This window comes from Embleya sp. L77, assembly GCF_055557415.1.
In genome coordinates this window covers 115,344-346,029 of sequence record NZ_CM145709.1, presented here as the reverse complement: position 1 = coordinate 346,029, position 230,686 = coordinate 115,344, and the positions used below count along the sequence as shown (strand labels likewise).

Genomic DNA, 230,686 nt, shown 5'->3' with positions numbered 1-230,686 from the left:
GGCGCTCGCGCCGGCTGCGCAGGAATGCGCCCAGTTCGGTGCGTCGGCTGGCGGTGTGGGTGCTCATGCGGCCATCCTCGTGCCTGCCGTGGTCCGCTGCCAGGTGCTCTCGGTACCAGGATCGACAGGCTCTCGGCAACAGGACCAGACTGCCCGCACGCTCCTGGCATGACCACCACGACCGCGGCGCCGGACACGGCGCGACGCGCCCATCCGCTCCTGCTGACCGCATTGCTCACCGCCCAGTTCATGGCGTTGCTGGACACCTCCGTCGTCAACGTCGCCGGCCCCACGATCCGTACCGACCTGGACACCAGCGGCGCGGGACTGCAACTGGTCATCTCCGGCTACACCGTCGTCTACGCGATGCTGATCGTCACCGGCTCGCGGCTGGGCGGTCGGCACGGCTTCCGCCGGGTGTTCGGCGTCGGCCTGGCCGTCTTCACCGCCGCGTCGCTGCTGTGCGGCCTGGCCTGGGACGACACCTCCCTGATCGCGGCCCGCGCGATCCAGGGCGGCGGCGCCGCGCTGATGGTGCCGCAGGTGCTCAACCTGATCCAGGCCACCTACGCGGGTGCCGACCGGGCCCGGGCGATGGGGCGATATGCGGCGACCATCGCGGGTGGTATGGTCGCCGGCCAGGTGCTGGGCGGACTCCTGGTCAGCGCCGACCTGTTCGGGCTGTCCTGGCGGCCGGTGTTCCTGATCAACATCCCGGTCGGGATCGCGCTGTACGTGCTCGCCCGGCGGGTGTTGCCGGCCGGTGGCACCCCCGCGGCACGCGGCCTGGACGTTCCCGGCCTGGCGCTGCTCGCTCCCGCGCTGCTCGCGCTGGTCGTCCCGCTGGTGATGGGGCACGAGTTGGACTGGCCGACCTGGGGCTGGTTCAGCCTGGGCGCATGCGCCGTGCTGTTCGGGCTGTTCGCGATCGTCGAACGACGGGCGGCGGCGCCGCTGATCCCGGTCGAGCTGCTGCGGGTGCCGGGTGTGGTGGCGGGGGCGGTCACGCTGCTGTTGGTGATGACGGCGTTCGGCGGGCTGATGTTCGCCACCGCGTTGTACGTGCAGAGCGGGCTGGGTTACAGCGCGCTGGAGGCGGGGCTGACCTTCATCCCGTCCTCGGTCGTGTTCGCGACGGTGTCGCTGCGGTGGCAGCGGTTGCCCGCGGCCTGGCATCGGCGGTTGCCGATGATCGGGATGCCGATCGGCGCGCTCGGGTTCGCGGCCACCGCATGGGGGTTCGGCAGCGGGCAGCCGTTGGCGGTGCTGCTCGCCACGATGATCCTGAGCAGCTTCGGCCTGGGCGTCGCGTACAGCCCGGTGATGATGCTCGCGCTGCGCCGGGTTCCGCTGCCGCGGGCGTCGGACGCGTCCGGGCTGATGGTGACGATGATCCAGCTCGGGCAGGTGCTCGGGGTGGCCGCCTTCGGCACGCTCTATCTGTCGGCGGGCGCCGACTTCCACCACGCGGGCGAATTGACGGCGTGGGCCATCGCGGCGACGGCGCTGGCCACCACGGTGCCGGCGGCCCGGTTGGCTCGGTGATCGGGAGTCGGGGCCGCCGGGTCGGTGAATGAGAGCCGGGGCGGTCGGATCGGTGCTCGGGAGCAGGAAGCCGGAGCCGGGAGTCGGGGGCCTGGAGCCGGCTCGTTCACTTCGGTCGATGGTCGGGAGCCCGGTTCCTCAACCGGTGTTCGCTGCCGCGTCCGCCGCGTCCTGGGCGGCCAGGACGCGGTGGCCGTGTTCGACCGACCAGGCGCCGAGTGCGCGGAACGGGACCAGGAGGGTCTCGCCGAGGTCGGTCAGCGCGTACTCGACGCGCGGCGGGGCCTCGGCGTAGGCCCGGCGGATCACCAGGCCGTGGTATTCGAGGCGGCGCAGCGTCTCGTTGAGCACCTTGGCGCTGATCCCGCCGATCTGCGCGGCCAGCGCGCCCGGCCGCATCGGGCCGTGGGCCAGGGCGTAGACGACCACGCTGTTCCAGCGGTTGGTGAGCAGGTCGAAGCCGATCCGGGCGCGACAGTCGGCGACGAACTCGCCTTCGTGTTCGGTCACGACATGCTCGCCTTCGTGTCGGGTCACGTCGTGCTCGCCCTCGTGTCGGGTCGCGGCGTGCTCGCCTTCGCGTCGGGTCACGTCGTACTTGCCCCCGGGCTCGGTCATGGGTCCATTGTGGCCCGGTCGATGGTTACCGAATGGTGTGGATCGGCCCGCCTAGCTTCGAGGGGTCGGAGACGGCGAGGGTCGGGGACGACCTCTCGAGGCGAGCGGGGTGGCTGCGGTGCGAATCGGAATTCTGGGTGCGGGCAACATGGCGGGCGCGTTGGGCGCCAAGTGGGTCGAGGCCGGGCACGATGTGCTGATCGGGGCACGTTCGGCGCAGCGGGCGCAGGCATTGGCGCAGCGGATCGGGGCCCGGGCGGGCGGTTTCGCCGAGGCGGCCGAGCACGGTGACGCGGTATTGGCCGCGGTCGGGCACGCCGCGACCGCCGAGGTGATTCCGCCGGTGGCGGGCCTGTTGGTGGGGAAGGCGGTGCTGGACTGCGCGAACCCGATCGTGCCGGGGCCGGGCGGCCTGATGTTGACCACCGACGGTGGGCCGTCGGCGGCGCGCACGCTCGCGGACGCGGCGCCGGGGGCGCACGTGGTCAAGGCCTTCCATCTGGGCGCGGCCGAGTTGTGGGCGGGCCCGCACGCGGCGGGACTGGCCGTGCCGCTGTGCGCGGACGACCCGAACGCGCTCGCCTTGGCGCACACGTTGGTCGCGGCGCTGGGCGCGGTGCCGCTGCCGGTCGGCGGGTTGGATCGGGCGGGCTACCTGGAGGCGACCGCGGCGATCGTGATCGGGATGTGGTTCGCCGACCAGGACCCGCGGACGATGTTGCCGGCGGCGGAACACGCGCACGGGTAGGGCCGCGGCGTCCCTACGAGTCCTCGCCCAGGTACTCGATCAGGACCGGTACGTGGCTGTGGTCCGGATCGCGGACGGCGGTGAGCAGGGTGAGGCGGCCGTCGCCCACCCGGGCGAGCAGCGCGGCGCGGGCCGCGTGCGCGGGTGCGGTGTCGAGTTCGTCGCGGTAGCGGGCACGGAACACCTCCTCGGCCAGGCCACCGGCGTGCCAGGCCCGGCGCAGCTCGGTGGAGGGGGTCAACTCCTTGGGCCACTCGTCGAGATGGGCATCCGCCTTGGCGATGCCGCGCGGCCACAGCCGGTCGATCAGGACGCGCAGGCCGTCGTCCGGATCGGCCGGCTCGTAGACCCGGCGCACGGTGATGGTGGGTCCGCCGGTGGTGTCGCGCCGAGCCATCGGGCCTCCCGCTCGTGTGGTGATCGGTGGCCTGTACCCGGCTCGGGGCGATCTCACCACGGGCCGGCGCGGTGCCCGATCCCGTGCGGATTCAGTACGCGATGCCCACCGGTCGGCGGTAGGTCGCAGTGGCTCCGATGGCTTCGGCGGTTCCAGTGGCTCCGGTGGGTCCGTGGAGTCCGGCGCCGACCGGGTCGAGCGGCGGTTGGCCGCGATCGCGAGCCGGGTGGCCGAGTTCTACGAGCAGAGCATGCCGATCGCCTCGTCGCTGTTCGCCGAACCCGCGCTGCTGCACCGCCATCGCGAGGCGCTGCGCGGCATCGGCGCCGGCCCGCACGTCCCGCTGCGGCTGCTCGCGGCCTACCTCACGGTCGAACGCGACCGGGGCCGGATCGACCCGGACGCCGACCCCGAGGCAGCCGCCGCCATGTTGCTCGGCGCGTGCTACCAGCGGGCGTTCCTGCGGCACTTCATGGGCATCGAGGACGGCCCGACGGTGGCCGAGTTCGCCGCGAGCACGGCCCGGACGCTGATCCGAGGCATCGCCGCCCGCTCCTGAGCGCGGCCGAGGCCGGGCCGGTGCGTGTCGCGGGGGCGCGCCGCGTCGGTGTCGGTGTCGGTGTCGGTGCGCAATGCGACACTCCGGTGAGGAGGGTGGGCCGCGATGTCGGACCCGGCTCCTATCGTGCGCGTATGGAATTGAAACAAGAGATGATCACCATCGACTGCGCCGATCCGGGCACACTGGCCGCGTGGTGGGCGAACGCACTGGGCGTGGAGATCGCCCAGGACTTCGGTGGGTTCGTGATGGTCGCGGCCCAGCCCCTGGTCCTCGGTTTCCAGCAGGTCCCGGAGGACCGGGCCGGCAAGAACCGGGTGCACGTGGACTTCTCCACAGCGGACCGCCCGGCCGCGGTCGAGCGCCTGGTGGCCCTGGGCGCAACGGTGGTGGCCGAGCGCAGTGCGCCCGGACTGGACTGGACCACGATGCAGGACCCGGCGGGCAACGAATTCTGCATCTCGGGCTGAACGACGACCGGCCGCCGACATCGATGGGGACCGTGACCGGTCCCGGTCGGTGTCGGCGGCCGGTCGTCGTTCATGGGCGTGCGTCTGCTGCGTGGACGTCCGCTGTGTGCACGTCCGCTGCGCGAATGACTGCCCCACCGGGTGCCGCCTCTCGGTCGCCGCGATTGCGCCGCGGCCCTCCGGCGCCCGTTGCGGCACGGTCCGTTCCCACCGTGCCCGTCCGAAGCAGGACCCGCGATGTCGCTCACCTCGGGTCAGGGGTGGGCGCGTAGGTAGCGGCCGCGGGGGAGTTCGGTGACCAGGACCGGTTTGCCGTGGGCGGGGACGGTGGTGCGGCGTTCCTCGGTCATGCCCAGCTTGCCCATCACCGCGAGGGATGCGGTGTTGTCCACGTGGCAGATGGAGATCAGGCGCGGTACGCGGGCGTACTCGAATGCGAAGCGCAGTACCTCGAAGGCGGCCTCGGTGGCGATGCCGTGTCCCCAGTACGGGCGGGCCAGTCGCCAGCCGATCTCCACGGCGGGCATCACCTCGGGCAGGAACTCCGGTACGGCCAGGCCCACCCAGCCCGCGAGCGCACCGACCGGGCCCGGGTCGGAGGTGCGCAGTTCGACCGCGAAAAGGCCGAACCCGCGGGTCTCCCAGGCGAGTTCATACTCCGCCAGGGCGGCGGCGCTCTGCTCGGGGGTTCGCGGCAGGCCGTCGCCCACGTAGCGCATCACCTCGGGGTCGGCGTTCATCGCGGTGAGCGCGGGCAGGTCGTCGTCACGCCAGCGGCGGAGCAGGAGACGGTCCGTTTCGATCATCGGACCATCCTGCCCGACGCGCCGCACGGCCCGTTCGGATCGGCCCCGCCGCGACCCCGACCCCGCCGCGGCCTGTGGCGAGCCCGCGACCGCGCTCGACTCGGTGCTTGATTCGGCGCTTGGGCGGGGGCTTGGTTCGGGGCCTGGTGGTCCGGCATTGGATTCGGCGCCCGCCGGGCACCCGCTCGGCATGCGATTCGGCACGTGCTCCGCTGCCGGATCGGCGTTCGAATCAGGGTTCAACGCCATGTCCGATTCCCGCCGGACGATGGGCTCGCCATCGCGCACAGTGGAACCCGGAAGCACCTGTGACCAGTGCACACGGCAACCGGCCGGTGCCCGCGGCGACCGCCGCGGTCTCGACGAAGGAAGCGCTCATGACCGTCCACACCACCCTCGACAGCCCCCTCGGCGAGCTGCTGCTGATCGGCGACGAACGCCCCGATGGCACGCTCGCGCTGGCCTCGCTGTCCGTGCCGGGCCAGAAGGGCGGCGCCGTCGTGGCCGCCGATTCGCGCCCGGACCCGGCCGCGTTCGCCGAAGTGGTCCGCCAACTCACCGCCTACTTCGCGGGCGACCTGCGCGTCTTCGACCTGCCGATGACGCCGCGCGGCTCGGCCTTCCAGGAACGCATCTGGGCCGCGGTCGACGAGATCCCGTACGGCTCCACCACCACGTACGGTGCGATCGCCGAACGGGTGGGCACCTCGCGGGCGGGGGTGCGCGCGGTCGGTACCGCGATCGGCGCCAACCCGCTGCTCCTGATCCGGCCGTGTCACCGGGTGATCGGTGCGGACGGCGCGCTGCGCGGGTACGCCGGTGGCCTGGACCGCAAGGAGTACCTGCTCGGCCACGAAGGCGCCCTCCCGGCGCAGGTGCGGTGAGCGCCGTGGACACACTGTTCGCCGCCGAGCCGGCGACCACCACGGAACTCGCCGCGCACGTGGACGAGCACGGCCACGCGCTGACCCACCGGATCCTGGACCCGGACACCTGCCGCGAGATCGCCGAGCTGTACGACCGCCCGGAACTCTTCCGGGCCACCATCGACATGGCCCGGCATCGTTTCGGTTCGGGGAGCTACCGCTATTTCGCCGCGCCGGTCCCGGAGCCGATCGCGACGCTGCGCGCGTCCTGTTACCCGCACCTGCTGCCCATCGCCCGCGCGTGGGCCGACCGTCTGGGTCGGCCCGCACCCTGGCCGGACACCCTGGACGAGTGGCTGACGATGTGTCACGCGGCGGGCCAGACCCGGCCGACGCCGATCCTGCTGCGTTACGGACCGGGAGACTGGAACGCGTTGCACCGGGACCTGTACGGCGACCTGGTCTTCCCGCTCCAGGTGGTGATCGGCCTGGACGAGCCCGGAGTCGACTACACCGGCGGCGAGTTCCTGATGGCCGAGCAGCGATTCCGGGCCCAGTCGCGGGGCACCGCGATCAGCCTGCCGCAGGGGCACGGGCTGATCTTCACCACCCGGGACCGGCCGATCCGTTCGGCGCGCGGCTGGTCGGCGGCGCCGATGCGGCACGGCGTCAGCACCGTGCACACCGGGCTGCGCCGCACGCTCGGCCTGGTCTTCCACGATGCGGCGTGAGGTGATGTACGCGCTGATCGGGCCGGACGGGCGGCCCTACCGCAGCTCGACCCCCGGCACGCTGGGCGGCACCACGAACGGTCGGCTGTACGGGCGGTTGGACTGCCGTAGTGCGCTGCGGGCGATCGCGCGCGGCGGCTATGTGGCGAGTCGGGTGTTCTTCGCGGACGAGGCCGTCGCGGTCGCCGCCGGCTTCCGGCCGTGCGCGGTGTGTCTGCCGGCGGCCTACGCCCGCTGGAAGGGCCGCCCGCCGGCGCCGCACACCGACGCCGAACTGGCCGCGCTGTTGGGCCGGTTGACCGGCTGCCGGACGCTGGCGATCGGGCACGGGCGAGACCGCGCCTCGACCGCGGCGGCGCATGCGCTCGCGGCGGCCTGGCCGGGCGAGGTGCTGGCCCTCGTCTCGTGGCCGGAGCAGGCCGCGTCGTGGCTGCGCCCGGCGTTGCGGCTGACCGCCCAGGCTCCGGACGCGTGGGTGGTGGCGGGTGCGGCACCGGGCTGGGCGGGCATGCGGGACCGGCTGCTGCGCAGTACCGACTGGGATCCGCGACGCACGTACGCCTTCGCCTCGTTGGCGGACGCGATCACCGATCCCGATCGGGACGACGGGCCCTGGTGGGCGGCGGCCCGGCCGGGCTGAGGACGGCCGGGTCGAGGTGGCCGGGGCGGGCGCCGGCGGGATCGGCGCCGGCGGGATCGGTGCCGACTACCGTTTCGCGTACCGGATCCGCTCGAACGGCCAGTGCTCGGCCAGCCACGCGGAGACCTCGTGGTAGACCGGCTCGTCGAGTTCGGCCCGGTCGGCCCGAACCCAGGAGCGCACCGAGGTGATGGTGGGGTCGTTCCGGTCCGGGTAGATGTAGACGCAGCCGATCACGTCGTAGTCACCGGCATTGCCGCCGTTGTCGAGCACGGTGTAGGTGAAGCCGGTGCGCTTGGTGAAGTCGTCGGCGTGCCGGACCAGATCACGCAGATTGTCGTCCGCGGACAGCCCGTCGAGTGGTGGCCAATGGCGATCGGCGAAGCCGGGGGTGGCCCGGATGTGCTCGATGCTCGACGACCATGCGGCCAGATCGGCCCGGTTGTGCCGGGCGGCCAGTGGCTCCAGACGAAAGGACGGGGTGCTCGGCGGCGCGGGCACGACGAAATCCGTCGGGACGAAGGTGGGTTCAGCCATGCCGGGAGCCTACGTGGGCTGATGGGTCCGGGCGACCGCGGGTTGATGGCATTCGGTGGCCGGCGCGAACGGTTCGCGCCACCCCGCGAGTGGCATGCGGCCCTTGTCGGGGGCGGCACGCGGAGGCCGCCGTAGCCGAGTCCCTCGATGTCGGCTGCCGCCTCGCGTACCGCGCCGGCCAATTGCCCATCGAACACGACGGTCACGGGTTCGACCTTGACGGTCCACGGGCCGAGTCGTGCGCACCTCGCCCGTCGGACCGGGACCCCTTCGATCGCCGGCGTGCGGGCTGGGCCAGACTTCGTGGTCATGGACAACCAAGCGGACGGCCACGCAGGCACCCATGCGGACGGTCATCGGGACGGCCGTGCGGCCGGTCACGCCGGCACCCGGGCGGAGAGTCATGGCGGCACCCATACGGGCGGCCCTTCGGATCGCCTTGCGGAGAATGCCGCGGATCGCCGGATCGACGGCGGCGCGGACGGGGGAGCGGACCGGGGCGCGGCGGGCCGGTTGACCACCGCTGCCGGGGCGTTGTTCTTCGATGGCGAGGGACGTGTGCTGCTCGTCGAGCCGGACTACAAGCCGGGGTTGGAGTTTCCCGGCGGGATGGTCGAGCCGGGGGAGTCGCCGTGGGCGGGCTGTGTGCGGGAGGTTCGGGAGGAGTTGGGGATCGCCCTGGACGGGCCGCCGAACCTGCTCGTCGCCCAGTGGGTGGCGCCGGTGGACGGGCACCGGGGTGGGATGCGTTGGTTGTTCGACGGCGGTGTGTTGACCCCGCGTCGACTCGCCGGAATTAGGCTCCAGGCCGACGAGTTGCGGGCCTGGCATCTGCTGACGCCGGATCAGGGCGCGGCGGCGATGCCGGCGGAGCGGGCCCAGCGGTTGTGGGCCGCGCTGCGGGCTCGTGACAGCGGTCGGCCGATGTATGTGGAGGCCGCGACTTGATCCGCGCGGCGACCGGGCGAGCGGGCGATCGGGCGATCGAGTGCCGGCCGCTCCCCGCTCGTCGCCCGCTGTTCGTGTGTCGATGGCGGCAGACTCATGGGGCAACCGGCCCCGGATGAGCCCCTGGTCGCGCCGCTCAGCCTTGCGGCGCGTCGTTCGTCACGGCCCTCGTGAGCACCTCGACGAGCGGGATCGGCGCGGCATCGGCCGGCGGCGGATACACCAGCAGCGTGCCGTCGGTCGCGACGCCGAAGCAGCCGCCGACGCGGCCGGTGCGCGCGGCCTCGTCCGGGTCGAGCACGATCGGCGGCCCCGCGAGCAGGGTCGGGGTGTCCGGGGTCAGGCCGGCTCGGAGCACGGCCGCGCGCAACGCGTCGGCCCGACCGGGGTGCGAGTTGCGCAGCCAGACCTCCCGAGCCGGTACGGCGCCGCGTTCCAGGAACGGCCGGCCCGCGCGGTCGAGCGAGAACAGGTCCAGGACCGGTCGACGCCGATCGACGACGATCGGCCGCCGGCGGAAGAGCCGGGCCGGCCCTCGCCCGGGCGGGTAGCCGAAGACCGGCAGCGCCGGGACGCCCCGGCTGTCGAACTCCGCCGCCGTCGCGGCCAGGAGGATCCCGATGCGTTCGATGATCCGGGCCCAGTCCGCGGGTGGACTCGCGGTCGGTCCCGTGCCGGCTCCGGCCGCCGGGTCGGCCGGCCGCCGCCGCTCCGCATCGATGCGGGCGTCGAAGTCGCTCATGGCGGCAACCTACCGGCGCGAACCCGGCCGCGGGCGGCAGCGATCGACGCCGACGGGTCGGCGGTTCGGCCCGCCCCGGTGCGGCGGTCCGGCCCACCCCGGTGCCCCGGTCCGACCCGCTCGCCCCGCAGGGGCTTCGCCGGCCTGCTCGACCGTCAGTCCGGCCACCTCCGGCCCTGGCCGAACGGCAAGCCACTTTCCTTGCGAACAACGGTGCCGAGATGAAAATTGACGCCCCATCAGCCTTGTCGATTGGCAGAGGTAGACGTATGTTCATGCCCAACAGGAAGGGGGACCCGTGGCGATCCCGGCACCCGAGGACACCTATGACAAGGTGCTCCAGGCGGCAGAGGAACTGTTCGGCGAACAGGGCTTCGCCGGCACCTCGCTGCAGGCCATCGCCGACCGGGTCGGGGTGACCAAGGCCGCCCTCTACTACCACTTCCGCACCAAGGACGAACTGCTCGACGCCCTCCTGCGCCCGGCCCTGAACGATCTGGACCGCGTGTTGGAGGTCGCCGAGAGCAGGCGCGGCAGCACCGCCCGCCAGCGCCTGCTGTTCGAGGGCTACGTCGACTTCCTCATCCGGTATCGCACCCTCGCCGTCATCCTCGACCGGGACGTCGCGATCGGACGCCACCCCGCCATTCAGCCCCGACTCGCCTCGATCACCGCACGGGTGCGCGAAGTCCTCGACGACGTCGACGACTCGATCGAGTACCGCGTATCCACGGCCGTGGCAATGGGCGGCATCTACTCCGCCGTCGCCGCCTTCCCGGAACTGCCCGACGACGAACTCGCGCACATCCTGCGCGGCGTGGTCCGCAAGCTTTTGGGCCCACGCCGCAGGGCGCCGGGCCCGGTTGCCGGGACCTGACCAGCACTTCGCACCCACCACCACCGGCCCACCACCGGTGGCCGGTACGCAGCACCGCATCACCGCACCACCGCGCTTCCCGGCACTCGTCCCCGGCCGGTTCCCGCGGCGACCTCGCACACCCTCCGGCAACGGGAGTTCCACCATGACGTGTCCGGTCCTCGACCACGGCTTCGACCCCACCGACCCCGACCTGTACACCACGCGCATCCCGCTCGACGAGTTCGCCGAGCTGCGCAAGACCTCGCCGGTGGTGTGGGTCCCGCAGACGCCCGAGGTCTCCAACTTCGGCGACGACGGCTACTGGCTGGTCACCCGGCACGCGGACGTCAAGGAGGTCTCCACCAAGCCGGAGATCTACTCGACGAACAAGAACACGGCGATCATCCGGTTCGCCGAGGGCATGGACATGAGCAACATCGATGCGCAGAAGCTCATCATGATCAACATCGACCCGCCGGAGCACACCCGGCTGCGCAGCATCGTCCAGCGCGGCTTCACGCCCCGGGCGATCAACGCGCTCCAGGCCGCGCTGACCGAGCGGGCCGCACAGATCGTGCGCGACGCCAAGCTCAAGGGCTCGGGCGACTTCGTCACCGAGGTCGCGTGCGAGCTGCCGTTGCAGGCGATCGCGGAGCTGATCGGCGTACCGCAGGAGGACCGCAAGAAGATCTTCGAGTGGTCGAACAAGATGCTCGGCTACGACGACCCGGAGTACGCGGAGTCCACCGAGGTCGGCGCGCAGGCCGCGGCCGAACTGATGTTGTACTCGATGGGCATGGCCGAGGAGCGCAAGGCGTGCCCGGCGCAGGACATCGTCACCCGGCTGATCACCGCCGAGTCCGACGGCAGCCTGTCCTCGGACGAATTCGGCTTCTTCGTCCTGCTGTTGGCGGTCGCGGGCAACGAGACCACGCGCAACGCGATCACCCACGGCATGCTCGCGTTCTTCGACAACCCCGACCAGTGGGAGCTGTACAAGGCGGAGCGGCCGGAGACCACGGCGGACGAGATCGTGCGCTACTCCTCGCCGGTGATGTCCTTCCAGCGCACCGCGACCCAGGACACCGTGCTCGGCGGCCAGGAGATCAAGGCGGGTCAGCGGGTCGGCATCTTCTACAGCTCGGCCAACTACGACGCCGACGTGTTCGAGAACCCGATGAAGTTCGACATCACCCGCAACCCGAACCCGCACCTGGGCTTCGGCGGCGGCGGTCCGCACTTCTGCCTGGGCGCGTCGCTGGCCCGGATGGAGATCAACCTGATGTTCAACGCGATCGCCGACGCGATGCCGGACATCACCAAGGCCGCCGACCCCCGACGCCTGCGGCACGCCTGGATCAACGGCATCAAGGAACTCCAGGTGAACTACACGGGCAAGTAGTAGCCCACCGGAACCCGGTCGGGGTCACACGTTCGTGACCCGGCCGAACACGACGGGCGCCGTCCGCTACGGGAGCAGCGGGCGGCGCCGTCATGCTGTCGGAGGGACCGGCTCGGCGCGGAATGGATCACGAGTCGGTGAAGGACGCCCGTTCGGGGGGTTCGGGAGCGTAGCCTCCGCGGCATCCGACTGTGGGGAGTCCCGTGAGTAATCAACCGCCGCAGCGGCGTCGACGGATCGGCAACCGTGTCGTGGGGGCATGTGTTGCCATCGTCCTGGTGATCGGCGCCGCCGTGTTCGTGGCAAGTCTGGTGCAGGGAAAGGGAGACGGCGAAGCGGCGGGTCCGGCCGCGGCCGGGCGGCCGGACTCCTCGCCGGCCGATGGGAGCCGCTCGCCCACCGATGCCAGGTTCGTCGCCGAGCTCGGCCGCTCCGCACCGCAACTCGTGGACGGGAAGGCCGACTTGGGCGTCCTGTTGAGCATGGCCAACGTGGCCTGCGGGTGGGTGCAGATGGGCAAGGACCGGGAAGAGATCGCCAGCCGCATCATGGGCGTCACCTACACCCACGACGAGGCCCTGGCCATCACCAACGCCGCCATGACCGGCTACTGCCCGAACGGAGGGCGCAAGTAGGGACGTGGGCCGGCGGGCGGAATGTGGGTGCGGCGTGCAAGGGTGACTGGTTCAAGATCGTGGATCGGGACCAGGGGTGCGACGTGGGTGGCGTTGACGAGGGCGTGTACGTGCTGCGGAATGTGCACAGCGGGCTGGTCCTCGAAGTCGAGGGCGGGCGGACCCACAGTGGGGCCAATGTGTGGCAGGGCGTGGAGGACGGTACGAGCGCGCAGCACTGGCGGATCACCGCCGTGCACGCGGGCGGTGCGGTGTACCACGTGGAGCACGTGACCAGTGGGAAGCGGCTGGACGTGACCGGGGCCTCGGAGGAGAACGGGGCCAACGTGCAGCTGTGGCGGGCGAACAATTTCGGTGCGCAGGAGTGGATCCTGGAGCAGCACGCCGACGCGCCGGGCCGGGTCACGCTGGTCAACTATGTCAGCGGGTTGCTCCTGGAGGTGGCGGACGGCAGCACCGAGCCCGGCGGCAACGTGCGGCAGTGGGAGGACACCGACCGCGCCTCGCAGTGGTGGGCGCTCGAACCGCGCTGACCGTCCCGTCCGGGCCGACTGGGGCGCGGTGACCGTGCCGTCCGGGGCGGCTCGGGCGCGCTGACCGTGCCGTCCGGGCCGGGTGACCGTGTCGTGCGAGGCGGGTCGGGTCGCCGCGGGCCTGCCTGGCAGTGGTGGGGGCCTCGAACCGCGGTGACGGTACCGCCCGGGGTGTGACGGCCCTGCCGTGCGAACCGCGCCTGCTGTGGCGGGCGGAGACGGGATGGCCGCCGCCGGCCCGGCTCGCGTTGCGACTATGCGGCGGCGACCACGTGGGTGCGTGCGAGTGCCGGGGTGACCGGGCGCGGGCGGGCAGCGGGGCGGACGAAGACGAACAGGCGCAGCACCACGAACCGGCCGATCCCGGCCAGGCCGGACGCGCCCAGGTAGACGCCCTGTTCGACCAGGACGCCCGCGCCCGGCGCCGCCGCGTGCAGGCCGAGCACCGCGGCCGTGGTGAACAGGTAGGCGACCAGCGCGCTGAGCGCCGACTGGCCGTGGGCGCGCAATCCGGCACGCCCGCCGCCGAAGGTGAACCGGCTGTGCAGCTCGGTGGCGGCCACCGTGGAGACCACGGTCACGAACGCGTTGGCGACCGCGATCGGCATCGTGCCGGAGAGCACGACCAGCGCGCCCGAGGAGGCGATCCCGGTGCCGCCACCGAAGACCACGAACCGCGCGAACGCGGCGATCGAACCGGACTTCCCGGCCCTGCCGCCGGCTGCGTTGGTGTTCTTCCCCGTGGTCTTCATGTCCTTCAGCCTAGAAACGAATGAGGCCAGAGACGTTCCTGATTCACCCGGTGCGCGCGAGGTGTTCGGTAAAAACACGGTGGTTCGCCGAAACCCCTCTCCCGCTTGGCCTCCGGGCACTCCGTCCCTCGCTTCGGGACGGCCGTGCCGACCCCCAGCCTGCTGGAAGACCGGCGTCCGGCGCACCCGATTTTCGCCCGCGTGACGTGTCCGCACGGAACGGTTGTGGGGTCGCCCCGGGCCGGTTCGCTCGGGGGCCGTCCGCTCCGCCTGCTCCGTCCGATGCCCGGTTCGGTCCAGCTGTGTCCCAGCTGTGTCGCGCCGTGTCGCGCTGCACTCCGCTTTGCCTCGCACCGTGCGCCGCGCACCACTCGATCCGTTTCCTTCGCGACCCGGGCGCGGGCATGCGACGACCCCGGTCGTCGCGTCGGGACGCGGGGACCGGGGTCGGGCGAGCGCGGTGTTTCCTCGGCGGCTGCGCCCCCACCAAGTTCCGCCGGACGGAGCCTAGTTCGCCGAGGTGAAGACCAGGGCGGCGTTGTGGCCGCCGAAGCCGAAGGCGTTGGCGACGGCGACGTTCAGGGGGCCCACCCGGGGCTCCTTGGCGACCACGTCGAGGTCGATGTCCGGGTCCTGGGAGTCCAGGTTGAGGGTGGCCGGGATGACGCCGTCGCGCAGGGCCGACACCGCCGCGACCGCGGCGATCGCGCCGGCCGCGCCGCACAGGTGGCCCAACATCGACTTGATCGCGGTGACCGCCGCGTGCGTACCGATCGCCTCGGTGATCGAGGCGGCCTCCAGTGCGTCGCCCCCCGGCGTCGAGGTCGCATGTGCCTGGATGTGGTCCACGTCCGCGGCGGCGACGCCCGCTTCGGCCATCGCCATCCGCAACGCCCGGACCTGGCCCGGACCGTACCCGGCGGTGATGTGGTTGGCGTCCGAGGTGACCCCCGCGCCGGCCAGGTACGCGTGTACGGAGGCGCCGCGTGCCGCCGCGAAGTCGGCCCGCTCCAGGACCAGCAGCGCGGCCCCCTCGCTCATCACGAAGCCGTTCCGCCCGGCGTCGAACGGACGCGATGCCGCGGCCGGGTCGCCCTCGTAGGTGGACAGCGCGCGGGCCTGCGCGAAGCCCGCGATCGGCAGGGCGCCTATCGTCGCCTCCGCGCCACCCGCGATCACCACGTCGGCGCGGCCGAGCCGGATCAGGTCCAGGGCGTACGCGATCGCCTCCGAGCCCGACGCGCACGCGCTGACCGGGGTGTAGGCGCCGGCCCGGGCGCCGAACTCCATGCTGACCTGCGCGGCCGGCCCGTTGGGCATCAGCATCGGCACGGTGTGCGGGGACACCCGGCGCACGCCGGACGCGGCCAGCACGTCGTGCTGCGCGAGCATCGTCATCGCACCACCCATGCCGGTGCCCACCACCACGGCGAACCGTTCCGGCTCGACCGTCGGCGCGCCCGCGTTCTCCCACGCCTCGCGCGCCGCCACGAGTGCGGCCTGCTGACATCGGTCCAGCCGCCGCGCCCGGACCCGGTCGAGCACCGTCTCGGGGCAGACCCGCATCCGTCCGGCGATCCGCACCGGCAGGTCGGCCGCCCACGCGTCGGCCAGGGCTTCGATTCCCGACTCGCCCGCGAGGAGGGCCGCCCACGTGGACGGTACGTCCCCGCCCAACGGCGTGGTCGCACCCATCCCCGTCACCACCACATCGGTCTTGCCGAGCGTCATAAAACGCACCCCAGCTCTGTCGAAGCATTGTGGAAACACGACACGGGTGGCCCACGCGCGCTCGCGTATGGGCCACTTGATCCGCAACGCTGTCAGGGAAAAGTCGGCGGGCGGGTATCGACACCGATAAAGAGGACGTCCTATTACTTGTGGAGTCCCGACAACCGACCGGTAACCGGCTCAGCCCCGCAAATACGTCAAAACGGCCAATACCCGCCGATGATCGTCGGCCGCGGGCGGCAGATCCAGCTTGGTCAGGATGCTCGCGATGTGCTTGGACACCGCCGCCTCGCTGACCACCAGAGCCCGGGCCACGGCCGCGTTGGAGCGCCCTTCGGCCATCAGCGCGAGCACCTCGCGCTCGCGCGGCGTCACCCTGGCCGGCGGGTGGCGCCGCCGGGCCGGCAACTGGCGGATCACCTCGGGATCGACCACCATGCCGCCGCCGGCGACCCGCTCCAGTGTGGCCATGAATTCGGTCACATCGCCGATGCGATCCTTGAGCAGATAGCCCGTACCCGCCCCGTTGCGGGCATCCAGCAACTCGTCCGCGAACGTCTGTTCGATGTACTGGCTCAGCACCAATACCGCCAGGTCCGGGCGCGTCCGCTGGAGCTCGCGGATCGCCCGCAGACCCTCGTCGGTGAAGTCCGGCGGCATCCGGACATCGGCGATCAGCACATCGGGGGCGTGCGCGTGCATCGCCTCCACCAGCGAGGGGCCGTCGCCCACCGCCGCCGGTACCTCGTGCAACCGCTCCAGCAGGCCCACCAGACCTTCGCGCAACAACACCGAATCCTCCGCGATCACCACCCTCAACCGCCGCACGGTATCTCCACTCGCACCAGGGTCGGCCCGCCGATCGGGCTCGACAAAAACATCCGACCGTCCACCGCCGCGACCCGGTCGGCCAACCCCGTCAAGCCCGAACCGGCAGCCGGGTCCGCGCCGCCGCGCCCGTCGTCGGCGACCTCCAGAACCAGCACCCCGTCCCGGATCCGCCCATCCACCCGGCAGCGCTCGGCGCCGCCGTGCCGGGCCGCGTTCGCAAGCGCCTCGCATACCGCGAAGTGCGCCGCCACCTCCACCGACGCGGGCAGCCGCGACACCTGCACGTCGGTGTCCACCGGCACCGGCGAACGCCCCGCCACGTCCCGAATCGCGGCGGGCAATCGGCGCCGCTCGAACGGTCCCGCCACCGCGACCAGGACGGCCAACACCAGACCCGCGCAGAGCACCGCCGCGACCGGCCCGACCCGATCCCAGGACGCGGCGATCCCACCCGCCGCGACGCCGCCGGCGACCCCGGGCACGCCGCCCGCGAGCAGATATGCGATCGAGCGCCACGGCCAAGCCGAGGACAGGAAACCCACCGGGCACGAGGTCAGCGCCTCCAATACGTTGCGAGGAATCACCGCTCGACCGTAGCCGGCACCCGAACCGCTGTCGGTAGTGCCAGGTGGAGTGTTCGAACCAGACCTGGCACCAATGCGCCGACCCCCACCCGGCGACTTGACTCGACGCCGTGACGAACCAACCCGGCGCCGCGCCGCGCCACCGCGCAGAGCCGTCCCGCCGACATTCGCCCTCCGGTGCTGTGCCGTGCGACCGCGCGGGCCTGTCCGAACGCTCGCCCGGTGTCGTGCCGTGCGACCGCGCGGGCCTGTCCGAACATTCGCCCTCCGGTGCCGTGCCGTGCGACCGCGGACCCGTCCGAACAGTCACCCGGCGCCGTGCCGCGCGACCGCCCGGACCTGTCCGAACGCTCGCCCTGTGCAGTGCCGGGCGATCGCGTTCGCCGCCTGGCTGCGGCGCGCGGCGGTGGTGTCGCGGTGCGGCTGCGCGATGTCACCCGCGTATTCCCCACCGGCGGCGAGCCGGTCACCGCGCTCGACGGGGTCGATCTCGACATCGCCGTGGGCACGATGACCGCCGTGATGGGCGCCTCCGGCTCCGGCAAGTCCACCCTGCTCCAGTGCGCCTCGGGCCTGGACCGACCCACCTCCGGCCTGGTCAGGATCGCCGATACGGTCACCCGCGACCTGGACGAGCGTGCGCTGGCCCGGCTGCGCCGTGAGCACATCGCGTTCGTCTTCCAGACCCTCAACCTCGTCTCCGCGCTCACCGCGGAGCAGAACGTCGCGCTTCCGCTGCGACTGGCCGGCCGGCGCGCCGACCCGGTGGCGGTGGCCGAGGCGTTGGCCGCCGTGGGGCTGGCCGATCGTGCCCGGCATCGGCCCGACCGACTGTCCGGCGGTCAGCGGCAGCGCGTGGCGATCGCTCGAGCCCTGATCACCCGGCCCGAGGTCCTGTTCGCCGACGAGCCGACCGGGGCGCTGGCCAGCACCGCGTCGCGCACCGTGCTCGGCCTGCTGCGAGCGCTGGTCGACGAGTACGGCCACAGCGTGGTCATGGTCACCCACGACCCGGCCGCCGCGTCCTGGGCCGATCGGGTCGTGCTGCTCGCCGACGGCCGCGTGGTCGACGAACTCCCACACCGGGCCGACCCGCAGACGATCGCCGCCCGGGCGGCTGCGGCCGAGGGGCAGGCGTGAACACCCTGGCCACGCTGCGCGAACGCGGCACCGCCGTACTGGGGTCGCTGCTCGCACTGGTCGTGGGCACGGCGATCCTCACCGCGAGCGCGCTGATCCTGCTCACCGGCGATACACCCGCGCCCGAGCGCTACGCCGGCACCCCCGTCCTGCTGCAGAGCACGCACGGTGCACACCGGGACGGCGCGTTCGCCGAGCCCGCGCCGTGGTCGCCCGAGCGCACCGCACGGCTCGTGCGCGAACTGGCCGCGATCCCGGGAGTGCGGGCGGTGGTCGCGGACCGATCCTTCTACGCGCAGGCCGTGTCGGACGGGCAACCGGTGGGCGGGTCGGACCGGGACGAGTGGGTGGGCCACGGGTGGTCCGGTTCGACACTCGCGCCTGCTCCGCTGGTCGCCGGGCACGCCCCGCAACGCGCCGACGAGATCGCCGTGGACGCCGGACTCGGGCTGCACCCGGGCGAGTCGGTCACGGCGTTGACCGCGAGCGGGCCCGCCGCGTACACCGTCAGCGGCACGGTGCGCGGGTCCGGCTACTACGTCACGGACGAGCGGGCCGAGGCATTGGCCCCCGGCGTGCGGGTGCTCGGCCTGCACCTGGCCGACGGCGCCGACCCGCGAGTGGTGGCCGCCGCGGCGCGCTCCCTGGCGTCCGCCGACGCGCGCGTGCTCACCGGCGCCGACCGGCGCGATCTGGCGCCGGCCGTGGATCGACGCACGTCGTGGATCGGTGCCCAGGTGATCACCGTGTCGGCCGTGCTCGCGGGCTTCGTCACGATTCTGGTGGTCGCGGCCACCTTCGCCTTCGGCGTGCTCACCCGGCGCCGCGAACTCGCCCTGCTGCGCGCCATCGGCGCCGATCCCGGTCAGGTGCGCCGCGCGTTGTACGCCGAGGCGCTGGTGTTGGGCGCCCTCGGGTCGGCCGCCGGCGTGCTGATCGGCGTGCTCGGCGCACCCGCGGCGGCCGCCGCGCTGGTGGACGCCGGCTTCGAACCGGCCGGATTCGCGATCCGGATCCCCGCCCGGATACCGCCCGCGACGTTCGTGGCGGGCGTGGGCACCGCGCTGATCGCCGTGTGGTCGGCGTCCCGGCGAGCCGGTCGGATCGATCCGCTCGAGGCGCTGCGCGAGGCGACCGTCGACGAGCGGCCGATCTGTGCGGCGGCATTATGGGCGACTTCGTTCCGCTTAGGCCGGCCTTTCGGGAAATTGCCGAAAAGCCGGCGAACCGTGGCGACCATGGGCATTTGCGACCCCGTCCCCCGACCTCGATCACAGGGAGACCGCCATGGCCTGGTACCCCGGAGCCACCAAGCGCGAGCTGGAGCCGGAATCCGACGCGCAGCCCGCCATCCGCCCGACCCAGTTGATCCTGCACTCGATCGCGGCGCCCTGGTCCGGGGAGCGGATGTACGAGTACTGGCGCGACTCGACCAACCTCGAATCGCACTTCGGCTGTGCGTACGACGGCGAGCTGTGGCAGTACATCGGCACCGAGACCCGGGCCGACGCCAATGCCTCGGCGAACCGGCGATCCGACGGCACCGGCGCGGTCAGTTGCGAGAGTGCCAGCAACCTGGAGCACACCGACCCGTGGACCGACGCCCAGGTGGCCAGCCTGATCCGGCTCGGTGTGTGGATGCACGAGCGGCACGGCCTGCCGCTGCGGGTGTGCCGGGCCTGGGACGACCCCGGCTACGGCTACCACCGGCTGTTCGCCAAGTGGTCCATCGACGGCACGGCGTGCCCCGGCGACGCGCGCGTGCAGCAGTTCCACGACCTGGTCTTCCCGGGCATCGTGGCCGGAGCCGGCGGCACACCACCCGTGGACATCCCGGCCCCGCGCCCCGCCGTCGACCTGGCCGAACTGGTGGCCGCCGCCCGGTCCGACCCGGGCCGCGAGGGTACGCCGGTCACCTACGTGGGCACCCGCATGGTCGAGAACGCCCTGGTCGCCGAGGGCCTGCTCGCCCGCCACCTGGCCGACGGCCACTACGGCACCGCGACCCTGAAGGCATACGCCGAATGGCAGCGCCGACTGGGCTACAACGGCTCGGACGCGGACGGCATCCCGGGCCGTCGGTCACTGACCCGGCTGGGCGCCAAACACGGCTTCACGGTCGCGTGAGCGGGCCGGGCGCGGGCCTCACCAGCCTCGGTGGGTGTGGGATCGTCACACGCCTCGGCCGGTGTACGGGTTTCACCCGCGTCGGTCGATGCTCGGGTCTCACCGGCTTTGGTCGATGCTCGGGTCTTACCCGCGTCGGTCCATGCGTGGGTCTCAGATGCTTCGGTCGGTGGCCACGAGGAGGGCGGTGACGATCGCCATCAGTGACCACACCAGCCACGTCCAGGCCATCGCGTCGTATACCGCGCTGTACAAACCCAGGATGGTCAGCAGCACGAGGGTGCAGACCACCATGCCCCGACTCTGTGGACCGTACGTACGGATCATCGTCGCCTCCACCTCGGAGCCCGGGAACAACCGGTACCCGGCACGGTAGCGCAGCAGCTCACGACACGGACAGAGCGTGGCGGTCGGCAGCCGCGTGGCGCGGCGGTTCGGTGCGACGGGTTCGGGTGGACCGGCAGCCGGCCGGGTGCGCGGGGGTCACGGCATCCCCGCGCACCGTGCCGCCCGTTTCACAACACCAGCAGGTCGAAGAGCCGGTCCAGGTCGGCCGCCGGGTTCGCGGTCAACCCGCCGTGCACCGGACCGGGCTGCACGATCGTGCTGCGCGGCGCGGTCAGCCAGCGAAACCGCCGGCCGACCGGCTCGGCGCCGGGCGCGCCGGCCGCTTCGCTCCCCGCACACACGAGTTCCCACGCCGCGAGCACCGCGCGCGCCTGGGTGACGTCGGCGTCCGGGTCGAGCGCGCACAGCCTGGACTGTTCGACGTGGGTGCGCGCGCCCAGGAAGCCGAACGCCTGGCTGTACAGCGCGACACCGACGTTCAGGCACTCGCCGCGCTCTACGCGCGGCACCAGGCGGATGATCGAGTACTCGAAGAACTCCCGCTGCGCGATCATCGTCATCACTTGAGCCAATCCGGGCGGTTCGACGGTTGTGCCGCACCCTGCCGCGCGACCGTCTCGGGCGCGATGTCCGGGAGCCATGCGCGCGGCGCGGCGGCCCGGGCGAGCAGGTGCACGATGTACGCCTCGCGCAGCGCGTCGGGGCTGTCCAGGCCCAACGCGCGCTCGGCGTCACCCGACTCCAGCCACTCGTCCGGGACCAGCGCGAGTACCTCGGTGAGCAACTCGCGGGTGATCCGGGGAGCCAGTTCGGCGTCCGCCTTGAGCAGGCCCGGACCGCCGAGCGCGGCCAGCACGTGGTCGCCGGCGTCGAACGCACGCGTCGCGGCGGACTTGGCGGCCTGCCACGCGTGGTGGAACCACAGCGCGGCGCCGTGGTCGATCAGCCACAGCCGGCCGTGCCACACCAGCAGGTTCGGATTGCGCCAGGAACGGTCCACGTTCGAGCTGAACGCGTCCAGCCACAACACGCGTGCGGCCAGTTCGGCGTCCGGCTCCCACGTGGCGGGGGTGAAGTCGGCCGAGCCCGGCAGGAAGTCCATCCCCAGGTTCAGCCCGGCACTGGCCCGGACCAACTCCTGGACCTCCTGGTCCGGCTCGCCGCGCACGATCACCGGATCCACCTCGACCCGCACCAGGGCGGGCACCGGCAACCCGAGCCGGCGGGCCAGTTCGCCCACCACGACCTCTGCGACCAGCACCTTGGCGCCTTGCCCGGCACTGCGGAACTTCACGACATAGGTGCCCAGATCGTCGGCCTCGACGAGACCGGGCAACGAACCGCCCTCACGCATCGGCGTGACATAACGAATGGCATGGACCAGGGGAAGCATTCCCGAACAATGCCACGGGCTGCATGGGGAAAAACACTCGGGCTGGTTGGGGGGGCTTGGGTGGGGTGGAGGTGGTGCGGGGCGGGGTGGAGGTGGTGTGGGGTGGGGTGGGGCGGAGGTGAGGGTGGGAGTTGGGGGAGTCGTGGATGTGGAGGTGGGGGTGCCAGCGTGGGGGTGCCGGCGTGGTGGTGCCGAGATGGGGTTGGCGGCGCCGGGATGGGGGGTGGCCGGAATCGCACGTGCAGCGAGTGGGAGCGGCCGGAGTTGCACGGGCAGCGTTGCTGCTTGTTGGGCGCCTTCGGCGCCGGCTCGCTGCGGCTTTGCGGCTCTGCGGCTCTGTGCGCTGTGCGCGTCGATTACGGGGGGCGGGCTGGGGCGGGGCGCCGAGGGGTGGGGGAGGGGGCGTTCGCGCCACGGTCGTGGGTGGCGGGTTTGCTCGGGTGGGTCGGGGGTGCGGCGAGATGGGCGGGCCGGGGTCGGGGGTGCGGGGAAGGAGGGGCGGGCTGGGGTCGGGGGCGTGCCGGAGTCGTGGGCGCGGCGAAGGGGGGCCGGGGTTGGGGTGTGGTGAAGCGGGCGTGCCGGGGTCGGGGGTGCGGCGGAGCGGGTGTGTCAGAGTCGGGGGCGTGGCGAAGCAAGCCGGCCGGGGTCGAGGGTGCGGCGGAGCGGGTGCGCCGGGGTCGGGGCGCAACGTTGCTGCTTGTTGGGCGACTTCGTCGCCGGCTCGCGAGGCGCCACTGCGGGTGCGCCAGAGTCGGGGGCGTGGCGGAGCAGGCCCGCCAGAGTCGAGGACGCGGCGAAGCAAGCCCGCCAGAGTCGGGGGCGCAGCGATGCAAGCCAGCCAGAGTCGAGAGCGCAGCGATGCAAGCCCGCCAGAGTCGGGGGCGCGGCGTTGCTTCTTGTTGGGCGCCTTCGGCGCCGGCTCGCGAGGCACCACTTTTTTCTCTCCCCCGCTTCGCTCCTCCGAGAAAAAAGTGGCCCCTCGCTCGTGACTTCGTGTCCCTGCGCTTCGCTCCGGGTCACGAAGTCTTGGTTTTGCGGCTCCGCCGCTCTCCGCGCTTCGCGCGTCGATCACTGGGGCGGGCTGGGTCGGGGGCGCTGACGCGCCGGGGGGGTGGGGGGTCGGGGAGAGGGGGGTCGTGGGGGCGGCGGGGTGGGATGCCCGAGTCGGGAGGGTGGCGTTGCCCGGTTTTGGTGAGCCGCTTCGGGTGCCGATTCGTGGCGGGCCCGGGGCCGCCGAGTTCGGCCGCGGTTCGGCGCCCCGACCCACGCGTCTCGGCCGCCGACCCGCGAACCCGCCCCCCACCCGACGCCCACCCCGCCACGTCGGCGTCCCCGACTTCGGCCCGCAACGAGGGCTCCCCTCCCCGACCCCGGTCCGTCGCGCGGGCCACACGCGCGACCCCGGCCCACCACCCCACCCCCGGCGCGTCAGCGCCCCCGACCCGGGCCACCCACAGTGATCGACGCGCGAAGCGCGGAGAGCGGCGGAGCCGCAAATTGTGGACGGTGTGGCCCGGAGCGAAGCGGAGGGACACACCGTCCCGAGCGAGGGGCCGCTTTTTCTTGGAGGAGCGAAGCGGAGGAAAGAAAAAGTGGTGCCTCGCGAGCCGGCGCCGAAGGCGCCCAACAAGCAGCAACGTTGCGCCCGCGACTCTGGCCGCCTTCGGGTTCGCTGTGCTTGCGAATGGGGCTGCCCGGCTCGCTGCGCTTGCGACTCCCGTCACCCCCGGCTCCCTGCGCGACTCCGGCTGACCCGGCTCGCTGCGCTCGCGACTGGGGCTGCCAGACTCGCTGCGCTTGCGGGTTGGGTGGCCTGACTTGCTGTGCTTCCAACTCGGGCCGCCCTCGGGCTCGTTGCGCTTGCGACCCGGGTTGGCCTGGCGGCTCAGTGTGCTTACGGCTCGGGCCGCTCCTGGGTTGCCATGCTCGCGACCCGGGTTGACCTGGTTCGCCGTGCCCGCGACCCGGGTTGGCCTGGTTTGTTGTGCTTGCGACTCCGGCCGCTCTTGGGCTCGCTGTGCTTGCGACTGGGGCTGCCAGGCTCGCTGCGCTTGCGACTCCGGTCACTCTCGGGCTCGCTGCGCTCGCGATCTGGGGCCGCCAGACTCGCTGCGCTTGCGGGTTGGGTGGCCTGACTTGCCGTGCTTCCCACTCGGGCCGCCCTGGGCTCGCTGCGCTTGCGAGCTGGGTTGGCGTGGCGGCTCAGTGGGCTTGCGACTCGGGCTGCTCCTGGGTTGCCGTGCCCGCGACACAGGTTGAGCTGATTCGCCGTGTACGCGACCCGGGTTGGCCTGTTTGTTGTGCTTGCGACTCCGGCTCGCCAGGGTTCGCTGTGCTTGCGGCTTTGGCCGCCCTTCGGCTCGCTGTGCTTGCGACTGGGGCTGCCGGGTTTGCTGTGCTTGCGACCGGGGCGGCCAGGCTCGCTGTGCTTGCGACTCCGGTCACTCTCGGGCTCCCTGTGTTTGCGACCGGGGCTGCCAGGCTCGCTGCGCTTGCGGGTTGGGTTGGCCTGGCTTGCTGTGCTTCCAACTCGGGTCGCCCCGGGCTCGCTGCGCTTGCGACTCGGGCCGCTCCTGGTTCGCCGTGTACGCGACCCGGGTTGGCCTGGTTTGTTGTGCTTGCGACTCCGGTTCGCCAGGGCTCGCTGCGCTTGCGGCTTTGGCTGCTCTCGGTTTGTTGCGTTTGCGACTCGGCCGGCTGGACTTGGTTTGCTTGCGGCTTCGGTCGCCCCGGGTTCGTTGCGCTCGTGGCTTCCGTGGCCGCCGGCGGCTCGCTCGCTCCCGGCTCGGCGACGCCGCGGCTCCGGTCACTCGCTGCTTTCGGCTCCGGCGATCGGGGTTTGGTTTGGTGGTTCCGCGGTTCGGCCCCCTCGATGGGTGCTCGGGGCGGGGTGGGGGTGCAGGGCGTGCGGTGGGGGTGCGGCACGCCGCCGTCGGTTGGTTGTGGACCTGACGTGACAATGGGGGTACCCGGATCCGACCGGATCCCCGTCTCCCTGGACGTGACACGCGTGAGTTCGCCGGAATCCACCTCGGCGCCGATCGGCGACCTGTTCATGCGGCTGGCCAAGCGCATCCGGGTGCGCGCCGGACGTGAACTCGCCCCGCTGGGGCTGACCCCGGCGCAGGCGCATGCGATGAAGGTGCTCGCGCACGCCGGCGAGCCGTTGCGGATGGCCGATCTGGCGGCGCGGTTGGAGATCGTGCCGCGGTCGGCGACCACCGTCGTGGACGACCTGGCCGCGCGGGACCTGGTCCGGCGCAGCACCTCCGAGTCGGACCGGCGCTCGACACTGGTCGAGTTGACCGAGCTGGGGCGGGCCGAGCTGCGTCGGATCCGGGCGATCCGGCAAGGTGCGGGTGCGGCCGTCTTCGATCGGCTGGGTGAGGCGGATCGGGCCGAGCTGTTGCGGCTGTTGCAGTTGGTGGACCGGGAGTTGGTGGATCGGGAGTTGGTGGATCGGGAGGCTTCGGATCGGGAGGCTTCGGGTTCGGAAGGGTCAGGCCCGGTGGGGTCGGGCTCGGAGGGGGCGGGGCGGCGCGGGCGTTCTTGGCCGCCGCAGGGAGTGGGGTAGGCGGCCGGTCGGTGTGGGTTTACGCCGACAGCGATTCCGCCCAGAGCGTGAGGTGCTTCCCGTGATCGCCGGCGGTGGGCAGAGTCGAGGCCATGAGAATTCTGATTCTGGGTGGTAGCGCTTTCGTCGGCCGCGCCGTCACCGACGCCGCGTCGGCCAGGGGCTGGGACGTGACCGTGTTCAATCGCGGGCGGCACGAACTCCCGGTCGGCGTAAGGTCGTTGGTTGGTGACCGGACCGCCGAGGGCGGCCTGGCCGCGCTTGCCGACGGCGAGTGGGACGTGGTCCTGGACACCTGGAGTGCCGCGCCGCGCGTGGTCCGCGACTCGGCCGACCTGTTGGCAGGTCGGGTCGAGCGGTACGTCTACATTTCCAGTTGCTCGGTGTACGCCTACCCGACGCCCGCCGGGTTGGGCGAGGAGGCCCCGCTGGTCGAGGCCTCGCCCGACGACGGTGACGACGTGGCCTATGCCAGGGCCAAGCGTGGCGCCGAGATCGCCGTCGAGCAGGCGTTCGGCGACCGGTACGTGCACGCGCGCGCCGGTCTGATCCTGGGCCCGCGCGAGAACATCGGCCGCCTTCCGTGGTGGCTCAACCGGATCGCCCGCGGCGGCCCGGTCCCGGCTCCGGGGCCGCGCGAGGCGCAGATCCAGTACATCGACGCCCGCGACCTGGCCGAGTGGACCCTGGACGCGGCCGAGGCGGGTCGTAGCGGCGCCTACAACCTGATCGGCCCGACCGGCCACACCACACTGGGCGAACTGCTCGACTTGTGCGTCCGGGTCACCGGTTCGGACGCCGAACTGCGCTGGCTCGACCCCGACACGATCCTGGCCGCGGGCGTCGAACCCTGGCTCGAACTGCCGATCTGGCTTCCGGCCGGCGAACTCTACGACAGCATCCACTGCCGGGATGTGCGCAAGGCATCGGGCGCCGGCCTGCACGTGCGCCCGGTCGAGGAGACCGTCGCCGACACCTGGACCTGGCTCCGCTCGGTGAACGGCATCGTGCCCCAACGGCCCGACCGCCCGGTGGTGGGGCTGCCGGCGGAGAAGGAGGCGACGTTGATGGGGGGCTGAGGGGCGGTTGTTCGGAATGGGGGTGGGGGCACCGGTGCGGGCGCGGGGGAGGGGTGTGGCGGGGTGAGGGCGGAGGCGGAGCGGGCAGGGCGTGGGTGGGGGTGGGGGAAGGGGTGCTGCGGGGGACGCGGAGGGCGGAGTAGCGCACCTGGGTCGCGGAGGTGACGGTGCGGCGTGCCGGAGTCGGGGGTGCGGCGTTGCTGCTTGTTGGGCGCCTTCGGCGCCGGCTCGCGAGGCACCACTTTTTTCTCTCCCCCGCTTCGCTCCTCCGAGAAAAAAGTGGCCCCTCGCTCGTGACTTCGTGTCCCTCCGCTTCGCTCCGGGCCACGAAGTCTTGGTTTTGCGGCTCCGCCGCTCTCCGCGCTGCGCGCGTCGATCACTGTGGGCGGCCTGCCTCGGGGGCGCTGACGCGCCTGGGGGTGGGCGGGGTGCGTCCGGTTCGGCTGGTCGGGTGGGTTGAGGGTTCGGGGTGGGTCGGGGGAGCGTCGTGGGGGTGCGGGAGGGGTGGGCGGTGAGGGGTGGTTGGCCTGGTTGGTCCTCGTCGGTCCGCTTGGCTTAGCGGCTTTGAGTGGTTTCGGGGTGGGGGCGGGGTCAGTGGGGGGCGGGTGGGGGGAAGGAGTGGTCGAGAAAAGTGGTCCAGGCTGATTGCACTCGTTGCCGGTGGGCCGTGGTGGTGCCGGCCAAGTGGTCGAGGAGGAGGCCGCGGAGGACGGCGAGGACCAGGGTCGGCGGGACGGGATGGTCGGCCAGGACGCGCCGGAGCGGGGGAAGCCAGTCGTCGAGGGACTTGTCGGCGAAGTCGGACCAGGGGCCGTCCGGGCCGTCGAAGGAGCGGACGTAGCCGTCGAAGAACAGCCGCAGTGCGCCTCGGCGTTCGGGGGAGATCAACCAGGTCCACAGCAGGTCGAGGGTCTCCCGGGCGGTGCCGGGGTGGCCGTCGGCACGTTCGACGAGGGCGAGTTGTTCGGCGCGGCCGACGTCCAGAATCTCCCGGATCAGCCCCTCCTTGGCGCCGAACAGGTAGAGCAGTACGCGCGGGCTGGAGCCGATCGCCTGGGCCAGCGGGCGCAGCGAGAGTTCGGCCAACCCGTGTTCGGCGACGTAGGCGACGCTCGCCGCGAGCAGCTCGTCGCGGCGGGCGGAGGTGGGGGGTTTCGCGTCGGCGGTCATCCGCATATCCTCTACTGAAACGACTGTTTCAGTGAAGGGTATCGAGACCATGATCTCGACGCCGAGTCCCGGCCCCACCTCCAGCCCCAGCCCCAGTCCAAGCGCCGTGACCGTGCGCGACGCGACCCGTCCCGGCGACCTGGGTGCACTCGCGGCGCTGCACGGCGTGCTGTACAGCCGCGAATACGGCATGGACACCACGATGGAGGCGGGCGTCGCCGCGGGCATGGCCGAACTCGCGCTGGCCCGGGCCCGGGAGGGGCACGACGGACCCGGGCGGATGTGGGTCGCCGAGGACGCGGAACGGGTGCTCGGCGGCATCGGGATCACCCGCGAGGAGGACGGGTGGATGCGGCTGCGCTGGGTGATCCTGGATCCGGCCGCACGCGGTCGCGGCGTGGGCGGTGCGTTGCTCGACACCGCACTGGCCGAGGCTCGTCGGCGCGACGCGGTCGGCGTGTACCTGTGGACGATCGCGGGCCTGAGCGCTTCCAGGCACCTGTACGACCGGGCCGGATTCACCCTGACCGAGGAACACCCGGCCCGCGCCTGGGGGATCGACGCCGTGGAGCAGCGTTTCGACCTGAAGTGGTGAACGGTGGTGAAGGGTGGTGAATGGTGGTGAATGGTGGTCAACGAACGACTCGAGGGCGTGCGCAACCCGAAGTGGGTGAACGACCCGACGCTGTGCGCGCCACCGACCCGGGATTGCTCCGGGATCGGCGCCTTCGGCTCCTTCGGCGCCCTCCGTTCGTTGGGCTCCTGCGACTCCCTCGGTCCTGCGACTCGCTCGGTTCCTGCGGCTCCTGCGACTCGCTCGGCCCCTTCGGTCCCGGTCCCTGCGGCTCGCTCGGCCCCTTCGGTCCCTGCGGTTCCTTCGCCTCCCTCGGTTCCTTCGGCGACCTCGACTTCCTCGACTCTCTCGGTTCCTTCGGTTACCGGTCAGCCGACGAAGGTCACGTCCGTGTCGCGCAGGTGATCGGGGTCGGACAGCAGGTCGATGCCGACGATCCGGCCGTCCACGACGGTGAAGCCGAAGATCACCCGGGGCTCGCCGCCCGGTGCCCAGACGGCGCCGAAGATGCCGTCGACGAGCGCGGGCCGGGCGGCCTGGGCCCGGCCGGTGAAGGTCTCCGCGACCGCCATCGCGCCGCGGACGTCGTCCGTCGCGCCCGCCAGGATCGCGGCCCGGTCGGCGCGTACCACCACGTCCGGGTCGAGCAGGGCCAGTAGCGCCTGGAAATCGCCGGCGCGTGACGCGGCGAGGAAGGCGTCGACCACCTCGCGCTGCCGGATGGGGTCCACGTCCGGGTCGCCCGGCGAACCCTGGACCCGGCGCCGGGCCCGGCTGGCCAACTGCCGGGTGGCGGTGGGTGTACGGTCCACGATCGGCGCGATCTCGTCGAAGGGCAGCGCGAACATGTCGTGCAACACGAAGGCGAGGCGTTCGGCGGGCGCGAGCGTCTCCAGCACGACCAGCAGCGCGAGGCCGACCGAATCGGCCAGGACCGCCTCGTGCTCGGGATCGGTGCCCTCGCCGGGCGTGACCACCGGGTCCGGGACGTGTGCGTCCAACGGGTCCTCGCGACGGGTCCGGCGCGAGCGCAGCATGTTCAACGACACCCGGGCGACCGCCGTGGTCAGCCAGCCGGCGAGGTTGTCGATCTCGCTCACGTCGGTGCGACTGAGCCGGATCCAGGTCTCCTGGACCGCGTCGTCCGCCTCGCTCAGCGAGCCGAGCATGCGATACGCCACCGTCCGCAGCCGCGGTCGGTGCTCCTCGAAGCGGCCCGCCAGGAACTCGTTCTCGTCCATCGGTCTCACATTCGCGTCGTGTCGTGTCACAGCCTTGACCGACGAAACCCGATGGATGTGACCGAACCGGCGATCACGCGGACGACCGACGAACACGCGCGGCGGACCCGACCCGTCGCAACGTCCCGATCCGCCGCAACGTCTCGACCCGGCAGACGGCAGTCGGCGACGGCCGACCATGATCGACCACGGCCCGCCCCGCCCCGCCCGGCTCAGCGCAGCGGCAGCGTCACCCACACCGTCTTGCCGCCGGTCGCGTCCGGCTGGATCCCCGCGTACCCGCCGGCCTCCGCGACCAGGGCCTTGACGATCAGCAGGCCGCGTCCGCTGTCGTCGTCGACCGTCTCCAACAGCGCCTTGGGACAGAACGGATGTCGATCGTGCACCCCCACCTGCACGCCACCGTCGTCGGTGCCGCACACGGTGACGCCGATGGCCGGGGTCAACACCCCCGCGTGCCGGACCGCGTTGGTCACCAACTCGGACACGACCAGACGCAGCGTGTCCACGAGATCGCCGTGGGCCGGCATGCCCCACTCGACGGCGATCGCGACCACCTTGCGCCGGGCCGCGGACACCTCCGCCTCATGCGGCGGCAGATCGAACCGACACACCGGATGAGCGTCGTTGAGCACGGTCATACCGCGCCTCCCGAGCCGGTGGCGGTCACGCGATGGACGGACACGGCACCGTGACGGTGCCCGGTGTGACTCATGATGTCCCCGATGGCGGGTGTACGGATCTTCCGAGGGAATTCCATCGGAGCGTACCGATTCCGACGCCCGGCGCGTCCAGTTTGCGACACTTCCACACTCCGCTCGGCGGGGCGTTCGGGGGCGTGCGCGCGTGAAATGCCCTGGCGAGCGCGCCGTTCGTGCACCGCGTGCGCCAGGGGCGACCGGCCCGGGTCCACTCGTACGCGTGACACCCCCCCGCGCGTCCATCCCGGGCCCGCCGCCGCGACGGCCCTGGGGGTTCGGCGCGGGGCGGACGCCGGGTGCGCCCGCCGCTACACCGTGGCGGGATGTACGTCCGATCCCTCCAGGTGCGGTCGGACCAGGACCTTGACGTGCTCGTCCGGCCGGCCCAGCGTGTCGATCGCGGCGGCCACCCCGCCGAAGCCCACCTGACCGGTGACCAGCGCCGCCGCGTCCACGCTGCCGGCGGCGATCCGGGCCAGCGTCTTCGGGTACTCCTCGGGCGGATAGGTCAGACACATCTTGACCGTGAGGTCCTTGTAGATGCCCACCACGGGTCGGAACGTGTCCTCGGTCATGCACACTCCGATCAGCAGCACCGTGGCGCCCCGCGGCGCGGCGTAGGTGATGCGATCGAACATGCCGGCCCTGCCCGAGCACTCGAAGACGGTCAGCGGTTGTCCCGGCTCGGCGATCTCGCGCCACGCGACGAACGGGTCCTGCTCGCCCGGGTCGACCACGACGTGGGCGCCGAACGCGCGGGCGAGTTCGCGGCGGCGCGGCGAGGGTTCGGAGACCACCACCGGCGCCACACCGCGCTCGATCAGGCCGGCGATCGCGCCCAGGCCGATCGGCCCGGCACCGATCACGATCGCCGCACCGCCCTTCTCCGCACCGGAGCGGGCCACGTTGCCGAAGCCGACCGCGAGCGGCTCGGTCAGCGCGGCGATGTGCGCCGGTACGTGGGAGGGCACCTTGACCAGCGCCGCGGCCTGCATCACCATGCGCTCGCCGAAGCCGCCGGGGAAGACGTTGGAGAAGCCGATGGTGCGCAGCACGCCGCCGCCGTCCAGCGCCCAGGGCAGGCCGACCACCACCTCGCCCTCCTCGAAGCCGGTCACACCCGGGCCGGGCCGCACCACCCGCGCGGACAACTCGTGACCCATCACCAGATCGGCGTCCGGGTCGAAGACGAACGAGGGTGTGTCGGAGTCGATGGACGCCTGTAGGAATTCGGCCGTGTGCTTGTACGCGGACAGGTCCGAACCGCAGATGCCGCAGGCCACCGTCTCCACGAGGACCTGCCCCTCGCCGGGTTCGGGTGCCGCGATGTCCTCGACCGTGAACGTGCCGCCGCGCAGTACCGCTGCTCGCATGATGGGCAATCTCCCTGTCGGGTCGACCGGTTCGACTGGTTCGAATGGTTCGCCGGTCACCGGATCAATCACGGGTCACCGGGTCACGGGTCACCGGTCGACGAACGAACGTGTGTCGGTTGGGTTCAGGAGGTGGCGGGCGGCGTCATCGCGGCGACGACCGCCTGACGCAGCGCGCCGATGAAGCGCTCGCTGTTGTCGTTCGCCCAGGCCATCGAAGCCTGCCGTGGGCGGTTGGCGCCGGTGAAGTGCGGGACCACGTACTCGGCGAACAGTTCGTAGCTGCGCCGCTTGTCCGCGGGCCGGGCGATCGGCAGGTCGAGCAGGAGCAGCGTGCCGAAGCCGCCGGACCGTTCGGCCATCGCGGTGATGCGTTCGATCGCCTGCGCGGGCGTGCCGATCATCGCCACGCCGAAGGTCGGGAATCCCTCGCCGGTCCACTGCGCCACGGCCTCCTCGGCCGTCGCGCCCCAGGGCATGGTCATCCCGGACAGCCCCTGGATGTAATCGACCAGGTGGTGCACGCCGTACTCGGCCTGCTCGCGCGCGGCTTCGGTGGTCTCGGCCAGGTGCATCGGCACGACCAGGCGCCAGCGCTCGCGGTCGGCGACGTGGCCGTGTTCGGCGCAAGTCTTGGCGTACACGTCCCAGTTCGTGGCCAGCGCGGCGAAGCCGGACGGGTCGGCGGCGGCGAGCGAGAGCAGGCCCATGCCGTGGGTTCCGGCCTGTACCGATCCGGACGGGGAGACGGTGGACGCGCATACGGTCTCGATGCCGGCGCGCGTGTACGGGCCCAGGTGCAGTCGGGCCTGGTCCAGGGTGAACCAGTCGGTCCGCATGGTCACCGTCTCGCCGCGCAGCAGCGGGACGATCGCGGCCAGCGCCTCGGCCATCATGCTGCGCTGGCGCATCGGGTCGATGCCCATCATGAAGGCGTCCGAGGCCAGTTGGCCGGGCCCGGAGCCGAACATCACCCGGCCGCGCGACTGCAGGTCGAGCTGCACGATGCGGTCGGCCAGGACCAGCGGGTGGTGGTACGGCAGCGAGTTGACGCCGGTGCCGAGCCGGATCCGGCCGGTGCGTTCGGCGGCGGCGGCGATGAACACCTCGGGCGAGGCGATCGTCTCGTATCCGGCCGAGTGGTGCTCGCCGATCCACGCCTCCTCGAAGCCGAGCGCGTCCAGGTGTTCGACCAGGTCGAGGTCCCGGCGCAGTTGCAGCGCGGGGTTGCCGTCGATGCCGTGGTAGGGGGCGATGAAGGCGCCGAAGCGGGTCGGCGGGGCGGCATCGGACACGGCGGCATCGGACACGAGCGAGACCTTTCGTAGGACACAAGAACCTGCTTGGATGAGTTATGTCCTACATGGAGGATGACGAGGAAACAAGGGGTACGCCCGCCGGCCGCACCGGACCGCGCACTCGGCGTACCGCCGCCGGTGGCCCGAGCGCCCGCACGCTGTTGTTGACCGTGCTGGGCGAGTACGTGCGCTGGCCCGGACACGACGGGGTGTGGTCGCCGACGGCCGTGGCGGCACTCGACGCGCTGGGGGTCCCGGAGGCGGCGACCCGGCGGGCGATCACCAGGCTGATCGCGGAGGGGTGGTTGGTGGCTCGCGCCGAGGGGCGGTACACCCGGCTGACCCTCGCGCCGTCGCTGTATCGGTTGCTGGCCGGGTGGACCGAGCGGCTCTCCCGGGCGACCCGGGAGACGCCCTGGTCGGGGCAGTGGCAACAACTGCTGTTCCGCCCGCCGGCGGCGTTGCGCGAGGCGCGTGCGGTGGTCGAGGAGCAGCTCGCCTTCGAGGGCTTCGGCGATCTGGGTCGGGGCGTGTGGATCGCGGCGGATCCGGGCGGGGTGGGCGTGCTGCGGGCGCTGATCGCCGAGCGTGGCCTGACCGGATACGCGACCTGGATGACGTCGAGCGTGAGCGACCCGGAGCGGGAACGGGCCCTGGTCGAACAGGCCTGGGACCCGGCCGCGATCCGGGTGGTCCTGGAGTCCTTCGTCGATCGGTTCACCGGGGCCCGGGCGAACACCGACGCGGAGGCGTTCGAGCTGCGTACCCGGCTGGTGCACGCGTGGCGGCTGACCTTCGAATGCGACCCCCGGCTGCCTGCGGCACTGCTGCCGGCGGATTGGCCGGGGGCGGCGGCGAGCGACCTGTTCGTGGCCACGTGGCGCGAGATCCACGAACCGGCGCAGCGATGGTGGGCACAGTTGGACCGAGACCCGAGGACGGCCTGACCGAACCGCAGGACCACCCCGCGGGTGGGCGCGGGCCGGCGAGTCGGCGGGCGGGCGGGCCGAGGACGTTGCGTGTGACGGCGTGCCTCGCGTTTCCTGCCACCCGTCGCGCGCGTCTGCCGCCCGCCGGTTTGCGCTGCCTACTGCCCGCGGCTCGCCGCCTGCTGTCCCGCCGGCCGGTTTGCGCCGCCCGCCCGCCATCCGGGGTTCGCCGCGTGTTGTGCCCGTCCCGCGCTGCCTGTTGCTTCCCGCTCCCCGGGGTCCGCGGTCCACCGCGCGTCGCCCGCCGCCCGTCCCGCTGCCGCCCGCTCGCCCCGTCGCCCGCACACCGCTCCTCACCCACTGCCTCCCGCGCCCGCCGCGCCCCACGCCCCCGCGCGCCGCCGCCCTCTCGCATCACCCCCTGCTGTCTCTCGCGCAGCCACCCCATGCCCCTTCCCGCGCCGCTGCCCCTCTGCCGCCGTCGCCCCGACCCGCCCCGCGTGGTTCGGCGGCCGTCCGGGCGATCGGGGTCGGGGTGGGCGTGGCGTGGTTGCGTGGTGATACCCCCTGCCCCTATCTTCTTCTCATGCTCGTATGAAGAGCTGTTCAGACGTTACGATGTCCGAGTCGAGACGACGGTGGGTGGGGACGTGGACGCGAAAGTGGAGGTGGCCCGGTGGCGCAGCCGGTGAACGCGGACCTGGTGGACTCGGTGCGATCACGGTTGCCCGACGGTCCGCACCTGGCCGAGACCGCGGACGTGTTCGCGCTCCTGGGCGACCCCGGTCGGCTCACCCTGCTGGTTGCGCTCCTGGAGGGCGAACTGTGCGTCCGCGACCTGGCCGCCGCGTGCGGGCAGGGCGAGTCGGCGGTCTCGCACCAGTTGCGGCTGCTGCGCGCACACCAGGTGGTGACGGTGCGCCGGGCGGGCCGATTGGCCTACTACCGCCTCGCGGACGCGCATGTACGTCTGCTCCTGGACGTGGCGCTCGCGCACATCGGCCACGCCCCCGCCACCGATCACACCGGCTGCGCGAACGACCTTCCCGGAGGGACTTCATGACCACCCGCGACCACGACCACGGCCCGGACGCGCCCGGGTCCCCGGCGCCGACCCGAGAGCCGCACGGGGCCCACGGCAGTCACGACGGGCACGGCAGTCACGACGGGCACGGCAGTCACGACGGGCACGACCACGGGGGAGCCGGGCACGCAGGTCACTCGCACGGTGTCGCCGCGGACGCGGATCGGCGCTACCTGACCGCCGCGCTCGTGCTGATCGGCGCGTTCATCGTGGTCGAGGTCACGGTCGGCATCCTGGCGAGCTCGCTCGCGCTGATCACCGACGCCGGCCACATGGTCACCGACGCGTTCGCGATCGGCCTCGCGCTGGTGGCGATGCGGCTCGCGGCCCGACCCGCGCGTGGGCGCTGGACGTACGGATTCAAGCGCGCGGAGATCCTGTCCGCGCAGATCAACGGCATCACATTCCTGGTCCTGGCGGTGTGGTTCACCTACGAGGCGGTCCGGCGGCTGATCTCGCCGCCCGACGTCGAGGGCTCGCTGGTGATCGTCACCGCCGCGGTCGGCATCGTGATCAACGTGCTCGCGGCCTGGCTGATCTCGCGTGCCAACCGCTCCAGTCTCAATGTCGAGGGCGCCTACCAGCACATCCTCAACGACCTGTGGGCGTTCATCGCCACCCTGATCTCCGGTGTCGTGGTGCTGACCACCGGTTTCGCCCGGGCGGACGCGATCGCCTCGCTGATCGTGGCGGCGCTGATGCTCAAGTCCGGTATCGCGCTGGTCCGCGAGTCGTGGCGGATCTTCCTGGAGGCGGCCCCCGCCGGCATCGAGCCGGACACGGTCGGGGCGGACCTGGCCTCGGTCGAGGGTGTCACCGAGGTCCACGACCTGCACATCTGGACCATCACGTCCGGCTTCCCGGCGCTGTCCGCCCACGTTCTGGTCGAGCCCGGGGACGATTGCCACCGGGTGCGCGACCGGCTCCAGGAGCGGCTGCGCGAACGGTACGCGATCACCCACACGACGCTTCAGGTCGACCACGCCGACCCGGCGGTGCTGGCGATCGGCGCGACCCGCGGGCACTGCGAGGACCCGCACGGGACGGTACACACGCCCTGACGGGTGGTGAACGGCCGAGGAGCCCGCATACCGCTCGGCGGCGGTATGCGGGCTCCTCGGCTCGGGCGATGTTCTCGGCTCGGGTTCTCCTCAGTTCGAGGCGGCAGCCCGGACCGTGCGCAGGCGCTCGGAGCGCAGCTGCTCGTGCCAGTGGTCGCCCAGCGGGGTCAGCGGCACGCCGGTGGCCCAGGTGAGCAGCAGGTCGGCGAGCGCCGGGTTGCGCGACATCACCGGACCGTGCATGTACGTGCCGATCACCCGACCCGCGTAGGCGCCCTCGGTGCCGTCGCCGGTCCCGTTGCCGTTGCCGTGGGTGACCCGCGCCAGCGGCTTGGCGCCGGGGCCCACGTGGGTGACGCCCTGGTGGTTCTCGAACCCGGAGAGCACGGGCAGGCCGAGCGCGGGGTCGACCTCGGCCAGCACCTCGCCGACGCAGCGCTTCCCGGGCGCGCCCCGGCCGGAGCGGACGTCCAGCAGACCCAGGCCCGCCTCGGGCTGGTCGAGGTCGTCGATGAACTCGTTGCCGATGATCTGATAGCCCGCGCACACCGCGAGCAGCGCGGCGCCGGCACCGACCGCGGTGGCCAGCCCCGGGTCGCGGCGCAGGCGCTCGGCGGCCAGCCGCTGCGGCCGGTCCTCACCGCCGCCGATCAGGTAGATGTCCCCGGAGGTGGGGACGGGCTGGTCGGAGCGTACGTCCACGCGCTCGACCTCGATGCCGCGCATCAGCGCGCGACGCTCCACGATCAGTGCGTTGCCCTGGTCGCCGTATGTGCTGAGCAGGTCCGGGTAGATCCAGACCAGGCGCAGCCTGCTCTCACCGATCATGCCTGTGCCGCTTCCTTGATCGTCTTGCGCAGCTGTTGGAACGCCGTGTAGTTGGCGATGACCTCGATCTGGCCGGGCGGTGCCGCCGCGACCGCCTGGCCGAGCGTCTCGCAGACCTGGAACTGCAGGCCCGCGACCTCCAACCGGACGGCCAGGTCGAGTCGGCGCTGGCCCAGCACGAACAGCGGGCGGCCGGCGAGCTGGGTGAAGTCCACGTCCCAGATCCACGAGGTGTCCTTGCCGTCCGCGTCGAGCGCGTTGACGGACAGGATCACCGGGGTGGGCGGCGGGTCGATCAGCGAGAACGTCTCGACCCAGCCGGCCGGGTTCTTCGCCAGGAGCAGCCGCAGCTTGCGGCCCATGTAGTCGACCACGTCATAGCGGCCGGCGACGGCGGTGACGTGCTTCATCCGCTCCAGCGCCGCCTCCACGGGCACGCCGAACAAGGACGCGACGGCCGCGGCGGTGACCGCGTTGGCGCGGTTGGCCCGGCCCGGCAGCTGAAGGTGCAGCGGCCACACCCGCCCGTCCGGATCGACCATGCGGTCGCCGGCGAGCGACCAGGTGGGCGAGGGGCGACGGAAGTCGCACTGCGAACAGAACCAGTCGTCGCCCGGACGCTGCATCACGCCACCGCACTGCGGGCAGGACCAGGAGTCCTCCTGCCAGGTCTGCCCGGCGGCGACCCACAACACGTCCTTGCTGGAGGACGCGGCCCACACGATCAGCGGGTCGTCCGCGTTGGCGACCACGATCGCGTCGCGCCCGCGCAGACCCTCGCGCCACTTCTCGGCGAGCATCCGGGTCTCCGCGGCACGGTCGAGCTGGTCCCGGGAGAGGTTGAGCAGCGCGATGGCGACCGGGTCGGAGTCCCGGGCGACGCCCGCGAGGTACTTCTCGTCCACCTCGATCACGCCGTACCGGGCCTCGTTGCCCGCACCCGCGAGGGCGGAGGTGATTCCCGCCGGCATGTTCGCGCCCAGCGCGTTGGACACCACGGGACCCGCGGCGCGCATCGCCTCGGCGACCAGACGTGTGGTGGTGGTCTTGCCGTTGGTCCCGGAGATCAGCACCACCTGCAGCCCCACCGACAACTGCGCGAGCAGGTCCGGGGCGAGCCGCAGCGCGAGCTTGCCGCCGATGACCGAACCGCTGCCCTTGCCGGCGCGTCGCGAGATGGCCGCGGTCACCCGACTCGCGGTGATCGCCAATTTGGAACGCGGCGGCAACGCCTCGGAGGAGCGCTGCGGCGCACCCCCCTGGCCGGGAACGCTATTGCCTGACATCGAAGAAGGTTCCTCCAAGCGACGGCCCCGACCGGCGGTGGCCCATGACCGGTTGTACCGGCCGCCACCCTATAGGCGTGGACGCGCGGGGTGGTTGTCGTGGTTGCGCCCCGGCCGGGTCGGCAGGGCGTGCCTGTCCGCTCCGGCCGGCGCGCCGGCTGCGGGGTTTGGGATCTTGCGGCAGGTCGGTGGACCCGCTCCGGCCCGGTGGGCCGGGGCGGGTCGATTGGTGCTTTGGGGTTACGGGAGGCGGTGGTTCGGGGTTACCGGAAGTGGCGCTTCGGGGCTACGGGAGGCGCCAGTCGACCGGTTGGGCGCCCTGGGCGACCAGGAGGTCGTTGGTGCGGGAGAAGGGGCGGGAGCCGAAGAAGCCGCCGGCGGCCGACATGGGGGAGGGGTGGGCCGACTCGACCACGGCCGCGCCGGGGCCGAGCAGGGGCCGGGCGTTGCGGGCGTCGCGGCCCCACAGGATCGACACGAGCGGGGTGCCGCGGGCCGCGAGCGCCTTGATGGCCTGCTCGGTGACCTCTTCCCAGCCCTTGCCGCGGTGTGCGGCGGGGCGACCGGGGGCGGTGGTCAGGGCACGGTTGAGCAGCAGTACGCCCTGGGCGGCCCACGGGGTCAGATCGCCGTTGGTGGGCATCGGCAGGCCCAGGTCGCGGTTCATCTCGGTGAAGATGTTGATCAGCGAGCCCGGCAGCGGACGCACCTCCGGGGCGACCGAGAAGCTCAGCCCCACCGCGTGTCCGGGGTTGGGATAGGGATCCTGACCCACGATCAACACGCGTACGTCCGCGAAGGGTTGGGTGAACGCCCGCAACACGTTCGCGCCGGCCGGGACGTAACGCCGTCCCGCGGCGATCTCTCCTCGCAGGAAGTCGCCCATGGCGGCCACTCGGCCCGCCACCGGTTCCAGGGCCTTCGCCCATCCTGCCTCGACAATTTCGCCCAACGGCCGCGCCACCATGGGAGTTGAGCATAGGGCAAACGGGTGACAGTCCCGGCACGCCGGCGGCGCCGGCCACGGTACGGGCGTGCGGGTGGGGGGACTTGGCCGGTTTCGGGGCTGGAGGGTGCCGAGTGCCGCTGGCCGATGGCATGGGCGTTTTCGGTCGGCACGGGAAACGGGGAGGGCGGCCGTCGCGCCCGCGGTCAGGCCGGGGACATGACCTCGTACAGGTTTCCCGTGTCGTCGGTGAAGAACAGACCGCGTGGACACAAGGGGTGGTCGATGCGGCCGTTGGTCGGTTCGGCGGGGGAACTGCCGTACGGGATGTCGGCCGCCCGGAGCCGGGCCAGGATCGCGTCGAAGGTGGCCGGGTCGACGTCGAAGGCCAGGTGGTGTCCCTCCGCCGCGGCCACCGTCATGAAGTCGAGAGTGAGCTGCTCGTTGACCCGGACGGGCGCGAAATGGCCGTGGGCACCGTCCGGAGGCAGTTCCTCCAGGCCCATCACCGTGGCGAAGAAGTGGGCCGCCGCCCGGTGGTCCGTGGCGGGGACGATGGTGTGGTTCAGCGAGACGGCCATCCTGCGGCACTCCCGGGGGCGTCGGTCGGTACGGACACTCGCCTTCGCCACGGGAGACGACGATTTCGTCCGGAACGCGAGGCCGGTGGCCGGTCCGCCGGTCGAAGACGACGCCAGGGGAGACGCACGAGTTCCCGGCCGGGTTCCCGGGGGCGAGTCGTGGCGCGGTCGGTGCGGGTCGATGCCGGTCGGGTCGGCGGATCGTGACGGCGTGGGTCAGGTCCGGGCTCGGCCGTGTGGTCACGGGATCGCTCGACCCGTTCGGCGCCGGTGCGGACGGCGCTCGGGCGCGGCGGCCGGTGGGTGCCGGTCGACCACGCCGTGACGCCATGGGCATCCGTACGGCCGGCCGTACGGATGCCCATGGCGGTTCGCCGTCGGCTCTCGTGGCCTAGTCGAGCAGGCCCGTCACCGTGTCCCAGGCGTCCTCGGCGTCCGTGCCGGCCAGGGCCAGGGCCACCGCCGCCTCGCACGCGGCCAACGCGAAGACCGCCCCCACCCACGTGCGTTCCGCGGGGGTGAGGCGGCGCCACTCGATCGCGCCGCCGGCCCCGTCGACCAGATCCGACGCCACCACGAGCCAGCCCCACTCGGCGCTGCCCCGCCCGCCGGCCAGGGCGCGCAGTACGCCCGTGCCCAGCAACACATCCCGCACGCCGAGACCGCGGCCGAGCAACGACGCCTCCCGGGCCGCGGTGGGCCGCAACCACACCCCGCCGCGCGGAGCCACCATGGACACCACCCCGGCGGCGACCCGTCCTGCCGCCAATACCGCCGCCACCCGTCCGGCCGACCCGGATATCGCCCCCGAAACCGCCACCACTGCCCCTTATCGACACCAGTTCGCACCCCCGGCCCATCGACCGGCGGCCCACACCGTAGCGGTGCCCCGGATCGCGGCCCCCGCACCCCCACCACGCACACGACCCGCCAACGGTTTCCACCCCCCGTGTCCAACCGACTCGACGCCGCCGGAAAGAGCCGGGCACGGCGCGGCGGGGTGACCCGGTGCGGCAGCGCGGTGGCGCGAACGGGACGCGGTGGGCGGCCTGTTGTCGTGGCGCGTGAGTGGTGTGAGTCGGACGCGGCGGGGCGGGTGGGGTGGTTCGGTCCGGTGGTGGCTAGGCGGGCGGTTCGCTGTCGTGGCGTGTGGGGCGGCGAGTCGGACGCGGCCTGATGCGAAATGGGTGCGAGGAGGCGGAGCGCGGCGCACGGGGTGGTGCCGTCGGTGGTCGGACCGAGCACGGACAGAGCGACCGCGACCGCGATCGCGCCGAGCCCGACCGTGAGCGTGCCGCGGCTGCCCGCCGGGGCGACGACCGCCGGCAGGGCGGAGTGGGGCTGAGTGAGGCGGGTCGGGCGCGGTGCGGAACGGGCGAATGGGACGCGCAGGGGCATGGGCGGCGGGGTGCGTCCGGTGGGGCGAAGGTGCCTGGCGCGTGCCGTCGTGCGGACTTGGTTGTTTGATACGCGGGGGGACCTGCTTCCCACGAGGGGTCGGCCGGGGCCGGGGTCCGTGCCGGAATTCTCGTCCGGTACATGCACCCGGCCCTGCCCTCACGCCTGCACCCGCGCCGTGCCCGGACCCGCTTCTGTGCCGGTCCCGCGCTTGTGCCCATGCATGGGCTTGCTTGCGCGACCGCTACCGCTCCGCACATGGACCCGGTCCCGGCCCGCCGCGCTTCCGGGCCCGCCGCGCCCCCGTGCCCGCGCCTGGGCCCGTCCCCGCGTTCGCGCCCGGGCCCGGGCGCGGGATTGTTCCCGTGGCCCGGGCCCGGCGCCGTGACCGCAGTCGGGTTCGGTTCGGGTCGGGGTCAGTCGCGTAGGGCGCCTTCGGGACGGTAGACCGTGAGGCGGCGGCCCTTGGCGACGCGTAGTTGGGAGGCGCCGGGGCGGACTTCGCCGTCGACGGCGAGTTCGGCGCCCTCCTGTATTTCGGACAGGCGGACCGTGCGGGCCGTGGACGCCTCGTAGACGCGCGAGCGGCCGAGCGTGCCGGACAGGACGGCGGCCACCAGGCGGGTGCGGGCCAGGGGGCGGGAGGCGTCGACGATGCGCACGTCGAGGAGGCCGTCGGTGAGGTCGGGTCGGTAGGTGGGCGCGAAGCCCTCCGGGGCGTATTCGCCGTTGCCGAGGAACAGCAGCCACAACGAGCGCGGGCGGCCGTTGACGCGCATCTTGACCGGACCCGCGTCCCGGAGCACCCGGACCAGGCCCACCAGCATGGCCGGCCACTTGCCGATCTTGCCCTCCAACTCCTCGCGGAAGCGCACCAGATCGGGGTAGACGCCGAGCGAGAAGGTGTTCAGGAAGAGCTCAGGACCCAATTCCCGACCGTCGTCGGAGAACGGGTGCGAGTGGTCGCGCTGCAACTCGGCGACGTCCACCAGCACCGCCTCGCCCGCGGCGAGCGCCAGGGCGGTGTCGTCCAACCGGGTCAGGCCCAGGTCGCCGGCGAAGTGGTTGAGCGTGCCGGCCGGGAAGACCGCGAGTGGCATGCCCCGGTCCAGTGCGATCCGCGCCGCGCAGTTCACGCTGCCGTCGCCGCCGGCGACGCCCAGCACCTGCGCCTCCCGGGCCGCCTCGCACAACAACGCGACCAGGTCGCCGTTCTGGCCGCGCTCGACCACCTTGGCGCCGGGCAACAACTCGCGCAGGCGCTGGGCGGTGTCGCCCTCGGGGCCGGCCGAGGAGTTGACCACGACCACCAAGCCGTCTCCCTCGACCAGCGACGGCACCCTCCCGCGCGGGGGCGGTGCGGACGCCGCCTCCACCGGCCGGGTCGGCCACCAGCGCAGCGTCACCGCCGCGAGGCCCGCGCCCAGCGCCGCGCCCGCCAGCACGTCACCCGGATAGTGCACGCCCGTGTACACCCGGGAGAAGGCCACCGATCCGGCCAGTGCGCCGGCCGCGACACCCAACGGCCGCGACTCGAGCGCGACGCCCGTGGCGAAGGCCGCCGCGGACGCCGCGTGCCCGGACGGGAACGAGGTCGTCCACGGCTGCCGGCTGAGCCGGCGGGACAGCGGCACCGCGTCGATCACCGGCCGGGGCCGGCGTACCCAACTCTTGAGGACCACATTGGTCACGGTCGACGCGAGCGCCACCGAGCCCAGTCCGCGCAAGGCCGCCCGACGCCCGCTGCGTCCACCGGAAAGCGCCATTCCCGCACCGGTCACCGCCCACAGCCGCGAATGGTTGGCCGCGCGGGACAAAGCGGGCAGCGCCTTGTTCGCCCACGGCACATGATGCGTTGCCACCCACGCGAAGGCCGCCCGGTCGGCGGCATGGATCTTTCCCATGGCGCCATCACTACCCGCAACCGGTCTCGCACACCACGACCTGCGTCACATCCGGAGAGCCTCGGACACCTCGGACAGTTCGGCCCGATACTCGATGCGGTCGAGCCATTCGGCGGGCCAGCCGGCCATGCCGTGTACGGCGCCGATCATCGCGCCCGCCAACGCGGCGATCGAGTCCGAGTCGCCGGACGTGGCCGCCGCGCGGGCGAGCGCCGACCTCGGGTCGTCCGGATACAGCGCGACGCACAGCACGGCCGTGGCCAACGCCTCCTCCGCGAGCCAGCCGGCGCCGGTGACCCGGCACGGATCCGAGCGTCGGTCCCGCTCCAGCAGGGCGCGGTCCAACCGGTCCAGGACGCCCAGGCATTCGTCCCAGCCACGTGCGATGAAGCCCTCCGGCGTGTCCGCGAACGGGCCGCGCCACAGGTCCTCGCCGAGCCAGTCGGCGCGGTAGACCTTGCGCTGCGTCTCGGCGTGCGCACGCAGGTACGCGGGCAGTTCGGCGACCGGCACACCCGAGCGCAGCCCGTGCACGGCGGTCGCGGTCAGATCCGACGCGGCCAGCGCGGTCGGATGACCGTGGGTGACCGCGGCCTGGAGTTGCGCGGCGCCGCACCGGGCGGCCTCGTCGAGGCCGTCGACCAGGCCCAGCGGGGTGACCCGCATGTTCGCGCCGCAGCCCTTGGAGCCGCGGCGGGTCGCGTCGAGCCAGGTTCGTCCGGCGGCCAGCTCCGCGCACGCGGACATGCACGTGTGCCCCGGCGCGCGGGTGTTGTCCGGGGACTCCCACCAGGTCAGGAACCGCTCGATCACCAGCGGCGCGAACCGCTCCGCGGTCAACACCCGCGCGTCCGCGCGCGCGTCGATCAGTGCGTGGGCCACCGCCAGACCCATCTGGGTGTCGTCGGTGACCAGGGCCGGCGTGCCCTCGAGGTCCATCGGACCGGGCAGTTCGTACCGGCGCACGATCTGCGCGTAGGACAGGAACTCCGTCGGCGCGCCCAACGCGTCCCCGTACGCCAGCCCGAACATGCTCCCGCGCACCCGCTCCGCGTTCCCCACCATGTGGCACCACCCTTCGTCGAGGCCCCAGCCTGCCGGCCGCACGACCACCTTCCGGATCTTTTTTGACCCGGCACCGAGAGCGCGCGGAGCGTTGGCGGGCCGGGCGGGGTGTGGAGGCGGTCGTCGGAGGCGGGTGAGGCGGGGCGGGTTGGGGGCGGGGGTGGGGAGGCGGAGGTGCCGGATCGGTTCGGCTGCGGCCCGGGAGCGGGGCGGGGCGGTCGGGTGGGCGGGGCGGTCGGGCGCGATGCGGCGGCGGGAGTGCGGGCGTGGCGGCAGGTGTGGTGGCCGGAGGCGGGAGGGCGGCGGTCGGGGGCGCGACGGTCCGGGCGCGATGCCGCGAGGCACGGCCGGGGGTGCGTGCGTGGGTGGGATGTACCGTCTCGGGAGGGTTCGAAATCCGTGGATCGGGGCGAAGCTTCCGGTCATGGACGTACTCTCCGGCCGCATTCTGTTGCGCCCCATCGATCTCGATCGTTCGCTGGCCTTCTATCGGGACGTGCTCGGGCTCGCGATTGCCCGCGAGTTCGGGACCGGGATCCATCGGGGGACGGTGTTCTTCCTCGGCGGTGGTTTCCTGGAGGTCTCGGGCACCGCGACGGAGGCCGGGCCCGGGTGCGCGGATCTGCGGTTGTGGCTCCAGGTACGGGACTTGGTTGCCACCCACAAGGAACTCCTGGGCAGGGGCGCCACCGTGTTGCGCGAGCCGCGTCGTGAGGCGTGGGGGTTGGACGAGATGTGGATCGCCGATCCGGACGGTGTGCGGATCTGCGTGGTGCAGGTTCCGGACGAGCATCCGATCCGCTACCGACCCGGCATCTGACGGTTCGTCCGCAGCCGTCGGGAGAGCCGCCGGCTTCGCCGTGCGGGGCCGGTGTACCGCCCGATCGGCCGGTATCCCCGGGCCCCTTGACGCCCTCAAGTGCTGACGACACACTCAAGCTACCAGCCGGTAACAATTTCGACGACGTCCGGGGGCCCACCACCCATGACCGCCTTCAATCTCGCCCTCGACGAGGACCAGACCACCATCCGCGACTGGGTGCACGCCTTCGCCGCCGACACCATGCGCCCGGCCGCCGCCGAATGGGACGAGCGGGAGGAGACCCCCTGGCCGATCATCCAGGAAGCCGCCAAGATCGGACTGTACTCCCTCGACTTCTTCACCACCCAGGCCTTCGACCCCACCGGTCTGAGCATGCCGCTGATCATGGAGGAACTCTTCTGGGGCGACGCCGGGTTGGGCCTGGCGCTGACCGGCACCGCGCTCGCCGCGGCCGGCCTGGTGGCCAACGGCACGCAGGAGCAGATCATGACGTGGGCGCCGGAACTGTTCGGCACCGCCGACGACATCCGGGTCGCCGCGTTCTGCTCCTCCGAGCCGGACGCCGGCTCCGACGTCTCCTCGATGCGCACCCGCGCCACGTACGACGAGGCCACCGGCGACTGGATCCTCAACGGGGTCAAGACCTGGGCCACGAACGGCGGCATCGCGCACGTGCACGTCGTGGTCGCCACCACCGATCCCACCCTCGGCTCGCGCGGCCAGGCCAGTTTCGTGATCCCGCCGAACACGCCGGGGCTATCCCAGGGGCAGAAGTTCAAGAAGCACGGGATCCGCGCGTCGCACACCGCCGAGGTGGTCCTGGACAACGTCCGCGTCCCCGGCGACTGCCTGTTGGGCGGCAAGGACAAGCTGGACGAGCGGATCGCGCGGGCCAGGTCCGGTACGTCCGCGCGCTCGAACGCGGCGATGGCCACGTTCGAGTCGTCCCGCCCGGCGGTCGCCGCGCAGGCGGTGGGCATCGCGCGCGCCGCCTACGAGGTGGCCCTGGAATACGCGCAGGTCCGCGAGCAGTTCGGCCGGCCGATCATCGACAACCAGGGCGTCGCGTTCACCATCGCCGACATGCGCACCCGGATCGACGCGGCTCGGCTGCTCACCTGGCGCGCCTCGTGGATGGCGGCGACGAACCAGCCGTTCACCGCGGCCGAGGGCTCGATGTCCAAGCTGTACGCCGGCGAGACCGCCAAGTGGGTGACCTCCGCCGCGATGCAGATCCTCGGCGGCAACGGGTACACCCGTGAGTACCCGGTCGAGCGCATGCACCGGGACAGCGCGATCTACACGATCTTCGAGGGCACGAGCGAAATCCAGCGCCTGGTCATCGCACGCACGTTGTCCGGGGTGCCGATTCGCTGAGGACAGAGCGGCCGCTCGCCGGGTCCGTCAGCCGACCTGCGGCCACGGTCGGAGATCGAGTGGACCTATCGGACGCCCACGATCGTGACCGTCACGTGCGCATCGGTGATCACGAACGTGGCGATGCCCTCGACGCAGAACGCGTACTCGCGCATGTTGTTCGACCTGGTCGGATGTCCGACGTGCCACGGGTCCGAGGCGAGCGCCCGCACCATGCTGTCGTAGGCGGACAGGACGTGGCCCGGTTGCCCTTCAACCATTGCTGCGTGCTGTACGAGGCGTCGACGCGGTAGCTCATCCGGGGTCTCCCCACCGGGTGCGGTCGGCGGGCACGGTGTCGACGGGGAGGCCGGCGTTCAACCGACGGATGGTCTCTTCCATCTCGGGCCAGTCCGGGGAGCGGCGGCGCGCGAGTTCGCCCTGCCACAGGGGCAGCATGTCGGCGAGGGGCCGGAGATCGCCATTGGCGTTGGCCGCGGTAAGTGCGGCCTGGTACTCGTCCTCGAATTCCATGCGCAGGTCGTCGGGCAGTTCGGCGCGCAGCTCGGCCGGGGTGGCGTGCTCGGGCCCGCCGAATCCGATCGTGTGCCGGGGTCGACGGGGGTCCTTGGTCTGCTCGTCCATGTCTCCAGCGTGCCGGCCCGGCCGTCTCGTTCGGTAGCCGGCGTGCGCGCACTCGACGTACGCCCCCGACGGCCCGTCGTGAGCCCCCGCCCGCGGCCCCCTCAGCGCAGTGGGCCCGGCTCCGGTGTCGGGTGCGGCTCGTCCGGGACAGGGGGTGAGCCCGGGTCGGGGGGCAGTGGTTCGGGGCCGGGTTCCGGCAGCGGGTGCGGCGTCGGCATCGGCGGGGCCGGGGGCAGTGGGTCCGGCCATGGGTCGGTCACGGCAACCTCCTGGACGAGGGTGGTTCCGGGCGTGCCCGGACACATCGCGGCGGCGACGTCACCTTGCAAATACCCGCACCGACGCCGACCCACCTCCGGCCACGCCGATCCTGCCGTTGCAGGTACCTGCGAGCACCCGTGAACGTGCTTCCGCCGCGTGGTCCGGCGGCCTGATCATCCGACGAAATCCACCCATGGCGCCCTCGATCAATCGGACAAATCCGGGTGGAAGCCGCATCGATACGCCAGGAAGAAGGTCGACCACCCCCGGGTTGCACCTAATCTGAAGGCCCTCGTTCGAACAGGAGAAACCCATGGGCGGCCAGGTCCCGATCAGCGAAACCCCCCTCCCGGGCATCGGTACGCAGTACACGCTCTCCACCGTCGCCGGCCGCGCCATCTCCGTGGTCGCCGGCCGGGACGGAGTGCGTCGGATCGCCTTCTACAACGTCGACGACCCGGACGCCTGTGGGCCCGGCGTGCGACTGACCCGCGCCGAGGCCGTGGCGCTCGCCGAACTGCTCGCCGAGGACTGACCCCGCCCGCTCGCGGACCCCCTCACCCGCGTTCGAGCCGCAGACCGTCCTGCCCCTGCGAACACCGCGAGTACAGCCCCACCATGCACCCGGCAACACTGCTCATCGAACTCGGCGCCATCATCCTGGGCCTGTCCATCCTCGGTCGGGTCGCCACCCGAATGGGGATGTCACCCATCCCCTTCTACCTCCTCGGCGGCCTCGCCTTCGGGCACGGCGGCGTGCTCGACCTCTCACAGAGCGACGACTTCATCGAGATCGGCGCCGAGATCGGCGTGGTCCTGCTCCTGCTGCTGCTCGGCCTGGAATACACGGCCGGCGAACTGGTCACCAACCTGCGCGCCGCCGCGCCCGCCGGGGCGATCGACGCGCTGCTCAACGCGGTCCCCGGCTTCCTGGCCGGCCTGCTGCTCGGCTGGGGGCCCACCGCAGCGCTCGCCCTGGCCGGCGTCACCTGGATCTCGTCGTCCGGGGTGATCGCGAAGGTGCTCGGCGACCTGGGCCACCTGGGCAACCGGGAGACCCCGGTCGTGCTGTCCGTCCTGGTCATCGAAGACCTCGCGATGGCGCTCTACCTGCCCATCCTCACCGCGCTGCTGGCCGGCGTCGGGCTGCTCGGCGGCTCGCTCACCGTGGCCATCGCGCTGGGCACGATCAGCATCGTGCTCTTCCTCGCGCTTCGGCACGGCGGCCGGATCTCCAAGGCACTCTCCAGCGAGGAGCCGGAGTTCCTGCTCCTCGGCGTGCTCGGCCTGACCCTCCTCGTCGCCGGCGTCGCGGACAAGCTGCAGGTCTCCGCGGCCGTCGGTGCCTTCCTGGTCGGCATCGCGATCTCCGGCGACGTGGCCGAACACGCGCAGACCCTGCTGGCGCCGCTGCGTGACCTGTTCGCCGCGGTCTTCTTCGTGTTCTTCGGCCTGTCCACCGACCCGGGCGCGCTGCCGGGCGTGCTGCTGCCCGCCGCGGCGCTGGCCCTGGTCACCGCGCTGACCAAGATCGCCACCGGCTACTGGGCCGCCGCCCGGGCCGGCATCGCCAAACCCGGCCGCTACCGGGCCGGCGGCGCACTCGTCGCACGCGGCGAGTTCTCCATCGTGATCGCCGGTCTGGCCGCCACATCGGGCGTCGAACCCCGGATGGGGCCGTTCGCCGCCGCCTACGTGCTCATCCTGGTGGTCGCCGGCCCCTTCACCGCGCGCTACGCCGAACCGGTGCTGCGCCGGCTGTTCGGACCCAAGCCGATGCCGGCCCCGATCGAGGAGGACGACGACGACCTGAGGCCGCTGTAGCCGGGGTCCGGCGACCCCGGCCGATCATGCCGAGAGGGCGTCGCCGACCACGTGTACCGATCGGCCGACCCAGGTGTCGGTGCGCATGGAGGCCAGTACGTCCGGGTGCGTCGAGGTCGCCACCGACCGTACGCCGCCGGTGCCCTCCACGACCGCGATCGCGATCGCCGGTTCGCCCTGCTCGAACGCCACCGTGCAGCCCACCACCTCGGCCGGCCCCGCGTAGTCCGCGTCCACCGGGCGGCTCGGCAACTCCGCGCGCACCTCGATCGCGCGGAAACCGTCGGCGGGCGGGCGATCCGACCACAGCGCGCCGGCCTGCTTGGTGACCATCCCGGACACGCTCGTCACCAGCCCGTCGCCGCCCGCGCGCACCCGTCGGGCCACCTCGACCGTGGCCTGCAACGCGTAGTTGTTCAGCGGTCCGCCGGCGAACGCCATCCCGCCCGTCGCGGTCAGCTCCCGGCCGGGGCGCCCGTTCAGGCCCAGCTCGTGCCGCTGGATCCGGACCGCCGCCGGGAAGCAGCTGTACAGGTCCAGGTGCGTCGTGTCGGACAGCCCGGCGCCCAGTGCCGCGCCGACCGCGGCGAACCCCGGGGAGCGGTCCGGATCGGGTCGGGCCACCAGCGGCACCATCGTGTTCGCCTCGGCCGCCGCCGTCGGGAACACCCACCGGTCGCGGGCCACCCCGAACCGGCGCGCGGCCTCGGCCGAGCACAGCAGCAGCGCGGCGGCCTGGTCGACGTTCATCTGCGAGCAGTGCCACTTCGAGTACGGGCTCGCCAGCCACGCGTTGCGCCCGGCGGGTGCCAGCAGCTCGTCCGCGGACACCGCGCGGCCCCGGATCGAGTGCCCGGCGTCGGCGGCGACCGTCGAGAAATCCGCCCACAGCGCGGCGATCTCCCGGGCGTCGTCCGCCGGCGGCCGGCCCTGCGCGGCGCCGATCGCCGACTCCATCACCGCGTACTGCCGCGCGGGCACGGCCAGATGCCGATCGATCTCGACCCGGGCCAGGATGTCCGCGCCGGGCGCCCACACCGTGTCCGGGACCCCCTCCGCGACCGGATCCGCGAGTTCGAGCCCGGCGATCCGCGCACGCAGTCGCCGATGTGCCGCCTCGCCGCCCACGACGAGCACCACCTCGGCCCGCCCCGCGGCGATCTCGGCGCAGGCCCGGGTGATCAACGACTGTTGCAGGACCCCCAGTTCGGCCAGCGTGCTGTGCGCGTCCACGATCTTGAACCGGTCCGCCAGCCAGCGCCCGGGATCGCCGTGCCGCCAGGTTCCGCGCGGTACGAGCACGTGCCCTACCGCCCGCAACAGCGCGCCCGACCCCGCGGCGGCCTCCTCGACCGCCTGCGCCATCAGCTCCAACTCGCCGACCCCGGCCCCGGCCTCGGTCAGGCGCTGCCGCGCCATCCCGGCCCCGACCAACACCGGCGTCCGCGGATCGACCGCCTCCAGCCCCATCGCCGCCCCCTTGCCACAGCCCAGCCGCCCCGGACCACCCGGCGCGCGCCGACGTTAGCCGCGGATCCCGACGATCACCAGTGCGTTCGTCGCCGTCGTGGCGCCGGCCGCGGTTGTGGATCACTCTTCGGCGGGCATAGGACAACCTTCGGCCGGTGGTTCGAGGAGCGGTGTGCGAGGAGCGGTGTGATGACCGAGCACGATCCGTATGTGCGGGTGCGCGGCGCGCGGGAGCACAACCTGCGGGACGTGGACGTGGACATTCCGCGCGACACGTTCGTGGTGTTCACGGGGGTGTCCGGATCGGGAAAGTCCTCGCTGGCGTTCGGCACGGTGTACGCGGAGGCGCAGCGGCGCTACTTCGAGTCGATCGCGCCCTATGCCCGGCGGTTGATCCAGCAGGTCGGGGCGCCGCACGTGGACGAGATCAGCGGGTTGCCGCCGGCCATCGCGTTGCGTCAGCAGCGGTCCGCGCCGACCTCGCGCTCGACGGTGGGCACCCTGACGACGCTGTCCAATTCGCTGCGGATGCTCTTCTCCCGGGCCGGCGACTACCCGCCCGGCGCACAGCGGGTGGATTCGGACGCGTTCTCGCCGAACACCGTCGCCGGCGCCTGCCCGAACTGCCACGGCCTGGGCCGGGTGCACGAGGTGAGCGAGGAGTCGCTGGTCCCGGATCCGAGCAAATCGATCCGGGACGGGGCGATCGCCGCGTGGCCCGGCGCCTGGTACGGGAAGAACCTGCGGGACATCCTGGACACGCTCGGCTACGACGTGGACCGGCCGTGGCGCGAGCTGCCCAGGGCGGAGCGTGAGTGGATCCTGTTCACCGACGACCAGCCGGTGGTCACGGTGCATCCGGTGCGGGACGCGAGCCGGATCCAGCGCGACTACCAGGGCACGTACAGCAGCGCGCGGCGGATCGTGCTGAAGACGTTCGCGAGCTCGAAGAGCGCGACACAGCGCAGGCGGGTCGAGCGCTTCCTGCGCAGCGGGCCGTGCCCGGTGTGCCACGGTCGGCGGCTGCGGCCCGCGTCGCTGGCGGTGACCTTCGCCGGGTACGACATCGCCGCGCTGGTCGCCCTGCCGCTGGCGGAGGCGGCGAAGGTACTGGCCGGGGCTGGGGCCGACGGCGAGCCGGCCGCGACGATCTGCGCCGATCTGGTGGCGCGGATCGCGGTGCTGGTCGAGTTGGGCCTGGGTTATCTGAGCATGGACCGGGAGACGCCGACGTTGTCGTCGGGCGAACTGCAGCGGTTGCGGCTGGCCACCCAGTTGCGGTCGGGGCTGTTCGGGGTGGTGTACGTGCTGGAAGAGCCGTCCGCCGGGCTGCACTCGGCGGACACCGAGGCGCTGCTCGTGGTGCTCGACCGGCTGCGCGCGGCGGGCAATTCGCTGTTCGTGGTGGAGCACCGGATGGCGGTGGCGCGCCGGGCGGGCTGGCTGGTGGACGTGGGTCCCGGCGCGGGGGAGGGCGGCGGCCGGATTCTGTACAGCGGCCCGCCGGACGGGCTGCGTGAGGTGGCCGATTCGGCGACCCGCCGATTCCTGTTCCCGACCGGTCCGCCGCCGGCGCGGGAACCGCGGTCGCCGAGCGGGTGGCTGACGCTGACCGGGGTGAGCCTGCACAACCTGCGCGAGTTGGACGTGCGCCTGCCACTGGGCGTGTTCACGGTGGTCACCGGGGTCTCCGGGGCGGGCAAGTCCAGTCTGATCGGCGGGGTGTTGGCGGACGTGACGGCGGAGCACCTGGGCAGCGGGGCGCAGGAGGACGAGGAGCGGCGGCAGGAGTCCGGGGAGATTCGCGCGGTCGAGGGTCTGGAGGTGATCGACCGCATGGTGCGAGTGGACCAGAAGCCGATCGGGCGCACGCCGCGCTCGAACCTGGCCACCTACACCGGCCTGTTCGACACGGTCCGCAAACTGTTCGCGGACACCGACGCGGCGCGCGAGCGCGGGTGGACCGCGAGCCGGTTCTCCTTCAACGTGGACGGCGGCCGGTGCGAGACGTGTTCGGGCGAGGGCTTCGTCGCGGTCGAGCTGCTGTTCCTGCCGGGGACGTATGCGCCGTGTCCGACCTGCCACGGTGCGCGCTACAACCCGCGGACGCTGGAGGTCGCCTACCGCGGGCTGAGTGTGGCGGACGTGCTCGGGCTGACCGTGGACGCCGCCGCCGACTTCCTCGCCGAGGTGCCCGCCGCCGCGCGCAGCCTGACCACGCTGCGCGAGGTGGGCCTGGGCTATCTGCGGCTGGGCCAACCGGCGACCGAGCTCTCCGGCGGCGAGGCACAGCGGATCAAGTTGGCGAGCGAGCTGCAACGGGCTCGGCGCGGGCACACGCTGTACCTGTTGGACGAGCCGACGGCCGGGCTGCACCCGGCGGATGTCGAGTTGTTGATGCGCCAGTTGCACGGACTGGTCGCCGCGGGCAACACGGTGGTGGTGGTCGAACACGACCTGGATGTGATCGCCGGCGCGGACTGGATGATCGACATGGGCCCCGGCGGCGGGGCGAACGGCGGCCGGATCGTGGCGAGCGGGGTGCCGGCGGACGTGGCGGCGAAGGGCGCGGGGGTGACCGCGCGATTTCTGGCGGCGCCCTGACGGACCGGGGCGCGGTCGGGTCGGACCGGCGGGGTCGGCAGTCCGGTCGGGGGACGGGGCGCGGCCCGGGAGCGGGCGGGCGCCGGGGCGCGGCGCGTTTGACCCCCGGCCCGAGGGGTCGGCGTTCCGGTCCGGTCAGCCCGTGTCCGGCCCGGCCAGGTAGGCCAGGATGGCGGCCGGATCCTCGCTCGCGCACGCGGCCCGCACGGCGGACTCGTGCGCCTCGGCCAGCGCGTTCAGCCGGGCGAGGCGATCGTGGCCGCGCCGGGACAGATGGGCCGTGATCCGGCGGCGGTCCGTGCCGGACTGGCGTCGGTAGATCCAGCCGTTGTCCACCAGCGTGTCCACGATCCGGGTCAGGCTGGCATGCGGAATCAGCAGGCTCTGGGCCAGATCGCCCATCGACCGGCCCTCGCCGTCGCCCAGGGCGCGCAGCACGAGCCACTGGTCGAAGGTGCAGTTCTCCTCGGCCAACGTGTGGGTCAGCGTGCGGGTGAGGCGGCGCTGCGCGAGGGTGAGCATCTCGACCAGGAGCGGCTGCCCGACGGCCCGCTCCGCGAGTTCGCCGGCGGACATGCCCATCACCCCTTCACCAGACCGTTCTCGGGAGCATACTTACTCGCCTGATGAGCGTCGAGACAGTCTTGATCGAGCCGCTCGACGCACTGCATTCCGACCGGAACCCGCACGTGCTTCGAGTGGGGCTCGTGGTGCCCCAGTCCGGTGCGCTGGGCATCATCGGGCCCTCCGCGGTGGATGCGGCGCTGCTCGCGGCGCACGAGATCAACACGGCCTGCGGGGTGCGCGACCGCCCGCTGGAACTGGTCCTGGTGGACGCCGGCCGGCCGCCCGACCAGGTCGCGGCGCAGGTCGAACTGCTCGGCGACGCCGGAGCGGTGGACGTGTTGGTCGGCTTCCACACCAGCGATGTGCACCGGGCGATCGAGGCGGTGGTGAGCGGCCGGACCCCGTACATCTTCACCCCGCCGCACGAGGGCGGTGGCCGACTGCCCGGGGTGGTGTGCACGGGGGTCGACCCGATGCGTCAGCTGCGCGAGTCGATCGGGTGGCTCACCGAGCACCATCGGCTGCGCCGGTGGGCGCTGATCGGCAACGACTACATCTGGCCGCAGGCCATCCACGCCGCCGCCACGCGGTTGATCACGGACGCGCGCAGCAGTGTGGTGTACGAGCGGCGGGTGGGCTTCGGTGCGGTGCGGGCGGGACTGGACGAGTTGTTCGCCGGGCTGCGGGCCACCCGGGCCGATGCGCTGCTGCTCAGCCTGATCGGCCGCGACCTGGTCGACTTCAACCGGGCGTTGCGGCATGCCGGGCTGGATCGCATCCTGGTGCGGCTGTCCGGCTCGCTGGAGGAGAACGGGCTGTTGGCGTACGGCGGGGACGACACCGGCGCGATGTACGCGGTGATGCAGTCGTTCGCGTCGCAGACCGACGATCGCCGGCTGGGCCTGGCCGAGCGGCACCGGTCGTTGTTCGGGCCGCAGGCGCCGGTGCTGGATGCCTACGCCGAGGGCCTGTACGACGGGCTGCACCTGGTCGCGGCGTTGGCCGCGCGGGGTGCGCTCGCGCCGAGCGGGTTGGCGGCGGAGGTGCATCGCCTGTTGGACGGGGACCCGGAGGCCGCGCGCGGGGCCTGGGCCCGCTCGCCGCTGGGGCCACCGCGCCGGCAGGTGTACCTGGCTCGGGCGGAGGGGCTGGATTTCGCCGTGTTGCCGCGACGAGAAAGTACTTCCATTTGGAAATAACTGGTTCTAAGGTCTCTCCGAGACCCCTCGGGGTCGTCCCGAGGAGAGACCATCATGAGCGAAGTCCCCGCGCCCGAAATCCCCGGAAGACCCGGGTCGACCGGTAGACCCGGCTCCACCGACCGTCCCGGCCCGACCGAAGGCCCGGGCCCGACCGGCAGCCCCGCGTCGATCGAGAAGTACGGCTACAAGCAAGAGCTCCGCCGCTCCCTGAGCTTTCGTGACCTGCTCGTCTACGGCCTGGTCTTCATGGTCCCGATCGCGCCGTTCGGCATCTTCGGCGGCGTGTTCCAGGGCTCGGGCGGCATGGTGGCGCTCGCCTACGTCATCGGCATGGTCGCGATGATGTTCACCGCGCTGTCCTACGCCCAGATGTCCCAGGCGTTCCCGATGGCCGGATCGGTGTACTCCTACGCCGGCCGCGGTATCGCCGCCCCGGTGGGCTTCCTGGCCGGCTGGATGATCCTGCTCGACTACATCCTGGTCCCCGGCCTGCTCTACCTGATCGCCGCCGTCGCGATGAACTCGCTCGTCACCTCGATCCCGGTGTGGATGTGGGTGGTCGGGTTCGTGCTGCTGAACACGGCGGTCAACTACCTCGGCGTGGAGATGACCGCCAAGGTCAACAAGATCATGCTGATCGGCGAACTGATCGTCCTGATCGTGTTCATCGTGATCGGCGTGGTCGCACTGATCGACGGCAAGGGCCGCGGCTTCGACTTCACCCCGATCTACAACAGCGACACCTTCTCCTGGAGCCTGGTCTTCGGCGCCGTCTCGATCGCGGCGCTGAGCTTCCTCGGCTTCGACGGCATCTCCATGCTGTCCGAGGAGAACAAGGACTCGGCCAAGGCCATCGGCAGGTCGATGGTCGCCGCGCTGCTCCTGGCCGGGACGCTGTTCATCGTGCAGACGTGGGTGGCCTCGCTGCTGGTGTCCGACCCCAAGGCGCTGATCGACAACGGCGACCCGGACGGCACCGCGTTCTACGACGCGGCCCGGGTGGCGGCGGGCGGCTGGCTGGCCAAGCTCACCGCCGTGGCCACCGCGATCGCGTGGGGCTTCGCCAACTCGCTGGTGGCCCAGGCCGCGACCTCGCGCCTGCTGTACGCGATGGCCCGGGACCGGCAACTGCCGTCCTTCCTGGCCAAGGTGCACCCCAAGCACCGGGTACCGGTCAACGCCACGCTGCTCACCGCGGCGGTCTCGCTCGCCCTGGGCCTGTACACCAGCACCCGCGACGACGGCATCACCACGCTGAGCAGCCTGGTCAACATCGGCGCGCTCACCACCTTCCTGGTGCTGCACGTGTCGGTGGTCGTGCACTATCTCGTCCGGCACCGGAGCCGGGACTACTGGCGGCACCTGATCGCACCCTCGCTCGGCTTCGCGATCCTGGCCTACGTCGTCCACAACGCCGACGGCGACGCGAAACGACTGGGCACGATCTGGTTCGCGATCGGCGTCGCCCTTCTCGCCGGCCTGGTCCTGGCGGGCCGCCGGCCCAAAATCTCCGCCATCGACCACGTCGAGGAACCGGTATGACCCTGCTCGAAGTCGTCTCCCTGAGGCCGACCTACCACCAGTACGCCTACACCTTCGGCGGGCGCCGGCCCCTCGTGACGGTCCGGCCCGGCACCATCGTCGAGTTGTCCACCGAGGACTGCTTCGGCGGGAGCGTCAGGGGCATCGACGACCTGCCCAGCGCGGTGTGCACCTTCCCCTACCTCAATCCGGTCACCGGACCGATCGCGGTCGAGGGCGCCGAACCCGGCGACACCCTCGCGGTGCACTTCGTGGACATCACGCCCGCCCGCGACTGGGGCATCTCCAGCACCTTCCCGCACTTCGGCGCGCTGACCGCGACGCCCACCACGGCGATGCTGCACGCCCCGCTGGAGGAAAGGGTGTGGGTGTACGACCTGGACGTCGCGGCCGGCGTCTGCCGCTTCCGGGCCCGGAGGAGCGACTTCACGGTGGAACTGCCGCTCGACCCGATGCACGGCACCGTCGGGGTCGCGCCGGCGGGCGGCGAGACGCTGATGTCGATCACCCCGGGGGCGCACGGCGGCAACATGGACACGCCCGAGATGCGCGCCGGTACCACCGCGTACTTCGGCGTCAACGTCGCGGGCGGCATGCTCTCGATCGGTGACGGCCACGCCCGACAGGGCGAGGGGGAGGTGTGCGGGACCGCGGTCGAGGCGGCGATGCGCACGGTGATCGTGGTCGACCTGATCAAGGGCGGCGCGCCGGCGTCGCCGCGCCTGGAGAACGACGACCACCTGCTCACCACCGGTTCGGCCCGCCCGCTGGAGGACGCCTTCCGGATCAGCCAGCGCGACCTGGTGGACTGGACGGCGGACCTGCTGGACCTGGAACTGCTCGACGCCTACCAATTGGTCAGCCAGGCCGGCCTGGCCCCGGCCGCCAACGTGTGCGACACCAACTACACGATGGTCGGCAAGCTGCCCAAGGCGGTGCTCGGCCGACACCGGGCCTACGAGGGGCGGCACGACCACCTGCGGGCGGTGGCCGCGGCCTATCTGGCCGAGCGCTGAGACCGCGGCACCGGTCGGGACCGCAGCGTTGCGAAGTCCCGTCCCGGTGCCACGACTCCGGGACCGGAGGGGCCACCGGTTCCCGGTGCCCGGCGGCGGCCGATCGGCCGCCACCGGGCGGGATGGGGGACATCCCCGGGGAGGAGCGGACGCGTCCGCCGACGCGGATCCCCTCACGGGAGCCCGGGGATGTTCCTGCGTGTGTGCCGACGGCCGGCACCTCTCGTCCCGAGGTGCCGGCCCGGTGACCCGGCGGGGTGGGAATTACCGGCTCGTGTGGGTGTTGGCACTCGTGTGAACGTGTTGCCGCCGGGTGTCCGGCTCTCCGTGCTCGACCGGTCGCTCACCCTGGAGGGAGAGCACCCCGCCTCGGCGCTGCGCCACGCCGTGGCGTTCGCGCGCGACGTGGAGCGCCTGGGATACCACCGCTTCTGGGTCGCCGAGCATCACAGCGTGCCGGGCGTGGCCGGGTCGGCACCCACCGTGCTGGCCGCCGCGGTGGCGGCGGTCACCGAGCGGATCCGGGTCGGGACCGGCGGGGTGATGCTGCCCAACCACCAACCGCTGGTGGTGGCCGAACAGTTCGGCGTCCTGGAGTCGCTGTACCCGGGGCGGATCGACCTGGGCGTGGGTCGGTCGGTGGGCTTCACCGACGGCATCCGGGCCGCGCTGGGCCGGGGCAAGGACGCGGCCGAGGACTTCCCGGACCGCCTGGCCGAACTGCTCGGCTACTTCCTGGGCACCCAGGACGCGCACCCCGGAGTGCACGCCCGACCGGCCGAGGGGCTGCGCCCCGCCCCCTTCGTGCTCGCCACCGGTGCCGGCGCCGACCACGCGGCGCGCGCCGGGGTGCCGCTCGTGGTCGCCGCGGCGATCGGCGCGGAGCGCATGCTGAGCGCGATCGAGCGCTACCGGACCGCGTTTCGCCCGTCCGCGTGGTCGGCGCGGCCCTATGTCGTGGTGGCCGGCACGGTCGCGGTCGCGGACACCGCGGATGCGGCCCACGACCTGCTGCTGCCCGAGGCGTGGGCCGCCGCCTACTCGCGCACCCGGGGCACGTTCCCGCCGCTGATCCCGGCCGAGCGAATCCGCGCGACCGCGATGAGCCCGCGCGAGCGGGAACACCTGGAGGCCGCGCTCCGCGACCAGATCCACGGCACCGCCGAGAGCGTGGCCGGCGAACTGGCCGGCCTGTTCGCCCGCACCGACGCGGACGAATTCCTGGTCACCACGAGCGCGTACGACCGGGCCGGCCGACTGGACTCGGCCCGACGCCTGGCCGAACTCGCGGGCATCGCACCCCGGATCGCGGCCGGCGCCGTGCGTTGAGCCCGAGGGCGCGGTCACGATCGAGGGCCGGCCGCCCGGCCGCGCGGTGTCGGTCCGCTCCGCTCGGCGGCGCAGCAGCCGCTTCTCGGGCCCGGCGCCGGGCCGATCGCACCGCAGGTGTGTCCGCGAGGCAGCTGCGCGTGTCCGTTGCCCGGCGCCGGGCCGATCGCACCGCAGGTGTGCCCGCGAGGCACGTCCGCGTGTCCGTTGCCCGGCGCACGCCGAGGTGCGGCATCGGGCGCCGCCGCCGGTCACCGGGGGAGTCGGCCGGCCCGCGTGGCAGCGTGCGCGCGTTGCTAACGTGGTGCGGCCCGAGCCGGTCGTTCTGCGGGGAGGTTCCGACCGATGGCCCATGCCGGCCAGCACGCACACACGCTTCCACACCCATATGCACCCGGGCACACACCCGCGCACGCGGCCGTCGAGACGCCCGCGCAGATCGAGCGGCGCTGGATCGCCAACGTGGCCTCCGTGGTCGTGCCCGGTGTACTCGCGCACCGGATGTTGCGCCCGGCGCACCGGATCGGCAAGCCGGACGGGCTGATGGGCAACCTCAACCGGGTGCGCGCCTGGCTCGGTCTGACGATCGTGCTGGCCGTGTTCCTGCGCGGGCTGTACCAGGAGCGCACGCACACCTCCGGCGAGGCGGCCGGCACCACCACCAAGGTGCAGGGTGCGCAGGTGATCTCCGAATTCGCGTCGGCGATGGTGCGTCGGCTCGTGCTGCTGCCGCTGTACGGCATCGTCGGCATCCTGCTGATGGGCTTCGTGCTGGTGCTCTGTGCCCGGCCGCACCTGCGCTCGCTGACCATGCGGCAGTTGATCCATCCGGTCCGCTCGGTCGGGCTGTTCCTGGTCGTTCCGGTGCTGGGCATCGCGCTGGCCGTGGTCTGTCGCAAGGGCGCCGGCCTCGGCGCCGACACCAACACGCTGCGCACGGACGGGACCACGGTGCAACTGGTGTTGTCGTGGGTGTCCATGGTCACCGCGATCTGGGTCTTCGGGTTCGCCCTGGTGGCCATCTGGCAGGTGGCGCAACACCTGTTCTCGGCGGCGGACGGGCACCCGATCCTGCCCGCGCTGATGGCGATGTGGCTGGCCTGGACGTTCGCGCTCACCGACCTGCTGGTCAAGACCGACAACCCGCTGTTCGCGGGCTCCGACATCGTGCCGGACAACGTCAAGGCCGTGGTCGGCCTGGGCGGTTCGGTGATCATCACCGGGCTCGGCATCTGGGAGATCCGCCGGCTCGGCCGCTGGAACGGCATCACCTGGCGCAGCGGCCCGTGGGGGTCACGGTCCCCGCAGACCCCGGGCGCGGTCCGGGGACCGAGCTGAGGCACGGCGCGGACAGCGGTTCACCGGGTGCCCGCGCCCGAGCCGGACCCGGCCAGGTCCTGGCGGACGCTCACCACACGTCGGGCGTCCGCAACCGGCTTCAGGGCCCGCGCCGTGCGCCGACGATCAGGCGGTAGCCGAGGCCGGCGGTGCTTTCGTCGACCAGGAACAGTCGGCCGTCGTGCTCGAAGGGCGTGGGCATCGCCTCGGCGAGGGAGACGCCCAGCCGCAGCGGATACTCGTCGAGAACCCGGATGTGGCCGGTGTCCGGGTCGAAGCGGACCAGGCGCGGCGGCTTGCTGCCCCGGGCGTTGACCCACACCCGCAGACCGCCGTCCGGGTCGACCGAGATCGGCGCGGCCTTGCTGTCCACGCTCAGGCGCAGCATCTTGACGGCGGCGGGCAGCGCGGAGATCCAGCGCACCCGGCCGCTCTCCCGGTCGACCGCGATGATCTGGTTGGCCCCGGGCGTGTTCGAGGCGTGTACGGACTGCCCGTTGTTGCCGGGCACGTAGATCGTGCGTCGGTCGGCGAGGATGCGCGGCACGGTGTCGTGCGTGCTCTTGTGTGCGTCGTCGCGCGCGTCGCCGACCAGCGGACCGCCGACCTCGATCGGGTAGGCGGGCTCGCCGCGTTCGGACAGCACGACCAGCCGGGCCGGACCGCCCGGCGTGTTCGGCTCGGCGACGATCACCGGGGAGGTGGCCACCACCGGCGACCCGTCCTTGGGTACCGTGCCGTCCCTGGGCAGTTTGTGCACCCAGGCCGGCTTGCCGGTGAGCGGATCCACGGCCCAGACGGCGTCGGTGGTCCCGCACAGTCCGTTGGCGACGAGCGCCGGCCCGCCGCGGAAGCCGGTGACGTGACAGCCCGCCGCGAAGGTGCGGTCCGCGACCCACAATTGGGCACCGTCCCTGATCCGGAACGCGGTGTCGCCGCTGACCGCGACGCCGCGCGAGACGGCCAGGCGCTCGCGGGCCGGGGGTTCCTTGGCGGTGCGCGGCTTGCTCCACACCTCGGTGCCGGAGGTGATGTCGATGCCCGCGATCCGGTCGCAGGAGGTACCGACGCCGTAGACGACGACGGCGATCGGCCCGTCGGTCTCGGCGCCCGCGGCGCACATCGCGGCGCCGTTCGGGAGCGGCTTCTCCCATACGGTGGCCCCGCTGTTCACCCGGTACGCGACCACGCGGGCGCGTTCCGAGCGGACCACGGTGTCGCCCTGGAACCAGGTGCCCTCCAGCGTGCGCGCGTCGGCGACCGCGATTCCCGGGGGCTTGGGGCCGTCCCGGCCCTCCTTCAACGACCAGGCGACCGCGACGCGTTCGCCGGTGTTGTCGTAGTCGTCGGGGTGGACGGCCTGGCGGACCGCGCCCACGCCCGCGATCGCGAGTACCACCAGGGCCAGGATCGTGCTGCGGAGCAGGATCGGGCGATCGCGCGCGGGCCGGATCCGGCCCGGGGCGAGCGGTGGGCCGAAGACGAAGTGATGCGCCGAGGGCGCGGGTTGCAGCGGCATCGGGGCCGGGGTCGGCGGGAGCGGTGAGCCGGGACCGGCCGAGCCGGCGTACCCGGGCGGGTGCGGCTGCGGGTAGGGCGCGGGATGCGGATGCGGGTCGTGCAGCGGCAGGTTGGGGTTGGCGACGAACCCGCCGCCGGAGGAGTTCGGGAACGGCGCGGGGCGGGGCTGCGGCTGGGCAACCGGCTGCGTCTGCGGTTGCGGCCCGGCCTGGGTCGGGATGTGCGGCCGGGGCTGCTGCCGTGCCGGGTCCGGCGCGGGCGGCCGGGGATGCGGTTGGGAGCGCGACCGGGTGTGGTTCGGGGGCGGTGCGAACCCGGGCGGCGTCTGCGCCCGGGCCGGCGGCACGAACGGCGGAGGGGCCTCGGCCGATGACGGCGGTGCGAACGGCGGAGGGGTCCCGGCCGACGGCGGTGGGGCGAAGGTCGGTGGTGTTCCGGTCGACGGCGGGGGCGCGAAGGTCGGCGGCGTGGACTGCCCTGCCCGGGCCCGCCGTTGTTCGTCCCACGGGTTCTGCGGGTTCGGTGTGCCGTCCGGGTCGTGCGGGTGCTGTGGGGTGCTCACGCGCCGCCTCCCGGGGTGCCGGGTGTCACCGGGGCGCCCAGGCCGACGGGGTGCGGACCGGGCAGGTCCTTCTTGAGATCGCTCCGGTCCACGGGACCCACCGACTGGCCGACGTTGTGCAACCACAACACCAAAAACACGATCGCGGCGGCCGACGCGGCGGTGATCAGCACGCCGACCACGATCACCAGGCCCTTGCGCGGCGCGGCCGGGCCGCTCGCCGGGCGTGGCTCGACCGGCCCGCCCCATGGTTGGGGCGCCGGCCCCGGGCCCCGACCCTGTGGTGGCAATGAGTGCGTCATGACGAGCGCGCCCCCCGTGTTCCTGTCCCGAATCCGCCCCGTGCCGCGACCGCCGTCCGGCACCCCCGACGCGACGCCGCGTCGATCACCGTACCGACCTCGGCCGGCTCCCGCCGACAATCACCCCCTGCCCGAGGACGCACCCGCGCCGCCACGAGGGAAACCCCGACCGGTCGTGGGCGGCGAACCCTCCCCGCCGGCCGGGCGTTTGCTCCGGGCCGGCGCAGGGTGGACGTCCGGCTCCCGGACGCGGGTGGGACCACCTTGTGGGCGGTTTGTCGAGGTGGGGCAGGATGGCAATGCGTCGATCGACGTCGTTTTCGTAGCGGGGAAGTGGATCGTGTCGTTTCAGCAGCCGGCAGGAGGCGAGCAGCCGCCGCCGCCCGGTGGTGGGCCCTATGGACCGCCGCCGGGATCGTACGGGGCTCAGCCCCCTGGCCAGTCGTACGGTGGGCCCTACGGGCCGCCGCCCGGCGCCCACCAACCGGGCGCCCACCCCTACGCCGCCCCGCCGCCGCCCGGGCAGCCGATGTACGGGCCGCCCGGGTACGGCTTTCCGCAGCAGCCGCCGCCGCGCCGCGGGCCCAAGGTCGGCCTGATCGTGGGGGCCGTGGTCGCCGTGCTGGCGGTGGGTACCGTCGCCGTGCTCGGGGCGACCGGGGCGTTCTCCTCCGACGACAAGGACTCGGTGGCCGAGCCCACGTCGTCGGCTTCGGCCTCGGTGACCGGTCGGCCCACCTCGGCGCCGCCCGCGCCGCCGGAGCCGCCGGTTCGGCCCACGGGCACGCCGTCGACGGCCAAGCGCACCGTGGACACCCCCGCGCGGGCGGGCGGTCTCGACCGGATGGGCGACGACGCCTATCCGCTCCAGGCCACCATCCGGCGGCAGGCGGTGGCCGGTTCGAAGGTGGCCGCCTACGGCCCGGCCGGGGCCGGCACGCCGACGGCGCTGGTCATGGTGATGGCCAACCCGTCGCCGCTGTTGTCGCCGACGACGGTGATGGATCAGATCATCGAGGGGATGCAGGACGGCGCGCAGGAGAAGTCGGCGAACATGGGCAACGTTCGCGAGATGAGCCCCGGTGCGCTCGGCGGTGTGCTGCGCTGCACCAGCATCCAATCGGGCGGCAAGGCGCTGCCCACGTGCGTGTGGGCCGACGCGGACACCGTGGGGGTCGTCTACGCGATCAACGAGACGTCGCTGGACGCCGCGTCGACACTGACCCTGCGGGTACGTCCCGATCTGGAGAAGTGAGCGGCGGGCGATTCGTGCGCTTCCGGCGGGCCGGCTCGGGCATCGAGCCGGCCCGTTCGCATTTCCGCTGCACGGTGTCGTTCGCCCTCGGGTGATACCGGGATTCGGTGCGGGGCGGCCGGTGAACGGCTCGGCCGTCGGGTGAACGGCTTCTGCGGGTCCGACGACTGCGCCGGGGAGCCAAATTCGGCCGGAGGTCTTGGTGGCTCGTCCCAATGCGGCGCTCGGAGTGCTCATTATGCTTCGAGGAGTTGCTACCGGAGGAGTCGGTTATGGTTGCCCCGTTCGACACGACGGATTTCCGGCGCACCCTCGGATACCTGCCGACCGGGGTAACGGTAATCACCACGACCGATCCGTTCGGTCGGCCCGTCGGTATGGCCTGCAATTCGTTCATGTCGGTGTCGTTGAATCCGCCGCTGGTCATGTTGTGCGTCGGAAACGCGTCGGCGACGCTGGTCGATCTTCGGCAGAGCGGTGGATTCTGCGCCAATATCCTCGGCAGCGGCCAGGGACAGTTGTGCCGGCAGTTCTCGGTCAAGGACATCGATCGGTTCGCCGGTGTCCGGTGGACCGAGTCGGCGGCCGGTCCGGAATTGTGTGATGCTATCGCCTGGATGTCGTGTTCGATCGACGTCGAGCATGTCGCCGGAGACCACGTCATCCTCATCGCCGAGGTGACCGCACTGCGGGTGAACCAGGACGAGCCCGAGCCGCTGGTATTTCACCGCGGCATGTTCGGGTCGTTCCGGGAGGACGCCGAACCGCTGGCGGCCGGGGCATCGCCGCGGCCGGGGTCCGGCGGCGCCGGGGCCACCCGGGCCGCGTCGGCCGCACCGAGCAACGCCGGCTAGGCGGGTTCGTCGCCCGGGCCGCGCTCGGCGAGTGCTCGTGCCAGGGCCGCCGTACCTGCCCGAGAACCGGTTCATCGACGCGGGCGCCGTGCCGTGCCCGAGGCATCCGCCGGCCGTGACTTCGTCGCCGGCGTGGACGGGCGGCGGATCGGGTGCCGTCGGGGCTGGTATCGGCACGCCGTGCGCGCCATGCTTGCGCACACCTTTCGCGCCGCCGTGACGCACCGGCGAGGCGGAAAAGGCGAAAACAAGCCGGCGGGAACGATTTTTCCTCTCGCATATCGCTCACCGCGGCGGAGAATGGCCCATTAGGGATCAATTTTTCTATACCGGCGTATCGGTGGAAACATTCGACACCGCTCGGGTATCCTGCCCCGAGGTAAATGGAAGGAATGCATAATTCACTGGGAGTGCCTTTGTTTCCCGAACCGGTTGCCGGAATTTTCGAAGTTTATGAATGGAGTCTGGGCAGAGAAGGCTTCGCGGCCGACGACGTGGCGCACGAATTCGGCTTCGAGAGTCCCGGTCGGGGCGAGGAGATCATCGCCGAACTCCTGGAGCTCCGGCTCATTCAGGCGTCCCGTCAGCGGGACGCCTGGTTCGTCCCGGCGGACCCGAGTATCGCCTCCTCGCAACTGCTGACGCGCAGCGAGCGGGAGCTGCTCGGCTGGAAAATGGCGACGGGCCAGATCCGGAACGAACTTGCCCGGCTTTCGCTGCTGTTTCGGTCGAGCAAGTTCGGCGGTCGGAACGCCAACTCGTTCGACGTCGTGAAGGAGCCCGAGACGGTCAGATTACTTCTTTCCGAGGCGGCGGCGAACAGCTCGCAGGAGGTCGTCTGTATGCAACCCCGCAGCGGGTGGCCGGTCGACGAGTCGGCCGAGGTGCAGGATCGGGATTTCCGACTGCTCGGCCGGGGCGTGCGGATGCGAGTCCTGTACCAGCACGCCGCACGATTCGACATACCGATCCGCGAGTATGCCGGGAAGCTGGTCGACGCCGGCGCCGAGATACGGACGGCGGGAGCGCTTTTCGGCAAGATATACATCTTCGACCGCACTGCGGCATATATCCTCGCGAACGGCGAGGACGGCGGTGCCGTGGTCGTGCAGGAGCACTCGCTCATCGAATTTCTCTACTCGTGTTTCGAGCATGTCTGGGCGACGGCGAAGGATTTCGACAGTCGGCGGGCCGAAACCGAGGTCATCAGCAGTGACATGAAGAAGGAGATCGTCAGGATGTTGATCTCCGGAGCCAAGGACGAAGCCATCGCCCGGCGTCTGGGCGTATCGGTCCGCACCTGTCGTAAACACATCGGCCAGGTCATGCAGATGTTCGGCGCGACGAGCCGGTTCCAGTTCGGCTACCTCGTGAAGGAGGCGAACCTGGTGGAGGACGTGTAGCGACAGCCGGTTCGCCTCGCCTCGGCCGGCGGCGGCCGCGCCCTCCCCTCGACTCGTCCGTCGGCTCGCGCCCGCCGGGGATCGTTCGCCGTGTCGTGTTCTCACGCGCTGGTCAAGAGCAGGTCGCGTGAGTTTCATCAAGTGGAAGTGCAGCTTGATGAGCGGGTCGAGGGGTGGAGTCCGCAGCCGTTCTGTCACACACTGTAGGGAGTCGCAACCGCGCAACGGCGGGGATGTCCGCCGAACACCAAGGGGGCCGCGTCGATCCGTTCATCCCTCGCGTCACCGGTCGACCCGAGCGTTTCCTGCCGGGTTTCGGGGCCCACGGCGGCGAGGTGAGTTGCGCGTAGAGAAACCTGTACGAATTCATTCCGGGTTATTTTCCTCGGACTCGGGGTGTCGCAGAAGTCTGCACCGAGGACGGCCTTGCAGTCGGCGTCGCGAAGATGCGACTCGGTCGACCTGACGATTCATTCTTTCCGTGTTCGCCCGCATCGGGCGAGCGCTCCCTTGATGTGCACGATTCCTGCCGAAAACCTTTCTGCACGCAAACTTTCCGCACGCAAACTTTCCGCACGCAAATCTGGGGTGGTTATGAGCGGGTCTGTCTTTCGTGACATCGGTCGGGGGCCGAGAAAGCCCCTTGCCGTTCCGGGACGGCAGGGTGTGGTCGGCCGATGACCGAAAACGGGGGCGCACCGCGGCTTGCGGTGTTCGGCGCGGGAGTAATGGGAATCGGTATCGCGACCCTCGCCGTCGGGCGAGGAGTTCCGGTCGTGTTGGTGGACGTGGACCCGGCACGGCTGAGCACCGCACGCGAGCGGTTGCGGGGCGAGCTTCGGCTCGCGCACATGATGGGTGCGCTCCCTCGGGGCGGCCCGATCGGCGAACTGGAACTCGCCGACTCCGCGGTGGCGGCCTCGGGCGCGACCTGGGTGATCGAGGCGATCACCGAGGTCGCCGAGCTGAAGGCCAAGGTGCATCGGGAGATCGCCTCCGTGGTCGCGCCGGGGACGCTGCGGGTCACCAACACGTCGTCGATCCCGGTGGACGAGCTCGCGGGGGAGATTCCGGCGCCCGAGTCCCTGGTGGGCGTGCACTTCATGAACCCGCCCTACCTGATCGGGACCCTCGAGGTGATTCGGGGGCCGCGCAGCGGTGAGCCGGCGATGTCGGCCGTGCGGGACCTGCTGTCCACCCTGGGACGCAAGGGGATCGTGGTCGGGGACGGGGCCGGCTTCGTCACCAGCCGCCTGCTGCACCGCATGATCAACGACGCGGCGAACGTCGTCGAGGAGGGCCGGGCCACGGTCGAGGACGTCGACGCCCTGATGGAAGGTTGCCTCGGGCACCCGACGGGACCGCTGCGCACCGCCGATTTGATCGGGATCGACAACCTGGTCGACTCCCTGGCGGTGCTGTACGAACGCACCGGGGACGAGGGTTGCCGCCCGAGCGAACTGCTCCTGCGCAAGGTCGCCGAAGGCAACCACGGTCGCAAGAGCGGGCGTGGCTTCTACGAGTACGGCGTGCGCTGATGGCCGGCCAGGTGGAGATCAGCGAGCGCCTGCTCGACTATGTGCGGTCGGTATCCCTGCGCGACGACGAGATCCTGCGCGACCTGGTCGCCGAGACGGCCTTCATGCCGGCCCTCAACGCCATGGTGACCATGCCCGAGGAGGGCCAACTGCTCGCCATGCTGGTCGGGTTGACCGGTGCCGGCCGGGTGCTGGAGATCGGCACCTTCACCGGCTACAGCACGTTGTGCATGGCCCGGGCGCTGCCGCCCGGCGGGCGGATCGTCACGTGTGACATCAACGAGCGCTGGACCAGGGTCGCCCGACGGTACTGGGAACGCGCGGGGGTGTCCGACCGGATCGAGCTGCGGCTCGGGGACGGCGCGGAGACCATGGAGACCCTGCTGGCCGAGCACGGGCCGGAGACCTTCGACCTGGTCTTCATCGACGCCGACAAGACCGGATACGCGCGTTACTACGAACAGGCGTTGACCCACCTGCGGCCCGGCGGCCTGATCGTGCTCGACAACACGCTCTACTTCGGCCGGGTCGCGGACCCCGAGGCGGACGATCCCGACACGGTGGCCATCCGCGCGCTGAACGCCGCACTCCTGGACGACAGCAGGGTGGAGCTGTCCATGCTCGTCATGGCGGACGGGATCACGTTGGTACGCAAGAACAAGGTGCGATGAGGAAGGGGCTTTTCCCATGACGGACTCGACAACGGATCTGACGGTCGCCGACATCGAGCAGCGAATCGGCGAGTTTCTCGAGGCGAAGACCAGGGCGACCTGGGAGCCGGACGTGGACCTGTTCGCCTCGGGCGCGGTCTCCTCGCTCTTTGCGATGGAACTGGTGGTGTACGTGGAGGGCACGTTCGGCGTCGCCGTGGAGGGCGCCGACCTCGCCATGGACAACTTCCGCACCGTGCGGGCGATGAGTTCGCTGGTGACCCGGCTGCGCACCGGCGGTGACGGTGGTGCTTGACGCCCTGACCGCGTTGGTGACCGACACGATCGCCGACGCCGCGAGCGAGTGGGACGTGGCGGGCGAGATCCCGATCGACGTCCTCCGGGGGCTCGGCGCCAAGGGAGTGCTGTGCGCCGAGGCGAACCCGAAGTTCGGCGGGCTCGGCCTGTCCGGCACCGACAACGGGGAACTCACCGCACACACCGGCACGTTGTGCAGCTCGCTGCGCAGCGTGATGACCTCCCAGGGGATGGCCGCGTGGACGATCCAGCGCTTCGGTGACCAGGCGCAGCGAACGCGGTACATCGGCCGGCTCACCGGCGGGGAACTGGCCGCGGTCGCGTTCAGCGAGCCCGGTGCCGGCAGCGATCTCGCCGGGATGGCAACCGAGATCCGACGCGACGGCGACGACATCGTCGTGCACGGCACCAAGACGTGGATCACGGTCGCCGCCTACGCGGACTGGATCGTGGTGTTCGGGCGCTACGGGTCCGGCGGCGCCATCGCCGTGGTACCGGCCTCGGCGCCCGGTGTCCGGGTGACCCGGGTGGCCGACCCGCTCGGCTGCCGTGCGGGCGGGCACGCCCGCGTGGAGCTGGACCATGTGCGGCTGCCTGCGGAGAACCTGCTCGCGGTGGCCGGCCAGCCGATGCTCATGCTGACCACCATCGCGCTGACCTACGGCCGGTTGTCGGTGGCCTGGGGCTGCGTCGGCATGTTGCGCGCGTGCCTGACGGCGGTCGCCCGACACGCCGCGAACCGCGAACAGTTCGGCAAACCCCTGCTACAGCATCAGCTCGTCGCCCGGCACCTGGCCGAGCTCTATGCCGCGGAACGAACGGCGACGTTCGCCTGCGAGCAGGCGAGCCGCAGTTGGGACGGTGGTTCGCCGGAACAGGTGCCGGCGTCGGTCCTGGCCAAGCACGTCGCGGCCGGGAACGCCGCCCGCGGCGCCGCCTCGGCCATGCAGGTGCTCGCCTCCGCGGGGGCGGCGGGCGGCCATGTGGTGGAGCGGGCGTATCGCGACGCGAAGTTGATGGAAATCATCGAGGGCAGCAACGAGATCTGCCAGCTGATACTCGCCGAGCACGCCGCCTCGGCGGCGGGCTGAGCGGTCGCAGGAAACGGGGGCGGAGATGTCCGAAACACAACCGGTCGTGAAATGCCTGGTCTGGGACCTCGACAACACACTCTGGAACGGCACGCTGGTCGAGGACGGCCACGTCGAGGTCGACGAAGCCGTCCGCAAGGTGGTCGTGGAACTCGACGCGCGTGGCGTACTGCAGGCCGTGTCCAGTCGCAACGACCATGACGAGGCCTGGGCGCGACTCGAAGCGCTGGGCCTGGCCGAGTACTTCGTGCTGCCGCACATCGGCTGGGGCCCGAAGTCCGAGTCGGTGCGCAGGATCGCCGAGCAGCTGAACTTCTCGCTCAAGACCATCGCGTTCATCGACGACCTGCCGACCGAACGCGCCGAGGTCGAGTACCACCTGCCGGAAGTCCGGTGCTACCCGGCCGAGCAGGCCGGCATGTTGCTCGATCTGGCCGAGTTCAGCCCGCCGGTGGTCACCGTCGACGCACGTCGTCGGCGACAGATGTACCAGGCCGGGTTCGAGCGGGACACGGAGCGGGAGAAGTACCAGGGCGCGGATGAGGAATTCCTGCGCTCGCTCGACCTGGTGATGCGGATCGGGAAGGCTCGGGACGAGGAGATCACCCGGGTCGAGGAACTGACTCTGCGGACCAGCCAGATGAACGCGACCGGCGTGCACTACTCGGACGCCGCGCTGCGCTCGTTCCTGTCCGACGAGCACCACGACGTGCTGGTGGTCTCGATGACCGACCGCTTCGGCCCGCACGGCGCGGTCGGGGTCATGCTGATCGAGAAGACCGCGCAGGCATGGCACATCAAGCTGCTGGCGACGTCGTGCCGGGTCGTCTCGTTCGGCGCGGGCGCGGTGCTGTTGCGCTGGCTCACCGACGCCGCCGCGCGGGCCGGGGTGCACCTGGTCGCCGATTTCCGACGCACCGAACGCAACCGAATGATGGAAGTGGCGTACCGATTCGCGGGGTTCGGCACCGCCGAATGCGCCTGTCTGGCCTCGTTCTCGCCACCCGAGGGAACCGAGTGCCTGCACCTGGAGCCGGTCCGGCAGGACCCGCCGACGACCATGCGCGTGATCGCACCGGAACCGCACGCCGCCGACCGCGAAGCGGAATGGCTGTAGGCGGGTCTTCGTCGCCGGCTCGAACTCGGCTCGGTCGCACTCGGCTTCGTTGAACGCTGCCCGGTGAACTCGGCTCCGTTGAACGGTGGTCGGTTGAACGGTGCCCGTTGAACGGTGCTCGGTTGAACGCTGAACAGGAACGATCTATACGGGGGCTCTCTTGCGTTTCCTGGTGCTCGGCCCGTTAAAACTGATGGACGACGAGAAGCCGATCGCGATCGGCGGCGACCGGCGCCGCGCGACGCTCGGCCTGCTGCTGCTCAACGCCAACCGCGAGGTGGCGACCAGCAAGCTCCTCGAAGGACTGTGGGGCACCGAGGAGACGCCGCCGACGGCACGCAAGATCCTGCAGAACGCGGTGCGCGGCCTGCGCGTGATGTTCGCCGAGCACGCGCGGGGCGACGCCCGCCCACCGGCGCTGCTGACCTGTGCGCACGGATACCAATTGCAGGTCGACCCGGAACACGTCGACATGTTCCGCTTCCACCGCCTGGCGCAGGCCGGTCGTGCACAACTGGCGGCCGGCCGGCCCGCCGCGGCGGCGGACACCCTGCGGGAGGTGCTCGCGCTGTGGCGCGGGCGGGCGCTGGCCGACCTGGTGGAGACCGGGCACTCCTGGGCGGAGCTGACGGCGCTGCAGAACGCCCGGCTGGACGTGATGGAGGACTACTACGAGGCCGAGTTGGCCAATGGACACCACCAGACCGTCCTGGGCGAGCTGGAGGCGATGGTCGAGGCCGAGCCGCTGCGCGAGCGCGCGTGTCACCAGCTGATGCTCGCGCTGTACCGCAGTGGTCGGCAGGCCGACGCGCTGGCGGTCTATCGCCTGGTGCGCCTGCGACTGGCCGAGGAATTCGGCCTGGAACCCGGCCGGGAGCTGCGGCTGTTGCAACACGCGATCCTGGTGCACGACCCGTCCATCGCAGCTCCCGCGGCGCCGGTGCGACCGATGGTGCCCTCCCGATTCGGTCCGGAGGCGGAGCCGGAGCTGCGTGAGCGGCCGGTTCGCCGGCGGGTCCAGTGGGTCACGCCGCCGAGCGCCGGCGATCGCAGCACGGTCAGCGCCGTGCTGATCCGCGCCGACTTCGGAGCCGGGCGCCGGCTCACCGACGTCGGCGCGGCCCTGGAACGCACCGCGACGATCGTTCGCGAGGAGGTGGAGCGGCTCGGCGGCGTGGTTGCCGGGTCGACCGGCTCCGTCGCGCTGGCCGTGTTCCGACCCACCTCGCCGCAGGAGGATGGTGGCGAACAGGTCGCCGAACGGGCAGTCCACGCCGCGATGTCGCTGCGCCGGCGGATCTGCTTCGACGTGCCGGACGGCGAGCGGCCCGCGCTGCGGGTGGCGGTGTCGACGGGCGAGATCCCGAGTCGTCCCGGTGCGGTGTTCCTGGAGCCGCTGCCGGTCAACGGTGCACTGCTCGCCGACTGCGAGTCCCTGCTCCGGTTCGCCGAGGACACCGAGATCGTGGTCTGCGGCCGGACCAGGGGACTGACCGGGGCGACGATCCGGTACGGCCGGGAGGGCGGACTTCGGCCGCGGTGGACCGTCGAGGGGCGCTGTCGCGACACCTTCGCCCAGCCCGAGGTCTTCGACCGCGAGCCCGAACTGGACGTGCTGAGCAGCCTGCTGGAGCGGGTCCGCCGCCGTGCCCGGCCACACCTGGTCCTGGTCCTGGGCGCCCCCGGGCTCGGCAAGTCGCGGTTGCTCACGGCGTTCGAAGGTCGTGTCGAGGACGCGGCGACCGTGCGGCTGAACTCCGGCGTGCCGGTGACCACACCGCACGTGGCGAAGCTTGCCGAGCACCGCCCGCTCGTGGTGTTCGTCGACGACCTGCATCTGGCCGACAACGCGGCGCTGCGGACCATCGAAGAGCTGCTGGAACTGCCGGAACCGATGCCGCTGTTGGTGGTGGCCGCGGCTCGACCGGAGCTGTTCCGCAGACGCCCGGGCTGGGGCGACGGTCAGCGGCACGCCAGTTGGATGACCCTGGAGCCGGTGACGCTCGACCCGCCCGTCGAGGCAGCACGAGAGCACGACCTACCGAGGCTCTGCCATGCCGTCGGCTGAGCACGGACCGGTTTCCTTGGTCCGGGAAGCCAGATTCGCGGGTCCGTATGGGTTTCCGGGACCCGGTTGCCCACCACCCCCGCAGGGTTGACTGGCCTGGTGCCGCACCCGGCGCCGATCACCCCGTGGCGGCGCCCGACACGGCCCCTCGCCGCGTCGCCGCAACGTCCGAGTACTTCGAGTCCGAGGACGTTCCGGCGGCGCACCGAGGGACCGCACCGAACACCGCCACGGGGCAAACGACGCCGGGCACGGCACCAGTTGAGTACTCGGCCGGAGGAGTGACGAGACGATGGAGAACGAGGGCAGGCTGCGGAACTACCTCAAGCAGGCGGTTGGGGAACTGCAGGACACACGCGAGCGCCTGCAGGAACTGGAGCGGGCGGCCGGCGAGCCGATCGCGATCGTCGGCATGGCCTGCCGCTTTCCGGGAGGTGTCGTCTCGCCGGACGGGTTGTGGGAGCTGGTGGCCGAAGGCCGGGACGCGATCGGCGACTTCCCCACCGACCGCGGCTGGGACGTCGAAGGCCGGTACGACCCCGACCCCGGCGTGCCGGGCAGCTTCTACGCCCGCGGCGGCGGATTCCTCTACGACGCGGCCGAGTTCGACGCCGACTTCTTCGGGATCTCGCCGCGGGAGGCGCTGGCGATGGACCCGCAGCAGCGGTTGCTCCTGGAGACGTCCTGGGAGGCGCTGGAGCGGACCGGGATGGACCCGCAGTCGTTGCGGGGCAGCGAGACCGGTGTGTTCGTCGGGCTGATGGGCCACGGCGGCCAGCGGTACGGGCTCGGCGCCGAGGAGTCCGGACAGGGCGGTGACGGGTTCGGCGGGACCGGGAGTGCGGCCAGCGTCGCGTCCGGCCGGATCGCCTACCTGCTCGGCCTGGAGGGACCGGCGCTGACGGTCGACACGGCGTGCTCGTCCTCTTTGGCGACGATCCACCTGGCGAGCCGGGCGCTGCGGATCGGGGAGTGCTCGTTGGCGCTGGCCGGCGGGGCGTCGGTGATGGCGTCGCTGGACACGTTCGTGGACTTCTCCCGCCAGCGCGGGCTGGCCGAGGACGGCCGGTGCAAGGCGTTCTCGGCGTCGGCGGACGGCACCGGGTGGTCCGAGGGCGTCGGCATGGTGGTGCTGGAGCGGCTCTCCGACGCCCACCGGCTCGGGCATCGCGTGCTCGCGGTGATCCGCGGCAGCGCGGTGAACTCCGACGGCGCCTCCAACGGTCTGACCGCGCCGAACGGCCCGTCCCAGCAGCGGGTCATCCGCCAGGCACTGGCCGACGCAAGCCTGACGCCGTCCGACGTGGACGTCGTGGACGCGCACGGCACCGGCACCCGGCTCGGCGACCCGATCGAGGCGCAGGCGCTGCTGGCGACCTACGGCCGGGAACGCCCGCCGGGGCAGCCGCTGTGGCTGGGATCGCTGAAGTCCAACATCGGGCACACCCAGGCCGCCGCCGGCGTCGGTGGCGTGATCAAGATGGTCTCGGCGATCCGGCACGGCGTGCTGCCCAGGACGCTGCACATCGACGAGCCGACGCCCGCGGTGGACTGGGCGTCGGGCGCGGTGGAACTGCTGACCGAGGCGCGCGTCTGGCCCGAGATGGGGAGGCCGCGCCGGGCCGCGGTCTCGGCATTCGGGATCAGCGGCACCAACGCCCACGTGATCATCGAACAGGCACCGGCAGAACCGGAGTTCGAGCACGCCGCCGAACCGGAGTCGGGGCCGCGGCCCGGGCACGCGACGGTGCCGCTGCTGCTGTCCGCCTCCTCCACGACGGCACTCGCGGCTCGGGCCCGGCAGTTGCACGCCCACATCACGGCGAACCCCGGTGCGCCCGTGGCCGGCGCGTTGGCCACCCGAGCGCCACGACTGGTCCACCGCGCGGCCGTCACCGCCGACGACCCGTCGGCGGGACTTCTGGCACTCGCCGACGAGCGGCCCTCCCCGGACGTGCTGGTCGGCACCGCCCGCGCCCGCGGCAAGACGGTGTTCGTCTTCCCCGGCCAGGGCTCGCAGTGGTCCGGGATGGCCCTCGACCTGTACCGCGAGTCGCCCGTCTTTCGCGCCCGACTCGAGGACTGCGCCGACGCGTTGGCGCCGCACGTCGAGTGGAACCTCCTCGACGCCCTCGCCGGGCCACTGGATCGCGTCGACGTGGTGCAGCCGGCCCTGTGGGCCGTGATGATCTCGGTCGCCGAGCTGTGGCGACACCACGGCCTGACCCCCGATGCGGTACTGGGCCACTCCCAGGGCGAGATCGCCGCCGCATACGTGGCCGGCGCGCTGACCCTCGCGGACTCCGCGGCCGTCGTCGCCTTGCGCAGCAAGGCCATCACCCGCCTGGCCGGCACCGGCGGCATGGCGTCCGTGCAACTCCCGGCGGCCGAGGTGGCACACCGGATCGAGCGGTACGCGGGCGCGGTGGAGATCGCCGCGATCAACGGGCCCGGCAGCACGGTCGTCTCCGGCACGCCCGACGACCTGGCCGACCTCGTCGCGTCCTGCACGGCCGACGACATCCGCGCGCGGATCATCCCGGTGGACTACGCCTCGCACTCGGCGCACGTCGAGGCCCTGCGGGACGAGATCGTCACGGCACTGTCCGACATCGAACCGCGGCCCACCCGGGTTCCGTTCCACTCCACGGTGACCGACGAGGTCGTGGCCGGCCCCGAACTGGACGCCGAGTACTGGTTCCGCAACCTGCGCCGCACCGTCGGCTTCGCCGCGGGCACGCGCGCGCTGCTCGACCAGGGACACCGGGTGTTCGTCGAGGTCAGCGCGCACCCCGTGCTCACGACCGCGATCGGCGAGACGGTCGAGGAGGCGGAGGCGTCCGACGCGGTCGTGCTGGAGTCGCTGCGCCGCGACGAGGACGGGCCGGCCCGATTCCGTGCGGGGTTGGCCAGGGCGTACGTGCACGGTATCGACGTCGACTGGCGGATCCCGCCCACTACGGCCGAGTTGCCGACGTACCCGTTCCAACGCCGGCGCTACTGGCTGAAGGAGGTCGCCGCGGCCGGCGACACCGCGGCCCTGGGCCTGCACCGGGCCGACCATCCGCTGCTCGGCGCGGCACTGCGCACGGCGGACGGGGAAACGTCGGTGCTCACCGGTCGGTTGTCCCGCACCACCCAGCCGTGGCTGGCCGAGCACGGGCTGGCCAATCGCGAGGGGGGCGACTCGGTGCTGCTGCCCGGCGCGGCGATGGTCGAACTGGCCCTGCACGCCGGGGACCGGATCGGCTGCGGTCACCTGGGTGAACTGACCATCCAGACACCGGTGGTGATCGAGGGCGACCTGGACCTGCAGGTGCTGATCGGCGCGGAGGCCGACGGCGGCCGGCCGGTGAGCGTGCACACCAGCCCGAGCGGGCGGGACGACTGGACGCGGCACGCGACGGGCGTGTTGACCGCCGAAAGCCCGCCGGCGTCCGGCGATCTGGCCGCGTGGCCGCCGCCGGGCGCGGTGGCCGTGCCGGTGGAGGGGTTCTACGAGGCGCTGGCCGACCGCGGCTACTCGTACGGCCCGATCTTCCGGGGTGTGCGCGCCGCGTGGCAGGACGGAGACGTCGTCTACGCATCGGTCGCCCTGCCGGAGGATCAGGACGTCTCCGGTTTCGGGCTGCACCCCGCGCTGTTGGACGCGTCGCTGCACGCGGCCGGCCTGACCGGGACGGACGCCCTGCGGATGCCGTTCGGCTGGACCGACGTGCACCTGCACGCCACCGGCGCCAGGACGGTGCGGGTGCGGCTGACCCCGGTCGGGTCGAGCTCGATCGCCGTGCTCGTGACCGACGAGGCCGGACAGGTGGTGGCCTCGGTGGGCGAACTGGCGCTGCGCCCGGTGGACGCGGGTGCGTTCGGGCGCACCCGCGTGGACGACTCCGCGCTGTTCGGCCTGGACGCGGTGCCGGTCGAACTGCCCGAGCCGCCCGCGGAGCCGGGCTGGGTCACGCTTTCGGCGCAGGCACACGATCGCCCGGTGTCGTTGTCGGCGGCGACGGCGGTGTTGTGGACGTGCCCCACCGGTGAGCTGGGGGACGTCGTCTCGCAGACGTTGCGCTTCGTGCGGGAGTGGCTCGCGGAGCCACACCTCGCGGACGTGCCGCTGGTCGTGCTCACCCGGGCGGACGAACTCGCCCACCGGGCGGTGGCCGGGCTGTTGCGCACCGCGCGCACCGAGCATCCGGGCCGGCTCCGGCACATCGACGTCGACGACCACCCGTACACGCAGCGGGCGCTGCCCGCCGCGATGGTTGCCGAGCATCCGGAGCTGATCCTCCGGGCCGGCGTCGGCGCGGTGCCGCGGCTGGTCCGCGCGTCCGCGTCCCCGGCGCTGCCGGCGCCGAAGGACGTGCCGTGGCGATTGGCGCTGACCTATCGCGGTGAGCTGGACGGCCTGTCGCTCACCGCGTGCCCCGAGGTGCTGCGCCCGCTGGAGGCGGGCGAGGTGCGGATCGCGGTGCGCGCGGGTGGGCTGAACTTCAAGGCCGTGCTGTTGGAGTTGGGCATGGTGGCGCAGGACGGCTGGTCCTCGCTGGGCGAGGGCGCCGGGATCGTGCTGGAGGTCGGTGCGGACGTCACCGGACTGGCCCCCGGCGACCGGGTGATGGGCCTGTTCACCGGGGGTCTGGGCTCGGTCACGATCTCCGATCGCCGGCTTGTCGTGGCGATGCCGAAGCGCATGTCGTTCGCCCAGGCCGCCGGCGTCCCGGTGGTGCATCTGACGGCCTACTACGGTCTCGCGGACCTGGCCGGGCTCCGGGCGGGCGAGTCGTTGCTGCTGCACGCCGCGACCGGCGGGGTGGGCTTCGCGGCCCTGCAACTCGCCAGGCACTGGGGCGCCGAGGTGTTCGGCACCGCCAGTGCCGGCAAACGGGATGTGCTGCGTGCCTGGGGATTCGACGACGACCACCTCGCCGATTCGCGCAGCCTGGGCTACGCCGCGCGGTTCGGGAAGACCACCGGCGGTCGCGGCGTGGATGTCGTGCTCAACGCACTGGCCCACGAGCACGTCGAGGAGTCGCTGGCCCTGCTGCCGCGCGGCGGGCGATTCGTGGAGATGGGCAAGACCGACATCCGCGACGCGCAGGAGATCGCCACGACGTATCCCGGAGTGCGCTATCGGGCGTTCGACGTGATGGAGGCCGGGTTCGAGCGCATCGGCGAGATGCTGGAGGAGATCCGCGTCCTGTTCGACGAGGGCGCGCTGCGGCCGATGCCGCTGACCGCGTTCCCCGTGCACCGCGCGCCGGAGGCGTTCCGGTACCTCAGCCAGGCGCGGCACGTCGGCAAGATCGTGCTCACCCTGCCCGCCCCGCTCGACCCCGACGGCACGGTGCTGGTCACCGGCGGGACGGGGGTGCTCGGCGCACTCGTCGCCCGGCACCTGATCGCCGAACACGGGGTGCGCCGGCTGCTGTTGACGAGCAGGCGCGGTCCGGAGGCCGAGGGCGCGACCGCATTGCTCGCGGAGCTGCGTGCGGCGGGTGCCGAGGTGTCCGTGCTTGCCTGTGATGTCTCCGACCGGGACTCCGTGGCGGAGCTGGTCCGTTCCGCCCACCGGCTGACCGGGGTGATCCACGCGGCCGGGGTGATGTCCGACGGCGTGCTGGAGGCGTTGACCCCGGAGGGTCTCGACACCGTGCTGCGGGCGAAGGCGCAGTCGGCATGGCACCTGCACGAGCTGACCCGAGAGCACGACCTCTCGCTGTTCGTGCTGTTCTCCTCGGCCGCCGGAGTGCTGGGCAACGCCGGTCAGGGCGGGTACGCCGCGGCGAACGCGTTCCTGGACGGGCTCGCGGAGCATCGGCGCGGGCTCGGGCTGCCGGCCACCTCGATCGCGTGGGGCCTGTGGGCCCGGGAGAGCGCGATGACCGGCCACTTGAGCGAACTCGACCGGGAACGGCTGGCCCGGATGGGTCTGGGCGCGATCACCGACGAACAGGGCTTGGCCCTGTTCGACGCCGCACTCGACCTGCACCGTCCGGTGGTGGTGGCGGTGCCGGTCGATGTGGCCCGACTCCGCGCCGGCGGTCGTCCGGTGCCCGACGTGCTGTTCGCCCTGGACCCGGCCGCGCCGACCCGACGACGGGTCGTGACGGCGGCGACGGCGGCGACCCACGCGGATCGGCTCGTGGCGCTGCCCGAAGGGCAGCGGCGCAAGGAACTGTTGGAACTGGTACGGGAGTCCGCAGCGGTCGTACTCGGTCACAGCACGGCCGCGGCGGTCGATGCGGACAGCGCGTTCAAGGAGCTCGGGTTCGACTCGCTGACGGCGGTGGAGCTGCGCAACCGACTGGGCAACTCCACCGGGTTGCGACTGCCGCCGACGGTCGTGTTCGACCACCCGACACCGACCGAGCTCGCCCGGTTCCTGGACGAACTGCTCGTGCCCACCGAGGAAACGACCGTGCGCTCGATCGTGACGGAACTCGACCGCCTCGTCGTGACCCGGCTCGACGAGAGCGAGCGAGGTCTGCTCGCCAAGCAGTTGCAGGAGGTGCTGCGCCGGCTCGCGGTGCCCGACGGCGCAGGCGGGGAGCGCGACTTCACCGCGGCCTCCGACGACGAACTCTTCGACTTCATCGACGGCGAACTCGACATCGCGTGATCTTGCACGTCCGAACGGAAGGGGGCTGCCCGAGATGTCCAACGAGCAGAAGCTTCGAGAGTATCTGAGGCGGGTCACCACGGACCTGCAGCGAGCACAGCGCGAGCTGCGCGACGCCGAGGCCGCCGCTCGCGAGCCGATCGCGATCGTCGGAATGGCGAGCCGCTTCCCGGGCGCCCCACACACCCCCGAGGACCTGTGGGAACTGCTCCGTACCGGCGGGGACGCCCGCACGGAATTCCCGACCGACCGTGGCTGGGACATCGACCGGCTGTCCGACCCGGATCCCGACACCCCGGGCACCACCTACCTCACCCAGGGCGGCTTCCTGCCCGACGCCGGGCGGTTCGACGCCGAGTTCTTCGGGATCTCGCCGCGGGAGGCGCTGGCGATGGACCCGCAGCAGCGCCTGCTGCTGGAAACCTCGTGGCAGGCACTGGAGAGCGCCCGGATCGACCCGGCGTCGCTCCGGGGCAGCGCGGGCGGCGTGTTCGTCGGGGTGATTCCGCAGGAGTACATGCCTCGTGCGGGGGAGACGCCCGCGGAGCTGGAGGGCTTCGTGCTCACCGGCGGCACCACCAGCGTCGCGTCGGGGCGGATTTCCTATGTGCTGGGCCTGCTGGGGCCGGCGGTGACCCTGGACACGGCGTGCTCGTCGTCGTTGGTGTCGATCCACCTGGCGGAGCAGTCGCTGCGCAGCGGGGAGTGCGACCTCGCGCTGGCGGGCGGCGCCACCGTGATGGCCGGCCCCAGCGTGTTCGTGGAGTTCTCCCGGCAGCGCGGGTTGGCGCCGGACGGGCGGTGCAAGGCGTTCGCGGCGGCGGCGGACGGTACCGGCTTCTCCGAGGGGGTGGGGGTGCTGGTGCTGGCCCGGCTCTCCGAGGCCCGCCGGCGCGGGTTGCCGGTGCTCGCGGTGATCCGCGGCAGCGCGGTGAACTCGGACGGCGCCTCCAACGGCCTGACCGCGCCGAACGGCCCGTCCCAGCAGCGGGTGGTCCGGCAGGCGCTGAGCAATGCCGGCCTCTCCGCCGCCGAGGTGGATGTGGTGGAGGCACACGGCACGGGCACCCGGTTGGGCGATCCGATCGAGGCGCAGGCGCTGTTGGCCACCTATGGGCAGGCGCGTTCGGCCGGTTCGGACGATCGGCCGCTTCTGCTGGGCTCGTTGAAGTCGAACATCGGGCATACGCAGGCGGCTGCCGGGGTGGCCGGGGTGATCAAGTTGGTGATGGCGATGCGGCACGGGGTGGTGCCCGCGACGTTGCATGTGGACGAGCCGACGCCTGCGGTGGACTGGTCCTCGGGTTCGATCGAGTTGGTGACCGAGTCGCGGCCGTGGCCGGCGACCGGGCGGCCGAGGCGGGCGGCGGTGTCCTCGTTCGGGATCAGCGGCACCAACGCGCACGTCATCCTCGAACAGGCACCCGCAGACGCCCCGGAGCCGGCCTCCGCGCCGGAAGACGAGCCGATGTCCGAGGAGGCGGTGGTACCGACCGAGTTGCCGGTGGTGCCGGTGGTGGTGTCGGCGCGGTCGGTGGAGGCGTTGCGGGTTCAGGCGGGGCGGTTGGCGTCGTTGGTGGACGGTGGTGGTGTGTCGCCGGTGGATGTGGGGTTGTCGGCGGCGGTGTCGCGGTCGGTGTTCGAGCATCGTGGTGTGGTGGTGGCCGGCGATCGGGTCGAACTGGTCGCGGGGTTGCGGGCGTTGGCCGCCGGGGATGCCGCTGCCGGGGTGGGTGTGGTGTCGGGGGTGGCGGGTGAGGGGCGTACGGCGTTCCTGTTCACCGGTCAGGGTGCGCAGCGGGTGGGGATGGGTCGGGAGCTGTACGAGGTGTTCCCGGTGTTCGCGTCGGCATTCGACGAGGTGTGTGCCCGGTTCGACGGGTACTTGTCGCGGTCGTTGCGGGATGTGGTGTTCGGTGGGGTGGGGTTGGACGAGACGGGGTTCACCCAGCCGGCGTTGTTCGCGGTCGAGGTGGCGATGTTCCGGCTGCTCGAGTCGTGGGGTGTGCGACCGGATTTCGTGACGGGGCATTCGATCGGCGAGTTGGCCGCGGCGCATGTGGCCGGGGTGTTCACGTTGGACGACGCCTGCCGCGTCGTCGCGGCGCGGGGCAGGTTGATGCAGGCGTTGCCGGCGGGTGGGGCGATGGTTGCGGTCAAGGCGACCGAGGCCGAGGTCGTGGAGGTGTTGCGGGGGCGCGAGGCGCGGGCGGGGATCGCGGCGGTCAACGGGCCGTCGTCGGTGGTGGTTTCCGGGGTCGAGGACGTGGTCCTCGCGATCGCGGACGAGTTGCGCGGGCGGGGGCACAAGACCGGCCGGCTCACCGTCAGTCACGCGTTCCATTCCCCGCTGATGGACCCGGTCCTGGAGGAGTTCGCGGCGGTCGTGGGCGGTGTGACGTTGTCCGAGCCGGTCGTGGCGATGGCTGCGGGCGTCGAGGAGGTGTGTTCGGCGCGGTATTGGGTGGACCACGTCCGGGAGCCGGTGCGGTTCGCGGATCAGCTGGCCCGGTTGCGGGAGTCGGGGGTGACCCGGTTCGTGGAGATCGGGCCGGACGGGGTGTTGACCGCGATGGGCCCCGAGAGTGTGGCGGGCGCGTCGTTCGTGGCGTTGCAGCGCCGTGACCGGCCCCAGGTCCGCACCGCCGTGACCGCGCTGGCGCACCTGCACACCGACGGCCACACCGTGGACTGGTCCCGGTTGTTCACCGGCACCGCCGCGACCCTGACCGACCTGCCCACCTACCCCTTCCAACACCGCAACTATTGGCTCCCGCAGTCGTCGTCGGGTGGCATCGTCTCGGCGGGGCAGGTGGCCGCGAGTCACCCGATGCTGGACGCGGTGGTGCGCATCGCGGGTGCCGACGAGGTGGTGTTCACCGGCCGCCTGTCCGCGCGGACGCACGCCTGGGTCGCCGAACACGAGTTGGGTGGACGGGCGTTGGTGCCGGGTACCGCGCTGATCGACATGGCGATGTGGGCCGGCGACGAGGTCGGCTGCGCCGGTGTGGCCGAGATGGTGGTCACCGCGCCGCTGGTCCTGCCGGAAACGGGCGGGGTGCGGGTCCAGCTCGTGGTGAACGAGTTGCAGGACACCGGGCAGCGGCCGTTCGCGATCCATTCCTGCCACGAGACCGACGAGGAGTGGACCTGCCATGCCACCGGTCTGTTGGCCTCCTCGGTCCCGGAGCCGCGATTCGAGCTGACCCAATGGCCGCCGGCCGGTGCCGTGCCCCTGGCGACGGACGGCTTCTACGAGCGGCTCGCGGAGAACGGCTACGTGTACGGTCCGACCTTCCGTGGGCTGCGGACGTTGTGGCGCCGCGACGGCGCCGCCGGCGCCGAGTTCTTTGCCGAGGTGGCGCTGCCGGAACACACGGACACGGCACGATTCGGGATCCATCCCGCCCTGTTCGACGCGGCCATCCACCCTCGGGTCTTCGCCGCGGTCGCCGACGCGGGCGAGGACTTCACGCTCCTACTGCCGTTCGTGTGGAACGGGATCAGCCTCCATGCCACCGGCGCGAGCACGCTGCGGGTACGGGTGATCATCGACGGCGAGACCGAGGGCGGGACCTCCTGCCGGGTGCAGATGGCCGACGAGACGGGACAACCGGTCGCCGAGGTGCGGTCGGTGGAGGCGCGCCCGGTGTCGGCGGACGGGCCGGCCGGGCGGGACGAGACGGCCGGCTCGCTGTTCGGCGTGGACTGGGTCGGGGTCGAGGTGGGCTCGACCGAACAGGCCGGGCACTGGGCCCTGATCGGCGGTCCCGACCGGTCGGTGGACGCGGTGTTGACGGTCGACCGTCGCGAGGCGTGGTCGGACGCGGCCGGGGCCGACGTCCTGGTCGCCGTCTACGCCGCCCGGCCGGCCGGCGAGATCGTCGCGCAGGTGCACGAGACGGTCGTCGAGGCGCTGGAGCTGGTGCGGGCATGGCTGGCCGACGACCGGTTCCCGGCAAGCCGGCTCGTCGCGCTGACCCGTGGCGCGGTGGTGGTCGGCGGGGACGACGCCGCGCCTGATCCGGTGGGCGCCGCGGTGTGGGGCCTGCTGCGTTCGGCACAGTCGGAACACCCCGACCGGATCGTGCTGGCGGACGTCGATGCCGACCCGGCCTCGCTCGCGGTCCTGCCCGCGGTGCTGGCGGCGGGCCATGATCAGGTCGCGGTGCGCGCCGGCGCGGTGAGCGTGCCACGCCTGGCCCCGCAGCCCGCGGCGGACACCGCCGGGCCGGAGTTGGCGCCGGACGGCACGGTCCTGGTGACCGGCGGAACCGGGGCGCTGGGTGCGCTGTTCGCCCGGCACCTGGTCACCGGGTACGGCGTCCGGCACCTGGTGCTCACGAGCCGACGAGGCTCGGACGCCCCCGGGGCGGACGTACTGGTCGAGGAACTCACCGCGCTGGGCGCCTCCGTAGGGGTGGTGGCCTGTGACGTGGCCGACCGCTCGGCGCTCGCGGCCGTGCTCGACGCGATCCCGGCGGAGCACCCGCTCACCGGCGTCGTGCACACCGCCGGCGTCATCGACGACGGCATCATCACCGCACTCACCCCCGACCGGATCGCCACCGTGCTCCGCCCCAAGGTCGACGCCGCATGGCACCTGCACGAACTCACCCGTGACCGACCGCTCGCGATGTTCGTGCTCTTCTCCTCCCTCGCCGGCACGCTGGGCAACCCGGGCCAGGCCAACTATGCGGCGGCCAACCACTTCCTCGACGCGCTCGCCGGGTACCGTCGCGCGCACGGCCTTCCCGCGCTCTCGCTGGGCTGGGGTCTGTGGTCCGTGGCGGGCGGCATGCAGGCCGAGGTCACCGCGGGCGGCGTCGACCACCTGCGGCAGACGGGACTGCGGCCGCTCTCCGCCGCGGGCGGCGCGGCGCTGTTCGACCGGGCGCTCGCGGCGGACCGCCCGGTGGCCCTGCCGGTGCGGCTCGACCTGCGGACGCTGCGGGCCGGATCGGCTCCGGTCCCGCCGATGTTGCGGAGCCTGGTGGGGCGTTCGTCCCGCCGGGTGGTTCGGCAGGGCGCGGGCGGCCTGCGGGCACTGGCCGACCGGCTGGCCGCGTTGCCGCACCAGCAGCGGCACGAGCAGGTCGCCGACCTGGTGCGCACCGAGGTGGCCGCGGTGCTCGGGTTCGGCTCCGGCGAACGGATCGGCGAGGGTGTGCCGTTCCGCGAGTTGGGCTTCGACTCGCTGACCGCGGTCGAACTGCGCAACCGGCTGGCCGCGGTCACCGGCCTGCGGTTGTCGCCCGGGGTGGTGTTCGACTACCCGACGGTCTCGGCGATCGCCGAGCACCTGCTGTCCGAACTGAGCGGCGACCTGCCGGCTTCGGCCACCGCCGTCGCCGCGTCGGTCCCCGGTCCCGGCGGCGAGAACGAGCCGATTGCGATCGTCGGCATGGCGTGCCGCTTCCCGGGCGGGGCCAACACCCCCGAGGAATTGTGGCAATTGGTGGTCGACGAGGTCGACGCGATGGCGGACATGCCCGACGACCGCGGCTGGGACATCGAGCGGCTGTGGGATCCGGATCCCGACAAGCCCGGCACGTTCTATCCGCGGGCCGGCGGATTCATCGACGCCGCCGCCGAGTTCGACGCCGGCTTCTTCGGGATCTCGCCCCGCGAGGCGCTCGCGATGGACCCGCAGCAGCGGTTGCTCCTGGAGACCTCGTGGGAGGCGCTGGAGAGCGGCGGCATCGACCCGCAGTCGTTGCGGGGCAGCAACACGGGCGTCTTCACCGGGTTGACCGCGCAGGGATACGGAGAGGGTGGCGACGGGGTCGAGGAGAGCGCCGAGGGGTATCGGCTGACCGGCTCCACGACGTCCTTCGGTTCCGGCCGGATCTCCTACGTCCTGGGGCTGGAAGGCCCGACGATGTCCATCGACACGGCGTGCTCGTCGGTGCTGGTGTCGCTGCATCTCGCCGCGAACGCGGTGCGCAGCGGCGAATGTGCCCTGGCGCTCGCGGGCGGGGCGACGGTGATGGCGCAGCCCATCGGGTTCATCGAGTTCTCCCGGCAGCGCACCCTGTCGCCGGACGGCAGGGCCAAGGCGTTCGCGGAGTCCGCGGACGGCACCGGGTGGTCGGAGGGTCTGGGCCTGTTCGTGCTGGAGCGGCTGTCCGACGCCCGGCGGAACGGACACCCGGTGCTCGCGCTGGTCCGGGGCAGCGCGGTGAACTCCGACGGCGCGTCCAACGGCATGACCGCGCCCAATGGCCCGTCGCAGCAGCGGGTGATCCGGCAGGCGCTGGCCAACGCCGGCGTCGAACCGTCCGAGGTGGACCTCCTGGAGGCACACGGGACCGGCACCCGGCTCGGCGACCCGATCGAGGCGCAGGCGCTGCTGGCGACCTACGGTCGGGATCGGCCGGCGGACCGCCCGCTGTGGCTGGGGTCGGTGAAGTCCAACATCGGGCACACCCAGCACGCCGCCGGGGCCGGCGGGCTGATCAAGGCGGTCATGGCCATGCGGCACGGCCTGATGCCCAGGACCCTGCACGTGGACGAGCCGACGTCCGCGGTGGACTGGTCCTCGGGTGCGATGGAACTGCTGACCGAGGCCCGCCCGTGGCCGGAGCTCGACCGGCCGCGCCGGGCCGCGGTGTCCGCATTCGGGATGAGCGGCACCAACGCGCACGTCATCCTCGAACAGGCACCCGACGACCCGACCCCGGCCCCGGCACAGGTCGCGGTGTCCCTGCCGGCGGTGCCGTGGGTGTTGTCGGCCAAGTCGCCGCAGGCACTGCGTGCGCAGGCCGACCGGCTGCTGTCGGTGTCGGCCTCCGACGTCGCGCCGAATCCGCTCGACATCGGCTTCTCCTTGGCGACCCGCTCGGTGTTCGACTACCGCGCGGTGCTGGTCACCGGGGGAGGTGCCCAGGCAGCGGCCGGGCTGCGGGCGATCGTGGAGGGCGAGGCGACCGCGGCCCGGGACGGCCGGACCGCGTTCGTGTTCACCGGGCGGCCGGTCATCGACCGGTTCGCCGACGGAGCGGAACGCGACCTGTACGAGACGTTGCCGGTATATGCCGAGGCGTTCGACGCGATCCTGACCGAACTCGGCGACAAGGGGGAGGACGCGAGCCTGTTCGCCGCGGAGGTGGCGCTGTTCCGGCTGGTCGAATCCTGGGGTCTGACGTTCGGCTGCGTCGCCGGGACCGGGATCGGCGAGATCGCCGCCGCGTACGTCGCCGGGGCGCTCTCGTCGGCCGACGCCGCCCGGCTGGTGACCACCGGAGACCGGGGTGACGTGACGTTCGCCGAACCGCGGATCCCGGTGGTGTCGCTGCACACCGGCCGGCCGCTCGTCGCCGGCGACCCGGTGGGGTCGGCGGGGTCCTCCGAGGGGATCGCCGCCGCCGAGCGGTGGATGGACGAGCAGCGGGTGACCCGGTTCGTCGAGTCGGGCCCCCGACGCACGATCGAGGGTTCGATACTCCTGCTGCGGGACGACCGGCCGCAGGTGCACACCGTGTTCGACGGCCTGGCGGAACTGTTCGTCGCCGGGGCGTCCGTCGACTGGGGCGCCGTGTTCGCCGGAACCGGGGCGCGCCGCACCGGCCTGCCCACCTACCCGTTCCAGCGCGAGAGGTACTGGCCGGCCGAATCCACCGAGGCCGCGAGCCTCGACCCGGACGCCACCGAGCACGCCCTGCTCGGCACGGCCATCGCGGTGGCGGGCCGGGACGAACTGGTGTTCACCAGTCGCCTGTCGCTCACCACGCATCCCTGGTCGGCCGACCATGTCGTGGCCGGCCTGCCGGTGCTGCCCGGGTCGGCCCTGGTGGACCTGGCGATCCGGGCCGGCGACGCGAGCGGCTGCCCGGTGCTGGCGGAGCTCACGATCGCCGAGCCGCTCGTCCTGCCCGACCGCGGCGGTGTGCGGGTGCAGGTCGTGACCGGCGCCGCCGACGAGGCCGGGCGGCGGACGGTGGGCATCCACACCCGGCCCGCCGCCGGACCGGGCACGGACGGCGCGACGCGGGACTGGACCTGCCACGCCACCGGCCTGCTCGCCCCCGCCGGCGACCGGCCGCAGGTCGACTCGGCCGGGTGGCCGGTGGCCGCGGCCAAGGCGGTGGACTGGGCGTACGAGGACTTCGCCGACGCGGGCCATCGCTACGGCCCGGTGTTCCGCGGCCTGGAGTCGGTGTCGCGCCGGGGCGACGAGGTGTTCGCCGAAGTCCGGCTGCCCGAAGGGGCGAGCGCCGACGTCGGCAGATTCGGGATCCACCCGGCCCTGCTGGAGGCCGCGGTGCAGCCGCTGCTGATCGGCGCCGCCGAGGTCGAGCCGGACGGTACGGCCCTGCTGCCGCTGCGGTGGGAAGGCGTCGCCCTGCACGCCACCGAGGCGACGGTCCTGCGCGTGCGCCTGGCGCCCGCCGGATCGCGGGGCTTCCGCCTGGAGGCGGTCGACGAGGCCGGACTGCCGGTGCTGGTGGCCGAGTCGGTGCGGCTGGTCCCGGCGCGCCTGACGCCTCGGGACGGCGCGGCGACCGCGGCTCCCGGCCGCGCCTCGCTGTTCGAACTGGGCTGGATCCCCGTCCCGCCGCAGGCCGACGACGAACCGGAGAGCCTGCTCGCCCTGCTCGGCGGCGACCCGGGCGACCCCGGCGACCTCGGCGACCTCGCCGCGGTGGCGCCACTGCGGTTCGCCGACATCGAGTCGGCGGCGGCGTCCTACACCCCGTGGGACGTCCTGCTGGTGCAACCGTCGCAGCCGGGCGCCTCCGCCTGCCGACCGGCGGATGTGCACCGGGCCGTGGAACGGGCGCTCGGCGTGGCGCAGTCCTGGCTGGCCCAGGAGAACCTGCCGGACAACCGCCTGGTCGTGGTGACCAGGGGAGCGATGGCCGTCGAGGCGCGGGACGAGGTGCGCGACCCGGCCGGCGCCGCGGTGTGGGGTCTGCTGCGGTCGGCCCAGGCGGAGCACCCCGACCGGATCGTGCTGGTCGACCTGGACGACGACCCGGCCTCGACCGAGCTGTTGTTCACGGCGGCCCAGGTGGGGGAACCGCAACTGGCCGTCCGGGCCGGGCGCATGCTCGCGCCGCGGCTGGTGCCGTCGACCGCGTCGGGCGGGCCGGCGCCGATTCTCGCGACGTCCGGCACCGTGCTGGTCACCGGCGCCGACGGGCCGCTCGGGGCGCTGTTCGCCCGGCACCTGGTCACCGCGTACGGGGTCGAGCACCTGGTGCTCGCCCATCCGCACGGGCCGGATGCGGCCGCCGAGCGGCTGCGGGACGAACTGGCCGGTCTCGGTGCCACGGCCACCGTGGTGGCCTGCGACCCGGCCGACCGGGCGGCCGTGCACGCGCTGCTCGCGGACATCCCGGCCGAGCACCCGCTGACCGGGATCGTGCACACCCAAAACGTCCTGGACGACGGGGTGTTCACCGCGCTGACCACCGAGCGGGTCGGGCACGTGCTGCGGCCCAAGGTGGACGGGGCGTGGCACCTGCACGAGTCGACCGCGGACGCGCCGCCCGCACTGTTCGTGCTGTTCTCCTCGGTGGTGGGCATGCTCGGCAGCCCGGGGCAGGCCAACTTCGCCTCGGCGAACGCGTACCTGGACGCGCTGGCCACGCAGCGCCGGGCCGCCGGACTGCCCGCGGTGTCGATGGCCTGGGGCCGGATGGTCGAGAGCGCCCAGTCCGGCCTGCGGGTGATCGCCGAGGACGAGGCCCGCGAACTCTTCGACGCGGCGCTCGCCACCGGCCACGCCGTGGTCGCGCCGGCACCGCTGGACCCGGCCGCGCTGCGCCGTGACACCGCGCAGATTCCGGTCGTGCTGCGCGGGTTGGTGCCGCGCGCCGAGCGCCGGAAGGCGAGCGCCGAGTTGCCGGCCGACCGGTTCGCGGAGATGACCAGGACCGAGGCCGAGGCGTACCTGCGTGACCTGGTGCGTGCCGAGGCGGCCGGGGTGCTCGGGCACGCGACGCCGGAGAACGTGCAATGGGAGGTGTCCTTCCGGGACTCGGGATTCGACTCGCTGTCCGCGGTGCAGTTCCGCAACCGGCTGGCCGAGCAGACCGGCCTGTCGCTGCCCACCACGCTGGTCTTCGACTACGCATCGCCCGGCGTACTGGTGGACCACCTGCTCGAACGACTCGCCGTCACCGACGGGGTCAGCCGCCGCTCCGCCCTGGCCGAACTGGACAGGCTGGAGGCCGTCCTGATGGCCGTTCCGGTCGAACCGGTGGACGAGCAGGTCTCCGGCCACACGGAGATCGCCGCCCGACTGACCGCCATCCTCGCCCGCTGGAACAAGACCCGGCCCGATGCGCGGCCCGACGCGGTCGCCGCCGGCGGCGAGTTCGACCTGGCCGCCGCGATCGAGACCGCGACCGAGAACGAGGTCTTCGACTTCATCGACCGGGAGCTGGGCCGCTCCTCCGCCAACCCGAACCGCTGACCACCAGGAGATATTGGTGAACGCACCGATCCGTTACGCCGAAGCCCTACTGACCGGAATGCTCGGCACCTTCGGCCTGGACATCGAGTATGTCCGGGCGGAGAAGAACACGCTGTACTGCCTGGACGACGCCGGCACCGAGGTGCCGGTGCTCGACCTGGTCGGTGGTTGGGGCTCGCTGATGCTCGGGCACAACCATCCGGAGATCGTGGCGTACGCGAAGGAACTGCTGGACACCGGTTGGCCGGTGCACTCGCAGCACTCCTCGCACCCGGTCGCCGACCGGGTCGGCGCGGTGCTCAACGAGATCATCGGCCGCGAGTTCCCCGGCGCCGAGCCGTACCCGATCATCTTCGCCAACAGCGGTGCGGAGGCGGTCGAAGCGGCGGTCAAGCACTGCGAGTTCGACCGCGTGTTGCGGATGAAGAGTCTGTTCGAGCAGATCGAGTGGCACGCGGACGTGGCTCTGAACGCGGTGCGCGACGGGGTCGCGGCACTGCCGGACGACACGTCCCTGCTGCCCGGCGACGTGCCGGCGCCGACCGGCATCGAGGAGTTCGCGGCGTTGCTCGGCGCGGTGGCCGCGCACAACGTCGCGCAGGCGGGGACCGGCCCGGTGTTCTTCGCGCTGGAGCGGGCGTTTCACGGAAAGCTGGTCGGCAGCACCCAGTTCACCTACAACCCGCTGTTCCGGGCGGCGTTCGCATCGCTCGGGATGACGGTGAAGTTCGTACCGCCGAACGATGCGACGGTGTTCGAGCAGCTCGTGACCGAGCAGCGGGTCACCGTGCTCGACGTCGAAGTGCTGGACGGCAGGGTCACCCTCGTCGAGCGCGACTTCCCGGTCCTCGCCGGACTGATCGTCGAGCCGATCCAGGGCGAGGGCGGGATCCACGAGCTGACCGGCGAGTTCGTCGCCCGGATCCGGCAGATCTGCGACGAGGTCGAGTGCCCGATCGTCGTGGACGAGATCCAGACCGGGATGGGGCGGACCGGAAAGTTCTTCGCGAGCTCGCACATTGGGCTGCTGGGCGACTACTACGTGCTGGGCAAGTCGCTCGGCGGCGGCATCGCCAAGACCTCCGCCATGCTGGTCCGCCAGTCGCGCTACCGCCCGGAGTTCGAACTGGTGCACAGCTCGACCTTCGCCAAGGACGGTTTTTCCACGGCCATTGCCCTGCGTACGCTCGAACTCCTGGAGGCCGACGACGGGGCGGCCTACGACCGCGCCGCGGAACGCGGCGGGCGAATCCTGGGCATGTTGCGCGAGCTGGCCGCGCAGTTCCCCGACGTGGTGGCCGACGTGCGCGGCCGCGGACTGCTCATCGGACTGGATTTCGCCGACCAGAGCAACGCCTCGTCCCCGATCATCCGGGAGAAGGCGCGGGCCGGTCTGCTCGTCTTCCAACTGGGCAGCTACCTCCAGTTGGCCCACCACATCCGCACCGGACCGACCGCGAGCGTGCCGACCATGTTGCGGATCGAGCCGTCGATTTACATCGGCGACGAGGAGATCGACCAGCTGCGGACCGGCCTCACCCAGGTCTGTCGGATCCTGCGCAACCAGGACGCGTTGCAGCTGATCCACCCGTTGACCGGCGCCGGCGAGCCGGCACGCGCGCGGATCGAGGACTTCCGGCCCGCGACGGACGACGCGCCCGCGCCGACGGAGCCGGCCGATCGCCGGGTCGGGATCGTCGGCTACCCGCTGACGCCGGACATGTTGCGGGAGTTCGACCCCTCGCTCGGCGACCTGGACGATGACCGTCTGCTGGCCTATGCGCGGCGGTCCGAGCTGCTCAAGGACCTGCCGGCGCTCGCACCGGTCCGGTTCGACTCGCCGCAGGGCACGTCGGTGGATCTCACCGTCTACCCGCTGCTGGTGACCCAGCAGCAGCTGCGGGAATACCAGGTCTCCGGACAGACCTTCCTGATCGGCCTGGACCTGGACCGCCGGGTGCGCGCGGCGAAGGCGGACGGCTGCGACACCGTCGGCCTCGGGTTCGGGCTCGGGGCGGTCGTCGGTCACGGCCGCGCCCTGCGGGTTCCCGGGATCACCGTGACCGCGGGCAGTGCGCTGGCGGTCGGCTCGGCGCTGGCCGCCGTCCGGCATGCGGCGGTCGAACGCTTCGGCGGACTCGGCGGGTTGACGATGGCGGTCGTCGGCGCGGGAGGGCGGATCGGCTCGGCCCTCGCCGCGATCGGCGCCCGGGAGGCGGCCAGGATCGTGCTGGTGGGCAGTGGCCGGCCGGGTTCGGCCGAGCGGCTGCGGGCCACGGAACACCGGATCTACCAGGAGGCGTGGGCGCAGATCGCGGCCGGCGGCGAGCCGACCGGCATCGCGGCGGGGCTGTCCGCCGAGCCGCTCGTCGCCGGGTGGCTGGCCGACGGGCGCCCCGGCGACGAGCCCAGCGGCGCGGCCATCGCGGCCTATCTCGCCGACAATCGCGACGCCGACCCGTTCGTCGTCGTGGCCGATGATCTTTTGCCGGTGCGAAATGCGCACGTGGTGTTCACAGCACATTCGAGCCCGGTTTCCGTGTTGGACGAGAAGTATCTCGCCGACGGCGCGATCATCGGCGATTTGTCCTTTTTCGGCACCGGTTCCGAATCCGCCGCGGCGGATTCTCGCGACGATCTACACTACGTGCGGGCCGGTGTACTTTCCGTGTCCAATGGCGGTATTCTGCCACGCGGAGTCAGCGTTTCACCGGGTGCTGATGAATTGCTGGCGGGGGCGGCGGAAGCAATCACACTCGCGTTGTCCGGCGGCGGTGGATCGATGGGCGGCGGCGTCATTACCCGCGAGCGGGTGGACGCCATGGTCGAACTCGCGAAGCAGCACGGATTCGAGACGATTTCCATCTGAAGTCTGCCGAACACCGGTTCGCCGGACCATCGGCCGATGGTCCGGCCTGATCAACAGAGGTAAGTGGAATGTCAGAGTCACCAGAGTCCGAGTCGAAAGTGGCCACGGAGGGCGCGCCCGACCCCCATTACGCCAACCGCTGGTTGATCCTGGCGGTGATCGGTATCGCGCAGATGACGATCTTCCTGGATACGACCGTCGTCAATATCGCGCTGCCGTCCGCACAGGCGGATCTCGGGTTCGGCGACGCGGACCGGCAGTGGGTCGTCACGGCGTACGCGCTCGCCTTCGGCAGCTTACTGCTGCTCGGCGGCAGGGTGGTCGACCTCGTCGGCGCGAAGCGCTCGCTGATGATCTCGATCATCGGATTCGGTGTCATGTCGGTGCTGGGCGGCGCGGCCAACGGCTTCCCCATGCTGGTCACCGCTCGTGCGCTGCAGGGAGGGTTCGCCGCGCTCGTCGCGCCGGCGGCGCTGTCGTTCCTGCTGACCGTGTTCAAGGACCCGAAGGAACGGGTCACCGCGTTCGGCGTCTACGGCGCACTCGGCAGCGGCGGGCTCGCGCTCGGCCTGATCCTCGGCGGCGCGCTGACCGACTGGCTGGACTGGCGCTGGTGCCTGTACGTCAACGTGATCCTCACGGCGGTCGTCTTCATCGGCGCGTCGCTGACGATGCAGAACCGGCAGGCCGAACACCGCCCGGAGAAGCTCGACCTGCCCGGCACGGTGACGGCGTCGGTCGGCCTGTTCTGCCTTGCCTACGGTCTCTCCAACGCCGCCGACGGTCACTGGGGCGGCACCGACGTGTGGGGCTTCCTGGTCGGGAGCGGCGTGCTGCTGGTCGCGTTCGTGGTGTTCGAGCTTCGCTCACGGACCCCGTTGCTGCCGATCAGGATCGTGCTGCACCGCAACCGGGGCAGCGCGTATCTGGCCATGTTCCTGTTGGGGATCGGGCTGTTCGTGCAGTTCCTGTTCCTGACCTACTACCTCCAGCTGATCCTGGACTTCTCGGCGATCCAGAGCGGTCTGGCCTTCCTGCCGATGATCGTGGGGATCGCGATCGGCGCGACCACCGTTCCGCCGGTCCTCGAACCCAAGCTGGGATCGCGCATTCTGATCCCGGCCGGCCTCCTGCTGGCCGCGATCGGGTCGTTCTGGCTCAGCCGCCTCACCACCGACAGTTCGTACGCCTCCGGCGTGCTGGCCCCGACCCTGATCGCCGGCATCGGCTTCGGGCTGGTCGTCTCGCTGGGGGCCGCGGTCGCCACGGTCGGCGTCGAGCCACAGGACGCCGGGGCCGCGTCGGCGTTGGTCAACACGGTGCAGCAGGTGGGTGGTTCGATCGGCACCGCGCTGCTGAGCACGCTGGCGATCACCGCGGCGGACTCCTACATCGAAGGCAAGACGCCGACTCCGCAACTCGCCGCGGAAGCCTCCGTGGAGAGCTACACGACGGCGTTCTTCTGGGGCGCGATGGTCTTCCTCGGCGGAGCGGTCGTCTGCGGCCTGCTGTTCGACCGCTTCGTGACGGCGCAGACCGACCCGGAGGTCGGTGAACCGGCCGTCGTACCCGGCGTCTGATTCCTCCGCACCCGTTCGACCGGCAACCGGTCGTCGGTCGGCACCCGGTTCCGTGACTTGGTTCCGAGTACCAGCCCGGCGGCCGGTTTCTGGGTTGTGGACGCTGGGACTCCCCGGCCGGAGCGGATTGACTTGAGTACGGATGCGGTGCGGTGAGCCCACCCCGATCGGGGTCGGCCCGCGACCCACGATCGAAGGAGAGCTTCGTGACAGCAGTGGCCGATGAGCGGGCGGACGCGACGACCGGGCCGGCGGTCGACCCGGCGGAGCTTCTGACACGTACCCGCGAGCTTGCTCAGCTGATCCGCGAGAACGCACCGAAGACCGAGCAGGACCGCAGGCTCGCCGAGGAGGTCGTGGTCGGGCTGCGCGACGCGGGGCTGTTCCGGCTCACCACGCCGACCCGGTTCGGCGGGTACGACCTGCGGATGTCGGATCTGCTGGCGATCATCGCCGAGGTCGGCAAGTCGTGCGGGTCGGCCGGCTGGAACCTGTCCATCGACACCGCGTCGACCCGGTTCGCGCTGAACGGCATGCCGGAGACCGCGTTGGCGGAGATGTTCGCGGACAACCCCGACGCGTACGTGATCTCCACGGCCCACCTGAGCACGACGAAGGCGCGGCGGGTGGACGGCGGCTTCCGGGTGAACGGCACGTTCCCGTGGAGCTCGGGTTGCGAGATCGCGGACTGGGCCTACATCCCGGTCGTGCACGTCTACGACGGCGACGCCCAGACCGCGGACCTGGTCGGCGGCGTCGTGCCGATGAGCGACCTGAAGATCGAGCGGACCTGGCACGTGGCGGGCCTGGCCGGTTCCGGCACCCACACCGTCGTGGCCGAGGACGTGTTCATCCCGGAACAGCGGGCGGTCGCGTTCAGCCTCACGGATCTCGTGGGCGAGGACGAGCGGGACAGCATGCTCCTCCAGGGCAGCGCGCAGTCGCTCGCCGCGATCGTGGGAGCGGCGGAGGGCGCGCTGGAGGTCACCAGGCAGACGCTCGCCAAGAAGCGGCCGATCACCTACGTCAACTACGAGGCGGCCGTCGACGCGCCGTCGGTGCAGATGTGGTTCGGCGAGGCCGCGCACCTGATCGAAACCGCCCGGATGCACCTGCGGGAAGTCGGTGCGGCGCTCGACGGGATACCGGAAACCCAGCCGATGCCGTGGGAAAAGCGGGCCCGGCTGCGGATGCACCAGAGGTCCGCCCATGAAAAGGCGCGGGCGGGTGTGGAGAAGCTGCTCGACGTCGTCGGAGGCAGCGCATTCGCCCTGTCGAACCCGCTGCAGCGCCTGTGGCGGGACATCTCGGTGATGAGCCGGCACACCGCGCTCAACGCGCCGATCATTTTGGAGGACTACAGCCGGGCGACGCTGGACATCCACCCGTCGGTGACCCTCCTGTACTGAGGCGTTTCTCGGGGCCGGGCCCTTCGGGGTGGCCCCTCGTGGTGATCGAACAATGCGTCGGTATTGCTCGGCGGCCGGGTTCTTCCGGTGGCCGCCGAGCAATACCGATGCGCCTTTTTGCGGACGCTGTGCCACCGAATCCGCAGCGGTTCCCGTTGGTATCGGCCACCAGATTTCCGTCCGCATTATGGGTTCGGGCGACAAGCCAACTCGCCGCCATGGGCGTTGACTGCTGGATATGAGACGGATCGCCGTGGTCGGATTGGCTTGTCGGTTTCCCGGGGCCGGCGACGGCCACGCATTCTGGCGATTGTTGCGGGATGGTACGGACGCCGTACGCGAGGCCCCGCCGGACCGGTGGCGCAGCGCCGAGCTGCCGCACCGCCTCGGCGGATTCGTCGACGGAATCGACCGGTTCGACGCGGGATTCTTCGGAATTCCACCGGGTGCGGCGGCCGCGATGGACCCGCAGCAGCGCCTGATGCTGGAGCTGGCCTGGGAGGCGCTCGAGGACGCGCGAATCCTTCCCGCCGCGCTCGGCGGCGGCGACACCGGGGTGTTCGTCGGCGTCATGTGGGACGACTACGCGGCGCTGCAGGACCGGCTCGGCGCGGCCGGGGTCGACCGGCACACGATGACCGGCACCCGCCGCGCGATCATCGCCAATCGGGTCTCCCACCACCTCGGCCTGCGCGGCCCGAGCCTGGTCGTGGACACCGCCCAGTCCTCCTCGCTCGTGGCGGTGCACCTGGCGTGCGAGAGCCTGCGGCGCGGTGAGTGCGGCGTGGCCATCGCCGGGGGCGTGAATCTGAACATCCTGGCCGAACCGACGCTCGGCGCGGTGCGGTTCGGCGGCCTGTCACCGGACGGCCGGTGCTTCACCTTCGACGCGCGCGCCAACGGCTTCGTGCGCGGTGAGGGCGGTGGCGCGGTGGTGCTCAAGCCGCTGGACGCCGCGCTCGCCGACGGCGACGACATCTACTGCGTCCTGACCGCCGGCGCCGTGAACAACGACGGCGCCGGCGAAGGCGAGCACACCGGCCTCACCGTGCCGAGCCGTTTCGCGCAGGAGGAGGTCGTCCGCCGGGCGTACCGGCGGGCCGGCGTCGCGCTGCGCGGGGTGCAGTACGTGGAACTGCACGGCAGCGGTACGAAGGTGGGGGACCCGATCGAGGCCGCGGCGCTCGGCGCCGCGCTGGGTCGCGTCCGCCGCCCGGGTTCGCCGTTGCCGGTGGGCTCGGTCAAGACCAACATCGGGCACCTGGAAGGCGCGGGCGGGATCGCCGGGTTGGTCAAGGTGGCGCTGAGCATCCGGCACCGGTTGTTGCCGCCGAGCCTGAACTTCGCCACGCCGAACCCGGACATCCCCCTCGACGAACTCGGCCTGCGGGTGCAGACCGAGCTGACGCCGTGGCCGGAACCGGACCGACCGCTGGTGGCCGGGGTGAGTTCGTTCGGGATGGGCGGCACGAACTGTCACCTGGTGGTCGCCGAACCCCCGGCGACCGCGGTGACGACCGCCACGGTGGTTACCCCGGCGGCCGTCTCGGCGACGGCTTCCTCGGCTTCCTCGGCCGCCTCGGTGCCCGGCGAGCCTTCGCCGGCCGGCGCGCGGGCGTGGCCGATCGCCGGCCGTACCGGCGAGGCCCTTCGGGCCCAGGCCGCACGACTGCTGTCCTTCGTGGACGAACGGCCCGAATCCGCCGCGGACATCGGGCTGTCCCTGGCCACCACCCGGACCGCGTTCCGCCACCGTGCGGTCGTGGTCGGCGGCGACCGGGCGGAACTGCGGCGGCGCCTCGCCGAGTTCGCGGCCGGCGCGGCCGTCGCGGGCGTGGTCGAGGGGCAGGCCACAGCGGTCGGGAAGACGGTGTTCGTCTTCCCCGGGCAGGGTTCGCAATGGGCCGGCATGGCGGTCGAACTGCTGGATTCCGTTCCCGAGTTCGCCGAGTCGATGCGGGAGTGCGAGGCGGCGTTCGCACCCCACGTCGACTGGTCGCTGAGCGAGGTGCTGCGGGACGCGACCGCGCTGGAGCGGGTGGACGTGGTGCAGCCCGCGCTGTTCGCGGTGATGGTGTCGCTCGCGCGGTTGTGGCGCTCGTGCGGGGTCGAGCCGGCGGCGGTGGTCGGGCACAGCCAGGGGGAGATCGCCGCAGCCTGTGTGGCGGGCGCCCTGTCGCTGGAGGATGCCGCGCAGGTGGTGACGTTGCGCAGCCGGGCCCTGACGGCGCTGTCCGGTCGTGGCGGCATGGTGTCGGTGCTGCGGTCGGCCGCCGAGGTGCGCGAGCGGATCGTCGCGTGGAACGGCGCGGTGTCCATCGCGGCGGCGAACGGTCCGTCGTCGGTGGTGCTCTCCGGTGACGCCGACGCGCTGGACGAGTTGGTCGCACGGTGGACCGAGGAAGGCGTCGAGACCCGGCGGATCGTGGTCGACTACGCGTCCCACTCGTCCCACGTGGAGCAGATCCGGGAGCGGCTGCACACGGTGCTGGCCGGCATCCGACCGCGGTCCTCGGCGGTGCCGTTCTACTCCACGGTGACCGGCGGCCTGCTGGACACCGCCGAACTGGACGCCGCGTACTGGTACCGGAACCTGCGACAGACCGTGGAGCTGGAGCAGGCGACCCGGGCGCTGCTGCGCGACGGGCACACGGTGTTCGTCGAGTGCAGCCCGCATCCGGTGCTCCTGCCCGCGCTGCGGGACACGGTGGAGCGGCAGGATCCGGTCGAGCAGGCCCGGCCCGCCGCCGTGGTCGCCGGCTCGCTGCGTCGGAACGAGGGCGGCCCGGAGCGTTTCCTCGCGTCGCTCGCCGAACTGCACGTGCGCGGCGTGGAGGTGGACTGGTCCCGCGTGTTCGCCCTGCGCGGCGCCCGTACCGTGGGCCTGCCCACGTACGCCTTCCAGCGCGAGCGCCACTGGCTCGCCGAACCGGCCGCTCGGGCGGCCGTCGCCGTCGACGCGGAACCCGCGTCGGCGCTTCCCGCTCCGGCCGGGGTCACGGCCGTGATCCCGGCCGGGCCCGAGATGTCGGCACTGGTGCGCTCGACCGTCGCGGTCGTACTCGGCCATGCGAGCGGCGACGCGGTGGATCCCGGGACGACGTTCAAGGATCTCGGGTTCGACTCGCTGTCCACCGTGGAGCTGCGGGACCGGTTGAGCGCGGCGACCGGCCTCGCGTTGCCGGCGGGGTTGTTGTTCGGTCACCCGACCCCGGCCGAACTCGCCGACCACCTGCGGACCTTGGCGGGGGGTGACGAGGAGTCCGTCGAGCCCGCGGCGGGTACGGCAAGCGACGAGCCGATCGCGATCGTCGGGATGGCCTGCCGGCTCCCCGGAGGCGTCGCGTCCCCCGAGGATCTGTGGCGACTGGTCGTGGACGGGACCGACGCGATCTCGGAATTCCCGGTCAACCGGGGCTGGGACCTCGACCGGCTCCACGACGTCGACCCGGAGCGGACGGGCACGTCCTACACCCGGCACGGCGGCTTCCTGCACGACGCCGACCGGTTCGACCCCGAATTCTTCGGCATCTCGCCGCGGGAGGCGCTGGCGATGGACCCGCAGCAGCGACTGCTGCTGGAGACGTCCTGGGAGGCGCTGGAGCGGGCCGGAATCGATCCCGCCGGTCGGCGCGGCGCACCCGTGGGGGTCTTCGTCGGGGCGATGGCGCAGGACTACGGCCCCCCACTGCACGCCGCACACGCCGAGTCCGACGGCTACCGGCTGACCGGCAGCACGATCAGCGTCGCGTCCGGCCGGATCGCCTACACGCTCGGGCTCCAGGGGCCCGCGGTCACCGTGGACACCGCGTGCTCCTCGTCGCTGGTGGCGCTGCATCTGGCGGCGCAGGCCCTGCGGGCCGGGGAGTGCACGCTCGCACTGGCCGGCGGCGTCGCGGTGATGTCCGGACCCGGGATGTTCGTGGAGTTCAGCCACCAGCGCGGGCTGGCCGAGGACGGCCGGTGCAAGGCGTTCTCCGCCGCCGCCGACGGCACCGGGTGGGCCGAGGGCGCGGGGATCGTGGTGCTCGAACGACTGTCGGACGCGCGGCGCCACGGACACCGCGTGCTGGCCGTGCTGCGCGGCAGCGCGATCAACCAGGACGGCGCCTCGAACGGGCTCACCGCGCCGAACGGGGTCGCCCAGGAACGGGTGATCCGCCAGGCCCTCGCCGCCGCCGGGATGACCGCCGGGGACGTGGACGTGGTCGAGGCGCACGGCACCGGGACCACGCTCGGCGACCCGATCGAGGCGGAGGCGCTGGCGGCCACGTACGGCCGCGACCGGGAGCCGGGCCGCCCGCTGCTGCTGGGGTCGCTGAAGTCCAACATCGGCCACGCCCAGGCCGCGGCCGGAGTGGCCGGCGTGATCAAGATGGTGCAGGCGCTGCGGCACGAGACGGTGCCCGGGACGCTGCACGCCGACGAGCCGACCCCGCATGTGGACTGGGCCGGCGCCGGGTTGGCCCTGGTCACCGAGACCCGGGAGTGGCCGCGGACCGGCCGGGCGCGCCGAGCCGGGGTGTCCTCGTTCGGAATCAGCGGCACGAACGCACACGTGATCATCGAGCAGGCACCGCCGGAACCGGAGCCGGAGCCGCATCCGCAGCCCGGGCCCGGGTCGGGTCCGGAGTCGGCGCCCGGTGCGTCGGCCGATCCGGTGTCGCCGTGGGTGTTCTCCGCGAGCAGCGAGGACGCGGTCGCGGACCAGGCCGCCGCCCTGCTGGCCTTCCTGGACGCGAATCCCGACCCGAACCAGGCGGACACCGGGTTCTCCCTGGCCGCCGCCCGCTCCGGCCTGCCGCACCGGGCCGCCGTCGTCGGCGCGGACCCGTCCGCACGCCGCCGGGGCCTGACCGCGCTCGCCGCCGGCACCGAGGCACCCGGCGTGGTGCGCGGCACCGCCCGCGAGCCGGGCGCGGTGGTGTTCGTCTTCCCCGGCCAGGGTTCGCAGTGGGTCGGGATGGCGGTGGAACTGCTGCACTCGTCCCCGGTGTTCGCCGACACGATGCAGGACTGCGCCGGAGCGCTGGCCCCGCACGTCGACTGGGACCTGTTCGAGGTGCTGCGCGATGCCGCCGCACTGGAGCGGGTGGACGTGGTGCAGCCCGCGCTGTTCGCGGTGATGGTCTCGCTGGCCGCGCTGTGGCGCTCGTACGGTGTGGAACCCGCCGCGGTGGTGGGCCATTCGCAGGGGGAGATCGCCGCCGCGTACGTCGCCGGCGCGCTCGACCTGGCCGACGCGGCCAGGATCGTGGCCCTGCGCAGCCGGGCCATCCTGGCGCTGTCCGGCGCCGGCGGCATGGTCTCGGTGGCGCTGTCCGAGGACGAGGCCGCCGCACGCCTGCGCCGGTGGGACGGCCGGCTGTCCACGGCGGTGGTGAACGGTCCGGGCGCGGTCGTCGTGGCCGGCGACGTGGACGCGCTGGACGAACTGGTCGCCGAGTGCGAGGCCGCCGGGGTGCGGGTCAAGCGGCTCCCGGTGGACTACGCGTCGCATTCGGCCCACGTGGAGCGGATCGAGGACGAACTGGCCGCGGTGCTGGCCGGCACGGCTCCCCGCCCCTCGGCGATCCCGTTCTACTCGACGGTGACCGCCGGCCTGCTGGACACCACCGGTCTGGACGCCGGCTACTGGTACCGCAACCTGCGCAGCCAGGTGCGCTTCGCCGAGACGGTCGGCGTGCTGGCCGAGCGGGGGCACTCGGTGTTCGTCGAGATCAGTCCGCATCCGGTGTTGACCGCGGCGGTCGAGGACGTGGTGGAGCACGCGGTCGTCCTCGGCTCGCTGCGCCGCGACGACGGCGGCCCCGAGCGGTTCCTGACCTCGCTGGCCGAGGCGTACGTACGCGGCGTGAGCCCCGACTGGCGGGCCGTCTTCCCCGGCGCGCGACCGGTCGACGTGCCCACCTCGGTGTTCCGGCGGCGGCGCTACTGGCTCGAACCGACGCCGGACGGCGAGCCGGCGGACGTGGCGGCGGCCGGACTGACCGCGGCGGACCACCCGTTGCTCGGCGCGGTGGTGGAACTGCCGGACTCCGGCGGCCTGGTGCTGACCGGCCAACTGTCCCTCCAGGCCCAGCCGTGGCTGGCCGACCACGGGCTGGTCGATCGCGGGTCGGCCGATCGCGGGCGGGCGGACACGGTGCTGCTGCCCGGGGCGGCGTTCGTCGAGCTGGCGGTGCGCGCGGGCGACGAGGTGGGCTGCGCCGAGGTCGCGGAGCTGACGTGCGAGGTGCCGTTGACCCTGCCCGCGCACGGCGGGATCGACGTGCGGGTCACGGTCGGCGAACAGGACGACTCCGGTCGCCGGATGCTGGCCGTGCACGCCCGCCCGGCGGACGGTTCCGCCGGCTGGACCCGGCATGCGAGCGGGGTGCTCGCGAGGGGCCGGGCCGAGGAGTTCGACCTGACCTCCTGGCCGCCGGCGGGCGCGGTCGCGGTGGAGTGGGACGGCGGATACGACCGCTGGACCGAACTCGGCTACCGCTACGGCCCGGCGTTCCGCGGCCTGCGCTCGTGGTGGCGGCGGGGCGCGGAGACGTTCGCCGAGGTGGCGCTGCCGGCGGAGATCGTGGCGGACGCCGGCCGATTCGGGCTGCATCCGGCACTGCTGGACGCGGCGTTGCATGCCGCGGTCGGGGACGGTCCGGACTGCCGGCTGCCGTTCTCCTGGCAGGGCGTGTCGTTGCAGGCCGGCGGTGCGTCCGCGCTGCGGGTGTGGATCACGCCGGACGGCCCGGACACGGTCTCGCTGAGGCTGGCCGATGCGACCGGAGCGCCGGTGGCGTCGGTGGAGTCGCTGGCCCTGCGGCCGCTCCCGGCGGGGGCCCCGACCGGCGGGCCGCCGGACGCGTTGTTCCGGGTGGACTGGGTCGAGGCCCGCGGGCCCGAGACCTCCGGCGACCGGCGGCCGTGGGCGCTCGTCGGCGTCGACGAACTCGGGCTCGGCGTACCCACCCATGCCGATCTCGGCGCGCTGGCCGCCGCGGGACCGGTGCCGGAGGCGGTGTTCGCCGCGCCGACCGGGGAGCCCACCGCGGCCGGCGCGCACGCCGTGGCCGGCCGGACGCTGCGACTGATGCAGGAGTGGCTCGCCGACGAGCGATTCGCCGCGTCGAGGCTGGTGTTGCTCACCCGCAGCGCGATGGTCGTGGAGCCGGCCGAGCCGGACGTGCTCGGCGCGGCGGGCGCCGGGGTGTGGGGCATGGTCCGCTCGGCACAGCGCGAACACCCGGACCGGTTCGTCGTCGTCGACCTGGACGCACACGAGGCGTCGGTCGCGGCGCTGCCGGTCGCGCTGGCCGGCGGCGAGCCGCAGCTCGCGATCCGCAAGGGCCGGCCGCTGGTACCCCGGCTGGCCAGGGTCGCCGGCCTGCCCGCGGCGCGACCCGACCTGACGGCGGGCACGGTGCTGATCACCGGCGCCACCGGAACCCTCGGCGGCCTGTTCGCCCGGCACCTGGTGACCCACTACGGGGTCGCGCACCTGGTGCTGGCCGGCCGGCGCGGACCCGACGCCCCGGGCGCCGCCGAGCTTGCCGCGGAGCTGACCGGGCTGGGTGCGACGGTCACCGTGGCCGCGTGCGACGTCGCCGACCGGGACGCGCTGGCCGCACTGCTCGCATCGATCCCGACCGAGCACCCGCTGACCGGTGTCGTGCACGCCGCCGGACTGCTCGACGACAGCGTGCTGGAGGCGATGCGGCCGGAGCAACTGGAGCGCGTGCTGCGCCCGAAGGTCGATGCCGCGCTGAACCTGCACGAGCTGACCCGAGGGCTCGACCTGGCGATGTTCGTGCTGTTCTCCTCGGTCGCCGGCATCCTCGGCCTGCCGGGGCAGGCGAACTACGCGGCGGCCAACGCGTTCCTGGACACCCTGGCCCAGCAGCGCGCGGCACGCGGCCTGCCGGCCGTGTCGCTCGCCTGGGGCCTGTGGGCGCCGCCGAGCGGGATGACCGGCCGGCTCGCGGACGCCGACCTGAGCCGGATGCGCCGCGCCGGCCTGGGCCCGCTGTCCACGGCGGAGGGGCTGGCCCTGTTCGACGCCGCGGTCTGCTCCGACGCCGCCCTGCTCGTCCCGGCCCGGATCGACCCGGCCGCGGTGCGGGCCCACGGCCCGGTGCCGGCGCTGCTGCGCGGCGTGGTCCGCGAGCGGGTCAGGCGCGCGGAGGCCGCCGCTGCGCAACCGGTCGACGCCGGGTCGCTCGGCGCCGGCCTGGCCCGGATGTCCGATGCGGACCGCGAGGCGGCCCTGCTCGACCTGGTCCGCGAGCACACCGCCACGGTGCTGGCACACGGCACACCGGGCGCGGTCGCCCCGGACCGGACCTTCAAGGAACTCGGGTTCGACTCGCTGACGGCGGTGGACCTGCGCAACCGGCTGGGCGCGGCGACCGGGCTGCGCCTGCGGGCCACGCTGGTGTTCGACTACCCGACGCCGTCCGCGCTCGCCGCCCACCTCGGCGCGGTACTGGGCCCGGCCGAACCGGCCGAACCCGCCGAGCCGACCGTGCCGGTCGCGCCGCCCGCGCCGCCGACCGGTGGGCTGGACGGGTTGGAGCTCGACGAACTCTTCGACCTCATCGACGGCGAACTTGGCATGCCCTGATCGGAGTTCTTGTGAGTAACGAAGAGAAGCTGGTCGAATACCTCAAGCGGGTCACGGCCGAGTTGCAGCAGACCAAGCATCGGCTGCGGGAGACCGAGCAGGCGAGTCGGGAGCCGGTCGCCATCATCGGCATGGCCTGCCGGTTCCCCGGCGACGTGGGCTCGCCCGAGGACCTGTGGCGACTGCTGGACGCCGGCGGCGACGCGATCGGCGAATTCCCCGTCGACCGGGGCTGGGACGCGGAGTCGCTGTACGACCCGGACCCGGACACACCCGGCCGCACCTACACCCGGCACGGCGGGTTCCTGCGCGGGGCAACGGAGTTCGACCCCGAGTTCTTCGGGATCTCGCCGCGCGAGGCGGTCGCGATGGACCCGCAGCAGCGGCTGCTCCTGGAGACCTCGTGGGAGGCGCTGGAGCGGGCCGAGATCCGCCCCGCCGCGCTGCGCGGCGCCCGGGTCGGGGTGTTCGCGGGGGCGATGGCACCCGACTACGGCCCCAGGTTGCACCAGGCCGTCGGCGGCGCGGAGGCGCACCTGCTCACCGGCACCGCGAACAGCGCCGCCTCCGGGCGGATCGCGTACACCCTCGGGTTCGAGGGACCCGCGGTCACCGTCGACACGGCCTGCTCGTCCTCGCTGGTCGCGCTGCACCTGGCGGTCCAGTCGCTGCGCCGCGGGGAGTGCACGCTGGCGCTGGCCGGCGGCGCCACGGTGATGTCCACCCCGGGCATGCTCGTCGCGTTCAGCCGCCAGCGCGGGCTGGCTCCGGACGGGCGCTGCAAGTCCTTCGCCGACGCGGCCGACGGTACCGGCTGGGCCGAGGGCGTCGGCATGCTCCTGGTGGAGCGGCTCTCCGACGCCCTGCGGCTCGGGCATCCGGTGCTGGCCGTGGTGCGGGGCAGCGCGGTCAACCAGGACGGCGCGTCGAACGGGTTGACCGCGCCGAACGGGCCGTCCCAGCAGCGGGTGATTCGGCAGGCGCTCCAGGACGCCGACCTGGCCGGCTCGGACGTGGACGCGGTCGAGGCGCACGGCACCGGCACCGGACTCGGCGACCCGATCGAGGCGCAGGCCGTGCTGGACACCTACGGCCCGGACCGCGACCGTCCGCTGTGGCTCGGGTCGTTGAAGTCCAACATCGGGCACACCCAGGCCGCCGCCGGGGTCGGCGGCGTGATCAAGATGGTGCTCGCGCTGCGCCACGGCGTGCTGCCGAAGACCCTGCACGTGGACACTCCCTCGTCGCATGTGGACTGGTCCGCGGCCGACGTGCGGCTGCTGACCGAGCGGCGCGAGTGGCCGGTGACGGGCGCGCCGCGGCGGGCCGCGGTGTCGTCGTTCGGGATCAGCGGTACGAACGCGCACGTGATCCTGGAGCAGGCACCGGCGGGCGAGGCGGCCGAGCCGAAGGAGCGGATCCCGCTGCCGCCGGTGCCGTTGCTGCTCTCCGGCCGGACCCCCGAGGCGTTGGCCGCCCAGGCCGAGGTGCTGTCGGCCACCGTGGACGCGCCGGACGGGCCGGACCTGCTCGACGTCGGGTTCTCGCTGGCGACCACCCGCACGGCCTTCGAACACCGGGCCGCGGTGCCGGCGGGGGACCGGGACGGGCTGCTCGCCGGCCTGCGGGCGCTCGCCGCGGGCGAAACGGCTTCCGGGGTGGTGCGGGGTGTCGCGCACCCCGGCCGTACCGCGTTCGTGTTCGCCGGGCAGGGCACCCAGCGGATCGGTATGGGTCGCGAACTGTACGCGCAGTTCCCGGCGTTCGCCGCGGCGCTGGACGAGGTCTGCGCCGGGTTCGACGGACTGCTGGACCAGCCGCTGCGCGACGTGCTGATCGCCGAGGCGGACCCGGAGGCGGAACTGCTGCACCGGACCGGGTGGGCGCAGCCCGCGCTGTTCGCGGTCGAGGTCGCCCTGACCCGACTGCTCGGCTCGTGGGGCGTGCGGCCGGAGGTGCTGGCCGGGCATTCGATCGGCGAGTTGTCGGCGGCGTTCGTGGCGGGATTGTGGACGCTCGAGGACGCCTGCCGCGTGGTGGCGGCGCGCGGCCGGTTGATGGAGCGGTTGCCCGAAGGCGGCGCGATGGTGTCGATCCGGGCCGGCGAGGCCGAGGTGGCCCCGATCGCGGCGGGTGCCGGGGTCGGCATCGCCGCCGTGAACGGGCCGGAGGCGGTGGTCGTGTCGGGCGAGGCGGGCGCGGTGCTGCGGGTCGCCGAGCACTTCGCGTCCCTGGGCCGACGCACGAAGCGGCTGCGGGTGAGCCACGCGTTCCACTCGCCCCTGATGGACCCGATGCTGGAGCCCTACCGCGAGGTGCTCGCCGCCGTGGCGTTCCACGAGCCGGTGTTGCCGATCGTGTCGACGGTCACCGGCGGGGCGCTGCCGGCGGAGTCGGTGTGCTCACCGCAGTACTGGGTGCGCCAGGTCCGCGAGCCGGTGCGCTTCGCCGCCGCGGTGCAGCGCCTGCGGAAGGACGGGGTGACCCGGTTCGTCGGCATCGGCCCGGACGCCGCGGTGACCGCGATGGCCGAGGGCTGCTTCCCGGAAGCGGACTCGGTGTCGGTCGCGCTGCCGGTGCTGCGGGCCGACCGCCCGGAACCGGTCACCGCGCTGGCCGCGTTGGCCGCGGCGCACGTGCACGGCATCGAGGTGGACTGGCACGCGGTGTTCGCCGGGACGGGAGCGCGCACCGTGCAGGTGCCGACCTACCCGTTCCGGCGCGACCGCTACTGGATGGACGTGCCGACGCAGGCGGGCGACCTGCGGGCGGTGGGCCTGGTCGCCGGGGAACACCCCCTGCTCGGTGCGGTGCTGGCGCTGCCGGAGTCCGGCGGGACGGTACTGACCGGCCGACTGTCCCCGCAGACCCTGCCGTGGCTGACCGACCACGCGGTCCTGAGTCGGGTGGTGGTACCGGGGGCGGCGTTCGTGGAGATGGTGCTGCGGGCCGGCCGTGAGGTCGGCTGCGAACTGCTCGACGAACTCACCGTGCACACACCGCTGGTGCTTGCGGAGCGGGCCGGGGCGCTGATCCAGGTCGTGGTCGAGGAGGCCGACGCGTCGGGACACCGGGCGGTGTCGGTGCACGCCCGCCCGGAGGACGGCGACTGGGTCCGGCACGCCGACGGTTCGTTGTCCGGCTGGGCCCCGCCGACCGGATTCGAGGCCGGCGTATGGCCCCCGGAGGGGGCGCAGGAGGTCGCGATCGGCGACGTGTACGCCGACCTCGCCGCACGCGGGTACGACTACGGCCCGGCGTTCCGGGGGTTGTCGGCGTTGTGGCGGCGCGGGGACGAGGTGTTCGCCGAGGTCGCCCTGCCGCCGGAGGCGGCGGACGAGGCGGATCGGTACGGCCTGCACCCGGCGCTGCTGGACGCGGCGCTGCACGCGGTGTGGTTCGGGTCCTTCCTCGACGGCATGGACGGTGCCGTCCTGCCGTTCGCCTGGTCGGGCGTGTCCCTGTCGGCGGTCGGGGCATCCACGCTGCGGGTGCGGATGTCGGCCGCCGGCGCGGACGTGGTGTCGATCCGGCTCGCGGATGCGACCGGTGCGCCGGTGGCGTCGGTCGACGGCCTGCGGTTCCGGCAGATGCCGACGAACGGACCGGGCACGCCCGCGGAGTCGATGTTCCGGGTGGACTGGTCGGCCGCGCCCGCCGAGTCGGCGGAGCCGGTCCCGTGGACGCTCGTGGACACGCTCGCGGAGGTGCCCGCGGACCCGGGAGTGGTGTTCCTGCGCTGCCCGACCGGCCCGGACGCCCGGCAGGTCACCGGTGCGATGCTCGCTGTCGTGCAGGAGTGGCTCGCCGACGAGCGGTTCGCCGCCGGCACGCTCGTGCCGGTGACCGAGGGTGCGGTGGGGGTCGAGCCGAAGGAACCGGTCGACGGGCTCGCCCAGGCCGGAGTGTGGGGCCTGGTGCGGTCGGCACAGACCGAGAACCCGGGCCGGTTCGCGCTGGTGGACGTGGACGCCGAGCCGGTGCCGTGGGACGCGGTGGCGGCGCTGGTCGCGCAGGAGCCGCAGTTGGCGATCCGATCCGGCCGAGCCCTGGTGCCCCGGCTGATCCGGGCCGAGGTGGGCAGCGGCGCCGCGCCGGCGGCGGCGTTCGGTGCCGGCACGGTGCTCGTCACCGGTGGGACCGGCACCCTAGGCGGGGTCGTGGCACGGCACCTGGTGAACGCGCACGGGGTGCGGCGGTTGTTGCTGGTCAGCCGCACCGGCGCGGGTTCCCCGCGGGGCGTGGAGCTGGCGGCCGAGTTGACCGCACTGGGCGCCGAGGTCGAACTGGCCGCCTGCGACACGGCGGATCGCGCCGCGTTGTCCCGGCTGCTCGCCGCGATCCCGGCCGAGGCCCCGCTGACCGCGGTCGTGCACGCGGCCGGTGCGCTCGACGACGGGGTGCTGACCGAGCTGACCCCGCAGCGGCTCGACGTGACGCTGAGCCCCAAGATGGTCGCCGCGTGGAACCTGCACGAGCTGACCTGCGACCTGGACCTGTCGGCGTTCGTGTTGTTCTCCTCGATGTCCGGCCTGATCGGCCCGGCGGGTCAGGCGAACTATGCGGCGGGCAACGCCTATCTGGACGCACTCGCGCAGTACCGGCGCACCCGGGGGCTGCCCGGGGTCTCGCTCGCGTGGGGCATGTGGGCCGAGCGCAGCACGATGACCGAGGACCTGTCCGAGGTGGACCTGGCCCGGCTGGCCCGACTCGGGGTGACCCTGTCCTCGTCGGAACAGGGCGTTGCGCTGTTGGACGCCGCGCTCGGCCTGGACGAGGCGCTGCTGGTTCCGGTGGCACTGGACCTGACCATGGTGCGCGCCCAGGCGGACGTACCGCCGATCCTGCGGCGACTCGCGGGCCGGGGGGTCGTGCCGCGCTCGTCGCGGTCGCCGCGCCCGGCGGCGGCCGGCTCGGGCGCCCTGATGGACCGGTTGGCCGGCCTGGCCGAGGAGGACCGGTACGAGATCCTGCTCGACCTGGTGTGCACCCGGATGGCAGACGTGCTGCAGTACGCGCCGGGACGGTCGATCGATCCCGACCGTGCGTTCTCCGACCTGGGGGTCGACTCGGTGTCCGCGGTGGAGTTCCGCAACCGGCTCGGCGCCGAGACCGGCCTGAGGCTCGCGCAGACGCTGGTGTTCGACCACCCGACGGCAGCCGCCGTGGCCCGTGAGTTGATCCGTCTGTCGGCGGCCCGCACCTCGGCGCCGACGGGTTCGCTGCTGAGCGAGCTGGACCGGGTCGACTCGGCGCTGACCATGGCGTCGGTGACCGGCCCGGACGGGGACCGGATCGCCGATCGCCTGGAGGGCCTGTTGGCGCGGTTGCGTGCGTTCCGGGACTCCGCAGACCCGTCCGAGGACAGGCTCGACGTGACCGCCGCGACGGACGAGGAGCTCTTCCAGTTCCTGGACGGCAAGTAGACCGGGATCCACCGGCGAACTCGCGGGCGTGTCCCCGATCCCCGTGGGGGGATCGGGGACACGCCCGCGGTCGTACCGACTGCCGCGCCGGCGCCTACCCGAGCTTCGCCGGTGCCGGGAAGTAGCCGGCCGCGGCGAAGAACTGCGTGTACCTGCCGAACAGTTCGGCGTCGATCTCCGGGCAGGCGATGCCCGTGCCGGCGAGCGCGGCCTCCGTCGCGGCGACGTCCATCCGCATGTACAGGGCCTCGCCCGCACTCATGTAGCTCCGGAAGATGTCGATCGTCGGGAAGAGCGCGTTGTCCCGATCAGCGCGGACGGTGGCGACGAACTCGTCCCAGGGCACCTCGTCCAGGACGTAGCCGGACTCGCGCAGCCGCTTGACCATGTCGGCATAGCCGATCGCCACGGGGTTGAACAGGTGGAAGGTCCGGCCGTGCGTCGTGCGGGACAGCGCCAATACGGCCGCACTGACGTAGTCCACCGGCACCATCGGGAACAGCGCGTTCGCGCCGATCGGCATGGCCCGTGCCTGGAGGCTGCCCTTCAGGCTCAGCCAGACGAAGTCGCGGGTCTGGCACGCGCCGTTGGTCTGGGCGCCGGAGATGACGTCGGCGCGGTAGATCGACACGGGCAGGCCGCGTTCCCGGGCCAGTTCGATGATCTTCTCGGCGACGTATTTGCTCTGCCGGTACCCGTTGGTCAACTCCTGCGGCGGCCCGGTGGGATCCTCCGGGGTCAGGCCGGCTCCGTCCGGTGCCGGCCCGGCGAAGACGCCGGTGCTCGACACGTAGTGCAGCGGAACCGTCCGGTGCAGCGCGGCGAGCCGGAGCGCCTCCTCGGTACCGGTCACGTTGGCCGCCTTCAGCGACGTGTACGGGTGCAGCCAGTTGACCGTCGCGCCGGCGTGGTAGACCACGTCGATTTCGCGGGCGAACCGGTCGAACCGCTCGGCGTCGAGACCGAAGCGCGGTTCGGCGAGGTCGCCGGTGACGACCGACAGCCGGTCGGCGTCGATCTCGTCCCAGATGCCGTACCAGGTCAGATTGGCGCGCAGCCGGTCGAGCGCGGCCCGCTCGTCGGCGCCGCGGACCAGGCAGTGCACGGTGGCCCCGGTCGCGCGCATGAGGTCCCGGAGCAGGAAGGCGCCGACGAAACCGGTCGCTCCGGTGAGGAAGACCTGCTCGGGATCGGCGACCACGGTGGTGACGTCCGCGGCCGGGACCACATCCTCGGCGAGCCGCACCTCGGCCGCGAAGTCCACGGTGGACCGCGTATCGCCCTCGGTTCGGCCGGACAGCTCCACGCGCAGGTAATCGATCAGCGCCGCGGGGGTGTTGTGGTCGAACAGCAGGGTCGGCGGCAGACGCAGACCCGTTTCGCCCTCCAGCCGGTTGCGCAGCTCGACCGCGGTCAGCGAGTCGAACCCCAGCTCGGTGAAGACGGTCGTGGCGGTGATGTGGTCGGTCCTGCCGTGGCCGAGCACCGCGGCCACGGCGGTGCGCACCAGGTCGAGCAGGAGTTCCCGGCGGCCGGACTCGTCGAGCGGGGCGAGCCGCTCCGCGAGCAATCCGGTGTGCTCCGCTGCCGCGGTGACCACCCGCCGGCCCGGCCCGCGGACCAGACTGCGCAACACCGGCAGGACCGGCCCGGGTTGCCGCTCGATCAGGGCGACGTCGAGGTGCATCGGCACCGTCGTCGGGTGGGCGGCGGTGATCGCCGCGTCGAACAACGCGGGGCCCTCGGCCGGTGCGATCGGTCGCAGGCCCGCCTGCGTCGCCCGGCTCCGGTCCACCTCGGACAACCGGGACGCCATGCCGTGCTCCTGCGCCCACGCCGCCCACGCGAGGGAGTGGGCGGGCCGCCCGTTGGCCCTGCGGTGCTGGGCGAGTGCGTCGAGGAACTGGTTGGCGGCCGAGTAGTTCGCCTGCCCCGGCGAGCCGACGACGCCGGCGACCGAGGAGAAGAGCACGAACATCGCGAGGTCGAGGTCGGCGGTGAGTTCGTGCAGGTGCCATGCGGCGTCGACCTTGGGGCGGAGCACGGTGGCGATCCGGTCGGGGGTGAGTGCGGTGATGATGCCGTCGTCGATGACGCCGGCGGTGTGCACGACGCCGGTGAGCGGGTGCTCCGCCGGGATCGCGTCGAGCAGCCGGGCCACCGCGGCCCGGTCGGTGACGTCGGCGGCGGCGACGGTCACCCGCGCGCCGAGCGCGGTGAGTTCCTCGACCAGTGCGTGCGCCCCGGGGGCGTCCGAGCCTCGTCGGCTCGTGAGCACCAGGTGCCGGACGCCGTACCCGGTGACCAGGTGTCGGGCGAACAGCGCACCCAGCGCGCCGGTTCCGCCGGTCACCAGGACCGTGCCGTCCGGCGCCGACTCCGGCCGGGCCGTCGCGGTCGCGCGCACCCTGGCCAGCCGGGGGGTGCTCGCCCGTCCGGCGCGGATGGCCACCTGGTCGTGGCCGGACGCGATCGCGGTGGGGAGTCGCTCGGCGCTCGCCGGACTGCCGTCCAAGTCGATCAGCGTGATCCGGCCCGGATTCTCGACCTGGGCCGACCTGACCAGACCCCACACCGGGGCGGAACCGAGTTCGACGTCCGCGCCGTCGTCGGTGGCCACGGCGTTGCGCGTGACCAGCACGAGCCGGGAGGTTCCGAACGCCAGCCCGTCCTGCACCAGTTCCAGCGCCCGTACGGTGGCCCGGTGCGCCGCGGCCGCCGGATCGTCTCCGGCCGGCTCGTCGATCATGGCGACCAGCACGTCCCCCGCGGCGTCCGCGACGCTCTCGACGCGGCGCGCGAGGCCGGCCGGCGGGGTGTTCCCGAGTACGGCCCAGCCGGTCGTCGTGAGGTCCTCCGGGTCGGGCAGGACGACCGGCGACCAGAGCACGTGGAACAGCGAGTCGCCGCTCGCGCCGTCGACCCGACCGGCGTCGGCCGCGGCACGACGCCGCAGCGTGCGGACCTCGGCGACCGGTTCGCCAATCTCGTCGGCCAGCCACAGCCGGAACGCGTCCCCACCCCTGGGCCTGATCCGGACCCGCAGCGCACGCGGACCGGCGGCATACAGGTCGAACCCGTGCCAGGACAGGTCGGCGGTGTCCGGCCCGGCGGCGAGCAACGGGTGCAGCGCGGCGTCGAGCAGCGCGGGATGGATCCCGAACGTGTCCGGGTCCGTGTCGTCGGGAAGCCGCACCTCGGCGAACAGTTCCTCGTCCCGCTGCCACAACGCGCGCAGGCCCCGGAACGCCGGCCCGTGGGTGTAACCCTTCTCGTCGAGCCGCCGGTGGAGGTCGTCGAGTTCGACCGGGTCGGCGCCGGGCGGTGGCCAGGCGTCCAGGGAGATCATCGGCGCCGGCGCCGGCTCGGTGAGCAGGCCGGTGGCGTGCACCTGCCACGGCACGGCAGGGTCGTCCCGGTCCGGCCGCGAGCCGATGGTGATCCGCCGGAACCCGTCCTCGCCGGCCGCGCCCACGGTCACCCGCACCCGGACACCGCCGCCGTCCGGAATGGTCAGCGGGGTGTCGATGGTCAGGTCGGCGACGCCGGAACAGCCGACTTCGTCGCCGGCCCGGACCGCCAACTCGGCCATGGCCGCCGAGGGCAACGTCGCGGTGCCGCCGATGCGGTGGTCGGCGAGCCAGGGATGGGTGTGCAGCGAGAGCCGGCCGGTGAACACCGCGCCGTCATCGTCGGCGAGTTCGACGGCCGCCGTCAGCAGCGGGTGTCCCGGTGAGGTCAGGCCGAGCCCGTCGGCCTTCCGCCCACCCGGTGACGTGCCGTCCAACCAGTAGCTCTGGTGTTGGAAGGGGTAGGTGGGCAGGTCGGTCAGGGTCGCGGCGGTGCCGGTGAACAACCGGGACCAGTCCACGGTGTGCCCGTCGGTGTGCAGGTGCGCCAGCGCGGTCACGGCGGTGCGGACCTGGGGCCGGTCACGGCGCTGCAACGCCACGAACGACGCGCCCGCCACACTCTCGGGGCCCATCGCGGTCAACACCCCGTCCGGCCCGATCTCCACGAACCGGGTCACCCCCGACTCCCGCAACCGGGCCAGCTGATCCGCGAACCGCACCGGCTCCCGGATGTGGTCCACCCAATACCGGGCCGAACACACCTCCTCGACGCCCGCGGCCATCGCGATCTCGGGCACACCGAACACCACACCGCCCACGACCGCCGCGAACTCCTCCAGGACCGGGTCCATCAGCGGGGAATGGAACGCGTGACTGACGGTGAGCCGGCCGGTCTTGTGCCCCCGCCCGCGCAACTCGTCCGCGATCGCGAGGACCACGTCCTCGACCCCGGAAACCACCACCGACGACGGCCCGTTGACCGCCGCGATCCCCGCCCGCGCCTCGCGCCCCCGCAACACCTCCACGACCTCGGCCTCGGTCGCCTTGACCGCAACCATCGCCCCACCCGCCGGCAGGGCCTGCATCAACCGCCCTCGCGCCGCGACGACGCGGCAGGCGTCGTCCAACGTGAACACCCCGGCCACATGCGCCGCGGCCAACTCGCCGATCGAATGCCCCGTCACGAAATCCGGTCGCACACCCCACGACTCGAGCAGCCGGAACATCGCCACCTCGACCGCGAACAACGCCGGCTGGGTGAACCCCGTCTCGTCCAACCCCACCCCACCGAACACCACATCCCGCAACGACCGCGACAAGTACCCGTCGAACCGGGCACACACCTCGTCGAATGCCGACGCGAACACCGGGAACACCTCGTACAGCTCCCGACCCATCCCCACCCGCTGCGCACCCTGACCGGTGAACAGGAACGCCGTACGCCCCTCACCCGCCACCCCCGACACCACACCCACCCCGGCAGCGGCATCCCCGGCGGCCAACGCCCGCAACCCCGCGACCAGTTCGACCCGATCGCCGGCCACCACCACACCACGATGCTCGAACACCGACCGCGACACCGCCGCCGACAACCCCACATCCACCGGCGACACACCACCACCGTCCACCAACGACGCCAACCGCCCCGCCTGAACCCGCAACGCCTCCACCGACCGCGCCGACACCACCACCGGCACCACCGGTATCACCACGTCGGCCGACTCCACCGACACCGGCTCGGTCTCCGGGGCCTGCTCCACGACCAGGTGTGCGTTGGTACCGCTCACCCCGAACGAGGACACCGCCGCCCGCCTCGGCCGCCCGGTCGCCGGCCACGGCCGCGACTCGGTCACCAACTCGACCGAACCCGAGGACCAGTCCACCGCAGGCGTCGGCTCGTCCACATGCAACGTCGCGGGCACCACCCCGTGCCGCATCGCCATCACCAACTTGATCACCCCGGCCACCCCGGCAGCCGCCTGCGTATGCCCGATGTTCGACTTCAACGAGCCCAGCAGAAGCGGCCGATCCTGCGATCGGGACTGACCGTACGTCGCCAACAGCGCCTGCGCCTCGATCGGATCACCGAGCATCGTTCCCGTGCCGTGGGCGTCGATGACGTCTACCTCGGCGGGAGAGAGGCCGGCGTTGGCCAGCGCCCGGCGGATCACCCGCTGCTGGGACGGACCACTCGGCGCGGTCAGGCCGTTGGAGGCGCCGTCCGAGTTCACCGCGCTGCCGCGGATCACCGCGAGCACCGGGTGTCCCAGCCGCCGGGCATCGGAGAGCCGGGCCAGCACCAGCACCCCCACCCCCTCGGAGAAGCCGGTACCGTCCGCCGCCGCCGCGAACGCCTTGCACCGCCCGTCCGGCGCCAACCCGCGCTGCCGGGAGAACTCCACGAAGCCGTCCGGCACCGGAATCACCATCGCCCCGCCGGCCAGCGCCAGCGAGCATTCGCCGTTGCGCAGGGCCGTCACGGCGTGGTGGATCGACACCAGGGACGACGAGCAGGCCGTGTCCATGCTGACCGTCGGCCCCTCCAGGCCCAGGACATAGGAGATCCGGCCGGAGGCGACGCTGGTCAGCATCCCGGTCATCGCGTAGCCCTCGATACCCGTCGAGGAGGCGTCGACCGTGGAGGCGTAGCCGGTGTACATCACGCCGACGAACACCCCGGTGTCGCTGCCGCGCAGCGAGCGCGGGTCCATCCGGGCCCGCTCGATGGCCTCCCACGTGGTCTCCAGCAGCAGGCGCTGCTGCGGGTCCATCGCCAGCGCCTCCCGCGGCGAGATCCCGAAGAACGCCGAGTCGAAACCCTTGACGTCGCTGAGGAACCCGCCCTCCCGCGCGTAGAACTTGCCCATCGCGTCGGGGTCCGGGTCGTACATGCCCGCCACGTCCCAGTCGCGGTCGTCCGGGAACTCGGTGATCGCGTCGACGCCGTCGGCGGCCACGCGCCACAACTCCTCGGGCGTCGACACGTCGCCGGGGTAGCGGCAGCCCATGCCCAGGATGGCGATGGGCTCGGACCGGCTCGACTCCAACTCGTCGACCCGGGCCCGGGCCTTGTGCAGGTCGGCGGTGACCCACTTGAGGTAGTCGAGGAGCTTCTCGTCCTTGTTCAGCTGCCGGTCGCTCATGAGGACACCGCCCGAATCGAGTTCTCCAGTCCCGTGCCGGGACCCTGCTTGGCCAGCACCGACGAGCCGAGCCGTCCGGCCAGGTACAGCGCGAGGTGCAGGCGAAGGTGGTCCTCGCGCAGGGACCGGCCGAGCAGTTGCTCCGCCTTCTTGACCCGGTAGACCACGGTGTTCTTCGCGATGTGCAGGTGTTTGGCCGTGACGGCCACGCCCCGCTCGTTGTCCAGCAGGCACCGCACGGTCTCGCGCAACGCGGCCATGGTCCTGTTGTCGGTGGCGAGCGGACCGAGTTCACGGCGGACGAAATCGGCGGTCGCCTCGGCGTCGTTGCCGAGCAGGATCACCAGCTCCAGGTCGCCGTAGTCGCAGAGCCTGGACGGGCCGGGCTCGGTGATCCGGCCGACCCGCTCCGCGGTGACCGCCTGCTCGTGGGAGCGCTGGAAGCCGGCCACCCCGTCGCCCGGCAACCCGGACGCGACGTGGACGTGCGCGGGCAGATCCACCGGCTTCGGCGATCGCCCCAGCTCGCCCGGGTGATCGGTGGCCCGGCCGCCCCACGCCCACAGCCGACCCGGGCCGGCGGGGAGCAGCAACATCGAGGAGCAGCCGACCTGGTCCAGCAGGCGCAGCGCCGTGGTCTCCAGTTCGCGCCGGCTGTCCGGGGTGATCTCGTCCTGCCACAGGACCAGCGCGACGTGGTGCAGCGTCAGGTCGTACTGCAACCGGCGCAGCGCCTTTCGCGTGTCGACCGGCTTGCCCTTCAGGATCGCCGACACCAATTCGAAGCGTTCCCCCACGGATCCGGCGAACCAGCGATTGCGTTCGGCGGCGAACTTCTCGGTCACCGCGGCGGAGAGGCTCTCCATCCCCTCGAACAGGTCGGCCGAAATGGACCGCATCATGGCCGGTTGGTCCTGTGCGGGGATCTGCGCCTCGCACAATGCGAACAACTCGCGCGTGAAACGCGCATGGGTGGCCCGGACGCAACGAAGCAGCAGGTCGACCGTGGTGTTGTCGGCGATGCGTTCCCGAATGGCATTCGTGAGTTCCGTGGAAATCAGCCCGGTGATGGCGCGCACGCCGCTGAGCCGCAATACGACCCAGAGCGCTATCGCCTCGACCAGCCGCGTTTCGCTACACGATCTTCGGTCGAAGCGGGCGAACGGCTCCCCGGCCAACTCGGCCAGCAGCAGACGGCTGTGCTCGATTGCCCAACCGGTTGCACCCGAACCGACCCGGACGACGACCTCCTCGACCAACTGCGCGTTCGTCGCCGGGAGATGGAGAACGGAGTCGTCGGTGGGACGCAGCAGATGCAGCAGCGAATAGGTGGATGTGATCTGTCGTTGCGCAGGAATAGCAGCCTGCGATATCGGATAGGCCGACAACGAGTAGCCTCCGTACCGGAAAGCGGGCGCGACTGGTCGTCGGCAGCCTTACACGGTTCCATCCACGGTGGGTAATTGCCCGGTAACCGCATGCCGGCGGCGAAATTACCGCGCGATGGGCGGCCGTTACCGGCGTAGGGGATCGGCATGTCCTCGGGTTCCGCGCCGCGAACACCGCCCTGCGCGTGCTCGAACCGGCCGGTGTTTGCGGCGGTATGCCCGTCCCGGGTCGCCGTCGGCGTGCGCGCGGCGCCGCACGCGCCCTGCGCGGGTTCGGGCCGCGCGGGACGCGTGCGAGATCGTGGTGTTCACCGCCGGGCCCTACCGGGCGGCCGGCGGGATGCGCCGTTCGTCAGTTCGGTACGCGGTCGCCTTCGGCCCGCGCGGGCGGCGGCGCGACCGGGAGGCCCGCCCGCTCTGCCTTCGGCCGGTGTCGTCCGAAGCGCCGTACCAGCGGCGTCTCCACGTACCGGTACAGGAGTGCGGAGCACACCAGTGCCGCGCCGAGCACGGCGAGGATCAAGAGCACGCCGGTCCCCGTCGAGAACGTGCGGGTGGGGCCGATCAGGTCGGCGACCTTGACGATGACGATCCAGTGCACCATGTAGAACGCGAAGGAGATCTCCCCCAGGAAGACCATCGTCGGCCCGCGGAACACCGAGGCGCCGCCCTGCCGGTCGGCGACCGCGGCGGCGGCGATCAGGGGAGCGGTCCACACGGTCGCCACGCCCGCCGTGCCGGCCAGGTACGGCTCGTACCGGGTGAGCACGTATCCGACGACGGCCAGGCCGAAGGCGGGCGCCAGGCCGATGCGCGGCCATCGACCCGCCGCGACGATCCTGGCCAGCAGAATGCCCAGGACGAATTCGAGCGCGCGGGCCGGCGGGAAGAAGTACACGAACCACACCTGGTCGAACGACACTTCGCCGGACACGGCGAAGGCGGCGAGTCGCGGTTGGTCGTTCACCACGAACGTGCCGACCAGGAACACGCCCACGATCAGCGCGAGTACCGCCGCGACCGCCGGCCACAGCCACTCCTCGCGGATCCGGCGCAGCACCGGCAGCAGGGCCGGAAAGATCAGGTAGAAGAAGAACTCGCAGCACAGCGACCAGCTCACCCCATTGACCGCCGAGACGGTCCCGATGTCCGGGAACCACGACTGCTGCATGGTCGCCGACGCGAGCCAGTCGACCATCCGGGTGGGCCGGTCCGTGTCGAGCACGAGGAGGGCGGCCAGGCCGAAGGTGACCAGGTGCATCGGGCCGATCTTCACCAGGCGGCGGCGCCAGAACGGACCGGCCGTGTCATCCGAGCGCGCGGTCCAGGTCAGGACGAAGCCGCTCAGGATGAAGAAGAAGCCGACGCCGTAGGAGCCGGAGAGGGCGAAGGTCTTCCTGAGCTCCGTGCCCGCGTCACCCGGGACGAGCCGGGTGTACCACAGGATGTGCGTGGCGAAGACCAGCATGGCCGCCAGGAATCGCAGCCCCGTCAGTGACGGCAATCGTGTGGGTTCCGGGTGCGTGGGCGTGTGGGTCCGGCCCACGCGGCTCGGGCCTGTTTCGCTGGTCACCATGTGATCGTCGGGGGTCGGAGGTCACGAGCCGGCTCTGCGCTTTCCCGAACGGGACGCGGCGGATTCGATGGAAAATGAGTGGACGTGATCTGCGGATGCGCAGGAATAATTGCCTGCGATATCGGACAGCCCGACAACGAGTGGCCTCCGTACTGGAAAGCAGACGCGACTGGGTGTCGGCAGCCTTACACGATTCCTACAGTGCCGGGTAATCACCCGGTAACCGCATCCTTTGTGGCGGAATTACCGCGCGGTGGGCGGAAATACGCGGCCTGCGGATATCCTGCCATTCGCAGCCCGCCGATCGGTGATGACGAGGAGCGCTCGTGAACAAGCCGGCCACGCAAGAGAACCCGATCGGAGTCGCCGCCGGAGCCGGCACGGTGCCGTGGGTGCTGTCCGGGCGAAGCGAGAAGGGTCTGCGCGGCCAGGCCGCGCGGCTGCTGGCCCGGCTCGACTCCGATGCGGCGCTGGACGTCGTCGACGACGTCACCGAGGTGGGCCGGTCGCTGGTGGCGGCCGGCGCGGCCTTCGAGTATCGGGCCGTGGTGCTCGGACGCGACCGGGCGGAGCTGGTCGCCGGGCTGCGGGCGCTCGTCGAGGAGCGGGCCGTGCCGAACGTGATCTCCGGCCGGGCGACCCGCCGGGAGCAGGCCGACGGCCGGCCGGTGTTCGTCTTCCCCGGCCAGGGCACCCAGTGGGTCGGCATGGCGGTCGAACTGTTGGACACCTCGCCCGCGTTCGCCCGGGAGATTCGGGCCTGCGAACAGGCGCTGTCGCCGCACCTGGACTGGTCCCTGGAGGACGTGCTGCGGGCAGCGCCGGGGACTCCGCCGCTGGACCGGGTGGACGTCGTGCAGCCCGTGCTGTTCTCGATGATGTTGTCGCTGGCCCGGCTGTGGGGCCGGTTCGGCGTCGAACCGAAGGCGACGGTCGGCCATTCGCAGGGCGAGATCGTGGCCGCGCACGTCGCGGGCGCGTTGTCGCTGGAGGACGCGGCGCGAATCGTCGCGCTGCGCAGCCGGGCCCTGACCGCGATCCGCGGTCGAGGCGAGATGCTGACCGTGCTGGCGCCCAACGACCGGGTGCGCACGATGCTGGCCGATTGGGACGGCGTGTTGGCGGTGGCGGCGGTGAACGGGCCGGCCACCATGACCGTGTCGGGCGACGTGGGCGCGATGGCCGAGTTCGGTGCCGCGTTGTCCGCGGCCCGGATGATGCGCTGGCGGGTGCCGGGAGTGGACTTCGCCGCACATTCGGCGCACGTGGAGGACCTGCGCGAGACGCTGCTCGACCTGGCGGCCGGGATCCGACCGGCGCGCAGCGACGTGCCGTTCTACTCGACGGTGACCGGCCGGCGGATCGACACCGACGAACTGGACGCGGAGTACTGGTATCGGAATCTGCGCCAGACGGTGCGGTTCGACGATGCCGTGCGTTCGCTGGTCGCCGACGGCCACACGATCTTCGTCGAGTGCAGCGCCCAGCCGGTGCTCACGGTCGGCATGCAGGACATCGTCGAGGAACTCGGCCGTTCGGCCGTGCTGATGGCCACCTTGCGCAACGAGGACGGCGGAATGGGCCGCTTCCTGGCCGCGCTGGCGGAAGCGTACGTGCACGGGATCGCGGTGGACTGGACGGCGGCGTTCGCGTAGCGGGTCCCCGACCCGGCCTGCCCGCCGATCCCGCGCCCGCGCTTCGGCGCACCGACTTCCCGGCTGCGGTACCGCTTCGGCGCATGCTGCGCGGCGGGTCGGCTCCGTCCGCAGGGGACGAAGGCGGCCCGCCGAGGTGGGGCGGGGTCGGTCAGGCCGACTCCGGGGCCCCCGGGATGCGACTGGTCATGCGTTCCATGCCGCTGATCCAGTTGTCGCGCAGCGCGGCCGTGGCGGCCGGCACGTCACCGGCGCGCAGGTGCTCGGCGATCCGGCAGTGTTCCTCCGCCTCGCGCTCCAGCAGCGTGTCCTCGCCGGCGATCAGGTGGGTATAGCGGCGCATGCCCGCCTTCACACTGGTCACCAGATCGAGCAACCGCTCGTTCGGGCACTTGCCGAGCAGCAGGTCGTGCCACTCGTCGTCGTGCCACTCGATCTCCGACTGCTCCGCCACCGGATCCGGGAAGCCCCGGGCCAGCCGGAGCAACTCCGGTGCCATCTCCCGTAGTTCATCGGGGTCCGAAAGCTCCAGGGCGAGCGACTCCAGGCCCGCGACGATCTCGCACAGCTCGCGGAACTCCTTGCTGCTGACCGGCGCGAACCGGAAGCCGCGCCCCTGATTGCTCTCCAGGACGCCTTCGCCGGCCAGGGTGATCAGGGCTTCGCGCAGGGGGGTGCGACTGACGCCCAACTCGGCGGCCAGCACCACCTCGTTGATGTCCTTGCCCGCCGCGAAGTCGCCTCGGTCGAGGCGTAGAAGCAACTCCTCGCGGATCTGCTCACGCAGAGGTCGCCGCTGGATGGCCATGTGTCGGTTACTCCCTGTGTCGATCGGCGCCGATAACTGGTGCTTGACATGACGCACCGCACACACCTTGAATTATGAATACAGAATACATGAACGGGAGGTCGACGTGCGGTTGACGCGAGTGCCGGGATTGCTGTTCGGGGGTGACTACAACCCCGAGCAGTGGCCGGAGGAGGTCTGGGCGGAGGACGCCAAGCTGATGGCCGAGGCCGGCGTGAACATGGCGACCGTCGCGGTCTTCTCCTGGTCACGCCTGGAACCCCGGCCCGGGGAGTACGACTTCGGCTGGCTGGACCGGGTGCTCGACCTGCTGCACGAGCACGGCATCGCCGCCGACCTGGCCACCGCGACCGCGACCCCGCCGCCGTGGCTGGTCCGCGAGCACCCCGACGCGTTGCCGGTCGACGCGAACGGGACCCGGCTCGAATTCGGCTCCCGCCAGGGCTACTGTCCGAGTTCGCCGATCTTCCGCGCGGCCACCGTCCGGCTGGCCCGGGCGATGGCGGAGCGCTACGCCGAGCACCCCGCCCTGGCGATGTGGCACATCGGCAACGAGTACGCGGACCACACGCTCGAATGCTTCTGTGCCGAGTCCGCCCGGCACTTCCGGCGTTGGCTGAGCGAGCGATACGAGCACATCGACGGCCTCAACGACGCCTGGGGCACCTCCTGTTGGGGCCAGCACTACACCGACTTCGAGCAGATCGCCCCGCCGCGCAAGGCACCGGGCCCGATCAACCCGGCCCAGGTGCTGGACTGGCGGCGGTTCTGCTCGGACGCGCTCCTGGAGTGCTTCGAGGCGGAGAAGAGCGTGCTGCGCGAGGTCACCCCGGACATCCCGGTGACCACGAACTTCATGAGCATCCTGCACGGCCTGGACTACTGGAAGTGGGCCGGCGCCGAGGACATCGTCAGCGACGACGCCTACCCCGACCCGGCCGACCCCACCTCGCACGTGGGCATCGCGGTCAGCTACGACCTGATGCGCTCGCTCAAGCGGCGCCCGTGGCTGCTGCTGGAACAGGCCCCGAGCGCGGTGAGCTGGCGTGAGGTCAACGTGCCCAAGCCGCCCGGCAAGATGCGCCTGGACAGCCTCCAGGCACTCGCGCACGGCGCCGACGGGGTGATGTTCTTCCAGTGGCGTCAGGCCCGGTACGGACCGGAGAAGTTCCACTCCGCCCTCCTGCCGCACGGTGGTGTGCAAACCCGCGGATGGCAGGACACGCTACGCCTGGGCGGCGACCTGCAAAAGCTCGCCGAGATCGCCGGCACGCACACCGCCGCGGACGTCGCGCTGCTCCTGGACTGGTCCTCGTGGTGGGGCCTGGAGGCCCCCGAGTCGATGCCGTCCAAGCGGCTGGAGCTCAAGCGACTCCTGAACGCCTGGTACGCGCCGCTGCACGCCCGCGGGATCACCGTGGACCTGGCCCCGCCGGACCGCGACCTGTCCGGGTACCGCGTGGTCATCGCCCCCAACCTCTACCTGTGCACCGACGAACAGGCCGAGAACCTGCGGGCGTTCGGCGGCGAACTGATCGTCGGCCCGTTCAGCGGCGTGGTCGACTCGGCCGACCGGGTACACCCCGGCGGCGCACCCGGTCCGCTGCGCGACCTGCTCGGCCTGAGCGTCGACGAGTTCTGGCCGCTGGCCGACGGAGTGGGCCAGAGCGTGCGGTACGCCGACGGCACCCCGGGCACCGCGACCCGGTGGGCCGAGTGGCTGCGGCCCGAGGGCGCCACGCCGATCGCCGACTACGAGGGCGGCGACCTGGCCGGACAACCCGCGATCACCCGGCTCGGCCGGGCCACCTACGTGGGCTGCGCCCTCGACGACGTCACCCCGATCCTGACCGACGTACTGACCCGCGCCGGCGTGCGCCCCGTCGCGGACGTACCGCCCGCCGTCGAGGCGTGCCTGCGGACCGGGCCCGACGCCGACTACCTGTTCCTGCTCAATCACGGCACGACCACCGCGGCACTGACCCTGCGCGCCCCCGGCACGGACCTGCTGACCGGGCGCGACCTGCACGGCTCGATCGAGATCGGGCCCAGGGACGCCGTGGTGCTGCGCACCGCTCACGAGGGAGAGAAGTGACCCACCCCTACATACCCAATGCCGAGCCGGCCGTCCGGGCCGAGATGCTGGCCGCGATCGGGGTCGAGTCCGTCGAGGACTTCTACACCGACATCCCCGCCGCGCTGCGCCTGAACCGGCCGCTCGACCTGCCCGCGCCGATGGCCTCGGAAACCGAACTGGTCCGGCACATGCGCGGGTTGCTCGGACGCAACACCGACACCACCGAGGTGCTCAGCTTCCTCGGCGGCGGCTGCTACCCGCACCACGTGCCCGCGGTGTGCGACGAGATCAACTCGCGCGGCGAGTTCCTCACCGCCTACGCGGGCGAACCGTACGAGGACCACGGCCGCTTCCAGGCGCTCTTCGAGTACGTCAGCATGATGGGCGAACTCCTGGAGCTGGACGTCGTCAACGTCCCCACCTACGACGGCTTCCAGGCTTCGGGCACCGCGCTGCGGATGGCCGCGCGCTACACCGGCCGGTCCAAGGTGCTGGTCACCGCCGCGATCGGCGCGGACAAGCTGAGCAAGCTGCACGACTTCCTCGCGCCCGACATCGAGATCGTCATGATCCCGGTCGCCGAGAACGGCGAGGCCGGCGCCTTCACCGTCGACGACACCGTCGCCGCGGTCTACCTGGAGAGCCCCAACCTCTACGGCGTGGTCGAGGCCCGGACCGCCGAGATCGCCGAACTCGCGCACGCCGAAGGCGCGTTGCTCGTGGTCAGCGCGGACCCGATCTCGCTCGGCGTGCTCGCCCCGCCCGCCACGCTCGGCGCGGACATCGTCTGCGGCGACATCCAGTCGCTGGGCATGCACCAGAACTACGGCGGCGGTCACGCCGGTTACATCGCCACCCGCGACGAACCGCGCCTGGTCGCCGAGTTCCCCTCGCGTCTGTTCGGCATCGCGCCGACCGCGGTGCCGGGCGAATACGGCTTCGGCGACGTCTTCTACGACCGCACCTCCTTCGCGCAGCGCGAGGAGGGCAAGGAATGGGTGGGCACCGCCGCCTCGCTGTGGGGCATCACGGCCGGCGTCTACCTCGCGCTGATGGGCCCGGAGGGCATGCGCGAACTGGGCGAGACGATCCTGGCCCGGACCCGCTACGCGATGGACGAACTCGCCGCGGTCCCCGGAGTACGGGTGCGGCACGCCGCCGCCGTGCACTTCCGCGAGTTCGCGATCGAGGTGGCCGACACCGACGCGCTGCTCACCGCGCTGCGCGCACACGGCATCTACGCCGGCATCGCGCTGGATGCCACAACGCTGCTGGTCTGTGTGACCGAGCGGCACACCAAGGACGACATCGACACGCTGGTGCGAGCGGTACGAGAGGTGCAGGGCTGATGGGTGCCGTCGGAGAATCCTTCGCGAAGTTGCCGATCGAGGCCAAGCCGCCGCTGCGCCGGTTCCACCAGGCGCGCTGGGACGAGCCGATCATCTTCGATCTCTCCAGCCCCGGCCGGCGCGGCATCGGGGTGCCCGAGGCGGGCGTGCCCGCCGTCGAACTGCCCGCCGGGATACGGCGCGAGACGCCGCCCGCACTGCCGCAGATGTCCCAACTGCACGTGCTCCGGCACTACATGCGGCTGTCCCAGCAGACCGTGGGTGTCGACCTCGGCATCGCCGTCGGTCAGGGCACCTGCACGATGAAGTACAGCCCCAAGATCAACGACCGGTTCGTCAGCGACCCGAAGATCGCCGAACTGCACCCGGCACAGCCCGAGGACAGTGTGCAGGGCGTGCTGGCGATCTACTGGCAGCTGGAGCAGATGCTCAAGGAGATCTCCGGCCTGGACCGGGTCAGCCTGCAACCGGGCTCCGGTTCGGCGGCGATCTACGCCAACGTCGCGATGATCCGCGCCTACCACGCCTCCCGGGGCGAGGGCGAGCAGCGCGACCAGGTGATCACCACGATGTTCTCGCACCCCACGAACGCGGCCTCCCCCAAGACCGCCGGGTACGAGGTGATCACGTTGATGCCGGACGCCGACGGCTACCCGGACATCGAGGCGCTGCGCGCGGCCGTGGGCCCGCGTACCGCCGCGCTGATGATCACCAACCCGGAGGACACCGGGATCTACAACCCCCGGATCGCCGAGTTCGTCGAACTCGTGCACGGGGTCGGCGGGTTGGCCTGCTACGACCAGGCCAACGCGAACGGCATCCTGGGCATCACCCGGGCCGCCGACGCCGGGTTCGATCTGTGCCACTTCAACCTGCACAAGACCTTCTCCACGCCGCACGCGTCCGGCGGTCCGGCCGCGGGTGCCTGCGGCGTCGCGGAGAAGCTGGTGCCGTTCATGCCCGGCCCGACCGTCGAGTTCGACGGCGAGCGCTACTTCCTGGACTCCGACCGGCCGCAGTCGATCGGCAAGAACCGGCCCTACCTGGGGGTCACCCAGAACGTGGTGCGCGCCTACGCGTGGATCATGGCGCTGGGGGCCGAGGGCCTGCGGCAGGTGGCCGAGACGGCGGTGCTGAACAACAACTACCTGATGCACAAGGTGTTGCAGATCCCGGGCGCCTCCGCCCACTGGGACAAGCGCCGGCTGGAGCAGGTCCGCTACTCGTGGCAGGGCCTGTACGAGGACACCGGCGTGCACTCGGAGGAGATCGGCGTGCGCGCGGCCGACTTCGGGGTGCACTACTGGACCAGCCATCACCCGTACCTGGTGCCCGAGCCGTTCACCCTGGAGCCGACCGAGTCGTACTCCAAGGAGGACCTGGACGAGTACGCCGCGATCCTGGCGCACGTCGCGGACGAGGCCCGCAGCGAACCGGAGTTCGTCAAGGGCGCGCCCTACAACCAGACCGTGCACAAGATCGACCCGACCTGCCTGGACGACCCGGAGCAGTGGGCGATGACCTGGCGGGCGTACGTCCGCAAGCACCTGTCGTGAGAGTCGGCCTGATCGTCAACCCGGTGGCCGGCCTCGGCGGCGCGGCCGGGCTCAAGGGCAGCGACGGCGCCGACGTGCAGCGCGAGGCGCTCGCCCGCGGCGCGACCGCCCGGGCGGGGGAGCGCGCGGCGGTGGCCGTGCGCGCGCTCCTGGCCGCCCGCCCGGACGCCGTCGTGGTCACCGTGCCCGGCGCGATGGGCGAGAACTCCGTACGCGCCGCCGGCGCGGTGCCCGAGCTGGTGGCGTGCGCACCGGGGGAGCCGTCCTCGTCCGCCGACACCCGGGCGGGCGTCCGGGCGTTGGCGGCGGTGGACCTGCTGTTGTTCGCGGGCGGCGACGGCACCGCGCGGGACGTGCTCGACGCCGGGCCGACCGCGCCGGTGCTCGGCATTCCGGCGGGCGTCAAGGTCTACTCCGGCTGCTTCGCGGTCGGCCCGGCGGCGGCCGGCCACGCCGCCGCCGAGTTCGCCGGGGACACCGCCGAGGCCGAGGTGGTGGACCTGGACGAACAGGCCTACCGCGAGGGTAGGGTCAGCCCCCGGCTCTACGGCACGCTGACCGTGCCCGCGGCCCGGGTACGGCTGTCCGGCCGCAAGACCGGCTCCTCGGGCGCCGCGCCGGAGACCGTCGAGGGCATCGCCCGCGAAGTGGTCGCCCGGATGCGCCCGGGCGTGCGCTACATCCTGGGCCCGGGCACCACCACGCGCGCGGTGGGCCGCGCGCTGGGCGCCGAGTCCACGCTGCTCGGCGTGGACGTGATCGCCGACGGCGTGCCGATCGGGGTCGACCTGAGCGAGCGCGCGCTGCTCGACCTGGTGGACGGGCACGAGACGGATGCCGTGGTGTCGGTGATCGGCGGCCAGGGCTTCGTGCTCGGTCGCGGCAACCAGCAGATCAGCCCGTCGGTGCTGGCCCGCGTGCACGGCCTGACCGTGCTCGCCACCCGCACCAAGCTGGCCGCGCTCGGCGGCCGGCCGCTGTTGGCGGACACCGGGGACCCGGCCACGGACGCGCGGTTGAGCGGTTTCGTCAAGGTGATCACGGGCTACCGCGAGAGCGTCCCCTATCGAATTGTTCCTGCGAGTGAGGAGTGCACCGGATGAACGGGATGACTGGATCCCTGCACGGCAAGGTCGCCATCGTCACCGGCGGCGGCTCGGGCATCGGCCGGGCCACCGCGCTGATGTTCGCCGCGGAGGGCGCGGACGTGGTGATCGCCGACATCGACGCGGCGGCCGCGACCCGCACCGCGGAGGAGATCACCGCGCAGGGCGCCCGGGCGGTCGGGGTCAAGGCGGACGTGTCCGCCGAGGCGGACTGCGTGTCCGTGGTGTCCACGGCGGTGCAGACCTTCGGCGGGCTGCACGTGCTCTTCAACAACGCGGGCATCATCCGGCGCGCGGACGCGATCGGCACCACGGTCGACGAGTGGGACCGGGTGATGGCGGTCAACGTGCGCTCGGTCTTCCTGATGTGCAAGCACGCCGTCCCCGCGATGAGCGACGGCGGCTCCATCGTCAACACCGGTTCCGGCTGGGGCCTCAAGGGCGGCGGCAACGCGATCTCCTATTGTGCATCCAAGGCCGCCGTGGTCAACATGACCCGCGCCCTGGCGATCGACCACGCGGCGGCGGGCATCCGGGTCAACTCGGTCAACCCCGGTGACACGGACACCCCGATGTTGCGCGAGGAGGCCCGGCAGTTGGCGGAGGACTGGACGGCCTTCGCAGCCGACGCGGCGGACCGTCCGATGGGCCGGTCCGGCACGCCCGACGAGATCGCCCGCGCGGTGTTGTTCCTGGCCTCCGACGCGGCCAGCTACATCACCGGCACCGCCCTCGTCGTAGACGGCGGCGGCCTCGCCTAGTGCCGTGCCCGGCAACGTTCACCCCGTCGCGGCGCCCGGCACGGCACCTCGCCGCCCCGCCGAAACGTCCGAGTACTCCAGTACGAGAACGTTCCGGCGGCACGCCGATGCACCGCACCGAACACCGCGACGGGGCAAACGTTGCCGGGCACGGCACTGGTCATCCCGGCCCCGTTCCCGTCGTCGCCATCGGCGACGGGCCCGGGACCGGTCCCAGCACGCGTACGTCCCGCACACATCCCCCCGGAGGCACAACGTGTCATTTTCCCGCGCAGCGAAGACCGTCGCCGTGCTGGCCGCCGGTGCCGCACTCGCCGCAACCACCGGTTGCGGCGGGAGCAGCGGCTCCGGCTCCGGCTCCGGCAAGACCACCGTCACCTGGTCGACCTGGGGCAACCCGGAAGAGCTCGCCCGCTTCAAGGACTTCGAGAAGGACTTCGGCAAGCGCCACCCCGACATCAAGCTGAAGCTCCAGGCGGTCCCCTCCTACAGCGACTACCACTCCAAGCTGCTCACCCAGCTCTCCTCCAAGACCGCACCCGACGTGTTCTACGTCGGTGACGACTTCATCGGGAAGTTCGTCTCCGCCGGGGTGGTCTCGCCGCTCAACGACAAGATGGCGGCCCCGGACAGCAAGGCCAAGCCGGAGGACTTCTTCGACGGCCTGTACGGCGGCGCCAAGAAGGACGGGCAGATCTACGGCATACCCAACGACGCCAACCCCGAGGTGCTCTGGTACGACAAGCAGGCGCTCAAGGACGCCGGCATCACCGAGGACCCGGCCGCGCTGAACGCCCAGGGCAAGTGGACGATGGCCACCTACCTGGAGATGAACCGCAAGCTCAAGGCCGCGGACAAGGCCGGCTCGATCTTCTACAACTGGTACGGCTCGACCTACAGCATGATCAACGGCTTCGGCGGCAAGGTCTACGACGGCGGCAAGTTCGTCGGCAACACCGACCCCAAGTCGCGCGAGGCATTGAAGACCCTGGCCGACGGCTACCAGAACGGGACCTTCCTGGTCGCCGACAACCTGCCCGAGGGCAACGGCTCGGACGTGCAGTTCATCAAGCACAAGGCGGGCTTCTCCGCGGGCGGCCGCTGGATGATCGACACCGTGAAGAAGGGACAGCAGGACAACTACGACATCGTGCCGTTCCCGTCCCAGACCGGCCAGTTGATGCCGCAGACGGTGGGCACCTCCTTCCTGGCGCTGAACAAGAACGCCAAGAACGCACAGGCCGCCTGGACGTTCCTGTCCGAGTTCGTCTCCAAGGACGGCCAGACCGTGCGCCTGAAGGGCGGCGGCAACGCGGTCCCCTCGGTCAAGGGCGCGGACAGCGTGGTGATGGAGGGCTACCCCGCGCACGCGCAGACCTTCGTCGACGCCCGTGACGGCGGCTTCGCCAACTACCCGGAGGAGGCCGGCGTCCCGGAGCTGACCGCGAGCATCAACGACCTGCTGATGAAGTTGTGGACCGGCAAGATCGGCTTCGACCAGGCGATGAACGACCTCGGCTCGCTCGTCTCCGCCAAACTGCACTGACCGGGGGCCGCCGTGACCACGTCCACGCTCAGCCGCACCACCGACGCACGGCGCCCGGCCACCGAAACGCCCGACAGCCGCCGGTCCCTTCGGGGCCGGCGGCGCCGGGAACGGTGGTGGGCCGCCCTCTTCCTCGGGCCGCAACTGGCCGCTCTGCTCGCCTTCACGTTGGGACCGCTGGGCTTCGCGGTCGTGCTGGCCTTCATGAAGTGGGACGGCCTGGGCGAGAAGTCCTGGGTCGGCCTGGACAACTTCCAGACCCAGCTGTCCGATCCCACCTTCCGTGACGCGGTGCTGAACACGCTGACCCTGGGCCTGATCACGGTGCCGGTGGGTCTGGCGCTGGCCCTGCTGATCGCCATGGCGCTGAACAACGTGCGCGGCAAGACCATCTACCGGGTGATCTACTTCCTGCCGGTGGTGACCAGTTCGGTGGCCGTCGCGGTGATCTGGCAGATGTTGCTGGCCAGTGGTGACCTGGGGATGCTCAACAACACCGTGCACGACTGGTTCGGCATCACCCTGCCGGACTGGCTCAACGACCCGGACTGGGTGATGGTGGCGATCGCGGCGGTGACCATCTGGTCCTCGCTGGGCCTGAACGTGGTGATCTTCCTGGCCGGCCTCCAGTCGATCCCGGCGCACCTGACCGAGGTGGCCCGGATCGACGGCGCGGGACCGGTGCGCATCTTCCGGCACGTCACGCTGCCGCTGTTGTCCCCGACCATCTTCTTCTCCTTCGTGGTCGCGGTGATCAGCTCGTTCCAGGCGTTCGACCAGATCTACGTGCTGGTCGACCCGGACCACAACGAGGGCGCCCGCACGATCGTCTACCAGGTCTACGACCTGGGCTTCAAGAAGTTCGAATTCGGCGCCAGCAGCGCCGCCGCCCTGCTCCTGACGCTGATGACGATCGTGGTGACCGTGGCCCAGTTCGGCATGCAGAAGCGCTTCGTCCACTACGAGTCGTAAGAGAGGATGGTCGTGATGGTCACTGCCATCCGCCGACGTTTCGGCACCGTCGCACTGCACACCCTGCTCATCGTGGGTGGGCTGCTGATGACGTTCCCGTTCGTGTGGATGCTGCTCACCGCGTTCAAGAGCGAGGGGCAGATGATCCAGGATCCGCTGGCCTGGCTGCCGGACCCCTGGCACGCGAGCAACTTCCCCGACGCCTTCGACGCGATGCCCTTCGGCCGCGCCTACTGGAACAGTTTCTACATCGCGGTGATCACGGTCGTGGCGACCCTGCTCACCGCCTCGATGGCGGCCTACGCCTTCACCCGGATCGAATTCCCGTTCTCCCGCTCGCTGTTCGTGGTCTTCCTGCTCACCCAGATGGTGCCCACCCAGGTCACCCTGGTGCCGCTGTACGTGATGTTGTCGAAGCTCGGCTGGATCGACACCCACCTGGCGCTGATCCTGCCCGCCATCGCCAACCCGTTCGCGGTGTTCATGATGCGGCAGTTCATCCGAGCGGTGCCGATCGAACTGGAGGAGGCCGCCCGGCTGGACGGTGCGAACCGCTGGACGATCTTCACCCGGATCGTGCTGCCCAACATCAAGCCGGGCATGGCCGCGCTGGGCATCATCGTGTTCCTGGGCAGCTGGAACAGCTTCATCTACCCACTGATCTTCCTCAACTCCGAGGACAAATTCACCGTTCCGATGCTGCTCGCCTCGTTCAAGGGCCAGCACGGCGGTCTGGACTACGGCATGCTCCTGGCCGCCTCGACGATCTCCGTGGTGCCGATGCTGATCGCGTTCGTGATCGGGCAGCGGAAGATCATCAGCAGCATGGCGGCATCCGGCATGGGAGGACGCTGAGATGACCGCGCACGACCGCACCCCACTCGACGCGGTGACGTTGGATCTGCGCGAACGGCCTTTCACCGACCGGGGTTCGCGGCTTCTGGTCCTGGCGCAGGAGGACGGCGACCTGTGGGTCGCCCGGTCCGAGTACGAGACCCGGCTCACCGACACGACCGTGCTCACCGGGTTGCGGATCGAGTCGGCCGGCGGCGACCCGCTGCCGATCCGGGCCGCGCACCCGGACCGGATCTCCTTCGCGGGCGGCGTACACCTGGCCTTCGCCGATCCGGACACCCTGGTGCTGGTCGGCGCCGGTGGCCGGGCCCGGTGGACGGCCGCGGACGGCACCGCCAACGAGGCCGTGATCGAGGGCTGCCGGGTCCTGGTCGGCGAGGCCGCCCCGGCGGACGGGCCGACCGTGCTCGCCGCGGCCCGGGCGCGCTGGAGCGCCTGGTTCGACCGGATGCCGACCGTGCGTGCGGACCTGTACGAACGGGCCGCGATGGCGTGGTGGACGCTCGGGGTGAACCTGCTGCCGATCGGCTTCGCGGGCGGTCGTGAGGGCCTGGTCCCGTCCCGGTTCGGCTACGTCGGCGTGTGGAACTGGGACTCCTACTTCCACGCCATCGCCCTGCGACACGGCGACCCCGAACTGGCCCGAGACCAGATCCGGATCCTGCTCGCGCACCAGCGGCCCGACGGGCTGATCCCCGATGTCGTGCACGACGAGGGGGTGTTGGCGGAGACCGGCGATCTGCCGCGCTCGGACCGGGCCCGGCTGGCCGAGCACGTCGGCCAGGCGCTGGGCGAGGAAGCGGCACCGACCGCCGCGGCCGGCGAGATGGTACCGGTGACCAAGCCGCCGCTGACCGCGTGGGCGGTCTGGAAGATCCATCGGGCCGCCCCCGACCTCGCCTTCCTGGCCGAGGTCTACGAGCCGATCGCCCGCTCCCAGGAGTGGTGGCTGACCCACTCCGACCCGGACGGCGACGGACTGGCGGAATACCTGCACCCGTACTCCAGCGGGCTGGACGACAGCCCGGTCTGGGACTACGGCCCGCGCGCCGAGCCGCCGGACCTGAACGCCTACCTCGCGCTCCAGTTCGACGTGCTGGGCGACATCGCCGAGGCGCTGGGCCGGATCGAGGACGCCGCGACATGGCGGGAGCGGGCCGCCGCGCACACCGAACTCCTGGTGGCCCGGCGGTGGGACGGCAAACGTTTCACCACCGTGTCGGCGGGCCGCGTGGTCTCGGTCCGCACGCCGCTGGAACTGCTGCCGCTGCTCACCGGACGACTGCCGCGCGAGATCGCCGACCGGCTGGTCGAGGACCTGCGCTCGCCCAGCTTCTGGGGCGAACGCCCGGTGCCCACCGTGGCGTTCGACGATCCGACCTTCGATCCCGACGCGATGTGGCGTGGGCCGGTCTGGCTCAACGTCAACTATCTGCTGATCGAGGGCCTGCGTCGATCCGGATACCCGGATGTGGCCGACGAGTTGACCGAACGCACGGTGCGGATGGTGGCCGAGGGCGGCGGGCTGTACGAGTACTGGAACCCGCTCACCGGCGGCCGGGCCGGGCGCGCGACGACCGGATTCGGTTGGTCCAGCGCGCTGTTCGTGGACCTGGCCAGGAGTTGAGCACCGCCCGCCGGCGCCGGATCCGGCGCCGGCGGGCGGCTTGTGCGGCTCAGCGGGTGCCGAGCACGTCGGCCAGGTCGTAGCGGGCCGGTTCGGCGAGTTGTTCGTAGGTGCACTCGGCCGGATCCTTGTCGGTACGCCACCGACGAAACCGGGTCGTGTGCCGGAACCGATCGCCCTGGACGTGGTCGTAGGCCACCTCGCAGACCGACTCCGGCCGCAGCGGCACCCAGTCCGACAGCCTGCCACCCGACCAGCGGGTGACCGCACCGGGCAGCCGGTCGGCCTCGTGCGCCTCGGCCTCGGCCCAGTGCGCCCACGGGTGCCCGGTCGGATCCGCCATCCGGTAGGGCGCCAACTCCCGGACCAGTTCGGCCCGTCGGGCCGCGGTGAACGCCGCGCTGACACCCACGTGTTGCAGCCGACCCCGGTCGTCGTACAGACCCAGCAGCAGCGAGCCCACCACCGGGCCCGACTTGTGCTCGCGGTAGCCCGCGACCACGCAGTCCGCAGTGCGTTCGTGCTTGACCTTGACCATCGCCCGCTCGTCCGGCAGATACGGCCCGGCCGGGTTCTTGGCCACGATGCCGTCCAGACCGGCGCCCTCGAACCGGTCGAACCAATCCTGTGCCCGTGCCACGTCGGTGGTGGCGGGCGCCAGGTGGATGGGCGCCGTCACCTCGGCCAGTGCCCGCTCCAGCGCGGCACGGCGCTCGGTCAGCGGGCGGGACAGATACGACTCGTCGTCCAGGGCCAGCAGGTCGAACGCGACGAACGACGCCGGGGTGGTCTCGGCCAGGTGCCGCACCCGCGAGGCCGCCGGGTGGATCCGGTCCTGGAGCCGATCGAAGTCGAGCCGGCCGTCGCGGGCGATGACCAGTTCGCCGTCCAATACGCAGCGCGGCGGGAGCAGCCGCGACACCGCGTCCACCACATCCGGGAAGTAACGATCCAACGGCTTGGTGTTACGGCTGCCGATCAGCACCTCGTCGCCGTCCCGGAAGACGATGGCCCGGAACCCGTCCCATTTGGCCTCGTAGTGCAGGCCGGCGGGAATCCGCGCAGCCGCCTTGGCGAGCATCGGCTTGACCGGGGGCATCACGGGAAGGCGCATGCGCCTCAGTGTGCGCGGGCGCCGTACCGGTCGCCTCCGCAGCGGCCGAACGGCGGTATGCCATCGGGACGAAGTCGGGCAAATCTGCCTACCCTGAGGGATGAGCGCTGCCGAGGAATTCGAGGTCGACGGCAGGTCCGTCCGGGTGAGCAATGTCGACAAGGTCTACTACCCCGCACGCGGCTTCACCAAGGGTGACGTGGTCCGCTATCTGATCGCGGTCGGCGGAGGAATGCTGCGCGGCCTGCGCGATCGACCCACCACGCTGCAACGTTTCCCGGACGGCGTGGACGGCGAGTCGTTCTTCCAGAAGCGGGTGCCCAAGTCCCTGCCGGAATGGATTCCCACCGCCCGGATCACCTTCCCCAGCGGCCGGCACGCGGACGAGATGGCCCCGGACAGCGTGGCCGCACTGGTCTGGGCGGGCAACCTGGGTTGCCTGACCTTCCACCCCTGGCCGGTCCGGCGCAGCGCCACCGAACACCCCGACGAACTGCGCATCGACCTCGACCCGCAGCCGGGCACCGACTTCGCCGACGCGGTCCGCGCCGCACACGCGATGCGCGAGGTACTGGCCGACTACGGCCTGACCGCCTGGCCGAAGACCTCCGGCGGACGCGGCCTGCACCTGTACGTGCCGGTCCGGCCCGAGTGGGAGTTCACCGAGGTGCGGCGCGCGGTGATCGCGCTGGCCCGCGAGCTGGAGGCGCGCATGCCCGATCGGGTGACCACCGCGTGGTGGAAGGAGGAGCGCGGCGAACGCATCTTCGTCGACTACAACCAGATGGCCCGGGACCGCACCATCGCCGCCGCCTACTCGCCGCGTCCCACCGCGCGTGCGACCGTCTCGGCGCCGTTGACCTGGGACGAGGTGGACGACGCGCACCCCGACGACTTCGACCTCGCCACCATGCCCGAGCGCTACGCGCGGCTCGGCGACGTGCACGCGGACATGCCGGAGCACGCCTTCGACCTGCGCCGGGTGTTCGAACTGGCCGAGCGGCAGGCCCGCGACCACGGCGCGGGCGACCTGCCCTACCCGCCGGACCACCCGAAAATGCCCGGCGAGCCACCCCGGGTGCAACCCAGCCGCGCCCGCGAGCACTGAACCGGAAACAGGAATCACGACAAACGGCGACAGCAACGGCAACCGCGATCCGACGACAACTGCAACGGCAACGGCAACGCCACCAGGAAGCCACCAGGAAACCACCAGGAAAAGAGCCCCTCATGTGTCTGTCGCTTCTTGCCCCCGCCTCGCTCCACAGCCCCGTGTCGATCCGCAATCCGCTGTCGAGACGCACCCGATCGTCCGTACGCAAGGACGTGGGCCTGCTCGCCCTGCGGATCGGCACCGGCGGCGTGCTGTTCGCGCACGGCGCGCAGAAGTTGTTCGGCTGGTTCGGCGGGCACGGCGTGGCCGGCACCGGCTCGGCGATGGAGCAGATGGGCTTTCGGCCCGGTCGGCAGAGCGCGATCGCGGCCGGTCTCGGCGAGGCCGGCGGCGGGGTGCTCCTCGCGCTCGGCCTGGCCACCCCCGCGGCAGGTGCGGCGGCGGCCGGCGCGATGGCGGGCGCGGTGGCGGTGCACGCGCCGGCCGGCTTCTTCGCCCAGTCGGGCGGCTTCGAATACCCGGCGTTCCTCGGCTTCGTCGCGGCCGGGCTCGGCCTCGCGGGTCCCGGGCGGTTCTCGGTGGACCACATGACCTGCCACGTCCTCGACCGCCCGTGGGTGGTCGGCCTCGCGTTCACCGGCAGCGCCGCCGCGGCCGCCGCCGTGATCGGCCGGCGCCGGGCCGCGGCCCGGGACGAGGCGGACGCCTCGACCGAGTAGGGATCAGCGGGAGGCGCCGGCCCAGTCGAGCAGTCGGTCGACGGGCCACGTGGTGATCACCCGGTCGGCCGGTACGTCGCACTGTCGGGCCCGGGCACAGCCGTAGCCCTGCCAGTCGAGTTGGCCGGGGGCGTGCGCGTCGGTGTCGATGGTGAAGTACGCGCCCGCGGCGAGCGCCAGGCGGAGCAGCCGGGACGGTGGATCCCGGCGCTCCGGACGGCAGTTGATCTCCACGGCGGTGTGCGACTCGGCGCACGCGGCGAACACCGCGTCGGCGTCGAACGCGGACTCCGGGCGCTGCTTGCCCCGGATCAGTCGACCGGTGCAGTGGCCCAGCACGTTCACCCGCGGATTGCGCACGGCGGCCAGCAGTCGGCGGGTCATGGCCGGCTCCTCCATCCGCAACTTGGAGTGCACCGAGGCGACCACGACGTCCAGGCGGTCGAGGAGGTCCGGGTCCTGGTCCAGCGAGCCGTCGTCGAGGATGTCGCACTCGATGCCGGTCAACAGCCGGAACGGGGCCAACTCGCCGGCGAGTTCGGCCACCACGTCCAGCTGCGCGCGGAGCCGCTCGGCGGTCAGTCCGCGGGCCACGGTCAAGCGCGGCGAGTGGTCGGTGAGGACGACCCACTCGTGCCCCAGGTCCCGCGCGGTGCGGGCCATCAGGTCGATCGGGCTGCCTCCGTCGGACCAGTCGGAATGCATGTGGCAATCGCCGCGCTGGGCCGCGAGCAGCGCCGCGCCGTCGGTGGGCACGGGCGACGGGCGGGATTCCAGGTCGGCCAGATAACCCGGTACCCGGCCGGCGTGTGCCTGCTCGACGACGTCCGCCGTCTTGGGCCCGATCCCCTTCAGTTCGCCGAGCGTGTGCTGCTCGACCCGGCGGCGCAGGTCGTCGGGGGCCAGCCCGGCCACCACGGCGGACGCGGTGCGGAAGGCCTTGACCCGATAGGTGGGCGCCTGGTCGCGTTCGAGCAGGAACGCGATGCGATCCAGTGCGGCCACGGGGTCGGGGGCGGGCGGGGGAGCGGACGCGGGTCGTGGAGCCATGGGGGGACTGTGGCCGCACCGGGCGAAGGTAAACCGCGCGGGTGAGCCGATCGGCGCCCATGCGGAGGAGCCGGCGTGCGGGAGCAGGCTCCGGCGTCACCCGGGCTGGGTGGCTCCGTTTCGAACTGCCGGTACGTCCCGCGCGGTGTCGCGGTCGGCGATGGGCTGCTTCGGACGGCCGGCCCGGGTTCGGTGTGCGGGCACCCGCGGTCAGCGACCGGGTTCCTCGTCCTTCAGGAACTTGCGGATCTCCTCGCGGAGTTCGGGCGAGTCGGTATGCCCGTGCACCGCCACGGCATGTTGACTGGCGGCCAGGACGACCTCGTCCTCGGCTCCGGCGATGGTGAGAGTGCACCCGGACTCACTGGGCATGTCCCGGCAATCGGCGACCTTGCGCATGACGTCCTCCCGGACTGGGATCTCGTCCCCCGAGGGGCACGGCCCCGGACCCGACGGCGCGAGGCCATGGTCATAGTCTAGTGCGTTTTGTGTGGGTTTCGGGTCGGCCCGCGGCGCCCTGCACCCCCTGTCGGAGGTGCGTCGGGGTCACCTCGGGCCTGTCGCCGGCGGATGCGTGGGGTCGGCGGGCGGCCCGGCCCCGGTGCTGCGGCCCGTGATCGTTCGGGTCGCACCGGTGACCGGGCCGCCGGTGTACGGGCGGGGCGGACGAGCCGCCGAGGTCAGCCGTTGGCGAACTCGTGCACCCCCCACCAGCCGCTGTCGTCGCGGTAGATGCCGATGCCCGCCTCGGTGTGGGTCGGGTCGGTCTGGTTGCGGTAGTGGCCGGGGCTGTGCCGCCACATGTCCTGGAACTTCTCGGCCGCCTGCCGGGCGGTCATGGCCGGGTCGCCCCACCACACGATGTTCTCGGACACGCCGGTGCGGGCGCCGGTGACCAGGACGTCGACCTCGGGGCCGGAGTGGGCGAAGCCGGTACGGCGCATGTGTTCGGCCCACTTGCGGGCGAAGTCGCTCAGGTCGGTGCTCGCCCGGAGCGGGCGCAGGCCGACCTTCGCGCGTTCGGCGTTGAGCAGTTCCAGGGACATCGCCTCGGCGTCGGCGATCGACTGGGACGCGGGCCGGTTGCCGCGCACGGTGGGATTGGCCCCGGGCGGCCCGTCCGCAGCCGACGCCGTGGTGGGTCGGGCGCTCTTGGCGGCCGGGACCTTGGCGTCCGTGCCCGCGCGGCTCGCGCTGCCGGCCGCGGTCGGCTTGTGGGTTGCGGGCGCCGTGCCGGTGCTCGGGGCGGCACCGGTGCTCGGGCTCGTGCCGGTGCCGGAGGGCAGCCCGGGTGCGGCCGACGTCGGTGTCGCCGACGCGGTCGACGCCGATGCGGTGTCGGTCGGGGTCGCCGGCCGGGCCGCACCGTCGTGCCGCTCGGCGGGCGAGCCGCAGCCGGCCAGCACGAGTGCGGCCAGTGCGGCGGCGAGGGTGGTGGACACGGCCCGGTGGTCTCGGTGCTGCCGGTGGTGTCGGTACTGCACGATGCGCAACTCCTCGAAAGGTACGGCTCGTCGCCCGGCACGAACGCCGGGGACACCTGGGAGAGCCGCGGGGCGCGGGTGGATAACGGAAATCGGCGCGGGTTTTCGCGTCGGGTCGGGGCGGGCGATGGAGCGGGCCGGGTCGGGCGGGTGCATGCGCCGGAGATGCGCGCCGGCTGCCGGTTGCCGGTTGCCTGGGCCGGGCCGGGTGCGTCAGGCGGGCGCGGCGAACACCTGGGTCCACCAGGTCGTCCCGCCCGGGCCGATCGTGGCGCCGACACCGATGTCGGTGAAGCCGCAATCGAGGATGTTGTCCCGGTGGATCGGACTGGCCAGCCACTGGGCGACCACGTGCGCGGCGTCCGATCGACCCCGATCAAGGTTCTCGCCCCACTGCCGCCACCGGTAGCCGGCGGCGGTGATGCGAGCGTCGGCGCGCATGCCGTCCGGGTTCACGTGGTCGTAGAACCGCCGGGTGAGCATGTCGTCGGAGTGTTTGCGGGCGGCACTTCGCAGTCGGTCGTCGATGCGGACGGGGGCGCAACCGTGCTCGGCCCGGGCGGCGTTGACCAGGTCCACCACGGCGCGTTCGAGCCGCGCGCGGGGGTCGGCGGAGGCGGTCGGGCGGGTGGCCGAGGGCTCGGTCGCGGGCTCGGTCGAGGGCGGCGAGGCGGTGGGCGGCGTGGTGGCCGGCGGCGGCGCGGTGGTGGGCGTCGCGGAGGGTGCCGACGCGGCTGCGACGACCGGCGGGTGTGCGACGGGCGCGCTTCGGGCCGGCGGGTCGTGGTGGGGGCGGTCGACGATGACGACCGCGGCCAGGACGACCAGGACGATCGCGGCGCCGCCGGCCGCGATCCGGCGGGGTCGGCGGACCGAACGGGGCGCGGCGTGGCCGGGCGAGGGAGGGCCGGCTTCGTTGGGCCCGGCGGCCGGTTCGGTGGCCACACTTCCGCCCCGGCCCGGATCGGCGGGCGAAGCCGCGTGGTCGGCAGGGCTCGGATCGCCGCCCGCGCTCGGATCCCCGCCCCGGCTCGGCGGGGCGCTGCCGCTCGGATCTCCCGGCGGACTCGGCTCCCCACCCGTGCCCGGCCGGCCGACCATGCGCGGATCGCCGGCGGCATGCGAGTACACAACCGCGTTCGGGTCGCCGGTCGTGTTCGCGTACGTGACCGCGCTCGGGTCGCCCGCAGTGGTCGTGTACGCAGCCGCGTTCGGGTCGCCGGCCGTGTACGTGACCGCGCTCGGGTCGCTCGCCGTGTTCGAGTGCGCAACCGTGCTCGGGTCGCCGGCCGTGTGCGTGCCCGGGTCGCCCGCCGTGTTCGTATACGCAACCGTGCCCGGGTCGCCGATCGGGTCCGCTGTTCCGGTCGGTGTCCACGGGCCCTGGCGGAGCAGGTGCAGCAGTACGGCCGTCGGCGGCAGTAGGGCCAGGCCCGCGAGCAGGCCCTCGACCGGGGCCAGGTCGTACCGGTGCGCGCCGCATGCGCCGCATGTCCGGGCGTGCCGGGAGATGCGCTTGCGCCACAGCGGGGTCGGCCGCCCGTCCCAGGGTGCGAGCAGCGCACCGGCCTCCGCACAGCGGGGGTCGGCGGCGAGTGCGCGGACCACCACGCGGGCGGCCTCCAACTGCTCCTTCATGCGCTGGACCCGGACCGCCACATGGGTCGCGGGCAGGTCCAGGGCGGCGGCGAGTTCGGCCCGGGTCAGCGTGCCGGCCGCCTCCAGCCACCACAGGGCGAGCAGTTCGCGGGTGTCCGGATCCAGCCAGCGGGTCGCCTCGGCGACGTCACGGCGCTGTCCGGACAGGCCCAGCCGCAGGATGGTCAGGTCGGCGAAGTCGGCTGCCGGGTCCGGATATTCGGTGATCTCGTCGAGCGGCGTGGTGAGCGCGCGACGGGCGTGCCGGCGGCGTACCTGATTGATCGCGATGGCCACCAGCCAGGACCGGAAGCGCTCCGGATCGCGCAGGCCGCCGAGGCCGGACACCGCGCACAGCATGGTCTCCTGCACCACGTCGTCGACGTCCGCGTGCCCGTTCAGCGCCCGGCCGACGATGTTGTACACCAGTGGCAGCCAGTCGGCCACGAGCCGGTCGCGGGCACGCAGATCACCACCCTGGGCCGCGACGACCAGGGCGGTGTTGTGCTCGTTGTCCACGTACGTCCACTTTCCTCAACCGGCGTGACGGGCCCGCTCCCGTCCATCCGCCACTCGGGAGAGCACCCGGGTCGGCGCGGATAACGGAAATCGCCGGACGAGTTCCGAACGTACATACCCGTCGTCGCGGGCCGGACCGCCCCCCGACGTCCGCCCTCGGAGTCCGTCTCCGAAACCACCCCGGGGCCGCCGGTCGCGGCGGCGGCGCCGGGGAGTGGTCGGGCGTTGGGCGGGTCAGTTCGGCTCGGCCGCCAGCAGGCCCTCGACCCGGGAGCGCACCTCGGGGGTGTCCAGCCCGCGAATGGTCACCGTGGTTCGGCGGCGCAGCACGTCGTCCGCGGTCATCGCCCACTCGTGGTCGCGCGCGTAGGCGACCTGGGCCCAGATGTCCGGCCCGTCCGGGTGGATGCGCTCGCCGAGTTCGCGGTCGGCCCGCACCAGTGCGGCCAGGTCGTAGGCGAGGTTGCCGTAGTGCGACGCGAGGTGGCGGGCCACCACCGGATCGACGCCGTCCTCGGGGGTGGCCTCGCCGAGCAGTCGGTGCGCCACCGCCTCGGGGTTCGCCGAGCCCGGCAGCGCCACCCGACGCAGCGGGGTCGCCATGTCCTGCTCCAGGGCCACGACACCGGCCTTGGCCAGCTTGTCCAGCACGGTGCGGCCGATGTGCCGGTAGGTGGTCCACTTGCCGCCCGCCACCGACAACATGCCGCCGCGCCCCTCGGTGACCACCGTCTCCCGCTTGGCCTCGCTCGTGGCGCCCGCCCCGCCGGGCAGGACCCGCAGGCCGGCGAACGCGTAGGTGATGTCCTCGCGACGCAGCTGCGCCGGGTCGACCGCGCTGCCCGCCTCGTCCAGGATCTGGGCGATGTCGGCTTCGGTGGGGGAGACCTTGCCGGGGTCGCCCTCGTAGGCCTCGTCGGTGGTGCCGAGCAGCAGGTGCTCTTCCCACGGAATCGCGAAGGACACCCGGTACTTGTCGATCGGGATGGTCAACGCGGCCCGCCACGGCTGCTGTTGGCGCAGCACCAGGTGCACGCCCTTGGACAGCCGGATGCTCGGTTCGGCCGCCGGGTCCTCCATCCGGCGCAGGTGGTCCACCCACGGGCCGGTCGCGTTCAGCACGACGCGCGCGTTCACGCCGAACTCGGCGCCGTCGAGTCGGTCGCGCAGTTCGGCGCCGATGACCCGGCCGCCGGCGTCCTTGCGCAGGCCGACCACCTCGGCGTGGTTGAGCACGACCGCGCCGGCCTCGACCGCCGCGCGCACGGTGGTCACCGCGACCCGGCTGTCGTTCATCTGGTGGTCGCCGTACACGGCGGCGCGGCGCAGGCCCTCCTTGCGCAGGGCCGGGACGAGTTCGAGCGCGTGGTCGGGGCCGATCACCTTGCCCAGGCCGTCGCCGAAGGCGGACAGGGCCGAGTACAGGAACACGCCGGCGCCGAGCTTGGCCGAGCCGTGCGGGCCGTCCTTGTAGACCGGGACCAGGAAGGACAGCGGCCGCACCAGGTGCGGGGCCACGTCGCGGGCCAGCGCGCGGCGTTCGCGGTGGTTCTCCGCGACCAGCTTGAGGTTGCCGGTCTGGAGGTAGCGCAGGCCGCCGTGCACGAGCTTGGAGGACGCGGACGAGGTGGCGCCGGCGAAGTCGCCGGCGTCGACCATGGCCACCCGCAGCCCGGTCTGGGCCGCGGTCCAGGCCACCGCCGTGCCGAGGATGCCGCCACCGATGACGAGCAGGTCGTGGGTGCCGCGCGAAAGTTCGGCACGGCTGTGGGCACGAGCGGGAACGGTCGGATCCGTGGCGGTGCTCATCACGCGTCTTCTTTCCACTGGGCCGGCTGCGAAGCGGTGGGACGGGGTCCCGGTCCGAATCTACGTGGTCGGCATTGTCGAACGACGAACGACAGTTTTCATTGTCGGTCGGGCAATGGTCAAGTGCCGCCGGTCCGAAGCGGGCGATCCCGGGCGAGCCGCGGACGGCTCCGCACCCCGCGCCGGAGCCCGGGGGGCGGGCGTCCGGCCCCGGGGCGTCAGTACGGAAAAGTCGCACCCAGGTCGCGCGAGATGGCGCGCGCCGCGTCGCGGACCGAGGCCACCAGGGTGGATCGCGGCGCGTCGTCGGCGACGATCCGCTCGACCGCGCCGCTGATGCCCACCGCGCCCAGCGGCGTCCCGCGCCGGTCCCGGATCGGCGCGGCGATGCCCGCCAGACCCGGCACCGACTCCTCGATGTCGCAGGCCCAGCCGCGCTCGCGCACCGTGACGCTCTCCGCGTCGATCGCGGCCGGGTCGGTCAGCGTGCGGGTGGTGAAGGCGACCGGGGCGCTCTCGTTCAACTCGGCCCGCGCGGCCGGGTCCACCGCGAGCAATACCTTGCCCCACGCGGTGGAGTGCAGCGGCAACATCGCGCCGATCTCCAGCACCTGGCGGCTGTCGTCCGGGCGGAAGACGTGGTGGATGACCAGCACGCCGCCCTTGTGCAGCACCCCGATGCGCACGCTCTCGCCACTCGCGCGGGCCAGGTCGTCCGCCCAGACCAGGGCCCGGGCGCGCAACTCGTGCACGTCGAGGTAGGAGCTGCTCAGCCGGAGCAGTTCGGCGCCGAGCTGGTACTTGCCGCTCTTGGCGTCCTGTTCGACGAACCCCTCCTGGTGGAGCGTGCGCAGGATGCCGTGCGCGGTGCCCTTCGCCAGACCCAGGGTGGTGGCCACCTCGCTCAGACCGAAGCGCCGTTCGCCGCCGGCGAGCAGCCGCAGGATCGCCGCTGCACGTTCGAGCGACTGGATGGGACCGGGCATACCAACTCCTCCATCGAAGATCAGGTTGGCAATGAAGATCGGGTTGGCAATGTAGAACAGCGGTCGTACGCATGCCGGTCGGGTCCACGGCCCGCCCGCCGGGCCCGGCGCTCGCGGGCGGGGTCGGGAACGAGATGTTCACGGACTCTTGACGGCGGCGCAACCCGCAGAGAACACTGCCGGACAGCGGTCGTCAATGTCGAATGCCAGTCAGAGTCATCTGCCAGATCGAACGGACCACGCCCAGCGGTCCCGATCCGTGTGTGATCGGGATTCGCCCGGCGTGCGCACTCCACGGCACCGCAGCGGTCGTCCTCCCGGCACCGTCCTCATGTGGTGCGGGCTCCCGCATCCCCGTACGGCGCGTCCATCCCGGCGCGCCGTGCGCCCGTCCGGCGCCGCATCCCGGCGCCGTCCCACCCATGCAGTCAAGAAGGGGCCGTGTTGTTGTGACGAGCGACAAGATCTTCATCGGCGAGACCCTGGGTACGGCCATCCTGCTGCTCCTGGGCGTCGGCGTGTGCGCGGCGGTCACCCTGAACCGGTCCAAGGCGCAGAACGCGGGTTGGTTGGCGATCACCTTCGGCTGGGGCTTCGCGGTCCTGGCCGGCGCGTACGCGAGCGTGTCGTTGTCCGGCGCACACCTCAATCCCGCCGTCACGTTCGGCATAGCCGTCAAGACGGGAGAATGGGACAAGGTGCCGGTGTACCTCGCCGGGCAGTTCACCGGCGCGGTGATCGGCGCCGTGCTGGCCTGGGCCACCTACCTGGGTCAGTTCAAGGAGCACGGCGAACCCGTGCTCGGCGTGTTCGCCACCTCGCCGGAGATCCGCAACCCGGTGCAGAACCTGATCACCGAGACGATCGCCACCACCGTGCTGGTCATCGTGATCCTGACCCAGGGCCTGACCGACGGGCTCGCCCTCTCCGGCACCGGCATCCTGATGACCGCGCTCCTGGTGGTGGGCATCGGCCTGTCCCTGGGCGGTCCGACCGGCTACGCCATCAACCCGGTCCGCGACCTCGGCCCGCGCCTGGCACACTCGCTGCTGCCCATCCCCAAGAAGGGCGGCTCGGACTGGGCCTACGCGTGGGTCCCCGTGGTCGGTCCCACCCTCGGCGGGCTGGCGGCCGGCGGCCTGTACCGGCTCGCGTTCTGAGCCCGCACGTCCGTACCGACCCCGACCTTTCCCTCGGATCCTTCGGAAGAGGAGCCATGTCCGACACCTACATCGCCGCGATCGACCAGGGCACCACGTCCAGCCGATGCATCATCTTCGGCGCGGACGGGCGCATCGTCGCCGTCGACCAGCGCGAGCACCGGCAGATCTTCCCGCGCCCGGGGTGGGTCGAGCACGACGCCGCCGAGATCTGGAGCGTGGTGCAGGCCGTGGTCGCCGGCGCGCTCGCCCAGGCGGGCATCCGGCGCGAGCAGATCCGCGCGCTGGGCATCACCAACCAGCGCGAGACCACCGTGTTGTGGGACCGCCATACCGGGGTGCCGGTGCACAACGCGATCGTGTGGCAGGACACCCGCACCGACGCGCTGTGCCGGGAACTGGGCGGCAACGTCGGCCAGGACCGCTTCCGGGTGGAGACCGGCCTGCCGCTCGCCAGCTACTTCGCCGGCCCCAAGATCCGCTGGCTGCTCGACAACGTCGAGGGGCTGCGCGAGCGGGCCGATCGGGGCGACATCCTGTTCGGCACGATGGAGTCGTGGGTGGTGTGGAACCTCACCGGCGGCCCGGACGGCGGGGTGCACGTCACCGACGTCACCAACGCCTCGCGCACGATGCTGATGAACCTGGAGACGCTGGACTGGGACGACCGGATCCTGCGCGCGATGGACGTGCCGCGTTCGGTGCTGGCCGAGATCCGCTCCTCCTCCGAGGTGTACGGCACCGCCCGCGGCATCCTGGAGGGTGTCCCGGTCGCCTCCGCGCTGGGCGACCAGCAGGCCGCGCTGTTCGGGCAGACCTGCTTCGAGGAGGGCGAGGCCAAGAGCACCTACGGCACCGGCAGCTTCCTGCTGATCAACACCGGATCGCGGATCGTGCAGTCGCACCACGGCCTGCTCAGCACGGTCGGCTACCGGCTCGGCAAGGAGGCGCCGGTCTACGCGCTGGAAGGCTCGATCGCGGTGACCGGGTCGTTGGTGCAGTGGATGCGCGACCAGATGGGACTGATCTCCACCGCGGCCGAGATCGAGACGCTCGCGTTGACCGTGGAGGACAACGGCGGGGCGTACTTCGTCCCGGCCTTCTCCGGACTGTTCGCGCCCTACTGGCGTTCGGACGCGCGCGGCGTGATCGCGGGTCTGACCGCGTACGTGAACAAGGGGCACATCGCGCGGGCCGTCCTGGAGGCCACCGCGTGGCAGACCCGCGAGGTGGTGGACGCGATGGAGCGCGACTCCGGGGTCAAGCTCGCCACGCTCAAGGTGGACGGCGGGATGACCGCCAACAACCTGCTCATGCAGACCATCGCAGACGTGCTGGACGCCCCGGTGGCGCGCCCGTTCGTGGCCGAGACCACCGCGCTGGGCGCGGCGTACGCGGCCGGGCTCGCGGTCGGCTACTGGCCCGACCTGGACTCGCTGCGGGCGAACTGGCACCGCGCCGCCGAATGGACCGCGCGGATGGACGACGCCACCCGCGACCTGGGCTACCGCAACTGGCGCAAGGCGGTGGCGCGCACGATGGACTGGGTCGAGGAGGGCGACCCGGCCCCCGAGCCCGCCTGACCCCTGCCGCCGGCGACGCGGGTGGGCACCGAGGAAACCCTCGATGCCCACCCGCGGGCCTCCTCGGCCCGACCCGGGCCGCTCAGCGCGTGGGCAGGTGCCGGGCGAAGAGCCCTTGGACGTACCGGCGCACCGTGGGCACCGACACGGCCGGGTCGATCGCGCCGATCAGGGAGATCCGGTCGGCGGCGGACATCAGGCCGGCGGCCTGGAGCCGGGGCGCGAAGACGGCATGGTCGGTGAACACGTGGTGCGCGGCGGACTCGATCCGGTGCCGCGGGACGTGCCGGCGGGAATGGGCGAGCAGCGCGGACCACGAGCGCTCCAGGCTGCGCCGGTCGGGGAAGCCGTCGGTGTCCAGCAGGAGCAGCGGCCGATCGGTGCCGTCGCGGGCGATCGGGTACAACTCGCCGTCCCGGCCGGGCGCGGGCGACGGGTGGTCCAGGTAGCCCTCCAGGTTGATCGCGGCGGCGATCCGGCGATCCTGGTACATCGCCTCGGCCGCGGTCGTGCCACCCGCCGAGTGACCGTAGACGCCCACCCGGCGCAGATCCAACGCCCGGTGCAGGCCGTCGGGCAGCGGCGCGCCGGTCGGATCCGGGTTTTCGCCGCGGGCCAGGACCGTCAGTCGATCGAGCACGAACCGGGTGTCCGCGATCCGCGTGTCGATCATGGCGCGGAACAGCCCGGGGTCGGTGCGCGGGTCGAAGCGCAGGACGGTCCAGCGGACCCGGCCCTCGCGACCCGCCATGTCCACCGGGAACTCGACCACCGCGCCGTCGCCCGGGTGGTCGATGCACACCACCACGTAGCCCCGACTCGCCAATTCCTCGGCGACGCCGGTGCCCATGCCGCGCGGGTCGCCGCCGCCGGGGCTGTACAGCAGCACCGGGCGGCGCTCGGTCCGCACGGGCGCGTTCGTGTGCGCGTGGGTGGTCGTGGCCGCCCAGTCCACCCCCGCCGCGGGCAACTGCGGGTGGGTCGGCCGCGCGGCCGACTCGAACGCCTGCCCGGCTCCGGCGCTCAGTTGCGGTGCGACCGGGCAGCCGCGCACGGTGCGGGCCGGGTAGAACACCGTGACCATCACCTCCCGCACTGGGATCGCCTCCCACGGGTCCGGTCGGGAGCGGTCGACCAGGTACAACGTGCCGGCCCCGATCGCGTACGGGCCGGTCGGCGGCGTGAGCCGCAACACGACGCCGGTCGCCGGCCGGGAAGCGGCGGGTCGGGCGGACGCGGGTCGGGCGCGGGCGACGCCGCCCGCGAGGAGCAGTGCGGCGGCCGGCACGGCCGAGGCGATGACCCGTCGCTGGCCGCGGTGATCGGTCGGACCCGACTCGACCTCCTGCATCTGCTCGCCGCCGGGCACACCACCGGCGACCTCGCCCGCCGGCTCCGGGTCGGCAACGCGACCGTCTCCGCGCACACCGCCGCGCTGCGTGCCGCGGGACTGATCACCACGACCCGCACCGGCCGCTCGGTCCGGCACGAACGCACCGCGCTGGGCGCCCTGTTGGTCGGGCGGCACACCGGCTGACGGTGCGATCCGGCCGCCGGCCTTCGGTTGTGGCCGAAGGAGTGGACGCGGTTCGGCGCGGGTGACTTCGCCGGTGGCCCGATGTCGCCCGACCGCAGGGACCCGGCACGCGAGGCGCGGTGTGGGAGGGGAGGGTCAGCGCAGCACCGTCGGCGAGGCCGCCTTGGCCGCGAGCAGGCGGGGCGTACCCGATCCGTCGGCGGGCGTGGCGTAGACGTCGCGGCCCCGGCCGTACATCACGGTGTGGTCGTCCAGCCAGGCCGCCTGGTCGTCGATGCTCTCCCGCTCGGCCAACGGGGTCTCGCGCATCGTGGCCAGGTCCAGCACGTGCAGTCGCCATGTGGTGGGGCCGGAGCGCTTCTTGAACGCGATCCGGGTGCCGTCCGGGGACAACGAGGGGCATTCCAGGTTCTCCCGCACCGTGTGCGCCTCCCAGTTCGCGTAGTCGCCCTCGACCAGGTAGGTGCGCCCCTTGGTGGACACGGTGGCGTAGAAGCGGTTGTCGTCGGGGGCGAAGGTGACGCCCCAGTAGTTGACGTCGGCGGAGCGGTAGCGCTTGCCGTCGATGGTCAGCGGGATGGCCTCGATATTGATCAGGGTGTAGTCGGTGCGGGTGTCCAGGATGCCGGTCCAGGTGGAGAATCCGGTCTTGTTGTAGGACTCGCCGGTGACGAAGACGGTCCAGGACACCATCCGTCCGCTCGCCGAGACCCGGGCCCGGCTCGGGGTGCCCGCGAGTTCGATTCGGCGCCGGACGTTCATCGACGGGTCCACGATCAGCGCGTCGGTGCCGGGCAGCGGGCCGCCGCGGGTCTGGAGGCAGACGCCGGTGGCCGCGCCGACGGCGAAGCGCTCGCAGCGCAGTCCGCTGTCGGTGCGGGCCGGGCCGGTGTTGCCGGCCGGGTCGATCGTGGTCGCGGCCACGGTGCGGTGGCCGCCCTTGCGGGCGGTGTCCACGAACACCAACTGGCCGCCGGCGGCGAGGTCCAGCGGCCGACGCTCGACCGCGGAGTCGTTCTCGCGATCGGCCGCGAAGGTCGAGTAGCCGACCGCCACGCCGACCAGCACCAACAGGCCGAGCAGCAGGCCGAGGGCGCGCTTCATCCGGTCACCTCCGGCAGTGCGGACCGCGACGGCAACAACCGCCGGGCCACGACGAGTGCGCCGACCAGGCCGGCGCCCATGACGAGCAGCGCGGGGCCAGAGCCCCACAACGTCCAGGCCGCGCCGAAGAGCACCGAGGAGAACAGCCGGGCGCCGGCCTGACCGGTCTGGAGCAGGGCCAGACCGCTGGTGCGCAGGTGCACCGGCAGCAGCGGCCCGGCGGCGGCCATCAGCACGCCGTCCGTGGCGGCGTAGAACAGGCCCTGGAGGACGAGCACGCTCAGCAGCACGGTCCACAGCAGCAGCGTGCCCGGAGCCTCGCCGCCGTCGGGTGCGGCGGCGACCGCGTAGGCCGCGAGCAGCGCGAGGTGGCCGCCGAGGAAGACCCGGAACCGGCCGATTCGATCGGCGAGTCGACCGAGCGGCACCGCGAGCAGCAGATACGCGCCGGCGGTACCCAGCGGCAGTAGTGGGAAGTAGCGCAGCGGGATGTCGAATCCGTGTTGCAGCACCAGGTACACGAACGTGTCGCCGACGGTGAGCAGTCCGAGCATCGTCGCGGCCAGACAGGTGCGCCGGAACGGGCGCAGCCGCAGCAGCGCGAACGCGGCTCGCAGCGACGACTCGCGCCGCGGAACGGGCGGTTCGTGGTGATCGCGTACGTACAGCGCCATCAGCAGCACCGCGAACAGGGCCACGCAGAAGCTCACCACGAACACGGCGTCGTACGCGTCGTGGGTGGCCCACAACACGGCGAACGCGGCGAGCGGTCCGAGGAACGCGCCGACCGTGTCCATCGCGCGGTGCACGCCGAATGCCCGACCCAGGTCGGGCGCCGGGGTGCTGAGCGTGATCAGCGCGTCGCGCGGCGCGGTGCGCAGCCCCTTGCCGGTGCGGTCCGCCGCGAGCACCAGACCCAGCCCGGTGACCGACGAACCGGCCAGCGGGAGGCCGAGTTTGCACACGGCGGACAGCCCGTATCCGGTGCCCGCGACGAGTTTGCGGCGGCGGGTGCGGTCGGCCACCTGGCCGCCGAGCAGGCGGACGAAGGCGGTGACGCCGAAGTAGGTTCCGTCCAGGAGCCCGTACTGCAACGGGCTCAGTCCCAGGGTGAGCACGAAGTAGGTGGGCAGCACTGCGGTGACCATCTCCGAGGAGATGTCGGTGACCAGGCTGACGGCGCCGAGCGCGAGCACGTTGGCCGGGACGTTGCGCGCGAATCCGCGCGGTGCCTTGGCCGCGGCGATCCCGCCGGCCTGATCCGCGCGCCGGGTGGCGGCGATGTACACGGGCGGTCCTCCCTCGATCCGTTTGGGGACGGTGGACTCGGGTCGGGTCGGAGCGGGACGGGTTGGCCGGGGCCGGCCGGAGGAGCGGGACGGGGTCCGAGGGCGGTGGCAACAGCCCTATGGAGAAAGGCAGTTCGGGTCGGGTGCGGGTCGGCCGGGGAAGTGGTCGCCGGCCGGCCCGCACGTTCGGTGGACTCAGTGGCAGCCGACCGGCCCGAAGGAGTCGAGCTGCTTGCCGTCGTAGCGCACGAGCTGTCCGGAGTAGCTGTCGGCGGAGAGGGTCAGCTTGAGCACGGCCGGCGAACCGGTCACCCGCTTCTCGCTGTTGGGTTGCGGACTCTCGAAGTCGTACGGGTCCGCGCCACCGGTGCCCACGAGCAACTCGCGGATGCCGGCGGGGTCCGCCTTGGCCTTGGGATTCTGCGGCGCGTAGCGCTCGTAGAGGTGGTCGTGCCCGTTGAGGATCAGATCGGTGTGCGCGTCGTAGAGCACCTGCCACGCGGTCTGACTGACCTTGTCGGCCTGCGGCCCCGAGCTGTACAGGGGCCTGTGCCAGTAGGCGGCCACGCAGCCCTGCGAGTTCTTCGCCAGGTCCGCCTTGAGCCACTGGATCTGCGCCGAGTTCGCCGACATCGACTGCTCGGTGTCGAGCGCGATGAAGTGCCAGCCGCCGCGGTCCCAGCTGTACCAGGTGGTCCCGTTCGGGGTGGCCCGGTCACCGAAGTACGCCTTGTACCCGGCCTCGGAAGGGTTGTCGTCGGCCTCGTGATTGCCGGGCGCGGGACGGGTCTTGGCCTTGAACCGGCCCCACGTGGTGTCGTAGTACTTGCGGTAGTCGGAGAGGCTGCCGGTGTCGTACTGGTTGTCCCCGAGCGTGATCACCTCGTCCGGGTTGATCGCCTCGACCCGCCGTGCGGTCTGCTCGGCCCCGCACTCCTGGCTCGACGTGCAACCCGGGTCGGAGATGTCGCCTGCGGCGACGACGGTGAACGAGGAGCCGCCGGCCTGCGGGGTGCCGACCACCGCCGCGCTGGGCGCGGACAGGTTGCCCGCCGCGTCGCGGGCCCGGACGGTGTAGGTGTAGCCGACGCCGGTGGTCAGGCCGGTGTCGGTGTAGGAGGTGCCCGCACTGGTGCCGACCGTGACGCCGTCGCGCAGCACGTCGTAGCCGGTCACCCCGACGTTGTCGGTGGAGGCGGTCCAGCCCAGCGAGACGCCGGTGGGCGTGGTGCCGGTCACCCGCAACGCGGTCGGCGTGGTGGGTGCGGTGGTGTCCGGGCCGCCTGCGCCGAATACCTCGAACTCCCAGAGGGAGTAACCGTATTCGGTGCCCCGGGTGGTTGCGTACACGCGTACGTGGCGGCCGTGGGTGGACAGTGCGCCGACGTCGTCGGTGCCGCCGTCGCCGGCCGACGTGTTGTAGACCTTGGTCCAGGACGCGCCGTCGGGCGAGACCTCGATCCGGTAGGCCTTGGCGTAGGCGGCCTCCCAGGTCAGCTTGACCCGGGAGATGGAGACGTCGGAGCCGAGGTCGACGCTCAGCCATTGGGCGCCGGCACCCTCCGTGCTCGCCCACCGGGTGGTGGACTTGCCGTCCACGGCCTTGGCCGGGCCGAGCGTGGAGTCCTCGCTGGACGAGGCGGTGGCGGGTTTGCCGCGGGAGAGCAACACCTCCGCGGCGGAGGCGGTCTGGCCGAAGGTCAGCACGGTCGCCAGCATGGCGATCACCGCGATGACGGCGGGAAATTTGGGCAATCGGGACACGGCGCGCCGAGCACTGCGAAACGAGGGACTTCGGCGGGTCGGGCGCGGGGGCAGGGACAGGTGCACGTCGTCCTCCAACGTTGAGGAGCCGATCGTCGTGCCTGAGCCGGGCAGGATGGTGCGCTCGAATGGGCCGGAAAGTGCCGTTGCGTGACGTGGCACCACCGCGGTCGGGTGGCCCGCGGTGCTCCAACAGGAGCCTCCGGTCCGGTTGTTGGCCCCGACGATCCCAAGGTGCCGCGCGCGCCGTCAAGACTTGTTAGGAAACTTTACTAACAAGACTTCGGGTCGTCGCGTCCCGGTGGCGGGCCGTCCGGGCCCGCGCTGCGCGGGCGTCACGAGGAGGACGTCACGAGGAGGACGTCACGCAGCGGGCGTCACCGGGCGGGCGGCACGCGGCGGACGTCACGGGGCGGGCGGGTGCTCGAAGGTCGGGCCGGGGTCGGCGGGCGCGTGATTGAGGACCAGGACGCCGATCACCGTGGCCAGGGTGAAGACCAGCACGATCAGGCAGGCCAGGATCAGCCGGCGGCGGCGTTCGCGGCGCTGCCAGTCGCCGTGCGCGGTGCGGTACGCGTCGGGGGCCGGGTGGATGCCGGCGGCCAGGATCTCCAGTGCCTCGCGCAGTTGTTCCTCGGTGCCGGGAGGGGTGCTCGCCTCGGTGTCGGGAGGGTTGTTCATCGCCGTACCTCCATCGCGTGCGTGAGAGTGGCGAGCCCACGCGCGGTGTGCGTCTTGACGGAGCCGACCGAGATGCCCATGGTCGACGCGATCTCCTTCTCCTTCAGCCCCAGCCAGTGGCGCAGCACGAGTGCCTCGCGCTGGCGCGCCGGCAACTCGCGCAGTGCACGGATCAGCGCCTGCTGGTCGTCGCGCAACAGCGCCGAGGTCTCGGCCGAGGCCACCGTGTCCACGGGTTCCTCGACGTGTCGGCGGGCGACCTGGAGATGGCGTATTCGCATCCGGACCAGATTGCACACCACCGAGCGCAGATAGGCCGCGGCGGCTTCGGGTGTGCGCAGTTTGCGGAATTTGCGGTAGATCTCGTAATAGGCCTCGGCGACGATGTTCTCCGGATCGTCGGCGCCGAGCAGGGTGGCGAGCCGGAGCATCGAGGGATAGTGCAGGTCGAACAGGCGCGCGACCTGCACCTCGCGGTCGGAGTCGGGCGCGCCCGTCGCGAGCTGCGGCGCCGACGACGGGACGGGCACCGGACCCGAGACCTGAGCCGGGCCCGGGACGTGCGCCGTGCCGGGAACCCGAGCCCTGCCCGGGGCGGCCTGCTCCGGGCCGGGCACGGTGCGCGGCGCCGGCGGCGCATCGGCATCGCGTCGCAGACGTTTCACGAGCCGTTCGCCTCCTTCCCCGCGACGCCCCGGCCGGTCAGCCGGGACGGCAGGGCCGTGGTGTCCGTGCCGCGTGCCGCGCCGACCCGGTCGAACACCCCGGTCAGGGCCAGGGTGACCGCCAGGTTGAGCAGCAGCGCGGCGAGCCCCGCGTACATCTGCACGCCGTGACCTCCCAGTTCGACCCGGACCAGCGAGACGAAGCCCTCCCGCACGACCGCGACCGTACCGGCCAGCATGCCCACCGCCCAGCCCGCCAGCAGCGCCCGATGGTGCAGACGTCGGGTGAACAGCCCGATCACCACGGCCGGGAAGATCTGCAGGATCCACACTCCGCCCAGCAGTTGCAGGTTGATCGCGGCCTGATCGCGCAGTCCGAAGACGAACGCCACCGCCCCCACCTTCGCGATCAGCGACACCAGCTGGGCGACCCGCATCTGCCGCTTCGGCGTGGCCGTGGGGTGGAAGTACTCGACATAGACGTTGCGCACGAACGAGGTCGCGGCGGCGATCGACATCACCGCCGCCGGCACCAGCGCGCCGACGATGATCGCGCCGAACACCAGACCGGCCGGGAAGGCCGGCAGCAGCCGGTCGACCAGCAGCGGTACGGCCGCTTCGGCGGTGCCCGACGGCGCGTCGATGTCCACCGCCAGCGCCGCGATGCCCAGCACGCCGAACATCGCCAGCACCGAGGTCCACGCGGGCAGCGCGATCGACACCCGGCGCAGCGTGTCGGGGCCGGCGGCGGCGAACCCGGCGGTCAGCACGTGCGGGTACATCAACAGCGCCAGTGCCGAACCGAGCGCCAGGGTGGCGAAGCCCGCCTGCTGGTGCGAGCCGAGCACCAGCGACGCATCGACCGGCCCGCGCGCGGCGAGCCGGTGATCCGCCGCCTCGAACACCGGACCCGGCCCGCCGAAGCGGCGCAGCACGAACACGACCGCCACCGCGGCGGAGCCGAAGATGGCCACCCCCTTCAGCGCCGAGATCACCGTCGGCGCCCGCAGCCCGTGCCGAAACGTGGCGATCGCCAGCCCGGCGAACAGCGCGACCATGCCCACGTCGCCGGCCGCGCCGCGCGGATGCAGCCCGGCGGCGGCGAGCACGGCACGGATGCCGAGCACCTGAAGGGCCAGGTAGGGCATGGTGGCCAGGATCCCGGTCAGCGCGACCACCAGGGCCAGTGCCGGCGAACCGTAGCGGCCCCGGACGAAGTCCCCGACGGTCAGGTAGCCGTGCCGGCGGGCCACCGTCCACAACCGGGGCAGCAGGACGAAGGCCATCGGGCAGACGATCACCGTGTACGGCAGGGCGAAGAACGCCGACGCGCCTCGGCCGTACACCTGGCCGGGCACCGCGGTGAAGGTGTACGCGGTGAAGATCGTGCCGCCGAGCAGGAACCAGGTCCAGACCGCGCCCAGGCCGCGATCGGCCAGCGCCCAGTTCTCCAAGGACGGCAGGTCGTGACTGCGGTGCAGCCGCGGCGCGGTCACGGCCAGTAGCGAGGCGCCGCCGACGACGATCAGGAAGGCCGCGGTCATGGCCCCGTGGGTCATCCGTCACCGTCCGGATCGGCGTGCGAGCGCGCTCGGGGCACGGTTGCCGCGAGCGTACCGACTTTATCGGCCGGGTCCGGCGTGCCGGCGTGGCCGAAAACGCCCGCGGCACCGGCCGGACACCTCGCGGAAATCCGCAGGACGTCGGCTGTCAACCAAAACGCGGGCCCGCGCAACTCTTCCACAGGGCCGGCGCACCGGCGGCCCGGACCACCGAACCGGAGGAGGCGCGATGACCGAAGACCGTGTCCCGCCCACCGCCGCACGGGCCCGTGCGGCACGCCGGATCGCGGCCGGCGGCTGCCTCGCCGCACCCGTCGCGGCGCTGTTGTGGGTGCCCGCGTACGCGCGCCGAGGGCCGGAGTTGGCCGGCATCCCGTTCTTCTACTGGTACCAGCTCGCGTGGGTGCCGGGATGCGCCGCCGCCATGTTCATCGCCCACCTGCTGCTGCGCCGGCCCGACCGGCGACATCCCTGACCGACGCCGTCCCCCGGCCCGACGTCGCCCCCGGCCCGACTCGGCCGACCGACCGATCCGGCTCGGCCGTCGCCCCCGGCCGATCCGGCAGCCCTTGTCCGTCGCTCTTTCGTCCCCTGCCCGATGAGGAGTACGCGTGCCCACCACGACCGGCACCCGCAGCCCGCGTTCGTACCACCCGAGAACGATCCTGATCTGGACCGTCGTCGCGCTGATCGGCGCGGCCGGCTGGGGCGTGGTCGCCCTGGCCCGAGGCGAGGAGATCTCGGCCGTCTGGCTGATCTTCGCGGCGGTCGCCTCCTACGCGATCGCCTACCGCTTCTACTCCCGCTTCGTCACCCGACGAGTGTTGGAACCGGACGACACCCGGGCCACCCCGGCCGAGCGGCTCGACGACGGCGTCGACTTCCAACCGACCGACCGCCGGGTGCTGTTCGGCCACCACTTCGCCGCGATCGCCGGCGCCGGGCCGCTGGTGGGCCCGGTGTTGGCCGCGCAGATGGGTTATCTGCCGGGCACCATCTGGATCGTGGTGGGGGTGATCTTCGCCGGGGCCGTGCAGGACATGGTGATCCTCTTCCTGTCCATGCGCCGGGACGGCAAGAGCCTGGGCCAGATGGCCCGCGAGGAGATCGGCCGGGTCGGCGGCGTCGCGGCGCTGATCGCGGTGTTCGTGATCATGATCATCCTGCTCGCGGTGCTCGCCCTGGTCGTGGTCAACGCGCTGGCGAACTCGCCGTGGGGGACCTTCTCGGTCGCGCTGACCATCCCGATCGCCCTGTTCATGGGGGTCTACCTGCGCTTCCTGCGACCCGGTCGGGTGTTGGAGACCAGTGTGATCGGGGTGGCGCTGCTCCTGGCCGCGATCGTCGGCGGCGGGCAGATCGAGGACACCGCGCTGGGCGACGCGTTCACCTGGAGTCCGACCACACTGGTGTTCTGTCTGGTCGGGTACGGCTTCGTCGCGTCGGTGCTGCCGGTGTGGCTGCTGCTGGCCCCGCGCGACTACCTGTCCACCTTCATGAAGGTCGGCACCATCGTGCTGCTCGCCGTCGGCGTGCTGGTGGCCGCGCCGAATCTGAAGACGGACGCGATCAGTTCCTTCGCGGGATCCGGCTCCGGGCCGGTGTTCGCCGGGTCGATGTTCCCGTTCCTGTTCATCACCATCGCGTGCGGTGCGCTGTCCGGCTTCCATGCCCTGGTCTCCTCCGGCACCACGCCGAAGCTGATCCAGAAGGAGTCGCAGGTTCGGATGATCGGCTACGGCGCCATGCTGATGGAGTCGTTCGTGGCGATCATGGCGCTGATCGCGGCGTGCGTGATCGACCCCGGTCTGTACTACGCGATGAACGCCCCGGCCGGAGTGCTCGGCGCCACCGCGGAGAGCGCCTCGCACGCGGTGGCCGGCCTCGGCTTCACGATCACCCCCGAGGACCTGCGCGCGGCGGCCTCGGCCGTCGAGGAGAAAACGCTGATCGCCCGCTCCGGCGGGGCACCCACGTTGGCCGTGGGCATGTCGGAGATCTTCGCCGACGTGTTCGGCGGTTCCGGGATGAAGGCGTTCTGGTACCACTTCGCGATCATGTTCGAGGCCCTGTTCATCCTGACCACCGTGGACGCGGGAACCCGGGTGGGCCGCTTCATGCTCCAGGACATGCTCGGCAACGTGTGGAAGCCGATCGGCCGGACCAATTGGAAGCCCGGCATCTGGTTCACCAGCGCCGCGGTGGTCGGCCTCTGGGGCTACTTCCTCTACGCCGGGGCCACCGATCCGCTGGGCGGGATCAACCAGCTCTTCCCGCTGTTCGGCATAGCCAACCAGCTGCTCGCCGCGGTGGCGCTCACCGTGGCCACCACCGTGCTGATCAAGTCCGGCAAGCTGCGTTGGGCCTGGGTCACCGGCGTCCCGCTGGCCTGGGACGTGGCGGTGACCTACTCCGCCGGATGGCAGAAGATCTTCTCCGACGACCCCCGGGTCGGCTTCTTCGCCCAACGCGACCGTTACGCCGACGCGATCGACGCGGGCAAGGTACTGGGCCCGGCGAAGAACATGGACGACATGCACACCGTGGTGCTGAACTCCACCGTGGACGGCGTCCTGATCGCCCTGTTCCTGGTGCTGATCGCGCTGGTGATGGGCAACGCGGCGATCGTGTGCGTACGGGCGGTCCGCGCCGGCGGGTCGGTGCCCACCACCGAGACGCCCTACGTCGCATCGACGCTGGTGCTCGAACCGGTGGGCGCACCGCGGGAGAAGGAACTCGCCCGGACGGGCGGCGGCGCCGGCGACCGGGCGGATCGGTCGTGACCGGGCCGGCCCCGAGCGCCGCCGGTCGGATCGCGCCGATCCGACTGGTCCGGTGGATCCGGTGGTATCTGCGGGAGATCTCAGGTGCGGCGGACTACGACCGGCACTGCCTGCGACACCTGCGCGAGCATCCGGACCGGCCGGTCCCCACCCGCCGGGCCTACGAGGCATGGCGGACCAGGCGGCGCGAGGAGCACCCGCAGACCCGCTGCTGCTGACCCCGGACCCGAACCGGGATCCGCCGACGGACCTGCGCCGACCCGTTGTCGGCGTCTCGGATCCCGGACAGGCGAGAACGTCGGGCGGCGTCGAAGGATCCTCGACGTCGCCCGACGTGCGTCCGGGGTGCACCGGAACGACGGCTGAGCACCGACGCCGGGAACCGCCTCACGTGACGACCCGACGGCGCGGCCGGCGCGGCGGGTCGGCCGACGACTCCGGGGGGAACGCGCCCGGGCGGTGCAGGTCGGCGATCAACTCGTCCACCCGCGCCCGGCTCAGGTGCCGCATCACATACAGGTGCACGTACGTGCGCGGCACGCCGTCCACCGGAACGGTCTCGGCGGCGAGCGAGTAGCGGTGGACGATCTCCGCGCGTGGTTGCCGAAAACGCACGGTCAACGCCTGCGGGCTGCGGGCCACCCACAGGTCCCGGCCGAGCCGGTGCTGGAGGTCGAGCAGCCGCTCGTGCACGTACCCGGTCAGTCGATCGCAGCCGGCCGCCAGCCGGACCTGGTCGTCGTAGGAGTGTCGGGCCAGGTGGTCCCACATCAGCAGCGCGGAGAAGCCGTTGCGCGAGCCCGCGAACGTGGTGTCGGCGGCGCCGATGTACTCGGAGGACTTGGGCGGGGTCATCTGCAGGCCGGTGCGGCTCATGAACACCCCGCAGGCCCACGGCGTACCGAACCACTTGTGCCCGCTCATCGTCAGCGAGTGCACGTCGGCGATCCGGAAGTCGAACATCGGCGGCGCCTGCTCGACCATGCCCACGTTCCGGGCCATCTCCAAAAACGGCGCGTACCCGGCCCCCAGCGCACCGTCGATGTGCAGCCAGTACCCCGAGCGTTCGTCGTGGTCCTCGGTCGCGGCCCGGCGGATCCGCCGCCGGTGCAGCCCGTACTCGGTGCAGATCCCGCGCACCGTGCGGGCCACCGCCGCGACGTCGTCGTAGGCGCCCTTGAAGGTGGAGCCGTAGTTGAGGCTGACCAGGATCGGATACCCGCGGGAGGCGAAGAAGCGCACCAGCACGGCCAGTCGGTCGATGTCGATCGCGCCGTCCGCGGTGGAGGGCACCTCGGTCGGCCAGGGCGCCCCGGGCCGAAGCGGATTCTCGTTCGGGTAGCGGGTGCTGCCGACCGCGTGGAAGGTGTCGATGGCCAGCGCCCGCACGGCCTTGGTCAGCGAATAGTGGGTGTCCTCGGAGAAGAACGCGATCGGATGGAAGGCGTTGGGACTCTGCCCCTCGCCGCGCGGAGCCGGTTCGCCGGTGATCGCGCCCGCGCCGCGGTCGTGCCCGCGCAGCAGCTTGCCGGAGAGGTAGTCGCGCGCGTTCCACAGACCGTAGAGGTTGCCCTCGCTGGAGCCCATGGTGAGCAGATAGCCCCAATACGACTCCGGATCGCGCTCGTCGTGCGGCCACTTGGCGTGCCACAACGATGCGAAGTAGTCCAGCACCGCCCGCTCCAGCACCTTGGAGTTGAGCGTGTACGAACTGGACTGGAACGGGTCGCCGACGTTGTTGAGATGTCGGTCCAGGTAGTGGGCCAGGCGCGACCGGTAGTCCAGGTCACTGGTGACCTGGTAGCCCGCGAAGTTGCGGGTCTGCGTGTCGATGTGGCTGCGGAACAGCGCCTCGGCCTCGGCGTACTGTCCGGGGTCCAGCCCTCCCGGGGGCAACTGCACCTTGGCGTAGGGCACTTCCGGGACGCCGATGTAGGCGTCCCGGGGGTCGGCGGACGGGGGAGTGCCGTACCGGGGGCCGCCGACGAGCCGCAGGTCGCTGAAGGTCTTCTGCCACGGGGCGTCCTCGGGCCCGAACGGGATGTCCGAGGGGGCGTCGTCGTCGTGAGCCATCAGGGCCGGTCCTTTCGCTTCGCTACACGGTGTGCGGTGCGCCGACCCGGTCACTGCGCCGTCGGGGCGAGGCTGCCGGCGGCATCCGTCGGGCGCGCATCCGGTGCCGGTGCCGCCGTGATCGGATCGAGGGCCGGTCCGGCCGGCTCGGGCAGACCGCCCAGGCGCGCGTACCGTTCCGGTCGGGCCACGCGCAACCGGTACGCGAACCCGATGCCGGCCGCGGTGACCGCGGGCAACAACCAGGGCAGCGCGGTGACCACCGGATTCGTGGTCCCGGTCAGCACGTCGAAGTTGGACACCACGAGAACGGCCGCGGCGGTCAACCCCACGGCCCCCAGCACGGGCGCGACCAGGGTCTGCCACCGACCCTCGCGGCGGCGCCGGAAGTAGCCCACCACGGCCACCGACGCCAACGCCTGGAGCAGGATGATGCCGAGCGTGCCCAGCCCCAGCATGCTGGTCGACATGTTCACGTACGGGTCCAGGCCGGCGGCGGCGAACGCGACCACCACCACCGCGCTGAAGCCGCTCTGCACCAGGCTTGCCCGATGCACCGAGCCGTGCCGCCCGTGCGCCGCGCACAACCGGGCCGGCAACAGTCCGTCCCGGCTCAGCGCGTACATGTAGCGGTTGGCGGCGTTGTGCAGCGCCAACCACGCGGCGAACAGGCTCGTGCACAACAGCACCTGCATGGTGACGGTGGCCGGGTGCCCGAGATAGCTGTCGCCGAGCCGGAAGAACAGGTCGCCCAGGTGCTGTTCGGCCTCGGTGCGCACGCGCCCCGGACCCACCGCACCGACCGCGACCCAACTGGTGAGCGCGTAGAAGGAGGCGACCACCACAACGGCGATCACGGTGGCCCGCGGCACGCTGCGCCGCGGCGCCTTGGCCTCCTCGGCGTACAGGGCCGCGGACTCGAAACCGAGGAACGACGCGAATCCGAACATCACCGACACACCCAGCCCCGGGGCGACCACATGCTCCGGGGCGAAGGAGCCGAGTGGCAGCGAGGTCGTGCCGTGTCGGCTCAGGATGGCGATGTCCAGCGCGAACAACATGGCGATCTCACAGATCATGCACGCGGACAACAACCGCGCGCTGAGCTCCGCCTCGCGGTAACCCAGCGCGCCCACCACGAGCAGCCCGACGAACGCCCAGACCTCCCACGGCAGATCCAGCCCGTGACCGGCGGCCACGTCCTGGGTGAAGTAGGCGAAGGCGCCCAGGACCCCGACGGTGGCTGCGTTGTACGCCAGCACCGCCAGCAACCCGGCGCCGGCCGCGATCGGGCGGCCGAGGCCGTGCGCGATATGCGCGTAGAAACCGCCCATGTTGCTGATCCGCCGGGCGATCGCGGCGTAGCCCACGGAAAAGCACAGCAGGGTCACACCGGCGAAGACGAACATGGCCGGGACCCCGGGACCGGTGCCGATGGCGAAGGACAGCGGGACGGTGAACACCATCGCGGCCAGCGGGGCGGCGGCCGCGATGATGATGAACACGATCTTCGGCGTGGTCAGCGTGCGCCGGAAGTCGCGGCCCGGCGCGTCGGGTTCGGAGCCGGTCATCTCAGGTCAGCCGCAGGATCTCGACGGCTTCCGGCAGGCCCATGTACGCCAGGCGGATCGCGGCCATCTCGTCCGTCCAGCGCTCGGCCATCGCGTAACGCTCCTCGGCGTCGGTGTCCACCAGCCGAGTCCCCGGCCACACCTGGTAGTCGCCCACCAGATCCGCGTGTTGCCGCAGACCCTCCTGGAACAGGTGCTCGCGGACCATGATGTATTTCCGGTCCGGGATGGTGTCCCACAACGCCCGGCCGCGCCGGATCACGTGCAACAGCCGGTCGTGCGACTCGGGATGACGCAACAGGTGCTCGCGCACGATGGAACTGCCCACCGTCAGATGGCGGATCTCGTCGATCGCCGCCCCTCGGGCGATCGCCGCGGCGGCCGGGTCGAGCACGCACCACTTGCGCTCGCTCAACTCGGCCGCCGGCGCCAACACACCCTCGATGACGATGGTGAACACCGCGACGCCGCCGATGAAGTCGCCCTCGTCGCGCACCGTGCGCACCGCGAAGTCGAGAATCGGGTCCAGCACGTCGTGCCGGTAGTCGGTGGTCAGCTCGTCGATCGTCGTGTGCAGGTCGGCGGCGGGCACACCCATCTCCACCAGGTGCCCGCGAAAGACCATCGAGTGCCGGGCCTCGTCGATCAACTGGGTCGCGAAGAAGTCCAGTTCGGCTACCCCGGGCGCGCCGGCCACATAGTGCGCCAGGGCCCGGGTGCCCTGCTCCTCGGCAACCGAGCGGCAGCCCAGCTCCAACAGTTGCGCATCGCGCAACGGGCCGTCCACGCACATGTGTTCCGGCGTGGGCTCGGCCGCGGTGTGCCCGGTCTGCACCCGGTCGCGCAACGTGCCCTGGGCGACCCCGCGCAGCCAATAGGCCAGGCCGCACTGCTCGGCGGTCAATTCCAGGTTCATCGCGCCGTCGAGCAGCCCCGGCGCGGTATCCCAATCGGTCTCGGGCGGTATGGACGTTGCCATGACGGGAACTCCCGGTTCGTGAGGGTGGCTCAGTCGAGGGTGGTCGTGGTGTCGGCGCGCCAGCCCTGCCGGCGGCGCACCCCGTGGAACTCGACGTCGTGCAGCCGGCCGGCGAAGCCGATCAGCGGCCGACCCGACCCGGCACGGGCGTGCACGATCTCCGCCACCAGCAGGTCCTCGCCCCCACCGAGCGGCACGTGATCGCTCAACCGGCAGTCGAACCACGCCAACGCGTCCACCAGCAGCGGGATGTCGGTGCCCGGATCGAGCTCGGACCGGACCAGGTCGAACTGGGCGAGCCCGGCCGGCCGGCGCGGATTGGCGAACCAGTCGGCGAGCAGGGCCTGACGCGAGGAGAGCACGTTGACGAAGAACCGGCCGCTGCGCCGGATCAGCTCGGTCATCGGCGAGCCGCCGCGCAGGCACACCCCGAGCCGCAGCGGCTGCTGGGAGAGCACCGTGGTGGTGGAGACCGTGGCGCCGTGCGCCGACTCCCGGTACGCCGAGGTCAACACCGCCACGCCGGTGGGCAGCAGCCGCGACATCGCGCGCAACTCGCGCGCCCGGTCGCCGCCGGGCCGAGGCCGATCGGCGATGCCGACCGTCGGCTCCGGGCCGGCGGACCCCGCGCTCATCGGCTCGGCCGGGCGACGGAGGCCGCCGCCGGGGTCGATGCCGGCGCCGACGCCGCTCCCGGCTCGCCGCCCGCGCGGCCCTTGCCGAACAACCGCCGCGACAGCCGGGCGAAGTCCTCGTCCGGGACCGGCTCGAACGGCAACGCGAACGGCTTGAGGAAGTTGCCGAACACGCCTCGATCGGCGAACAGGTGGATGGGGATGGCCAGCAGCGCCCACTCCGCGCCGCTCACCCAGATCCACACGCCGATCACCGCCGCCTGGGTGATCAGGCTGTGCATGGTGTTGTAGGCGATGTAGTAGCCCTTGGGGATGCGCCCGGTGGAGCTGCGCCGGAAGGCGATCGCCCCCGGGATGTAGCCGATGAGGTCGATGTAGACGAACAGCAGGACGGCCGGCAGCCAGCGCACGTCGCCGATGTGCGCGATGAACAGCGCCAGCGAGACGCCCAGCCCGACCAGGTATTCACCGCGGTGGAGGCGGAAGGTGGTGGGGGACTCGAACACGTTGACCTGATCCATCTGAACTCCACTGGTCGAGGGTGCCGGGCTCAGATCCGCAGCGGTCCGCCGTTGAAGTACTCGACGAGGTGCGGCGAGGACGAGGTCCGGCCGGGTGGGTGGAAGGCCAACGGGTGCAGGGCCGAGGACAGGTAGGCGATCTCCGGCGACTTGATGAAGGCGATGCCGCCGAGGAGTTCCACCGCCTGCTCGGACACCGTGGCCAGCGACTTCTGGATGGCGAACCGGGCGGTCAGCGCCGCGGCGACGGATTCCTCGCCGGTGACGCCGTCGCGCAGCGCCCGGGCGGTGCCCTCGGTCAGGCCGACGGCCGCCTCCAGTTGGATGCCCAGCGCCGCCCGATCGGTGACCGTGCCGCGTTCGCGCTTCATCACCAACTCGGTCAGCGCCGACGCCGCGCCCACGTAGGCGGAGGTGATCAACAGCTCGAACCAGACGAAGGTGGCCTCCTGGAGGTCGTCCAGCCGGCCGGGATCGTCCGCCGTACCCCGGATCACCAGGTGCTCGGGCACGTGCACGTCGTGCAGTCGCACCTCGTCGCTCTGCGCGGCGGCCAGCACCGGACTGTCCCAGAACGGGTGCACCGAGATCCCGGCGGAGTCCGCCGGGATCAGCAGCACCGCGAGCGAGGTCCGGCCGTCCGCGTCGGGCACCGTGACGCTGGCCGTGAGCAGGTCCATCGAGCGGGAGAGGCTGCACGGCTTCTTCGCGCCGTTGACGACGAACCCGTCCGCGACCGCCTCGGCGGTCACCGACGGACTGAGGATGTCCTGCTGGGTGCGCCCCTCGGCCCAGCCCGAGGCCAACAGCATGCCCTCGGGTGCGATCCGGGCCAACAATCGCTTCTGCTCCGGCGTCGGCGGCACCACCCGGTCCGCGAGGGCGAACAACATCGCCACGGTGAAGTTGTGCATGGTGGCGCCGGCCGCCAGCGAGGGCGAGTACGCGCCCAGCGCCCGGGTGACCCGGACGGCGTCCAAGGCGTCCGCGCCGACGCCGCCGTAGGCCCGGGGCACGAGCAGAGCCGCGCCGCCGTGCTCCTTGAAGATGTCCACCACGGGACTGTCGCTCGCCTCGCGCTCGGGCATCGGCAACGCGTCCAGTGCCTTCAGCAGGCCGGGATGATGACGTTCGCAGGTGTCGCGGGCGATGTCGAGAGAAAGCATCCGGGTCGCCTCCGGTATGTGATGGGAATGCCGTGGGCCCACCGTCACACGACACTCTGACTGCCTCCTGACATCATTCTGATGACGCGATATCCGGCCCCGAAGGCGATGTTCTGACACGGTGATGACGCCGGACTGACGGCCGGCCGACAAACTCTCTCCGGCATTGCGTGCGGCGGTGCTCCGCATCATCATGAGCGGTGGATCGTGACGCCACGGGCAAGGAGACCCAAATGACACAGGGAACAGTGACGGAGGCGGCCCACGCCTCGGCGGAATACGCGCTGGAGGCTATACGGAAATACACGCGCGCAGAAAATCCGAGTTCCTTCCTCGCGGTCAACCGGGGAAATTCATATTTCACGTTGCCGGGACGCCCGGGAATCATCGTCTACCGCAGCGCGGGAAAATACCTGGTCCAGTTCGGCGGACCCTTCGCGCCGGACGAGTCGTACGTGGACCTCATGCGGGCCTTCACCGAGTACACCGCGGCCCGGGGCCGGCGCCAGGCGATCATCCAGCTCCAGCTGCACGACGCCCGCATCCACGCCCGGCACGGCTACACGGTGAACCAGGTGGGCGCGTCCTACGCCGTCGACCTGGGCGGCTTCACCGTCGCCGGGACCCGGTACATGCAACTGCGCAACAAGATCTCGCGGGCCCTGCGCAGTGGCCTGACCGTGGTGGAGGCCGACTACGAGCAGTGGAAGGAGGGCGTCGCGGACATCGACCGGCGCTGGCTCCCGCTCAAGGGCGAGGGCGCCCGTCCGCTGGAATACCTGGTCGGCCAGACGGGCGGCGACATGCAACGGCTGCGCCGGTTGTTCCTGGGACACATCGACGGCAAGGCCATCGGATACGTCTCCTATTCACCCGTGTACGGCACGTACGAGGGATGGATGCACGACCTGAGCCGACGTCTTCCGGAAAGCCCGGCCGGTGTCATGGAGGCCTGCAACAAGGCGGCGATCGACGCCTTTCGTGCGGAGGGAGTGCCCTGGTTGCATTTCGGCTTCACGCCGTTCACCACATTGGCGGACGAGCGCGAGGTGCCCGGCCACAGTCCGGGCTTCAAGTGGCTTATGCATTATCTCTGGGAGAATCAGGTCGTCTACCCGGCCTCGTCCCAGTTGGCCTACAAGGACAAGTGGAATCCGACCCTGGTCACCACGGAGTACGCGGGATTTCCGGACGGGGCGAGCGCGGAGGGGTTCGTCAATATCTGGCGGGCCGCGAACGCGATGTGACGAGCGAGCGAACGAGGCAATGGTGATCCGGACCGACGGGAGATGCGGATGTCGATGAGCGCGAGTACGCACACGGATGTCGAGAAGAATTCGATCCAGGCAATGCAGGCACAACTGACCGAGGGCTTCCTCGCGTTGTGCGCGGACCCGGACGACGCCGAGGCGGCCGGCCGCGCGGACGGCGCGCTGCACGCACTGGACGTACTGCTCGCGCCGGACGCGGCGGGCTCACCGGCCGAGGGCCCGTTCCAGTAGCGCGCGCAGCCGGGTCGGGTCGGTCCGCGCCAGCCCGGGCCACTGCCGGGTCACCGTGGCCGACCCGCCCGCGGCATGGAACTTGGCGGCGACCAACTCCCGGTGTCGGAGCCGCAGTTCCGGGCCGAGACCACCCCGGGGAATGCGGTACTCGCGGACCAGCACCCGGCCGTCGTGCAGTACGACCCGCACCCGGGCCGGCGTCGGCTTCTCGGCCGTGGTGAAGTCCCGGGCCGGTGCGCGCGGTGCGGGAGCCAGATCGAGCAACTCCGCGCCGCCGAACTCCGCGAGCCAGGCCCGCCCCGCGTCGCCCGCCTGCCGCAGCGCCTCCCCGAACGGCGCGTCGCCGGACAGGAGTTCACGGGTCATCTCGGGGTCGTGCACGAGTCGCACCTTGGCCGCGAGCCGCCAGCGCTCGGGCGTGTCGACCCGGGGCGCGTGGAAGTCCTCGATGACCAGTTGCCCGGTCAACAGCGCGGTGGCCACCGGGTAGGGGGTATCGAGCACCAGCGCACCGATCGGGGTGCGCGGCCCGTCGAGATAGGGCCGGGCCTTGCGGGCGGCGAAGAGCGTGTAGACGGAGCACTCCACGATCACCTCGCGCACGTCCTCCACCGCCCACCTGCCCAGGTCGGTGTGCAGGTCCACGGCGCAGTCGACGGCCGCGTCGATGCCGGGACCGCCGGGGTGCAGCTTGAACGAGAGTGTCTCCGTGTGCCAGCGCCGGCCCAATCCCAGGGTCAGGGCATCCGGCAGCGGCACGGTGGCGAACCGGGCGAGGAAGCCGTCGGTATGCTCGACGATGTCGGCTGCGCCGTGCAGGCCGCCGGCTGCGGCGTCGCACGCGTCCAAGCCCATCCGGACGGCGACCGGGACGTGCAGCAGTCGGGCGTCGCCGGCGATGAAGCCGCGCAGCAGGGTCCACGGCGGCGCGCTCAGGGCCAGGGCGAGGGCGTCGAGCCAGCGTCCGGCCGGGGCCCGTTCGCAGGCGAGTCGGCCGGCGACCGCGCCGACGACGTGGGTGTGCAGCGCGGTCTGGCCGCGGAAGGGGCCCAGGGTGGCGGCCGAGGTGATCCGCGCGGCGCACTCGTCGGCCAGGATCACCGCGCGCAGCAACTCGGCGCCGGAGAGCCCGAGAGCGTGTGCGTAGGCGAGCGGGACGCCCACCGTCGAGGGGCCCAGGTGGCCGGCGTAGGCGGTGTCGTCGAGATTGAGCCATGCGCCGACCCCGCCCAGGACGCGCGCGGATTGCGCGGTGTCGGCCTGGAACGGGGGGCCCAGCGCGCGGACCAGGCGGTGTCCGTCCGGCTGCCGCAACCCGGTCCGGATCGCCGCGAGTTGGGAGAGCACGTGGGTGGCGGCGAGGTCGATCACGCGTTGCGGGACGTCGGACAGTTCCAACCCGGCGGCCCAGTGGGCCAATCGCTCCAGCGGCCCGCTGCCACCCTCGGTCGGCGCTTCGGGGGCGGCCGGCTCGACCCGCCGGCCGCTCATCCGCCGGTCCGCTTCGGCGAGGCGAGCACGTGCAGCGCGCGGGGCAGCACGTCGACGGTGATGGTGCCGCGCTCGGTGGGCACCACCTCGCCGTCGTGTTCGAAATGCAGCGGCAGGCCGTCCAGTCGCTCCAGGGTGACCGATCGGCCGCGGGCATAGGTCGAGCCCGCCGAGTCGAGATGGCCGCCGGTGCGCATCAGTTCCAGTGCCGTCTCGGCGGGGGTGTCGGGGTCCAGCACGCACACGTCCAGCAGTCCGTCGTCGCGGATCGACCGGGGGAGTACGTTCAGCACGCCGGCCCGGTGCCGTCCGCCGCCGACGTTGGCCAGGATCGTGCGGCCCGACTGGACCACCGTCCCGTCCACGAGCACCCGGCCGGGATAGGGCCGATAGGTGCGCAACGACTCGGCGATGGCCTGTTGGTAGCGCGGGCGTCCGGCGATGGGTGAGGACCGGGCCCGGGCGGTCGCGTCGGCGAACAGGCCCGTGCTCAGGCCCAGTACGACCAGCCGATCGGGTTCCGCGAGCCGGGCCAGGTCCAGGCGACGGTGCTCGGCCTCGCCGGTGAGCACGGCGTGCAACGACTGCCACCACGGGACGTCGTCCCACAACGAGCGGTAGTTGGAATTCGCGGTGCCGCCGGGCAGGACGGCCAGCGGGGGCGGTGCGGCGGCCTCGCCCCCGACCAGGCCCGCCACCACGTCGCGCAGCGTCCCGTCGCCGCCGATGGACACCACCAGGTCGGCGCGCTCGGCGCCGGCCGCCAGGTTCGCCGCCAACGCGGTGGCGTGTCCGGGGTGTTCGGTGGGCGCGACCCGCACGTCGTCCGAGTGCTCCCGGCAGACGTCGGTGACCGCCGACAGATACTCGGCGGTCGTGGAGCCGGCCCGCGGGTTGAAAATGATTACGATGTTGGGAAAGCGATTTCCGTGAGTCCCGAACTCGTCCAAGGCCGGTCCACCGCCCGTTGTCTCGCCGTTAACCATTTCCGGATGCGGGGCCTGAAGCGATCCCTCGACGCCTTCACCGGCCCTGTCGGAATACACACTGCGCGATGCGTCTGATCTCGCTCTGACACGGTTCTGACCGCAGACGGGCTCGACGCTTCTTGATCCGCGGCATTCCGGTGTCAAGATCGGAAAAGCTGGGGCGTCCGACTTCCGGCAAATGATTCGTAAATACTCTTGTAGGTATGGCAGGGTAATGTGCAACGATTCTGCCGATGACTGCCGATCGGTCATGGATCGGGGGTGATCAAAAAGACGAGGTGATATGTTTGGACCAAACCAATGACTGGTGCTGCGTCTTTGACCATCGGGGGTATGAGATCTCGGCGCGGGGGATGAAGATCAATTTTCTGGCGTTAAAATTTGTCGCATAATTGCGAAATGCCCGATGTCGACGTCTTTTTGACGTTTGGTCGACTCGGGCTCGGCCGCGGTGCGGGTGCGCGGGAACGCAGTCGCGCCGTCGGCCCGGGGGTACGGGGGACTCGCTGTCGTACGGCCGGGTTGCCGTGTGCTCCGCCGGGCCGGGTGGCCGCAGGGGAATGGCGTGCGCCGCTTTCGGCGGCGCGCTTTCGCCTTCCCGGGGGTTGATTGCCCGGTTCGTACGATTCAGAGTGTGTATGCGCAGGAGGCGTGATGCTTACGTTCCAGCTGCTGGGAGCCATCGGGGCAAGATCGGAAAAGGGGGAATTGCGATTGTCGGGGACGCTCCAACGAACGCTCTTGGCCACGCTGCTGATAGCCGAAGGGAGTCCGGTATCGAGAGGCGGCCTGATCGACGAAATGTGGGGCAGTAACCCTCCGGTTGTGGTCGAGAACGCCATCCAGGCACACGTCAGTCGACTTCGCCGCAAGCTCGCGGCGCTCGAGGACGATCCCGAGAAAACCAGGTTACTCACCGAGCACGCGGGATATCGCCTCATTCTGGACGGCGCGACGCTCGATGTGGCGGTCTTCATCCAGGAATACGAGCGGATCAAATTCGGCAATCTTCCGCGCGGTGTGGCGGCCCGGGAAATACGTGGTGTGCTCAAGATTTGGCGTGGACCGATCTACGGCGGCTCGCACGTGGGCCAGGCGTGTCAGGCCGCGGCCGCGCGCTACGAGGAGACCAGGCTCGCGCTGCTCGAATTCCTCTTCGACTGTGAGCTGGAGAACTTCGAGCACCGGCGGATCATCCCGGAGCTGCAGACCCTCCTGGTCGAGCACCCCTACAACGAGCGCTTCCGCCAGCAGCTGATGGTCGCGCTGTACCGCTGCGGCAGACAGACCGACGCGCTCGACGTCTACCGAGGGTTGCACATCCAACTGTCCGAGGAACTGGGGTTGTCCCCGTCGCCCATCATGCGGGACTACGAACGGGCCGTGTTGGAACAGGACCCCTCGCTGCACGTGCGGTCCACCTGAGGACAGACGCAGACGTCATCGCGATGTCAGCGCCCGGTCAGCGGGGGCCGGCACAGTGGAACACGTGAACGGCACCGAGTCCTCGGGACTCGGGTCGGGATCGGGAGAGGTGCCCGGAGCGGCTGATCGGGGACCGAAGGCATTGCCGAGGTCGGATTCCACGGAGTCCACGCAGGTTCGAATCCTGCCCTCTCCGCACACGCAGCACCGGGCCGAGGGCCCGCCGCGGGCGTCACCGCCGATGCGGGGCCCGGAGCCGAAGAACCGTTGCGGTCGGCACGGGCCGGCAACGCAGACACCCCACGAGGCACCGCGGACCGACGAGGCCGGCGCACGACCCGCCCGCGCTCCGCGGATTTCGGCCGTTCGTTGTCGGCCGGTTCGTTGTGGGCCGGTCCGCTTTCGGCAGGATCATCCTCGGCCGCCGGTCTGCTTGCGGCCGTTCCGACTCCGGCCGGCCTGCTTTCGGCCGGTCCCCTTCGGCCGCTCTTCCTTCGGCCGGGTCCGTGCGCATCCGCGCCGCCCACCGTTCGGGTGGGTAGACGCCGATCGCCCGTGCCCGACCCGCGCACGCATGTGACGGGCCGACCACGGGCGACGGGGAACGCCGTCGGCAGGGTCACCGGTGAATCGCCGGCAACACCCGCTCGGCGATCTCCTCGAGCTGTCCGGCGGGCTCCAGCGAGCCGACCCGGATGACGATGTGCCGGGCCCCGGCGCGGACGTAGTCGGAGAGCCAGTCCGCACACTTGGCCGCCGAGCCCCAGCCGTAGGCCTGGATCTGCGCCATCTCGGCCAGCGAACGCCGGTAGTAGCGCTGCGCGTAGTGCTCCAACTCGGCCTCCGCCGCGGCCTCGTCCCGGTTCACGTTGACGGTCGCGTACAACCCCGGGGTGACCGCGTCCGCCGGCCGCCCGGCCTCCTGGAGCAGCTTCCCGATCTGCTGCCACGCGTGTGCGTAGGCGGACACCGAGGGCAGATACGGCAACCAGCCGTCGTAGCGCCGGGCCACCCGGCGCAGCACCGCCGGCGTATCACTGCCGGCCAGCCACAGCGGCGGCCCGCCGATCCGCGCCGGACGCAGCAGCAGGTCCAGGTCCGCGGCCTGCAGATGCGGGCCGACGAAGTCGGTCCGGGCGCCGGGTTCGCCGCTGCGCCAGGCCCGGCGCCACAGGTCGACGATCTCGTCCAGGCGGCCGGCCCGGCCGGCGTAGGCCGCCCCGACGGCGGCGAACTCCCGTTCCGTCTCCGGGATCGGGAAGCCCGAACCCAGGCCCAGGGTCAACCGGCCGGCGGCCACGTGGTCCACGCTGGTGATCAGGTTCGCACCGATCAACGGATGCCGCAGGGCCGGGGTCAGCGCCGCGGTGCCCAGGCCGATCCGGTGGGTGGCCGCCGCGGCGGCGGACAGCACCACCAGCGGATCCAACCGCGCCCGGGCGATCAGCGAGTCCCCGGCCCACAACGAATCGAAGCCGAGCAGCTCGGCCCGGACGGCGAAGTCGATCAGCGGGCGGGCGTCCAGGGCACCGACGATGGCCTGTTCGCGGGTCGGCAACAGGATCCCGAAGTGGGGCAGGGCAGAGCGGGGCATGGTGTGCTCCTTGACGAGTACCGGGACGGCGGTCGGGCCGGCACGCGCGGATCAGCCGCGCGCGGCGGCCTCCAGTCGATAGAGGTGACCGCAGAAGTCCTGGGTGATCGCCTCCACGTGGGTGTCGATGAAGAAGTGACCGCCGGGGTATTCCCGGTGCCCCAGATACTGCGGGCTGCGCGGGATCCAGGACTCGAACGCGTCCTCCTCCTCCTGGAGTCCGTCGCTGCGACCGCCGTAGGACACCAGCGGACACGGCACCAACGCACCGAGGTCCACCCGCTGGGCGGCCACCGACAGATCGGCGCGCAGGGCGGGGATCACCATCGCCAACATCTCCGGGTTGTCGTAGATCTCGGCCGGGAACGAACCGAGTCGCTTGATCCAGGAGACCAGTTGCTCCTCGGGCATCTCGATGTGCTCGTCCGTCGGGCAGAAGAATCCGGTCGGCGCCCAGCCGGACATGCCCACCATGAGAGGTCCCGGTACCCCGTCCCGCTCCATGCGCACCGCCAACTCGTAGGCGAGTTGCGCGCCGAGGCAGTGTCCGAAGAAGGCGAACGGGCGGTGGTCGGAGGCGCCGAGCACGGCCTCGTACAGCCCTTCCACCAGGGGCTGCCACTCGGTGTACGAGGTCTCGCCGCGGCGCTCCTGGCGGCCCGGCAGGGTCACCGCCTGGGCACCGATGTCGGCGGGCAACACGTCGGGCCAGTCCCGGTAGATGATCGCCCCGCTGCCCGCGTGCGGGAACAACAACAGGCGGATCCGGGCCTCGGGGTCGGCCTCGGCGGGCTGAAACCACTGACCCGGCCTGGACATCTTCTTGGCTATCGCGGTGCTCACCGTGAAGTTCCTTCCATTGCCTCGGCTGTCGTCGCAGACCGGTGGCCTGCGGTGTCCGTGTCCGGCACGGTCCGTGCACTCTCCAACCGCTCCCGGACCACCCGGCGCAGGATCTTCCCGGCGGGATTGCGCGGGAGCGCGGGCATGACGTGATAGGCGGTCGGGATCTTGTAGTCGGCGATCCGGCCGCGCAGGAAGAGCATCAACTCGCGTGGTGTGGCCCGCCGATCGGGCCGAAACGCCACACACGCGTGCACCGCCTCGCCCCAGCGGGCATCGCCGAGGCCGACCACCGCGCTCTCCGCGACGGCGGGATGCTCGGCGAGTTCCTTCTCGATCTCGGCCGGATAGATGTTCTGGCCGGCGACGATGATGGTGTCGTCGATGCGGTCGCAGACGTACAGGTAGCCGTCCTCGTCCAGATAGCCGTTGTCGCCCATGTACAGCCAACCGTCGCGCAGCGTGCGGGCGGTGGCCTCGGGGCGGTTCCAATAGCCGAGCATGCGGGACGGGGTGCGGATGCAGATCTGGCCGATTTCGCCGGCCGGCAGCTCCCGCCCTTCGCCGTCCAGGATGCGCAGTTCGTTGCCCGGACACACCCGGCCGGCCGAGCGCAGCAGCGGACTGCCGGGCCGGTGGTCCGCAGGCGGCAGGCACACCGGCACGCTGGCCGTCTCGGTGCTGCCGTAGATCTGCACGAACTCGCAGCGGAACACCTCCAGACTCCGGGTCAGCAGGTTGGTGGAGATGGGTTCGCCGCCGTAGGCGACCTTGCGCATCGACGCGAACGCCTCGGGGCTCGCCTCGCGTTCGTCGAGCATCATCCGCAACATGGCGGGCGCGGCGAAGGTGGTGGTCACGCCGAGCGTGCGGATCAGCCGGACCGCCTCCTGCGCGACGAAGGCACGCATGACCACGTTGGTCAGCCCGGCGTTGAAACCCTGCCAGAACCACGCGGTGCCCGCGGTGCCCAGGCCGGGCAGCGAGATCAGGTTGACGTCCTCGGGCAGCCAGTCCACCCAGTCCACACCGGCCGCACGCATCGCGGCGGGGAAGGTGAAGAAGCTGCGATGCGGCACCACGGCACCCTTGGGCAGGCCCGTGGTGCCACTGGTGTAGATCTGCACCACCGCGTCCTCGGGATCGACCGCGGTGTCGGGGTCGGTGTCCGGCGCGTCCGCCCACCAGGCGTGCAGGCCGCCGCCGACGTCGTCGCCGCGGTCGATCCGCACCAGCGTCCTCAGCGCGGGCAGGGTGGGTTGTACCGGCGTGACCACCGAGTCGAACTCGCCGTCGAAGAACAGGAGTTGTGCGCCCGAGTCGCGCAGGATGTGATCGGCCTCGCGGGCGGTCAGCCGCCAGTTGACCGGCACCAGCACCGCGCCGACCTTGGCGCACGCGAGCACGATCGTGTAGTAGTACTCGGACTCGCGGCCCAGCCAGGCCACCCGGGCGCCGTGCCCGACGCCGGCCGAACGCAGGGCGTGCGCCGCGCGGTTGCTCATGCGGTGCAGCTGGGCGTAGTCGATCCGGCGGTCCTGGCAGATGATCGCCGGGTGGTCGCCGCGATCACGGGCATGTGCGGCGGACGTGGCGACCAGCGTCCACTGCCTGGCGTCGTCCATGGTCTCCTCCGAGGGTGATACGGCCCGGGGGCCGGTCGGTCCGGGGTCAGCCGGCCGGGGGCACGAGTTGTCCGTCGAGGAACTCGGTCAGCAGTTGCGGGGACGGGAAATCGAAGGCCAACGAGGCGGGCAGCGGTATGCGGAAGGCCGACTCCAGGCCGGTCTTGAGCTCCAGCGCCATCAGCGAGTCCAGTCCCAGCGCGACGAATTCGGTACTCGGATCGATCTCCTCCCCGTCCTCGGCGTGCAGCGCGGCGGCGACACCGGCCAGCACCACTTCGGCCACGGCGGCCCGGCGCTCCGACTCGGGCTTGGCGATCAGCGCGGCCAGGTCCAGACCGGTCCGGGCACCGCCCCGCTCCTCGCCGGCATCCGGACCACCGGCACCGACCAGCCGGGCGTACAGCGCGTTGCGCAGCGGGCTCTGGGACAGGTACCGGTCCCAGTCCCACTCGCCGGCCACGTACTGCGTGTCCGGCCCGGACCACAGGCGGTGCATCGTGCGCAGCGCACGGGCCGGCGAGAAGTAGCGCATGCCGCCGCGTTCCAGCTCCCGGGCGAGGTTGTCGCTCAACCGTGCGGACATGCCCACGCGCGACCACATGCCCCAGTTCGTCGCCCGCCCCGGCAGACCCTGCCGGGTGCGCCACGCGATCAGGCCGTCCAGGAAGGCGAACGCGGCGGCGTAGTGCGCCTGGGTCGAGCCGCCGACCACCGCGGCGATCGAGGAGTGCACGATGAAGAAGTCGAGTTCGGGGCAGTCCAGGCTCGCCTCGTGCAACAGCCAGCCGCCGTACGCCTGCGCGTGCAGCTGCTCGTCGATGGCCTCCCAGCTCAGGTTGCCGATCAGCGCGGAGCCCGCGCTGCCCGCGGCGTGCACGATGCCGGCCAGCGGTACGCCGCCGGCGCGCACGTCGGCGAAGAGCCGATCGACCTCGTCGGCATCGCCCAGGTCCGCCCGGGCCACGGTGACCCGGGCCCGTTCGCGCAGCGCGGCCAGGATCGGGACCGCCTCCGGGGTCGGCCGGCCGCTGCGGCCGACCAGGACCAGGTGCCGGGCGCCGAGGTCGACCAGCCTGGTCGCGGTGACCAGGCCCAGACCGCCCAGACCGCCGCTGATCAGGTAGGTGCGGTCCGGCCGGATCGGCGCGGCCTGCACCGGGTCGGAACGCTCGGGTGCCACGGTCAGCACCGGTTGCCCGGCGCACCCGTCGCGGCCCGCGGCGAGCGCCTCGTCGGCCTCGTCCAGGTCGAAGCCACGCACCCGGATCGGCGGCAGCTCACCGCGGCCCACCGACTCGACCACCGCAGGCAGCACCTCGGCGACCAAACGGGTGCGCGCCTGCGCCGACAGCTCGGCCAGGTCGGCGGATCGATACATCGCAGCGGGCCGCGCGCTCGCATCCGCATCCGCGGTCTCCTGGGTGCCCGTGTGCGCACCGGTAGCCGCTTGCGTGTCCGCAGACGGCTGAGTGTCCGTGTGCGCACCCGTAGCCGCGTGCGTGCCCGCTTCCGCGTCCGGGGCCGCCGGGGTGCCCGCGTGCGCACCCGCGGCCGCTTGCCCGTGTGCTTCCGAGACCGCGCCTGTGCCCGCTTTTATGCTCGCGTCCGTGTCCGCTCGCGGACCGGGCTCGGCGCCGCCGACCACCACATATCGGCCACCCTCGACCAGGCAGTCCACGCCGACCGCCGTGCAGCCACCGCCGAATTCGACGAACGCCGCGTCGACCCCCAGCCCGTCGGTGCGTCGCAGCACCTCGGTGGTCGGGTCGGCCAGGTCCGGCGCGAGTTCGTGCCGCGCCCCGGACGTCGACGGCCGGTCCGGGTCGGCGAGGCCGATCACGTCGTACCCGGCCCGGACCGCCAACGCGGTCAGCGCCTGCCCGACCCCGCCGGCCACTCGGACCAGCACGACCGCCCCGGCCGGGACCCCGTCCAGGGCCCGCAGCGCGTGGTGGGCGGCGACATAGGCCGCCGGCAGGGCCGCCGCCGCGTGCGCCGGCACGCCGTCCGGGGCGAGCGCGACCGCTTCGGCCGGCACCGTCACCGTGCGGCGTACGGTGCCCGGGTGATGCGCGACCACCGGGTCGCCGACCGCGAAGTGCACGCCGGCGCCGACCGCGACGACCGTGCCGCTGCATCCGGAGCCCGGCACCGGCGCCGGCTCGCCGGCCGCGGCCACCCGCAGGTCGTGCGGGTGGACCGCGGCGCTGTGCACCCGCAGTTGCACCTGGCCCGGCCCGGGCGCGAGGTCCTCGGCGGGCACCGGACGCAGGTCCGCGGTTTCGCCGGACGCCGATGCGCGCAGTGCGAAACCGCCGTCCCATGAGGGGGTGCGCTCGCCGGGCAACAACCGGCGGGCGTAGCGCAGACCGTCGCGGTAGGCCACCTGGAAGTCGCCCACGTCGGCGGCCCGCCACTCGTCGGCCAGGACCGCGAGATCCACACCGGCGGGCAGATCGAGCAGGGTGGCCCGATGCCGCGGGTACTCGTTGAGCAGGACGTGGCCGAACCCCCACAGGGTCGCCGCCGCAAGCTGCTCGCCGGTGCCCGGTCGGTCGCCCGGCAACCACTGCGCCCGCTCGGTGACCAGCCACAGTCGCGGCGCGCCACCGGGGCCCGAGACGGTCAGTGCGGCCACCACGGCCGACAGGTCGCGGTAGTTGCGTTCGCACTCGCGGCGCAGCCGGCCCACGGACATCGGCTCGTCCAGCGCACGCCAGAACCAGCACACGTCGGTCACCGAGGAGTCGTCGAGCGCCCGGGCGAGCGCGTCGGGCCCCTCCGGGTGGGACAACCTGATGCCGGCCGTCGCACCGGCGGCGGCCAACCGGGCCGGGTCGGCGCCCAGGACCAGGACGTGCCGCTCCACCGCTTCCGGGCCAGGCGTCGCCCGATGCCGCAACCAGCTCAGCCGGTGCAGGAACACCGGCCGCCGGTCGGGTGGTTCGGGCAGGGCGAGCCGTACGTCGCGCAGCTCGGCGACGGGTGCGTCGCCGTCCAGGAGCAGGAGGTCGACCAGTCGGCGGTCCGGACCGTCGGCGTCGACGCGGGCGACCACCCGCAACCGCTCGCCGCGCGGCTTGCGGAACAGCCGTACGCAGCCGAACCGCACGGGTGCGAACGCCGGACTGTGTGCGTCCGCGCCCACGGCGACCTGGAGCGCGCAGTCCAACAGTTCGATGGGCAACTGTTCGACGGCACCGGCCTCGCGGCCGCTCAACTCACCGGTCAGCACGCCGTCTTGATGCCGGTGGACCCGGGTGGTCAGGCGGTAGCGCGGGCCGTGCCGGCGGCCCACCGAGGCCAGGTCGGTGTACAGGTCGTCGGCGTCGACGCTCTCCCGGATCGGGCCGGGCCGATCGGCCAGGGCGCGCAGCGCACGATCGGGACGATCGTCGTCCTGCGGTGCGGCCAGGAGCGCGGTGGCGTGCGTGCGCTCGTCCTCGGCCGGACCGCTGACCATCTCGACCCGGGCGCCGCCGTCCGCCGACGGGACCAGCCGGGTGCGCAACTCGACGGCGCCCTCCTCGGGCAGCGGCAGCGGTGCGCCGATCTGCAGGTCGCGTACCGCGCCGTGGCTGTCGCCGTAGACGACATCGCGCAGCGCCAACAGCAGTTCGACGTACGCGGCGGCGGGCAACTCCGGCCCGTCCGGGCCCTGGTGGCCCGCCAGGCACGCGGGGCGCTCGGCGGTGTAGTCGGCGACGAAGCGGCGGGTGCCGGCGGGGTCGTCCGCCGTTGCCGGGACCGGTCGGCCCAGCAGCGGATGCCACGCCGCTCCCGGCGCCGAGGCACCCGCGCCGCTGCCGGCCTTCCCGGCCACCGGCAGCCAGTACCGCTTGCGCTCGAAGGCGTACGTGGGCAACTGCATGCGCGCCGCCGGGCGTCCGGCGTGCACGCCCGCCCAGGACACCCCGATGCCGGCCGCGTACAGCTCGGCCAGGCCGCGCAAGACGGTGTCGCCGTGCGGGTCGCGGCGTCGGACACTGGCCGCCCACCGGTGCTCCTCGGCGGTGGTGCACCGCTTGGCCAGCGCGGTGAGCGCGGTCGAGGGGCCGATCTCGACGAAGGCATGCCGGCCGCGCTGCTCGACCGCCCGCACCCCGGCCATGAACAGCACCGGTTCGCCGATGTGCCGCACCCAGTAGTCGGCGGTGCCCAGTTCGGCGAACCGGCCCAGTGCGCCGGTGGTGTTGGAGATCAGCGGGATCTCCGGCGGCCGGAAGGTGATCCCGGCGATCGCCGCGTGGAACTCGTCGAACACCTCGGCCATCAGCGGCGAATGGAACGCGTGCGACACGGCCAGGGCATCCACCCGAACCCCGAGGCCACGCAACTCCGCCACCAGTTCGTCGAGTTGTTCGCTGCCGCCGGAGATCGTGCACTGGTCGGGGGCGTTCACCGCGGCCAGTGCCAGATCGGTGCGCCCGGCCAGCAGCGGGCGGATCTCCTCGGCGGGCAGCGCGACCGCGGCCATCCCACCGGGCTTGCGGACCGACTGCATCAGCCGGGCGCGCGCGGCCACCAGCGTCACCGCGTCCGGGAGCGAGAACAGGCCGGCCACCGCGGCCGCGGCGACCTCACCGATGCTGTGCCCGATCAGCACGTTGGGCTGGACACCCCAGGAGATCCACAACCGGGCGAGCGCGTACTCGAAGGCGAACAGGGCGGGTTGGGTGTACCCGGTGCGATCCAGCAGCGTGTCGTCCCGGGCCCGACCCAGGATCAGGTCCCGGATCGACTCGGCCAGGTGCGGTGCGAACCGCGACTCGCACTCGTCCAAGTACTCGCGGAACACCGGGAATCGCTCGTACAGGGCGGCGCCCATGCCCGGATACTGGGCACCCTGGCCGCCGAACAGGAAGGCGACCTTGCGTACCGGGGCGGCGGCGGGCCGATCGTCCGGCTCGATCGCCGCGTCCAGGAGCTTGACCAGGTCGGCGCGGCTTTTGACGACGCCGGCCAGCCGGTGGCCCAGGTGGGCCCGGCCCACGTTGGCGGCGTGGCACAACCGGCCGAGGTCCGGCTCCGGGGTGCGGTCCAGGAACTCCCGGTAGCTGCGGGCCTGGCGGCGCAATCCGGCGGCGTTCTTGCCGGACAGGGTGAACACGGCCGTGGATGGGGCGGGTTCGGGGAGCGGTGCGGCGGACGGTTCCGGGGCCTGTTCCAGCACGGTGGCCGCGATGGTGCCGGCGAAGCCGAAGCTGTTGACCACCGCGCGCCGGATCGGCGCCCGCCAGGGCAGGCACTCGGTGGGGATGCTGATCGGATACAGGTCCCACGGGATGCGGCGTGCGGGCTCGGTGAAGTTCAGGTGCGGGTAGATGGTGGCCGAACGCAGTTGCAGGACGGTCTTGATCACCCCGACGATGCCGGACGCCGGCTCCAGGTGCCCGATGTTGGTCTTCGCCGAGCCGACCACCAGCGGCGCCTGCGCGCTGTGCGATTCGGCGAACACGGCGTTGATGGCGCCCAGTTCGATCGGGTCGCCGAGCGGGGTGCCGGTGCCGTGCGCCTCCACGTACTGGATGTCGGCGGGCGTCAGTCGGGCCGCCGCCAGCGCGGTGCGGATCACCTGCTCCTGCGCGGGGCCGTGCGGCACGGTCAGGCCCGCGCTGTCGCCGTCCTGGCCGATCGCGGTGCCACGAATCAGCGCGTGCACGGTGTCGTGGTCGCGCTCGGCGTCCGAAAGCCGCTTGAGCACCACGATGCCGCAGCCCTCGGCCCGTGAGTAGCCGTCGGCCGACTCGTCGAACGTCTTGCAGCGTCCGTCGCTCGCGAGCATCTGGCCGTGCGAGAACATCACCATGAAGCTCGGGTGGTGCACCGCGTTGACCCCACCGCTCAGCGCGATCGTGCACTCGTGGTTGCGCAGCGCCTGCACCGCCATGTGCAGCGCGCTGAGCGAGGACGAGCACGCGGTGTCCACACACACGCTCGGGCCGCGCCAACCCAGGAAGTAGGACAACCGGCCGGACATCGAGAAGATCGTGCAACCCGCCGCCAGGTGCCCGTCCAGTTCCTCGTAGGGCAACGCGCCCATGTGCAGCGCGTAGTCGAACGAGCTGACCCCCATGTAGACGCCGCCGTCGCCGCGCCGCAACGGCGTGGGGTCGATGCCGGCGTGTTCCAGCGCCTGCCACGCGGTCTCCAACACCATGCGCTGCTGGGGATCGATGTAGCGGGCCTCCTTGGGGGAGATGTTGAAGAACGGCGCGTCGAACAGGTCGAGGCGGTCCAGGAAACCGCCGCTGTGCGTGCCGATCTTGCCCCTCTCGTCCGGCTCCTGCGCACTGAAGGCCGCAACGTCCCAGCGGTCCTCCGGGATGGTCCGGATGCCGGACCGCCCGGCCCGCAGGAACGCGTCGAACTCGTCGGGGGACTCGGCTCCACCGGGCAGGCGCAGACCGATGCCGACGATCGCGATCGGCTCGTCGCCCGGTTCCCATCGGCGGTCGCTCGTGCGCGGGCTATCCGACATCACTGGTTTCCTTGGTTTCCGGGCCGGGCGGCCGTGAGTCGGCCGCGTGCATGACGGGGTCGGCGGGCGGTGCGGACAGGACGTCGGTCAGGTACGCGACGAGCTGCTCCACCGTCGGGCGGCCGAACAGGATGGTGGCGTCGATGCCGATGTCCAGTGACCGCTCCAGCCGGGACCTGACGTCGTTGAGCCGAAGAGAGGTCAGACCGAGGTCGAAGTAGCCTTGGTCGAGCGGCAGTTCCTCACCGTCGTCCATCAGCAGGATCTCCTTGAGGTATGCCACGACGAGGTCTTCCAGGGCGTCTCGGCGCTCGCGCCGACTCATCTCACGCAGGTGTCGACTGGTATTCATCGGCCTCAGGTAAACAGCCGTTGCTGACGCCGGGCTGATCCAGGGCTGATGTGATGGCCGCCGCCCTCCGCCCGGCCGAACCGGCCGCCCCGACCGGAACCGACCGAGGCCGGGCGCGCGGATTTATTACCTCCCGGGTAGTCGACCCGGCTCTCCGCCCGCCGGCACGCTCGGATCGGCGAAGTGACGACGCGGCGGCGACGCGGCGACGCGGAAGGCGACGCGGCGGCGGCACACCGGAGCGGAACCCACGAGCCGACGGCCCGGTCCACGCAGATTTATTACGTCCGAGGTAATCGACCGGGCTCTCTTTCGGTACCAGGCTTGAGCCGTCGGGGCGTTTTCCGCCCCACGCGAGGCCGAACCCCCGTACGCCCTCGTATTCAAATCCCCGTGTAATCGTATGAGGAGTGCATGTGAGCGAGATCGAAGCGATCGTGGAAAAGTACGTCGCGACCTGGGCGGAGCCGGACGCCGAAATCCGGCGGAAGAACATCGCCGAACTGTGGGCCGAGGACTGTGTCTACAGCAACACCGCCACCGTGTATCGAGGCCGTGAAGGCATCGAGGAGGCGGTCACGGAAGCGTACGAGAACTTCGTCCCGAAGGGCTTCGGGTTCCGGGTCGCCAGGGTGGACGCCACCCAGGAGGCCGTGCGCTACCAGTGGGAGGTGGTCCCGGCGGCCGGCGGCGAGCCGACGATGACCGGTACGCAGGTGGTCACCTTCGATGCGAACGGCCGGATGGTCCGCGACCACCAGTTCATCGACAAGGTGCAGGCCGACCAGGCCGACTGAGCATTCGCCATCCGCCGCGCCGCGACCACCTCGCGGGATCGGGTGCGGTCGATCCTCGCGGCGCGGGTCGATTCCGGCACGGGCCCGGGTGTACCACCCGTCCTGTGCCGGACCCCGCGCCGTCGTCTCCCGGCGGCGAAGCGGCCGGAAGCAACGACGACACCTCGATCGGGAGTTCGACCATGTCGACCGACGCAAACACCCGCACCGCCGCGCCCGGCGCGGTACCGGCAGCCGAGCCGGAGGCGGACCGGCACGCCCTGATCCGCATGCTCATCGTGGTCTCCGGCATGTTCATGATCACGTTGGACTTCTTCGTGGTCAACGTGGCCATCCCGTCCACCCGCGCGGACCTGCACGCAAGCTCCGCGGCCGTCGAGTTCATCGTCTCCGGATTCAGCCTCGCCTACGCCGCCTGCATGCTCACCGCCGGCCGACTCGGCGACCTGTACGGCAGGCGGCGGATGTTCGCCCTGGGCATGGTGCTGTTCACGGTCGCCTCGCTGGGCGGCGGCCTGGCACCGGACTCGGGCGTACTGATCGCCGCCCGGGTGCTCCAGGGCGTCGGCGCGGCCGTGATGACCCCGCAGATGCTGGCCATCCTGAACACCTCGTTCACCGGCCCGCAACGCGTGCGTGCGTTCACCGCGTTCGCACTGTCGATGGGCATCGGCGCCACCTTCGGTCAACTCATCGGCGGGGTGCTGATCCACCTGGACATCGGCGGCCTGGGCTGGCGCACCATCTTCCTGATCAACGTGCCGATCGGCCTGGCCTCGCTGGTACTGATGCGCCGCTTCATCCCGGAGTCGCACGGCTCCGGTCGGCTCGGCCTGGACCTGCTCGGCTCACTGCTCGGCTCGCTCGGCCTCCTGGCCATCGTCTTCCCGCTGGTCGAGGGCCGCGAACAGGGCTGGCCGGCGTGGTCGTGGGCATGCCTGGCGGCCTCGGTCCCGCTGCTCGCCGGGTTCGCCGTCCGCCAGCACCGACTCGAACAGCGCGACCAGGCACCACTGATCTCGCTGACCCTGTTCCGGGAACGGGCCTTCTCCGTCGGCGTGCTGATCATCCTGGGCTTCTTCGCCGCGATGGCCTCCTTCATGCTCGTGCTCGCGCTCTACCTCCAGGACGGCCACGGCCTGTCGCCGCTGACCACCGGCGTGGTCTTCGGAGCCCTGGGCATCGGCTACGTCCCGGCCGCGTTCGCCGCACCCGCGCTGGGCGCCCGACTGGGCAAGCACGTGCTGACCCTGGGCGCACTGGTGGTCGCGGCCGGATACGGCCTGCTGCTCGCCGCCGTCGCCGGGATCGGCGTCGACGGACCCTCGGCGTGGGTGATGCCCGGACTGTGCGTGGCCGGCATGGGCATGGCGCTGTTCATCAACCCGGTGACGCCCACCGTGCTCGCCGGGGTCTCGCCCAGCCACGCCGCCGCCGCGGCCGGAGTGTTGTCCACCGCGCAGGAATGCGGCAACGCGCTGGGCGTGTCCGCCATCGGCGTGGTGTTCTTCGGCGTGCTGGGCGACGGCCACTCGCTCGCCTACGCGCACGCCTTCGAATGGAGCGTGGCGGTCCTGGCCGGCTTCACCGTCGTGGTGGCGGGCCTCGCCCAACTCCTGCCCGGGCCCGCCGCACAGGAGAGCTGATCGACCTCGGCCCGGTGGCGCAGGACACCCCCACCGGGCCGACGGTCCGCCACCGCACCCGCTCGGCTCGCCCCGCTCGCACCGCAACCGTGCGATCGGCTCCACTCTTTTGCGTGAGGAGGCACGATGACCGACACGACCCAGGACACGACGATCCCGACCTGGCCGATGCCCCGATCCTGCCCGCTGCTGCCCCCCGACCGGTACGCCGAGCTGCGCGAGGAACCGCCCAGGCAGGTGCGCCTGGACGACGGCACCCTGGCCTGGCTCGTGACGCGCTACGCGGACATGCGCGCGGCCATGCTCAACCCCTCGCTCAGCGTCGACATCACGCTGCCGGGATTCCCGCTGCGCCTGCCGCTCCCGCCCGACCCGCTGCTGCACTCGTTCCTGCGGCTGGACCCGCCCGAACACACCCGGGTACGGCGCATGGTGATGCCGGAATTCAACAACACGGCCGTGGACGGATATCGGCCGGCCGTACGCGAACTCGTGCAGGGCCTGCTGGACGCCGTGGCCGAACAACCGCAGCCGGTGGACCTGCTGCCCGCATTCGCCTTTCCCATTCCGGCGCTGATGATCGCCCGAATACTCGGTGTACCGGAACGGGATCTGGACGCCTTCCAGGAACAGAATCTGGCGCTGACGCGATGCGATCTGCGCAATGCGGATGCGGTGGACGCGTTCGGCGCCCTTTCCGAATATCTGGAAGGGCTGGTCCGGGACAAGGAACGTGAACCATCCGACGATCTGATCAGTCGCCTGGTGCATTTGCATGTGGCCAAGGGCGAGTTCGGGCGGGACGAACTCGTGGCAATGGTCTTGCTGCTTCTGGTCGCGGGCGCGGAGACCACGGCCAGCCAGATCGCGTTGAGCGTCCTGACCCTGCTCCGGCACCCGGAACAGATCCAACCCATGCTCGAACAGCCCGGCCGGCTGGGCAAGGTGATCGACGAACTCCTGCGCTACTGGTCGATCTCGCAGGACAACCAGGTCCGGGTCGCCAAGCGGGAAACCACCCTGGGCGGCGTGCCGATCCGGCCGGGCCACGCGGTGGTCTTCGCGATCTCCGCCGCGAACCACGACGACAGCGTGTTCACCGACGCGGCCCGCTTCGACCCGGACCGGGACGCCCGGCACCACCTCGCGTTCGGACACGGCACCCACTTCTGCCCCGGCGCGGCCCTGGCCAAGATGGAGATGGAGATCGCGCTGCCCGCGCTGTTCCGCAGGTTCCCGAACCTGCGCCTGGGTGCCGACCTGGCCGATCTCTCGTTCCGCTACGACACGGTGGTCTACGGCGTCAACGAACTCCCCATCACTTGGTGATCGACCGGCGGTTCCCCGACCGCCGCACCGGACCGACGGCCCCGCCAGGCGGTCAACCCCCGAGACCGCACGCCGGGGCCGTCCTCCACCCACCTCGCCGGCAGCCCCATGCCCCGCGCCCGTGCCCGCGTGCCCGCGCGGGACCGCGTTCCCCGCCGGCGCACACCCGCCACCCGATACCCCGTTCACCATGCGCGCCGCCGCCCGGGTATCGACAATGGAGCCAGGCGGGCCGGAGGATGCCCGCCGGGAGGACGAGGTAGGGACCAGTGACGGTGACCACGACCCCGCGCCAAACACAGCCCATCGGCGACCTGCTGCGCCAGTGGCGCAAACGCCGCCTGCTGAGCCAACTGGAACTGGCCACCGCGGCGGAGATCTCCCCGCGCCACCTGAGCTTCATCGAGAACGGCCGCTCCGGCCCCAGCCGGGACATCGTGCTGCGCCTGGCCGAGGCCCTGGGCCTGGAACTACGCGAACGCAACCCGCTGTTACTCGCCGCCGGGTATGCCCCCGTCTACCACGAGACCAGCCTGGAGGCCCCGCACATGGCGGCCGTGCGAGCCATGCTGCGCCAAGTGCTCGCTGCGCACGAGCCGTTCCCGGCCGTGGTCCTGGACCGGTACTGGAACCGGGTGGAAGCCAACGAGCCCGCCCTGCTCTTTCGCATCGGCGTCTCGGACGAACTGCTGCGCGAGCCGGTAAACCTGCTCCGCCTGAGCCTGCACCCCCAGGGCCTGGCCCCGCTGATCGCCAACCTCGGCGAATGGCGCGCCCACCTGCTCAGCAGGCTGCGCCAGCAGGTGACGATGACCGCCGATCCGGACATCATCAAGCTCTACGACGAACTCGTCGGCTACCCCTGCGACCAGCCGGAGCCCAAGGTCGAACTCCCCGGCCCCGGCGACATCGCCATCCCGCTCCGCCTGCACCACGACGGCCGCATCCTCACCTTCTTCAGCACCATGGCCACCTTCGGCACCCCGCTGGACATCACCGTCGCCGAGTTGGCCATCGAGTCCTTCTACCCGGCCGACCCGGAAACCGCGGAGGTCCTGCGCACCACCAAGTGGTAGCCGCGGCACCGGCACCACCGCGTCACGCCGGCCCCGCGCCGCCGACCACCTGCGCCGGGTCCAGGCCCGCCACCACCACGTCGGCGCGCCGACGCCACGTGTAGCGGTCCAGGACCTGCCGCCGCGCCTCGTCGCCGAGCGAACGGCGCAACTCGTCGTCGCCCACCAGTTCGAGGACGGCGTCCGCCCACGCGGGCGGATCCGCGGGCGGGCGGATCAGGCAGTTCACCCGATCCGTCATCACCTCGTGCAGGACCGGCAGGTCGGAGACGACGATCGCCCGCCCGTGGGACATGTACTCGAACAACTTCATCGGAGACGTCCACCGGCCGGTCTCGCCGAGCCTGCCGGTGAGATACACCTTCTCCTCGTACGGCGCCAGGACCACATCGAACAGCGGGAAATAGCCGGGCAGTTCCGCGGGCGGCCGATGCCCGTGGAAGTACACGTTGGCAAGCGCACAGGGCTGCTCCCACCGATCCCGGTCCTCGGGTGTGCCGCCGACCAGGTGGAAGTCCAGGCCCGGGAGCCGCTCGGCGAGGTCGAGGATCAGATCGATGCCGCGCCCGTCGTACAGATGCCCGACGTAGCCGACCCGGGGCACCCCCGCCCGGCCCGGCAGCCGCACCGGCTCGGTCGCGGGGCGGGGCGGGTCGGCGCAGTCGGGCGCGACCAGCACGGCCGCCGGATCCAGCTGCGGGTAGGTCGCACACAGGTCGCGGGCGAGCGCGTGCGTGATCACCACGACCCGGGCCAACCGGGGCTCGGCGAGCAGCCGTTGCTCGGTCTCGGGCGGGGAGAGGTCCGTCCGGATCTGGTGCACCTCGTACACGAACGGTGCCACGTCGGCGGCCACGGCGAGGCAGTACGGATCGCGCCCGAAGATCAGATCCGGAACGCCGTCGCGGATCAGCAACTCCCGCACCCGCTCGGCGCGCTGCCGGTATCCGGCGGGGGAGTGGTCCGGTGCCGCGACGGTACGGATGGGGAAGCGGTGGCGGACCCCGTAGTACGCGTACGCGTCGTCGGCCGGATAGGTGCCGGGGGCGGCGTAGAGGGTGATGTCGTGCCCGGCCGAGGCGAACGCGTCGCACATGCGCATGACATGGACGTTGTTGGCCCAGTAGGAGGGGATGCTGCCGCCGTGCAGGTAGGCGATGCGCATGCCGCCCTCAGCCCTGTACCGGAGCCGGCGGGCACAACCCACGACGGGCATCGGGAATCGTTCGGGTCGGTGCGATGGGGGTGGGGCTCATCGGCGTCTCCTCGTCCTGGGCGGTGGTGATCCGGCGGTGCCGGCGTGCGCCCGGGGCGGCGGCGCCGGGACATCATCACCGGTGATCACCGCGTTGCCAAGAGTGACGCGCGGACAACGGCGAGAACCGGTCGATACCACTCGACCCGGGCAACTCGCGGGGCGTGCGAAGACCGGTGCCCGACCCGGACCGCGAGGCGGGACACCTGACCCACCCGCCCCGGACGCGGGAACCCCAGAACGTCCGGATCCGGGTGTCGCGGCGGCGGACGGAACCCACCACCCGGGCCCGACCCGCCCCCGAGGTGCCGGATCGTGCCGTCGTCGGCGGTTCTCCCGCCGCATTTGCCTCACCGGGCAGAACTTGCCTCGTTGTTTCCGGCCATTGTTCGTCCGACGCACGGCACCTCGGCGGTCCGGATGAGCTGTTGACAGGCCGGGGCGGATGTGGCCGGCGTTCGCGCCTGCCGCCAAAACGGCTGCCGACCCGCTCGGTTCGGGACGAAGCAGGGTCGTCCCCGCGAGATACAAGACCGTTTCCGGCTGTACCGACTCGGCTCCCTGCGCAGCGCAACCATCGGCTACTCCTTGTGCCGATCGTCGTTGCACGCCCACGATGGCGCTTCCGGTCGTCCTCGTCGACGGCGGGGGAACCGGCGATCCGAAGGGAGTCCGATATGCACGACGACATCGAACTTGTCCCGGAAGAAGAACTGCCCGAGCTGGCCTTGATGATCGACCTCCCCAGCTGAGGCAACGCCACCGTGGACGACGGGCCGGACGATCCGGCCCGTCGAACACCCCGCATCGGGATCACGAGAGGTACTCGCCATGCGAGTGGAACCAGATGCCGGGCAAAGCGCCGAGGAACGCGCGGTCCTGGCGCGCATGACGCAAACGATCCTGGCCCGAGCCGACCTGACCACCACGCCGCGGGAATCGACACACCCGGCCGTCATCGAGACGGCACACGTCGCCCAGCGAGTCCTGCACGCCGAACCACCCGACCCACAACGCCTGGAAGCGCTGGGTCGCATGCTCGAACGCGCCAGAGCCGACATCGCCGACCCGCCCCCCGAACTCGCCTGGCCCGTCGACCTCGTGGCCCCGCGGGCGCATCTGCAACGCAGCGTGGCCCGGGCCCTGAAGGCCATTCCGAAGCGGGACGACGACACCACGACCGCGCCCGCCTCGACCGTGGTCGCCTGGCGCGACGCGGACACCGACATCGTCCGCGAGACCGCCGGCCTGCTGGCCGAGATCTGGCCCGAGGCAAGCGCGGAAATCGGCGAAATCCTGGTGCAGATCGCGCTGTTGGACGGCGCGGCGATCGACGGCTTCACCGACTTCGGCGTGCACGGCGCGGTGTTCATCCGACGCGACCGGCTGGACCGAAGCGCCCACGGACTGCCCGGCCCGATCCGGTTGGCCGAGGCCCTCGTCCACGAGGGAACGCACACTCGCTGCAACGCCGCCACGGTCGCCGCCGAGCCCTTCCTGCGTCGCCTCGCCGAAGACAACGGCCCACTCGTCGCCACCCCGCTGCGCGCCGATCCGCGGCCGCTCACCGGCCTGTTCCAACAGGCGGTGGTGCTGGCCCGGAGCGTGCTGTTGTACCGGCGGCTGCTGGACGCAGGTCCGGCGGCGACCACGACGGAGGCGGCCAACGCCATCCGATCCCGGCACGACCTCCTCGCCCGCTCCGCGATCGACGCCGTGGGCACCCTGCGCGAGCACCGCTGCGCGCTCACCGAGCACGGGCTGTCCGTCCTGGAGCAGGCCGCCGACGTCGCCCGGACGCACGCGTGACGCCCGCGCCCGGGTGGGACCCACAGGTGTTCAGCCCCTACGACCGCGGGCCCGACATCGTCATCGCGCGCATCGCCGCCCGCTCGCCGCAATTCGACGCCGTCTGCGCGGCCGGCGAACGACCGGTCGTCGTCGGCAGCGCCGCGGGACACCGCCGCGAACAGGTGGTGACGAGCGCCCGCGGCGAACTCCTGGAGCGTGTCGGCAACATCCTGGCCGGCCGCGAGGCCGAGGCGAACGACGCGGCGCTGGTGGCCGGCTACGCCGAGCTGCGCCGCCGCGGCATCCCCGCTCTCGACCCCGCCGCCGCGACCCCCGACGGCTTCGCGCACACCACGCCCCCGGACGCCGCCCGCAGCACCCGACGGCTGTGGGTGCTCGGGCGCCGGGCGGACACCGGCGCCGAGATCCATGTGCCCGCCGGCGCGGTCTTCCTGCACCATCGCCCGCCCACGGGCTGCGACCCGGGCCCGGGCGTCGGCTCGACCGGCCTCGCCGCGCACCCCGACCCACAGGCCGCCGCGGACCACGCCGCCTGGGAAATCCTCGAACGCGACCTGATCCGCCGCAGCTGGTACGGCCTTTCGCAGGCCCCCACCTCGCTGCCCACCGGCGAACCACCCGATCCCCTGGCCAAGCTCCTGGCCGAACTCGACGTCACCGCGAGCGTCCTGGACGTCCCGGCCACCCCCGGTGCCCGCTGCGTCGTGGTCTGCCTGCACGCCCCCGACGGCACCGGTCAGACCTTCGGAGCCCGCTGCGGCCCCGACACCGCCATCGCGCCGCTGATCGAGAAGGCGGCCTACGAGGCCCTCATGGTGCGCTGGAGCATGAGCAGCCCGGTGGCCGTGGACACCTGGGCCCGCGGGTGGGGGAGTCACCCGCCACGGACCGCCGTACAACACGCCCTGTGGGCCTACCACCGCCAGGACAGCCTGACTCTGTGGACCAGCCGCACCCTCGACGCCCCCGGCGACCCCACACCGCCGCGGCAGCCTGCCGGGCGTGCGACCGCCGACGCCGCGACGGTGCCGGCGCATCGACCCGGGCTCACCGCACTCGCCGCCCACACCGACCGCGAGGTCATCCTCGTGGACACCACGGCCGGCCCCGCCCGCGCCCTCGGCAGCACCGTCATCCGGGCCATCGCCCCGGGTGCGGGCGCCCTGCCCACCGGGCCGGCGCCCGAACAGCACCCACGGAAGACGTCGGCCCCGCACCCGTTCGGCTGAGCCGACGCCCCCCGACCTCCGATCCCCGTCCCCCGACCCCGATCCGCCGCGAGCCGAGGAGCCGCCATGCCCAGGACCGACAGTCCGCCCGCCCGAAGCCCCCGTCCGGCCGGCGCGATGCCCGACCCCGGCGGCGGCGCCGAGCTGCGATCCGCGGGCGCCGCGGAGCCGACCGGCCCGGGCTACGCCGACACCCATGCGGCGGACTACGACCGGTGGTTCGGCAAACCCGGGATCACCGGAGCGACCGTGCAGGCCCTCGCCGACCTCGCCGGCGCCGGACCGGTACTCGAACTCGGCATCGGCACCGGCCGGATCGCCCTACCGCTCGCCGAACGCGGCCTGCGCGTGCACGGCATCGACGCCTCCGAAGCGATGATCCGGCATCTGCGCGGCAAGCCCGGCGGCGCCGAAATCACGGTCACCATGGGCGACTTCGCCGACGTGGCCGCACCCGGCCCGTTCTCGCTGATCTACCTCGCCGGCGGCACCTTCTTCGAACTCCCCGACCGTCGGGCCCAACAGCGTTGCCTCGCCGCCGCCAGGGCCCGCCTGCAACAGCCCGGCGGAGTCTTCGTGTTCGACGCCCACCTTCCCGAAGCCCTCGCGGTCGCCGCCGCATCCGGCATCCCCGAGGTCGTCGCCGAAACCGACGAACACCTCATCCTGTGCCACCGCCGGATCGACCCGTCCACCCAGACGTACCACTCGCATTACCTCATCCACGAGGCCGACCGCACTCGCCACCTGCGCGTCTCGTTCCACTACGCATCCCCCGGCGAACTCGACCTGCTGGCGCACCGGGCGGGCCTGCGGCTCAAGCAACGCCTGGGCTCCTGGGCGGGTGCCCCCTTCACCCGGGACAGCACCTACCACGTCTCCGTCTACGCACCCGCCACCCCGGAGCAACCGTGACCCACCCGGCCCCCGACCCCCGCACCCCCACCGCCACCTCCGGCGGCGACGCGACCTCGCCGACGCGAACGCAGTCGCCCGATACCTCCGGTGGCGAGCCGAATCCCGAACGGGGAACGCGGGCGACCGCCGCCTCCGGGGACGACTCGATGTCGCTGCCGCGATCGCAGCCGCCCGTCAGCTCCGGCGGCGATCCCACCCCCGAGGCGCCAACCCACTCCGCCCCCGGCGAGGTCTTCCCCTTCCCGCACCGCGACGGGCTCGACCCCATCCCCGAGTTCGCCGCCCTGCGCCGGGACGCGCCGTGCGCCCGGATCCGACTCCCCAGCGGTGACCGGGCCTGGCTGGTCACCCGCTACGCGGACGTGCGCCTCGTCCTGGGCGACCCGCGCTTCAGCCGCACCCGCGCCACCCGGGGAAGCGGCCCGCGGATGGCGAACGTCCCCACGCTGGCCGACTCGATCCTGGCCGCCGACCCACCCGAACACACCCGGCTGCGCAAACTCGTCGCCGCCGCCTTCACCGCCCGCCGCGCCGAGGCCATGCGACACGACATCGCCCGCCTGGTCGACGGCCTGCTCGACACGGTCACCGCGCACGGTCGCCCGGCGGACCTGGTGCCCCTGTTCACCCGACCGCTGCCACTGGCCGTCATCTGCGACCTCCTCGGCACCCCCCGGCGCGACGGCGACCGGCTGGATGCCTGGTGCGACGCGCTGCGCAGCCTCACCGCGATCCCCGACGCCGCCGTCACCCACGCGGTCGCCGAGATGACCGGCTACATGGCCGACCTGATCGCCGACAAGCGCCGACACCCGGCCGACGACATGCTCAGCGTCCTGATCTCCGCCCGCGACGACGAGGACCGCCTCACCGAGGACGAACTGATCTCCTTCTGCGTCGTCCTGCTCGCCGGTGGCTACGGCACCACGTCCGACCGCCTGTCCGGCATGATCCACCTGCTCCTGGACGCCCCCGAGCGCTACCGGCACATCCTCGACAGGCCCGAGACCATCCCCACGGCCACCGAGGAACTCCTGCGCTACGCGCAGACCAACGTCCAGGCCAACCTTCGCGTGGCCACCGAACCACTGACCCTCGCCGGCGTCGAGATCGCCGAGGGCGACGCCGTGATGGCGATCAACTCGTCCGCCAACCACGACGAATCCGTCTTCGACGCCCCCGAACACCTGGACCTCACCCGAACCCCCAACCCCCACCTGGCCTTCGGTCACGGAGTGCACCACTGCGTAGGCGCCCAACTCGCGCGCGTGCAGCTCCAGGAAGCACTCGCCGCGCTGACCCGCCGCTTCCCGACCCTGCGCCCCGCAGCACCCGCCACCTGGAAGTCCGGCCTGAAGACCCGAGCCCCCCGAACCCTCCCGGTCACCTGGTGACGCCGATGCCCACCCCGATGCCACCGGTTCCACCCCCGAACACGCCCGCCGCGGACCCCACCCACGGGCACATCGAGATCGACCTCGACCTGTGCATCGCCTCGGGCATCTGCGCGGCCACGGCCCCCACCCACTTCGCGAAGGGTGCCGACGGCCGGCCCCGGATACGCCCCGACGCCCCGCCCCCGACCGCCCAGGCCGAAGACGCCGCCGCGCTGTGCCCGGTGGAAGCCATCACCCTCGCCCGAGCCGACGCCCCGCGTGCCGATACGCCGCGTCCCCACGCCCCGCGCCCCGAAACCCGGCATCCCGACACCCCGTAGCCGCCACCGAAGCAGACCCGACCGCCGCAGCGCAGGCCGGGGAACCGCACCGTCCGGGAGCCGTCTTTGCCGCATACCCCTCTCACGCCGAATCCGCCCACGCCGAATCCGCCCACGCCGAATCCGCCCACGCCGAACCCGCCCACGCGGAGCGCGCGTTCGCGGCCTCCGCGTGGGCGGCCCGAATCAGCGCTTGCGCTTGAACTCGTACACGGTGGCGCGCGCCGCACAATCACGCGGCGGAATCATCTCCACCCGCAGGACACCCGTACGCCGGTCGTAGTCGTCGCCCTCGGTCTCGAAGTCGGCCGGAGCGCCGGGGCATGCGCTCAGCAGGGGCAGCGCGCCGAGCGAAGTGACGTGCCCGGTCACCGTCTTGCCGTTCAGTGCCTTCTTCAACTCGATCTGCAGCAGCGGCTTGGCCACGGGGAACAACTTCGCGTCGGAGTCGTCCGACGCACACACCAACCGCTTCGCGTCCAGGAACGTGCAGCCCTGGATGTCCTTGACCGGCCGATCCAGCTCGATGGTCGCGGCGAGCGGGAGGGTGCCGCCGGTCTGCGGCGTGGACCCATTCAGCATCGGCGTGGGGAAGACGAGCAGCCGATTCATCGTGTCCCACTCGCCGGAGACGAGCCAACGAGAGTCGGGGGACACCGCAGCGAAGGAGTTGTTCATCGCCTCACCCGCAGCCAAGGGGTGCACGTACTCGTAGGCGTCGCCCGCCGGCGTGGTCACCCGGAACATCTTCGCGGTCGCGTCCCCACCGCCCTGATAGGCATCGAACACGTAGCCGCGCGAGGAGTCCGGGTCACCGATGTGCCCCCAGCCACGCGCCCGCACGTCCGCCGGAATCGAGGTGTTCCCGGCGTAGTACGTGTAGGGCTTCCCGCCGTGCGGCCGCACACCGGCCAACCCCTGGGCCTGGGACTGCGCATCGATCTCGTACTTTCCGACCGGCTTCCACCCGGCGACCGCGGACGGGAACGCCGCCCCCGCGCCTTCGGCACCCGCAGCCTCCGCCGCGTGCGCGGTACCCGCGAGTCCGCCGCCGGCACACAGCGCGACACACACCGCGCCGACCGACGCTCCTCGCCGTACCGCCCGCAAACCCTTCGCGACCAGTCTCATACCCACCGAACTCCTCAACCGCGCCGATCCCGAACCAATGTGTCCGAACGCCAAGACCATGACGCAGAACTGTGTCCGCCAGACGCCCCCCACCTGAACACCCCCGAACCAGTTCCCAACGTTCCGAAACGCCCCCGACCCGCCGGCGCGGTGTGTGTGCGTGGGGTCGAGGGCTCACCGACCATGGGGGAGGGCCGGCCGCCCAGCCGTTTGTTCGTTCGTCCGTCCGTTCGTCCGTCGTGCCGAGGGAGAGAAGGCCCATGACGCGCAGGGGTTCACATTCGAGTGCCCAGAAGGGTCATCCGTTCGGGCGTCGGCCCACAGGTGGGTGGGCCGACGTGGTGTGGGACTGGTCCAAGTCCGGTACCCGCCATGCGGCCCGGAACCGGTTGCTACGGCGACTGCCCGGTGTCGGGTCGGCGACGGCATACCGGTTCGGGCTGGTGGAACGGGCCCACTACGCCTACGGCGTGCGCCGGGCCACCGAATCGGCCGCGCGCCTGGGGCATCGCGGCGTGACGGTGGTGGAGTTCGGGGTGGCCGGCGGCAACGGGCTGCTGGCGCTGGCCGAGCACGCCCGCTACTACGCCGCCGCCACGGGCGTCACGGTGCGGGTGGTCGGCTTCGACGGCGGAGTGGGCATGCCGCCGGCCAGGGACCCTCGGGATCTGCCCTACCTGTTCGGCCCCGGCTTCTACGCCATGGACCACGACCGCCTACGCGCCCGGCTGGGCGAGGCGGAGCTGGTGATCGGCGACCTCGCCCACACACTGCCCGACTACCTGGACACCCACGCGCACGAACTGCACGATCACCCGGTCGGGTTCGTCGCCCTGGACCTGGACCACTACACCTCGACGACAATCGCACTGGAACTCTTCCGTCGCCCCGGCCACGAACACCTGCTGCCCCGGGTCACCTGCTACCTCGACGACCTCCCGGGCACCATCGAGCACATCGGCGAGGCCGCCGCGATCGCCGACTTCAACACCGCCCACCCGGACCGAGCGATCGGCCGAGTCCTGGGCCTGCGCGCCTTCACCCCCTTCGACCCACCCTGGGCCGACCAGATCTACGTCCACCACCGCCTGAACCACCCGGACTACGCAACGCTGGAAGCCGGCGCCACCGGTGACCAACTCCCGCTCGCACCCTGACAATCGGAAAAATCCGGCACGGCAAAACCGCGGCATCACCACGACACCACCACTGTGCCCCGCCCGTTCCAACACTCCGATAACGCCCCCGAAGACGCCCTCGAAAGCGCCCCCGAAGACCCGAACCGGTCAGCGAACGACCCGGCCCCGGGGCACATCCGCGGGACCCATCGAGCACGGCTTCCTCGTGACGAGGAACGATGCGAGGCGCCAACCCGAGTGACGCCGACGCCGTCGTCGTACGAGGATGTCCACATGTCAGACACGAACGCCCCGCTGCCCCGTCGGCTAGCCGACCTGTACGTCGACCAGCTCATCGCCCTCGACCCGATCACCGGAACCTACCTCGGCGTGCCGGAGAGCTCCGCCAAGCTGCCCGATCTCTCCCCGGCCGGACGGGAGACGCGCGCCGACCTCGCGCGGGCCACGCTCGCCGAGCTTGCCCGAGCCGAGCAGCAGCCGGGCGCGGACGGCGACATCGAGCGGCGCTGCGCCCGACTGCTCCGCGAGCGGTTGACCGCGGAACTCGCGGTGCACGATGCCGACGAGGGCATGCGTACCGTCGGCAATCTCGGCACGCCGCTGCACGACGTCCGCGAGGTGTTCTCCGTGACGCCCGCGGAGACCGTCGAGGACTGGGCCGCGATCGCGGCGCGTCTGCGTGCGGTGCCGGACGCGCTCGAGGGCTATCGCGCGTCGCTCGCCCTCGGCCTGGAGCGCAAGTTGTACGCGGGTCCGCGCCCGACCGCGACGTGCATCACCCAGCTCGGCGAATGGGCCGACACCGACGGCAACGGCCGCGGCTGGTTCGAGGACTTCGCCGCCGACGGCCCGGACGCCCTGCGCACCGAACTCGACGAGGCCGGACGCGCCGCCACCGCCGCCGTCGCGGCACTGCGCGACTGGATGCGCGACGTGTACGCCCCCGCCGTCGCGGACGCCCCCGACACCGTCGGGCGCGAGCGGTACGCCCGTTGGTCGCGCTTCTTCAACGGCACGGACTTCGACCTGGACGAGGCGTACGCCTACGGCTGGGCGGAGTTCCACCGCATCCTCGGCGAGATGCGCGAGGAGGCCGAGAAGATCCTCCCCGGCGCCGAGACGCCCTGGGTCGCACTCGCCCACCTCGACGAACACGGCACCCACATCGAGGGCGTCGACGAGGTACGGGCATGGCTGCAGAGCCTGATGGACCAGGCGATCGACCACCTCGACGGCACCCACTTCGAACTCGCCGAGCGGGTACGCAGGGTCGAGTCGTGCATCGCCCCGCCCGGGAGCGCCGCCGCGCCGTACTACACGCCGCCGTCGGAGGACTTCACCCGCCCGGGCCGCACGTGGCTGCCGACCATGGGCCGCACCCGCTTCCCGGTCTACGACCTGGTGTCGACCTGGTACCACGAGGGCGTCCCCGGCCACCACCTCCAGCTCGCGCAGTGGACCCACATCGCCGGCGACCTGTCCCGCTACCAGGCCACGGTCGGCGCGGTGAGCGCCAATGCCGAGGGCTGGGCCCTGTACGCCGAACGCCTGATGGACGAACTCGGCTTCCTCGCCGACGCCGAGCAGCGCCTGGGCTATCTCGACGCCCAGATGATGCGGGCCACCCGGGTCATCGTCGACATCGGCATGCACCTGGAACTGGAGATCCCCGCGGACTCCCCGTTCCATCCCGGCGAGCGCTGGACCCCCGACCTGGCACAGGAGTTCTTCGCCGCGCACAGCAGTCGCCCCGCCGACTTCGTCGAGAGCGAACTCACCCGCTACCTGACCATCCCCGGCCAGGCCATCGGCTACAAGCTCGGCGAACGCGCCTGGCTGCTGGGCCGCGAGAACGCCCGCCGCGCCCAGGGTGCCGCCTTCGACCTGAAGTCGTGGCACATGGCCGCCCTGTCCCAGGGTTCGCTGGGCCTGGACGACCTCACCGACGAACTCTCCTCGATCCCCGCCTCACCGACCCCGTCATCGGCATCCCCCCGGCCCACCCGGTAACGCCGCAGCCGGTGGCGTTGCCGGGGTAAACCCCCTACACCGGCAACGCCCCGGCACTCGCGGGGACTCCGGGTCGAGCCGTGATCCACCAAACGCTGCCCGGAGGCGGGCCGGGCATCAAGGCACGCCGTGCGCTCACGCCTGTGCTGTGGCTGCCTCGGCGGCTCGTTCGAGGAGGTGTTGTTCCTCGTCCGACGTGAGCGGGACCTCCAGGACGCGCAACCAGTGGGCGAGTTCGCCGTCGCGGAGGGGTCGGTGCTCGGTGGGCGCATCGGCCCGGCGGACCGTGAGCGTGGCGTGGGTGACGGTGACGTGCCGGTCGGGCAGGTGGCGGGTGACCATCAGCGTGCGCTTGAAGTGGGACGTCGGATGGGTGCTCGTGTAGTGGTGACCGATCTCCACGTCCACCGGCAGCACGCCCAGTTCGTCGGTGGTGTGCATCATCAGCCAGCCGTTGTCGCGCCAACGACGCATCTGCCACCCCCCGTCGGCGTGGTCGATCCGGTAGCGCCAACCGAGGTGGTCGTCCTGCGTGCCGTGCGCCAACGGGATCGGGCGCAGCACGCTCATCCCGAATCCCGGGTCGCACAGCAGTCGCTGCCCGTCCAGCACGACCTCGACGACCATGTGGGTCCGGCCCTGGAGGCTGCCGTCCGCCGGATCGCCGACGCGCCCGAGATGCCGGCGGACGTCGTAGCCCAGCCGCTCCAGCACGGCCGCGAAGAGCGTCGAGTGCTCGAAGCAGTAGCCGCCCCGACCCCGGCCCACGAACTTCTCCTGCACGGCCGCCAGGTCCACTGCGCCGGGCTGCCCGAGGAACACGTCGATGTTGTCGAACGTGAACGTCCGGACGTGCGCCTCGTGCAACTCGTCCAGCGCCTTCCGCGCCGGTGCCCGCGCCGGAAGGCCGAGCCGCGCGAGGTAGCCGTCGAGGTCGACGCCGCCCACCTGCCAAAGGTCAGTACTCACGCACTCAGTCAACCAGTGCCCGGCTCGCGCCTGTATCGAGGGTGCCGGCGAGTGCCTCGGCGGCGTTTCGCGTTTCGGGTCGCGGCCGGTGTGCAGCGCACAACGTCCTTGTCACGGGCGAGGGTTCGCGGTCGGGATGGCCGGCGGGCTGCCGTTGAGGACCGGTCGGGTCGGCATCGATGTGCGTGGCACCTCGAAGCGGGCGAGCCGGGTGTACGGGGCGAGGCATTCCGGCGGGGCACTGCGGTCGGGGAGGCGCACGTCGAGGGTGAGCCGGCTCCCGTGTGCGTACAGCCGGGCGCCCTCGGGGTCGAGACAGCCCGCGTCGACGGTCACGGTGACCACGACGTTGCGGGCGAAGTCGGTCGCGGGGGCGGGTTCCGCGGGGCGCTTGGTCGGGTTGCCGGCGAATACGCGGGCCAGGACGTCCGCGTCCTGTGTCGCCGATTCGGCGACGGCGAACACCTTGGGGAGGCCGCGGGCGTCGGCGAAGGAGACGGTCCGCGTGTCGAGGCGGCCGTCGGTGGGGGTGGCGGGGGCGCCGGTGCCCGGTGGTGTGGTGTGCGGGGTGGTCGGCATCCCGGTGGGGGTGGCGGCGGGTGGGGTGACGGTTGGGGTGACGGGAGGGGTGACCGGTGTTTCGGACGCCGTCCGGATCGGTTCTCCCGCCGTCGGCTCGTCGTCGTCACCGCGTGCGAGCAGGAACCACAGCCCGACCCCGATGCAGACGGCGGCGATCAGCGCGGCGATGACGACGTAGGTCGTCCGTGCGGTGGGTGGTCGCTCATTCGACTCGGCCATGGTGATGTGACGTCGGCGCCCGGCGTCCGGTTCCCGTGTTGACATGCTCGCCGTAAGAACGCCACGGGGCACCGCACCGGCCGGTGGTGGAGGACGGTCCCGACGGCTCACCGGGGGTTGCCGGGTGGGTCGGTGGCGGGAGATCGCCCCCGGCAGGGCGGGCCCGGCACGGGTGCCCATCGGCGATTACCCGCCCGCGTCGATCGCGGTGAGCTGGAATCCGTGTCCGAGGAACACCGTGCCCGCGCCGGCCGTCAGGACCGGGGTGACACCGGCTCCGGTCAGGGCCGGGAACGGGTGCTTCCACCGGGTCGTCCCCGTGGCCGCGTCGACCGCCCACAGCGTTCCGGTGCCGGCCGCGACGTACACGTTGCCGAAGTCGTGACGAACCCAGACGTCTCCCGTCGCGAACACCGGCAACCTCGTGGACCCGCCGGGTATCGAGCTGCGCCAGCGCAGTGCGCCCGTCTTCGCGTCGAGGCAGAACAGCGCGGTCTGCGTGGTGGCGAAGACCGTGCCGCCGTCCGCGTCCGAGGTGCAGTGGGTGGTACCAGCAGCACCGCCGTGACATCCTCACCCGATTCCCGCCACCGTGTGCCGCGTGTGCGTGTGTCGACGGCCCACACGAAACTTCGGGGCGTTCCGCCGCCGGAGGGTTCGATGCTGCCGGAGACGAACGCGGTGTCGCCGACGAGTCCGGCGACGGTCTGCGGATACCACTCGGCCGCCGGGACCTCCGCCGACCACAGGAGTTTTCCGGTCGTGATGTCCAGGGCGTGCAGGCCCCTGACGGGCGGCGACCCGGCACGCCCGCAGAAGTGGAGGACGCCGTTGCGGACCACGCCGGGCCGGTGCTTGGACCCGACGGCGGCCGCCGCTCTGATCGGTGCCCAGCGGACTTTGGCGTTCAGGTCCAGGCCGGTCGCGTCGAGCAGGCCGAAGCCGACCAGGACGTCGCCGCTCAGGACGAGGCCGGTGCACTCGGCGGCGAGGTCCGGCATTTTGTGGACGACAGCGTCGGGCGCGGTGAGCGGCGTCGTCCGGAGGGCGGCCGGGGTGCTCGTCGGACCGGGCCCGGATGCGGTGTTGCGGCCGGCGGGTTTGCCGCCGCCGTTCGGCGTCAGCAGGACGGCCGCGGCGACACCCCCGGCCACCGCGACGGTGCCCGCGGCGCCGACGAGCAGTGCGCGGCGACCGATCGTGCGGGCACCCCGAGTCGATGGCTGCGCCGACAGCGCGGACGGGGGCCACGGGAACGGCGGTACCGGAGGTGTCCGCACCGGCGGGGCCGGCGGTATCGGTGGTATGTGCCCGGGCGGAGGCGCGGGAGCGGTGAGGATCGACGCGCGGACCGCCAGGATGTCGGCGGTCGGCGCCGTGGGCAGCCAACTCCCGGCGGGCACGTCCACGCCGTGCTGTTCGATGTCCGCGACCACCTGGGCCGGATCGGGCCGCGTCGCGGGGTCCTTGGCCAGGCAGCGCAGGATCAGCGCGCGAAGCGGCTCGCCGAGTCCGGCCAGCGGCGCGTGGTCCGGCTCGGTGCCGGCGACGCGGAACATCAGCGCGGCGGCGTTGCCGCTCCCGAACGGTGGCAGACCGGTCGCGGCGAAATACGCGGTGGCGCCCAGCGAGAAGACGTCGCTGATCGGGGTGAGCGGCCGGTCCAGCGCCTGCTCGGGCGACATGTACCCGGGCGAGCCGACCACCGCGCCGCTGCGGGTGTGCGAGGTTCCCTCCACCGCCCGCGAGATGCCGAAGTCGATGACGTGCGGTCCGTCCAGCGCGAGCAGGACGTTCGACGGCTTGAGGTCGCGGTGGATCAGGCCGGCGGCGTGCACGTTCCCGAGCGCCTCCGCCAGCCCCGCGACCAGCATGCGCAGCGATGCCTCGGGCAGCGCCCCGTGCCGGGCGACCCGCGGTGTGCAGGGGTATGCCGGGCACGAACGCCGTAGCCATCCAGGGGACCGGAGCGTCCGGGTCGGCGTCCACGACCGGGGCGGACCACCTTGACCGCGACGGTGCGGCCGCCGGCCGAACGCCCCAGGTACACCTTGCCCATGCCACCGGCGCCGAGCCGGCCGAGCACGGCGTACGGTCCGATCCGCCGCGGATCGGCGCTCGACAACTCCATGGTTCCCCTCTTTTGCGGCGGCTGGCCACAATACCTACTCGATGATCATCGTGCGCCGTCCGCACCGGGGAGCCCGACCGACCCGGGGATGTCGGGTGGAGCGCGAGGGGGCGGGGCCGGCGCACGGCCGTGCCGCGGCCGCGCCCGCGGAGCTTGCGGGCCGCGAGGGCGGCCGTGACCTACGCGGCGAGAGTGACGAGTTGGTAGGTGCTCTTCCCGGCCAGCCACAGGCCCAGCAGCAGCGACAGGACGACGATCGCCTGGTCCTGGTGGGTGTCGATGGCCGTGCGCAGCCACTCGAGTCGTTCGTGTGCCCTGGTCGGTGCGAACGTCGCGTACAGCTCCATCGCGAGCACACTGGCCGTGGCGAGCAGGAAGTAGCCCATCAGGACCAGGAACGTGACGGCCGAGGACAGGTCCGCGTTCATCACGGTGGCACCTCCGGCGGCGACCATCGCCCAGGGTTGCAGCAGGACGGCGAGACCGGCGGCGGTCCATCCGGACACACGATCCAGCCGTGCCATCCACTTGGGAGTTCCTCGGGAGCGCGTGACACCTCGGCGTCGTTTGTGCTCGCCGTAGGCGACGAGCGCGAGGCCCAGGACCAGCTTGACCACCAGACCCGCCGCCGAGGGCGAGCTGTGGCGCGCCGGCGGCTCGCCCCCGGTCAACAGCACCACCACGGCGACGACCAGGACGAGTTCCGCGAGCCAGGTGAGGATGAAGACGAGTCCCTTCAGCAACCCCCGGTGTGCGGACAGCAGCAGGATGAACGCGGAGTTGTGCAACGGTCCCAAGGTGATGGCCGTGCCGATGAGGACGAGATCGAGGACCATGGCTGCCCTTTACGGGGGTGACGCGGACTCGTCGAGCAGGCTTCTCGGCGCAGTCCGTCCGGGCTGACGAAGCGTGTTCTTCACGGAGGACCCGGACGGAGGATCCGGGGTGGTCGTCGAGTGTGCCCCCTCCGGTCGCGTCCCAGACCTCGTTTCCGAACACGGGGCCCACCGTGTCGCGTGCCGCAACGGCCATCCCCGCCCGTGGCGTAATCGGCGGGGGGCCTCGTGCGGGCGACCAGGCGCCCGGGCAACCCGGTGCACCGCGGCGGGTGCGCGCCGCGTCTTCGGCGGCGGCGATACTGCCATCCGGCTGACATCGCGGTGGGTCGGGCCGGTGCCTGCCCGGGTCGCTGGGACGATGCGTGCATGGCTACTGGCACGGGAAAGCCGGGGCATTCCGCCGGCGCGGGCCTGGTCCTGTTGCCGCTTGTGGCGGGGCAGTTCCTGATGGCGCTGGACAGCTCCGTCATGAACGTCTCGATCGCGACGGTGGCCGAGGACGTGGGCACGACGGTAACCGGGATCCAGGGCGCGATCACGGCCTACACGCTCGTGATGGCGATGCTCATGATCCCCGGCGGCAAGCTCGGCGGGCTCATCGGCCGCAAACGCGCGTTCATGATCGGTTGCGGTATCTACGGCTGTGGCTCGCTGACCACGGCGCTCGCCCCGAACCTGCCGGTGCTGCTGCTCGGGTGGGCGTTCCTGGAGGGGGTGGGGGCGGCACTGATCCTGCCGGCGATCGTGGCGCTGGTGGCCGGCAACTTTCCGGTGGAGCGCCGTCCCTCCGCGTACGGGCTCGTCGCGGCCGCGGGGGCCGCGGCGATCGCGGTGGGGCCGCTGATCGGTGGCGTGGCCACGACGTACTTCTCCTGGCGCTGGGTCTTCGCCGGCGAAGTGGTCATCGTGCTGGTGATCCTGGTGCTCGCCGGCCGGATCACCGACGCGCCGACCGGGGCGCGATCGCGCATGGACCTCGTCGGGGCGGTGCTGTCCGCCGGTGGGCTCGGGATCTTCGTCTTCGGCGTGCTCCGGTCGGCCGAATGGGGGTGGTTCCGGCCCAAGCCGGACGCGCCGGCCTGGCTCGGGGTCTCGTTGGTCGTCTGGCTCATGCTGGCCGGCCTGGCCCTCATTCGGCTCTTCCTGTTCTGGGAGGCCCGCCTGTCCGCACGGGGCAGGGAGCCGCTGGTGGACCCGTCCATGCTGCGCAATCGGCAGCTCACCGGCGGCTTGACGATGTTCTTCTTCCAGTACCTGGTGCAGATGGGCGTGTTCTTCGTCGTACCGCTCTACCTGTCGGTCGCCCTGGGCCTGTCGGCGCTGGCGACCGGCGCACGCATCCTGCCGCTGTCGCTCACGCTGCTGGCCGCCGCGATCCTGATCCCGCGGTTTTTGCCCGACATCTCGCCGCGGCGCGTGGTACGGATCGGGATCCTGGCACTGCTCGCAGGCGCGGTGGCCCTGATGGCCGCGCTCGACGCGGACGCGGGCGCCGAGATCGTCACCGTGCCCCTGCTGCTGATCGGACTGGGCATGGGCGCGTTGGCGTCGCAGCTGGGATCGGTCACCGTGTCCGCGGTGCCGGACGAGCAGAGCACGGAGGTCGGCGGCGTCCAGAACGCGGTCACCAACCTCGGCGCCTCGATCGGCACGGCCCTCGCCGGATCGATCCTGATCGCCACCATGACGACGTCGTTCCTGACCAACATCGAGAACAACCCGGCGGTCCCGGCCGCGGTCACGAGTCGGGCGAGCGTCGAACTCGAGGGCGGCGTGCCGTTTCTGTCGGACGACCAGCTCAGGTCCGCGCTCACCAAGGCGGGCACGGCACCGGAGGTGGCGCAGGCCGCCGTCGACGCGAACACCGCGGCCAGGCTCGATGGGCTGCGCGCCGCACTCGCCGTCCTGGCCTTCACCGCGCTGCTCGCCATGTTCTTCACCGGGAGGATCCCCAGGGTTCAGCCCGGTTCGGCAAAGCGGTGAGGCGGGCCGGACCCGCCCTGCCTTCCGACGCCGTGGTGGTCAATGCCCCAGCGCCGCTTTGGCGGCGACGATGATCAGGCCGAGCACGAGGTTCACCGCGCCCTCGACCGCCACCTGACTGCGGTCGGCGCCGGCGGCGGCGGCTCCCAGGGACGCCCACAGGACCTGTTGGGCCACGGCGATGCCGAGGGCGAGCCAGGCGGTGGTGTTCAGGCCCAGCCCGAGGAGGGGGCTGACGGCGACGGCCAGGGCGGGCAGGGCGGCGGCTTCGACGATGGACCACTCGTGGGCCGCGACGCGGCGGACCTCCGCCCGGGTCCAGCGTTGGCCGAGCGTTCGTTCACCCACCAGGAGGGCGTAGACGTGCGCGGCCCAGAACACCAGGCCGGTGACGAGAAGCAGGAGAACGAGTTGGAGTCGCGGGTAGTCGCCCAGGGTTCCGGCGGTGGCCACCACGGAGGCCGCGAGCAGGGACCCGTACACGGCACCGGCGTAGTCGGTCCGGGGCGGGCGAGGCGCGCCGCGCTTCCGTGATCTCGCGGACGATCCGGGGGGACGGGGCACCTTTCCACGGTAGGAGGCCGGGGTGGGCGGCGCCTGTATACGACGCGCCGCGGCCGATCGGCTCACCCGTTCGCCGAATGCCCGACACCGACCACGCGGCAACCGGGACGGGACCGACGGCTCGCCCGGAGGGCGTAACCCAGGGTGCGCGCCGGCAACGGGCCGCCGACGTTCTACGTGGACGAGTTCCTTGCGCCCGCCCGGGCGTCAGTCGTTGTCCCGATCCTTCTCGGCTCGGCCGTGCACCGGGACGAGGAGGACGGGGGACCTGGCGTGGTGGAGGACGGCGTGGGTGACGCGGCCCAGGTTGGGGCCGAAGCGGCCGGTGTTGCGGTGGGCGGCGAGCACGACCAGGTCGGCATCGGCGCTCGCGGTGATCAAGGCGTGCGAGGGGGTGTCCAGGACGACGTCCTCGGTGACGGTGACGTACGGATACTTCTTGCCGAAGGGTGCGAGTACGGCGGCCGAGTCGGCCTGGGCCGCGGCCCGCCAGTCGTCCATGAGCCACATGGCCGGGACGAACCCGACGCCGCCGGCCGTCATCGCGGGGTAGCGCCACGCATGGACGGCCCGCAGGGGCAGGTGTCGGGCCTGGGCCTGGGCGAAGGCGGCCTCCAGGGCGGGGGCGCAGTCGTCGTCGGAGACGCCGACCACGATCGACTTCGGGACGCGGTCGGCGGTGGTCTCGTGATCGGGATGGACGACCAGCAGCGGGCATCGGGCCGTCGCCGCGACGGTGAGGCCGACCGAGCCGACCAGGAGGGCGGCGAAGCCGCCCATTCCTCGGCTGCCCACGACCAGGAGCGCGGCGCGGTCGGCCGCGGTTGCCAACGCGTCGATGGCGTCGGCGAGTTCGATCGTGGCGAGCACCGACAGGTCGCCGTGACGGGCACGGGCGCGGGCGGCGCCCCGGTCGACGATGGCGCGGGCGTTCTCGCGCAGTTGTCGACCGAAGCGGTCGTCCCCACCGGCGGCTTCGACCCATTCCAGCGCGTGCAGCACTTCCAGGGTGGTGTGCCGGCGTACGGCTTCGTCCGCGGCCAGGTCCACGGCACGTTCGGCACCGGGTGAGCCGTCGAATCCGACGACGACGTGGCCGCGGGGCGGAGTCGATGGCGCGGGCGATCCGGTGGTGGGGTTCGATGCCTGCTTCATGGCGGTCTCCTGTCGGACGGTGATCGTCGGGTCGGGCGCCGATCCTTGCCTCGGGTGCCCGGCTCGGCCCACGCTCAGTCGCGTTCGGCCGAGTCCGCGTGGTGCGTGGTGCGTGGTCGGGACGATCACCGGCGGGCAGCGGGCGTAATGGGTCAGTCCCCGGCCGACCGAGCCCGGCAGCAGGCCCGCGAAGTCGCCGCGACCGCGGGTACCGGCGATCAGGCACAGGGCGTGCTCGGCGGCCTTGCGCAGGACCTCGACCGGGTGTCCGACGGCGACCTCGCGGTGCACCGGCACGTTCGGGTATTTCTCGGTCCATCCGGCAAGGGTTTCGGCGAGCCGGAGCCGGCCCTGTGGTCGCACAGCCGTCCGGCACGATGCTCGCTCGCTCGCGCGCCGACCGGGTCACCCTCTCGGCGGGCGTCGTGGGCGTCCGCGGCTGCGATGCGCAGCGCTTCCCGGTGACTCCGTCTCCAAGGTTCCCGGACCGGGGGAAGAGCCTGCAACCCGTGCCGTGGGCGGGCGGTCGAGGATGCCGCCGCTTCACCCCGTGGGCGACGTTCGCGACTTCGGGGCGTCGGGTTCGAGGACGGAACGGCCGCCCGCACGTTGCACCAGGTGGCCCGTGACGAGTTCGGAGGTGACTCGGAACCACACGTGTTCCGCACCATCGCCGTCCGCCTCGGGAAGCAGATGGTCCAGATGCGCGACGGCGGCGGGGTCCCGGACGCGCGAGGCGTGGCCGGTGACGGTGCCCGTCCAGCCCGTCCAGCTTGTCCAGCCCGTTCGGGCGGACCGGTCGACGTGGTCGACGTGGTCGGCCTGGAACGCGACCACCGTCTCGACCGCGGCCTTCGCGAGGGCGGAGTCGGCGGAGGCGCGGAAAACCACGCTTTCCCGGTCGAGGGCGAACGTCACCAGGTACACGGCAGGGAGAGCGCCCTCGCTGACGACGACGCGTCCCACCCGTGCGCCCGCCATCAGTTCCAACGTCTCCCGGCGGCCGAGAGGACGTTTCGTCACGGGGTATTCGCTCATCCCACCACCCTCGAACCCTGACCGGCCCCCGACCAGGGCCGAAAGGCCCTGTGTGCGGATTTACCCGTGCGCGCGCAGCTCCACCGACGTCGGGGTCGGCGCGCCGCGCGGCACCGTGTGGGCGAGCCACCGCCGGATCGGCTCGGGCGGCTTGCCCGCAGAGGGCTCACTCCGCGCGGAATCGTTTGGTTGTGGCCGATCGTGCCGCGGATCGACGGGAGGGGCGTTCCTCGGGCTGTGGTCGCGGTGCGCGCACGGCTTCCGGCTCCGGATTCCTTCGGGCGGACCGCTCGGCCCGCCGGAGGGGCCGACTCCGTACGAACCCTAGGCATCGCATTCGTGGAGCAGTAGGCCGCCGGCCACGAGTGCGGCGACGGTCCACCCGGCGGTGATGCCGAGGCCGGTCCAGGGGCCGAGGGGCAGGCTGTGCAGATCGGTGGTGGTCTGGATGGTGAGCCCGGCGCTCATCGGCGCCATCTTCTCGAGCAGACGCTGCCAGTTCGGATCGCTGACGGTCCGCGAGACGATGGGGACGATGTAGAGCAGACCGAGGACGACCCCGATGCCGGTGGCCGAGTCCCGCACGGCCGTCGCGATGCCGAAGCTCAGAAGGCCGATCAGAACCAGGTACAGGACCGTCCCGAAGACCGCGCGCAGCGTCGGTCCGTCGGCCAAGGACAGGGCCCGGTCGCCGAGGTCGGGCAGGATGAGCCGCCCGGCGAGCACCGACCCGAGGACGGCGACCGTTCCGCCGGCGGCCACGACGCCGGTGAGGGTGACGGCCTTGGCCGCGAAGACGGTGGTTCGCCGCGGCACCGCCGTCAAGGTGGTGCGGATCATGTCCGTGCCGTACTCCCCGCCGATGATCAGCACCGCCAGGACGGCGACCGGCGCCTGGCCGATGTAGACGCCCAGTAGAAGCTGTCGGTGACCGGCTCACCGCCCGGCCCGATCGGAACGGGTGGTGAGCCCTCCCGGCTGCCGCCGACCCCGGCGAGCAGGGCGAGCAGCACCATCGTCAGCGTCGCCGCCCCCACGCCGGTCACCCAGCCCCGGACCGTCCGGAACTTGGTCCACTCCGCGTGCAGCACCAGGAGGAATCCGTCCCTGCCGACCCGTTCGCCGGGCCGGCAAGGCGCACCGACGCGGGCGGTCACCGTGCTACCTCCGTGTGCGGCGCGGCGTGGTACTCGACCGCCTCGCGGGTGAGTTCCCGGTAGACGTCCTCCAGGGTGGCGCGGTGTGCCGACACCTCGGAGAACGGCACCGCGTTCTCGCTCAGCAGCCTCACGATGCGATCGGCGGGCAGGCCGGAGACGGCGACGGTGTCCCGGCCGGTGGCCGCCACGGTCGCGCCGGCATCCGCGAGCACCCCCATCGCGTGCGTGGCGGCCGTGGTTCGCAGGGCCACCCGCCCCCCCGAGGCGGCCGCGATCAGGTCGGCCACGCCGGCGTCGACGATGGCCTTGCCGCGCCCGGCCACGACGAGGTGGTCGGCGGTGCCCTGCATCTCGCCCATCAGGTGGCTGGACACCAGGACGGCGCGGCCCCGGGCGGCCGGCGACCGCAGGAGGCCGCGTATCCAGATGATGCCGTCGGGATCCATGCCGTTGAACGGCTCATCGAGCATGATGATCGGCGGGTCCCCGAGCAGGGCCGCGGCGATCCCGAGCCGCCGGCGCATACCCAGCGAGTACCCGCCGGCCGCGCGCCGCGCCGCCGACGTCCGCCTCGCACGAGTTGCGCACCCCCCTCGGCCTGCGCACCCTCCTCGAAGTCGCCCTCGCCGACCCCGACGCCGACGCCGACACCCTGCGCACGACCTGTCGGGAGGCACTCGCCCTCGGCGGATACCAGGAACGGCTCGTGCAAGCACTGCCGGCCCTGGCCACCAGCGAGCGCGGCCTCACTCGCACGGACACCGTCGACCTGGCCCACGTCGTCGAACGGGTGCCGGTCGCCCGCCGCGACCAGGCAGCAGAAGGAGGCATCGACCTCGCCGAACAGCTGGCGCCCGCGATGACGGCCGGGGAACCGAGGCTGATCGAAAGCCTCGTCGCCAACCTCGTCGACAACGCCATCCGGCGCAACCACCCGGACGGGCAGGTACGGATCACCACCGGGACCTCGGGCACTTCGGCGACCCTGACGATCGCCAACAGCGGGCCGGTCGTCCCCGACGACCAGATCCAGCGCCTCTTCCAGCCCTTCCAGAGACTGGCGCCCGACCGGCACAGCCGCCGCGACGGCCACGGTCTCGGCCTCGCCATCGTCAACGCCGTCACCCGGGCCCACCACGCCACCCTCACCGCCGACGCCCGCCCCGAAGGCGGCCTGGCCGTCACCGTCGGGTTCGCACCCCCGCCCCTGCACCCCGCCGGGGGCGGAACGGCCCCGGAGAGGCCACCGAAGCAGGGCCGGGAGACCCTGTTCGGACCGGTCGAGGCCGAACAGGGGTGAGCGCGTACTTCGGCCGCGATGGGCTGCCTGTCGTCGAGGCGGACGGCACGGCGCTCGCATCCGCCCCGGCCGGGACCTGCGGTCGAGCGCGGACGGTCGCATCCGCGGACGGGCGGCCATCGCTACCATGGCCGCCGCAATGGCCGCCTTGCCGACCGCAGGGCGGCGGATGGAAAGACCGGACGGGAGCCTGGCGTGAGCACCGCACTGATCATCGGCGACATCCAGCAGGGCATCACGAGCAACTACCCGTTCGCCGGGCGTGTCGTGCCGCCGCTCACCCAACTGCTGCCGCGGGCCCGCGCGGCCGGCGCCCTCGTGGTGTTCGTGCACTTCGCCTTGCGGTCCAACGGGGCCGACCTGCCACCGGGCAACGCACTCTTCAGGACGTTCCACGAAGCCGGGGACGCCTTCCACGAGGGATCGTCCGGCACCGAGATAGCCCTGCCGGTAGCCGACGAGGACGTCGTCGTGACGAAGCGGCGTGCCAGCGCTTTCGCCGGCACGGATCTCGACATCGTGCTCCGCGCGAAGGGCGTCCGCACTCTCGCGATCGCCGGAGTCGCGACCAGCGCCATGGTGGCTGCGACGTGCTACGACGCGGCGGACCGTGACTACCGCGTGACCGTGCTGCGTGACGGTTGCGCCGACGGTGATACGGCGATGCACGACTTCTTCATGGATGCCGTCTTCCCGAGCCGCGGATTCGAGGTCGTGGCCTGCGCCGATTGGCCCGCAGAGCAAAGTTGATCCCGGTCACGGCCATTCGCCGACGGCGGCGACGGTGACGGTGCCGATGCCGGTGGCTTCGAATCGGACGGCGAACCCGTCATACCCGATCGTCACGGCAAGGTTCCTTGCAGACGGTCGATACCCGCATTCGACCGCGTGACGGTTCCGGCAATCCCGTCCTCGCGGTCGAATGCGGTTGGCCGGCCCCCCTGCGGCCACGGTTGCGTCGGCGCCCGGCAGCGGCTGAGGGGGCCCGGATAAGTTGACCTCCGTGCTGCACGGACGATCACCCCACACCGCCGCCCTCGATGCCCTGCTCTGCGACGCCGCCCGAGGGCAGGGAGGCGCGATCGTGCTGGTCGGCGACATCGGCACCGGGAAGAGCGCGCTGCTGGACGCCGCCGCCGAGGCCGGGGCGCGTTTGCGCATCCTGCGCGGTGCCGGCGTCGAGTCGGAGGCCCGGCTACCGTACGCGGGCCTCCACGTCGTGCTCCGCGAGGCCCTGCACCTGGCCGGCCGGCTACCCCGGCATCAGGCCGACGCGCTCCACCACGCCGTCCACGGAACCACCGCGGACCCGGCCGTCCCCGGCGACTACGACCGGTTCCTCGTGGGCGCCGCCGTGCTCAGTCTGCTCGGCGAACTCGCCGACGAGCAGCCGCTGCTCGTACTCGTCGACGACGCCCACTGGCTCGATCAGGAGAGTGCCGACGCCCTGCTGTTCGCCGCCCGCCGGCTCGCGGCCGAGCCCGTCGCGATCGTCTTCGCCGCGCGCGACGGGTCGGCCGACTTCGACGCGCCCGGGCTGCCCGTGCACCGTCTGGAGCCGCTCGGCGACGACGCCGGCAGCGCGCTGCTCGACCAGCACGCCCCCGGCCTCACGCCGGCCGTGCGCCGCCGGCTGCTTGGCCAAGCCGCCGGGAACCCGCTCGCCCTCGTCGAACTCGCCGCCGCACTCACGCCGGGCCTGCGCGCCGGAGCGGACCTGCTGGACGACCACGAGATCGCCGTGCTGCCCGCGTCCTGGCGCGTCCGACGCCTGTACGACGAACGCATCGGGACCCTTCCCACCGCCACCCGCACGCTCCTGACGCTCGCCGCGGCCGACGACACCGGCGACCCCGCCCTCGTGCTGCGCGCGGGACGCGAACTGGGCGCCGCGCCCGGCGATCTCGAGCCCGCCGAACACGCGGGACTGATCCACCTCACCCCCACCCGGCTCGCCTTCCGCCACCCGCTCGCCCGCGCCGCCGCCTATCACGGCGCCACGCTCGTGCAACGGAACGCGGCCCACCGAGCGCTCGCCGCGGCCCTGCCCGAGACCGACCGCGCCCGACAGACCTGGCACCTGGCCACCGCCACGGTCGGCCACGACGCCTCCGTGGCCGACCGACTCGAGGCGACGGCCGAACATTTCCGAGCCCAAGGCGGGCGGGCGACGGTGGCCACCGCGTACCGGCGAGCCGCCCAACTCACCCCGGACCCGCAGATCCGCGCGCACCGGCTCACCCTGGCCGCACTCGCCGCCTCCGAAGCGGGCCGCCCCGAGACGGCCGCCGCGCTCGCCGAGGCCGCGGCGCCGCACACCCGCGATCCGGCGGCGACCGCCAGACTCGCATCCATCCGTGCCACCGTCGAACACGCCGCCGGACACCCCGACGCCGCCCGCCTGATCCTCGTCGAGGCCGCGCGCACCACCGCACCGCACGACCCGGACACCGCCGCCGGGATCCTCTTCGAGGCCGTCGCCGCCGCCTGGGACACCCCGGATCCGGCCACCGCCACCACCGGCATCCTGGACACCCTCGCGGGCCTCGACTTCGGCGACAGCCCTCCCCGCACCGGGGCCCTCGCCCTCCACCACCTCGCCACCGGAAACCCCGAGGCCGGCCACCCCCTCCTGCGCCGCTTCACGGACGGCATGCGGACCGTCCGCGACACCCGCCCGCTCGCGGACGAAACCCGCCTGCAGGGCTGGGACATGCTCCTCGGCGGCTACCGGGCCGTGCACGATCAGACCCAGATTCTCGAACGGCAGGCCCGCGAGCAGGGCGCGGCCGGCATCCTGCCCATGCTGCTGCTCCGTCTCGCCCGTTGCCGCCTGTTCCTCGGCCGCCACCAGCACGCTCACAGCACCGCCGTCGAGGGCCTGGACATCGCCCGAAGCACCGCCAATCACCACCACGAGGCGATGCTCCACGGCGTCCTCGCCGTCCTCGCGGCCATCGACGGCGATGAGAGGGCACACCACGCCGCCGTCCGGCACGCCGCCGTCCACCAGGTCGGCGCGGCTGGCGTGCCCGCCGTCTGGACCGCCTGCGCGGAAGCCCTCCTCGACCTCGGCCGAGGCCGCCACGAAACCGCGCTGACCCGTCTCACCGAGATAGCCGACGGCCCCCGCGCCCATGTCGTCGTCGCCATCCACAGCCTCGCCGACCACGTCGAAGCCGCCGCCCGCCTCGGCCGGCCCGACGAAGCCCGGCGCACCGCCGAGCGGTTCACCACCTGGGCGCACAGCACCCGCACCCCCTGGGCGCACGCCATCGCACTGCGCTGCCAGGCACTCCTCGCCGCCGACGACAGCGCGGGCGACCTCTACCGATCAGCCCTCGAAACCCACCGCGGCGACGGCCGGCCCTTCGAACACGCCCGCACGGAACTGCTCTACGGCGAATGGCTCCGCCGCAATCGGCAGCGCGCCGCCGCACGCACCCACCTCACGGCCGCCCACACCGCCTTCAAGGCGCTCCGGGCCACCCCGTGGCGAAACCGCGCCGCCGCCGAACTCCGCGCCGTCGGCGCCCCTCCCGCCACCACGGCCGACACCGGCGGGCACACCGACCCCACCGCGCGGCTCACCCCACAGGAGCTGCAGGTCGCCCGCCTGGCCGCCACCGGGCTCAGCAACCGCGACATCGGTGCCCGCCTGTTCCTCAGCCCACGCACCGTCGGCTACCACCTCTCCAACGCCTATCCCAAGCTCGGCATCACCTCCCGTGCCGCACTGGGCACCCTCGACCTGCCGGCCGACTGACGCCGCCTCCTCGACGACACAACGCCCGGGGGCACCGGGCGGGCCCCGGCAACCCCGTAACCCACCCCGGTCATTCGACGGATCCGCCGCACCTTCGCACGACCTAGCCTCGTCCTCGCAACGCCGATCAGCACCCGATCGGCCCACGGACCACACGCACCAGGGGCACACCATGAAGGTCCTCGTCCTCGGCTCCACCGGCTACATCGGCACCGCCGTCACCCGCCGCCTCATCGACGACGGCCACACCGTCGTCCCGTTCCTCAAGACCGGCACGGCTCCGCCCGAACCCGGCCTCGACGTGCGCTTCGGCGACCTCACCGACCCGGACAGCCTTCGTACCGCGGTGACCGACGACATCGACGCCGTCGTGAACCTGGCAACCCCCACCGGCGACGAACAGGCCGACACCGCCGCCATCGACGCCCTCACCGCACCGCTCCGCGGCACCGGTCGCGCCTTCCTCTACACCAGCGGCATCTGGGTGCTCGGCGCCACCGGCGACCGCCCCGCCACCGAGGACGCCCCCACCAACGCGATCGACATCGTCGGCTACCGCCCCCGCATCGAGCAGCAGGTCCTGGACGCCGCCCGCCACGACATCCGCACCAGCGTCGTCCGGCCCGGCATCGCCTACGGCCACGGCGGCGGCATCCCCGCCCTCATGCTCGCGTGGGCCAAGGAGCACGGCACCGGCCGCTACGTGGGCACGCCCGGCACCCGCTGGCCGATGGTCCACGTCGACGACCTCGCCACCCTGTACGGCCTCGTCCTCACGAAAGCCGACGCCGGCACCCTCTGGCACGGCGTTGCCGTCGACTCCGTCGCCACCCCGGCACTCGCCGCCGCCGCCGACTTCGCAGCGGGCGGCGTCGGCCGCGCCGAACCCTGGCCGCTCGAACAGGCCGCCGACACCCTCGGCCTCCCGTTCGCCCAGGCCCTCGCGCTCGACCAGACCGTCTCCGGCGACCGCGCCGTCCGCCTGCTCGGCTGGCAGCCCGCCCAGGCCCACCCGACCACCGACCTCATCGCCGGCTCCGATGCCTGACACCGAACGTGCACCCGCCGCCGGGCCGGGCCGGCGCACCTATCCCGGCGCCCACCTCCCGATCTGCGCCACCTGCGGCACCCAGTACGCCGGCCCCAGCCCCGACTGCCCCGTCTGCCAGGACGAACGCCAGTACGTCCCCGCCGGCGGCCAGCAGTGGACCACACTCGCCGAGCTGCAAGCCGCAGGCCACACCGCGAAGTTCGCCGAACAAGGCCCCAACGTCCTCGGTATCGGCACCACGGAGGGCATCGCCATCGGGCAACGCGCACTCCTGCTGCGCACCACCGCCGGCAACATCCTCTGGGACTGCCTGCCCTACCTCGACGACCGCATGGCGGACGCCATCGCCGACCTCGGCGGCATCACCGCCATCGCCATCAGCCACCCCCACTTCTACTCCGCGATGGTCGAATGGGCGCACGCGTTCGACGCACCCGTCCACCTCCACGCATCGGATCGCTCCTGGGTCGAGCGCCCCGACCCGGCACTTCGCTTCTGGTCCGGCGAGACCCACCGGTTGACCGACGAGGTCACGCTGATCAACCCGAGGATCCACTTCCCGGGAAGCACCGTCCTGCACTGGAGCGCGGACGACGGAGCGCTCTTCTCCGGCGACGTCCTCAACGTCTGCCCGGACTCCCGCTGGATCAGCGTCATGCACAGCTACGCCAACCACATACCCGAACACCCCGACGCCGTCCGCCACGCCGCCGAAATCCTCGGCCGCTACCGCTTCGAACGCATCTACGGCGCCTGGTGGGACCGCGTCGTACCCGCCGACGGCAACGCGGTCGTGCGCCGCTCCCTCGACCGCTACCTCGCCTGGGAGGGCGCCACGACGGACCGGACCGACTGACCACTCGCCACGGCGGGGCCGCTCCCGGCCTCGCCACGGCCGGCCGCGACGGGCACAGCCTGTTGCCCGATGCCGTGACCGGGACGCGGAACCGTTCCCGGTCACGGCATCGGCGGTTGCGGGGACAGGCCGAGCACGTGGATCCGGCGGCGCAGTATCGAGGTTTGTACCAGGCACCTGCTGCGCGACCCGGGAGTGGCCTCGGGCGGCGCGCAGACCTGGGACTTCATCCTCTTCGGCCGCTCCGACGACTGCTGCGGGAGTCTGCGCCCGAGCGGTGATGCGGGCCGCCGTCCGCGTGTTCAGCGCGCGGTCATGCGATCTTGGTTCGATTATTCGGACGGCACGGCGTACTCGTGGATATTGCCGGCGAAGTCGAAGACCACCGCGGTCTCGTCGCCGACAACCCATGCGTCGTGGCCGGGATCGCAGACGAAGACATCGCCTGCGCGGAGGTCCCTCTCCTCACCGTCGTCCATGCGGATGTGCAGGTGCCCTTGGGCGACATAGCCGTTGTGGTGGAACTGGCAGCTCTCGGTTCCCGCGATGGGCGCGACGTCCTGAGACCATCGCCAACCCGCCTCGAACCGGGCAACGCCGAAATCGACGCCTTCCAAGCTGACCACGTCGAGGTGGCCGTGCGGCATGTCGCGACTCTCGTCGGCTTCGTTGATCGAACGCACAGCGAGCATTGTGGATCATCTCCTTCGGAGGTCACCACTTCCATCCTGCGCTCGACGGGACGGGAAAGCCAATGAAGTCCCGGATCCGCAACTCGGCGCGGCCGGACGAGTGAATGCCGATGGCGACGCGGACCGGCAGGGCCGGAATGCTCGGGCCGGAAGCGGCCCCGGGGCGTGGCGCTTCGGAGCCGTTGTGTGGCTGAGCCGGCGTCTCGGGCGCGCTCGGCCTCGGCTCGTGCCGACGGACCCTCGCGGGCTCGGTCCTCGGCCGCTGCGAGTCGTGGGTTTCGCCGCACGAAACCGCCGGCGGCGGAGGGGTCAGGCGGTGCCGTGCGGAGGCGGCGAGGTGGCTTGGGCGAGGAGGCCGTCGACGAGGGCGCGCAGTCCGTCGGGGTAGGTGTCGCGGGCGGCGAGTGGTCCCCACCGGTGGCCGATGGCGGCGAGGTGCGGGACCCGTGCGGCGTCGAAGGCGTCGCGGAGGGCGGGTGGTTCGGTGTCGGGCCGGGCGCGGGCGGAGCGGGCGCGGACGAGGATCTCGCCGACGGTGTAGTACCAGATGGCGCGGAAGACGTCGACGGATTGTGCGGGTGTGCAGCCGTGGTCGTGGGCTCCGGCGAGGATGGCTTCGACGGCCCACAGGGCGAACTCGTCGAGGCGGCCGATGAAGCCGTCCACGGTGAGGACCTCGGCGGCCCAGGGCCAGGCGGCGAGGGCGTCGTGGATGGTGAGGGCGGCTGTGACGATGCGGTCGCGGGGGTCGTCGGGCAGGTGGGGGTGTTCGATCTGTTCGAGGTAGTGGTTGAGCAGGAGGAGTAGGAGGTCCTCCTTGTCCCGGATGTGGTGGTAGAGGGTGGTCGTGCCGACGCCGAGTTCGCCGGCGAGTCGGCGAATGGTCAGTTTCTCCCAGCCGTCCCGGTCGATGAGCCGCCGGGCCGCCCACAGGATCTGCGCGCGAGAGGTCACGGGCGGGCGACCGGTGCGACCGCGCGACGCGGACGTCGGGCTCGATGCGGACGGTACGGGCCGTGCCGAGTGCGCGGGTGGTGCGGGCTCTGCGGGCCGCGCGGAGTGAGCGGGCGGTACGGGCTGTGCGGGCGGTCGGGACATCGTTCCATCATGCCGCCATGCGCTCTTGCGTCCGGCGACCCGCGCGGCGGCGCTCCCTTCGTGGTCGACAGCGGATGGCCCCGATGCTACTTTCGGAACGTGTTCGTAAAGTCGTCGAGCGGCCTCGGGGACGGGAGTCCGCGAAGACGACGGAGACGGGAGAGCGATGAACACCACCGACGTCGCCCAGGCGAAGCCACAGTCCGCACCACCACCGGCGCCGGTGCCCGCACCGGAGGCCGATGCTGCGACGGGAAAGAGCCTGGCCCGGCTGCTGCGCCCCTACGGATGGAGTTTCGCCGCCGTTGTCGTCCTCCAGGTGATCGGCGCGCTCGCGGGTCTGGCGCCGCTGCTGGCGGTCGTCGAATTGGGCCGCGCCCTGTTGTCGCCGGGCCCCACCGACCACGACCACGTCCGGATCGTGGTGATCGCGGGTGCGGTCGGTCTGCTGGTCCGACTGGTGTTCACCGCCGCGTCGTCGGGAATCGGGCACATCCTCGACAGTCGGGTGCAATTGATGTTCCGCCGCGAACTGGCCGCGCAGCTGGGGCGGATACCGATCGGCTGGTTCTCCCGGCGCCGAACCGGCGAGCCGGCCAAGGTGGTGGGGGAGGACGTGAGTGCCGTGCACCCGTTCATCGCCCACACTCCCGGCGAACTCGTCTCCGCGTTCGTGGTGCCGCTCGCGTCGCTGATCTACCTGTTCACCATCGACTGGCGGCTCACGCTGATCACGCTGATACCGGTGGTCTCGGCCGTGGCGCTGGTACCGCTGATGATGCTGCCGACCCGGCTGCGCGAGCAGAAGGAGTTCGACGCGGCCATGGGGCGGATATCGAGTTCCGCGATCGAGTTCGTCCAGGGGATCTCGGTGGTCAAGGCCTTCGGCGGTTCCGGGCGCGCGCATCGTAGATTCCGCACCGCCGCGGACGATTTCGTCGACATCTTCAGCCGCTGGGTGAACGGGCTCTCCAGGATCGCCGCGTGCATGCAACTGGTGCTGTCCCCGCCGTTCGTGTTGCTGGTCGTGCTGATCGGCGGCGCGACGCTGATCACCAACGGCGACCTGGCCCCGGCCGACCTGCTGCCCTTCCTGCTGCTCGGCCTGGGCTTGACCGCTCCGGTGGCGGCCCTCGGCCACGGCTTCGACAACATCCAGGCCGCCGGGCGCGCGGTCGGCCGGATCCGGGACGTGCTCGACGTGCCGTCGCTGCCGGAGCCCGCGCACCCGGTCGAACCGCAGGGCCACCGGGTGGAACTGCGTGACGTTCGCTTCGCCTACGAAGCCGATCACGAAGTACTGCGCGGGATCGACCTGGTGCTCGAACCGGGGACGGTCACCGCGATCGTCGGGCCATCGGGAAGTGGAAAGTCCACGCTGGTCCAGTTGTTGCCCAGATTCTTCGACCCGACCCATGGTTCGGTCGTCGTGGGCGGTGTCGATCTGCGCGAGCTCGGCAGCCGGGCGCTGTACCGGATGGTCTCCTTCGTCTTCCAGGACGTTCGCCTGTTGCGCGCATCGGTCGCGGAGAACATCGCACTCGCGGTACCGCAGGCCGACTTCGACGACGTGGTGCGCGCCGCCCGACTCGCCAACATTCACGAGCGCATCCTCGAACTGCCGCGTGGCTACGAGTCGGTGATCGGCGAGGACGCCGGACTGTCGGGTGGCGAGGCGCAGCGGATCGCGATCGCCCGCGCACTGCTGGCCGATACGCCGGTGCTGGTGCTGGACGAGGCGACCGCCTTCGCCGACCCGCAGACCGAACAGGCGGTGCGCCGAGCTCTGGCCACGCTGGGGGGCGACCGGATCATGCTGGTGATCGCACATCGCCTGGAGACGATCGCGGACGCCGACACGGTCGTGATGATGGAGAACGGGTCGATCGTCGAACGCGGCGCACCCGACGAACTGCTGGCCCGGGACGGGAAGTTCGTCGCCTTCTGGCACACCCACCGGTCGGCGGCCGCGGACGGGACCGCAACCCGGGCCGACGTACCGCAAGGAGACGAGTCCCGATGATCCGATTGCTGCTGCGGGTGCTGGGGCGCGAGTACGCCCGGCCGTTGCGCCGCACCATGGCTCTGATGACGACGGCCGCGGTGGCCGAGGGTCTGTCGTACGCCTTGCTGGTTCCGGTGTTGCGGGAGCTGTTCGGGAGCACGCCCGATGATGCCTGGCCCTGGCTGATCGCGTTCGGAGTCGCGGTCGTGGTCTACGCGGTGCTGCGCTACCTCGGCGACCTGTCCGGATTCCGCATCGGGACCACGCTGTTGCGAGGGACGTACCACCGTCTCGGCGACCACCTGTCCCGATTGCCCATCGGCTGGTACAGCGCGAACCGCCTCGGAGAGGTGTCCGCCCTGGCCAGTCGCGGCGTCCTGCAGGCGGTGAGCGTGATCGTGCACCTGCTGGCACCACTCGTCTCCGCCTGCGTGACGCCGCTGACGATCGTGCTCGTGATGCTCGCCTTCAACTGGCAGCTGGGACTGGCCGCGTTGGCCGCCGCACCGGTCGTGGTGGTGATCCAGATCCGGACGGCACGCTCGATGGCCGCCACCGACGCCGAGCGCGTCGAACGCGATCACGAGGCCACCGGGCGGGTCATCGAGTACCTCCAGGCACAGCCCGTGTTGCGAGCCGGCGGCCGGACCGTCGAACGGTTCCGGCTGCTCGACGACGCGCTGCGGGAAGTCCAGCGCACTTCCCGCCGTTCCGCCCTTTCCGCGCTGCCCGGCGTGGTGGGTCTGACCCTCGCGGTACAGGCGATGTTCACCGTGCTGTTGGTTCTGGGCGCACACCTCGCGCTCGCCGGGGACGTCGGCGCGGCCGAGGTCCTGACCATCCTGGTGCTGGCCGCCCGCTGCGCGGATCCGCTGCTGTCGCTGTCCGATCTCGCCGGCGGACTCCGCGGTGCGCGTGCGGTGTTGGCGGGGCTGGACGCGGTACTGAGCGCCGAGCCGCTGCCGGAGGCCGCCGAGCCGATCCAACCGAAGGGCCACGGCCTGGAGTTCGCATCCGTCACCTTCCGGCACGGCGATCGTACGGTGCTCGACGACGTGTCGTTGTCCGTCCCGGAGGGGCAGCGGTTGGCCGTCGTCGGACCGTCGGGCGCGGGCAAGAGCACACTTCTCCAGTTGCTCGCCCGGTTCCACGACGTGGACGCGGGCGCGGTGCGGGTGGGGGGTGTGGACGTGCGCGCGATCGACCCGCAGGTGTTGATGGCGCGGATCGCCATCGTCTTCCAGGACGTCTACCTCTTCGACGGCACGATCGAGGAGAACGTGCGTCTGGGCCGCCCCGACGCCGACGAGGCCGAGGTGCGCGCGGCAGCGAGCGCTGCCCGGCTGGACGAGGTGATCGAGCGACTGCCCGGCGGCTGGGCGACCCATGTCGGCGAGGGCGGCGCACGCCTGTCCGGCGGTGAGCGCCAGCGTGTCTCGATCGCGCGAGCACTGCTCAAGAACGCGCCCATCGTGCTGCTGGACGAGGTGACCTCCGCGCTGGACCCGGTGAACGAGGCGGCCGTGCACGACGGCATCGAGCGCCTGATGGCGGGCCGGACGGTGGTGATGGTGGCGCACCGGATGCGCACCGTGCAACGCGCCGATCGCATCGCCTTCCTGGAGCGGGGTCGGATCGTCGAAGCCGGCAACAACGACGAATTGTTGCGCCTCGGCGGCCGGTATGCCGACTTCCGGAATATTTCCCTGGCTCCCGCGGCGACCGGGTCGGCTGCCGCCGCCGAGAGGTGAATTCCCCCGGCTGTAGGTCGAGTTCGGTCTCGGACACGCGCCGACGACCCTTGCTCTGCTGCTTCCGGACGCACACGAACGGGGAGCATCGGGACGTCGAACGGACCTCGGAGGAACTGCGGGAACGGGCCCCGGACCCGGAAGGGTCGGTCGCCGACCCGGAGCCGGTCGCCCGCGCCCGCCCGCCCGCTGCCCGAGCAGTCGGTCCTCGGCGGGCCCGACCGACTCGGCCGAGGGTGCCGACACGCCGCGCCGCGCGACTGGTATGTTGCCGGGCAGTGATTGGCAAGACCTGGGAGAGCGGCGTGGGAACAGAAGACGACATCTCCGGCTGATACCGGAAGAGCCCGACCGAAGGCAGGCGCGCGGGACGCGCAGCGGCCTCGGTCATGTCGTCGTTCCACGATTCCCTGTTCCCCGCCGGGGCGCCCTCGCGCACCCGCATCACTTTCCCGAGGCTCGTTCGCATGCCCGACGCATCCGTCATCTGCACCCGCATGTCCTTTTCCTGGCCCGACGACACCCCCGTCTTCCGGGACCTCTCGTTCACCGTGGGCCCGGGCCGAACCGGCCTGGTCGCGCCCAACGGCGCCGGCAAGAGCACGCTGCTCAAGCTGATCGCCGGCGAGTACCGACCCACCGGTGGCACCGTCTCGGTCGACGGTCTCCTGGGATACCTCCCGCAGACACTGCCCCTGACCGGCGACCTGACCGTGGCCGAGGTGCTCGGCGTCGCCGAGGTGATCGCCGCGCTGAACGCCATCGAGTCCGGGGACACCGCCGAGGAGCACTTCACCACCATCGGTGACGACTGGGACATCGAGGAGCGCACCGCTGCCCAGCTGGACCGCCTCGCGCTCGGTGACCTTCCGCTCACCCGGACACTGCACACCCTCAGCGGCGGCCAGGTCGTCTCCCTCGGCCTGGCCGCGCAACTGCTCAAGCGGCCGGACGTGTTGCTCCTGGACGAGCCGACCAACAACCTCGACCTCGACGCGCGGCACCGGCTCTACGACCTGCTGGAGAACTGGAACGGCGTCCTGCTGCTGGTCAGCCACGACCGGGCGCTGCTGGACCGGATGGACCGCATCGCGGAACTCGACCGGGGCGAACTGCGGTTCCACGGTGGCAACTTCACCCAGTACGAGGCAGCGGTCGCCGCGGCGCGCGAGGTCGCCGAGAAGAACATCCGCAATGCAGAACAGGAGGTCAAACGCGAGAAGCGGGAACTCCAGCAGGCTCGCGAGCGAGCCGCACGGCGAGCGAGCAACGCCGCCCGCAACCTCGGCAACGCGGGCCTGCCGAAAATCTTCGCGGGCACGATGAAGCGCAACGCCCAGGAGTCGGCGGGCAAAGCCAACGAGACGCACACCGCACGCGTCGGCGAGGCCAAGGCCCGGCTGGACGAGGCCGAACGCGCCGTGCGCGACGAACAGCGGATCAGCCTGGAACTGCCCGGGACCAAGGTCCCGGCCGGGCGTACCGTCTTCCACGGCGAGGCGATGCAGGTCCGTTACGGACAGCGGGCGCTGTTCGAGGAAGGCGGCGTCGCGCTGACCATCCGTGGACCCGAACGGATTGCGCTGACCGGCCCCAACGGCGTGGGGAAGTCCTCCCTGTTGCGGATGATCGGCCAGGACGCGCCGCCGGAGGGCGCCGAGATCAGGCGCGCCGACGGCCGGGTGGCCTACCTGTCCCAGCGACTGGACCTGCTGGACCCGGACCGCACGGTGGTACAGAACCTCACCGCGTTCGCCCCGGCGATGCCCGAGGCGCAGCGGATGAACCTGCTGGCCCGCTTCCTGTTCCGAGGCGCGCGGATCCACCTTCCGGTCGGGGCGCTGTCCGGGGGAGAGCGGCTGCGAGCCACCCTGGCATGCATCCTGTTCGCCGAACCGGCACCGCAGTTGCTCCTGCTCGACGAGCCGACCAACAACCTCGACCTGGTCAGCGTCGGCCAGTTGGAAAGTGCGCTCAACGCCTACGAGGGCGCCTTCGTCGTGGTCAGCCACGACGAGCGATTCCTGACCGAGATCAAGGTGGACCGCCGGCTGCTGCTGCGCGACGGACGACTGCGCGACATCGGCCCGGACGGGGACTGATCCGCCGCGCCTCGGCGGCTCCGCGCCCAACCGGCTTCGAGGAGATCTACCGGCTCCGAGCCCAACGGCTCCTCGCGCCGCCTGAGCGCCGGCGCGGGGCAGGCACACGTCTGTCCCGCGCCGGCGCGCCTACCCCCTCCACGCCCCGGTCGGGCCGCCCCGACCGGGAAACCTTCCTCTCGGCGGTGTCTCATGCCCCCAGCACCCCTGCTCGCGCACGACCTCGTCCGGGTCCTCGGCACCCGCCGGGTACTCGACGGGGTCTCCCTCGTCGCCGCCCCTGGACAGCGGATCGCACTGATCGGCGAGAACGGCGTCGGCAAGTCCACCCTGCTGCGCCTGCTCGCCGGGATCGACCAACCCGACTCGGGTACGGTCGTCCGCCCCGCGGACCTCGGATTCCTGCACCAGCAAATGCCGTTCGAGCCTGCGGCGACGATCGCCGACGTGCTCGACGACGCACTGCGCGCAGCCCGGGAAACCCTGGCCCGCCTCGACCGGCTCACCGGCGCCCTCGGCGACGCCCCACCGGATTCGCCCGGGTATGCCGGGCTGCTCGCCGAGTACGGCCGAGAACTCGACCACGCCCGGGACCACGAGGTCTGGGACGCCGACCGACGCGCCGAAACGATGCTCGCGGGCCTCGGCCTGGAGCACCTGCCGCACGACCGGACGCTCGCCTCGCTGTCCGGCGGGCAGCGCGGCCGACTCGCGCTCGCCGCGCTGCTCGCCCGGCGTCCGACGGCACTGCTCCTGGACGAGCCCACCAACCACCTCGACGACCCGGCCGCCGCCTTCCTGGAGGAGCAACTGCGCACGCTGCCCGGGATCGTCGTCGCGGCGAGCCACGACCGGGCGTTCCTGGACGCGGTCTGCACGGACCTGATCGACCTCGACCCGTCCGTACACGGCCCCACCCGCTTCGGCGGCGACTACACCCGCTACCAGGCCCACAAGCGCGCGGAACGCGACCGATGGCAGCAGCGTTTCGCCGACCAGCAGAAGGAACTCGCCGAGTTGCGTACGGCGGTCGAGTCGACGGCGCATCGCGTCGCGCGCGGCGGCGTCAAGCGCGACAACGAGAAGATGGGCTACGGACACGCCGGCGGCCGGGTGCAGAACCAGATCGCCCGGCGGGTGCGCAACGCGTCGCGGCGCCTCGCCGAGTTGACCCGGGCCCAGGTTCCCGAGCCGCCACAGCCATTGCGCTTCCGGCCCGGCGCACTCGCGGGCTACCCGGCGCAGAGCGCCGGGTCCGCCGAGTCCGGCGTCTCCACCGAGTTCACCAAGTCCGCCGACACGACTGACACGCCCGAGGCCACCGAACTCGGGGAAGGCGCCCAGGAGATGCTGCTGTCGTTGCGGCGGGTTTCCGTGCCCGACCGGCTGCGCGTCGACCGCCTCGACGTACCGGCGACCGACCGCCTGCTGGTCACCGGAGCCAACGGCGCCGGCAAGTCGACCCTGCTGGCGGTCCTCGCCGGACACCTGCCGGCGCTCGGCGACGTCCGCCGCCGCCCGGGGCTCACCGTCGGAATGCTGGCCCAGGACACCGTGTTCACCCGACCGGACCGCACGGTACGCACCACCTACGCGGCGGCCCTCGGCGCCGAACGCGCGGAAGCCGTACCGCTGCTCTCGCTCGGCCTGATCGGCCCGCAGGACCTGGACCGACGGGTCGGGGAACTGTCGGTGGGCCAACGCCGCCGGCTCGCCCTGGCCCTGCTGGTGGCGAACCCGCCGACGCTGCTCCTGCTCGACGAACCCACCAACCACCTCTCGCCCCGGCTGGCCGACGAACTGGAGGAGGCCCTGGGCCCCGGCCCCGGCGCGATCGTCGTGGCCAGTCACGATCGGTGGCTGCGAAACCGTTGGCAGGGAAGGGAGGTCGGCCTGTGAGCACGCCGAACGGTCGCGCCGATTGATCGCGGTGAATCGATCGCGCCGATCGGTCGCGCCGAAACTCCGCGACACCCCGGAGACCCTGGCCACCATCGCGGGCCGAATCGGCTACGGCAGCCCCGGTACGCGCTCTCGCACGCCTTCGAGCGGGAGTTCGGCGTCCCCGGGGCGGTATCGAGTGAAAGCCGCAGGTCGATCGGCTCCCACCGCAGGCCCTCAACGGGCTTCAAAACAAACCGACATCGCAAACTCGGCCGTGCGGTGACTCGCGCAGTCACCGCGAGCCGGCATCCGCGGTCGGGCGCGGAGCCGGGCGCACGGAAACTCGTTCGAAGCTCGCTCTTCCGACACGGTGCGACATGTGCAATGTTACATGTCGCATATCGGAAGGCCGCGTCCCGTTACGCGACCGACAACGGCTCCGGAGGCCCCCACAGATGAGTCCCTCCCGGATAGCGAAGGCCAATGCGCGCAGACTCCCTGCGCTCGGCGTGGCCTTCTTCATAGCCCTCGGCCTGTTCGCCCCGCAGAGCCAGGCTGCCCCGATCGGGGCCACGGCCCCGGCCGGCGCCACGGCCGGTGTCGGCACCGGCACCACCGCGGCGCCGCGGTCGATCCCGCTCCCCAAGTCGCCGGACGCCAAGACGGACAGTTTCGGCGCCAAGATCTCCTCGCAGGAAGGCACCACCGAGGAGTCCGCCCCGCAGGCCGCCCCGACCATCGAACCCGCCGACGCCGAAAGGCAGTTCTCGGCCGCCGGGGACGAGTGCGGCGACCTGTCCGGAGTGATCAACGCCTCGGGCGGCGCGCTGATCCAACAACTCAAGGCCCTCCCCAGGGTCACCTGCACCTACCCGTTGTTCAACCTCACCGGGGATGCCGCGGGGACGGCCTTCCGCGAAGCCAAGATGGTGACCGTCGCCGACGCGCTGCGCGACACCTCCGCGACGTACCCGGGCACCAACACCACCTCCATCGGACAGCTGGTGATGTTCCTGCGCGCCGGCTACTACGTACAGGACAACCACGCGGACGCCGTCGGCGACTACGGTCCGGCATTGGACACCGCGGCCCGCAGTGCCCTGGACGCCTTCTTCGCCTCCCCGCACAGCAAGGACGTCACCGACGCCAACGGCGAAAACCTCAACGAGGTCGTCACGTTGATCGACAGCACCCACACGGCCGGCCGCTACGCCGGCGTCGTCAAGTGGCTGCTCGCCGGCTACGACTCCACCTGGCCCAGCCGGATGACCCTTGCCGTGGAGCACGTCGAATGGGTCGTCGAGAACGGCTTCAAGGCCAAGAACGACAGCCGCGGCTGGCGGGCGGCCCTCAAGGCCGACCCCGCGTTCCTCGACACCTGGGCCGACTTCATCACCCGCAACAACGCCCAGCTGAACCGCTTGGACGTCGTCAGCAACGTCGGCCGCTACCTCGGCTACGCGCTCGACGTCCCCGAGCTCAAGGACCGGGTCCGGCCGCTGCTGAAGGACCTGATCAACCGCTACCCGAACGTCGGCCCGACCGCGCCGATCACCATGAACCTGGCCTGGTACACACGGCAGTTCGACCGGAACAACTGTGCGGCCTACGCCATCTGCGACCTTGCCGACCGGGTGCTTCCGGTGGTCCTGCCGATCCGGCACACCTGTAACCCGAACCTCAAGCTCCGTGCCCAGGACATGTCTCCCGGCCAACTGGCCACCACCTGCACCAGCCTGATCAACCAGGACGCCTATTTCCATCGGGTGATCGGCGACAAGGGCGCCATCCCCGGCGACGTGAACACCAATCTCGAGGTCGTCGCCTTCGACGACTACGTCCAGTACGCGCTGTACGCCTGGGCCATCTACAACGTCGACGTCGACAACGGCGGCACGTACGAGGAGGGCAACCCCACGCAGGCCGGCAACCAGGCCCGTTTCATCGCCCACGAGGCCGACTGGCTGCGTCCGTCCTTCGAGATCTGGAACCTCAACCACGAATACACCCACTACCTCGACGGCCGCTACAACATGTACGGCGACTTCGAGGCCGGTCTGACCACGCCGACCATCTGGTGGATCGAGGGCATCGCCGAGAACATCTCGTTCGGCTACCGCAACCAGCGCAACGCCGATGCCATCGCCGCGGCCGGCGCGAAGACCTACACGCTCAGCGAACTGTTCGACACCGTCTACGACCAGGACGAGAACCCCGACGTCAACTCGGCCCGGGTCTACCGCTGGGGCTTCCTGGCCGTCCGCTACATGCTGCAGGCGCACCCCGCGGACGTCGAGACCGTGCTCGGCATGTACCGCACCGGTGACTGGAACGGCGCCCGCACCTTCCTGAAGCAGACCATCGGCACCCGCTACGACGCCGGCTTCGCCACCTGGCTGACGACCACCTGCGCCACCGACGACTGCGGCCCCCTGCCGGAGGCCCCGCCCGTTCCGCTCTGCACCCTCGCGGACCCCCGCCAGTTCGACAAGAACTGCCGCCGGGACAACCTCGCGGCCACCACCGGCAACAACAGCTACCACTTCCTCTACCTGCCGGCCGGTGCCAAGGACCTGACCATCACCAGCAGCGGCGGCACCGGCAACGCCGACTTGTACTACGGCGGGAGCAGCTGGGCCACCACCGGCAACTACCAGGCCAAGTCCACCAATACCGGCAACGGCGAGACCTTGACGATCGCCGACCCGCCATCCGGCTGGGTCTACTTCACCCTCGCCGCATCGCAGACCTTCGGCGGCGTGAGCGTCACCACGCAGTACAAGTGACCCGGCGCGGTGGTGGGCCCGCCGGACCCGGTGAAACCGGCGAACGTCGGCGAACCGGGATTCGCTGAGCAGGGATGCGCTCGGCAATGCGGGTCCTGGCGGTGCGCCACTGCCGGGAAACGGGCCCGTGCAGGCGGTCCTGGCCGGCCGGTTACGGCCGGCCAGGACCGCCACTCGTGGCCGGGGGTTCCAGTGCGCGCCGGCGATCGGCTCCGTGCGCGCCTGCCTGTGCACCCACGGCCCGGCTCAGCTCCGCTGACTGGCCCGACCGCCCCGACCGCCCCGACCGCCTCGGCCCCCTGGCGTCGCTCTCGTCCTCCCCATCGGCTGACGTGAGAGAGGACAAGATCGGTGTGAAACTGGGAACGGAAGGGGTGATCTTCGTGTCGGATACGTCGCGCGTGTCCTCCGGTCCCGACACCGCCGTCGACGAGAATCGGCTGGAAGAGCTGATCATCGAGGCGCAGACCGCCCTGCCGGTCGAACTGCCCGCCTTGGCGAACCGGTGCGCCTCCGCCCTCGGCCTGGACGCCGCGTCGATCTACCTCGTCGACCTGCAACAACAACTGCTCATCCCACTCGACGAGGCATTGGAGCCGCTGCCGGTGGAGGGCTCGTCGGCCGGCTGGGCGTACCGCACGGTCTCCCCGCGGGTGGCCGAGGCCGACGAAGGCTCGACCCTCTGGATGCCCTTGGTCGACGGTGCGGAGCGGCTGGGCGTGCTGGCGGTGCGGACCTCCTCGCTGGACGGGGCGCGGCTACGCCGCAGCCGGATGCTGGCCCATCTGTTCGCCATGCTGATCACCTCGAAGCGCGCCTACAGCGACTGGCTGGCCGCCCGTACCCGCACCGCGACCATGCGGTTGCCCGCCGAGATGTTGCGGGCCTTCCTGCCTCCCCGCACCATCGGCAGCAGCAGGTGCGTATCGACCGCGGTCCTGGAACCGGCGTACGACGTCGCGGGTGATGCCTTCGACCACTCGGTGGTCAAGAACTTCCTGCACACCATGATCCTCGACGGCATGGGTCACGATTTGACCGCCGGCCTGACCACGTCGGTCGCCATGGCGGCGGCGCGCAACGCCCGCAGGGGTGGTGCCGACCTGGCCGACGTCGTCCGCTCGGTCGACCAGGCACTCGCCCAGTGGGTGCCCGACTACTTCTGCACCGGCGTGCTGTGTCGGCTCGACGCCGACACAGGGGTGCTGCGCTGGGTCAATTGCGGTCACCCCCCACCGCTGCTGATCCGTGCCGAGCGGGTCCTCGTCGGGGCGCTGGACAGCCCCCCACAGCCGCCGATCGGCCTGGCCGGTCCACTCGCCCCGGCAGCGCGGCAAGTCCACGAGGCGACCTTGGAACCGGGCGATTGCGTCCTGCTCTACACCGACGGCGTCGTGGAGGCTCGCGACGCGGACGGTGCGGAGTTCGGCCTCGACCGATTCACCGACTTCATCATCCGCTCCTCCTCCGCCGGACAACGCCCGGCCGAGGTGCTGCGACTGCTCATCCACGCCATCCTCGACTACCAGCGCAACCAACTGCGAGACGACGTGACCATCCTGCTCTTCGAATGGAGCCCCCAACGCCGATGACGCGGTGCTCACCGGGGGTCCCGATCGTCACCGTCGTCCGGACCGTCGGCCCCCCGGTCGAAGACACGCCTGTACTCGAAGTCGATTACCTCACTGTCGAACGCGCGAAAATCTGTTGTGACTGGAGTAGACATTGGGTGGTGATGTGGTTATGGTTTCTCTCGTAGCCAGAGAGACCGAAGGGCCTGGCAGAGACGAACTGCCGGTCGCAGTACCCGTAGTACACGCAGTCGCAGGTTTGCAGGGCGGTGCGCTTGTGGAGTCCCGAAGCCAGGGTGTCGCAGGACGGCGACGGGACTGACGGCCGCACCGGGTGGCCCCGGGATGATCAGGGGCCGTGAGCAGTACCGCAGTGCAGCAGTACCGCAGTTCACGTAGTCGCAGTACCGGTAAGTGCAGTTCGCAGTACCCGCAGTTGAGTAGGTGAGCAGTACCTCGGTGAAGGCGTCGGCTGCGGACGCGCGCACCGAGAGGTTCGGCAGTGGGGTTCCACGCCAAGCGGACGTAGGACGGGCGATCGGGGCCGGCTGCCGAAGAGTCGAGAGTGGCGCTGTCACAGGCCACCGAGCAGTACGCAGTAGATGGTTACCGAGGAAGAACGAAGGAGTGGAAGCGCCATCGGGATCGCCCGGGCGGAGGTCTTGAGCCCGGGTACCGCAGAGGACATCGATAGTGAGGTGGTCTCCGGTCGAGCAACCGCGATCCCCGCGCCCCCGACGGCAGTTCGGTCGGGTCCGCGGATACGGAAAGCCGGCGCAGGATCAGGGCCGGCGGATGGTGTAGCAGTTCCTTCGGGGCCCTGGTGTCAACGGCACCAGGGCCCCTCCACGCGTTTCGGAGTACCGTCCCGGGTCCGTTGCTCGTGGGAGGTATCCGCCATGGGACCCGTCCGCGGACCACCGGTGATCCCCTCCACCGGTGACCCGCGCGACGGACGGGAACGGCTCCGACCGCGCGTTGCCGCGACCGGAGCCGTTCCCCGTCGTCGTCCACAGGGCACACCCCGCACAACCGGCGCGCCGGGTCGAACGGGGAGTCGTCCACATGTCGGACTCCGGGCCCGAACTCCCGTTCGTCACGCCGGGTCCACCGGCCCTACGCTTCGGGGCATGACAACCGCGACGCGATCCGGGCGTTCGGGACGAGGCGACGTCGGTCGAACGCGGATCGGGTTCCCCGGCCCGCCGTACTCGTGGTCGCAGAGGTGCCGCCGATGACAGCGCCGGGCGACCGCCCGCGCACGGCACAGCTGCTCCGGGGGGCGTATAGGCGTCGCGTCGGCACTTGCGGTGCTCTCGGCGGTCCTTGGGAGTCGGCGTCCGTGCGCCCTGATGGCCTTCACCCGCGTCAGCGTCGCGACCGGCTGCCACCGAAGTCGCTGTTGATCCCGCCCGGGCTCATGCCCCCTTCGCTCACTGCGGCGGCCCGGTCAGAGGAGTCCGCAGAGCGGATTCGGGGCCGAGGGGTGCGTGCCGCGGCCCCGAAGTCGCGCCGCCCTCGCCGACGTCCCACTCACGTTTCGATTACGTGACGTCCCTGGCTGTGAGCTGGTGGAAGCGGGTGTCGAGCAGGCTTGCCGGGACCCTGGCATGCGGTACAGCATGACCTTGCGTGACGTCGCCGACCGGAGGTTTCCGAGGAAGAGACTCTTGTCGGCGGTGCCTGGCGGTGCCTGGTGCTGTCAGGCCAGCGAGGCGGCGCGGGCGGGGTCGATGGCGTGCTGGAGCGGTCGGTTTTGTGTTAGGCGGCGGAGTTCGTCGAGCACGAGCTGTCCGAGGCGGTGGCGTTCGGCGCCCATGGCGCCGGCCAGGTGCGGTGTCAGGACGACGTTGGGAAGGGTGAACAGTGGCGAGTCGTGGGCCGGGGGTTCGGGGTGCGTTACGTCGAGTAC

General features: G+C 72.0%; 163 protein-coding genes, 1 tRNA gene and 8 pseudogenes (2 of these 172 only partly in view). 93 read left to right on the top strand and 79 right to left on the bottom strand.

Annotated features, from left to right (window positions below; genetic code table 11):
• A protein-coding gene (locus tag ACZOOI_RS01325; RefSeq protein WP_465278980.1) for a helix-turn-helix transcriptional regulator crosses the window boundary here: on the bottom strand, nucleotides 1-67 show its 5' end (the start). The gene continues 893 nt to the left of window position 1, outside the view; the window shows 67 of its 960 coding nt (coding positions 1-67); the start codon lies at nucleotides 65-67; its stop codon lies off the left edge, out of view.
• 101 nt (nucleotides 68-168) lie between these two features.
• On the opposite strand from ACZOOI_RS01325, the gene ACZOOI_RS01320 reads away from it, so the two are divergent.
• Nucleotides 169-1,545, top strand: a complete 1,377-nt coding sequence (locus ACZOOI_RS01320) for an MFS transporter (protein WP_465278979.1) — start codon at nucleotides 169-171, stop codon at nucleotides 1,543-1,545.
• A 138-nt stretch (nucleotides 1,546-1,683) separates the two neighbouring features.
• Here the strand turns inward: ACZOOI_RS01320 and ACZOOI_RS01315 are convergent, their stop codons facing one another.
• Nucleotides 1,684-2,055: a winged helix-turn-helix transcriptional regulator gene (locus ACZOOI_RS01315; RefSeq protein WP_396010274.1), complete on the bottom strand. Its 372-nt coding sequence runs from the start codon at nucleotides 2,053-2,055 to the stop codon at nucleotides 1,684-1,686.
• A 226-nt stretch (nucleotides 2,056-2,281) separates the two neighbouring features.
• Here ACZOOI_RS01315 and ACZOOI_RS01310 point away from each other — a divergent pair, with 226 nt between their 5' ends.
• Nucleotides 2,282-2,911, top strand: a complete 630-nt coding sequence (locus ACZOOI_RS01310; RefSeq protein ID WP_465278978.1) for an NADPH-dependent F420 reductase — start codon at nucleotides 2,282-2,284, stop codon at nucleotides 2,909-2,911.
• Between the two features lie 13 nt (nucleotides 2,912-2,924).
• On the opposite strand, the gene ACZOOI_RS01305 is transcribed toward ACZOOI_RS01310, so the two are convergent.
• Complete coding sequence (locus ACZOOI_RS01305) at nucleotides 2,925-3,308, bottom strand: DUF488 domain-containing protein (RefSeq protein ID WP_465278977.1); 384 nt, start codon at nucleotides 3,306-3,308, stop codon at nucleotides 2,925-2,927.
• A gap of 172 nt (nucleotides 3,309-3,480) precedes the next feature.
• Here ACZOOI_RS01305 and ACZOOI_RS01300 point away from each other — a divergent pair, with 172 nt between their 5' ends.
• Nucleotides 3,481-3,867 carry a TetR/AcrR family transcriptional regulator C-terminal domain-containing protein gene (locus ACZOOI_RS01300; RefSeq protein ID WP_465278976.1) on the top strand — a complete coding sequence of 129 codons (387 nt, stop codon included), beginning with the start codon at nucleotides 3,481-3,483 and terminating at the stop codon, nucleotides 3,865-3,867.
• Between the two features lie 134 nt (nucleotides 3,868-4,001).
• Nucleotides 4,002-4,337, top strand: coding sequence for a VOC family protein (locus ACZOOI_RS01295; RefSeq protein WP_465278975.1), 336 nt, complete (start codon nucleotides 4,002-4,004; stop codon nucleotides 4,335-4,337).
• 254 nt (nucleotides 4,338-4,591) lie between these two features.
• Here ACZOOI_RS01295 and ACZOOI_RS01290 read toward each other — a convergent pair whose 3' ends face one another.
• Complete coding sequence (locus ACZOOI_RS01290) at nucleotides 4,592-5,143, bottom strand: GNAT family N-acetyltransferase (protein ID WP_465278974.1); 552 nt, start codon at nucleotides 5,141-5,143, stop codon at nucleotides 4,592-4,594.
• 377 nt (nucleotides 5,144-5,520) lie between these two features.
• On the opposite strand from ACZOOI_RS01290, the gene ACZOOI_RS01285 reads away from it, so the two are divergent.
• Genes ACZOOI_RS01285 through ACZOOI_RS01275 form a run of 3 tightly spaced genes read left to right on the top strand, consistent with a single transcriptional unit; the run spans nucleotide 5,521 to nucleotide 7,380 of the window.
• Entirely contained in the window at nucleotides 5,521-6,027 is a 507-nt protein-coding gene (locus ACZOOI_RS01285; RefSeq protein ID WP_465278973.1) for a methylated-DNA--[protein]-cysteine S-methyltransferase, read from the top strand.
• Entirely contained in the window at nucleotides 6,024-6,740 is a 717-nt protein-coding gene (locus ACZOOI_RS01280; RefSeq protein WP_465278972.1) for a 2OG-Fe(II) oxygenase, read from the top strand. The genes ACZOOI_RS01285 and ACZOOI_RS01280 overlap by 4 nt, the downstream gene beginning before the upstream one ends.
• Nucleotides 6,730-7,380, top strand: coding sequence for a hypothetical protein (locus ACZOOI_RS01275; RefSeq protein ID WP_465278971.1), 651 nt, complete (start codon nucleotides 6,730-6,732; stop codon nucleotides 7,378-7,380). The genes ACZOOI_RS01280 and ACZOOI_RS01275 overlap by 11 nt, the downstream gene beginning before the upstream one ends.
• 66 nt (nucleotides 7,381-7,446) lie before the next feature.
• Here ACZOOI_RS01275 and ACZOOI_RS01270 read toward each other — a convergent pair whose 3' ends face one another.
• Entirely contained in the window at nucleotides 7,447-7,917 is a 471-nt protein-coding gene (locus ACZOOI_RS01270; protein ID WP_465278970.1) for an N-acetyltransferase, read from the bottom strand.
• Nucleotides 7,918-8,226: 309 nt separating this feature from the next.
• On the opposite strand from ACZOOI_RS01270, the gene ACZOOI_RS01265 reads away from it, so the two are divergent.
• Entirely contained in the window at nucleotides 8,227-8,865 is a 639-nt protein-coding gene (locus tag ACZOOI_RS01265) for an NUDIX domain-containing protein (RefSeq protein ID WP_465278969.1), read from the top strand.
• Nucleotides 8,866-9,001: 136 nt separating this feature from the next.
• On the opposite strand, the gene ACZOOI_RS01260 is transcribed toward ACZOOI_RS01265, so the two are convergent.
• Nucleotides 9,002-9,607 carry a hypothetical protein gene (locus ACZOOI_RS01260; protein ID WP_465278968.1) on the bottom strand — a complete coding sequence of 202 codons (606 nt, stop codon included), beginning with the start codon at nucleotides 9,605-9,607 and terminating at the stop codon, nucleotides 9,002-9,004.
• A 298-nt stretch (nucleotides 9,608-9,905) separates the two neighbouring features.
• Between ACZOOI_RS01260 and ACZOOI_RS01255 the strand changes: the two genes are divergently transcribed.
• The 4 genes from ACZOOI_RS01255 (at nucleotide 9,906) to ACZOOI_RS01240 (ending at nucleotide 13,036) form a co-directional block, all read left to right on the top strand.
• A complete protein-coding gene (locus ACZOOI_RS01255; RefSeq protein WP_465278967.1) occupies nucleotides 9,906-10,484 on the top strand; it encodes a TetR/AcrR family transcriptional regulator in 579 nt (192 codons plus the stop codon).
• A gap of 145 nt (nucleotides 10,485-10,629) precedes the next feature.
• Entirely contained in the window at nucleotides 10,630-11,868 is a 1,239-nt protein-coding gene (locus tag ACZOOI_RS01250; RefSeq protein ID WP_465278966.1) for a cytochrome P450, read from the top strand.
• A 203-nt stretch (nucleotides 11,869-12,071) separates the two neighbouring features.
• On the top strand, nucleotides 12,072-12,503 hold the full coding sequence (locus ACZOOI_RS01245; RefSeq protein WP_465278965.1) for a DUF732 domain-containing protein: 432 nt from the start codon (nucleotides 12,072-12,074) through the stop codon (nucleotides 12,501-12,503).
• Between the two features lie 83 nt (nucleotides 12,504-12,586).
• Nucleotides 12,587-13,036 carry an RICIN domain-containing protein gene (locus ACZOOI_RS01240; protein WP_465278964.1) on the top strand — a complete coding sequence of 150 codons (450 nt, stop codon included), beginning with the start codon at nucleotides 12,587-12,589 and terminating at the stop codon, nucleotides 13,034-13,036.
• 254 nt (nucleotides 13,037-13,290) lie between these two features.
• On the opposite strand, the gene ACZOOI_RS01235 is transcribed toward ACZOOI_RS01240, so the two are convergent.
• From ACZOOI_RS01235 to ACZOOI_RS01220, 4 genes and pseudogenes are all read right to left on the bottom strand, one after another.
• Nucleotides 13,291-13,788: a GtrA domain-containing protein gene (locus tag ACZOOI_RS01235; RefSeq protein ID WP_465278963.1), complete on the bottom strand. Its 498-nt coding sequence runs from the start codon at nucleotides 13,786-13,788 to the stop codon at nucleotides 13,291-13,293.
• A gap of 507 nt (nucleotides 13,789-14,295) precedes the next feature.
• Nucleotides 14,296-15,519, bottom strand: a complete 1,224-nt coding sequence (locus ACZOOI_RS01230) for a beta-ketoacyl-[acyl-carrier-protein] synthase family protein (RefSeq protein WP_465278962.1) — start codon at nucleotides 15,517-15,519, stop codon at nucleotides 14,296-14,298.
• 180 nt (nucleotides 15,520-15,699) lie between these two features.
• The gene (locus ACZOOI_RS01225) at nucleotides 15,700-16,329 is read right to left on the bottom strand and encodes a response regulator (RefSeq protein ID WP_465281326.1); all 630 of its coding nucleotides are present in this window, start codon (nucleotides 16,327-16,329) and stop codon (nucleotides 15,700-15,702) included.
• A gap of 5 nt (nucleotides 16,330-16,334) precedes the next feature.
• A pseudogene (locus ACZOOI_RS01220) lies at nucleotides 16,335-16,691 on the bottom strand (sensor histidine kinase); the annotation flags it as partial.
• Between the two features lie 660 nt (nucleotides 16,692-17,351).
• Here ACZOOI_RS01220 and ACZOOI_RS01215 point away from each other — a divergent pair.
• The 3 genes and pseudogenes from ACZOOI_RS01215 (at nucleotide 17,352) to ACZOOI_RS01205 (ending at nucleotide 20,201) form a co-directional block, all read left to right on the top strand.
• Entirely contained in the window at nucleotides 17,352-18,074 is a 723-nt protein-coding gene (locus ACZOOI_RS01215) for an ABC transporter ATP-binding protein (protein ID WP_465278961.1), read from the top strand.
• Nucleotides 18,071-19,126: pseudogene (locus ACZOOI_RS01210) on the top strand (ABC transporter permease); the annotation flags it as partial. The gene ACZOOI_RS01215 and the pseudogene ACZOOI_RS01210, both read left to right, overlap by 4 nt.
• Before the next feature lie 235 nt (nucleotides 19,127-19,361).
• A complete protein-coding gene (locus tag ACZOOI_RS01205) occupies nucleotides 19,362-20,201 on the top strand; it encodes an N-acetylmuramoyl-L-alanine amidase (RefSeq protein ID WP_465278960.1) in 840 nt (279 codons plus the stop codon).
• 153 nt (nucleotides 20,202-20,354) lie between these two features.
• Here ACZOOI_RS01205 and ACZOOI_RS01200 read toward each other — a convergent pair whose 3' ends face one another.
• The 3 genes from ACZOOI_RS01200 to ACZOOI_RS01190 all read right to left on the bottom strand — a co-directional run bounded on the left by ACZOOI_RS01200 (nucleotide 20,355) and on the right by ACZOOI_RS01190 (nucleotide 21,942).
• Nucleotides 20,355-20,528 carry a hypothetical protein gene (locus ACZOOI_RS01200; RefSeq protein ID WP_465278959.1) on the bottom strand — a complete coding sequence of 58 codons (174 nt, stop codon included), beginning with the start codon at nucleotides 20,526-20,528 and terminating at the stop codon, nucleotides 20,355-20,357.
• Nucleotides 20,529-20,716: 188 nt separating this feature from the next.
• Entirely contained in the window at nucleotides 20,717-21,109 is a 393-nt protein-coding gene (locus ACZOOI_RS01195; protein ID WP_391585934.1) for a DUF3037 domain-containing protein, read from the bottom strand.
• Nucleotides 21,109-21,942, bottom strand: coding sequence for a HipA family kinase (locus tag ACZOOI_RS01190; RefSeq protein ID WP_465278958.1), 834 nt, complete (start codon nucleotides 21,940-21,942; stop codon nucleotides 21,109-21,111). Before ACZOOI_RS01190 ends, ACZOOI_RS01195 begins: the two co-directional genes overlap by 1 nt.
• A 3,010-nt stretch (nucleotides 21,943-24,952) precedes the next feature.
• Between ACZOOI_RS01190 and ACZOOI_RS01185 the strand changes: the two genes are divergently transcribed.
• Together ACZOOI_RS01185 and ACZOOI_RS01180 are read left to right on the top strand one after the other, a co-directional pair.
• Complete coding sequence (locus tag ACZOOI_RS01185; RefSeq protein ID WP_465278957.1) at nucleotides 24,953-25,516, top strand: MarR family winged helix-turn-helix transcriptional regulator; 564 nt, start codon at nucleotides 24,953-24,955, stop codon at nucleotides 25,514-25,516.
• A 92-nt stretch (nucleotides 25,517-25,608) separates the two neighbouring features.
• On the top strand, nucleotides 25,609-26,595 hold the full coding sequence (locus ACZOOI_RS01180; RefSeq protein WP_465278956.1) for an SDR family oxidoreductase: 987 nt from the start codon (nucleotides 25,609-25,611) through the stop codon (nucleotides 26,593-26,595).
• A gap of 591 nt (nucleotides 26,596-27,186) precedes the next feature.
• Here ACZOOI_RS01180 and ACZOOI_RS01175 read toward each other — a convergent pair.
• Nucleotides 27,187-27,765, bottom strand: a complete 579-nt coding sequence (locus ACZOOI_RS01175; RefSeq protein WP_465278955.1) for a TetR/AcrR family transcriptional regulator — start codon at nucleotides 27,763-27,765, stop codon at nucleotides 27,187-27,189.
• Between the two features lie 49 nt (nucleotides 27,766-27,814).
• On the opposite strand from ACZOOI_RS01175, the gene ACZOOI_RS01170 reads away from it, so the two are divergent.
• On the top strand, nucleotides 27,815-28,360 hold the full coding sequence (locus tag ACZOOI_RS01170; protein WP_465278954.1) for a GNAT family N-acetyltransferase: 546 nt from the start codon (nucleotides 27,815-27,817) through the stop codon (nucleotides 28,358-28,360).
• 347 nt (nucleotides 28,361-28,707) lie between these two features.
• On the opposite strand, the gene ACZOOI_RS01165 is transcribed toward ACZOOI_RS01170, so the two are convergent.
• The 4 genes from ACZOOI_RS01165 to ACZOOI_RS01150 form a co-directional block, all read right to left on the bottom strand.
• Entirely contained in the window at nucleotides 28,708-29,580 is an 873-nt protein-coding gene (locus ACZOOI_RS01165) for a sigma-70 family RNA polymerase sigma factor (protein ID WP_465278953.1), read from the bottom strand.
• A gap of 212 nt (nucleotides 29,581-29,792) precedes the next feature.
• The gene (locus ACZOOI_RS01160; protein ID WP_391585925.1) at nucleotides 29,793-30,221 is read right to left on the bottom strand and encodes an ATP-binding protein; all 429 of its coding nucleotides are present in this window, start codon (nucleotides 30,219-30,221) and stop codon (nucleotides 29,793-29,795) included.
• A 368-nt stretch (nucleotides 30,222-30,589) separates the two neighbouring features.
• On the bottom strand, nucleotides 30,590-31,654 hold the full coding sequence (locus tag ACZOOI_RS01155) for a zinc-binding dehydrogenase (RefSeq protein WP_465278952.1): 1,065 nt from the start codon (nucleotides 31,652-31,654) through the stop codon (nucleotides 30,590-30,592).
• 125 nt (nucleotides 31,655-31,779) lie between these two features.
• A complete protein-coding gene (locus tag ACZOOI_RS01150) occupies nucleotides 31,780-32,949 on the bottom strand; it encodes an LLM class flavin-dependent oxidoreductase (RefSeq protein WP_465278951.1) in 1,170 nt (389 codons plus the stop codon).
• Nucleotides 32,950-33,008: 59 nt separating this feature from the next.
• Between ACZOOI_RS01150 and ACZOOI_RS01145 the strand changes: the two genes are divergently transcribed.
• From ACZOOI_RS01145 to ACZOOI_RS01135, 3 genes are all read left to right on the top strand, one after another.
• Nucleotides 33,009-33,899: a PaaX family transcriptional regulator gene (locus ACZOOI_RS01145; RefSeq protein ID WP_465278950.1), complete on the top strand. Its 891-nt coding sequence runs from the start codon at nucleotides 33,009-33,011 to the stop codon at nucleotides 33,897-33,899.
• Nucleotides 33,900-34,557: 658 nt separating this feature from the next.
• Entirely contained in the window at nucleotides 34,558-34,944 is a 387-nt protein-coding gene (locus ACZOOI_RS01140) for an ArsR/SmtB family transcription factor (protein ID WP_391585921.1), read from the top strand.
• Complete coding sequence (locus tag ACZOOI_RS01135) at nucleotides 34,941-36,026, top strand: cation diffusion facilitator family transporter (protein WP_465278949.1); 1,086 nt, start codon at nucleotides 34,941-34,943, stop codon at nucleotides 36,024-36,026. The genes ACZOOI_RS01140 and ACZOOI_RS01135 overlap by 4 nt, the downstream gene beginning before the upstream one ends.
• 90 nt (nucleotides 36,027-36,116) lie before the next feature.
• On the opposite strand, the gene ACZOOI_RS01130 is transcribed toward ACZOOI_RS01135, so the two are convergent.
• The 7 genes from ACZOOI_RS01130 to ACZOOI_RS01100 all read right to left on the bottom strand — a co-directional run bounded on the left by ACZOOI_RS01130 (nucleotide 36,117) and on the right by ACZOOI_RS01100 (nucleotide 44,034).
• Nucleotides 36,117-36,851 (bottom strand): type 1 glutamine amidotransferase, encoded by a 735-nt coding sequence (locus ACZOOI_RS01130; protein ID WP_355535707.1) that lies wholly within the window; start codon nucleotides 36,849-36,851, stop codon nucleotides 36,117-36,119.
• The gene (locus ACZOOI_RS01125) at nucleotides 36,851-38,140 is read right to left on the bottom strand and encodes a MurT ligase domain-containing protein (RefSeq protein ID WP_465278948.1); all 1,290 of its coding nucleotides are present in this window, start codon (nucleotides 38,138-38,140) and stop codon (nucleotides 36,851-36,853) included. The genes ACZOOI_RS01130 and ACZOOI_RS01125 overlap by 1 nt, the downstream gene beginning before the upstream one ends.
• A 286-nt stretch (nucleotides 38,141-38,426) precedes the next feature.
• Nucleotides 38,427-39,107: a uracil-DNA glycosylase gene (locus ACZOOI_RS01120; protein ID WP_391585918.1), complete on the bottom strand. Its 681-nt coding sequence runs from the start codon at nucleotides 39,105-39,107 to the stop codon at nucleotides 38,427-38,429.
• A gap of 185 nt (nucleotides 39,108-39,292) precedes the next feature.
• Nucleotides 39,293-39,667 (bottom strand): VOC family protein, encoded by a 375-nt coding sequence (locus tag ACZOOI_RS01115; protein ID WP_396010231.1) that lies wholly within the window; start codon nucleotides 39,665-39,667, stop codon nucleotides 39,293-39,295.
• A 391-nt stretch (nucleotides 39,668-40,058) separates the two neighbouring features.
• A complete protein-coding gene (locus ACZOOI_RS01110) occupies nucleotides 40,059-40,487 on the bottom strand; it encodes a hypothetical protein (protein WP_465278947.1) in 429 nt (142 codons plus the stop codon).
• 994 nt (nucleotides 40,488-41,481) lie between these two features.
• On the bottom strand, nucleotides 41,482-42,969 hold the full coding sequence (locus tag ACZOOI_RS01105) for a bifunctional phosphatase PAP2/diacylglycerol kinase family protein (protein WP_465278946.1): 1,488 nt from the start codon (nucleotides 42,967-42,969) through the stop codon (nucleotides 41,482-41,484).
• A gap of 45 nt (nucleotides 42,970-43,014) precedes the next feature.
• The gene (locus ACZOOI_RS01100; RefSeq protein WP_465278945.1) at nucleotides 43,015-44,034 is read right to left on the bottom strand and encodes an ADP-ribosylglycohydrolase family protein; all 1,020 of its coding nucleotides are present in this window, start codon (nucleotides 44,032-44,034) and stop codon (nucleotides 43,015-43,017) included.
• 424 nt (nucleotides 44,035-44,458) lie between these two features.
• Between ACZOOI_RS01100 and ACZOOI_RS01095 the strand changes: the two genes are divergently transcribed.
• Together ACZOOI_RS01095 and ACZOOI_RS01090 are read left to right on the top strand one after the other, a co-directional pair.
• Nucleotides 44,459-44,854 carry a VOC family protein gene (locus ACZOOI_RS01095; protein WP_465278944.1) on the top strand — a complete coding sequence of 132 codons (396 nt, stop codon included), beginning with the start codon at nucleotides 44,459-44,461 and terminating at the stop codon, nucleotides 44,852-44,854.
• A 165-nt stretch (nucleotides 44,855-45,019) separates the two neighbouring features.
• A complete protein-coding gene (locus tag ACZOOI_RS01090; protein ID WP_465278943.1) occupies nucleotides 45,020-46,234 on the top strand; it encodes an acyl-CoA dehydrogenase family protein in 1,215 nt (404 codons plus the stop codon).
• Between the two features lie 65 nt (nucleotides 46,235-46,299).
• On the opposite strand, the gene ACZOOI_RS01085 is transcribed toward ACZOOI_RS01090, so the two are convergent.
• Nucleotides 46,300-46,494, bottom strand: a complete 195-nt coding sequence (locus ACZOOI_RS01085) for a hypothetical protein (RefSeq protein ID WP_465278942.1) — start codon at nucleotides 46,492-46,494, stop codon at nucleotides 46,300-46,302.
• Nucleotides 46,495-46,528: 34 nt separating this feature from the next.
• Nucleotides 46,529-46,858, bottom strand: coding sequence for a DUF6247 family protein (locus ACZOOI_RS01080; RefSeq protein WP_465278941.1), 330 nt, complete (start codon nucleotides 46,856-46,858; stop codon nucleotides 46,529-46,531).
• Between the two features lie 574 nt (nucleotides 46,859-47,432).
• Here ACZOOI_RS01080 and ACZOOI_RS01075 point away from each other — a divergent pair.
• A complete protein-coding gene (locus tag ACZOOI_RS01075) occupies nucleotides 47,433-47,654 on the top strand; it encodes a cation:proton antiporter regulatory subunit (RefSeq protein WP_020555717.1) in 222 nt (73 codons plus the stop codon).
• An 83-nt stretch (nucleotides 47,655-47,737) separates the two neighbouring features.
• Nucleotides 47,738-48,943, top strand: coding sequence for a cation:proton antiporter (locus ACZOOI_RS01070; RefSeq protein WP_465278940.1), 1,206 nt, complete (start codon nucleotides 47,738-47,740; stop codon nucleotides 48,941-48,943).
• 24 nt (nucleotides 48,944-48,967) lie between these two features.
• Here ACZOOI_RS01070 and ACZOOI_RS01065 read toward each other — a convergent pair whose 3' ends face one another.
• Nucleotides 48,968-50,413: an acetyl-CoA acetyltransferase gene (locus tag ACZOOI_RS01065; protein ID WP_465278939.1), complete on the bottom strand. Its 1,446-nt coding sequence runs from the start codon at nucleotides 50,411-50,413 to the stop codon at nucleotides 48,968-48,970.
• 189 nt (nucleotides 50,414-50,602) lie between these two features.
• On the opposite strand from ACZOOI_RS01065, the gene ACZOOI_RS01060 reads away from it, so the two are divergent.
• Nucleotides 50,603-53,017, top strand: a complete 2,415-nt coding sequence (locus tag ACZOOI_RS01060) for an ATP-binding cassette domain-containing protein (protein ID WP_465278938.1) — start codon at nucleotides 50,603-50,605, stop codon at nucleotides 53,015-53,017.
• 135 nt (nucleotides 53,018-53,152) lie between these two features.
• Here ACZOOI_RS01060 and ACZOOI_RS01055 read toward each other — a convergent pair whose 3' ends face one another.
• On the bottom strand, nucleotides 53,153-53,593 hold the full coding sequence (locus tag ACZOOI_RS01055; protein ID WP_465278937.1) for a MarR family winged helix-turn-helix transcriptional regulator: 441 nt from the start codon (nucleotides 53,591-53,593) through the stop codon (nucleotides 53,153-53,155).
• Nucleotides 53,594-53,643: 50 nt separating this feature from the next.
• Here ACZOOI_RS01055 and ACZOOI_RS01050 point away from each other — a divergent pair, with 50 nt between their 5' ends.
• From ACZOOI_RS01050 to ACZOOI_RS01030, 5 genes are all read left to right on the top strand, one after another.
• A complete protein-coding gene (locus ACZOOI_RS01050; RefSeq protein ID WP_465278936.1) occupies nucleotides 53,644-54,783 on the top strand; it encodes a substrate-binding domain-containing protein in 1,140 nt (379 codons plus the stop codon).
• 54 nt (nucleotides 54,784-54,837) lie between these two features.
• Entirely contained in the window at nucleotides 54,838-56,328 is a 1,491-nt protein-coding gene (locus tag ACZOOI_RS01045; RefSeq protein WP_465278935.1) for an APC family permease, read from the top strand.
• Nucleotides 56,325-57,344, top strand: a complete 1,020-nt coding sequence (locus ACZOOI_RS01040; protein ID WP_465278934.1) for an acetamidase/formamidase family protein — start codon at nucleotides 56,325-56,327, stop codon at nucleotides 57,342-57,344. Before ACZOOI_RS01045 ends, ACZOOI_RS01040 begins: the two co-directional genes overlap by 4 nt.
• Before the next feature lie 294 nt (nucleotides 57,345-57,638).
• Nucleotides 57,639-58,673: an MsnO8 family LLM class oxidoreductase gene (locus ACZOOI_RS01035; RefSeq protein WP_465278933.1), complete on the top strand. Its 1,035-nt coding sequence runs from the start codon at nucleotides 57,639-57,641 to the stop codon at nucleotides 58,671-58,673.
• Nucleotides 58,674-59,018: 345 nt separating this feature from the next.
• Nucleotides 59,019-60,011 carry a hypothetical protein gene (locus ACZOOI_RS01030; RefSeq protein WP_465278932.1) on the top strand — a complete coding sequence of 331 codons (993 nt, stop codon included), beginning with the start codon at nucleotides 59,019-59,021 and terminating at the stop codon, nucleotides 60,009-60,011.
• Between the two features lie 100 nt (nucleotides 60,012-60,111).
• Here ACZOOI_RS01030 and ACZOOI_RS01025 read toward each other — a convergent pair whose 3' ends face one another.
• Complete coding sequence (locus ACZOOI_RS01025) at nucleotides 60,112-62,094, bottom strand: outer membrane protein assembly factor BamB family protein (RefSeq protein ID WP_465278931.1); 1,983 nt, start codon at nucleotides 62,092-62,094, stop codon at nucleotides 60,112-60,114.
• Nucleotides 62,091-62,396: a hypothetical protein gene (locus tag ACZOOI_RS01020; protein ID WP_465278930.1), complete on the bottom strand. Its 306-nt coding sequence runs from the start codon at nucleotides 62,394-62,396 to the stop codon at nucleotides 62,091-62,093. The genes ACZOOI_RS01025 and ACZOOI_RS01020 overlap by 4 nt, the downstream gene beginning before the upstream one ends.
• Nucleotides 62,397-62,736: 340 nt before the next feature.
• On the opposite strand from ACZOOI_RS01020, the gene ACZOOI_RS01015 reads away from it, so the two are divergent.
• The 16 genes and pseudogenes from ACZOOI_RS01015 to ACZOOI_RS00940 all read left to right on the top strand — a co-directional run.
• Complete coding sequence (locus ACZOOI_RS01015; protein ID WP_465278929.1) at nucleotides 62,737-63,651, top strand: hypothetical protein; 915 nt, start codon at nucleotides 62,737-62,739, stop codon at nucleotides 63,649-63,651.
• 272 nt (nucleotides 63,652-63,923) lie between these two features.
• The gene (locus ACZOOI_RS01010) at nucleotides 63,924-64,505 is read left to right on the top strand and encodes a flavin reductase family protein (RefSeq protein WP_465278928.1); all 582 of its coding nucleotides are present in this window, start codon (nucleotides 63,924-63,926) and stop codon (nucleotides 64,503-64,505) included.
• Nucleotides 64,506-64,915: 410 nt separating this feature from the next.
• Complete coding sequence (locus ACZOOI_RS01005) at nucleotides 64,916-65,908, top strand: LuxR C-terminal-related transcriptional regulator (RefSeq protein WP_465278927.1); 993 nt, start codon at nucleotides 64,916-64,918, stop codon at nucleotides 65,906-65,908.
• 677 nt (nucleotides 65,909-66,585) lie between these two features.
• A complete protein-coding gene (locus tag ACZOOI_RS01000; RefSeq protein ID WP_465278926.1) occupies nucleotides 66,586-67,446 on the top strand; it encodes a 3-hydroxyacyl-CoA dehydrogenase family protein in 861 nt (286 codons plus the stop codon).
• Nucleotides 67,446-68,117 (top strand): O-methyltransferase, encoded by a 672-nt coding sequence (locus tag ACZOOI_RS00995; protein WP_465278925.1) that lies wholly within the window; start codon nucleotides 67,446-67,448, stop codon nucleotides 68,115-68,117. The genes ACZOOI_RS01000 and ACZOOI_RS00995 overlap by 1 nt, the downstream gene beginning before the upstream one ends.
• A 16-nt stretch (nucleotides 68,118-68,133) precedes the next feature.
• Nucleotides 68,134-68,412 (top strand): acyl carrier protein, encoded by a 279-nt coding sequence (locus tag ACZOOI_RS00990; RefSeq protein WP_465278924.1) that lies wholly within the window; start codon nucleotides 68,134-68,136, stop codon nucleotides 68,410-68,412.
• Nucleotides 68,396-69,505 carry an acyl-CoA dehydrogenase family protein gene (locus ACZOOI_RS00985; protein WP_465278923.1) on the top strand — a complete coding sequence of 370 codons (1,110 nt, stop codon included), beginning with the start codon at nucleotides 68,396-68,398 and terminating at the stop codon, nucleotides 69,503-69,505. The genes ACZOOI_RS00990 and ACZOOI_RS00985 overlap by 17 nt, the downstream gene beginning before the upstream one ends.
• Nucleotides 69,506-69,530: 25 nt before the next feature.
• Complete coding sequence (locus tag ACZOOI_RS00980; protein WP_465278922.1) at nucleotides 69,531-70,622, top strand: HAD-IIIC family phosphatase; 1,092 nt, start codon at nucleotides 69,531-69,533, stop codon at nucleotides 70,620-70,622.
• Nucleotides 70,623-70,782: 160 nt separating this feature from the next.
• The gene (locus ACZOOI_RS00975) at nucleotides 70,783-72,690 is read left to right on the top strand and encodes an AfsR/SARP family transcriptional regulator (protein WP_465278921.1); all 1,908 of its coding nucleotides are present in this window, start codon (nucleotides 70,783-70,785) and stop codon (nucleotides 72,688-72,690) included.
• A 298-nt stretch (nucleotides 72,691-72,988) separates the two neighbouring features.
• Nucleotides 72,989-79,309: pseudogene (locus ACZOOI_RS00970) on the top strand (SDR family NAD(P)-dependent oxidoreductase); the annotation flags it as partial.
• Between the two features lie 34 nt (nucleotides 79,310-79,343).
• Nucleotides 79,344-89,732, top strand: a complete 10,389-nt coding sequence (locus tag ACZOOI_RS00965; protein WP_465278920.1) for a type I polyketide synthase — start codon at nucleotides 79,344-79,346, stop codon at nucleotides 89,730-89,732.
• A 16-nt stretch (nucleotides 89,733-89,748) separates the two neighbouring features.
• On the top strand, nucleotides 89,749-92,601 hold the full coding sequence (locus ACZOOI_RS00960; protein WP_465278919.1) for an aminotransferase class III-fold pyridoxal phosphate-dependent enzyme: 2,853 nt from the start codon (nucleotides 89,749-89,751) through the stop codon (nucleotides 92,599-92,601).
• Nucleotides 92,602-92,669: 68 nt separating this feature from the next.
• Nucleotides 92,670-94,181 (top strand): MFS transporter, encoded by a 1,512-nt coding sequence (locus ACZOOI_RS00955; RefSeq protein ID WP_465278918.1) that lies wholly within the window; start codon nucleotides 92,670-92,672, stop codon nucleotides 94,179-94,181.
• A 206-nt stretch (nucleotides 94,182-94,387) separates the two neighbouring features.
• On the top strand, nucleotides 94,388-95,590 hold the full coding sequence (locus ACZOOI_RS00950; RefSeq protein WP_465278917.1) for an acyl-CoA dehydrogenase family protein: 1,203 nt from the start codon (nucleotides 94,388-94,390) through the stop codon (nucleotides 95,588-95,590).
• 238 nt (nucleotides 95,591-95,828) lie between these two features.
• Nucleotides 95,829-104,201: a type I polyketide synthase gene (locus ACZOOI_RS00945; RefSeq protein WP_465278916.1), complete on the top strand. Its 8,373-nt coding sequence runs from the start codon at nucleotides 95,829-95,831 to the stop codon at nucleotides 104,199-104,201.
• A 53-nt stretch (nucleotides 104,202-104,254) separates the two neighbouring features.
• Nucleotides 104,255-109,627: pseudogene (locus tag ACZOOI_RS00940) on the top strand (type I polyketide synthase); the annotation flags it as partial.
• Nucleotides 109,628-109,721: 94 nt separating this feature from the next.
• On the opposite strand, the pseudogene ACZOOI_RS00935 reads toward ACZOOI_RS00940, so the two are convergent.
• From ACZOOI_RS00935 to ACZOOI_RS00925, 3 genes and pseudogenes are all read right to left on the bottom strand, one after another.
• Nucleotides 109,722-116,093: pseudogene (locus ACZOOI_RS00935) on the bottom strand (thioester reductase domain-containing protein); the annotation flags it as partial.
• A 26-nt stretch (nucleotides 116,094-116,119) separates the two neighbouring features.
• On the bottom strand, nucleotides 116,120-117,511 hold the full coding sequence (locus ACZOOI_RS00930) for a PucR family transcriptional regulator (RefSeq protein ID WP_465278915.1): 1,392 nt from the start codon (nucleotides 117,509-117,511) through the stop codon (nucleotides 116,120-116,122).
• A 352-nt stretch (nucleotides 117,512-117,863) separates the two neighbouring features.
• The gene (locus ACZOOI_RS00925; RefSeq protein WP_465278914.1) at nucleotides 117,864-119,015 is read right to left on the bottom strand and encodes an acyltransferase family protein; all 1,152 of its coding nucleotides are present in this window, start codon (nucleotides 119,013-119,015) and stop codon (nucleotides 117,864-117,866) included.
• A gap of 398 nt (nucleotides 119,016-119,413) precedes the next feature.
• On the opposite strand from ACZOOI_RS00925, the gene ACZOOI_RS00920 reads away from it, so the two are divergent.
• Complete coding sequence (locus tag ACZOOI_RS00920; RefSeq protein WP_465278913.1) at nucleotides 119,414-120,742, top strand: acyltransferase domain-containing protein; 1,329 nt, start codon at nucleotides 119,414-119,416, stop codon at nucleotides 120,740-120,742.
• A gap of 151 nt (nucleotides 120,743-120,893) precedes the next feature.
• On the opposite strand, the gene ACZOOI_RS00915 is transcribed toward ACZOOI_RS00920, so the two are convergent.
• Nucleotides 120,894-121,550 carry a GntR family transcriptional regulator gene (locus ACZOOI_RS00915; RefSeq protein ID WP_465278912.1) on the bottom strand — a complete coding sequence of 219 codons (657 nt, stop codon included), beginning with the start codon at nucleotides 121,548-121,550 and terminating at the stop codon, nucleotides 120,894-120,896.
• A 106-nt stretch (nucleotides 121,551-121,656) separates the two neighbouring features.
• On the opposite strand from ACZOOI_RS00915, the gene ACZOOI_RS00910 reads away from it, so the two are divergent.
• The 9 genes from ACZOOI_RS00910 (at nucleotide 121,657) to ACZOOI_RS00870 (ending at nucleotide 133,399) form a co-directional block, all read left to right on the top strand.
• The gene (locus ACZOOI_RS00910) at nucleotides 121,657-123,645 is read left to right on the top strand and encodes a beta-galactosidase (protein WP_465278911.1); all 1,989 of its coding nucleotides are present in this window, start codon (nucleotides 121,657-121,659) and stop codon (nucleotides 123,643-123,645) included.
• Nucleotides 123,642-124,976: an aminomethyl-transferring glycine dehydrogenase subunit GcvPA gene (gene gcvPA, locus ACZOOI_RS00905; protein ID WP_465278910.1), complete on the top strand. Its 1,335-nt coding sequence runs from the start codon at nucleotides 123,642-123,644 to the stop codon at nucleotides 124,974-124,976. Before ACZOOI_RS00910 ends, gcvPA begins: the two co-directional genes overlap by 4 nt.
• Nucleotides 124,976-126,532: an aminomethyl-transferring glycine dehydrogenase subunit GcvPB gene (gcvPB, locus tag ACZOOI_RS00900; protein WP_465278909.1), complete on the top strand. Its 1,557-nt coding sequence runs from the start codon at nucleotides 124,976-124,978 to the stop codon at nucleotides 126,530-126,532. The genes gcvPA and gcvPB overlap by 1 nt, the downstream gene beginning before the upstream one ends.
• On the top strand, nucleotides 126,529-127,635 hold the full coding sequence (locus ACZOOI_RS00895) for an ATP-NAD kinase family protein (protein ID WP_465278908.1): 1,107 nt from the start codon (nucleotides 126,529-126,531) through the stop codon (nucleotides 127,633-127,635). Before gcvPB ends, ACZOOI_RS00895 begins: the two co-directional genes overlap by 4 nt.
• A complete protein-coding gene (locus ACZOOI_RS00890) occupies nucleotides 127,632-128,399 on the top strand; it encodes an SDR family NAD(P)-dependent oxidoreductase (protein WP_391588289.1) in 768 nt (255 codons plus the stop codon). Before ACZOOI_RS00895 ends, ACZOOI_RS00890 begins: the two co-directional genes overlap by 4 nt.
• A gap of 256 nt (nucleotides 128,400-128,655) precedes the next feature.
• Nucleotides 128,656-129,945: an ABC transporter substrate-binding protein gene (locus tag ACZOOI_RS00885; RefSeq protein ID WP_396009729.1), complete on the top strand. Its 1,290-nt coding sequence runs from the start codon at nucleotides 128,656-128,658 to the stop codon at nucleotides 129,943-129,945.
• Nucleotides 129,946-129,957: 12 nt separating this feature from the next.
• Nucleotides 129,958-130,917 carry a carbohydrate ABC transporter permease gene (locus tag ACZOOI_RS00880; protein WP_391588291.1) on the top strand — a complete coding sequence of 320 codons (960 nt, stop codon included), beginning with the start codon at nucleotides 129,958-129,960 and terminating at the stop codon, nucleotides 130,915-130,917.
• Nucleotides 130,918-130,932: 15 nt separating this feature from the next.
• On the top strand, nucleotides 130,933-131,772 hold the full coding sequence (locus ACZOOI_RS00875; RefSeq protein ID WP_465278907.1) for a carbohydrate ABC transporter permease: 840 nt from the start codon (nucleotides 130,933-130,935) through the stop codon (nucleotides 131,770-131,772).
• A gap of 1 nt (nucleotide 131,773) precedes the next feature.
• Nucleotides 131,774-133,399, top strand: a complete 1,626-nt coding sequence (locus ACZOOI_RS00870; protein WP_465278906.1) for an amylo-alpha-1,6-glucosidase — start codon at nucleotides 131,774-131,776, stop codon at nucleotides 133,397-133,399.
• A 49-nt stretch (nucleotides 133,400-133,448) separates the two neighbouring features.
• Here ACZOOI_RS00870 and ACZOOI_RS00865 read toward each other — a convergent pair whose 3' ends face one another.
• Nucleotides 133,449-134,513, bottom strand: coding sequence for an ATP-dependent DNA ligase (locus tag ACZOOI_RS00865; RefSeq protein ID WP_465278905.1), 1,065 nt, complete (start codon nucleotides 134,511-134,513; stop codon nucleotides 133,449-133,451).
• Nucleotides 134,514-134,613: 100 nt separating this feature from the next.
• Between ACZOOI_RS00865 and ligD the strand changes: the two genes are divergently transcribed.
• Both ligD and ACZOOI_RS00855 read left to right on the top strand, forming a co-directional pair.
• Nucleotides 134,614-135,621 (top strand): non-homologous end-joining DNA ligase, encoded by a 1,008-nt coding sequence (gene ligD / locus ACZOOI_RS00860; protein ID WP_465278904.1) that lies wholly within the window; start codon nucleotides 134,614-134,616, stop codon nucleotides 135,619-135,621.
• A gap of 122 nt (nucleotides 135,622-135,743) precedes the next feature.
• Nucleotides 135,744-136,346 carry a DoxX family protein gene (locus tag ACZOOI_RS00855; RefSeq protein WP_465278903.1) on the top strand — a complete coding sequence of 201 codons (603 nt, stop codon included), beginning with the start codon at nucleotides 135,744-135,746 and terminating at the stop codon, nucleotides 136,344-136,346.
• A gap of 3 nt (nucleotides 136,347-136,349) precedes the next feature.
• Here ACZOOI_RS00855 and ACZOOI_RS00850 read toward each other — a convergent pair whose 3' ends face one another.
• The 6 genes from ACZOOI_RS00850 to ACZOOI_RS00825 all read right to left on the bottom strand — a co-directional run bounded on the left by ACZOOI_RS00850 (nucleotide 136,350) and on the right by ACZOOI_RS00825 (nucleotide 143,832).
• Nucleotides 136,350-137,396: a PHP domain-containing protein gene (locus tag ACZOOI_RS00850; protein ID WP_465278902.1), complete on the bottom strand. Its 1,047-nt coding sequence runs from the start codon at nucleotides 137,394-137,396 to the stop codon at nucleotides 136,350-136,352.
• A 210-nt stretch (nucleotides 137,397-137,606) separates the two neighbouring features.
• Nucleotides 137,607-137,795: a DUF1059 domain-containing protein gene (locus ACZOOI_RS00845; RefSeq protein ID WP_391588298.1), complete on the bottom strand. Its 189-nt coding sequence runs from the start codon at nucleotides 137,793-137,795 to the stop codon at nucleotides 137,607-137,609.
• A 281-nt stretch (nucleotides 137,796-138,076) separates the two neighbouring features.
• On the bottom strand, nucleotides 138,077-138,838 hold the full coding sequence (locus ACZOOI_RS00840) for a CAP domain-containing protein (protein WP_465278901.1): 762 nt from the start codon (nucleotides 138,836-138,838) through the stop codon (nucleotides 138,077-138,079).
• Nucleotides 138,839-139,093: 255 nt separating this feature from the next.
• Entirely contained in the window at nucleotides 139,094-141,037 is a 1,944-nt protein-coding gene (locus ACZOOI_RS00835; RefSeq protein ID WP_465278900.1) for a sigma-70 family RNA polymerase sigma factor, read from the bottom strand.
• 234 nt (nucleotides 141,038-141,271) lie between these two features.
• Entirely contained in the window at nucleotides 141,272-142,846 is a 1,575-nt protein-coding gene (locus ACZOOI_RS00830; protein ID WP_465278899.1) for a glycerol-3-phosphate dehydrogenase/oxidase, read from the bottom strand.
• Nucleotides 142,847-143,064: 218 nt separating this feature from the next.
• Nucleotides 143,065-143,832 (bottom strand): IclR family transcriptional regulator, encoded by a 768-nt coding sequence (locus ACZOOI_RS00825; RefSeq protein WP_465278898.1) that lies wholly within the window; start codon nucleotides 143,830-143,832, stop codon nucleotides 143,065-143,067.
• A 449-nt stretch (nucleotides 143,833-144,281) separates the two neighbouring features.
• On the opposite strand from ACZOOI_RS00825, the gene ACZOOI_RS00820 reads away from it, so the two are divergent.
• Nucleotides 144,282-144,992 carry an MIP/aquaporin family protein gene (locus tag ACZOOI_RS00820; RefSeq protein WP_465278897.1) on the top strand — a complete coding sequence of 237 codons (711 nt, stop codon included), beginning with the start codon at nucleotides 144,282-144,284 and terminating at the stop codon, nucleotides 144,990-144,992.
• A gap of 56 nt (nucleotides 144,993-145,048) precedes the next feature.
• Nucleotides 145,049-146,575 (top strand): glycerol kinase GlpK, encoded by a 1,527-nt coding sequence (glpK, locus tag ACZOOI_RS00815; RefSeq protein ID WP_391588304.1) that lies wholly within the window; start codon nucleotides 145,049-145,051, stop codon nucleotides 146,573-146,575.
• An 82-nt stretch (nucleotides 146,576-146,657) separates the two neighbouring features.
• Here glpK and ACZOOI_RS00810 read toward each other — a convergent pair whose 3' ends face one another.
• Entirely contained in the window at nucleotides 146,658-147,926 is a 1,269-nt protein-coding gene (locus ACZOOI_RS00810; RefSeq protein ID WP_465278896.1) for an alpha/beta hydrolase, read from the bottom strand.
• On the opposite strand from ACZOOI_RS00810, the gene ACZOOI_RS00805 reads away from it, so the two are divergent.
• Entirely contained in the window at nucleotides 147,894-148,112 is a 219-nt protein-coding gene (locus ACZOOI_RS00805) for an ArsR/SmtB family transcription factor (protein WP_465278895.1), read from the top strand. The two genes, ACZOOI_RS00810 and ACZOOI_RS00805, sit on opposite strands and share 33 nt — an antisense overlap.
• Nucleotides 148,113-148,247: 135 nt before the next feature.
• Here ACZOOI_RS00805 and ACZOOI_RS00800 read toward each other — a convergent pair whose 3' ends face one another.
• The 6 genes from ACZOOI_RS00800 to ACZOOI_RS00775 all read right to left on the bottom strand — a co-directional run bounded on the left by ACZOOI_RS00800 (nucleotide 148,248) and on the right by ACZOOI_RS00775 (nucleotide 155,174).
• The gene (locus tag ACZOOI_RS00800) at nucleotides 148,248-149,216 is read right to left on the bottom strand and encodes a TolB-like translocation protein (protein WP_465278894.1); all 969 of its coding nucleotides are present in this window, start codon (nucleotides 149,214-149,216) and stop codon (nucleotides 148,248-148,250) included.
• Nucleotides 149,213-150,505 (bottom strand): MFS transporter, encoded by a 1,293-nt coding sequence (locus tag ACZOOI_RS00795; protein WP_465278893.1) that lies wholly within the window; start codon nucleotides 150,503-150,505, stop codon nucleotides 149,213-149,215. Before ACZOOI_RS00795 ends, ACZOOI_RS00800 begins: the two co-directional genes overlap by 4 nt.
• Before the next feature lie 195 nt (nucleotides 150,506-150,700).
• The gene (locus ACZOOI_RS00790) at nucleotides 150,701-152,269 is read right to left on the bottom strand and encodes a discoidin domain-containing protein (RefSeq protein ID WP_465281325.1); all 1,569 of its coding nucleotides are present in this window, start codon (nucleotides 152,267-152,269) and stop codon (nucleotides 150,701-150,703) included.
• Nucleotides 152,270-152,674: 405 nt separating this feature from the next.
• Nucleotides 152,675-152,950, bottom strand: a complete 276-nt coding sequence (locus tag ACZOOI_RS00785) for a hypothetical protein (protein ID WP_465278892.1) — start codon at nucleotides 152,948-152,950, stop codon at nucleotides 152,675-152,677.
• Nucleotides 152,947-153,615, bottom strand: a complete 669-nt coding sequence (locus ACZOOI_RS00780; protein WP_465278891.1) for an RNA polymerase sigma factor — start codon at nucleotides 153,613-153,615, stop codon at nucleotides 152,947-152,949. The genes ACZOOI_RS00785 and ACZOOI_RS00780 overlap by 4 nt, the downstream gene beginning before the upstream one ends.
• Complete coding sequence (locus tag ACZOOI_RS00775) at nucleotides 153,612-155,174, bottom strand: sodium:solute symporter family protein (RefSeq protein WP_465278890.1); 1,563 nt, start codon at nucleotides 155,172-155,174, stop codon at nucleotides 153,612-153,614. The genes ACZOOI_RS00780 and ACZOOI_RS00775 overlap by 4 nt, the downstream gene beginning before the upstream one ends.
• Before the next feature lie 232 nt (nucleotides 155,175-155,406).
• Here ACZOOI_RS00775 and ACZOOI_RS00770 point away from each other — a divergent pair, with 232 nt between their 5' ends.
• The 3 genes from ACZOOI_RS00770 to ACZOOI_RS00760 all read left to right on the top strand — a co-directional run bounded on the left by ACZOOI_RS00770 (nucleotide 155,407) and on the right by ACZOOI_RS00760 (nucleotide 158,178).
• A complete protein-coding gene (locus ACZOOI_RS00770) occupies nucleotides 155,407-155,652 on the top strand; it encodes a DUF3311 domain-containing protein (RefSeq protein WP_465278889.1) in 246 nt (81 codons plus the stop codon).
• A gap of 136 nt (nucleotides 155,653-155,788) precedes the next feature.
• Nucleotides 155,789-157,960, top strand: a complete 2,172-nt coding sequence (locus ACZOOI_RS00765) for a carbon starvation CstA family protein (protein WP_465278888.1) — start codon at nucleotides 155,789-155,791, stop codon at nucleotides 157,958-157,960.
• The gene (locus ACZOOI_RS00760) at nucleotides 157,957-158,178 is read left to right on the top strand and encodes a YbdD/YjiX family protein (protein WP_396009752.1); all 222 of its coding nucleotides are present in this window, start codon (nucleotides 157,957-157,959) and stop codon (nucleotides 158,176-158,178) included. Before ACZOOI_RS00765 ends, ACZOOI_RS00760 begins: the two co-directional genes overlap by 4 nt.
• A 169-nt stretch (nucleotides 158,179-158,347) precedes the next feature.
• Here ACZOOI_RS00760 and ACZOOI_RS00755 read toward each other — a convergent pair whose 3' ends face one another.
• From ACZOOI_RS00755 to ACZOOI_RS00730, 6 genes are read right to left on the bottom strand one after another with little or no spacing between them, the layout of a single operon-like run.
• Nucleotides 158,348-160,033, bottom strand: a complete 1,686-nt coding sequence (locus ACZOOI_RS00755; protein WP_465278887.1) for a pyridoxal-dependent decarboxylase — start codon at nucleotides 160,031-160,033, stop codon at nucleotides 158,348-158,350.
• A 50-nt stretch (nucleotides 160,034-160,083) separates the two neighbouring features.
• Complete coding sequence (locus tag ACZOOI_RS00750; RefSeq protein ID WP_465278886.1) at nucleotides 160,084-161,604, bottom strand: APC family permease; 1,521 nt, start codon at nucleotides 161,602-161,604, stop codon at nucleotides 160,084-160,086.
• Nucleotide 161,605: 1 nt separating this feature from the next.
• Nucleotides 161,606-162,583 (bottom strand): VlmB-like protein, encoded by a 978-nt coding sequence (locus ACZOOI_RS00745; protein ID WP_465278885.1) that lies wholly within the window; start codon nucleotides 162,581-162,583, stop codon nucleotides 161,606-161,608.
• Between the two features lie 29 nt (nucleotides 162,584-162,612).
• Nucleotides 162,613-163,218 carry a flavin reductase family protein gene (locus ACZOOI_RS00740; protein ID WP_465278884.1) on the bottom strand — a complete coding sequence of 202 codons (606 nt, stop codon included), beginning with the start codon at nucleotides 163,216-163,218 and terminating at the stop codon, nucleotides 162,613-162,615.
• Nucleotides 163,215-163,739: a hypothetical protein gene (locus ACZOOI_RS00735; RefSeq protein ID WP_465278883.1), complete on the bottom strand. Its 525-nt coding sequence runs from the start codon at nucleotides 163,737-163,739 to the stop codon at nucleotides 163,215-163,217. The genes ACZOOI_RS00740 and ACZOOI_RS00735 overlap by 4 nt, the downstream gene beginning before the upstream one ends.
• A 29-nt stretch (nucleotides 163,740-163,768) precedes the next feature.
• Entirely contained in the window at nucleotides 163,769-164,905 is a 1,137-nt protein-coding gene (locus ACZOOI_RS00730) for an acyl-CoA dehydrogenase family protein (RefSeq protein WP_465278882.1), read from the bottom strand.
• Between the two features lie 233 nt (nucleotides 164,906-165,138).
• Here ACZOOI_RS00730 and ACZOOI_RS00725 point away from each other — a divergent pair, with 233 nt between their 5' ends.
• Both ACZOOI_RS00725 and ACZOOI_RS00720 read left to right on the top strand, forming a co-directional pair.
• A complete protein-coding gene (locus ACZOOI_RS00725) occupies nucleotides 165,139-166,152 on the top strand; it encodes a phosphatidylglycerol lysyltransferase domain-containing protein (protein ID WP_465278881.1) in 1,014 nt (337 codons plus the stop codon).
• A gap of 54 nt (nucleotides 166,153-166,206) precedes the next feature.
• Nucleotides 166,207-166,407: a hypothetical protein gene (locus ACZOOI_RS00720; RefSeq protein WP_465278880.1), complete on the top strand. Its 201-nt coding sequence runs from the start codon at nucleotides 166,207-166,209 to the stop codon at nucleotides 166,405-166,407.
• Here ACZOOI_RS00720 and ACZOOI_RS00715 read toward each other — a convergent pair.
• The gene (locus ACZOOI_RS00715) at nucleotides 166,381-167,901 is read right to left on the bottom strand and encodes an MmgE/PrpD family protein (protein WP_465278879.1); all 1,521 of its coding nucleotides are present in this window, start codon (nucleotides 167,899-167,901) and stop codon (nucleotides 166,381-166,383) included. The two genes, ACZOOI_RS00720 and ACZOOI_RS00715, sit on opposite strands and share 27 nt — an antisense overlap.
• Nucleotides 167,898-168,851, bottom strand: a complete 954-nt coding sequence (locus tag ACZOOI_RS00710) for a diacylglycerol/lipid kinase family protein (protein WP_465278878.1) — start codon at nucleotides 168,849-168,851, stop codon at nucleotides 167,898-167,900. Before ACZOOI_RS00710 ends, ACZOOI_RS00715 begins: the two co-directional genes overlap by 4 nt.
• Nucleotides 168,852-169,544: 693 nt before the next feature.
• Here ACZOOI_RS00710 and ACZOOI_RS00705 point away from each other — a divergent pair.
• Both ACZOOI_RS00705 and ACZOOI_RS00700 read left to right on the top strand, forming a co-directional pair.
• Complete coding sequence (locus ACZOOI_RS00705; protein ID WP_465278877.1) at nucleotides 169,545-170,315, top strand: AfsR/SARP family transcriptional regulator; 771 nt, start codon at nucleotides 169,545-169,547, stop codon at nucleotides 170,313-170,315.
• Between the two features lie 103 nt (nucleotides 170,316-170,418).
• Nucleotides 170,419-170,511, top strand: a tRNA-OTHER gene (locus ACZOOI_RS00700).
• Between the two features lie 423 nt (nucleotides 170,512-170,934).
• Here ACZOOI_RS00700 and ACZOOI_RS00695 read toward each other — a convergent pair.
• The 5 genes from ACZOOI_RS00695 to ACZOOI_RS00675 are packed head-to-tail and all read right to left on the bottom strand — an operon-like array spanning nucleotide 170,935 to nucleotide 181,213.
• Nucleotides 170,935-171,909, bottom strand: a complete 975-nt coding sequence (locus ACZOOI_RS00695; protein ID WP_465278876.1) for an LLM class flavin-dependent oxidoreductase — start codon at nucleotides 171,907-171,909, stop codon at nucleotides 170,935-170,937.
• A 51-nt stretch (nucleotides 171,910-171,960) separates the two neighbouring features.
• Nucleotides 171,961-172,752: a thioesterase II family protein gene (locus ACZOOI_RS00690; protein ID WP_465278875.1), complete on the bottom strand. Its 792-nt coding sequence runs from the start codon at nucleotides 172,750-172,752 to the stop codon at nucleotides 171,961-171,963.
• A complete protein-coding gene (locus tag ACZOOI_RS00685) occupies nucleotides 172,749-174,377 on the bottom strand; it encodes a long-chain-fatty-acid--CoA ligase (protein ID WP_465278874.1) in 1,629 nt (542 codons plus the stop codon). Before ACZOOI_RS00685 ends, ACZOOI_RS00690 begins: the two co-directional genes overlap by 4 nt.
• Before the next feature lie 46 nt (nucleotides 174,378-174,423).
• Complete coding sequence (locus ACZOOI_RS00680) at nucleotides 174,424-180,861, bottom strand: SDR family NAD(P)-dependent oxidoreductase (RefSeq protein ID WP_465278873.1); 6,438 nt, start codon at nucleotides 180,859-180,861, stop codon at nucleotides 174,424-174,426.
• A complete protein-coding gene (locus ACZOOI_RS00675) occupies nucleotides 180,851-181,213 on the bottom strand; it encodes an acyl carrier protein (protein ID WP_465278872.1) in 363 nt (120 codons plus the stop codon). Before ACZOOI_RS00675 ends, ACZOOI_RS00680 begins: the two co-directional genes overlap by 11 nt.
• A gap of 416 nt (nucleotides 181,214-181,629) precedes the next feature.
• On the opposite strand from ACZOOI_RS00675, the gene ACZOOI_RS00670 reads away from it, so the two are divergent.
• The 4 genes from ACZOOI_RS00670 to ACZOOI_RS00655 all read left to right on the top strand — a co-directional run bounded on the left by ACZOOI_RS00670 (nucleotide 181,630) and on the right by ACZOOI_RS00655 (nucleotide 186,061).
• Entirely contained in the window at nucleotides 181,630-182,010 is a 381-nt protein-coding gene (locus ACZOOI_RS00670; RefSeq protein ID WP_396009772.1) for a nuclear transport factor 2 family protein, read from the top strand.
• A gap of 182 nt (nucleotides 182,011-182,192) precedes the next feature.
• Nucleotides 182,193-183,656 carry an MFS transporter gene (locus ACZOOI_RS00665; protein ID WP_465278871.1) on the top strand — a complete coding sequence of 488 codons (1,464 nt, stop codon included), beginning with the start codon at nucleotides 182,193-182,195 and terminating at the stop codon, nucleotides 183,654-183,656.
• Nucleotides 183,657-183,782: 126 nt separating this feature from the next.
• Entirely contained in the window at nucleotides 183,783-184,985 is a 1,203-nt protein-coding gene (locus tag ACZOOI_RS00660) for a cytochrome P450 (protein ID WP_465278870.1), read from the top strand.
• Between the two features lie 275 nt (nucleotides 184,986-185,260).
• Entirely contained in the window at nucleotides 185,261-186,061 is an 801-nt protein-coding gene (locus tag ACZOOI_RS00655) for a helix-turn-helix domain-containing protein (RefSeq protein ID WP_465278869.1), read from the top strand.
• A 22-nt stretch (nucleotides 186,062-186,083) separates the two neighbouring features.
• Here the strand turns inward: ACZOOI_RS00655 and ACZOOI_RS00650 are convergent, their stop codons facing one another.
• Nucleotides 186,084-187,226, bottom strand: coding sequence for a glycosyltransferase family 4 protein (locus ACZOOI_RS00650; RefSeq protein ID WP_465278868.1), 1,143 nt, complete (start codon nucleotides 187,224-187,226; stop codon nucleotides 186,084-186,086).
• A gap of 978 nt (nucleotides 187,227-188,204) precedes the next feature.
• Here ACZOOI_RS00650 and ACZOOI_RS00645 point away from each other — a divergent pair.
• The 5 genes from ACZOOI_RS00645 to ACZOOI_RS00625 all read left to right on the top strand — a co-directional run bounded on the left by ACZOOI_RS00645 (nucleotide 188,205) and on the right by ACZOOI_RS00625 (nucleotide 192,992).
• Nucleotides 188,205-189,125, top strand: coding sequence for an aKG-HExxH-type peptide beta-hydroxylase (locus ACZOOI_RS00645; protein ID WP_465278867.1), 921 nt, complete (start codon nucleotides 188,205-188,207; stop codon nucleotides 189,123-189,125).
• Nucleotides 189,122-190,357 carry a YcaO-like family protein gene (locus ACZOOI_RS00640; RefSeq protein WP_465278866.1) on the top strand — a complete coding sequence of 412 codons (1,236 nt, stop codon included), beginning with the start codon at nucleotides 189,122-189,124 and terminating at the stop codon, nucleotides 190,355-190,357. The genes ACZOOI_RS00645 and ACZOOI_RS00640 overlap by 4 nt, the downstream gene beginning before the upstream one ends.
• Before the next feature lie 66 nt (nucleotides 190,358-190,423).
• The gene (locus ACZOOI_RS00635) at nucleotides 190,424-191,272 is read left to right on the top strand and encodes a class I SAM-dependent DNA methyltransferase (protein ID WP_465278865.1); all 849 of its coding nucleotides are present in this window, start codon (nucleotides 190,424-190,426) and stop codon (nucleotides 191,270-191,272) included.
• A 149-nt stretch (nucleotides 191,273-191,421) separates the two neighbouring features.
• Entirely contained in the window at nucleotides 191,422-192,669 is a 1,248-nt protein-coding gene (locus tag ACZOOI_RS00630) for a cytochrome P450 (protein ID WP_465278864.1), read from the top strand.
• A gap of 5 nt (nucleotides 192,670-192,674) precedes the next feature.
• Complete coding sequence (locus ACZOOI_RS00625; protein ID WP_465278863.1) at nucleotides 192,675-192,992, top strand: ferredoxin; 318 nt, start codon at nucleotides 192,675-192,677, stop codon at nucleotides 192,990-192,992.
• A gap of 186 nt (nucleotides 192,993-193,178) precedes the next feature.
• Here the strand turns inward: ACZOOI_RS00625 and ACZOOI_RS00620 are convergent, their stop codons facing one another.
• Entirely contained in the window at nucleotides 193,179-194,123 is a 945-nt protein-coding gene (locus ACZOOI_RS00620) for a hypothetical protein (protein WP_465278862.1), read from the bottom strand.
• A gap of 260 nt (nucleotides 194,124-194,383) precedes the next feature.
• Here ACZOOI_RS00620 and ACZOOI_RS00615 point away from each other — a divergent pair, with 260 nt between their 5' ends.
• Both ACZOOI_RS00615 and ACZOOI_RS00610 read left to right on the top strand, forming a co-directional pair.
• Nucleotides 194,384-195,280 (top strand): hypothetical protein, encoded by an 897-nt coding sequence (locus ACZOOI_RS00615; RefSeq protein ID WP_465278861.1) that lies wholly within the window; start codon nucleotides 194,384-194,386, stop codon nucleotides 195,278-195,280.
• 255 nt (nucleotides 195,281-195,535) lie between these two features.
• Nucleotides 195,536-197,272 carry a DUF885 domain-containing protein gene (locus ACZOOI_RS00610; RefSeq protein ID WP_465278860.1) on the top strand — a complete coding sequence of 579 codons (1,737 nt, stop codon included), beginning with the start codon at nucleotides 195,536-195,538 and terminating at the stop codon, nucleotides 197,270-197,272.
• Nucleotides 197,273-197,407: 135 nt separating this feature from the next.
• Here the strand turns inward: ACZOOI_RS00610 and ACZOOI_RS00605 are convergent, their stop codons facing one another.
• From ACZOOI_RS00605 to ACZOOI_RS00585, 5 genes and pseudogenes are all read right to left on the bottom strand, one after another.
• Entirely contained in the window at nucleotides 197,408-198,241 is an 834-nt protein-coding gene (locus ACZOOI_RS00605) for an arylamine N-acetyltransferase family protein (protein ID WP_465278859.1), read from the bottom strand.
• Nucleotides 198,242-198,352: 111 nt separating this feature from the next.
• The gene (locus tag ACZOOI_RS00600) at nucleotides 198,353-199,042 is read right to left on the bottom strand and encodes a hypothetical protein (RefSeq protein WP_465278858.1); all 690 of its coding nucleotides are present in this window, start codon (nucleotides 199,040-199,042) and stop codon (nucleotides 198,353-198,355) included.
• A gap of 186 nt (nucleotides 199,043-199,228) precedes the next feature.
• Nucleotides 199,229-199,531 (bottom strand): outer membrane protein assembly factor BamB family protein, encoded by a 303-nt coding sequence (locus ACZOOI_RS00595; RefSeq protein WP_465281324.1) that lies wholly within the window; start codon nucleotides 199,529-199,531, stop codon nucleotides 199,229-199,231.
• 995 nt (nucleotides 199,532-200,526) lie between these two features.
• Nucleotides 200,527-200,916, bottom strand: a pseudogene (locus ACZOOI_RS00590) (serine/threonine-protein kinase); the annotation flags it as partial.
• Nucleotides 200,917-201,352: 436 nt separating this feature from the next.
• Nucleotides 201,353-202,009 carry a GAP family protein gene (locus tag ACZOOI_RS00585; RefSeq protein ID WP_465278857.1) on the bottom strand — a complete coding sequence of 219 codons (657 nt, stop codon included), beginning with the start codon at nucleotides 202,007-202,009 and terminating at the stop codon, nucleotides 201,353-201,355.
• 369 nt (nucleotides 202,010-202,378) lie between these two features.
• Here ACZOOI_RS00585 and ACZOOI_RS00580 point away from each other — a divergent pair, with 369 nt between their 5' ends.
• The gene (locus ACZOOI_RS00580) at nucleotides 202,379-203,995 is read left to right on the top strand and encodes an MFS transporter (RefSeq protein WP_465278856.1); all 1,617 of its coding nucleotides are present in this window, start codon (nucleotides 202,379-202,381) and stop codon (nucleotides 203,993-203,995) included.
• A gap of 39 nt (nucleotides 203,996-204,034) precedes the next feature.
• Here the strand turns inward: ACZOOI_RS00580 and ACZOOI_RS00575 are convergent, their stop codons facing one another.
• From ACZOOI_RS00575 to ACZOOI_RS00550, 6 genes and pseudogenes are all read right to left on the bottom strand, one after another.
• The gene (locus ACZOOI_RS00575) at nucleotides 204,035-204,478 is read right to left on the bottom strand and encodes a hypothetical protein (RefSeq protein ID WP_465278855.1); all 444 of its coding nucleotides are present in this window, start codon (nucleotides 204,476-204,478) and stop codon (nucleotides 204,035-204,037) included.
• A 288-nt stretch (nucleotides 204,479-204,766) separates the two neighbouring features.
• The gene (locus ACZOOI_RS00570; protein ID WP_465278854.1) at nucleotides 204,767-206,011 is read right to left on the bottom strand and encodes a universal stress protein; all 1,245 of its coding nucleotides are present in this window, start codon (nucleotides 206,009-206,011) and stop codon (nucleotides 204,767-204,769) included.
• 246 nt (nucleotides 206,012-206,257) lie between these two features.
• Nucleotides 206,258-206,752: a pyridoxamine 5'-phosphate oxidase family protein gene (locus ACZOOI_RS00565; RefSeq protein WP_465278853.1), complete on the bottom strand. Its 495-nt coding sequence runs from the start codon at nucleotides 206,750-206,752 to the stop codon at nucleotides 206,258-206,260.
• A 324-nt stretch (nucleotides 206,753-207,076) separates the two neighbouring features.
• Entirely contained in the window at nucleotides 207,077-207,592 is a 516-nt protein-coding gene (locus ACZOOI_RS00560; protein ID WP_465278852.1) for a hypothetical protein, read from the bottom strand.
• Between the two features lie 26 nt (nucleotides 207,593-207,618).
• Nucleotides 207,619-207,909: a hypothetical protein gene (locus tag ACZOOI_RS00555; RefSeq protein WP_465278851.1), complete on the bottom strand. Its 291-nt coding sequence runs from the start codon at nucleotides 207,907-207,909 to the stop codon at nucleotides 207,619-207,621.
• Nucleotides 207,906-208,475, bottom strand: a pseudogene (locus ACZOOI_RS00550) (AAA family ATPase); the annotation flags it as partial. The gene ACZOOI_RS00555 and the pseudogene ACZOOI_RS00550, both read right to left, overlap by 4 nt.
• 17 nt (nucleotides 208,476-208,492) lie before the next feature.
• Between ACZOOI_RS00550 and ACZOOI_RS00545 the strand changes: the two are divergent.
• The 5 genes from ACZOOI_RS00545 (at nucleotide 208,493) to ACZOOI_RS00525 (ending at nucleotide 214,885) form a co-directional block, all read left to right on the top strand.
• Nucleotides 208,493-209,212, top strand: a complete 720-nt coding sequence (locus ACZOOI_RS00545; RefSeq protein WP_465278850.1) for a sensor histidine kinase — start codon at nucleotides 208,493-208,495, stop codon at nucleotides 209,210-209,212.
• Nucleotides 209,213-209,407: 195 nt separating this feature from the next.
• On the top strand, nucleotides 209,408-209,962 hold the full coding sequence (locus tag ACZOOI_RS00540) for a cysteine hydrolase family protein (protein WP_465278849.1): 555 nt from the start codon (nucleotides 209,408-209,410) through the stop codon (nucleotides 209,960-209,962).
• Between the two features lie 253 nt (nucleotides 209,963-210,215).
• Nucleotides 210,216-212,978 (top strand): AAA family ATPase, encoded by a 2,763-nt coding sequence (locus ACZOOI_RS00535; RefSeq protein ID WP_465278848.1) that lies wholly within the window; start codon nucleotides 210,216-210,218, stop codon nucleotides 212,976-212,978.
• A 172-nt stretch (nucleotides 212,979-213,150) separates the two neighbouring features.
• Nucleotides 213,151-214,026 carry an NAD-dependent epimerase/dehydratase family protein gene (locus ACZOOI_RS00530; protein WP_465278847.1) on the top strand — a complete coding sequence of 292 codons (876 nt, stop codon included), beginning with the start codon at nucleotides 213,151-213,153 and terminating at the stop codon, nucleotides 214,024-214,026.
• Nucleotides 214,019-214,885: an MBL fold metallo-hydrolase gene (locus ACZOOI_RS00525; protein WP_465278846.1), complete on the top strand. Its 867-nt coding sequence runs from the start codon at nucleotides 214,019-214,021 to the stop codon at nucleotides 214,883-214,885. The genes ACZOOI_RS00530 and ACZOOI_RS00525 overlap by 8 nt, the downstream gene beginning before the upstream one ends.
• Before the next feature lie 101 nt (nucleotides 214,886-214,986).
• On the opposite strand, the gene ACZOOI_RS00520 is transcribed toward ACZOOI_RS00525, so the two are convergent.
• The 3 genes from ACZOOI_RS00520 to ACZOOI_RS00510 form a co-directional block, all read right to left on the bottom strand.
• Nucleotides 214,987-215,115 (bottom strand): hypothetical protein, encoded by a 129-nt coding sequence (locus ACZOOI_RS00520; RefSeq protein WP_465278845.1) that lies wholly within the window; start codon nucleotides 215,113-215,115, stop codon nucleotides 214,987-214,989.
• A gap of 102 nt (nucleotides 215,116-215,217) precedes the next feature.
• Nucleotides 215,218-215,577 (bottom strand): cupin domain-containing protein, encoded by a 360-nt coding sequence (locus ACZOOI_RS00515; RefSeq protein WP_465278844.1) that lies wholly within the window; start codon nucleotides 215,575-215,577, stop codon nucleotides 215,218-215,220.
• A gap of 309 nt (nucleotides 215,578-215,886) precedes the next feature.
• Nucleotides 215,887-216,531 (bottom strand): TetR/AcrR family transcriptional regulator, encoded by a 645-nt coding sequence (locus ACZOOI_RS00510; protein ID WP_465278843.1) that lies wholly within the window; start codon nucleotides 216,529-216,531, stop codon nucleotides 215,887-215,889.
• Nucleotides 216,532-216,937: 406 nt separating this feature from the next.
• On the opposite strand from ACZOOI_RS00510, the gene ACZOOI_RS00505 reads away from it, so the two are divergent.
• The 7 genes and pseudogenes from ACZOOI_RS00505 to ACZOOI_RS00475 all read left to right on the top strand — a co-directional run bounded on the left by ACZOOI_RS00505 (nucleotide 216,938) and on the right by ACZOOI_RS00475 (nucleotide 228,795).
• Complete coding sequence (locus ACZOOI_RS00505) at nucleotides 216,938-218,698, top strand: ABC transporter ATP-binding protein (protein ID WP_465281323.1); 1,761 nt, start codon at nucleotides 216,938-216,940, stop codon at nucleotides 218,696-218,698.
• Nucleotides 218,695-220,431 carry an ABC transporter ATP-binding protein gene (locus ACZOOI_RS00500; RefSeq protein ID WP_465278842.1) on the top strand — a complete coding sequence of 579 codons (1,737 nt, stop codon included), beginning with the start codon at nucleotides 218,695-218,697 and terminating at the stop codon, nucleotides 220,429-220,431. Before ACZOOI_RS00505 ends, ACZOOI_RS00500 begins: the two co-directional genes overlap by 4 nt.
• A 467-nt stretch (nucleotides 220,432-220,898) precedes the next feature.
• Nucleotides 220,899-222,533, top strand: a complete 1,635-nt coding sequence (gene abc-f, locus ACZOOI_RS00495) for a ribosomal protection-like ABC-F family protein (protein WP_465278841.1) — start codon at nucleotides 220,899-220,901, stop codon at nucleotides 222,531-222,533.
• 192 nt (nucleotides 222,534-222,725) lie between these two features.
• The gene (locus ACZOOI_RS00490) at nucleotides 222,726-224,432 is read left to right on the top strand and encodes an ABC-F family ATP-binding cassette domain-containing protein (protein WP_465278840.1); all 1,707 of its coding nucleotides are present in this window, start codon (nucleotides 222,726-222,728) and stop codon (nucleotides 224,430-224,432) included.
• A gap of 55 nt (nucleotides 224,433-224,487) precedes the next feature.
• Nucleotides 224,488-224,700, top strand: a pseudogene (locus ACZOOI_RS00485) (hypothetical protein); the annotation flags it as partial.
• Between the two features lie 172 nt (nucleotides 224,701-224,872).
• A complete protein-coding gene (locus ACZOOI_RS00480) occupies nucleotides 224,873-227,203 on the top strand; it encodes a M9 family metallopeptidase (protein ID WP_465278839.1) in 2,331 nt (776 codons plus the stop codon).
• A gap of 353 nt (nucleotides 227,204-227,556) precedes the next feature.
• Entirely contained in the window at nucleotides 227,557-228,795 is a 1,239-nt protein-coding gene (locus ACZOOI_RS00475) for a PP2C family protein-serine/threonine phosphatase (RefSeq protein ID WP_465278838.1), read from the top strand.
• 1,681 nt (nucleotides 228,796-230,476) lie between these two features.
• Here the strand turns inward: ACZOOI_RS00475 and ACZOOI_RS00470 are convergent.
• Nucleotides 230,477-230,686, bottom strand: the 3' end of a protein-coding gene (locus ACZOOI_RS00470) for a hydroxyacid dehydrogenase (protein WP_465278837.1). It continues 801 nt past the right edge of the window; 210 of the gene's 1,011 nt are visible here — the last part of the coding sequence; its start codon lies beyond the right edge, outside the window; the stop codon is at nucleotides 230,477-230,479.

What these genes read in the sequence shown, in the direction of transcription:
- ACZOOI_RS01320 (WP_465278979.1), top strand. Translation starts at nt 169, where the DNA reads ATGACCACCACGACCGCGGCGCCGGACACGGCGCGACGCGCCCATCCG.
- ACZOOI_RS01305 (WP_465278977.1), bottom strand. Translation starts at nt 3,308, where the DNA reads ATGGCTCGGCGCGACACCACCGGCGGACCCACCATCACCGTGCGCCGG.
- ACZOOI_RS01295 (WP_465278975.1), top strand. Translation starts at nt 4,002, where the DNA reads ATGGAATTGAAACAAGAGATGATCACCATCGACTGCGCCGATCCGGGC.
- ACZOOI_RS01290 (WP_465278974.1), bottom strand. Translation starts at nt 5,143, where the DNA reads ATGATCGAAACGGACCGTCTCCTGCTCCGCCGCTGGCGTGACGACGAC.
- ACZOOI_RS01285 (WP_465278973.1), top strand. Translation starts at nt 5,521, where the DNA reads ATGACCGTCCACACCACCCTCGACAGCCCCCTCGGCGAGCTGCTGCTG.
- ACZOOI_RS01275 (WP_465278971.1), top strand. Translation starts at nt 6,730, where the DNA reads ATGCGGCGTGAGGTGATGTACGCGCTGATCGGGCCGGACGGGCGGCCC.
- ACZOOI_RS01270 (WP_465278970.1), bottom strand. Translation starts at nt 7,917, where the DNA reads ATGGCTGAACCCACCTTCGTCCCGACGGATTTCGTCGTGCCCGCGCCG.
- ACZOOI_RS01265 (WP_465278969.1), top strand. Translation starts at nt 8,227, where the DNA reads ATGGACAACCAAGCGGACGGCCACGCAGGCACCCATGCGGACGGTCAT.
- ACZOOI_RS01260 (WP_465278968.1), bottom strand. Translation starts at nt 9,607, where the DNA reads ATGAGCGACTTCGACGCCCGCATCGATGCGGAGCGGCGGCGGCCGGCC.
- ACZOOI_RS01250 (WP_465278966.1), top strand. Translation starts at nt 10,630, where the DNA reads ATGACGTGTCCGGTCCTCGACCACGGCTTCGACCCCACCGACCCCGAC.
- ACZOOI_RS01235 (WP_465278963.1), bottom strand. Translation starts at nt 13,788, where the DNA reads ATGAAGACCACGGGGAAGAACACCAACGCAGCCGGCGGCAGGGCCGGG.
- ACZOOI_RS01230 (WP_465278962.1), bottom strand. Translation starts at nt 15,519, where the DNA reads ATGACGCTCGGCAAGACCGATGTGGTGGTGACGGGGATGGGTGCGACC.
- ACZOOI_RS01205 (WP_465278960.1), top strand. Translation starts at nt 19,362, where the DNA reads ATGGCCTGGTACCCCGGAGCCACCAAGCGCGAGCTGGAGCCGGAATCC.
- ACZOOI_RS01200 (WP_465278959.1), bottom strand. Translation starts at nt 20,528, where the DNA reads ATGATCCGTACGTACGGTCCACAGAGTCGGGGCATGGTGGTCTGCACC.
- ACZOOI_RS01195 (WP_391585934.1), bottom strand. Translation starts at nt 21,109, where the DNA reads ATGACGATGATCGCGCAGCGGGAGTTCTTCGAGTACTCGATCATCCGC.
- ACZOOI_RS01190 (WP_465278958.1), bottom strand. Translation starts at nt 21,942, where the DNA reads ATGCTTCCCCTGGTCCATGCCATTCGTTATGTCACGCCGATGCGTGAG.
- ACZOOI_RS01180 (WP_465278956.1), top strand. Translation starts at nt 25,609, where the DNA reads ATGAGAATTCTGATTCTGGGTGGTAGCGCTTTCGTCGGCCGCGCCGTC.
- ACZOOI_RS01175 (WP_465278955.1), bottom strand. Translation starts at nt 27,765, where the DNA reads ATGACCGCCGACGCGAAACCCCCCACCTCCGCCCGCCGCGACGAGCTG.
- ACZOOI_RS01170 (WP_465278954.1), top strand. Translation starts at nt 27,815, where the DNA reads ATGATCTCGACGCCGAGTCCCGGCCCCACCTCCAGCCCCAGCCCCAGT.
- ACZOOI_RS01165 (WP_465278953.1), bottom strand. Translation starts at nt 29,580, where the DNA reads ATGGACGAGAACGAGTTCCTGGCGGGCCGCTTCGAGGAGCACCGACCG.
- ACZOOI_RS01160 (WP_391585925.1), bottom strand. Translation starts at nt 30,221, where the DNA reads ATGACCGTGCTCAACGACGCTCATCCGGTGTGTCGGTTCGATCTGCCG.
- ACZOOI_RS01155 (WP_465278952.1), bottom strand. Translation starts at nt 31,654, where the DNA reads ATGCGAGCAGCGGTACTGCGCGGCGGCACGTTCACGGTCGAGGACATC.
- ACZOOI_RS01145 (WP_465278950.1), top strand. Translation starts at nt 33,009, where the DNA reads ATGTCCTACATGGAGGATGACGAGGAAACAAGGGGTACGCCCGCCGGC.
- ACZOOI_RS01135 (WP_465278949.1), top strand. Translation starts at nt 34,941, where the DNA reads ATGACCACCCGCGACCACGACCACGGCCCGGACGCGCCCGGGTCCCCG.
- ACZOOI_RS01125 (WP_465278948.1), bottom strand. Translation starts at nt 38,140, where the DNA reads ATGTCAGGCAATAGCGTTCCCGGCCAGGGGGGTGCGCCGCAGCGCTCC.
- ACZOOI_RS01120 (WP_391585918.1), bottom strand. Translation starts at nt 39,107, where the DNA reads ATGGTGGCGCGGCCGTTGGGCGAAATTGTCGAGGCAGGATGGGCGAAG.
- ACZOOI_RS01115 (WP_396010231.1), bottom strand. Translation starts at nt 39,667, where the DNA reads ATGGCCGTCTCGCTGAACCACACCATCGTCCCCGCCACGGACCACCGG.
- ACZOOI_RS01105 (WP_465278946.1), bottom strand. Translation starts at nt 42,969, where the DNA reads ATGGGAAAGATCCATGCCGCCGACCGGGCGGCCTTCGCGTGGGTGGCA.
- ACZOOI_RS01100 (WP_465278945.1), bottom strand. Translation starts at nt 44,034, where the DNA reads ATGGTGGGGAACGCGGAGCGGGTGCGCGGGAGCATGTTCGGGCTGGCG.
- ACZOOI_RS01095 (WP_465278944.1), top strand. Translation starts at nt 44,459, where the DNA reads ATGGACGTACTCTCCGGCCGCATTCTGTTGCGCCCCATCGATCTCGAT.
- ACZOOI_RS01090 (WP_465278943.1), top strand. Translation starts at nt 45,020, where the DNA reads ATGACCGCCTTCAATCTCGCCCTCGACGAGGACCAGACCACCATCCGC.
- ACZOOI_RS01085 (WP_465278942.1), bottom strand. Translation starts at nt 46,494, where the DNA reads ATGGTTGAAGGGCAACCGGGCCACGTCCTGTCCGCCTACGACAGCATG.
- ACZOOI_RS01080 (WP_465278941.1), bottom strand. Translation starts at nt 46,858, where the DNA reads ATGGACGAGCAGACCAAGGACCCCCGTCGACCCCGGCACACGATCGGA.
- ACZOOI_RS01075 (WP_020555717.1), top strand. Translation starts at nt 47,433, where the DNA reads ATGGGCGGCCAGGTCCCGATCAGCGAAACCCCCCTCCCGGGCATCGGT.
- ACZOOI_RS01070 (WP_465278940.1), top strand. Translation starts at nt 47,738, where the DNA reads ATGCACCCGGCAACACTGCTCATCGAACTCGGCGCCATCATCCTGGGC.
- ACZOOI_RS01065 (WP_465278939.1), bottom strand. Translation starts at nt 50,413, where the DNA reads ATGGGGCTGGAGGCGGTCGATCCGCGGACGCCGGTGTTGGTCGGGGCC.
- ACZOOI_RS01060 (WP_465278938.1), top strand. Translation starts at nt 50,603, where the DNA reads ATGACCGAGCACGATCCGTATGTGCGGGTGCGCGGCGCGCGGGAGCAC.
- ACZOOI_RS01055 (WP_465278937.1), bottom strand. Translation starts at nt 53,593, where the DNA reads ATGTCCGCCGGCGAACTCGCGGAGCGGGCCGTCGGGCAGCCGCTCCTG.
- ACZOOI_RS01050 (WP_465278936.1), top strand. Translation starts at nt 53,644, where the DNA reads ATGAGCGTCGAGACAGTCTTGATCGAGCCGCTCGACGCACTGCATTCC.
- ACZOOI_RS01045 (WP_465278935.1), top strand. Translation starts at nt 54,838, where the DNA reads ATGAGCGAAGTCCCCGCGCCCGAAATCCCCGGAAGACCCGGGTCGACC.
- ACZOOI_RS01040 (WP_465278934.1), top strand. Translation starts at nt 56,325, where the DNA reads ATGACCCTGCTCGAAGTCGTCTCCCTGAGGCCGACCTACCACCAGTAC.
- ACZOOI_RS01030 (WP_465278932.1), top strand. Translation starts at nt 59,019, where the DNA reads ATGGCCCATGCCGGCCAGCACGCACACACGCTTCCACACCCATATGCA.
- ACZOOI_RS01020 (WP_465278930.1), bottom strand. Translation starts at nt 62,396, where the DNA reads ATGACGCACTCATTGCCACCACAGGGTCGGGGCCCGGGGCCGGCGCCC.
- ACZOOI_RS01010 (WP_465278928.1), top strand. Translation starts at nt 63,924, where the DNA reads ATGGTTGCCCCGTTCGACACGACGGATTTCCGGCGCACCCTCGGATAC.
- ACZOOI_RS01000 (WP_465278926.1), top strand. Translation starts at nt 66,586, where the DNA reads ATGACCGAAAACGGGGGCGCACCGCGGCTTGCGGTGTTCGGCGCGGGA.
- ACZOOI_RS00995 (WP_465278925.1), top strand. Translation starts at nt 67,446, where the DNA reads ATGGCCGGCCAGGTGGAGATCAGCGAGCGCCTGCTCGACTATGTGCGG.
- ACZOOI_RS00990 (WP_465278924.1), top strand. Translation starts at nt 68,134, where the DNA reads ATGACGGACTCGACAACGGATCTGACGGTCGCCGACATCGAGCAGCGA.
- ACZOOI_RS00980 (WP_465278922.1), top strand. Translation starts at nt 69,531, where the DNA reads ATGTCCGAAACACAACCGGTCGTGAAATGCCTGGTCTGGGACCTCGAC.
- ACZOOI_RS00965 (WP_465278920.1), top strand. Translation starts at nt 79,344, where the DNA reads ATGTCCAACGAGCAGAAGCTTCGAGAGTATCTGAGGCGGGTCACCACG.
- ACZOOI_RS00955 (WP_465278918.1), top strand. Translation starts at nt 92,670, where the DNA reads ATGTCAGAGTCACCAGAGTCCGAGTCGAAAGTGGCCACGGAGGGCGCG.
- ACZOOI_RS00945 (WP_465278916.1), top strand. Translation starts at nt 95,829, where the DNA reads ATGAGACGGATCGCCGTGGTCGGATTGGCTTGTCGGTTTCCCGGGGCC.
- ACZOOI_RS00915 (WP_465278912.1), bottom strand. Translation starts at nt 121,550, where the DNA reads ATGGCCATCCAGCGGCGACCTCTGCGTGAGCAGATCCGCGAGGAGTTG.
- gcvPB (WP_465278909.1), top strand. Translation starts at nt 124,976, where the DNA reads ATGGGTGCCGTCGGAGAATCCTTCGCGAAGTTGCCGATCGAGGCCAAG.
- ACZOOI_RS00890 (WP_391588289.1), top strand. Translation starts at nt 127,632, where the DNA reads ATGAACGGGATGACTGGATCCCTGCACGGCAAGGTCGCCATCGTCACC.
- ACZOOI_RS00875 (WP_465278907.1), top strand. Translation starts at nt 130,933, where the DNA reads ATGGTCACTGCCATCCGCCGACGTTTCGGCACCGTCGCACTGCACACC.
- ACZOOI_RS00870 (WP_465278906.1), top strand. Translation starts at nt 131,774, where the DNA reads ATGACCGCGCACGACCGCACCCCACTCGACGCGGTGACGTTGGATCTG.
- ACZOOI_RS00865 (WP_465278905.1), bottom strand. Translation starts at nt 134,513, where the DNA reads ATGCGCCTTCCCGTGATGCCCCCGGTCAAGCCGATGCTCGCCAAGGCG.
- ligD (WP_465278904.1), top strand. Translation starts at nt 134,614, where the DNA reads ATGAGCGCTGCCGAGGAATTCGAGGTCGACGGCAGGTCCGTCCGGGTG.
- ACZOOI_RS00855 (WP_465278903.1), top strand. Translation starts at nt 135,744, where the DNA reads ATGTGTCTGTCGCTTCTTGCCCCCGCCTCGCTCCACAGCCCCGTGTCG.
- ACZOOI_RS00850 (WP_465278902.1), bottom strand. Translation starts at nt 137,396, where the DNA reads ATGGCTCCACGACCCGCGTCCGCTCCCCCGCCCGCCCCCGACCCCGTG.
- ACZOOI_RS00845 (WP_391588298.1), bottom strand. Translation starts at nt 137,795, where the DNA reads ATGCGCAAGGTCGCCGATTGCCGGGACATGCCCAGTGAGTCCGGGTGC.
- ACZOOI_RS00830 (WP_465278899.1), bottom strand. Translation starts at nt 142,846, where the DNA reads ATGAGCACCGCCACGGATCCGACCGTTCCCGCTCGTGCCCACAGCCGT.
- ACZOOI_RS00825 (WP_465278898.1), bottom strand. Translation starts at nt 143,832, where the DNA reads ATGCCCGGTCCCATCCAGTCGCTCGAACGTGCAGCGGCGATCCTGCGG.
- glpK (WP_391588304.1), top strand. Translation starts at nt 145,049, where the DNA reads ATGTCCGACACCTACATCGCCGCGATCGACCAGGGCACCACGTCCAGC.
- ACZOOI_RS00810 (WP_465278896.1), bottom strand. Translation starts at nt 147,926, where the DNA reads ATGCAGGAGGTCGAGTCGGGTCCGACCGATCACCGCGGCCAGCGACGG.
- ACZOOI_RS00800 (WP_465278894.1), bottom strand. Translation starts at nt 149,216, where the DNA reads ATGAAGCGCGCCCTCGGCCTGCTGCTCGGCCTGTTGGTGCTGGTCGGC.
- ACZOOI_RS00785 (WP_465278892.1), bottom strand. Translation starts at nt 152,950, where the DNA reads ATGAACAACCCTCCCGACACCGAGGCGAGCACCCCTCCCGGCACCGAG.
- ACZOOI_RS00775 (WP_465278890.1), bottom strand. Translation starts at nt 155,174, where the DNA reads ATGACCCACGGGGCCATGACCGCGGCCTTCCTGATCGTCGTCGGCGGC.
- ACZOOI_RS00770 (WP_465278889.1), top strand. Translation starts at nt 155,407, where the DNA reads ATGACCGAAGACCGTGTCCCGCCCACCGCCGCACGGGCCCGTGCGGCA.
- ACZOOI_RS00755 (WP_465278887.1), bottom strand. Translation starts at nt 160,033, where the DNA reads ATGGCTCACGACGACGACGCCCCCTCGGACATCCCGTTCGGGCCCGAG.
- ACZOOI_RS00750 (WP_465278886.1), bottom strand. Translation starts at nt 161,604, where the DNA reads ATGACCGGCTCCGAACCCGACGCGCCGGGCCGCGACTTCCGGCGCACG.
- ACZOOI_RS00745 (WP_465278885.1), bottom strand. Translation starts at nt 162,583, where the DNA reads ATGGCAACGTCCATACCGCCCGAGACCGATTGGGATACCGCGCCGGGG.
- ACZOOI_RS00740 (WP_465278884.1), bottom strand. Translation starts at nt 163,218, where the DNA reads ATGAGCGCGGGGTCCGCCGGCCCGGAGCCGACGGTCGGCATCGCCGAT.
- ACZOOI_RS00735 (WP_465278883.1), bottom strand. Translation starts at nt 163,739, where the DNA reads ATGGATCAGGTCAACGTGTTCGAGTCCCCCACCACCTTCCGCCTCCAC.
- ACZOOI_RS00730 (WP_465278882.1), bottom strand. Translation starts at nt 164,905, where the DNA reads ATGCTTTCTCTCGACATCGCCCGCGACACCTGCGAACGTCATCATCCC.
- ACZOOI_RS00725 (WP_465278881.1), top strand. Translation starts at nt 165,139, where the DNA reads ATGACACAGGGAACAGTGACGGAGGCGGCCCACGCCTCGGCGGAATAC.
- ACZOOI_RS00720 (WP_465278880.1), top strand. Translation starts at nt 166,207, where the DNA reads ATGAGCGCGAGTACGCACACGGATGTCGAGAAGAATTCGATCCAGGCA.
- ACZOOI_RS00715 (WP_465278879.1), bottom strand. Translation starts at nt 167,901, where the DNA reads ATGAGCGGCCGGCGGGTCGAGCCGGCCGCCCCCGAAGCGCCGACCGAG.
- ACZOOI_RS00705 (WP_465278877.1), top strand. Translation starts at nt 169,545, where the DNA reads ATGCTTACGTTCCAGCTGCTGGGAGCCATCGGGGCAAGATCGGAAAAG.
- ACZOOI_RS00695 (WP_465278876.1), bottom strand. Translation starts at nt 171,909, where the DNA reads ATGCCCCGCTCTGCCCTGCCCCACTTCGGGATCCTGTTGCCGACCCGC.
- ACZOOI_RS00685 (WP_465278874.1), bottom strand. Translation starts at nt 174,377, where the DNA reads ATGGACGACGCCAGGCAGTGGACGCTGGTCGCCACGTCCGCCGCACAT.
- ACZOOI_RS00680 (WP_465278873.1), bottom strand. Translation starts at nt 180,861, where the DNA reads ATGTCGGATAGCCCGCGCACGAGCGACCGCCGATGGGAACCGGGCGAC.
- ACZOOI_RS00675 (WP_465278872.1), bottom strand. Translation starts at nt 181,213, where the DNA reads ATGAATACCAGTCGACACCTGCGTGAGATGAGTCGGCGCGAGCGCCGA.
- ACZOOI_RS00665 (WP_465278871.1), top strand. Translation starts at nt 182,193, where the DNA reads ATGTCGACCGACGCAAACACCCGCACCGCCGCGCCCGGCGCGGTACCG.
- ACZOOI_RS00660 (WP_465278870.1), top strand. Translation starts at nt 183,783, where the DNA reads ATGACCGACACGACCCAGGACACGACGATCCCGACCTGGCCGATGCCC.
- ACZOOI_RS00650 (WP_465278868.1), bottom strand. Translation starts at nt 187,226, where the DNA reads ATGCGCATCGCCTACCTGCACGGCGGCAGCATCCCCTCCTACTGGGCC.
- ACZOOI_RS00645 (WP_465278867.1), top strand. Translation starts at nt 188,205, where the DNA reads ATGACGCAAACGATCCTGGCCCGAGCCGACCTGACCACCACGCCGCGG.
- ACZOOI_RS00635 (WP_465278865.1), top strand. Translation starts at nt 190,424, where the DNA reads ATGCCCAGGACCGACAGTCCGCCCGCCCGAAGCCCCCGTCCGGCCGGC.
- ACZOOI_RS00630 (WP_465278864.1), top strand. Translation starts at nt 191,422, where the DNA reads ATGTCGCTGCCGCGATCGCAGCCGCCCGTCAGCTCCGGCGGCGATCCC.
- ACZOOI_RS00625 (WP_465278863.1), top strand. Translation starts at nt 192,675, where the DNA reads ATGCCCACCCCGATGCCACCGGTTCCACCCCCGAACACGCCCGCCGCG.
- ACZOOI_RS00620 (WP_465278862.1), bottom strand. Translation starts at nt 194,123, where the DNA reads ATGAGACTGGTCGCGAAGGGTTTGCGGGCGGTACGGCGAGGAGCGTCG.
- ACZOOI_RS00615 (WP_465278861.1), top strand. Translation starts at nt 194,384, where the DNA reads ATGACGCGCAGGGGTTCACATTCGAGTGCCCAGAAGGGTCATCCGTTC.
- ACZOOI_RS00610 (WP_465278860.1), top strand. Translation starts at nt 195,536, where the DNA reads ATGTCAGACACGAACGCCCCGCTGCCCCGTCGGCTAGCCGACCTGTAC.
- ACZOOI_RS00600 (WP_465278858.1), bottom strand. Translation starts at nt 199,042, where the DNA reads ATGGCCGAGTCGAATGAGCGACCACCCACCGCACGGACGACCTACGTC.
- ACZOOI_RS00585 (WP_465278857.1), bottom strand. Translation starts at nt 202,009, where the DNA reads ATGGTCCTCGATCTCGTCCTCATCGGCACGGCCATCACCTTGGGACCG.
- ACZOOI_RS00580 (WP_465278856.1), top strand. Translation starts at nt 202,379, where the DNA reads ATGGCTACTGGCACGGGAAAGCCGGGGCATTCCGCCGGCGCGGGCCTG.
- ACZOOI_RS00565 (WP_465278853.1), bottom strand. Translation starts at nt 206,752, where the DNA reads ATGAGCGAATACCCCGTGACGAAACGTCCTCTCGGCCGCCGGGAGACG.
- ACZOOI_RS00560 (WP_465278852.1), bottom strand. Translation starts at nt 207,592, where the DNA reads ATGATCCGCACCACCTTGACGGCGGTGCCGCGGCGAACCACCGTCTTC.
- ACZOOI_RS00530 (WP_465278847.1), top strand. Translation starts at nt 213,151, where the DNA reads ATGAAGGTCCTCGTCCTCGGCTCCACCGGCTACATCGGCACCGCCGTC.
- ACZOOI_RS00525 (WP_465278846.1), top strand. Translation starts at nt 214,019, where the DNA reads ATGCCTGACACCGAACGTGCACCCGCCGCCGGGCCGGGCCGGCGCACC.
- ACZOOI_RS00520 (WP_465278845.1), bottom strand. Translation starts at nt 215,115, where the DNA reads ATGAAGTCCCAGGTCTGCGCGCCGCCCGAGGCCACTCCCGGGTCGCGC.
- ACZOOI_RS00515 (WP_465278844.1), bottom strand. Translation starts at nt 215,577, where the DNA reads ATGCTCGCTGTGCGTTCGATCAACGAAGCCGACGAGAGTCGCGACATG.
- ACZOOI_RS00500 (WP_465278842.1), top strand. Translation starts at nt 218,695, where the DNA reads ATGATCCGATTGCTGCTGCGGGTGCTGGGGCGCGAGTACGCCCGGCCG.
- abc-f (WP_465278841.1), top strand. Translation starts at nt 220,899, where the DNA reads ATGCCCGACGCATCCGTCATCTGCACCCGCATGTCCTTTTCCTGGCCC.
- ACZOOI_RS00490 (WP_465278840.1), top strand. Translation starts at nt 222,726, where the DNA reads ATGCCCCCAGCACCCCTGCTCGCGCACGACCTCGTCCGGGTCCTCGGC.
- ACZOOI_RS00480 (WP_465278839.1), top strand. Translation starts at nt 224,873, where the DNA reads ATGAGTCCCTCCCGGATAGCGAAGGCCAATGCGCGCAGACTCCCTGCG.